The organism is Paenarthrobacter sp. PH39-S1 (assembly GCF_030063245.1).
Classification (GTDB): Bacteria; Actinomycetota; Actinomycetes; order Actinomycetales; family Micrococcaceae; genus Arthrobacter_M.
On record NZ_JASISR010000004.1, the window covers coordinates 1 to 180,937 of the forward strand.

At 65.3% G+C, this 180,937-nt stretch carries 173 protein-coding genes, 6 pseudogenes and 1 riboswitch; of the genes and pseudogenes, 88 read left to right on the plus strand and 91 right to left on the minus strand.

The features are described from left to right. Positions 1–1,567 (minus strand): IS21 family transposase (gene istA, locus QMG52_RS03645; RefSeq protein ID WP_283559236.1); only part of this gene is annotated, 1,567 nt, incomplete at its 3' end. A gap of 141 nt (positions 1,568–1,708) precedes the next feature. Here istA and QMG52_RS03650 point away from each other — a divergent pair. The 3 genes from QMG52_RS03650 to QMG52_RS03660 all read left to right on the plus strand — a co-directional run bounded on the left by QMG52_RS03650 (position 1,709) and on the right by QMG52_RS03660 (position 3,313). Then, entirely contained in the window at positions 1,709–2,107 is a 399-nt protein-coding gene (locus QMG52_RS03650; RefSeq protein WP_283559078.1) for a hypothetical protein, read from the plus strand. Between the two features lie 53 nt (positions 2,108–2,160). Beyond that, on the plus strand, positions 2,161–2,982 hold the full coding sequence (locus QMG52_RS03655) for a DUF2382 domain-containing protein (protein WP_283559079.1): 822 nt from the start codon (positions 2,161–2,163) through the stop codon (positions 2,980–2,982). A 145-nt stretch (positions 2,983–3,127) separates the two neighbouring features. Next, on the plus strand, positions 3,128–3,313 hold the full coding sequence (locus QMG52_RS03660) for a hypothetical protein (protein ID WP_283559080.1): 186 nt from the start codon (positions 3,128–3,130) through the stop codon (positions 3,311–3,313). A 310-nt stretch (positions 3,314–3,623) separates the two neighbouring features. Here QMG52_RS03660 and QMG52_RS03665 read toward each other — a convergent pair whose 3' ends face one another. The 3 genes from QMG52_RS03665 to QMG52_RS03675 all read right to left on the minus strand — a co-directional run bounded on the left by QMG52_RS03665 (position 3,624) and on the right by QMG52_RS03675 (position 6,448). Then, a complete protein-coding gene (locus tag QMG52_RS03665; RefSeq protein WP_283559081.1) occupies positions 3,624–4,148 on the minus strand; it encodes a DoxX family membrane protein in 525 nt (174 codons plus the stop codon). A gap of 470 nt (positions 4,149–4,618) precedes the next feature. Continuing rightward, entirely contained in the window at positions 4,619–5,521 is a 903-nt protein-coding gene (locus tag QMG52_RS03670; RefSeq protein ID WP_283559082.1) for an oxygenase MpaB family protein, read from the minus strand. Positions 5,522–5,716: 195 nt separating this feature from the next. Further along, positions 5,717–6,448, minus strand: coding sequence for a DUF72 domain-containing protein (locus tag QMG52_RS03675; protein ID WP_283559083.1), 732 nt, complete (start codon positions 6,446–6,448; stop codon positions 5,717–5,719). Between the two features lie 325 nt (positions 6,449–6,773). Here QMG52_RS03675 and QMG52_RS03680 point away from each other — a divergent pair, with 325 nt between their 5' ends. Continuing rightward, positions 6,774–8,690: a fibronectin type III domain-containing protein gene (locus QMG52_RS03680; RefSeq protein ID WP_283559084.1), complete on the plus strand. Its 1,917-nt coding sequence runs from the start codon at positions 6,774–6,776 to the stop codon at positions 8,688–8,690. Positions 8,691–8,894: 204 nt separating this feature from the next. Here the strand turns inward: QMG52_RS03680 and QMG52_RS03685 are convergent, their stop codons facing one another. After that, positions 8,895–9,098: a hypothetical protein gene (locus tag QMG52_RS03685; RefSeq protein ID WP_283559249.1), complete on the minus strand. Its 204-nt coding sequence runs from the start codon at positions 9,096–9,098 to the stop codon at positions 8,895–8,897. Here QMG52_RS03685 and QMG52_RS03690 point away from each other — a divergent pair. Next, entirely contained in the window at positions 9,067–9,477 is a 411-nt protein-coding gene (locus QMG52_RS03690) for a COG4315 family predicted lipoprotein (protein WP_283559237.1), read from the plus strand. The two genes, QMG52_RS03685 and QMG52_RS03690, sit on opposite strands and share 32 nt — an antisense overlap. Before the next feature lie 64 nt (positions 9,478–9,541). Here QMG52_RS03690 and QMG52_RS03695 read toward each other — a convergent pair whose 3' ends face one another. Then, entirely contained in the window at positions 9,542–10,315 is a 774-nt protein-coding gene (locus QMG52_RS03695) for an anti-sigma factor family protein (protein ID WP_283559085.1), read from the minus strand. Further along, the gene (locus QMG52_RS03700; protein ID WP_283559086.1) at positions 10,312–10,818 is read right to left on the minus strand and encodes a sigma-70 family RNA polymerase sigma factor; all 507 of its coding nucleotides are present in this window, start codon (positions 10,816–10,818) and stop codon (positions 10,312–10,314) included. Before QMG52_RS03700 ends, QMG52_RS03695 begins: the two co-directional genes overlap by 4 nt. 220 nt (positions 10,819–11,038) lie before the next feature. Here QMG52_RS03700 and QMG52_RS03705 point away from each other — a divergent pair, with 220 nt between their 5' ends. Then, complete coding sequence (locus QMG52_RS03705) at positions 11,039–11,278, plus strand: hypothetical protein (protein ID WP_283559087.1); 240 nt, start codon at positions 11,039–11,041, stop codon at positions 11,276–11,278. A gap of 364 nt (positions 11,279–11,642) precedes the next feature. Here QMG52_RS03705 and QMG52_RS03710 read toward each other — a convergent pair whose 3' ends face one another. The 9 genes from QMG52_RS03710 to QMG52_RS03750 all read right to left on the minus strand — a co-directional run bounded on the left by QMG52_RS03710 (position 11,643) and on the right by QMG52_RS03750 (position 19,758). Next, on the minus strand, positions 11,643–12,143 hold the full coding sequence (locus tag QMG52_RS03710; RefSeq protein ID WP_283559088.1) for a flavin reductase family protein: 501 nt from the start codon (positions 12,141–12,143) through the stop codon (positions 11,643–11,645). A 96-nt stretch (positions 12,144–12,239) separates the two neighbouring features. Continuing rightward, positions 12,240–13,046 carry an urease accessory protein UreD gene (locus QMG52_RS03715; RefSeq protein ID WP_502920445.1) on the minus strand — a complete coding sequence of 269 codons (807 nt, stop codon included), beginning with the start codon at positions 13,044–13,046 and terminating at the stop codon, positions 12,240–12,242. A gap of 50 nt (positions 13,047–13,096) precedes the next feature. After that, positions 13,097–13,942 (minus strand): urease accessory protein UreG, encoded by an 846-nt coding sequence (ureG, locus tag QMG52_RS03720; RefSeq protein WP_349361649.1) that lies wholly within the window; start codon positions 13,940–13,942, stop codon positions 13,097–13,099. Further along, entirely contained in the window at positions 13,932–14,696 is a 765-nt protein-coding gene (locus tag QMG52_RS03725) for an urease accessory protein UreF (protein WP_283559090.1), read from the minus strand. The genes ureG and QMG52_RS03725 overlap by 11 nt, the downstream gene beginning before the upstream one ends. Further along, entirely contained in the window at positions 14,693–16,402 is a 1,710-nt protein-coding gene (locus QMG52_RS03730; RefSeq protein WP_283559091.1) for an urease subunit alpha, read from the minus strand. Before QMG52_RS03730 ends, QMG52_RS03725 begins: the two co-directional genes overlap by 4 nt. Continuing rightward, positions 16,395–16,943, minus strand: coding sequence for an urease subunit beta (locus QMG52_RS03735; protein WP_283559092.1), 549 nt, complete (start codon positions 16,941–16,943; stop codon positions 16,395–16,397). The genes QMG52_RS03730 and QMG52_RS03735 overlap by 8 nt, the downstream gene beginning before the upstream one ends. Then, positions 16,940–17,242: an urease subunit gamma gene (locus QMG52_RS03740; RefSeq protein WP_283559093.1), complete on the minus strand. Its 303-nt coding sequence runs from the start codon at positions 17,240–17,242 to the stop codon at positions 16,940–16,942. Before QMG52_RS03740 ends, QMG52_RS03735 begins: the two co-directional genes overlap by 4 nt. A 214-nt stretch (positions 17,243–17,456) precedes the next feature. After that, positions 17,457–18,170, minus strand: coding sequence for a phosphatase PAP2 family protein (locus tag QMG52_RS03745; RefSeq protein ID WP_283559094.1), 714 nt, complete (start codon positions 18,168–18,170; stop codon positions 17,457–17,459). A gap of 235 nt (positions 18,171–18,405) precedes the next feature. Then, positions 18,406–19,758, minus strand: a complete 1,353-nt coding sequence (locus QMG52_RS03750; protein ID WP_283559095.1) for a sensor histidine kinase — start codon at positions 19,756–19,758, stop codon at positions 18,406–18,408. 204 nt (positions 19,759–19,962) lie between these two features. Between QMG52_RS03750 and QMG52_RS03755 the strand changes: the two genes are divergently transcribed. Next, positions 19,963–20,772 (plus strand): COG4705 family protein, encoded by an 810-nt coding sequence (locus QMG52_RS03755; RefSeq protein ID WP_283559096.1) that lies wholly within the window; start codon positions 19,963–19,965, stop codon positions 20,770–20,772. Between the two features lie 175 nt (positions 20,773–20,947). Then, entirely contained in the window at positions 20,948–21,454 is a 507-nt protein-coding gene (locus QMG52_RS03760) for a dihydrofolate reductase family protein (RefSeq protein ID WP_283559097.1), read from the plus strand. Positions 21,455–21,486: 32 nt separating this feature from the next. Here QMG52_RS03760 and QMG52_RS03765 read toward each other — a convergent pair whose 3' ends face one another. The 3 genes from QMG52_RS03765 to QMG52_RS03775 form a co-directional block, all read right to left on the minus strand. Continuing rightward, the gene (locus QMG52_RS03765) at positions 21,487–22,272 is read right to left on the minus strand and encodes an ABC transporter permease (protein WP_283559098.1); all 786 of its coding nucleotides are present in this window, start codon (positions 22,270–22,272) and stop codon (positions 21,487–21,489) included. 368 nt (positions 22,273–22,640) lie between these two features. Continuing rightward, positions 22,641–23,441, minus strand: a complete 801-nt coding sequence (locus QMG52_RS03770; protein ID WP_283559099.1) for a class I SAM-dependent methyltransferase — start codon at positions 23,439–23,441, stop codon at positions 22,641–22,643. Then, positions 23,438–24,202 (minus strand): TIGR04282 family arsenosugar biosynthesis glycosyltransferase, encoded by a 765-nt coding sequence (locus QMG52_RS03775; protein WP_283559100.1) that lies wholly within the window; start codon positions 24,200–24,202, stop codon positions 23,438–23,440. Before QMG52_RS03775 ends, QMG52_RS03770 begins: the two co-directional genes overlap by 4 nt. 122 nt (positions 24,203–24,324) lie before the next feature. Between QMG52_RS03775 and QMG52_RS03780 the strand changes: the two genes are divergently transcribed. Both QMG52_RS03780 and QMG52_RS03785 read left to right on the plus strand, forming a co-directional pair. Beyond that, on the plus strand, positions 24,325–25,089 hold the full coding sequence (locus QMG52_RS03780; RefSeq protein ID WP_283559101.1) for a response regulator transcription factor: 765 nt from the start codon (positions 24,325–24,327) through the stop codon (positions 25,087–25,089). Further along, positions 25,079–26,227: a sensor histidine kinase gene (locus tag QMG52_RS03785; RefSeq protein ID WP_283559102.1), complete on the plus strand. Its 1,149-nt coding sequence runs from the start codon at positions 25,079–25,081 to the stop codon at positions 26,225–26,227. The genes QMG52_RS03780 and QMG52_RS03785 overlap by 11 nt, the downstream gene beginning before the upstream one ends. Positions 26,228–26,472: 245 nt before the next feature. Here the strand turns inward: QMG52_RS03785 and QMG52_RS03790 are convergent, their stop codons facing one another. Both QMG52_RS03790 and QMG52_RS03795 read right to left on the minus strand, forming a co-directional pair. After that, positions 26,473–26,778, minus strand: coding sequence for a hypothetical protein (locus QMG52_RS03790; protein ID WP_283559103.1), 306 nt, complete (start codon positions 26,776–26,778; stop codon positions 26,473–26,475). Then, a complete protein-coding gene (locus QMG52_RS03795; RefSeq protein ID WP_283559104.1) occupies positions 26,775–27,515 on the minus strand; it encodes a hypothetical protein in 741 nt (246 codons plus the stop codon). Before QMG52_RS03795 ends, QMG52_RS03790 begins: the two co-directional genes overlap by 4 nt. 389 nt (positions 27,516–27,904) lie before the next feature. On the opposite strand from QMG52_RS03795, the gene QMG52_RS03800 reads away from it, so the two are divergent. Beyond that, positions 27,905–29,404 carry an esterase/lipase family protein gene (locus QMG52_RS03800; RefSeq protein ID WP_283559105.1) on the plus strand — a complete coding sequence of 500 codons (1,500 nt, stop codon included), beginning with the start codon at positions 27,905–27,907 and terminating at the stop codon, positions 29,402–29,404. Positions 29,405–29,586: 182 nt separating this feature from the next. Beyond that, positions 29,587–30,487 (plus strand): annotated as a pseudogene (locus QMG52_RS03805) (IS5 family transposase). On the opposite strand, the gene QMG52_RS03810 reads toward QMG52_RS03805, so the two are convergent. Then, positions 30,484–30,900 (minus strand): VOC family protein, encoded by a 417-nt coding sequence (locus QMG52_RS03810; RefSeq protein WP_283559107.1) that lies wholly within the window; start codon positions 30,898–30,900, stop codon positions 30,484–30,486. The pseudogene QMG52_RS03805 and the gene QMG52_RS03810 overlap by 4 nt on opposite strands. Positions 30,901–31,110: 210 nt before the next feature. On the opposite strand from QMG52_RS03810, the gene QMG52_RS03815 reads away from it, so the two are divergent. After that, on the plus strand, positions 31,111–31,629 hold the full coding sequence (locus QMG52_RS03815) for an AMIN-like domain-containing (lipo)protein (RefSeq protein WP_283559108.1): 519 nt from the start codon (positions 31,111–31,113) through the stop codon (positions 31,627–31,629). 39 nt (positions 31,630–31,668) lie between these two features. Here the strand turns inward: QMG52_RS03815 and QMG52_RS03820 are convergent, their stop codons facing one another. After that, positions 31,669–32,511 carry a DUF427 domain-containing protein gene (locus QMG52_RS03820; RefSeq protein ID WP_283559109.1) on the minus strand — a complete coding sequence of 281 codons (843 nt, stop codon included), beginning with the start codon at positions 32,509–32,511 and terminating at the stop codon, positions 31,669–31,671. 358 nt (positions 32,512–32,869) lie between these two features. Between QMG52_RS03820 and QMG52_RS03825 the strand changes: the two genes are divergently transcribed. From QMG52_RS03825 to QMG52_RS03880, 12 genes are all read left to right on the plus strand, one after another. Beyond that, complete coding sequence (locus QMG52_RS03825; RefSeq protein ID WP_283559110.1) at positions 32,870–33,232, plus strand: DUF488 domain-containing protein; 363 nt, start codon at positions 32,870–32,872, stop codon at positions 33,230–33,232. A 46-nt stretch (positions 33,233–33,278) separates the two neighbouring features. Beyond that, complete coding sequence (locus QMG52_RS03830; protein WP_283559111.1) at positions 33,279–34,202, plus strand: beta-phosphoglucomutase family hydrolase; 924 nt, start codon at positions 33,279–33,281, stop codon at positions 34,200–34,202. Next, a complete protein-coding gene (locus tag QMG52_RS03835; protein ID WP_283559112.1) occupies positions 34,199–36,574 on the plus strand; it encodes a glycoside hydrolase family 65 protein in 2,376 nt (791 codons plus the stop codon). Before QMG52_RS03830 ends, QMG52_RS03835 begins: the two co-directional genes overlap by 4 nt. 131 nt (positions 36,575–36,705) lie before the next feature. After that, positions 36,706–37,695, plus strand: a complete 990-nt coding sequence (locus QMG52_RS03840) for an aldose 1-epimerase family protein (RefSeq protein WP_283559113.1) — start codon at positions 36,706–36,708, stop codon at positions 37,693–37,695. A 195-nt stretch (positions 37,696–37,890) separates the two neighbouring features. After that, the gene (locus QMG52_RS03845; RefSeq protein ID WP_283559114.1) at positions 37,891–38,409 is read left to right on the plus strand and encodes a Chromate resistance protein ChrB; all 519 of its coding nucleotides are present in this window, start codon (positions 37,891–37,893) and stop codon (positions 38,407–38,409) included. A gap of 48 nt (positions 38,410–38,457) precedes the next feature. Next, entirely contained in the window at positions 38,458–38,685 is a 228-nt protein-coding gene (locus QMG52_RS03850; protein ID WP_283559115.1) for a hypothetical protein, read from the plus strand. Between the two features lie 174 nt (positions 38,686–38,859). After that, positions 38,860–39,084 carry a DedA family protein gene (locus tag QMG52_RS03855; RefSeq protein WP_283559116.1) on the plus strand — a complete coding sequence of 75 codons (225 nt, stop codon included), beginning with the start codon at positions 38,860–38,862 and terminating at the stop codon, positions 39,082–39,084. A gap of 117 nt (positions 39,085–39,201) precedes the next feature. After that, positions 39,202–39,384, plus strand: coding sequence for a hypothetical protein (locus tag QMG52_RS03860; RefSeq protein WP_283559117.1), 183 nt, complete (start codon positions 39,202–39,204; stop codon positions 39,382–39,384). Further along, positions 39,381–39,695, plus strand: coding sequence for an HAD hydrolase-like protein (locus tag QMG52_RS03865; RefSeq protein WP_283559118.1), 315 nt, complete (start codon positions 39,381–39,383; stop codon positions 39,693–39,695). Before QMG52_RS03860 ends, QMG52_RS03865 begins: the two co-directional genes overlap by 4 nt. Before the next feature lie 223 nt (positions 39,696–39,918). Next, positions 39,919–40,119, plus strand: coding sequence for a hypothetical protein (locus QMG52_RS21870; protein WP_349361650.1), 201 nt, complete (start codon positions 39,919–39,921; stop codon positions 40,117–40,119). 244 nt (positions 40,120–40,363) lie between these two features. Then, the gene (locus QMG52_RS03875; RefSeq protein ID WP_283559119.1) at positions 40,364–40,822 is read left to right on the plus strand and encodes a cupredoxin domain-containing protein; all 459 of its coding nucleotides are present in this window, start codon (positions 40,364–40,366) and stop codon (positions 40,820–40,822) included. Next, positions 40,819–41,274, plus strand: coding sequence for a hypothetical protein (locus QMG52_RS03880; protein ID WP_283559120.1), 456 nt, complete (start codon positions 40,819–40,821; stop codon positions 41,272–41,274). The genes QMG52_RS03875 and QMG52_RS03880 overlap by 4 nt, the downstream gene beginning before the upstream one ends. Before the next feature lie 66 nt (positions 41,275–41,340). Here QMG52_RS03880 and QMG52_RS03885 read toward each other — a convergent pair whose 3' ends face one another. The 3 genes from QMG52_RS03885 to QMG52_RS03895 form a co-directional block, all read right to left on the minus strand. Then, entirely contained in the window at positions 41,341–42,960 is a 1,620-nt protein-coding gene (locus tag QMG52_RS03885; RefSeq protein WP_283559121.1) for an ABC transporter permease, read from the minus strand. Then, entirely contained in the window at positions 42,960–43,886 is a 927-nt protein-coding gene (locus QMG52_RS03890; RefSeq protein ID WP_283559122.1) for an ABC transporter ATP-binding protein, read from the minus strand. Before QMG52_RS03890 ends, QMG52_RS03885 begins: the two co-directional genes overlap by 1 nt. Before the next feature lie 587 nt (positions 43,887–44,473). Continuing rightward, positions 44,474–44,650 carry a CsbD family protein gene (locus tag QMG52_RS03895; protein ID WP_283559123.1) on the minus strand — a complete coding sequence of 59 codons (177 nt, stop codon included), beginning with the start codon at positions 44,648–44,650 and terminating at the stop codon, positions 44,474–44,476. A 132-nt stretch (positions 44,651–44,782) separates the two neighbouring features. Between QMG52_RS03895 and QMG52_RS03900 the strand changes: the two genes are divergently transcribed. From QMG52_RS03900 to QMG52_RS03935, 8 genes are all read left to right on the plus strand, one after another. After that, entirely contained in the window at positions 44,783–45,178 is a 396-nt protein-coding gene (locus tag QMG52_RS03900; RefSeq protein ID WP_283559124.1) for a hypothetical protein, read from the plus strand. Between the two features lie 777 nt (positions 45,179–45,955). Further along, entirely contained in the window at positions 45,956–48,364 is a 2,409-nt protein-coding gene (locus QMG52_RS03905; protein ID WP_283559125.1) for an HNH endonuclease signature motif containing protein, read from the plus strand. A gap of 270 nt (positions 48,365–48,634) precedes the next feature. Beyond that, entirely contained in the window at positions 48,635–50,095 is a 1,461-nt protein-coding gene (locus tag QMG52_RS03910; protein ID WP_283559126.1) for a SulP family inorganic anion transporter, read from the plus strand. An 800-nt stretch (positions 50,096–50,895) separates the two neighbouring features. After that, a complete protein-coding gene (locus tag QMG52_RS03915; RefSeq protein WP_283559127.1) occupies positions 50,896–51,675 on the plus strand; it encodes a hypothetical protein in 780 nt (259 codons plus the stop codon). An 8-nt stretch (positions 51,676–51,683) separates the two neighbouring features. After that, positions 51,684–52,046 (plus strand): DsrE family protein, encoded by a 363-nt coding sequence (locus tag QMG52_RS03920; protein ID WP_283559128.1) that lies wholly within the window; start codon positions 51,684–51,686, stop codon positions 52,044–52,046. A 71-nt stretch (positions 52,047–52,117) separates the two neighbouring features. Further along, positions 52,118–52,711: a peroxidase-related enzyme gene (locus tag QMG52_RS03925; RefSeq protein ID WP_283559129.1), complete on the plus strand. Its 594-nt coding sequence runs from the start codon at positions 52,118–52,120 to the stop codon at positions 52,709–52,711. Between the two features lie 55 nt (positions 52,712–52,766). Further along, positions 52,767–54,395, plus strand: coding sequence for an HD domain-containing phosphohydrolase (locus tag QMG52_RS03930; RefSeq protein ID WP_283559130.1), 1,629 nt, complete (start codon positions 52,767–52,769; stop codon positions 54,393–54,395). A 67-nt stretch (positions 54,396–54,462) separates the two neighbouring features. Continuing rightward, complete coding sequence (locus QMG52_RS03935; protein WP_283559131.1) at positions 54,463–54,969, plus strand: OsmC family protein; 507 nt, start codon at positions 54,463–54,465, stop codon at positions 54,967–54,969. Here QMG52_RS03935 and QMG52_RS03940 read toward each other — a convergent pair. After that, positions 54,964–57,870 (minus strand): helix-turn-helix transcriptional regulator, encoded by a 2,907-nt coding sequence (locus tag QMG52_RS03940; protein WP_283559132.1) that lies wholly within the window; start codon positions 57,868–57,870, stop codon positions 54,964–54,966. The two genes, QMG52_RS03935 and QMG52_RS03940, sit on opposite strands and share 6 nt — an antisense overlap. 145 nt (positions 57,871–58,015) lie before the next feature. On the opposite strand from QMG52_RS03940, the gene QMG52_RS03945 reads away from it, so the two are divergent. Beyond that, positions 58,016–58,252 (plus strand): hypothetical protein, encoded by a 237-nt coding sequence (locus tag QMG52_RS03945; RefSeq protein ID WP_283559239.1) that lies wholly within the window; start codon positions 58,016–58,018, stop codon positions 58,250–58,252. A gap of 190 nt (positions 58,253–58,442) precedes the next feature. On the opposite strand, the pseudogene QMG52_RS03950 reads toward QMG52_RS03945, so the two are convergent. Next, positions 58,443–58,836 (minus strand): annotated as a pseudogene (locus tag QMG52_RS03950) (DoxX family protein); the annotation flags it as partial. Positions 58,837–58,900: 64 nt separating this feature from the next. Here QMG52_RS03950 and QMG52_RS03955 point away from each other — a divergent pair. After that, positions 58,901–59,290 carry a VOC family protein gene (locus QMG52_RS03955; protein WP_283559133.1) on the plus strand — a complete coding sequence of 130 codons (390 nt, stop codon included), beginning with the start codon at positions 58,901–58,903 and terminating at the stop codon, positions 59,288–59,290. Between the two features lie 78 nt (positions 59,291–59,368). Here QMG52_RS03955 and QMG52_RS03960 read toward each other — a convergent pair whose 3' ends face one another. Genes QMG52_RS03960 through QMG52_RS03970 form a run of 3 tightly spaced genes read right to left on the minus strand, consistent with a single transcriptional unit; the run spans position 59,369 to position 61,305 of the window. After that, the gene (locus tag QMG52_RS03960; protein ID WP_283559134.1) at positions 59,369–59,680 is read right to left on the minus strand and encodes a protealysin inhibitor emfourin; all 312 of its coding nucleotides are present in this window, start codon (positions 59,678–59,680) and stop codon (positions 59,369–59,371) included. Next, positions 59,677–60,756 (minus strand): M4 family metallopeptidase, encoded by a 1,080-nt coding sequence (locus QMG52_RS03965; RefSeq protein WP_283559135.1) that lies wholly within the window; start codon positions 60,754–60,756, stop codon positions 59,677–59,679. Before QMG52_RS03965 ends, QMG52_RS03960 begins: the two co-directional genes overlap by 4 nt. A gap of 51 nt (positions 60,757–60,807) precedes the next feature. Next, entirely contained in the window at positions 60,808–61,305 is a 498-nt protein-coding gene (locus QMG52_RS03970; RefSeq protein WP_283559136.1) for a LysM peptidoglycan-binding domain-containing protein, read from the minus strand. A gap of 1,345 nt (positions 61,306–62,650) precedes the next feature. Between QMG52_RS03970 and QMG52_RS03975 the strand changes: the two genes are divergently transcribed. Next, positions 62,651–62,866, plus strand: coding sequence for a hypothetical protein (locus QMG52_RS03975; RefSeq protein ID WP_283559137.1), 216 nt, complete (start codon positions 62,651–62,653; stop codon positions 62,864–62,866). Positions 62,867–63,021: 155 nt separating this feature from the next. Here QMG52_RS03975 and QMG52_RS03980 read toward each other — a convergent pair whose 3' ends face one another. The 9 genes from QMG52_RS03980 to QMG52_RS04020 all read right to left on the minus strand — a co-directional run bounded on the left by QMG52_RS03980 (position 63,022) and on the right by QMG52_RS04020 (position 75,976). Then, a complete protein-coding gene (locus tag QMG52_RS03980; protein WP_283559138.1) occupies positions 63,022–63,474 on the minus strand; it encodes an SRPBCC family protein in 453 nt (150 codons plus the stop codon). Between the two features lie 152 nt (positions 63,475–63,626). Further along, positions 63,627–63,830 carry a hypothetical protein gene (locus QMG52_RS03985; protein ID WP_283559139.1) on the minus strand — a complete coding sequence of 68 codons (204 nt, stop codon included), beginning with the start codon at positions 63,828–63,830 and terminating at the stop codon, positions 63,627–63,629. Between the two features lie 53 nt (positions 63,831–63,883). Beyond that, positions 63,884–65,590 carry a hypothetical protein gene (locus QMG52_RS03990; RefSeq protein ID WP_283559140.1) on the minus strand — a complete coding sequence of 569 codons (1,707 nt, stop codon included), beginning with the start codon at positions 65,588–65,590 and terminating at the stop codon, positions 63,884–63,886. Further along, on the minus strand, positions 65,587–66,939 hold the full coding sequence (locus QMG52_RS03995; protein ID WP_283559141.1) for a hypothetical protein: 1,353 nt from the start codon (positions 66,937–66,939) through the stop codon (positions 65,587–65,589). Before QMG52_RS03995 ends, QMG52_RS03990 begins: the two co-directional genes overlap by 4 nt. After that, on the minus strand, positions 66,932–68,989 hold the full coding sequence (locus QMG52_RS04000; RefSeq protein ID WP_283559142.1) for an ATP-binding protein: 2,058 nt from the start codon (positions 68,987–68,989) through the stop codon (positions 66,932–66,934). Before QMG52_RS04000 ends, QMG52_RS03995 begins: the two co-directional genes overlap by 8 nt. A 7-nt stretch (positions 68,990–68,996) precedes the next feature. Continuing rightward, positions 68,997–71,084 carry a hypothetical protein gene (locus QMG52_RS04005; protein ID WP_283559143.1) on the minus strand — a complete coding sequence of 696 codons (2,088 nt, stop codon included), beginning with the start codon at positions 71,082–71,084 and terminating at the stop codon, positions 68,997–68,999. Next, positions 71,081–73,408, minus strand: a complete 2,328-nt coding sequence (locus QMG52_RS04010) for a phage tail protein (RefSeq protein WP_283559240.1) — start codon at positions 73,406–73,408, stop codon at positions 71,081–71,083. The genes QMG52_RS04005 and QMG52_RS04010 overlap by 4 nt, the downstream gene beginning before the upstream one ends. Beyond that, positions 73,408–75,573 (minus strand): putative baseplate assembly protein, encoded by a 2,166-nt coding sequence (locus QMG52_RS04015; protein ID WP_283559144.1) that lies wholly within the window; start codon positions 75,571–75,573, stop codon positions 73,408–73,410. Before QMG52_RS04015 ends, QMG52_RS04010 begins: the two co-directional genes overlap by 1 nt. A gap of 7 nt (positions 75,574–75,580) precedes the next feature. After that, the gene (locus tag QMG52_RS04020; protein WP_283559145.1) at positions 75,581–75,976 is read right to left on the minus strand and encodes a GPW/gp25 family protein; all 396 of its coding nucleotides are present in this window, start codon (positions 75,974–75,976) and stop codon (positions 75,581–75,583) included. Between the two features lie 215 nt (positions 75,977–76,191). Here QMG52_RS04020 and QMG52_RS04025 point away from each other — a divergent pair, with 215 nt between their 5' ends. The 5 genes from QMG52_RS04025 to QMG52_RS04045 all read left to right on the plus strand — a co-directional run bounded on the left by QMG52_RS04025 (position 76,192) and on the right by QMG52_RS04045 (position 82,980). Continuing rightward, the gene (locus QMG52_RS04025; RefSeq protein ID WP_283559241.1) at positions 76,192–76,965 is read left to right on the plus strand and encodes an eCIS core domain-containing protein; all 774 of its coding nucleotides are present in this window, start codon (positions 76,192–76,194) and stop codon (positions 76,963–76,965) included. Further along, positions 76,965–77,876 carry a hypothetical protein gene (locus tag QMG52_RS04030; protein ID WP_283559146.1) on the plus strand — a complete coding sequence of 304 codons (912 nt, stop codon included), beginning with the start codon at positions 76,965–76,967 and terminating at the stop codon, positions 77,874–77,876. The genes QMG52_RS04025 and QMG52_RS04030 overlap by 1 nt, the downstream gene beginning before the upstream one ends. Before the next feature lie 238 nt (positions 77,877–78,114). Further along, positions 78,115–81,939: an eCIS core domain-containing protein gene (locus QMG52_RS04035; RefSeq protein ID WP_283559147.1), complete on the plus strand. Its 3,825-nt coding sequence runs from the start codon at positions 78,115–78,117 to the stop codon at positions 81,937–81,939. Positions 81,940–81,970: 31 nt separating this feature from the next. Continuing rightward, positions 81,971–82,735: a hypothetical protein gene (locus tag QMG52_RS04040; RefSeq protein ID WP_283559148.1), complete on the plus strand. Its 765-nt coding sequence runs from the start codon at positions 81,971–81,973 to the stop codon at positions 82,733–82,735. A gap of 11 nt (positions 82,736–82,746) precedes the next feature. Then, positions 82,747–82,980 (plus strand): hypothetical protein, encoded by a 234-nt coding sequence (locus tag QMG52_RS04045; RefSeq protein ID WP_283559149.1) that lies wholly within the window; start codon positions 82,747–82,749, stop codon positions 82,978–82,980. Between the two features lie 111 nt (positions 82,981–83,091). Here the strand turns inward: QMG52_RS04045 and QMG52_RS04050 are convergent, their stop codons facing one another. From QMG52_RS04050 to QMG52_RS04105, 12 genes are read right to left on the minus strand one after another with little or no spacing between them, the layout of a single operon-like run. After that, a complete protein-coding gene (locus tag QMG52_RS04050; RefSeq protein WP_283559150.1) occupies positions 83,092–86,532 on the minus strand; it encodes an eCIS core domain-containing protein in 3,441 nt (1,146 codons plus the stop codon). A 10-nt stretch (positions 86,533–86,542) separates the two neighbouring features. Next, positions 86,543–88,150: a hypothetical protein gene (locus tag QMG52_RS04055; protein WP_283559151.1), complete on the minus strand. Its 1,608-nt coding sequence runs from the start codon at positions 88,148–88,150 to the stop codon at positions 86,543–86,545. Further along, positions 88,147–88,815 (minus strand): phage baseplate assembly protein V, encoded by a 669-nt coding sequence (locus QMG52_RS04060; RefSeq protein ID WP_283559152.1) that lies wholly within the window; start codon positions 88,813–88,815, stop codon positions 88,147–88,149. Before QMG52_RS04060 ends, QMG52_RS04055 begins: the two co-directional genes overlap by 4 nt. Further along, a complete protein-coding gene (locus tag QMG52_RS04065; RefSeq protein ID WP_283559153.1) occupies positions 88,812–89,900 on the minus strand; it encodes a phage late control D family protein in 1,089 nt (362 codons plus the stop codon). The genes QMG52_RS04060 and QMG52_RS04065 overlap by 4 nt, the downstream gene beginning before the upstream one ends. Then, positions 89,893–90,069, minus strand: coding sequence for a hypothetical protein (locus tag QMG52_RS04070; RefSeq protein WP_283559154.1), 177 nt, complete (start codon positions 90,067–90,069; stop codon positions 89,893–89,895). Before QMG52_RS04070 ends, QMG52_RS04065 begins: the two co-directional genes overlap by 8 nt. A 6-nt stretch (positions 90,070–90,075) precedes the next feature. After that, positions 90,076–91,461 (minus strand): CIS tube protein, encoded by a 1,386-nt coding sequence (locus QMG52_RS04075; RefSeq protein WP_283559155.1) that lies wholly within the window; start codon positions 91,459–91,461, stop codon positions 90,076–90,078. Then, positions 91,458–91,943 (minus strand): phage tail protein, encoded by a 486-nt coding sequence (locus QMG52_RS04080; RefSeq protein ID WP_283559156.1) that lies wholly within the window; start codon positions 91,941–91,943, stop codon positions 91,458–91,460. The genes QMG52_RS04075 and QMG52_RS04080 overlap by 4 nt, the downstream gene beginning before the upstream one ends. Beyond that, positions 91,936–94,005 (minus strand): phage tail sheath C-terminal domain-containing protein, encoded by a 2,070-nt coding sequence (locus QMG52_RS04085; protein WP_283559157.1) that lies wholly within the window; start codon positions 94,003–94,005, stop codon positions 91,936–91,938. Before QMG52_RS04085 ends, QMG52_RS04080 begins: the two co-directional genes overlap by 8 nt. Continuing rightward, positions 94,002–94,457, minus strand: a complete 456-nt coding sequence (locus QMG52_RS04090) for a phage tail protein (protein ID WP_283559158.1) — start codon at positions 94,455–94,457, stop codon at positions 94,002–94,004. Before QMG52_RS04090 ends, QMG52_RS04085 begins: the two co-directional genes overlap by 4 nt. Positions 94,458–94,470: 13 nt before the next feature. Then, positions 94,471–96,453, minus strand: coding sequence for a phage tail sheath family protein (locus QMG52_RS04095; RefSeq protein ID WP_283559159.1), 1,983 nt, complete (start codon positions 96,451–96,453; stop codon positions 94,471–94,473). Between the two features lie 20 nt (positions 96,454–96,473). Further along, positions 96,474–97,313 carry a hypothetical protein gene (locus tag QMG52_RS04100; protein WP_283559160.1) on the minus strand — a complete coding sequence of 280 codons (840 nt, stop codon included), beginning with the start codon at positions 97,311–97,313 and terminating at the stop codon, positions 96,474–96,476. Then, positions 97,310–97,903: a Pvc16 family protein gene (locus QMG52_RS04105; RefSeq protein ID WP_283559161.1), complete on the minus strand. Its 594-nt coding sequence runs from the start codon at positions 97,901–97,903 to the stop codon at positions 97,310–97,312. Before QMG52_RS04105 ends, QMG52_RS04100 begins: the two co-directional genes overlap by 4 nt. Before the next feature lie 154 nt (positions 97,904–98,057). Here QMG52_RS04105 and QMG52_RS04110 point away from each other — a divergent pair, with 154 nt between their 5' ends. Both QMG52_RS04110 and QMG52_RS04115 read left to right on the plus strand, forming a co-directional pair. Further along, positions 98,058–99,194: a hypothetical protein gene (locus QMG52_RS04110; protein ID WP_283559162.1), complete on the plus strand. Its 1,137-nt coding sequence runs from the start codon at positions 98,058–98,060 to the stop codon at positions 99,192–99,194. Between the two features lie 116 nt (positions 99,195–99,310). Beyond that, on the plus strand, positions 99,311–100,078 hold the full coding sequence (locus tag QMG52_RS04115) for an AfsR/SARP family transcriptional regulator (RefSeq protein WP_283559163.1): 768 nt from the start codon (positions 99,311–99,313) through the stop codon (positions 100,076–100,078). Here QMG52_RS04115 and QMG52_RS04120 read toward each other — a convergent pair. Beyond that, positions 100,066–100,803, minus strand: coding sequence for an AfsR/SARP family transcriptional regulator (locus QMG52_RS04120; RefSeq protein ID WP_283559164.1), 738 nt, complete (start codon positions 100,801–100,803; stop codon positions 100,066–100,068). The two genes, QMG52_RS04115 and QMG52_RS04120, sit on opposite strands and share 13 nt — an antisense overlap. 177 nt (positions 100,804–100,980) lie before the next feature. On the opposite strand from QMG52_RS04120, the gene QMG52_RS04125 reads away from it, so the two are divergent. Together QMG52_RS04125 and QMG52_RS04130 are read left to right on the plus strand one after the other, a co-directional pair. Further along, positions 100,981–101,502 carry a hypothetical protein gene (locus QMG52_RS04125; protein WP_283559165.1) on the plus strand — a complete coding sequence of 174 codons (522 nt, stop codon included), beginning with the start codon at positions 100,981–100,983 and terminating at the stop codon, positions 101,500–101,502. Continuing rightward, positions 101,499–101,825: a hypothetical protein gene (locus QMG52_RS04130; protein ID WP_283559166.1), complete on the plus strand. Its 327-nt coding sequence runs from the start codon at positions 101,499–101,501 to the stop codon at positions 101,823–101,825. The genes QMG52_RS04125 and QMG52_RS04130 overlap by 4 nt, the downstream gene beginning before the upstream one ends. On the opposite strand, the gene QMG52_RS04135 is transcribed toward QMG52_RS04130, so the two are convergent. Continuing rightward, positions 101,810–102,253 (minus strand): tyrosine-type recombinase/integrase, encoded by a 444-nt coding sequence (locus tag QMG52_RS04135; RefSeq protein ID WP_349361651.1) that lies wholly within the window; start codon positions 102,251–102,253, stop codon positions 101,810–101,812. The two genes, QMG52_RS04130 and QMG52_RS04135, sit on opposite strands and share 16 nt — an antisense overlap. Positions 102,254–102,538: 285 nt before the next feature. Here QMG52_RS04135 and QMG52_RS04140 point away from each other — a divergent pair, with 285 nt between their 5' ends. Then, the gene (locus QMG52_RS04140; RefSeq protein ID WP_283559167.1) at positions 102,539–102,841 is read left to right on the plus strand and encodes an acylphosphatase; all 303 of its coding nucleotides are present in this window, start codon (positions 102,539–102,541) and stop codon (positions 102,839–102,841) included. Between the two features lie 12 nt (positions 102,842–102,853). On the opposite strand, the gene QMG52_RS04145 is transcribed toward QMG52_RS04140, so the two are convergent. From QMG52_RS04145 to QMG52_RS04155, 3 genes and pseudogenes are all read right to left on the minus strand, one after another. Further along, a complete protein-coding gene (locus tag QMG52_RS04145; protein WP_283559168.1) occupies positions 102,854–103,303 on the minus strand; it encodes a UPF0158 family protein in 450 nt (149 codons plus the stop codon). Positions 103,304–103,493: 190 nt separating this feature from the next. Next, a pseudogene (locus QMG52_RS04150) lies at positions 103,494–103,703 on the minus strand (helicase-related protein); the annotation flags it as partial. A 147-nt stretch (positions 103,704–103,850) separates the two neighbouring features. Further along, positions 103,851–105,296 (minus strand): MFS transporter, encoded by a 1,446-nt coding sequence (locus tag QMG52_RS04155; RefSeq protein ID WP_283559169.1) that lies wholly within the window; start codon positions 105,294–105,296, stop codon positions 103,851–103,853. Between the two features lie 206 nt (positions 105,297–105,502). Between QMG52_RS04155 and QMG52_RS04160 the strand changes: the two genes are divergently transcribed. From QMG52_RS04160 to QMG52_RS04175, 4 genes are all read left to right on the plus strand, one after another. Then, a complete protein-coding gene (locus tag QMG52_RS04160) occupies positions 105,503–105,856 on the plus strand; it encodes an ArsR/SmtB family transcription factor (protein WP_283559170.1) in 354 nt (117 codons plus the stop codon). Further along, complete coding sequence (locus QMG52_RS04165; RefSeq protein ID WP_283559171.1) at positions 105,843–106,892, plus strand: TIGR03086 family metal-binding protein; 1,050 nt, start codon at positions 105,843–105,845, stop codon at positions 106,890–106,892. The genes QMG52_RS04160 and QMG52_RS04165 overlap by 14 nt, the downstream gene beginning before the upstream one ends. Then, positions 106,885–107,259: an SRPBCC family protein gene (locus QMG52_RS04170; RefSeq protein ID WP_283559172.1), complete on the plus strand. Its 375-nt coding sequence runs from the start codon at positions 106,885–106,887 to the stop codon at positions 107,257–107,259. The genes QMG52_RS04165 and QMG52_RS04170 overlap by 8 nt, the downstream gene beginning before the upstream one ends. A gap of 91 nt (positions 107,260–107,350) precedes the next feature. Beyond that, complete coding sequence (locus QMG52_RS04175) at positions 107,351–107,683, plus strand: YciI family protein (protein ID WP_283559173.1); 333 nt, start codon at positions 107,351–107,353, stop codon at positions 107,681–107,683. Positions 107,684–107,798: 115 nt separating this feature from the next. On the opposite strand, the gene QMG52_RS04180 is transcribed toward QMG52_RS04175, so the two are convergent. The 4 genes from QMG52_RS04180 to QMG52_RS04195 all read right to left on the minus strand — a co-directional run bounded on the left by QMG52_RS04180 (position 107,799) and on the right by QMG52_RS04195 (position 110,272). Beyond that, complete coding sequence (locus tag QMG52_RS04180; RefSeq protein WP_283559174.1) at positions 107,799–108,014, minus strand: DUF6480 family protein; 216 nt, start codon at positions 108,012–108,014, stop codon at positions 107,799–107,801. A 78-nt stretch (positions 108,015–108,092) separates the two neighbouring features. Then, a complete protein-coding gene (locus QMG52_RS04185) occupies positions 108,093–108,860 on the minus strand; it encodes a hypothetical protein (RefSeq protein WP_283559175.1) in 768 nt (255 codons plus the stop codon). Then, positions 108,857–109,636 (minus strand): DUF2382 domain-containing protein, encoded by a 780-nt coding sequence (locus QMG52_RS04190; protein ID WP_283559176.1) that lies wholly within the window; start codon positions 109,634–109,636, stop codon positions 108,857–108,859. Before QMG52_RS04190 ends, QMG52_RS04185 begins: the two co-directional genes overlap by 4 nt. 483 nt (positions 109,637–110,119) lie before the next feature. Further along, the gene (locus QMG52_RS04195) at positions 110,120–110,272 is read right to left on the minus strand and encodes a hypothetical protein (protein ID WP_283559177.1); all 153 of its coding nucleotides are present in this window, start codon (positions 110,270–110,272) and stop codon (positions 110,120–110,122) included. A 181-nt stretch (positions 110,273–110,453) separates the two neighbouring features. Beyond that, a riboswitch (Fluoride riboswitch) is annotated at positions 110,454–110,532 on the plus strand. Positions 110,533–110,557: 25 nt separating this feature from the next. On the opposite strand from QMG52_RS04195, the gene QMG52_RS04200 reads away from it, so the two are divergent. Genes QMG52_RS04200 through QMG52_RS04215 form a run of 4 tightly spaced genes read left to right on the plus strand, consistent with a single transcriptional unit; the run spans position 110,558 to position 113,097 of the window. Then, positions 110,558–111,115, plus strand: a complete 558-nt coding sequence (locus tag QMG52_RS04200) for a universal stress protein (RefSeq protein ID WP_283559178.1) — start codon at positions 110,558–110,560, stop codon at positions 111,113–111,115. Next, the gene (locus QMG52_RS04205) at positions 111,112–111,612 is read left to right on the plus strand and encodes a fluoride efflux transporter FluC (RefSeq protein ID WP_283559179.1); all 501 of its coding nucleotides are present in this window, start codon (positions 111,112–111,114) and stop codon (positions 111,610–111,612) included. Before QMG52_RS04200 ends, QMG52_RS04205 begins: the two co-directional genes overlap by 4 nt. Further along, the gene (gene crcB, locus QMG52_RS04210) at positions 111,609–111,977 is read left to right on the plus strand and encodes a fluoride efflux transporter CrcB (RefSeq protein ID WP_283559180.1); all 369 of its coding nucleotides are present in this window, start codon (positions 111,609–111,611) and stop codon (positions 111,975–111,977) included. Before QMG52_RS04205 ends, crcB begins: the two co-directional genes overlap by 4 nt. 40 nt (positions 111,978–112,017) lie before the next feature. Continuing rightward, positions 112,018–113,097 carry a nitronate monooxygenase gene (locus QMG52_RS04215; protein WP_283559181.1) on the plus strand — a complete coding sequence of 360 codons (1,080 nt, stop codon included), beginning with the start codon at positions 112,018–112,020 and terminating at the stop codon, positions 113,095–113,097. A gap of 112 nt (positions 113,098–113,209) precedes the next feature. Here QMG52_RS04215 and QMG52_RS04220 read toward each other — a convergent pair whose 3' ends face one another. Beyond that, positions 113,210–114,847, minus strand: coding sequence for an MDR family MFS transporter (locus QMG52_RS04220; protein WP_283559182.1), 1,638 nt, complete (start codon positions 114,845–114,847; stop codon positions 113,210–113,212). 202 nt (positions 114,848–115,049) lie between these two features. Between QMG52_RS04220 and QMG52_RS04225 the strand changes: the two genes are divergently transcribed. Further along, the gene (locus tag QMG52_RS04225; RefSeq protein WP_283559243.1) at positions 115,050–115,622 is read left to right on the plus strand and encodes a TetR/AcrR family transcriptional regulator; all 573 of its coding nucleotides are present in this window, start codon (positions 115,050–115,052) and stop codon (positions 115,620–115,622) included. A 26-nt stretch (positions 115,623–115,648) separates the two neighbouring features. Here QMG52_RS04225 and QMG52_RS04230 read toward each other — a convergent pair whose 3' ends face one another. The 7 genes and pseudogenes from QMG52_RS04230 to QMG52_RS04255 all read right to left on the minus strand — a co-directional run bounded on the left by QMG52_RS04230 (position 115,649) and on the right by QMG52_RS04255 (position 119,177). Further along, complete coding sequence (locus QMG52_RS04230; RefSeq protein WP_283559244.1) at positions 115,649–115,777, minus strand: LuxR C-terminal-related transcriptional regulator; 129 nt, start codon at positions 115,775–115,777, stop codon at positions 115,649–115,651. Positions 115,778–115,819: 42 nt separating this feature from the next. Continuing rightward, positions 115,820–116,011: pseudogene (locus QMG52_RS22110) on the minus strand (hypothetical protein); the annotation flags it as partial. A gap of 255 nt (positions 116,012–116,266) precedes the next feature. Next, positions 116,267–117,220 (minus strand): hypothetical protein, encoded by a 954-nt coding sequence (locus QMG52_RS04235; RefSeq protein WP_283559183.1) that lies wholly within the window; start codon positions 117,218–117,220, stop codon positions 116,267–116,269. Then, complete coding sequence (locus tag QMG52_RS04240; RefSeq protein WP_283559184.1) at positions 117,217–117,921, minus strand: cytochrome b N-terminal domain-containing protein; 705 nt, start codon at positions 117,919–117,921, stop codon at positions 117,217–117,219. The genes QMG52_RS04235 and QMG52_RS04240 overlap by 4 nt, the downstream gene beginning before the upstream one ends. Beyond that, entirely contained in the window at positions 117,918–118,085 is a 168-nt protein-coding gene (locus QMG52_RS04245) for a hypothetical protein (protein ID WP_283559185.1), read from the minus strand. Before QMG52_RS04245 ends, QMG52_RS04240 begins: the two co-directional genes overlap by 4 nt. A gap of 105 nt (positions 118,086–118,190) precedes the next feature. After that, entirely contained in the window at positions 118,191–118,880 is a 690-nt protein-coding gene (locus tag QMG52_RS22115; RefSeq protein WP_502920444.1) for a hypothetical protein, read from the minus strand. After that, positions 118,881–119,177 (minus strand): TniQ family protein, encoded by a 297-nt coding sequence (locus QMG52_RS04255; protein ID WP_283559186.1) that lies wholly within the window; start codon positions 119,175–119,177, stop codon positions 118,881–118,883. A 244-nt stretch (positions 119,178–119,421) separates the two neighbouring features. Between QMG52_RS04255 and QMG52_RS04260 the strand changes: the two genes are divergently transcribed. From QMG52_RS04260 to QMG52_RS04275, 4 genes are all read left to right on the plus strand, one after another. Continuing rightward, positions 119,422–120,078, plus strand: coding sequence for an HhH-GDP family DNA glycosylase (locus QMG52_RS04260; RefSeq protein WP_283559187.1), 657 nt, complete (start codon positions 119,422–119,424; stop codon positions 120,076–120,078). Between the two features lie 164 nt (positions 120,079–120,242). Continuing rightward, entirely contained in the window at positions 120,243–121,178 is a 936-nt protein-coding gene (locus QMG52_RS04265) for an ABC transporter ATP-binding protein (protein WP_283559245.1), read from the plus strand. Further along, complete coding sequence (locus QMG52_RS04270) at positions 121,175–122,797, plus strand: ABC transporter permease (RefSeq protein ID WP_283559188.1); 1,623 nt, start codon at positions 121,175–121,177, stop codon at positions 122,795–122,797. Before QMG52_RS04265 ends, QMG52_RS04270 begins: the two co-directional genes overlap by 4 nt. Positions 122,798–122,929: 132 nt before the next feature. Then, positions 122,930–123,400: a GbsR/MarR family transcriptional regulator gene (locus QMG52_RS04275; RefSeq protein WP_283559189.1), complete on the plus strand. Its 471-nt coding sequence runs from the start codon at positions 122,930–122,932 to the stop codon at positions 123,398–123,400. 163 nt (positions 123,401–123,563) lie between these two features. On the opposite strand, the gene QMG52_RS04280 is transcribed toward QMG52_RS04275, so the two are convergent. Next, entirely contained in the window at positions 123,564–123,935 is a 372-nt protein-coding gene (locus QMG52_RS04280; RefSeq protein ID WP_283559190.1) for a DUF1003 domain-containing protein, read from the minus strand. A 195-nt stretch (positions 123,936–124,130) separates the two neighbouring features. Between QMG52_RS04280 and QMG52_RS04285 the strand changes: the two genes are divergently transcribed. The 3 genes from QMG52_RS04285 to QMG52_RS04295 all read left to right on the plus strand — a co-directional run bounded on the left by QMG52_RS04285 (position 124,131) and on the right by QMG52_RS04295 (position 127,523). After that, positions 124,131–124,685 (plus strand): NUDIX domain-containing protein, encoded by a 555-nt coding sequence (locus QMG52_RS04285; protein ID WP_283559191.1) that lies wholly within the window; start codon positions 124,131–124,133, stop codon positions 124,683–124,685. A gap of 96 nt (positions 124,686–124,781) precedes the next feature. Beyond that, positions 124,782–124,913 (plus strand): hypothetical protein, encoded by a 132-nt coding sequence (locus tag QMG52_RS04290; RefSeq protein ID WP_283559192.1) that lies wholly within the window; start codon positions 124,782–124,784, stop codon positions 124,911–124,913. Positions 124,914–125,078: 165 nt separating this feature from the next. Further along, positions 125,079–127,523, plus strand: coding sequence for a Tex family protein (locus QMG52_RS04295; protein WP_283559193.1), 2,445 nt, complete (start codon positions 125,079–125,081; stop codon positions 127,521–127,523). 25 nt (positions 127,524–127,548) lie between these two features. On the opposite strand, the gene QMG52_RS04300 is transcribed toward QMG52_RS04295, so the two are convergent. Together QMG52_RS04300 and QMG52_RS04305 are read right to left on the minus strand one after the other, a co-directional pair. Beyond that, positions 127,549–128,886 carry an NAD(P)/FAD-dependent oxidoreductase gene (locus QMG52_RS04300; protein ID WP_283559194.1) on the minus strand — a complete coding sequence of 446 codons (1,338 nt, stop codon included), beginning with the start codon at positions 128,884–128,886 and terminating at the stop codon, positions 127,549–127,551. A gap of 138 nt (positions 128,887–129,024) precedes the next feature. Continuing rightward, on the minus strand, positions 129,025–129,309 hold the full coding sequence (locus tag QMG52_RS04305; protein ID WP_283559246.1) for a DUF1508 domain-containing protein: 285 nt from the start codon (positions 129,307–129,309) through the stop codon (positions 129,025–129,027). Positions 129,310–129,509: 200 nt separating this feature from the next. Here QMG52_RS04305 and QMG52_RS04310 point away from each other — a divergent pair, with 200 nt between their 5' ends. From QMG52_RS04310 to QMG52_RS04320, 3 genes are all read left to right on the plus strand, one after another. After that, a complete protein-coding gene (locus tag QMG52_RS04310) occupies positions 129,510–130,991 on the plus strand; it encodes an MFS transporter (protein ID WP_283559195.1) in 1,482 nt (493 codons plus the stop codon). 184 nt (positions 130,992–131,175) lie between these two features. After that, positions 131,176–131,310, plus strand: coding sequence for a hypothetical protein (locus QMG52_RS04315; RefSeq protein WP_283559196.1), 135 nt, complete (start codon positions 131,176–131,178; stop codon positions 131,308–131,310). A 110-nt stretch (positions 131,311–131,420) separates the two neighbouring features. After that, the gene (locus tag QMG52_RS04320) at positions 131,421–132,020 is read left to right on the plus strand and encodes a class I SAM-dependent methyltransferase (protein ID WP_283559197.1); all 600 of its coding nucleotides are present in this window, start codon (positions 131,421–131,423) and stop codon (positions 132,018–132,020) included. On the opposite strand, the gene rfaE2 is transcribed toward QMG52_RS04320, so the two are convergent. Continuing rightward, positions 132,021–133,544 carry a D-glycero-beta-D-manno-heptose 1-phosphate adenylyltransferase gene (gene rfaE2 / locus QMG52_RS04325; RefSeq protein WP_283559198.1) on the minus strand — a complete coding sequence of 508 codons (1,524 nt, stop codon included), beginning with the start codon at positions 133,542–133,544 and terminating at the stop codon, positions 132,021–132,023. Further along, on the minus strand, positions 133,541–134,998 hold the full coding sequence (locus QMG52_RS04330; protein ID WP_283559199.1) for an aldehyde dehydrogenase family protein: 1,458 nt from the start codon (positions 134,996–134,998) through the stop codon (positions 133,541–133,543). The genes rfaE2 and QMG52_RS04330 overlap by 4 nt, the downstream gene beginning before the upstream one ends. 153 nt (positions 134,999–135,151) lie before the next feature. Between QMG52_RS04330 and QMG52_RS04335 the strand changes: the two genes are divergently transcribed. Further along, on the plus strand, positions 135,152–136,414 hold the full coding sequence (locus QMG52_RS04335) for a glycosyltransferase family 9 protein (protein ID WP_283559200.1): 1,263 nt from the start codon (positions 135,152–135,154) through the stop codon (positions 136,412–136,414). On the opposite strand, the gene QMG52_RS04340 is transcribed toward QMG52_RS04335, so the two are convergent. Genes QMG52_RS04340 through QMG52_RS04370 form a run of 7 tightly spaced genes read right to left on the minus strand, consistent with a single transcriptional unit; the run spans position 136,302 to position 143,240 of the window. Beyond that, positions 136,302–137,003, minus strand: coding sequence for an SDR family oxidoreductase (locus QMG52_RS04340; RefSeq protein ID WP_283559201.1), 702 nt, complete (start codon positions 137,001–137,003; stop codon positions 136,302–136,304). The genes QMG52_RS04335 and QMG52_RS04340 overlap by 113 nt on opposite strands. 32 nt (positions 137,004–137,035) lie before the next feature. Next, positions 137,036–138,406, minus strand: a complete 1,371-nt coding sequence (locus QMG52_RS04345) for a PfkB family carbohydrate kinase (RefSeq protein WP_283559202.1) — start codon at positions 138,404–138,406, stop codon at positions 137,036–137,038. Next, entirely contained in the window at positions 138,403–139,146 is a 744-nt protein-coding gene (locus tag QMG52_RS04350; protein ID WP_283559203.1) for a D-sedoheptulose-7-phosphate isomerase, read from the minus strand. Before QMG52_RS04350 ends, QMG52_RS04345 begins: the two co-directional genes overlap by 4 nt. Beyond that, entirely contained in the window at positions 139,143–140,465 is a 1,323-nt protein-coding gene (locus tag QMG52_RS04355) for a glycosyltransferase (protein WP_283559204.1), read from the minus strand. Before QMG52_RS04355 ends, QMG52_RS04350 begins: the two co-directional genes overlap by 4 nt. Next, a complete protein-coding gene (locus QMG52_RS04360; RefSeq protein WP_283559205.1) occupies positions 140,462–141,472 on the minus strand; it encodes a glycosyltransferase in 1,011 nt (336 codons plus the stop codon). Before QMG52_RS04360 ends, QMG52_RS04355 begins: the two co-directional genes overlap by 4 nt. Beyond that, on the minus strand, positions 141,469–142,551 hold the full coding sequence (locus QMG52_RS04365; protein WP_283559206.1) for a glycosyltransferase family 9 protein: 1,083 nt from the start codon (positions 142,549–142,551) through the stop codon (positions 141,469–141,471). Before QMG52_RS04365 ends, QMG52_RS04360 begins: the two co-directional genes overlap by 4 nt. Continuing rightward, the gene (locus QMG52_RS04370) at positions 142,548–143,240 is read right to left on the minus strand and encodes a D-glycero-alpha-D-manno-heptose-1,7-bisphosphate 7-phosphatase (protein ID WP_283559207.1); all 693 of its coding nucleotides are present in this window, start codon (positions 143,238–143,240) and stop codon (positions 142,548–142,550) included. The genes QMG52_RS04365 and QMG52_RS04370 overlap by 4 nt, the downstream gene beginning before the upstream one ends. Positions 143,241–143,452: 212 nt before the next feature. Here QMG52_RS04370 and QMG52_RS04375 point away from each other — a divergent pair, with 212 nt between their 5' ends. The 3 genes and pseudogenes from QMG52_RS04375 to QMG52_RS04385 all read left to right on the plus strand — a co-directional run bounded on the left by QMG52_RS04375 (position 143,453) and on the right by QMG52_RS04385 (position 147,347). Further along, on the plus strand, positions 143,453–144,439 hold the full coding sequence (locus tag QMG52_RS04375) for a glycosyltransferase family 9 protein (RefSeq protein ID WP_283559208.1): 987 nt from the start codon (positions 143,453–143,455) through the stop codon (positions 144,437–144,439). Between the two features lie 389 nt (positions 144,440–144,828). Further along, positions 144,829–146,566 (plus strand): annotated as a pseudogene (locus QMG52_RS04380) (pyruvate dehydrogenase). A 427-nt stretch (positions 146,567–146,993) separates the two neighbouring features. Beyond that, positions 146,994–147,347, plus strand: a complete 354-nt coding sequence (locus tag QMG52_RS04385) for a hypothetical protein (RefSeq protein WP_283559209.1) — start codon at positions 146,994–146,996, stop codon at positions 147,345–147,347. An 81-nt stretch (positions 147,348–147,428) separates the two neighbouring features. Here the strand turns inward: QMG52_RS04385 and QMG52_RS04390 are convergent, their stop codons facing one another. Next, complete coding sequence (locus tag QMG52_RS04390; RefSeq protein WP_283559210.1) at positions 147,429–148,682, minus strand: phospholipase D-like domain-containing protein; 1,254 nt, start codon at positions 148,680–148,682, stop codon at positions 147,429–147,431. A 246-nt stretch (positions 148,683–148,928) separates the two neighbouring features. On the opposite strand from QMG52_RS04390, the gene QMG52_RS04395 reads away from it, so the two are divergent. Continuing rightward, positions 148,929–149,147: a hypothetical protein gene (locus QMG52_RS04395; protein WP_283559211.1), complete on the plus strand. Its 219-nt coding sequence runs from the start codon at positions 148,929–148,931 to the stop codon at positions 149,145–149,147. Positions 149,148–149,214: 67 nt separating this feature from the next. Here QMG52_RS04395 and QMG52_RS04400 read toward each other — a convergent pair whose 3' ends face one another. Both QMG52_RS04400 and QMG52_RS04405 read right to left on the minus strand, forming a co-directional pair. Next, positions 149,215–149,991 carry an SDR family oxidoreductase gene (locus QMG52_RS04400; RefSeq protein ID WP_283559212.1) on the minus strand — a complete coding sequence of 259 codons (777 nt, stop codon included), beginning with the start codon at positions 149,989–149,991 and terminating at the stop codon, positions 149,215–149,217. A gap of 211 nt (positions 149,992–150,202) precedes the next feature. Further along, positions 150,203–150,769, minus strand: coding sequence for a hypothetical protein (locus QMG52_RS04405; RefSeq protein WP_283559213.1), 567 nt, complete (start codon positions 150,767–150,769; stop codon positions 150,203–150,205). A gap of 261 nt (positions 150,770–151,030) precedes the next feature. On the opposite strand from QMG52_RS04405, the gene QMG52_RS04410 reads away from it, so the two are divergent. The 4 genes from QMG52_RS04410 (at position 151,031) to QMG52_RS04425 (ending at position 155,232) form a co-directional block, all read left to right on the plus strand. After that, entirely contained in the window at positions 151,031–152,359 is a 1,329-nt protein-coding gene (locus QMG52_RS04410; protein ID WP_283559214.1) for an MFS transporter, read from the plus strand. Continuing rightward, positions 152,349–153,239 (plus strand): hypothetical protein, encoded by an 891-nt coding sequence (locus tag QMG52_RS04415; protein WP_283559215.1) that lies wholly within the window; start codon positions 152,349–152,351, stop codon positions 153,237–153,239. Before QMG52_RS04410 ends, QMG52_RS04415 begins: the two co-directional genes overlap by 11 nt. 143 nt (positions 153,240–153,382) lie before the next feature. Next, entirely contained in the window at positions 153,383–154,636 is a 1,254-nt protein-coding gene (locus QMG52_RS04420; protein WP_283559216.1) for a pyridoxal phosphate-dependent aminotransferase, read from the plus strand. 11 nt (positions 154,637–154,647) lie between these two features. After that, on the plus strand, positions 154,648–155,232 hold the full coding sequence (locus QMG52_RS04425; RefSeq protein ID WP_283559217.1) for an LLM class oxidoreductase: 585 nt from the start codon (positions 154,648–154,650) through the stop codon (positions 155,230–155,232). A gap of 1 nt (position 155,233) precedes the next feature. Here QMG52_RS04425 and QMG52_RS04430 read toward each other — a convergent pair whose 3' ends face one another. Continuing rightward, on the minus strand, positions 155,234–155,815 hold the full coding sequence (locus QMG52_RS04430) for a TMEM175 family protein (protein ID WP_283559218.1): 582 nt from the start codon (positions 155,813–155,815) through the stop codon (positions 155,234–155,236). Positions 155,816–155,947: 132 nt separating this feature from the next. Between QMG52_RS04430 and QMG52_RS04435 the strand changes: the two are divergent. The 4 genes and pseudogenes from QMG52_RS04435 to QMG52_RS04450 all read left to right on the plus strand — a co-directional run. Further along, positions 155,948–156,490, plus strand: a pseudogene (locus QMG52_RS04435) (cation diffusion facilitator family transporter); the annotation flags it as partial. Positions 156,491–156,581: 91 nt separating this feature from the next. Next, positions 156,582–157,082 (plus strand): hypothetical protein, encoded by a 501-nt coding sequence (locus QMG52_RS04440; protein WP_283559219.1) that lies wholly within the window; start codon positions 156,582–156,584, stop codon positions 157,080–157,082. A gap of 212 nt (positions 157,083–157,294) precedes the next feature. Beyond that, positions 157,295–158,704 carry an inorganic phosphate transporter gene (locus QMG52_RS04445; protein ID WP_283559247.1) on the plus strand — a complete coding sequence of 470 codons (1,410 nt, stop codon included), beginning with the start codon at positions 157,295–157,297 and terminating at the stop codon, positions 158,702–158,704. Continuing rightward, positions 158,701–158,922 carry a hypothetical protein gene (locus QMG52_RS04450; RefSeq protein ID WP_283559220.1) on the plus strand — a complete coding sequence of 74 codons (222 nt, stop codon included), beginning with the start codon at positions 158,701–158,703 and terminating at the stop codon, positions 158,920–158,922. Before QMG52_RS04445 ends, QMG52_RS04450 begins: the two co-directional genes overlap by 4 nt. 5 nt (positions 158,923–158,927) lie before the next feature. On the opposite strand, the gene QMG52_RS04455 is transcribed toward QMG52_RS04450, so the two are convergent. Beyond that, the gene (locus QMG52_RS04455; protein ID WP_283559221.1) at positions 158,928–159,449 is read right to left on the minus strand and encodes a hotdog fold thioesterase; all 522 of its coding nucleotides are present in this window, start codon (positions 159,447–159,449) and stop codon (positions 158,928–158,930) included. Positions 159,450–159,591: 142 nt separating this feature from the next. Between QMG52_RS04455 and polA the strand changes: the two genes are divergently transcribed. The 3 genes from polA to rpsA all read left to right on the plus strand — a co-directional run bounded on the left by polA (position 159,592) and on the right by rpsA (position 165,830). After that, positions 159,592–162,222 carry a DNA polymerase I gene (polA, locus tag QMG52_RS04460; protein WP_502920446.1) on the plus strand — a complete coding sequence of 877 codons (2,631 nt, stop codon included), beginning with the start codon at positions 159,592–159,594 and terminating at the stop codon, positions 162,220–162,222. A 472-nt stretch (positions 162,223–162,694) separates the two neighbouring features. Beyond that, a complete protein-coding gene (locus QMG52_RS04465) occupies positions 162,695–164,062 on the plus strand; it encodes a GNAT family N-acetyltransferase (RefSeq protein ID WP_283559223.1) in 1,368 nt (455 codons plus the stop codon). Positions 164,063–164,354: 292 nt separating this feature from the next. Beyond that, entirely contained in the window at positions 164,355–165,830 is a 1,476-nt protein-coding gene (rpsA, locus tag QMG52_RS04470; RefSeq protein ID WP_283559224.1) for a 30S ribosomal protein S1, read from the plus strand. 302 nt (positions 165,831–166,132) lie between these two features. On the opposite strand, the gene QMG52_RS04475 is transcribed toward rpsA, so the two are convergent. Then, positions 166,133–166,855, minus strand: a complete 723-nt coding sequence (locus QMG52_RS04475; RefSeq protein ID WP_434620765.1) for an IMPACT family protein — start codon at positions 166,853–166,855, stop codon at positions 166,133–166,135. Positions 166,856–166,877: 22 nt separating this feature from the next. On the opposite strand from QMG52_RS04475, the gene coaE reads away from it, so the two are divergent. Next, on the plus strand, positions 166,878–168,110 hold the full coding sequence (gene coaE, locus QMG52_RS04480; protein WP_283559225.1) for a dephospho-CoA kinase: 1,233 nt from the start codon (positions 166,878–166,880) through the stop codon (positions 168,108–168,110). Between the two features lie 83 nt (positions 168,111–168,193). Here coaE and QMG52_RS04485 read toward each other — a convergent pair whose 3' ends face one another. Next, positions 168,194–168,709 carry a DUF4190 domain-containing protein gene (locus QMG52_RS04485; RefSeq protein ID WP_283559226.1) on the minus strand — a complete coding sequence of 172 codons (516 nt, stop codon included), beginning with the start codon at positions 168,707–168,709 and terminating at the stop codon, positions 168,194–168,196. Positions 168,710–168,863: 154 nt separating this feature from the next. Between QMG52_RS04485 and uvrB the strand changes: the two genes are divergently transcribed. Then, complete coding sequence (uvrB, locus tag QMG52_RS04490) at positions 168,864–170,951, plus strand: excinuclease ABC subunit UvrB (RefSeq protein WP_283559227.1); 2,088 nt, start codon at positions 168,864–168,866, stop codon at positions 170,949–170,951. On the opposite strand, the gene QMG52_RS04495 is transcribed toward uvrB, so the two are convergent. Next, positions 170,948–172,300, minus strand: a complete 1,353-nt coding sequence (locus QMG52_RS04495) for an alpha/beta fold hydrolase (protein ID WP_283559228.1) — start codon at positions 172,298–172,300, stop codon at positions 170,948–170,950. The two genes, uvrB and QMG52_RS04495, sit on opposite strands and share 4 nt — an antisense overlap. Beyond that, on the minus strand, positions 172,297–172,890 hold the full coding sequence (locus QMG52_RS04500; protein ID WP_283559229.1) for a GNAT family N-acetyltransferase: 594 nt from the start codon (positions 172,888–172,890) through the stop codon (positions 172,297–172,299). The genes QMG52_RS04495 and QMG52_RS04500 overlap by 4 nt, the downstream gene beginning before the upstream one ends. A gap of 234 nt (positions 172,891–173,124) precedes the next feature. On the opposite strand from QMG52_RS04500, the gene mdlC reads away from it, so the two are divergent. Beyond that, positions 173,125–174,717, plus strand: coding sequence for a benzoylformate decarboxylase (mdlC, locus tag QMG52_RS04505; RefSeq protein WP_283559230.1), 1,593 nt, complete (start codon positions 173,125–173,127; stop codon positions 174,715–174,717). A 79-nt stretch (positions 174,718–174,796) separates the two neighbouring features. Beyond that, the gene (locus QMG52_RS04510; RefSeq protein ID WP_283559231.1) at positions 174,797–176,254 is read left to right on the plus strand and encodes a benzaldehyde dehydrogenase; all 1,458 of its coding nucleotides are present in this window, start codon (positions 174,797–174,799) and stop codon (positions 176,252–176,254) included. A 35-nt stretch (positions 176,255–176,289) separates the two neighbouring features. Here the strand turns inward: QMG52_RS04510 and QMG52_RS04515 are convergent, their stop codons facing one another. Beyond that, positions 176,290–178,821 carry a DEAD/DEAH box helicase gene (locus QMG52_RS04515; protein ID WP_283559232.1) on the minus strand — a complete coding sequence of 844 codons (2,532 nt, stop codon included), beginning with the start codon at positions 178,819–178,821 and terminating at the stop codon, positions 176,290–176,292. Positions 178,822–178,836: 15 nt separating this feature from the next. Between QMG52_RS04515 and QMG52_RS04520 the strand changes: the two genes are divergently transcribed. The 3 genes from QMG52_RS04520 to QMG52_RS04530 form a co-directional block, all read left to right on the plus strand. Next, positions 178,837–179,691, plus strand: coding sequence for a trans-aconitate 2-methyltransferase (locus QMG52_RS04520; RefSeq protein ID WP_283559233.1), 855 nt, complete (start codon positions 178,837–178,839; stop codon positions 179,689–179,691). A gap of 30 nt (positions 179,692–179,721) precedes the next feature. Next, on the plus strand, positions 179,722–180,420 hold the full coding sequence (locus QMG52_RS04525; RefSeq protein ID WP_283559234.1) for a PIG-L deacetylase family protein: 699 nt from the start codon (positions 179,722–179,724) through the stop codon (positions 180,418–180,420). Between the two features lie 318 nt (positions 180,421–180,738). Beyond that, positions 180,739–180,937: hypothetical protein (locus tag QMG52_RS04530; RefSeq protein WP_283559235.1), on the plus strand; the 199-nt coding region annotated here is incomplete at its 3' end.

Genomic DNA, 180,937 nt, shown 5'->3' on the forward strand with positions numbered 1-180,937 from the left:
CGGCGCCGCGAACATACACATCGCTGTGTTCACCAATCTCGGTTTCGGCCGGGGCTTTCTTCATGTTTGGTGCCGCCGGCAATGGCGGCCGGGTTTGTTGGCTGTCGCTGTTCATCGAGGCCATCAGGCGTTTGAGAGTGGTGTAAGTGGGATAGCCGTGTTGGTTCAGGATTTGTTGGCACGTCGCCTCCAAACGTTGCCTGTTGTTCTTACCCAGGCCCTCCAAGATGTTTTGGCAGTCCAGAAAGGCTTGGGCCTGGATTTTCGGGCGGTCCAGGACCATCTCGATGACCTTGATCGTCGCGGGGCCGAAGCTGCGGGCGCGGTCAAGGAACCACTTCCGGGACCAGAGGCCAGCCACGTCCTGATGCTGTTTGGGTACGTGTTCGGCCATGGTCGAATATTGGCCCTTGCGCCCGTGTTTGCGCGGATGTTCACAGGCCACGGCGTCGCCATCGAAGACCGTGACTTTCACTGCGGTCAGCCGGACCTTCAAGATTCTCCCGGTCAGCTTGTAGGGCACCGAGTAATGCTGGTAATCGGCGGTGACATGGTAGTTTCGTCCAACTTTCAGCTGCTTCCATTCCACGGATTCAAACCGTTCCGCGGGCAAGGGTTGCAGCAGCAGCGCTTCCTCCAAAGTGAACTGCTCGCTCCTGGTCGTGCCATCCACGCGCCTGATCTGCTCATTGATCTCATCGACCCGCCCATCGATGGCCGTGTTCAACTCCGCCAAGGTCATCCAGATTTCCTCGCTCAGATACCCGATGACACGCTTGTTAGCGACGTTGACCGCAGATTCTGCAGCCGCCTTGTCTCTTGGGCGATTCGATCTGGCTGGCACGATCGCCGTGCCGTAGTGATCAGCCAATTGCTGATACCGGGCATTGATGACCCGGGTACTGTCATTCTTGCTGTGTCGGTTCGTCGCGGTCGCAGCATTGTCGGGAACCACGATCGGAGTGACACCGCCATAAGACTCGAAAGCCTGAACGTGGGCGCTGTTCCACGCCTCCTGCTTCATATCGGTAAACGCCTTGCAAAAGACCATGCCCGAATACGGCAACACCGCCACGAACAGGTACGCCTTGGTCACTTCACCAGTCACGGCGTCAATGAGCGCCAGCGTGTCCCCGGCCCAATCCACCAACATCGCCCGCCCCGGTTCGTGATGCAAAGTGGCCACGACCTCATGAACCGACGCGTAGTCATTGAACAACTGGCAAAACTGCGTATAACCGTACTTCTTTCCCTGCACCGCCGGCGCCTGCACATACCGATACCAGGCCTGCTGCAACGTGTAATGCCGATTAGATTTCATCGACTTCACGATTCCGGCAAAGTCTGGCTGTACGAAGTCCGCCGAGACGTTCTTCCTGCCATCGGGGAACAACTGCGCCAGCTCATCCCGGCTCAACGACGCCGCCTGCGCCGCTGTGATTCCCCGGGCCTTGACGGTCTTGCTCACCAAGGAAATCTCCCGGCGTGAACAACCCACCATCTGCACAATCTCGCTATAGCTCCGGTGCTCCAACACCAAAGCCATGATCGCACTGTAATCCGCCATAAAACGGCCCTCCCAGTCAACGCGGCCGCACCGAATATGCCGCCCATTTCCCAAGAGGACCACAGCCCCACCTCCAGCGGTACCCCCTAGCCGAAACGAGCAGTACCACCTACCCGGACTAGCCGTACCATCACGCCGTATTTGCCAATTGCCGCGGCCGTCCGCGAATTGATCGTCAACATGCTCGGCGGCCTCTCCTACGGCAAGATGCTGGGCAACGTCGCCAGCGCCTTCATCATCTTCCTGGGCGTCATCGCGGCCCTGAACCAGATGAACATTGCGGTCACCGTGACCACGCCCATCCTGATCACCGTCCTGGCCATCGTCGCCGGAGTGGTTATCGTCGGTGCCGGCGGAGGGCTGATCAAGCCCATGCAGGCCCGCTGGGAAAGCTACCTGTCCAAAGCCGAAGAAGAGGCACCCCAGATCAAGGAGCAGGCCAAGAACGCTCCCAGCGTGAAGGACCAGGCGCAGCAGGCCAAGGACAAGGCCCGGCGGAGCCTGGATTCCGGTAACAAAGAGGGTGCCCACCGCATCTGATCACCCAACCCAGGGACCATCCCGGTCCCGTTTGATAACAAGGAGAACACCTCATGATTAGTACAGATCAGATCCAGGACCTGCTCAGCAGCGGTGGAACCGTTGTCGGCGGGGAAGGCGAGAAGATCGGCAAGATCGGCCAGGTGTACCTGGACGACGAAACGGGCAAGCCCGAATGGGTCACGGCGAAGACCGGGATGTTCGGCGGTGCGGAGACCTTTATTCCGCTGGCCCAGGGCACCGTTGATGGGGACGCCATCAGGGTTCCTTACGACAAGGACAAGGTCAGGAACGCTCCGCGGATGGACGATGCCGAGGGGCACCTGAGCAAGGACCAGGAGGCCGGCCTGTACGAGTACTACGGGCTGGCCTATTCGGAGCGGAAGTCGGATTCTGGGCTTCCCGCCGGCGGTGCTCCGCAGCAGAGCGCTGGAGGGCGGAAGGACCGCTCCGGAGAACCTGCTGTGCAGGGCCGCGACACGTCCGGACCGACCACCGATGATGCCATGACGCGGTCGGAGGAGCGGCTGAATATCGGGACGGAAAAAGTCGAGTCCGGCAAGGCCCGGTTGCATAAATACGTGGTGACGGAGAACGTTTCCCAAACTGTACCGGTCAGCCACGAGGAGGTCCGGATCGAGCGTGAGCCGATCACCGAAGCCAACCGCGGTGCCGCCATGGCTGGAGGAGACCTCACCTCCGAGGAGCACGAGGTCACCCTGCATGCGGAGCGGCCCGTGGTGGAGAAGGAAACCGTCCCGGTGGAACGTGTCCGGCTCGGGACCGAAACGGTCACCGGTGAGCAGCAGGTGAACGAGGAAGTCCGCAAGGAAAAGATCGACACCTCCGAGGTTGGAGACGCGAAGAAGCCCTAAACGTCCGCGGCAGGGAGGGCCCGGACAACCGATCCACCGACGCGCGAATACGACTCGATGAGTACCCATGCAGGTCTACCCATGCAGGTCCGCGCCCCGAATCTGTTCCCGGCATCCGTGACAACGAAAATTAAGGAGAAAGCAGATGCAGTTCGACAAACAGCAAATCATTGATCACCTCAAAGGCAAAGGCGATCAGGACAAGGCCGACCAGGCCCAGTCCGATCTCCCCGACAAAGTCGATACCGATAAGGACTCCGGGCTGCTGAGCAAACTCGGCGTCAACGTCAAGGACCTGATGGGCAAGCTCCCCGGCGGACTCGGCGGCTGACACAGGTCCGGCCTATGCAACGTCTGCCCGAAATGCTCACCCTCCGGATGGCGCATCCGTCCCGCTTCCTTCGGGAGCGGGACGGATGCGTTGAGCGCCATCCTCGGTGGCGGACCCCACGTTTCCCAAGGCCTCTCACTTTGGGAGGAGCAGCCCCACTTTATACGTGAGGTTGGAGATTCGTGACTTGGGTGAATATACCGGCACCTCCGGAACTTCAATCGCCACCCCATTTTCCACTCCGGACTGCTTTGGCCGTTACACGCATGCGGCCTGCCCGACAGAGGCCTGGCGTCCCATACTTCCCGATTTAGACCGACACCAGTGGCAGATTACGGTGGCCGCGCCGCGAAGCTAACAGGTGCGCGCAGACCTCGACCGCGGATTCTTCCAGCTGATCGCCCCTTACGGCGTCGTGATCATGACTTCGGCGTGCCGGGTCGGTTGAGCCTTCCTCCACGGGAGTGACGGATGCCGCGGACGTCGCGTCGGCGGCGAGGGCTTTGCAGCGGCGGTAAATCTGCACGCCAATGGCAGCGGGGACGCTGGCTGCAACTCCCATCGTGGTCGCGGCGGCGCCGGCCGCGGGAGTGGCCAATCCCAAAGCGAGGGCTAAACCTGCGCCGGCTTCACCAAGGCCGGCGAGCACAGCACTCAGCTTGGCAGGTCGGAAGCCCATAGCATGCATGCCCTTGCTCGTGCCCTCGATGCCGCCGCCGCCGAACCAGCCGAAGAGTCTTTGGGATCCATGGGCGACGAGCACCCCGCCGAGGGCGACCCGCAACACGGTTTGCGCGGTGGTGGTGGCGACGGAACTACTGGACGCATGGCTCATGGGACTTCTCCTGGAGGTGGTGGGGTCAGTTTTCACTCAGCAGCGGCTGCGCTCATCCTGCCGCAGTGCTTGCGGAATGTCTCTGGTGAATCCATTTGGCCACTCCTCACCCGAGTTCCGCATCGTCGGCCATAAGGGCGGCCAGCGCCAGGGCCGCGCCGGCCTGTAACGCCGCGCATCTAGTAGCCGCATTGCGCGCAGGATCCTATACCGAAGCCTGAGGATTTCAGTTCGCCGCGAGAGCCCTACGAGCCTGTGACGACGGCACCGGTGGCGGGGCTTACAAGCAGAAATCGGGCGTCTCGGGAAAACTGCGCCGATAACTGTGAGGTGCAGAAGTCTGTTGACCTCCTGTTCCACCCCGCCCTCGCCCGAACCCGTGAGGAGGGCATCCCAGCGGGCCTCCATCTGCTTGCGACGTCCATCTGTTTGCCGACGTTGTTGCGTGCTGGATCGACGAATTAGCCGGATCAGTGCAGTTCGGCGTCTGGAGGCCGGGTCCGGGACCCCGCCTCCATGACTCCTTCCGGTCCGATGTCGGCCAGGACATATCCGTTGGGGTGGATCTCGCCCATGGGCTGGCCGGGGGTGAAGCGCGGCCTCGGTCCAGCAGGACGACGGCGGTGGATAGCATTGCGGGCTGCCAGACCTGTATTGAGCGCGGCCCGGGACCACCATCGGCTGCAGGGCAAGCCGAGGGCCTTGCTGATCCTGTCGTCGTCGAGCATGGTGGCGATCATCCGCCGCGTCAGCGGGTGAAGGAAGCGGGGTTGGGTGCCTTGCAGAACCTGCACGGTTGCGTTGATGAGGGTCCTGCCGGCTGCGCTCGGGCCGACCCTTCGCTGTTCGTAGTCATCGAAGAATGCCGCGGCCGTCTCGAAGGTGGGAGGGAAGTCAGGGATGTGCATGCGCGCACCTAGGTCGCCAAAAAAGCGCGTGGCTGCGGCTATTTCCAGCTGTGTCGGTGGCCGCCAGCCGTGGTTTTGAGTCCAGCGGATCGGAACAATGAGGAGGGAAAGGAGCACGTAGAGGAAGTCCTCGCCGCTGGCGGGAACATGCTCGTGGACGCGGTTGAGCAGTGCCGTCATCTGCCGGCCGCGGTCACTGTCCAGGCCGCCGGCGATGAGTTCGTAGATGACGACGCCGGTGTCGATGGAGCGTTTCATCGGGTGGGCCGGAATTTCCCCGTTGGCCACGAGCGTCCGCGCGCCGGAAGAAATGGCGAAATTCCGGTAATAGGCCAGGAAAAAGCCGAACTCCATGTCGCTGGCCAAGTCGAAAAGGACCATCTGGCGGAAGGTGGCTTCGAAGTCCTCCGGGCGACCCTCTTCTTGCTGCTTCAGGCTCTGCGAGAGGGACGGATGTAGTCGCATGTTGGTAGACCTCCAGGGGAGGATCGTTGGTGCCCGAACGCTGGACCGCCGAGGCGGAGTAACGATGAAGTTGTTCAATCGTAGGCCGGCGTTGACCGGGAATCCAGCGGCCGGCTTGCCGGAGATATGGACGTGAGGCAACAGGGCTGCGCCGGGCGCGGGACCTCCGGCATGGGCTCACCGTCGGTGGCTTTTTTAGCCCTCACCGAGAATGGCTCGGAGCGTGTCAGCGTTGCGGACCGCGTTCCCGCCGCCGTCGTTATTGAAGTAGACGTACACGTCCTTTCCAGCGCCCTGCCACTGTCGGATTCTCTCGGCCCACCACCGCAGGTCCTGCTCTGAGTAAGAACCACCGTAGAGGTAATCGGTGTCGGGACCGTGCATCCGGACATAGACGAAAGGTGCCGTGGCCTGCAGAACGCAGGGGAGATTCGCCCCGCTCATGACGCAATAAGCTGCCTGATGGTGTTCGAGAAGGGCGTAGACCGCGTCGTCGTTCCAGCTGTGGTGGCGGAATTCGACGGCGACCTGGACCCAGGTCGGGAGCAGGGTCAGAAAGTAGCCCAGCCGCGCATCATCGCGCTCCAAGTCCGGCGGCAGTTGGACCAGCAGGACGGCTCGCTTATCGCCCAGCTCGTGCCACGACCGGGCGATCCGGTCAATCCAGACCTCCGGGGCATAGAGCTTTTTGCCGTGCGTCAGGCCGCGGGGAGCTTTGACCGAAAGTAGAAACCCTTCCGGCAAGCGGCGGCGCCAGCCAGCGAAGGTTGATTCCCGGGGCCAGCGGTAGAAGCTGGCGTTCAGTTCGACCGTTCCGAACCTCCCGAAGTAGTATCCGAGCCGGTCACGCGCGGCGGTCCCGGGCGGGTAGAGAACGTGGTTCCAATGGTCGTAGCTCCAGCCCGAAGTACCAATGTGAACGCTCAATCTCTGACTCCGCCTTTCGCGAGGGGCACTGCTCCGATCCTATTCGACGCTGTGTCCGGAAAAGGGACCCTCCCATTGCTAACGGATGGACGAATGGTGCCGATGGTAACTATGCAGGGGTTGATGGGGTCGGGGCTCCATCCGCGATTGGTGATGTCTGGAGCTGTCGGGAGCGGAAACGTCAGCGCTTTCGGTACAGGGCACGTAAAAATCAGCTCCCTGCCATTGCTGAGCAAGTGATGCGGTATGGCTGACGGTCGATGGCAAGCGAGGGTCTCATATGTCAAAGTGTCTAAAGTCTCGCCGAGCAGGCAACAGGACCGTAGTGGTCGTGCTCGCCGTGCTCTCATTGGTCCTGGGGATCACCGGTCCCAGTGCCGGGGCGGCGACAGCAACCGCGCCGGCGGCGAATGTGCCGGTGACCACCGTCAGCACACCCCCGCCCACGGGCCTGAAGGCGACGGGGCAGGTGTATAACGGGATCGATGTTTCCTGGGATGCCGTGGCGGGGGCTGGGGGTTACCGTCTGTATTACTCCACGAACGCGGATATGAGTAACGCCGTGTTCAAGCGGTCCACGGGGCCAAGTGTCTCCATCGGTGGGCTGGCCGCTCAGGCGGTGTACTACGTCAAGGTCCGTGCGCTGACCGCGGACGGCGCCAACCTTACGGGCTACGCGGACGCTGTCAGCGCTAAAACGGGTCCGATCCAACCACTGCCGCCCACGGGCCTGGCCTCTTCAGCGCAGTATCCCACTTCGCTGACGATGGCCTGGAACGCGGTGACAGGCGCCGCCGGGTACCGGTTGATGTACTCGTCGCATGCCGATATGAGTACTCCTTCATACCGGAATATCACCGGCAGTCTCACGGGAAGCTTTGGCGGGCTAACACCCGAAACGACGTATTACGTCCAGATCCGCGCGACAAACGCCAACGGCGACGGAATCACTGATTACTCCCCTGCGGTGTCGGCTAAAACAGCCGTGGCACCGCCTGCACCTCCGGTTGGTCTAAAGGTCACCAAGCAAAGCCCCACGACCCTTTCGTTTACGTGGGGCGCTGTCCCGAACGCTCCCGAGTACCGCCTGTCTTTCAGCAAGAGCGCTGATATGAGTTCCGCCGCCTACACCCGCTACACCGTGACGTCTGCGGAAGTCCGGGGACTGAGCGCGGCCTCCACCTATTACGTCCAGGTGCGGGCCATTAACTTGGACGGAAGCACGATTACCTCGTACTCACCGGTCCTCAAGGTGACAACCGGTCTTGCCCCTGTCCTGGCGGCAGTGAACAACCCGCTGACCGTGGCCTCATACAACATCATGTGCGCGAACTGCATCGGCGATAACGAACTAAACCCCGACGTCAACCCATGGGTGGTCCGCAGGGACGCTGTGGTTGCGACCATCACATCGAAGATGCCCGACATCATGGGCATTCAGGAGGCATCCCAGGGATGGCTCGCAGACTCCCCTCCTGGCGGTCTTTCCCAGTTCGAGGACCTGAAGCAGAGGCTGAACGCGGCGGGGGCGCCGTATGAGCTGACCAATGACAAGCGCAATAACTGCGTGGATCCCCAAACACCTACCGATTGCGTGTACATGGACCAGGGCGCCTCCCAAGGGGATCGCATCTTCTACAACCCGAATAAAGTGAAAATCGTCCGATCCGGGTCCCAGCAGCTGCCCTTCCTGGATCCGGCAAAAAATGAGAGATATGTGGCATGGGCTGAGGTCATTCAGCTTTCTTCCGGCAAGCATTTCTTCTATGGCACTACCCACCTGGAAGTGACCAAGGCCGACGGCTACAACGAACTGCGGGCGCAACAGGCCCAGGCCATCATGGACGTCATCCACGAGCAGAACGCGGCGAACCTGCCGGTCATCATGGTCGGCGACATGAATTCCAGCAAATGGCTTGAACCCACCAATTCCGCCTATGACGTCTTTGTCGGCGCCGGTCTGATAGACCCGCTCGGCAACACGTACAAGAGCTTCTACCCCAGCGGCGACGCGACGGCGGAAACGGTGATCAACGCCAACATCAACAGCTGGAACGGTTACCAGCGCTTGGCAGGGGCCTTCCCCACAGGTCAGCTTGGAACGTACATCGACTACATCTTCACTTCAAAAATGCGGGTCCAAAGATACGAAAACGTGGCCAATATCGACACGAACGGCAACTATATCGGCGTCTTCCCCTCCGACCACAACATGCAATACGCCACGGTCGGTCTGCCGTAGGCCTGCAGGGCTGCCAGGACGGGGCAGTGAACGCGTCATGATACAGGCGCACTTCGTAGCGGGGACAAATCCATCCGGCGAGGAGCCGACTGGATGGGGGCCGCGGGTCGGTGATAGGAGTGACACGGCCGGGGGAATGAACCTCTCAGCACCCTGCAACGTGGAAGGCGTGACCGGTAAATCCCGGTCACGGGCCACGAGGAGTCAGGAATCGGTCATGTACAGGAAAACAGGATTGGTGTGTGTTGCCGCAGCCGTAGGGCTGGCCGCGCTGACCGGGTGCGGGGCGACGTCGTCCCCGCCTGCCGGGTCGCCGTCCACCAGCCAGTCCATCGCTGCGCCATCCGCAGAAACCAGTGCCGGAGCAAGCGCCAGCATGCCGCCGTCGTCGTCGGCGGGAGTGTCCACAGCCTCTGACCTTAAGACCGCGAGCACGTCCCTTGGCACCGTTGTCGTGGATGGGAAAGGCATGACCGTCTATTTCTTTGACAAGGACACGCCTAACACCGGCAAGAGTGCCTGCAGTGCCGGCTGCCTCGCCGCGTGGCCGGCGGTATCGGCAGCTTCGGCGGCCCCGGTGGTCACCGGTGTGCAGGGGAAGGTCGGCACCATCACCCGCAGCGACGGGACTTTGCAGGTGACCATCAACGGGTTGCCGGTCTACACCTACGCCGAAGACAGCGCTGCCGGCGATGGGAAGGGTCAGGGCGTCGGCGGAATCTGGTGGGCGGTGACACCGGAGGGGTCGAAGGTGGCGCCGGCGCAGACCGGGTCATCCGGGTACTGAGCCGCACGGGGCGTCCCGGGCCCGGATGAGCCCGGGACTACCTCGCGCTGGCGGGGGCGCTAGGCTACGGCTCTGCTGCGAGCAGGATTTCCCCGCCGGCCGAACGGATCTCCACCCGGGCAATGTCCGCGGCCACGATGCTGGTGGTCGCCGTGGGCGTGACCCGGGTGCCCGGGCCCGCAGTCCAGCTGGCCACCTGAACTTCGGCTCCACGGCGGTCGATCACCACCAGGGTATATCCATAAACCGGGGCGACGGCGTCCGGGAGCCCGGACGGTTCGGGGAGCCCGGACGCTTTCGATAGCCCGGACGGTGACGCATAGTGCCTGGACGTGGGCCCGGATGCAAGCGAGTAGGTGCAGGTCCAGTCGAGGCGGGTTCCCCACGGTTGGGAGGTGAGTGTACCCACGGCGTTGATCGGGCCGGCGACGACGGACGCAAAGTCAAGCGTGACGGCGGCAGCCTGGGTCTGCACCACCACGGCCGACGGCGGCGGGGTGACGGCCAGTGTCACGCCCACCGAGGCGGTGCTGATGCCGACCGCCAGCGCTGCCATGCCCACCCTTGTCCGGAAGCGCCGCCGTCGTATTTTTCCGGCCAGTCCGGTCAATAAGTTCTGCGGAACCTCCGCACCCTCCCGTGGCACGCTGGCCAGCGCGTCCGCCGGCGCCACTTCGGCCAGCAACCCGGGCAGCCCGGCGAGTTCGGCGACGGCCGTGCGGCACTGGGTGCACCCCGCCAGATGGCGTTCGTATGCCGCCCGCTCGGCGGGAACCAAGGAGCCCAGGACGTAGGCGGCGTCCCATTCGCGGTATTTGTCGGGCTCGACGGGGATCACCGGGTCACCCCGCTCTCCTGCAGGGAAAGCCGCATGGCGCGTAGGGCGTAGTGCAGCCTGGACTTAACCGTCCCTTCGGGAATCTGCAGTTTCAGGGCCATCTCGGCCGTCGATTCGCGCTGATAATACGAGTGCAGCAGGACCTCCCGATGTTCCTTAGACAGCCCGGCCAGCGCATCGGCGATCAGCCAGGCGTCCAGCACCTTATCCGTCTGATCGGCCATTCCTGTTTCCGGCGGCCGGTCCATTCCGAATTCATGCCGTTGCCGGGCGCTGCGCCGGTCATCAATGACCAGATGCCGGGCCACCGTGAAAAGCCAGGCCCGCAGCGCGGGCTCCGGCCGCGCCATCACCTCGGGCCGCTGCCAGGCGCGCAGCAGGGTTTCCTGCACGACGTCGTCGGCCAGGGCCCGGTCATTGGTCAGGTGCACGACGAAGCGCCAGAGCGCAGGCGCGTGCGCATCATGTAATGAGCGCAACAGTTCCGACGGTTCCGCGGGCATCACAACCTCCTGCCCTGATGACGATGCCGGCGCCCCCGCGGTTCATTTGGGGTGTGAACCAATTACACCGCTATTGCGTTTCGAGGGCTAGCAGCTTCCTGTTGACGGTCCCGCGTCACCGCGGTGCCGGGCGGTGAAGCCCGCAGCCGCGGACGGGAGGCGGTGCCGGGGGGCCGCCCGGCGGTCCGCCGTGCTGCGCCCACACGAAGGAGCGGCGGAAATGGATTATGAAATCAACGCCCTGCCGGTGCATATTCTGCTCGATCACGCCGTGGTGGTTCTTGTACCGCTGTCCGCCCTGTGTACGGTGCTGATCCGGGCAGACGCGGACCTCGCCGGCACGCTTCTGCCCTGGGTGGTGGAGCTTTTCGTCGTGGCGGATCCGGCGCTGATCGGGGAGGCGGGTTCCCGGGCCATCTGGGAAGACTACTTCAGCCCGACGCCGGTCGGCGGCCGCTGAGCTGCTGGACCCGTAGTGGTGTTGAACCAACGCTGCCGCTGGACCAACGCTGCTGCTGGACCAACGCTGCCGCTGAACCAACGCTGCTGCTGGACCAACGCTGCTGCTGGACCAACGCTGCCGCTGAACCAACGCTGCTGCTGGACCAACGCTGCCGCTGAACCAACGCTGCCGCTGAACCAACGCTGCTGCTGGACCAGCGCTGCTGCTAACCAACAGTGCCGGCGTCACCGGCCAGGATTGGCAGTGGCGTCGCCGGCAAAATCCCCCGGCCAGTCCTGCCACCGGATCCGCTTCCGGTTCAATACCTGGCCGGTGGTGCCCCACTCATTCAGGCCCAGACGGGACAATGGCTTGAGCCGCGTCAAGACCGGATGGCTCCCGTCCAACATGCCTGGCGCAATGGCGGCTGCATGACCTCGCCCAGAATGAGATGGCAGTCGCCCACCGGGATGATCCGGTGCAGCCTGCATTCCAGGGCGGCCGCCGCTTCGCGGATTCTCGGCGGCCGCACGGTCAGGCTCGGCTCTCTGGTCAGGCCGACGGCGTCGAATTCGCTGATCTCGGGAGGAAAGTTGGTGCCGGTGGCGTTCACTTGCTCGAACAGGTCCTCCGAGGCCAGATGAACGACGAACTCACCGATCTCTTCGACGTTCCGCAGCGTATCTTTGGCGCCGACCGAGGTGAACTGGATTACCGGCGGCTCGACGGAGGCAACCGTGTAGAACGAATGGGGGGCGATGTTGTCGATGCCCTCCGCCGAGGTGGAGGAAACCCAGGCAATGGGTCGCGGCACGACCAATGCGGTGAGGAGCCGGTAGTAGTCGCGGGCCGAGGCATCCGTTCGCCTGATTTCAGTACGCATGCTTCTATTTCAGCATGGTCTCACGAAGCCGTGGGACCATGTGGTGTCGGACGACGGCGCCATGCGGCTACCGGCGCCGGGCAGGTGGGAAAGCCGCTACCCGACGGGCGCCGCAACTGCGGTCTCTTTCCGTTCGTCCTGGGCAGTGCGGGCGCAGTTGTCTGTCTGCCAAAGGGCCGCATCCAGCCGCTGGCGCAGTGCAAGGGCGTCCGGGGCCACGCTGGTGATGACGGCACAACGTTCGCTGACCCGGAGCACGGCAGTGTCGGGGAATGCGGGAGACACCGCGGTGCCGAAGGATGTCATCCGGTCTTCGTCGTGGTCCACCGTGATCACGGCCCCTAGGGCCCGGCGTCCCCCCGTTACGGCAGATCCCTCCCAGCCGGGGGTACCTGCGCCGACGGCAAGTTCTTGGTCATAAAGTGGGACGTCACCTTGAGTGATCCGCAGGCGCTGCCGGAATTCGCCGGGCCGTTCCCCGTGCCGGCCCAGAATCAGCCCTTCCCTCATATGCAGTCGGGCGTCCGGTGCGAGCTCCACCCGGGTGACGGTGCTATGGCGGCAGCCCTCGGCAGCAATCTGCATACCGGGAAACCACAGCAGCGCAGCTCCGGCGGCGACGCGGATGTTGACGATGCTGCGCGACTCCTCAGCGTGTGGACCGGGGAGCAAAACCGTCGCCGCAACGGCACTGAGCATCAGGGTTGCACCCTCCGCCACGTCGATATCAAGTCGCAGCCGGTCCCCGCCCAGCGGTCCGGCGGCACCGGCCGCAAGGCTCACGCTCATACCGGAGCGCGGATCCCGGAGCCAATGCCGCAGCCGGAGGGGCAGCGCCTGGAGATTTGGGTGCAGGGATAGGGGAGCCTGGGAACGCAACCTGACCAGCCGCGTGCGCGCCATGCCCTCAGCAGTATAGACGCGCTCTGCCGCCACAGCGGCGTGGGCACGCACTAATCCCGGTGTTCCGCGAGCCGGCCCCGGACCCAGTCAGCCACCGTCCGGGCGGTCGGATCCTCCGTCAGAGACGTGAAAAGGACGGGCAGATCTCCCCGTTTGGCCCGCGCATCCCGGTTCATGACGCTAAGGTCGGCTCCCACCCTTGAGGCTAGATCGGTCTTGTTGATCACCAACAGATCCGACGTGCTGACTCCAGGACCGCCCTTGCGCGGAACCTTGTCTCCGCCGGCGACGTCAATGACAAAGATCTGGTAGTGGACCAGGCCCCGGCTGAACGTGGCGGTGAGGTTGTCGCCACCGCTTTCGACCAGGATCAGATCCAGCGGGGGCAGTTTATCCTCCAGTTCTTCGATCGCCTCGAGGTTGGTCGAAATATCGTCCCGGATGGCGGTGTGCGGGCAGGCGCCCGTTTCGACGGCGGTGACTCTTTCGGCCGGCAGCACGCCGTTGCGCAGCAGGAAATCCGCGTCTTCGGTGGTGTAGATGTCGTTGGTGACGACCGCCAGCTCCAACTCGGAGCTCAGGGTCCGGCAGAGGGCCGCCACGAGCGCCGTCTTGCCCGACCCGACTGGTCCGCCGATGCCGATCCGCAGCCCGCGCCGGGGATGCGCGTGGCGCGAAAGAGGTTCCTCTTCATCGACGTGGATGTGCTCCGGAGTGGCTCGCAGCGTCGTGGCCCCTTCCCGGCTGTCTTCCAATCCGATACCAGGCCCGTGGCCGCGATGAGGACCGCCGGCCTGATCGGGTCCGTGGCCGTTCGCGTGATCAGGTGCGTGATCATGATCGGGTCCGTGTCCGTTGTGTCCGTGATGGTGGCCGGTGGATTCATCAGCTGGCAAAGAGACGCACCTCCCAGGTGGCGTGCAGTTCGGCGAAAATATCAAGAAGGTAGCCGGCATTGGCCGGTAGATCGGCGGGAGGAGCATGGGCGCAGGCGGCGGCCTGGCCGGCCACATCCGCGACGGCGGGGGCCAGCCGTGCCAGCGCCGCGTTGACCTCAAAGGGATCCAAGCCCAGCAGGCGGATGGCGGCGGTAGCGGGGCCGGCCACCGCCTCGTGGGCAGCGGCCAAGGCTGCGTGTCGCGGCGGCTGGCCCGCCGCAGCGGCGACGGCGCCAAAGGCGATCGGCTGGTGCGGGCCCTTGCCGGGCAGCGAAACCATCCGGTCCAGGCCAGGATGCGGCCACACGCACCGGCCGGCGCGCAGCAGCGATCGGCCGAGCCGCCGTGAGGCCGTCCGCAGCACAGGGGAGGGGGTGCGGGCTTCATATTCGGCATCAAGAAGGGCCAGCTGGGCGGCAGTGCTGCCGTCGGAGTCCGGATCCCCCACGGGGACGACTTCGGCTCCAAAAATGCGGCAGGAGGCGGCCGAGAACGCTGCGGACACCAGCCCGACCGTACCCAACCGCCCGCGCAGAAAGGCCTCCAAGGAGGCGACGTCGTTCAGGCCGTCCACTCCTGCAGCCGGTTCGAAGCCCCCCGAGTGCGCGTGTCCTCCGGTGGGGAATCGGCCGTCGGCCAGCAGCAGCAGGGCGGAAAGAGAGCCCTCGGCCGTGCCGTAGGCGGAGACAGAAACCGTCTTCTGGCCGGTCAAAAGAGGAAATATTTCTGGGTCATGGGTAGCTCCATTGCCGGTTCGTGCTCAATGAGCTCGCCGTCCACCTTCACGGCGTAGGTGTTCGGGTTCACTTCAATGCGCGGCATGGCCGTGTTTTCGGGCAGGTCTGTTTTCTTCCGCCCGCGCACGTTCTCCACCGCCACCAGCCGGCGGTGGATGGAAAGGCGGTCAGCCAGGGCGTCCTCGATCGCGGCCGGAGCGACGAAGGCGACCGAGGTCGACGCGGCTGCCGGTGAGAAGGCGTTGAAGCCCAGCCGCTCCATCACCGGTTGCGGGGTGGGGATGGAGGCGTTCGGATCGCCCAGCGCGGCAACGGCAGCCATTCCACCCTTGAAAACAATAGTGGGACGAATGCCGAACAGGGCCGGCTGCCACAGCACCAAATCGGCCATTTTGCCAGGTTCGATGGAACCGATTTCCTTCTCCAGCCCATGGGCGATGGCAGGACAAATGGTGTATTTGGCGACGTACCGCCGCGCCCGGTGGTTGTCCGAGCGGCCGTCCCCCGGCAAGGATCCGCGCAGCTGTTTCATCCGGTGCGCTGTCTGCCAGGTGCGGATCACAACTTCGCCGATCCTGCCCATGGCCTGCGCATCGGAGGACATGATGGACAGCGCGCCCATGTCCTGAAGCACGTCCTCGGCCGCGATGGTCCCCGCTCGGACGCGGCTTTCGGCGAACGCCAGATCGTTGGGAACCTGCGGGTTGAGGTGGTGGGCCACCATGACCATATCCAGGTGTTCGTCGATGGTATTGCGGGTGAACGGCCGCGTCGGGTTGGTCGACGCCGGCAGGACGTAAGGCTCGCTGGCAATGCGGATAATGTCTGGGGCGTGGCCGCCGCCGGCTCCTTCGGTATGGAACGAATGGAAGGTGCGGCCGTTGACAGCCTTGAGCAGATCCTCCACGAAACCAGCCTCGTTGAGCGTGTCGCTGTGCACCGCAACCTGAACGCCCGCCGCGTCAGCCACCTGCAGGGCCGCATCGATGACGGCCGGCGTGGCGCCCCAGTCCTCGTGCACCTTGAACCCGCCGGCACCCCCGCGCAGCTGCTCCCACATCGCCTCGTGGGACATGGTGTTCCCGCGGGCGAGAAAAAGCACATTTACCGGCCACGGATCCATGCTCTCCAGCATGCGCTGCAGCCACCAGGCTCCGGGTGTGGCGAGTGTGGCCTTGGAACCCTCCGTGGGTCCGGTGCCGCCGCCGACGACGGTGGTGGTGCCCGACTGCAGCGCTACGGCGAACATGTCGGGACCAACAAAGTGCACATGCGTGTCGATGGTGCCGGCGGTCAGGATCATGCCATTGCCCGATGTGACCTCGGTGGACGGCCCGATCACCAGATCGGGGTGCACGCCGTCCATGGTGTCCGGATTGCCGGCCTTGCCCAGGGCCACAATGCGCCCGTCCCGCACGCCGACGTCGGCCTTAATTACACCCCAGTGATCCAGCACGATGACGCCCGTGATGACCAGGTCCGGTGTGCCTTCGGCACGGGTGGCGGCGGACTGCCCCATGGACTCGCGTACCGACTTGCCGCCACCAAAAACCACCTCATCCCCGCCGACGCAGCGGTCTTCTTCCACTTCGATGAAAATGTTGGTGTCGGCCAGCCGGATGCGGTCTCCGGTGGTGGGCCCGAAGGAAGCGACATATTCGGAGCGGGGGATCTTAGTCATCGAGTTTCCCTCCACACAGCCCGCGCAGCCCGAGCACGATGCGCTTGCCGCCGATGGGAATCAGCTCAACTTCTTCCGCTGCCCCGGGTTCAAAGCGCATTGAACCGCCGGCCAGAACGTTCAGCCGCTTTCCCCAGGCGGCCTTCCTGTCAAAGGTCAGGCCGGCGTTGACTTCCGCGAAGTGGTAGTGCGAACCGACCTGCACCGGACGGTCTGCGGTGTTCTCCACCCGCAGCACGGTGACCTCCGCTCCGGCGTTGATTTCCACCGGCTCCTCCTGGTAGAGCACCTCACCGGGCACCACCGGTTCGTAGGCGCTGATTCTCTCTTCCGCGCTGCGCCGCTGGGCCTGCCGCTCTCCGGTGCCGGGCCTGCGCGGCTGGCTGGGACCGCCTGCCCCCGAATGGGGATGCTTGTTTTTTTCGTCCTGGCCCGCAGTGCTGATTTCATAGCCGGGGTCGTCGCTGGGATGGGCCGGGTTCTGTTCTTCAGGCTCGGGGCGGTTGCTTGGCCGACCGAAGGGGTTCTGAGGGTTTTTCACGGGATCGGGCCCGTCACTGTCACCAGTTTGGTGCCATCGGGAAAGGTCGCCTCCACCTGGACCTGCCCCAGCATTTCCGGAATCCCCTCCATCACCTCGTTCCGACGCAGCACATTGCGGCCGGACTCCATCAGGTCGGCGACGGTGTCCCCGTTTCGGGCGCCCTCGAGCAAATAGGAGGTGATGATCGCGGTGGCCTCGGGGAGATTGAGCCTCAGACCCCGGTCCTTGCGCTCCATGGCCAGTTTCGCGGCGGTATAGATCATCAGCCGCTCGCGCTCTTGCATGCTCAGCAACATCGGGATCCCTCAATCATTCGCTAAAGAACTGATCGTCCGCCGGACGCGGATCGGGTACAGCCTGCAGCGCGGCGTCGGGACGCCGATCCCGGGTGGAACCCATCTGCAGTTGGTTCCTTAGCTCCGAAATTACCACCGTCGGGACGGAACTTCCAGAGGGCGGGATGGGAACAAAATGTTGGCCGCGGGGCGCGGGACGGCCGTTCCGTAGGCTTCAGTCCGGTGCGGCAGTCAGCGCACCGGGTTCGGCGGCAGCGGTCTTCCGGGGCATCAAAAGGTTGGTCCACAGGGTCAACAGGGCGAGAATCGCAGCGCTGCTGATGAACACCGATCCAATCACGTCACTGAGGTAGTGAACGCCGAGGTAGAGGCGGGAAAAGGCCACCAGCGCAACGAATATGACTCCCGCCGCCAGCATCGCGGCCTTTTGCGTCTGCGTCCGCCCGACGACGACGACGAAGGCCCAGACGAGTGCAACGGCAAAGGCTGTGTGACCGGAAGGGAAGCTGTCGGATCCTGTTTCGGGGGCCAGTGAATGCACCAGATCAACCGGTGGCCGGAGCCGGCCCACCATGATTTTGCCAATCTCCGTGCTCAGCCATCCAACGCTGACGATCAAACCGAAGGCCACGGCCGGCCACAGTCGGCGCCGCAGAATCAGCAGCAGCAGACAGATGGCGACCAGCAGGATGACAGCCCCGACCGGTCCGATCCCGACATTGATGTCCTGGCTGAGTCCAGTCAGGGCACCGTTGCGGCCGTGGCTGAGCGCGACGTCGACGCCGATTTCCGGAGTCGTCCTTCCATAGGATTTGGCGATCAGTCCAGCGATCAGCGTCAGAACGGCGACGGCGGCGGCAAGGACCAGCCACCACCAGGACCGGAAGCGGGGTGTCAGCGGGTAGGCGCGGTGCGGGGAGCCATGCATGTGTAGTTTCCTGACTGTGTCGTGCGTTGAAATGCCGGTCGTGCGTTGACATGCCGGTCGTGCGTTGACATGCCGGTCGCGTGGAGACATGCCCGCACGAGGAGAAACGCACCTCACGGGTGGAAGTGACGGCGCGGCGTTCCACTTACTGACAGTGTGAGGGATCCGGGCTGAGTAAAGGCTGAGAAGACCGGCGGCTTGGATTCTGGACCGCGCGCGCCTGCGGGAAGCGCGGCTACGGCGGAGCTGGCGGCGGAAGAACCAGTTCAAACCGGCAGTGCCCGGTGTTTGTTTCCTTGGCGGTAATCGTGCCGTGATGGGCGGCCATGATCCCGGCCGCAATGGCCAGCCCCAGCCCGCTGCCTCCGCTTTCGCGGGACCGGCTTTCATCCAGACGAACGAACCGTTCAAAGATCCGCAGCCGGTCTGCCGCCGGGACCGGATCGCCGTCGTTGTCGATCTGCACCACCGTCGCGTCCGGCGTGGTGATCAGCTTGATGCTGATGCCGGCGCGGGCATGCCGGTCCGCATTGTCCAAGACATTGCGCAGCACTTGCCCGAGCCGCTGCGCGTCGCCGGTGATTCGGGCCGGCACTGCGTCGACGACGATGCGATGGCCGCTGGTGGAGCGCAGGCGGCGGACCTCGGTGTCGAGAATGTCATCGAGATCCACGTCTTCGGCGGCGGTCCGGAGTCCGCCGTCGTCGGCCTTGGCGAGCGTCAGTAAATCGTCCACCAGGTAGCGCATCCGCGCCGTCTCTCCGGATAACACATCCTGCATCTGCAGCCAGGCAGAGCCGGAGGGATCCGCCGAGGCTATTTCGACGCTGGCGCTGAGCGTGGCCAGCGGACTGCGCAGTTCATGGCTGGCGTCGGAAACGAACCGGCGCTGTTTCCGGTCCGAGGTCTGCAGCCGATCAAGCATCGTGTTCATCGTCGTAGCCAGTGCCTGGATCTCGTCGTTGGTCGGCGGAACGTCCAGCCGCTCATCGAGCCGGCGCCCGTCGATGAGTGCCACCTGGCCGCGGATCCGTTCGACCTGGCGCAGGGAACGGCCCACCAAAACCCAGACGGAAACGCCGACGATGATCAGCAACAGCGGTGTTGCGCCGAGCATAAACCAGCCGACCGTGGTCACCGTGTCCACCTGCACCTGGACCGTGGCCGCCACTACTATGGTGTACACGCCGCCGCTCAGCCGGACGCCGGTCGCGACCAGCAGGAAATCATCCGGGTCCCCCAGGCTTTGCAGACTGGAGACGTCCTGGGTCAGCGTCTGGCCGGCTGCCGGACGCAGGGAGGTCAGCGGTATGGTGTTGGAGGCGGTCTCCGAAGAGCCGACGACGGTATCGGAGGGACCGATGATCTGCACATATTCGCCGCTGTGCGCCAGCTCGGGGAGCGACTGCACAGCGTCGCGCAGGCCGTTGTCCCTGATCCGCGCTGTCAGGTCTGCGGCCGTGCTCCGGGAGGCGGCTTCGGTGGAGGCGATCAGCGATGTCTGCAGCAGCACCAGCAGCGTGATCCCGCCGACAAGCAAGGCCAGGGCGACGGCGACGACGGCCGCCGCCGTCGCGCGTTTCCGCACGCCCCACCTCGTGCCGCCCGCGCGGAAACCGGAAAAGCGCGCGGAGCGGGACGGATTCATGACTCAAGAATGTGCATAGGGGCGGCAAATGCACAAACGGTCTCTCAGGATGGCCTCAGGACAATACTGCAATGCTGGAAGATCCGAAGGGAACTCCCTGCGGCCGAACTGACGCCGCCTATGCCAGACCGGAAGGACCCGCACATGGGTGAATCGCTGCTACGGGGACAGACGGAGGCCACCGCGGTCTCATGGAAACCCAAATATCGACGGGCCGCCAGCAAAGTACCGGACGTGACAGTCTACTTCTGGCTGATCAAAGTCCTGACGACGGGCATGGGTGAGACGACATCGGATTATCTGGTGCACCAGCTTCCACCCCTGGCGGCGGTGGCCATCGGAGGCGCCGCGTTTGCCGCCGCACTGGTCCTGCAGTTCGCGGTGCGGTGCTATGTCGCGTGGATCTACTGGCCCGCAGTCGTCATGGTCAGCGTTTTCGGCACCATGGCTGCCGATGTCCTGCACATCGGGTTGGGCATTCCCTACGTTGCCTCCACCGTTTTCTTTTCGATCGCGCTGCTGGCTGTCTTCCTGCTCTGGCACCGCAGCGAGAAGACGCTCTCGATCCACAGCATCCACACCCGACGCCGCGAAGGCTACTACTGGGCGTCCATTCTGATCACCTTCGCGCTGGGCACCGCCGTGGGGGACATGACCGCGATGTCGCTGAACCTCGGGTACCTCGGCTCGGGGATGATGTTCACCTTCGTGATCGCGGTCCCAGCCGTGGCGCACCGTCGATTCCGGCCCAATCCCATCCTGGCCTTTTGGTCCGCCTACATCGTGACCCGACCGCTCGGCGCTTCCTTTGCGGATTGGATGGCCGTATCGCAGCAGCGGGGTGGGCTCAACTGGGGTGCCGGACCTGTGAGTCTTGGCTTGTCGGCGGTGATCCTCGTCCTGGTCGGATACCTCGCGTTTACCCGCAAGGATGTGGACCGTTCGGCGGGTTAAGCCGCTTGTTTTTGGTCCAGGCCCTGTAGATGGCCCGCGCCGGGCGCACGGTCCTCCGGTAGGAACAGATCAATCCTCCGCGCCGGGGTCAGCCGGCGGCGGTCGCCATGGATAGGGGAGGCACTATGGATAGGGGAGGCACTGTGGATAGGGGGGAACTGTACCGAAACTGCGCGTGCATAACTTTGCCATCTCGCTGGACGGGTATGCTGCCGGGGCGCCTCAAGACCTGGAGAATCCCATGGGTGCGGGTGGTGCCGGGCTCCATGAGTGGGTGTTCGCAACCCGCTACGGCCGTCAAATGCAGGGCCTCGACGGCGGTACCACGGGCCTCGACGACGGGTTCCTGGCAGAAGGTGATAAGGGAATCGGTGCAACAATCATGGAACGGATCATGTTCGGTCCCCACCGCGGGCCCTGGAACAGCAATGAGTGGACCGGCTGGTGGGGGGACGAGCCGCCGTACCACCACCCGGTATTTGTCCGCACGCATCATCCGCGCCCATCAATCGACATGCGGGGCGGGACGGTGTTTCACTTCGTTGACGACGGAATCGAAGCGGTGCTTGAGAGGGCGTGTAACTCCGCCAATGGTGGGGACGTAAGACTCGGCGGCGGCGCTGTCGAATTCGTCGGGTCCGAATCCGTCGCGCACATTCGTTTCGCCCGGGCAAAACCGTAGCCAACCGGACGCAGGTCCTTTAGCGTCGGCACTCAGGATTCAGCACCCACGCCCGCCCCGATAGGCTCGGACGGTTCCGGATGCCAGGCCCCTCGGCTGCTCAGGGCGAGCGTGAGCCATGCCGCCGACGTGTTCACGGCGAGCAGCGAAATAAGCACCAGAAGTTGGATCAGTCCGGCGTCGAGGGGGTTGGCACCACCGAGGATGAGGCCAACAAAGGCGCCGGGAAGGGTGACAGCCCCCGCCGTCCGAGTCTGATCCAGGCTGGGCACGACGGCCTCACCGGCGATCGGCTGGGCCACCATCAGCCTGGCCGCAGGCCACGTGAAGCCAAGGGCCACAGCGGCTTCGACCTCACCGCGGCGGCCCGTCAACTCGGCTTCGATCCTGCGGCCTGCCAGCGTCGTGGTGGACATGGCCCCACCGATCTGCTGTCCGAACACGGCTATCAGCGCCAACGCATTCCACGGCAGCACTCCGGAAAGGACCATGAGGGCTCCCGTTGGCAGCACGCCGGCGGCAATGGGTATGCAGGCAAGCCACCAACGCCCTGCGGGCGCGATTCGATGCCCGGACGTCCACGCAGCCACCAGTAACATCAGCGCAACGAACAGGAGCGCGAGGGCCGGTTGTCTGGACAACTGGGAGATCAGCAGCGCCACCACAGCAAGCTGCAGCAAGGCTCTGAGCCCGGCCAGCAGCACGTCATGGAACTGCCGTTGCAGGGCAAAGCGCCAGATAGCTGCGGCCCAAACCAGCAGTACTGCCAGCAGGATCCAGCTCACCGGGCCGAGATTCAACAGAGTTGTTTGCTCCACCGCCCTATCATTTCACCGACGACGGTGCCGCTACGGCGCCGCGACGGTCGAACAGGTCGGCTACATCAGCAGGCAGACGGCGGACCCTCCGGTGACGTGGCGGCGTCAATGTGCCAGATTACCCCGTCCCACGGCATCGAACAGCTGATTTTCCAGTTGGGACAGGTTCGGCCTGCGGTCCCGTCTGCCGAAATTGTTTAGTGCGCAGATTCACATCCGCTGTGAGCCCGTCACCGGTTCCGCTCATCTGATCAAGGATTAAGGACTTCCAATAAGATGTGCTACAATGCCGATGTGGCAGCGCTGCCACTGAGCCGTTGCCGGCGCTCAAGGTGCTGACGGCTGCAGCCGTCCGCCGCCGTCGACCGTTATATCCGGCGCACCAACCGGCACACCAGCCGGTCCTCAACCACGGTGGTGGGGGCACCGGCGCTACCGGTTGAGGCTTTCCTGCCGGCTGGACAGGTGACGTTTGTGGCAGGGCGGCTGGTCGAATCAATGATGCTGGTTTTCACGATTCGCCAGCCGGCCGCGGCCGCGTGGCAAGCCAAGGCCGTTGAACCGACGCGCGACCACGGGAAGGCCTCGCTGGGGCGGCTGCCCGCTCCGTGCAGTACGGCCCGATAGCTGATATCCAGGGCCTCCAGTGGATCGACCTCGACCAGGACGCTGCCGTCGGCGCGCACCAGTTGCGCCACCCGCCGCAGCAGGGAAGGAACGTCGCCGCCAATGCCGATGTTTCCGTCCAGCAGCAACGCCGTGCCCCAGAAGCCCTCGTACGGCAACGGATCGAAGATAGAGAGGTTGAGTGCCATGGCGCCCCGGGACCGGGCCCGAGTGACGGCCTCGATACTGGTATCCACCCCAACGGCTATCAGGCCGAGGGCAGAGGCAGCCGCCAGCATCCGCCCCGGGCCACAGCCCGCGTCAAGGACGGGCCCGCGGGAGGAACGGAGCAGCGCCACTTCGCCGCTGCTGGCCGGCCCGCACCAGTCCTGCACCTTGAAATGGACGGGCCCGATGCCTGAGCCTTCCGTCTGCGGCCGCAACGTCAGCGTTCCCAGCCCGTGGTGCAGCGCGCAGGCATACGGTTCGTGGGCACCCTGGCCGAAAAGTTGCCGCCCACGGTATTGGGCGGAAGTTCCGGCCGGGCTGGTGACTGCGTTCATGCCACGTCCTCCCGGAAAGCATCATCATCACGCGGTGAAATTCGGTGATCCGGCAGGACCGTGCCTGCCGCGGCCAGCACGGCGGCGGCGAACGGAGTCCCGGGACAATCCGCCGCGGCTTCGAGGGCGGCGGGAAAGGTGTCGACATCGCTCAGGGCGCACAATTGGCCCACATCGAGGCCGGCGTGGCGCAGCCGGGCCAGCTGGTCCCGGCCGGTGTGGCGGGTGGACATTTGCACGCCCCGGATCAGATTACCGACGGGAACGTACAGTGCCAGGGCCCAAAAGCCGCCATCGTTCGCCGGTCCCAGCCAGGCGTGATGGTGGGGCCGGGGCCGGCTCCAGTCTTCGAGCAGCGGCGCCAGCAGAGCCAGCGTCAATTGCGGCGTGTCCATGCCCAGAATCAGCAGCGGGCCGTCGGCCATGTCGCAGATGGCCGCGAGCCGTTCATCCAGTCCGCCGGAGCCCTGCGCAACGACGTCGAAGCCGGCAGCGTCATGGCTCAGCGGCGTCCCGTCCATGACCAACAGACGGCGTCCGGCGGGCACGCCCCGCACGGTATGCAGCGTCTGGCTGAGACTGATCTGCGCCAGCACGGCGGCCTGCCCGGCCGCCAACGGCGGCGTCAGCCTGGTCTTGACTTTGCCGGGGAAGCACGCTTTGGCGATCACGGCAACGGTGAGCTTCATGCCCGGACCGCCGGAACGGTCGGGGTCTTCCGGGGAGCCGGCAGCGACCGACGGAATCAACAAGTTGCTCACCCCTTGACCCTACAAGAATGCTCGGTCCCGGTGCCCATCGAATTCCTTACGAAACCGGGACGAATCCGGGCACGGGCTCCTGGACCCAGCTCAGGAAGGGTCCGCGAACATATGCTGGACGAGTGAACACGACACAGTATTCCGCCACCCCGGGTGATCTTGGCGGGCGCCGTATTCTCCTGGTGGAGGATGAGGAGATGATCGCCAGTGTGGTCCGCGGTTATTTGGCTCAGGCCGGCTTTCTGGTGGACATGGCGGCGGACGGCTTCACAGCGCTGCATCTGGCCAAGACGCACTCCCCCGACCTGATCATTCTCGACCGGATGCTACCCGGCTTGGACGGGGCGGAAGTCTGCAGACGAATCCGCGAAACCATGGACATGCCCATCATTCTGCTCACCGCGCTGGCGACGGAGGATGACCGCATTCTGGGCCTCGAAATGGGGGCCGACGATTACGTCACCAAGCCCTTCTCGCCCCGCGAGCTTGTCCTGAGGGTCAAGTCCGTAATGCGGCGAAGCATCAAGGAATTCAGCCCGGAGCCTCCGGTGGAACTGGCCGGTTTCGCGCTGAATCCGGCGGCCCGAATCATCACATCTGACGGCCGGCCGCTGGTTCTAACGGTGCGGGAGTTCGATCTGCTGGCATTTTTCCTGCGCCGCCCCCATCAGGTTTTCAGTAGGGAACAGCTGATCCGCGGAGTCTGGGGCTGGGATTTTGGGGACCTCTCCACGGTGACAGTGCACGTGCGCAGGGTCCGCGAGAAAATCGAAAGAGACCCAACAAAACCGGAGTTGCTCAAAACGGTATGGGGAGTCGGGTACCGGTTCGACGCCGGCGTGGCTGACCCCTCCACGGCGGCAGCAGGTGCCCCTGATGTCAGCTGACGATCTGGTGACCATTGTGCGTCTGGTGGTGCTGTGGGCAGTCATAATCGGCGCCGTCACGGTGTTCCTTCAATGGTTGTTGCGCCGCTCCTCCATCGTTGTCCAGATCTGTCTGGTGGTGGTGTCCGCCGTAGGCATCATGGTGGCGGGAATGATCGGTGCATTTAATGCGATGTTTATTTCCGCCCACGACCTTGAGGTGATGTGGTACATCGTGGGCATCGCGTCTGTCGCGGCCGTCGCGGTCGCCGTCGTTCTGGGACTGGGGGTGGCCCGCAACACCCGATCACTGGTCAGCGCCGCCCGGAGTATCGGACGCGGCGAAACCGTGGCGCCAACGCGTAACGTCAGCTCCGAACTGACGGCTCTGGCCTCGGAGATGAAATCCACCAGCGAAAAGCTGGAGGAATCCCGGAGCCGGGTACGGGCCGCCGAAGCCGCGCGCCGGGAACTGGTCGCATGGGTCTCGCACGACCTGCGCACACCCCTGGCCAGCATGCGCGCCATGGCGGAGGCTCTGGAGGACGGCATGGCGACCGACGTTTCCGCTTATCACCGCAAAATCATTGCCCAGGTGGACGAAATGGCGGTGCTGGTCAACGATCTGCTGGAGCTCTCCAAGTTCCAGGCGGGAACAATGGTGGTCACGAGGGAGACCATGGATCTGTACGACCTGGTCAGTGACGCCATCGCGGATCTGGCGCCGCTGGCTGAACGGCGGCATGTCGAAGTCAACGGGGACGGCGTGCAGTCCACTCTCGCTGCGGTCGATGGTGCCTCGCTGGGTCGGGCCGTGCGGAACGTGATGATGAATGCCTTGATGTACACCAGGCATGGCAGCACGGTGTACATCGCGGTGAAATCGGAGCCCGGCTGGGCCACGGTGGTGGTGGAGGACGCATGCGGCGGGATCCCCGTTGAGGACCTGCCGAAACTGTTCACCACAGGATGGCGAAGGTGCAGCGGCCCCGGCAGGAACGCCTTCAGCGGGGCGGGCGTGGGGCTCAGCCTGGTGGCCGGGATAGTTCAGGCTCATCACGGCGGCGTTGAGGTGGAAAACGCGGGGGACGGGTGCCGCTTCAGCTTGCGCATACCTACGGCGACTGCCGGCGGTGACGGACCTTTGCCCGGCCAGTAGGCGGCGACGACCGATGGCGGACCGGCGGAAAATACGTGTTCGTCGACCGCCCTGTAGAACATCTGATTCAGCTGCACGCACTTCAGCTGCACGCACTTCAGCTGCACGCAAGGGAACGTCATTCACAGTTCCACCGGACGCCGTGTTATTCAGTCGGGCGATTCTGCGCCCGCACCTCAGGTACCTCACGCACCTGCAGGGTCGACGGCGGGACATTGAGTATGCGCGCCAGCTCGGCGCCGAGCTTATCGGCCATTTCCGCGTCGTCGTCCTGCAGTCCAGCTGACGCTGCCGAACTGGGGGACATCGGGGGCGTATTGTTCGCTGATGCGCGTCTCGACCGTCAGCTGCTCGGTGCCGGGATGATTGGTCGGATACAGTGCGAGCCGCAGCGCCGCACCCGTAGAGTCGGAAACGTCGGAGACCGAAGTAGAGAAGGTCATGGTCCCGACGGACCTGACCGGCTGGCCCGGCAGGTCCGCCCGGTCGAGGTCCACCGGTCCGGAAACGGTCAACGGTCCGCCGCCGGCAACGTCCGTACCATCGATCACCCACGAAACGACGGGATTGCCGAAGCCCGTCGGCCGCACGGTGCACTCCAGATACGAGTTCGGATCAACCCAGTTCCAGGAGTAGTCAGCCTTGGGCACAGCAAACCAGGAGTGATGACAACGACACCGCCAGGGGACGAGGATTCAAACCCGGCAATCTCCTCGGTGCCGATGGGGGACGTGCGGCGGTAATTGTCGAACAAGGGAAACAGGTTGCACCGTTTCGGCGCATAGGTGATCTGTCTTCGGATTGGACCGGTCGCCGGGAAGAAGGGTGGGAAGAACCGGTTGACCAGATTGCTGAATTCGTTCCAGCCGCCCGATGATCCCGTGAGGTTCCGGTAGGTGTCTTCGAGGGTGGGGCCGCCCTTGGTGATGATGTCCTTGACGGCGAATCCCTTTTGCGTGTGCAGGAAGTGCAGGAAAAGGAAGGCGCAGCCGTATCGTCCGGCCTGCTGGTCGTCGGGATCGGTCCTGGTGACCCAATCCGGCCTAGTCGGATCGTTAAGCCAAGCGGTGACCCGGCCCGGTCCGTGCCGCAGCTGGCTGTCATAGTAGCCGGCCCGGTAAAACAACTCGGCCAGGTACTGCGAGAGTCCCTCCCCGTTCGAACCGCCCGGGTTCCAGCTGGCGCCCTTGCGGGAATTGCGCAGGGACATCATAACCTCGCACATCTCGGCCACGAATTCCAACCGGACGCCGGTGTCGCCGTCGCTGCAGGATTCACTCCGGACCACGCCGTAATCGTAATGAGGGTGCTGCCGTCATTGTGGTAGCCAAAATTAGATGCAAGACCGCCGCCCGGACCCACCCCGCCTCGTGCCGTTCCGGACATCCTGCCCGTGTGCGCCCATGCTGGCCCGCCGCCGGGCGGTTGTCAACGACCCGCAGTGGGAAACGTTTGGAAGTCTAGAGACTGTTGCATGCCTACCCGGTTAGGCAAACGTTTAGGAGACACACCGAGTTTTCGGCAGGGATTCTGGCTGACAGTGGTCAAACTTCAACGGTGCCCATAATCGTTGGCACCGGCTGAGCTAGCCGGATAGGCATGAACTGCTATACGTTTTCGCCGCCCGGTGCCACACTGATGACGTAACGTTAGGGCGATGCGGGACGGTGAGTACAGTTGAACGAGCGGCTTCCCATCATTTTTGTGCGTGGCTTCGCGGGGGGCCAGGGCGCCATCGACGTCGCGGTGGACGACCCGTTTTACGGATTCAATGAGGGCTCGACGCATATCCGCGTCGGAGCGGAGGGCAAGCCCCGGTTTTATCAGTTCGAAGGGCCGCTGCTGCGGTTGCTCAATGAGCAGGGCTATCACGTCTGGGTTGCCGGCAGCCAGCAGCAGGTTCTGCTCTCCGCGGGCCCGGGCGAACTGCCCCCGGATTCGGTGTGGATCTACCGGTTCTACGACGAGGAATCCGGATCGTTCGGCAATGACCCCAAACCGTACGACATCGGAACCTCGGCACAGGGACTGGTGGCCTTCATCTCTTTGGTTCGGTCCAAGACGCAGGCGTACCCCCGGGTCAACCTCGTGGCGCATTCGATGGGTGGCCTGATCTGCCGGACGGCGCTTCAGCGGCTGATGGCGGACCCGCAACAGATCGTATCCAAACTGTGCACCGCCGGCACCCCGCATGGCGGGATCGATCCACAACTCGGCGGCGGAGTTGGCGGCTGGTTGATGGATAAATTCGGGCCCGACGGATCGAACATTTTCAGCCCCGATCATATGCGCGAATACATGCTGCCGGCGGGTGCCGGAGAAGATGATGGCGTCGATCCGCGCACCGGGCAGTGGGACCCCCGACGGATGGTGGGTCCATTCCCGGCGGCGCGGGTGCTGAGCATCGTCGGAACGGATGCGGGGGATTATGCCGTCGCCAACGGACTCTCCTCGGCGGTCATGGGAGTGCAAAGCGACGGTCTGGTGGCCATCCGTAACGCCTATGTCGTCGGTTCGGCCCGTGCCTACGTTCACCGTTCGCACAGCGGCCGGTACGGCCTGGTCAATTCCGAGGAAACCTATCAGAATTTGAAGTGCTTCTTCTTCGGCGGCCTGCGGCTGGAAGTCGGGCTGCGCGGCCTTGTACCGGCGGACCTGGAGGACCGCGTCTGGCAGGCCGATGTGCGGCTGGCGGTGCGCGGCATCCCGGTGCTGTTGCACGAACAGACCGCTGCGCATTACTGTCCCGTCGACATCAATGCCGAGGCCAAGCAGCTTTCCACGCCGGATTCTCCGGTGCCGCTGGTCACGCTCTTTGTGGAGCCAGAGGCGGCCAAAGGGTGCCGTTACGCGTTGGATATCAGCGTTACTTCGCTGGACGAGAACGGCGGCATCCTCGGGTTCTGGGACCATCTGGAACAGGTTGGGGATTGGGAGGACACACTGATCCTGGACGTTGGGCCACGCGATAGCGACGGGCTGCCCGGCATCCGGTGGCAGTGGAACAGCGAACTCTACGGCCGGATCGCCGGCCAGGAGCAACTGGCCAACACCGTGGATTGGCGCACCGGCACCCGGGACAACGACAGTCCACCCACCGTCCCACTGACCGACACAGGCAAGAAACTACTGGGTGCCGCCGCCTGCCTCACCTTGACAGCAACCCCTTGGACTTGATGGAGATCCAGGACCACACTGAGCGGGGCTTTCGAGCCACGGATCTGCAGGAATTTGTTTGTATTTCGACAATAAAACGCAGCTGAGAGTCATTCGGCCAAGGCGGTCGCCGGCTTTCGGGTGGCGGATGTCTTAGGGCGTGTCTCCCAATGATTTGGCTGATGCATCGGCAGGATGGAGGAATGAACCCTCGCTATGCTGTGTTGTCCGATGCCCAGTGGAAGCAAATTGCCCCACTGATGCCTGAGTCCGAGGGGAAGTTGGGCCGTCCGTTCAAGGATCACCGCCTCATGGTGGAAGGGATCATCTACCGGTACCGGGCCGGCATCCCGTGGCGGGACCTGCCGCCGCATTTCGGGCCGTGGCAGACGGTCTGGAAGCGCCACCGCCGCTACAGTGGCGACGGGACCTGGGACAAGGCCCTTGCCTCTCTGCTGACCCGGGCGGATGCCGCCGGGGTGATCAATTGGGAGGTGTCGGTGGATTCCACGGTCAACCGTGCCCACCAGCATGGCACGAACTTCCCTCGCCACACAGGGGGAGCTATCGAATGACAAGAATTTGCTCGTTGAGCCTGCTGATCACGCCATCGGCCGTTCCCGCGGCGGGCTGACGACCAAGATCCACGCCCTGGTGGATGGTAATCAACGCCCGCTGGTCCAGTTCCTTGGGCCGGGCCAAGGCGGGGACTCGCCCATGTTCGAGAACCTGATGAAGGCCCTGAGGGTCGAAAGGGAATGCCGCGGACGGGCACGCACCCGCCCGGACCGGGCCATGGCCGACAAAGCGTACTCATCCAAGGCGATCCGAGCCTATCTGCGCGATCGGGGCATCGAGTGCGTCATCCCGGAAAAGGAGGACCAGAAGGCCAACCGACAGCGCAAAGGCTCCGCTGGCGGCAGGCCGGTCAGCTACGACAGGGAAGCCTACAAACGCCGCAACGTCGTCGAGCGCAGCTTCAACACGCTAAAGCAATGGCGGTCTCTGGCCACACGGTACGACAAGCTCGCCCTCACCTACCGCTCGGCCGTCGTCCTGCAGGCCGTCGTCATCTGGAGCGCAGCATTAGGAGACACGCCCTAGGGCGTGCTGCCCGCGATGTTGACCAGCCAGCTGACGCCGAATTTGTCGGTGCACATGCCGAAGATATCTCCCCAGGGCGCGGCCTCGAGTTTCATCGTGACCGTCCCCCCGGCCGAAAGGCCTTCCCAGAAGCGACGCAGTTCGGCTTCGTCGTCGCCGCTGAGGGAAACGGAATAGTTGTCTCCTGGCGTGTAGCTCATACTGCCGGGGGTGTCGGCGCCCATGAGTGTCAGGCCGCTTTCCGTGACCAGCATCCCGTGCATAATCTTGTCCTGCTCGGCCGGATCTTCGCTGGCATGGGAATCGCCGAACGTGCTCAGAGTCAGTTCGCCGCCGAATACCGATTGGTAAAATTCCATCGCCTGCCTGGCCGTGTCACGAAAGCCAAGGTACGGATTGAGTTTGGTATTCATGATAATGCTCCTTGGGTTGATTGGTGGGTGGTCCATTCCACGCGGCGGCAACGCCGGAGGCCAGTTCGGATTGATGTGAGCCGCGTCTGCTGCGCTGTTGTCTCCTATATTATGCGGCAGGTTCGACAGTCACGCACGGGAGCATGGACCAACAGGCAAACCGGGTATATCATACTTTTAATCATTATGCAATCGAGAAGGCGATGCAACATGCAAAAAATTTATGCCTGGCTGGCGGCGATCGTGCTGGCGGCCGGGCTGGGGCTCTTGGTACCGGGCCCCGCGACGGCCGCCCCTTACTGCGGGATTACCTGGGGCTCGCTTGACAAGTCCAGCTCCCTCATGACGAGCGCGCCAATCGCTGCTGTCCGGGCCGGTCAGCACGACTGCTACGATCGTCTGGTCATCGACATCGGGGGTAAGGGCGCCGGCTACAACGTGCGCTATGTTGACGCGGTTTACGCGCAGGGCTCCGGCCGGGTTGTTCCGCTGATGGGGGGCGCGTTTCTCAGTGTGACGGCAGCTGCGCCTGGTTCCGGCATGGTCGGGAACGACGTGGTGACTGTCGCCGGCTACCAGACGTTCCGCGAGGTGGCCTATGCGGGCAGCCTGGAGAACCGCACCACCTTCGGACTGGGCGTCCGTGCACGGCTGCCGTTCGAGGTCTTCACCCTTGATGGCCCCGGTGGTGCCTCAAGGCTGGTGATCGACGTCGCGCATTATTGGTGAGATCGTCGAGCAGCAGTTCATCAGTTTCTGCGGCCTCGGTCAGGACCACGGCGTGATCGGGCGGGGTCGGGGTGTGCCGTCAATCACCAGGTCGGTCTTTTCGTCGAAAAACGCGAGATGTCCCCGCACGGGTTGGGCATCCAGCAGCGGGTTCTCGTAATGCCAGATCAGATCCGCCACGATATCCCCGCCGACGCGCACCGACCAATACGCTGCTTCTCCCTTATATGCGCAGTAGGTCGTCGTCCGGCTAGGTTCCAGAGCCGCAGTGACGTCGTCCCGCGGAATGTAATACCGCACCGGCAGCATGGTCTCGAAGAGCAATAGGGGGCGCACGGTATCGGCGAGGACCTCGCCGCCGAGCATGACCTGCACATGCCGCGACGAAGTGCGGATGTCGATCCGGTGAAAGGGATCGTGTGGATGGCTGATGATTTCGTCGTCCTCCTCGAGCCACCGATCGAATCCGGCGAAATCGAGGATCACGTAACCGGACAGGTCCTCATCACTGGGTCGGAAGCCTAGCGCCGAGCGCCCACTCCCCGGTACCCGGATTTCTACTGACTGCCCCGCGATGCTGCGCACGCCGAAGGGAATTCTCGGATCGAGCACCGGCAGATCCGTTACGTCCGGGACCGCGAAGCCCACCGCTGCTCCCGTTTCCTTGACCGGGTCCGCGGCCGAGGCGACCAGCTGTGCCGCGATGTCCTCCACCGGCACTGCATAGGTGGGAACGACGCGGCGGGGCTCCCACACCAGCACCGCGCGGTTGCTGTCGACGACGGTCCCGCCCGCCAATCGGGCGCGCACTCGTTTGGCTACGGGCTCGTGCCGCAGTTCTCCGAGCTGCCCTCCCCAGGCGTCGCGCAACCGTATGCTCATGTCAGTCTCCTCGCGTTCCGGACGACGTTACTTCGAAAAAACATCGGCGGCAGCGACGGGACGAGCTGCCCGCTACGTCAGCGGCGGCACGACGAAAGCGGACCCTCACGGGTTTTCGCGGGACCCGATCCCGCCGACCGTAATCCCAGTATTCGACCGCCCCTTATCGGTGTCAATGGCCGCGACGGCTCAGCCGTACGTACCCGCCGCGAGGGCACCTGGTTCCGAAGTTCGTGGACTGCCGGATGCCGCCGATATGGAGATCGCTGCCCGTCCCGCATATCGCTGCCGTGGACGTTCGTTGTCTGGGGAGCATAATGAGACCAAGCTGAAGGCTACGCGCGAAGGAGGCACGGACATGGCGGCCAAGCGGGACGTGCAGGTCCGCAGGATTTACGAGGAAGCCAAGGACGACGACGGTGCCCGGGTCTTGGTGGACCGTATCTGGCCGCGCGGGGTGTCCAAGGGCAGGGCCGAACTGGACGAGTGGTGCAAGGACATCTCGCCCTCTACTGAACTGCGCACGTGGTACGCCCATGACCCGGACAAGTTCGACGAATTCGCCAGACGTTACCGGAAGGAGCTCGAGGAGCCGCCGCGGGATGACGCGCTGGAACATCTGAAAGGGATGGCGACCGAGCAGCGACTGACCTTGCTCACCGCCACCAAGAACGCCGACATCAGCGAGGCCGCCGTGCTGGCCAAGGTAATGCGCGGCTAAGGCCAGCCAACTCGCCGACCGCACGACTCCCGAGAGGACCATGGATATGAACAAGGACTCAGTCCGCACCGGCGCCGCTTCGGTGGGCTTACCGGACGGCGTCCGGGCGTGCCTGTTCGACCTGGACGGCGTGCTCACCAAGACGGCCCTGGTCCACGCCGCGGCCTGGAAGGAGATGTTCGACGGCTACCTGCGCGCCTCGGCCGCGCGCGGGGGTACGGCGTTTGTGCCTTTCGATCCGGTGGCGGACTACGACCAATATGTGGACGGGAAGTCTCGGGCCGACGGCACCCGCGCCTTCCTGGCCGCCCGCGGCATCGTCCTGCCGGAAGGCAGCCCGAAGGATGAGACCGAAGGGCAATGGGAGGAGGAAAAAGGGGAGAGCAGCGCCGGCGGCTCCGTGGACAGCGCCGCGGCCGCGCGGGAGAGCAGCGCCGGCGGCTCCGTGGACAGCGCCGCGGCCGCGCGGGAGAGCAGCGTCGGCGGTCCTGAAACCGTCGAGAGCCTCGGCGACCGCAAGAACCGCATTGTGCTGGGCCTGATGAAGGAAAACGGCGTAGAGGTCTATGACGGCTCGCTGCGGTACGTGCACGCCGTCCGATCCGCGGGGCTGCGCTGCGCCGTGGTGTCCTCCAGCGCGAACTGCCAAACGGTGCTGGCCGCGGCAGGAATACAGAGTCTTTTCGATGAACGCGTGGACGGCATCACGGCCCAGGCGCAGAAGCTGAAGGGAAAACCGGCGCCGGACATGTTCCTGGCCGCCGCCCGCGCGCTGGGAATGGAGCCGGAGCAGTGCGCCGTTTTCGAGGATGCGCTCGCCGGCGTCGCGGCCGGCCGGGCCGGCGGCTTCGCGCGGGTCGTGGGCGTGGACCGCGCCGGGCAGGCGCAGGCACTGGGGGACTCGGGTGCCGACGTCGTCGTTTCCGATCCTGCTGACCTGCTGGACCGCGTCGTGAGGGAGCAGCCATGATCGAACACCCCAACTTTCCCACCGAGCCGTGGTGTCTGCGCGAAACGGCCTTGGACCTGAACCGGCTGGCGCAGACGGAGTCCGTCTTTGCGCTGTCCAACGGGCACATCGGCTGGCGGGCCAATCTGGACGAGGGGGAGCCGCACGCTCTGCCTGGTTCCTATCTGAACGGGGTCTTTGAGCTGCGTCCGCTGCCCTATGCGGAGGCGGGCTACGGCTATCCGGAATCGGGGCAGACGGTCATCAACGTCACCAACGGCAAACCGATCCGGCTGCTGGTCGATGATGAGCCGTTCGATGTCCGCTACGGGGAGCTGACCTCGCATGAGCGTCGCCTGGACTTCCGCACCGGACTGCTGCACCGCACGGCGGAATGGGTCTCACCGGCCGGCCGGGACGTGCGGGTCACCTCCACACGGATGGTCTCACTGGTCCAGCGCTCCATCGCCGCGATCTGTTATGAGGTGGAGCCTCTGAGCGGACCGGTTCGGATAGTTGTTCAGTCCGAGATCATCGCCAATGAGCAGCTTCCTCGGCCGAGCGGGGATCCGCGGGTCGCCGCAGTGCTGGAATCCCCGCTGGTCCACGCCGAGAATGCTGCCCATGGGGCCGGCGCGGGTCTGGTGCACACCGTGGCGGGGTCCGCGCAGATCGTTGCCGCGGTGATGGATCATGTGGTGGACGGGCCGCCCGGGACCAGCGTGGAGGCGGTAAGCTTTCCGGACCTGGGGCGCACCACCATCACCGTTACGCTTGAGCCCGGTCAACGACTGCGGCTGATCAAGATGGTGGGCTACGGCTGGTCCGGCTCACGCTCCCTGCCGGCGGTCTGGGACCAGGCGGACGCGGCGCTCGCGGGGGCAATGCATACCGGCTGGGACGAGCTGTGCGCGGAACAGCGGGCGTTTTTGGATAAGTTTTGGGCGTGCGCGGATGTGGAGCTCGACGGCGATACCCGGATTCAGCAGGCGGCCCGCTTTGCCCTGTTCCAGGTTCTGCAGGCCGGGGCCCGGGTTGAGGGACGGGCGATTCCGGCTAAGGGCCTGACCGGGCCCGGCTATGACGGACACACCTTCTGGGACACGGAGACCTTTGTGCTGCCGGTGCTGACCTACACCTCTCCGGACGCCGCCGCGCATGCACTGCGCTGGCGGCACACCACGTTGCCGCTCGCGCTGGACCGGGCCGGACAGCTGGGACTGCAGGGGGCCGCGTTTCCGTGGCGCACCATCCGCGGTGAGGAATGTTCGGCGTATTGGCCGGCCGGGGCAGCGGCCTTTCACATCAATGCCGACATTGCCGCCGCCGTCGTCCGTTATGTCCGTGCCACCGGCGACCTTGCGTTTGAGCGGACCGTGGGGCTGGACCTGCTCGTGCACACCGCACGGTTGTGGCGTTCGCTGGGCCACCACGACGGGCGCGGCCGGTTCCGGATTGACGGAGTGACCGGCCCGGACGAATACAGCGCCGTGGCGGACAACAACGTCTACACCAACCTGATGGCGCAGCAAAACCTCGGCGCCGCCGCGGACTGCGCGACCCGGCATCACGAAGGAGCAGGGAAACTCGGCGTCGACGCGGAGGAGATCGCCAGCTGGCGCGATGCGGCCGCGGCCATGTTCATCCCGTACGACGATGCCTTGGGCGTGCATCCGCAGGCGGAAGGATTCACCGGGCACAAAGTGTGGGACTTTGCCGCCACCACCGATGCCGAGTATCCGCTGCTGCTGCACTTTCCCTACTTCGACCTGTACCGCAAACAGGTGGTCAAGCAGGCGGATCTGGTGCTGGCCATGCAGCTGCGCCCGGATGCCTTCAGCCAGGAGCAGAAGGCGCGCAACTTCGCCTATTACGAGGCGCTGACCGTCCGCGATTCTTCCCTGTCCGCGTGCGTGCAGATGGTGCTCGCGGCCGAGGTCGGGCAGCTCGGCCTGGCCGATGACTACCTGGCCGAGACCGCGCTGATGGACCTGGATGATCTGGAACACAACACGGAGAACGGCCTGCACATTGCGTCCCTGGCCGGAGTGTGGACCGCGCTGACCGCCGGGTACGGCGGCATGCGGGACACCGGGATGCCCGACGGCGGCGCAGTACTCAGTTTTGCACCGCGGCTTCCACCTGGGCTGAGCCGGCTGGCGTTCGGCGTGCTGGTGGGCGGCCGGACACTGCGGCTGGAGATCACGCCTCTCGCGGCCTCCTACGTTCTGCGGAACGGTAAACCGATGGAAATCCTGCATCATGGCCAGCCGGTGACGGTCACCAATGGTGAACCGCTGGTCTGCCCCATTCCGGACGCGCCCGCTGCCGGACCCCGGCCCACGCAGCCGGCGGGACGGGTGCCGCGGCGGCACAGCCGTGACGGGCACTGACGGGCCATTCGGGCCCTCGGCGACGGGGCGCCCGACCCGCGATTGATTGACTCGCGCGGATGCTTTCCATCCTGGGGTGGCCGTGCCAGAGTGTGAATCACCTTTGCCGAACGCGTAAGGAAGGCCCCGCGATGAAAACCCATGAAACACCGGACAACATCACCCCCGATCGGACACTCGTGCCGCCTTCGGGCAGCCAATACGAGATCCGCTCCGGGGATCAGACGGTAGTCCTCACCGAAGTGGGGGCGGCCCTGCGGACCTACACGGTAAAAGGGCGTTCCGTGCTGGACGACTACGCGGAGGATGAGCACTGCACGGGCGCCCGCGGGCAATCCCTGATTCCCTGGCCCAACAGGATTTCCCGTGGTCATTACGGCTGGCGCGGCAGTAGCCGGCAGCTGGATCTTACCGAGCCCGACAAGCATGGCGCGATCCATGGTCTGACCCGTTGGGCCAACTGGACCGTGACTGATCACGGGCCGGCTAGGGTCAGCTTCACCTACGTTCTGCATGCGTGTCCTGGCTGGCCCTCCGTCCTGCGGTGCCGGCTGGACTATTCCCTGGACGAGTACGGTTTAACGGTGCGCACCAGCGGGACCAACGTCGGGACTACGGCATGCCCGTATGGCACCGGCGCCCACCCCTATCTCAGCGTTGGCACGCCCATCATCGACGGGGCGTCCGCGCAGGCGCCCGGTTCGGTCTACCTCCCCGTGGACGAGCTGGGAATTCCGACGGGTTGGAAGCCGGTGGACGGCACTCATTATGACCTGCGCACCGAAGAAGAACTCGGCGCCCGGGAGATTGATGTTGCCTACACAGATCTGCACCGCGGGGCCGACGGGCGGGCCCGGGTCCGGCTTGTGGCGCCGGACCGCGCCGCGGGGGTGGAGTTATGGGTGGATGAGTCCTATCCGTACCTGGAAATTTTCACCGGCGACACTCTGCCGGAGCCGGGTCGCCGCCGGACCGGACTGGGAGTTGAACCTATGACATGCGCGCCGAACGCCTTTAATTCGGGGGAGGGACTCATCACGCTGGAGCCCGGGGAAAGCCACACCGCGTCCTGGGGGATCAACCCGTACCCCGAACTCTGGAAATCAGCAACCCGCCACTGACAGGTATCCCACTCCAGTGCCGACAGGGCACGATGATTCCACAGCCGTCGACTCGGAAAAAAACGACACCCTCCACGGAATTTGTCCTCTTATGGATGCAATCAACACATCTTCGAATGTAACGCCTGTTACGATCAGGCCATGAGCATTGAGACGACAGCGGATAGCAGGAGTAGGCCCGGCAGCGCATGGATTGTGCTCATCGTGAAGGTGCCGGCTGCTCCTTCACGCCATCGCGTCGCCGTGTGGCGCGCGCTGCGCAGGATCGGAGCCGTCCCCGTCGGCCAGGGCGTGTGGATGGTGCCAAATGTCCCTGCCTTTGTGGACGGGGTGAGCCGGGTCATGGATCTGGTGGCGCAGGGTGAGGGCGAAATTATTGTGCTGGACACCCGGGGGCAGTCGGATGCGGATGCCGAGAAGATGCTGGCTCTGTTCACGACCGCCCGGGAGGAAGAATGGTCGGAATTCCTGGCCGATTGCAACAAATTTGAGACCGAAATCAGCAAAGAGATTAACCAGGACAAACTCACTATGGCCGAACTTGAGGAGGAAGAACAGAGCCTGGAAAGGTTACGCCGCTGGCACCACGATCTGAAGAAACGCGACGTTTTCGTTGTGCCTGCCGGCGTCGATGCGTTGGCGCGTTTGCGCGAATGCAGCGCCCGGTTGGAAGAATATGCTGACCTTGTTTATGCCCGAGTGCAGCAAATATAAGCATTCACTCAAGCTGGACCGTCCGTCCGGACAGAGAGGCAGGTTCCTATGGCTGGAATCGTAGACAGCATCGTGAACGTCAATGCCGTACTGGTCTGCGCCATCGTGTCCTCGCTGGTCTTCGCCGAAGATGCACTGTTCGTGGGCTTCGTCCTGCCGGGTGAGACCGCGGCTGTTCTGGGCGGGGTGGTCGCCAGCCGGGGGGCATGTCCAACTCTGGCTGATTTTGGTTCTCGTGGTCCTGGCCGCGATCATCGGCGACTCCGTCGGGTATGAGGTCTGAAGGCGCCTCGGCCCCCGACTGCTGGAACTGCGGATCCTCAACAAACGCCGCGCCCGCCTCGACGATGCACAAGACTTCCTGCGCCGACGCGGGGGCGCGGCCGTGTTCCTGGGTCGGTTTGGCGCCTTTTCCGCGCGGTCATGCCCGCCCTCGCGGGCATCTCGCAAATGCCCTACCCTCGGTTTTTGGCCTTCAACGCCGCCGGAGGCCTCGTCTGGGGGACCGGGTTCGTCCTCCTTGGGTTCCTGGCCGGGAACTCTTATGAGGCAGTAGCCAAAACCGTGGGCCGGGATATTGCCCTGGTCATCGCACTCTTGGCAGTCGCCACCCTCATTATGTTGCGTGTGCGCAAAGCCCGGCGGGACCTCCACAGCACCGCAGAGGACGAATGACCCACTCTGCATCCCGGGTCCCTGTCGGCGCCAACCCGGGGGCACCATGGATAAGGGGCCGGCTCTCTCGGCTTCACCGGCTGGGTCGGCGCAACCCCGTCATCAATACCGGGTTCGGTGTCCGGCAAATTCGCCGAGATCGCCGCCGAAGCACTACGCGGGCTCCTTCACGTTGTCACACTGAACCGGGACCTGGCGGACGCGGTGGAGCACATCATGCTGGGGTTGGCGGGCCTGCGCCCCCACCCGATGTCGTTGCCGGTGTCCGGGCACTGTCCGCGGCAGGTTTCCGTCTGGTGACCCTGACCAACGGCTCCACCTTGATCGCCGAGAAATTGCTTACCCAAGCCGGGATCCGCGAAGAGTTCGAACAGCTTCTCTCCGTTGAGGACGCACCCGCTTGGAAGCCTGTCAGGGGTGCGTTCGACTATGCCGTGGGTACATGCGGGGTCGACGCAGCGCAAATGATCCTTGTCGCCGTCCATCCCTGGGATATTCACGGAGCAACGCGTGCCGGACTCCAGACCGCGTGGCTGAACCGCATCGGCACCCCTTTCCCCGGCCCTAATGTCCGCCGGCGCGAGGGGTGGTGCATGAGTGTGGAGTCGTGAACAATGGGGCCATGAATGAGATGAATCTGAGCGCCGTTGCCCTCGTCTGTGCACTTGCGCCTTCACCGGAGCCCACCAGCAGCGAACTGCTGGCGCGGCAGATCCTTGAGCACCTTAATAATCACGGCGTATCCGGTTCGGTCTTGCGGGTCGTGGACTGGGATGTACATCTCCGGTGGCGGCCGTCGTCGGAAATGGGGGCGCCCATAAGGTCAGCGCTGACATGTTTCAGGGCCTGAATGACATCGGGTTCACCATCCCCGCCCAAGGCATAACGTACTGGGTGGGTGGAGCAATGCAGACCACTGACTTCAAAGGTCTTGAAGAAGTCCCGGAGAAAGTGGCATCGGCCACCGCCGTGGCTGCCCGGCATGCGGGGCACCTTGCAACCGTTCTGCGGAAGAATGCCTTCCCTGCTGGATAAAAGTCCACTGCCGTCTCGCTTGTCGTTGAAATGAATCTGCCGCTGCCCATGGCGCCCGGTATCGAGTACGGGACCTGGCCTAGGCAGGAAGTGAAGGATTCATGAATCTGTGACCATCCGTGCTGCCGATCACAGCGAACTACATAGTGTCAGCCTTGGGTTTGCGCGATCCTGAGTCGGCTGCCCGTCCGGGAGCCGAACCGGAACCAGAACCGATCCATTGTTATTCAATCGAGGGAATGTCATGGCTATTAATAATAGGAGTTTCTTCATCGTCCCGGCTGCGGCTCTGCTGCTGGCTGTGAGCGGCTGCTCATCAGCGGGCACAAGCGCGGGCACGGGCGCCGGGAGCAGTAGCGCTGCGGGCGGCACGTCGTCCATGGCTATGACCGCTTCGCCCGGCACGGCAACCGCCCCAGCCGGTGGTTCCTCTGCCTCGGCTACGCCAGCCACTGCCTCCGATACGATTCACATCAAAGGTTTCGCTTACCAAGGACCGGACAGCGTCGCCTCCGGCGCCATGGTGACCGTGATGAATATGGACAGCGCAGCCCATACTGTGACAGCCGACGAGGGCTCCGCATTCGATGTGACCGTGAAACCCGGGGAAAGCGTCACCTTCACAGCCCCCACTGCCCCGGGAACATACAAGTATCACTGCACGTACCACGGCAATATGCATGGGACGCTGGTCGTCAAATGAGCCGCAACCGCCGGGCCGACAGTAGGGCCGTCGGTCTGACCCTTCGGGTGCTGACGGCCGCAGGCCTGGCCGTGGACGCGGTGATCCACGTACGGTTGGCACCGGGATACCAGCTTGCCGCCCCGGACGGCATTGGACAGGGCAACCTGTTTTATCTGGAATCAGCGGCTGCCTTCCTGGCGGCGCTCTATGTCTTGATCCGGGGAAGCCGGCCCGCATTTTTGCTGGCCCTCGTCGTAGCAGCGGGCGGATTGGCTGCCGTGCTCCTGTACCGCTACGTCGACCTTCCGCCGATCGGCCCGATACCCTCCATGTATGAACCGGCTTGGTACCTGGAAAAAACCATCAGCGCCATCGCTGAGGGACTCGGCGCGCTCTTCGCTCTCGCTGGGCTCGTGTACCTGCGGCGCGTTGCTGCCAGGAACGGGATGCGGGTCGGCGCCCACGGATGACCGGCGCCCACGGGGGAGTCGTCGCAACAACTGAGTCGGTAGCGGACCGCTCAGTACCGGCCGCCGTCATGCGGTGAGGTCCCGCCGCCGGATCAGGAAAGCCGCAAGTGCGGCTCCGGCGAGGGCGCTGACGGTCAGGGTCAGGGCTCCGTCAGGGTCGAAGGGTTCAGCTGGCATGGCGGAGGAGTGACGGAACGGGCTCATATCCTGCAACCACAACGGAAGGCCGAGCAGCTCCCCGAACTGGCCCAGGATCAGCCCGACGGCCAGGAATCCCCAAGCCAGCGCGCTGCTCAACCGGGGAACCACAGCGAAGGCCAGTGAAGTTACAGCCGCGAAGACAGCTGCGGCAGGGACGTGCGCCAGCGCGGCGGCCACGATCAATCCTCCCTGGCTGTTGCCTGCCCCCGACAGACCCAGCCCGACGGCCGCCGCAGTACCAGCGGTTGTAGCCACCGCTGTCACGGACAAAGCGGCTATAGCCAGGGTCCCCGCCAACCATCGGGCACGGGACGCAGGGACCGCGAGGAGCAGTTCGGCCCGGCCCTCGGCCTCTTCGGCCCGAAGTCGAAGCACCGCCTGGATTCCGGCGGCAGCAGCGAGGACACCTGCGATGCCCAGCAGGGCAGTGGTAAGGAGATCGACGACGTCGGCCTGGCCGCCCGGCACGAGGCGGCCAATCAGTTCCTTAAGGGACCGGTTGCCTGCCAGCGCGTCCCTGACCAGGGGAGCGAGGCCGCCTGCCACGGCGCCGATTGTTGCGGCGGCGAGGCACCAGCCGGCCAGTGTGGAGCGTTGAAGACGCCACGCCAGGCCCACGAACGAGGCCCCTCCGGCGCCGGCCCGCTCCTTCCCATAGCGATCGTGCAGGACGCTGGCGCCAAGATCCCTGCGGTTCCTGACCAGTACCGCTGCCGCGGCCAAAACCAGCGCGGCCGCGGCCAGAACCAGAAGCGGCACGGGATCGGCCGACGAGAACGGTCGGGACCGCTGGCCCCAGCCAATGGGTGAGAACAGCGATGGCCACGCCGCTTTGACGTGCATCATGTCAGCATCCGGGGTGCCGAGGGCGGCCCCGATACCCCGGACAAGATAAGCGGCACCGACCAGGCCTGCGGCGACCCCGTTCGCGCTGCGTCCGGACGGCATAACCTGCGCAACCACCGCGGCAGCGGCCACGAAGAACAAACCCACCGCGCCCACCGCGCCCCCTGCCACGAGCGACCCGGAAACCGGCAGACCAGCGGCTGCGAAACCGGCCGTGACCGACCCGGCCAGGACCAGGTTCGCGCAGGCACCGACCAGGAGCGTCGCCGCCAAGGGGGCGACGCGCGGGACCGGGGCGGAGCCTATGAGTTCGGAGCGTCCGAGCTCTTCATCGGCACGCGTGTGCCGCACGACAAGGAAGGTGCTCATCAGACCGGCCAGGACCGCGGTAGACGAGTAGACCTGGAAGAACACCACCGCCCCGATACCGGTGCCATCGGGCAGCCCGCGGAGGAAAAGAAACGCAGGGCTTGCCGCGGCAACGGAAATGATCGCAGCCCGTTCGTCCTCGTTTCCGAACTGGCCGGCCACCGCGATGGAAGTGACAAAGCCCAGCCCGGCGATGCCCAGGATCCACACGGCAAGGATCCAGCGGTCCCGGCGTGCCAGGACCATGGCCAGCCGGACCACGGCGCCCATCAGCGTACCTCCCCGTTCGGCACAGCGTGGTCCGATTCCGTGTAATGGCGCATGAACAACTCCTCCAGCGAGGGCGGGGCCGCGGTAATGTCGGTGACGCCGGCCGCCGCGAGACCTTCCAGGACGGGGCCCAGGTCAGCGGCGTCGGCATCGAACTCGGTTCCGGTTCCGTCGCTGTGCAGGTCGTGCACGCCAGGCAGCGCCGCCAATACTGCCGGATCCGTCGCGGCCGTGAATCGGAAACGGGTCCGTGTCAGGTGCCGGAGCTCGGCCAGGGTTCCCGATTCAACGGCTGTCCCGGAGCGGATGATGGTGACCCTGTCACAGAGCTGCTCGACCTCGCTGAGGATATGGCTGGAGAGCAGCACCGTCGCCCCGTCGCCGCTGACACGCTGGACCTGGCGCCGGAAAACGGAGTCCATGACCGGATCCAGGCCCGCGCTTGGTTCATCCAGAAGGTACAGGCGGGCCGGGCGGGCGAACGCGGCGATGAGTGCCGCCTTCTGCCGGTTGCCCTTGGAATAGGTCCGGGCCTTCCGCCGCGGGTCGAAATCGAACTCGTCGACGAGCTCGCGGCGCAGCCGTTCATCCGCCCCACCGCGCAGACCCGTGAGCAGATCGATGACTTCCCCGCCGGAAAGATTAGGCCACAGACTCACGTCGCCGGGAACATAGGCGACATCGCGGTGCGCCCGGGCAGGGTCCATCCAAGGGTCCAGGTTGAAGACGCGGGCGGTGCCTGAGGTGGGACGAATGAGGCCCAGGAGTATCCGGAGAGTGGTTGACTTGCCGGCGCCGTTGGGTCCCAAGAAGCCGTGGACCTCGCCGGTCCTGACGCTGAGATCGAGACCGGCCAGTGCGGTGGTCCGGCCGAAATTCTTCGCCAGCCGGGTGGTTTCAATGACGGGAGGTGATCCTGTGTGCATGGTCGTTCCGTTCCTTGGTCGCAGCGCGCACGCCCAAGGCGACCGTCAAGGGCGTTCCGCGGGCTTTTCGCGCGCGGGCCGACCAGGCTTCGCGGCTCTCCGATCTACAGCTTACAAGTACCAAACCAGCCGGGGAAGACCAGCGCGGGCGCCCCCGGCCCGGATGTGTCGGCTAGCCCAACCACACGCGAACGGCCGCCCAGACCTGGATGAAGTCGCGAACATCGTGGAACAGTCCACTCGGGACGGGATGCTGACGGACGCCAGCGGCACTCTCACCGCGGCGTTCGAGTTCACGGTCAAACCGTGACAGACGTTGAGGTTCCCGTCGGCGGGATGGTGCTCCTGCCGCAGTCATCCACCCCGGCAGAGATCCATCCGGGAGTCGCCAAGCACGGCTATCCCAGGTACATCCTCACCAACGACGGTAACACCACCGGCGTGCCCTTCTGGAGGACATCAGCAAAGAACTGGTCGGTGAAGTGCAGGACGCCACGAGCGCCTTAACCTGGGCGGTGGGTTCCTCCGAAAACGCCACAAAAAAGGTGCGGCTCCGCGGGAGCCGCACCCTTTCTTAGATTCGGGAGTCAGTCATTCTTGAAAGCGTCCTTGACCTTCTCGCCCGCCTGCTTCAAATCCGACTTGGCCTGATCGCCTTGGCCTTCTGCCTTGAGGCTCTCATCACCTGTTGCTTTGCCGGCGGCCTCTTTGCCCTTGCCGCCAAGCTTCTCAGCTGCGTTACCGATCTTGTCATCCAAACCCATGGTGTTTCTCCCTACGGTCGGCTCCCGCCGGCAGACCGCCAGCGGCTAACTCTTCCATCCTACCCACGCTTCGGCTGCGGGCCCAGCTTGCAGTCTCTGCCAACAGCGCGGACCGGCGGATATGATCAAACCATGCCCGGACCCGCAGATGTTCTTGGCCCAATCCTGGAACTGATGACGTGGGTGGGCTTCGTCCCCGGCATTCCGCTGCTGGTCGCCGGTTGGGTGGTGGCCAAACGCCGCTGCCCCTGGACCAGCACTACCGCTGAGGTCTTCGAAGCTGGCGGGTACAAGGGTTTCCGCTGGTCCGACCGGGAGAACGCCCCTCACCTTTCCCTACACACCGCCGAGGAAACCCCAGGGCTGGAGCCCGGCAGCGAAGTCGTGCTCCATTTCGACGCGTGCCACCCGGGCCGGTGGGGCCTCGTCCCCCACAGGCACGATAACACCGTTATGACCGTTGGATGGATCCTGACCGCGGTCGGGATCGTGTGCACCCTGGCGGGGTTCATTCTGATGATGCTCTAAACGGCGAGACCTGCGCTGCTCTGCTGGAGGAAACCTGTCTTAGCAAGCGAGTCTCAGCGACCATGACATTCGCCTCCTCGCCTGCGTCGTCGCCTGGAAACCGTCCATGAAGGACCGTTCATGAGACGCTTCGCGTGTTTGCCGATCCGGGCAGGCTGCCGGGTTTTTGCCGGTCTTTTCCAGGTGCTGGTCCACGCAGATCGGTGCGCGGGTGCTGATGTGCACGGGCTCGGCATGGATTTGTTTGGGCGAGATGAGTTCGTGGAGACGGCCTTGAGGGAACGGAGCGTCATCGTCGAGACCGGGACTGACTGGGTTTCCTTCGTCGCCCGCGACGGTAACCTCATCACCGATCAAGACCCCAGTCCTCCGAAGACGTGGCGAAGGAAGCTATCCAGGTCCTGGCGAAGTAGCGCCGCATTTCAGGCCAAGCACGACGGCGCACGGTTGCCGAAAGGCGGCCGACAGCGGCGGCCGTCCGCCGCCGTCGTGCCGCCCAGCGGGCTTCCCCGGTATCGAGAGGCTGCCCCGTCCTGGGCAGATCGCTCTTCGTCTGCAAGGGGCACGGCCCGAACACGTCAACATGCCCCGGGTTTCTGCGGCGGTTCGGTCCTGTTGGGCTGTCGGAATAAGCTTTTGAAGATTTTTTGCCCGGGGGGCCGTATTTGTCCTGCTTCGCTCTTATTTTGTCGGTGGGGTCTCTTAGTCTGAAGTCAGTACCAAATCGAAGTCTTCGCCGGTGAGGATGACCGGCCCGGATAGAGGCGGTGGGAGCCGATGGAGATTAGTCTAGATAACGTCGCTCAGGTGCTGGCCGCCGTCGCCGCGAAATACCCGGGCCGTGCCCGCTCGGCCGGATCTCCCGCGAGCGGTGAAAATTCCAAGCAACCAGATACTGCCGGATCAGCCGAACCAGACGCTGCCGGATCGGCACACGATATCGCGGGGTCAGCCGTTCCCGGCGGCGTCGTCATTCCTGCTGGTCCTGCCGGCGGTATCGAAGTGCGGCTGGGTATAATCGATGCGCAGCTCGCGGGGATTTTAGCGACAGACCCGCGAGCCGTATCGCCCGCGTCCTGGCTGCCGATCCTCGATACGCTTGAGGTCCTGCACCGGCGCTTGGACGCCGTGTACCTGCGCAGCGTCGCCGCCGCAGACCAGACCGGTGCGGCGGCTTTCTCCGGGCTCGGCACCCGCAACGTGCAGGACTACCTCAATCACGGGGCCGGAATCGAACCGGGCCGGGCGAAAGCCGATGTTGAGGCCGCTCGGGCCCTGCATACCAGTTCCGTCGGTCGGAGCCTTCTGACGCGCGAAGCAACACTGAATGCCGGACCGCTGGCCGCGATGGGCCCAGGTCTGGAGAGCGGGGAGATCACCGCCGCGCACATCCACACCGGCGTGAAAGTGCTGGAGAATCTTCCCACCCGGCTGCTGACTGGGACGACCACCGCCGCGATCGGGGCGTTCCTGGCCCGGCAGGCGCCCACTCATCAACGTGAGCAGTTCCGTAAGCTCGCCGCCTTCCTGATAACGACCTGCGAAACGAACATCAACGACCACTACGATCCCCAGGCGTTCCTACGTCGGAGGCTCACCATGGCTGTGGATATCACCGGCATGGTGTACGGCTCGTACCAGCTCGATCCGGCCGCCGGAGCCGAATTCAGGGCCCTGCTGGATCCTTTGTCTGCGCCGACCCCGGACCAGCAGGCGCCTGACGGGGCGTTCAACGTCACCGATGAAAGGACGCCGGATCAGCGCCGGGCCGACGCGTTGACGGACATCACCCGCGCCGCGACCGCCTACTTGGGCTTCCCCGGCCGACCCGCCACCGCCGCCGAAACTGGCGGCAGCGCTGACGCCGGCGGCCCCAACGGCACAGCGGGCACCGGCGAGGCGGGTAAGTCGGGCGAGGCGGATGCTTGGGTGGTCCCGGCGTCGGATGAGCAGGACCGGGAAGCTGCCGCGGCAGCGCAGGCGCGGGACCTCTTCGGCCTCACCCCCATTGCCGGCACCACCCACTGTAATCCAGGCCGGGCCGCACGGCTCCGGCCAGGCCGGCGTCCGGCCAGGATTACCATTACCACCACCTTTGACCAACTCCGCAGCTACCCGGAAGATATGGTGGCAGCCCTCAGGGATGACGCATCCAGACGCGACCCAGCCGGACCCGACGCAACCAGAGATAACCCAGCCAGAGTCGACGTGCCCCCACCCGCCGGCGCGGGCGTCAAACCACCGGAACCACCGGTCGCTGATGATGAATCACCGGAACCGCCGGAACCGCCGGAACCACCGGAACCACCGGAACCACTGGAACGACCGGAACCGCCGGAACCGCCGGAACCACTGGAACGACCGGAACCGCCGGGTCGGACCCCCGCCACCGGGACCGGTACTCCTGCCCGCGAATGGCTCCACGTCACGGACCGGGATTGGAAACGGCCCGATCCCACCGCTACAGGCAACGGCTGGCCGCAGGAATCCGTAGAATCCGATCCCGGCAACGGCTGGCCCGGCGGCATCGGCCCGGCCAGCACCACCACCAACAACGGATGGCCCGACAGTAACCCGACTGCCCCCGGCACCGGCTGGGAACAGGCCGGCTCCGGAATCTACCTCCCCGGTTCCAGTCCAGTCTGTACCTGCGGCAGAGGGCCTAACACACCCCTGGATCCCACACACTCCTGGTGCGACCAACTCGGCAGCATCACCCCCGGCACGTTGGCCCGGCTGGTCTGCGGCGCGACCTTCGAACGCGCCGTCCTGGACGCCAAGGGCGCCTTCCTGGACCTCGGCACGGCGGTCCGCCTCGCCTCACCGGCCCAGCGCCGAGCGGTATCGATCCGCGACGGCGGCTGCATCAGACCCGGCTGCAATCGTCCGCCCAGCTGGTGTGATATCCACCACATCATCTGGTTCACCAACGGTGGCCCCACGGACGTCATCAATCTGGCACCAGCGTGCCCGGCGGACCATTCCCTCTTCCACGCCGGCATCCTCGAAGCAACCATGATCGACGGCATCCCCTACGTCCGCTACGGACCCAACGCCGTTATCCGCGCCGGCCTGCGGCCATACCGCGCCGGCACAGCCAACAACTGGACCCGCAACACGTACTTCGACGACCTCAAAGACGCCCGAAACCTCGCCCGAACCATCATCACCGCCCGCGAACTATAGATACGGTTTCCCGTCCGGCCGCGATGAACAAGCCGATGACGCAGAGATGACACAGAAATCATCCGAGGGTTGAATATCTGCCAGGCCCCGCCCCGCTATCGTGCAGCAGCCCACTGGACGCAGGGTCCACTCGGACGGCCCTGGGATAATGTTGGAGTCCTGATCGCGCAACCGGCGCCCACCTATCTCGCCCACCGGTTCTCCCACGAGAGCCCCGTCTTCGGAGTCATCCCGGTCATGGCCGAACAAGTATCACGCACACAAGCCTCTATGAGTGTCCTCACAGTGCTGCGGAGGCCGGAGCTCCTGAGCAGGGAAGTGCTGGCCGGGATCGTCACCACGCTTGCGCTGGTGCCGGAAGTCATCTCGTTCTCAGTCATCGCTGGCGTGGACCCAATCGTCAGCCTCATGGCGTCGATAGTTCTGGCGATCACCATGTCGATCCTGGGCGGCAGGCCGGCGATGATCACTGCTGCTGCCGGCTCCGTCGCTCTCGTCGTCGCGCCGCTGGTGAAGGCGCACGGTGTCGAATACATATTGCCGGCGGTGATCCTCGCCGGCGTCGTCCAGATCCTGTTCGGTACGTTGGGATTGGCGCGGCTGATGCGCTTCATTCCGCGCTCGGTGATGATCGGCTTCGTCAATGCCTTGGGTGTTCTCATTTTCATGGCGCAGGTGCGTCATCTGATCGACGTCCCGTGGCTGGTCTATCCGTTGTTCGCCCTGACCGTCGTGATTATCCTGGTGCTGCCGCGGTTCACAAAAGCGGTGCCGGCACCGCTTGTCGCGATCGTCGCCGTCACAGCGATCGTCATCTTCGCCGGCCTCACCGTTCCGAACGTTGCCGATGAAGGTCCACTCACCGGCGGACTTCCCGGTCTCACCTCATTCGTCGTTCCGCTGAACCTCCACACACTGCAGATCATCTGGCCAACCGCACTGAGCGTGGCGTTTGTCGGCCTGATGGAAACGCTGCTGACCGCCAAGCTGGTCGACGATTTGACGGACACTCGGTCGCACAAGGGCCGCGAATCTTGGGCCCTGGGAGTGGCCAACATTGCTGCAGGCTTCTACGGCGGCATGGCCGGCTGCGCGATGATTGGTCAGACGATCGTCAACGTGAAGATCGGCCGAGCCCGTACGCGCATTTCATCCCTTGTCGCCGGACTGTTCCTGCTGGCCCTCGTGACGGGGCTGAGTTCGATCATGGGACAAATTCCCATGATGGCCCTGGCCGCAGTCATGATGATTGTCGCCGTCACCACCGTCGACTGGCACAGTGTCAAACCATCGACTGTAAAACGCATGCCGGTCCCGGAAACTATCGTCATGAGCGTGACGGTGATCGTCGTCGTGGTGACCGGCAACCTCGCTGTCGGCGTCCTCGTGGGCGTCGTCCTGGCCACGGTGTTGTTTGCGCGCAGGATCGCGCACGTGATTCGTGTCGACCGAATTCTGGCCGACGACGGGACGTCAGTGACGTACGAGGTCCGCGGACCGCTGTTCTTCGGTAGCAGCAATGACCTGGTTGATCAGTTCTCCTACGCGCTCGATCCGGCACATGTGACCGTCGATCTCACGAACGGGCAGATTTGGGACGCGTCCACCGTTGCGGCCCTCGATTCGATTGAAGCGAAGTACCGTGCCCATGGAGCAATGGTCGCCTTCCGTGGACTCGACGAGCACAGCTCGGCCTTTCACCAGCGCCTTACCGGGCAGTTCGGGGCCTAGCAGGGCAGTGCAGTCCGCAGGAATGGCGGCACTAGAGTGCGCAGGAACGACTAACAGCGGGACGTTCGGCACGGCCTGACCGTTATCGCGTCCCCAGGGACATCGATGCGGATGCCTGGTCCCCAATTTCATCAAGGACACGGAGGAGGCATTGGCAGCGGTCCTCGACGACGAGCCGACCCGATTATCCACGGGAAAGCACAGCCCGTCCAGGGTGGACTGATGTCCTTCTCCTCGGATGTCGAAGCGGATTGCCATGGGTGACGAGCGTGGGATTGTCATGATGGACCAGCGGTGTGTCCGCTCTCGGCCATGAGCTCGGATTTCTTGAGGGCTCCTACGCTGTTAAGCACAATCTCCCGGGTCCGGTCAACATCCAGCGGCAGGCTAAGGCTGGCGCAGGCTATTCGACGCCTGCCTCCTACCGTCGTGTGTCTACCCCGTCGCGACACGGGGACCTCGGAGCGAATAGCGACCACGGCGGCGATCAGGAGTGGACACCCGATCAACAACGCTCCGGTCGACCGGTCTTGGTACTGCAGCCGCTATCGGTTCGTGCCCAACTGTAACCGCCCATTTCCGCGAGCCGGAAACGAGTGTCACCTTTCATCTGGCATGCCGCACCGTCCCACCCGAGGGACCCTTACTGCCGATGCCATACGGTGCAGAGGCAGTCATTCCCCGCCGCGGGGCCTGGCCCGACTCGGCAGCGGAAATCCGCAACGGAAAATGGGGCATTCGCCCCATGCCGCTCGTGTGACTGCGGACATACGATCTCTGCACAGCGTAAGGAGAACGAAATGACTACACAGCAGCCGCAGACATACGCCGAGGAGGCAGAATCCTGTGCAGAATTGCCCGCCGACACCGCAGAACGGTTCGCCGACACCGCAGAACGGTTCGCCGGGTATGCCGTTCTGGGAATGCCCTTTAGCTCCGGCTTCTATCTTGCCTTCCGGCATTTTCCCGCCAGCTCAATCGGCCCGGGCTACCGCGCGGTCTGGCTGCGCAGACCCGACGGCCAATGGGTGGTCTACGCCGACGTACCCCCGCATCTGAGCTGCGCCCGGTATTTCGGATCCGCCCTCAACGCGGCGATATCCGCCGAGATCACGGTCAGCTGGAACAGTCCGGGTATCGCCACAATCCGGATTCCCGACATCCTGGATTGGCGGATCGAGATGGCAGGTTCGCGGACCTCCAGTGTCGTTAGCGCCTTGGCCCAGCGGATACCCGCACGGCTCTGGCGGAACGAGCGTGTGCTCCGAAGTATGGGATTGGTGGCGGGTCCGTTACTGCATGCAGGGAAAATGAAATTTTCCGGTGTCGTCCCCAATGGTCAATCCTTCCAGGCGCAGCCGTTGCGCGTGTGGATCGTCCGGTCCACAACCGCAACCATTGATGGCGCTGACGCGGGCAGGCCGGGCCCCTTGCCTCAGCAGGAACACCTGGGCGACTTCTGGCTCCCGCAACGCGGCCTGTTCGTCGCCGGCCTTGGCGTCAGATTCCCATCCACGGCGACGGCCGGCACCGGCGCGGTTCAGCTGTCGGTATGTGAGACGGAAGAGAGAGCATCATGAATAGCAATATGAACAAGGCAGTGATCAGCCTGACAACCGGGTTGGAAGATCCAGAGCGTGTCACAGTCGCGTTTTTGGTGGCTGTGGGGGCTGCCGAACAGGGCAGGGAGACTCAGATGTTCCTCACCAAGGAAGCCGTGCGGCTGGTGCTTCAGGGGTTTGCACACGTTGTGGCGTGCGATGGATGCCCGCCCCTGACGGCCCTTATGGAGCGGTACGAAAAGGCAGGCGGCAGGTATCTGGTCTGTCCCATCTGTTTGGATTCGCGCAAGATCGACAGGTCGGGCTTTATGGCCCATGCCGAGGCCGGCGGTACCGTCCAGCTGTGGGACTGGATTGGTGAGGACGCGGCGGTCACCTTCAGTTACTGACCCGAACAATCCACCGCGCTTTCTTGTCATGTGAAAAGTGCACCGTTTTCGTAGAGCAAAGGCAGACCGTCATGAGCATCATCCAAACCGCCCCCGAGGCTGAAGCCACGGGTAGGACAGCGGAGATTTACGCAGAGGACAGGCAAGTCCTGGGCTACGTTCCGAGCCACACCCGGGTTTTGAGCGTGCATCCCGAAGCCCTGGCCGCGTGGAAGGCCCTGCAGAGCACCATCGCCGGATCAATGGGCATGCGCCGCTTCGAGCTGGTGACTCTCGCCGCGGCCCTTGGCATCGGATCCAGGCACTGCCGGCTGGCACACGGCAATAAGTCGCTGAAATTCATCGGCGAAGAGGAATTGGTGCGGATCGCATGCGACTACCGCGACGCCGGTCTTTCCGAAGCCGAAGTCGCGATGATGGACTTCGCCCAGAAACTCAGCACCGACTCCGTAGCCATGACCGACGCCGACAGTCTGCGCCTGCGCGACATTGGCTTCGGCGACAGGGAGATCGTTGACATCGCCCTTGCCGCCGCGGCCCGTAACTACCTCAGCCGGGTGCTGCAGGCACTGGCAGTTGATGTGGACCTCCCGCCCGGTCTCAGTCAGGTCCTCCACGACGCCTTGCTCGAACCTCTCGGACATAACGACGCCGTCGCCTGCTGATCTCGTGGCCCTGCATGCGGGACCGCGTGGCCGGCCCAGCCATATACTGGGAGCTGTGACGGAACCACCGTTAGGGTCAGGCCGCGAGGACCGGAGCCCCAAGGCCGCTTGGTCTGCGGGATCGGTCCCATGGGACCATGCGGCAGCCCCGCGTCGCTCCGAAATACTGGCGGCGTTGTCCCTGGCCATCGATCTGGGGCTCGGCCAGCCAATGGAGCACATGCTGCGGGCGTCGTTGTTGGGGCTGCGGATCGGTGACCGGGCCGGCGTTGGCGCGGCGGCCCGGGGGAGAATCTACTATGCAAACCTGTTGGCCTGGATCGGCTGCCACGCTGACTCCTTTGAGTTGGCCGCCCTCTTCAGCGACGACATCGGCTTCCGGGCCGACTATTACATGATCGATGCCCACGGGCTGCCGATGTTGTCCCTGATGCTGCGCCGCACGGGTTCGGGCTTGCCGCCCTTGCAGCGCGCCGGACGCAGATCCCGCTTCGCGGTAACGGCGAACACGGCGGTCCGGACGTTGATCCGTTCCCATTGCACCTCGGCCGGCCAGCTGGCCAACAAGGTCGGCTTGGATGAGAGTATGTCCGGGATCCTCAGTAATACCTTCGAACGCTGGGACGGCAGGGGGCTTCCGGCGGGCAGGGCCGGCGTCGAAATCCCGCTGGAGATGCGTATTACGCAGTTGGCGGATACGGCCGAGGTCTTCCTGCGGACCGGCGGCGTGGACGCGGCGGTGGCTACTGTCAGGAAACGCCGCGGTACGCAGTTTGACCCGGAACTGGCAGACCTCTTCTGCGCGCAGGCGCGGGAGCTGACGGCGGACCTGCTGAACATTGATCCGTGGCCGGCGGCACTGGCCGCTGCCCCCGATGACGCGGTGTTGTCCGGACAGGAGCTGGACTCGGTCCTGCGTGCCATCGGTGATTTCGCCGACCTCAAATCCCCCTTTACGGTCGGCCATTCCCGGGCCGTGGCCGCCCTGGCAGCTGACACGGCGCGGGAGTACGGCCTGCAGGCCGGCGAGATCGAAGTTCTCCGCCGTGCGGGCTGGGTTCACGATCTGGGCCGGATGGGTGTTTCCAACGGTGTCTGGGACAAGAAGTCCCCCCTGTCCTATGTGGACCGGGAGCGGCTTCAGATGTACCCGTATTTGAGTGAACGGATTCTCGGACGTGTGCCCGGCATGAGGCGCGTCGCCTATGTGGCCGGGGCGCACCGCGAACGAGTCGATGGCTCCGGCTATCCTCGCGGCCGCGGGGGCACCGACCTCGATTCGAGCCAGCGGATCCTCGCCGCCGCGGATGCCTATCAGACCTATCTGGAACCCCGGCCGCACCGCCCGGCGCTGACGCCGCTGGAGGCAGGAACACGGCTTCGCGCAGAGGCGGCCGCGGGCAGGCTGGAGGGGCAGGCGGCGGACGCCGTCCTTGTTGCCGCAGGGCAGACGGCACGACGACGGCGGCTCTTGCCTTGCGGCCTGACCGACCGCGAGGCGGAGGTACTCAGGCTCCTCTGCCATGGACTGAACAACCGTGAAATCGCTGACACGCTGTACATTGCGCCCAAAACGGCCCGTAACCATGTCGAACATATCTACCTGAAGATCGGCGCGGGAAACCGCGTCGGAGCCGCGCTTTTCGCATTGGATCACGGGCTGTGGGACCGTGCCGCGGGGTAGCATCCAATGGGCTTTCATTGCTGTGCCCGCAGCACGGCAACCGACAGCGTGAGGAGAGATTGAGGTCATGACCATAAATGATTTGCGTACGGTCCAGGAACCCCTCAAGCACCGCTACAGGGCCGACCCGGCTTCGGCGCTGGTGACTCTCCGGGCCGACGGTGATCTCGGCATGGGTGTGAGTTGTTCGGTGCAGACGGGACAGGCTTTGGTGAAAGCAGGCCTGCACCCGGCGACCGGCGGCGACGGCCTGTCGATATGTTCCGGGGACATGCTGCTGCAGGCTCTCGTTGCCTGCGCAGGGGTGACTCTCGGCGCAGTTGCGTCGTCATTGGGCATCGACGTCTCGGGGACGGTGCACGCCGAGGGTGACCTGGATTTCCGCGGCACGCTGGCAGTCGACAAAACGGCGCCGGTCGGTTTCCGTGAGATCAGGCTGCGCTTTGATCTGCTGTCCGATGCCGACGAGGAGAAGATGGCTGCCCTGACGCGTCTGACCGAGCGGTACTGTGTCGTCTTCCAGACACTCGCGGCGCCGCCGGCTCTGTCGGTCTCGCTGAAACGACAGCTATGAACCGTCTGGCCGTTGGGCAGCGAGCCGGGACAGATCCAGGCGGTTGGAGGCGCCGGTTTTTCGCAGCAGATTCGAGATGTGCGAGCTGACGGTCTTCTCGCTGATGACCAGGGCCCGGGCAATCTCGCCGTAGGTGCGGCCGGCGATGACGTATTCAAGGATCTCCCGCTCCCGCGGCGTCAGCCCCGGCAGGTTGTTGGTGGCCTGCGGGGCTCCGGCGGACAACCGCGCGGGAGGAATCCGGGCCCGGGCAGCCAGTTCACTCAGCTGTGCCTGGATCGGTCCGGCCTGCAGTTCGCCGGCGAGTGACATCCCGCGGCGGAGCACGGCTATGGCCGGCCCTCGCTGCCCGTGTCCATGCAGAAGCAATGATTCCGCTGCGCGCCAGCACGCGTAGGCTTCTTCCCAGCGGAGCGACGCCGTCCGGCAGGCGTCGGCCGTATGGACCCAGACGGATCCGTTGTCAGCACTCTGGCGGGCGCGGCCCACCTCTGCGGCGTACAGAAGGTTGAAGGCGGCCATCTGGAGATCGTACAGTTCGGTGCAACCGCCGGAGTCCCGGAGCGCAGCCGGGAACTGTTCCACCAAATCGTCGACGCTAGCCATGAGCACAGAGGTGGGATTGCCGGCATCTTTGGCCAGCTGGACCTGGTCCGCGACGGAACGCGCCGCGAGCGGCAGCAGCCATTCGCACATGGTGACGGACAGGCCGGCGGAGGTAGCCCCCGCCATCGCCGATTCATAAGCCGCCACCGGGTCGCCGGCAGCAAGGTAGACCTCGGCGCGGATGGCGTCGAAATCGAGGTTAAGGAACCGGGAATTTTGTGCATACAACTCCTCAGCGCGCGCGAGGTGCGCTTCCGCCTCGGGCTGCCGGCCTTGCCACGCGGCGAGACGGGCCGCAGTCAGCCGCGCGCCGACGTCGCCCATTGTCCCTGGATCGGAGCCCAGCGCTACCCGAAGCGCCTGCAGACACTCCCGCCAACGGCCGATGACAAGGTAACAGCCCGCCTCATCGGCTGCCAGTTTCGCGATATACCCGTGCGGCGCTCCGAGGGCCGCGAGTTGCTGCCTGCCCGCGCGCAACTCACTGGCATACAGCTCGCTCGCCCATGTTTCGCGGGCATTTGCGCGCCACATAGTGGCGTGGACGAAGGCCCAGTAATCGCGGGCCTGAACCGCCGCCGCCAGCGCCTCCGTGGCGAGGACCCGGCCCTCCTCCGCGCGCTGGCCGATGACCGCGGCCATGGCGTTCGCGGACAATGCATAGGACAGCGCCCGCGCGTTACCGGCCGCCCGGGCCAGGCTGAGCGCATGCACGGCATGGCTTTCCGCCTCGGAATCGTTCTGCCATAGGCCGGCGTGGGCGAGTTCAGCGAGCGCGAGCGCGTGCTGCCAGCTTTCGGGTTCGACGGCGGAGAGCCGGACTGCCTCACGCAGATCACCGGCCGCCATGAATGAACGTCCGGTGGAAAAGCGCAGGAGCACGCGCCGCACGAGCAGTTCCGCTGCCGCCAGGGGCTGTTCAGCATCGTCGAGTCCGGAGAGCAAGGCCTCGACTGCTTCCAATTCTTCCTCATGCGACCCGGTCTCTTCGGCCGCAGTCCGCAGCCTGGACCGCAAGTCCTCCGGGTTCTCAGCCGCAGCCGGCAGACTGCCGCGCAACTCCACGGCCCGCCGAAGCAAACGCAGCATCTCGGTTGCCCCGCCCACCGCACCTGCGGACGCGGACGCTTCCAGTGCCCACCGGTAGGCCTGGCCCGTCTGACCGGCGTAGTGGTGGTGGTCCGCTACCGCCACCATCGACTCGAAATCCGCTGCCGGCCCGTCCGCCAGCTGCTGCTCGTAGTGGTCGGCAAAGGCCGCATGCCAGCGCTGCCGCTCGTCCCGGAGTAATCCTTGTTCGAGGGCCTCAGCGATCAGCGGATGGTGAAACCAGTAGATTCCTTCCGGAGAGATGTCCACGATGCCGGCATCGACTGCCTCGCGCAGCAAGGTCGGGACGCCGGAGGGCGTCCTGAAGTGCGGAGCGACGGCGTCAAGGTCCTGCGCGCGGATTGGCCTTCCCCCGACCGCCATGATCTGCGTGAGCTCACGTGTTTCCGGGGACAGCCCGCGCCACGGCCGCAGCGCGGCGGCCTTCAAATCCGGCGGAAGCTTCGGAGGCAAGTGGCGTGCATTCGACGGAAGACCCGCAACGACAAGGCGATTGAGGTATGCATTGCCTGCCGTGTGGGTGAAGACGTCGTGCACGAGGGACCGGTGCGGGGGAGCGCCGAGCAGACCTGCGATCTGGGCCTCGGTGTCCAGCCGGTCCAGCGGGCCGAGCGTTAGCCAGGCGATCCGGGGCAGGCGCCGGATGTCGGCGAGCCAGCGCTGCAGCGGGTGGCCTTCGCCGACCTCGCCGCTGCGCAGGGTGGCGATGACTGCCAGGCGTCGGTCGGCCGGCCCGGCAATGAGGTACATCAGCACATCCAGGGTGCTTTGGTCCGCCCACTGCAGGTCGTCGATCACCAGCACCACCGGACGAAGCATGCAGAGCTCGTCGAGCCAGCCGTCAATCATGACCGGAACATCGTAGGGACCGTCGGCTGATGCCCGCAGTGCGGGATGCGCGATGCCCTCGATCCGGGGTGCGCCGCGGAAAACCGACCGCAGCCCCAGAAACGGGACCGTCATCGAAACCAAGGGCAGGCACGCACCGGCGAAGGTCCGGACCGCAGTTCCGGCGGCCGCGCAGGCGTGCTGCACGAGGGCGGTTTTCCCGACGCCGGCATCGCCGGAGACGACGAGGGTGCCGGCGGCGCCGGCAGCGGCGCGGTCCAGGAACGCGCCTATTGCACCCAGCTCCGCCGCCCTCCCAACGAGATCCGGGCCCTTCGCGTCTACGTGTTCGGTCACGTCACAAGTTTCGCACCGCTACAGCCGCGCCGCTCGGAACCTGAGGGTTTTCGGCGAATTTCTGAGGAGGAATTCCCGATGCCCCGGTGCCGGCACCGGGAGGAACGTAGAGATATCAGGACCACATCGAATGGAAGGCACGATCATGTATGTTTCACATCAAGCGCCACGCTGGACCGGACTTGCCCTGTCCCTCCTGGTGTTTGCCGCCGTCGTACCGGCCCCGGCATCCGCTCAGCTGGACCCCGGCACACCGGCCGGACCGGCGCCGGCGCTGGTTGGCCCGAATTGCCCGCTGACGAGGATCGGTACCCAACTGGTGCGTTGCGGTGATCTTACCGGGGCCGGGGTCGCTGCGGCTATCTGGATACCGGAGAGCTGAACCACCCGGCGCAGCGAGGGCGGACCCTCCCTCAAAGAGAAGAGCCGCCCTCAGCTGCACCGAACATCTGCGCCGCAGGACCGGCACGATTATGCGAGCGCTGAGTTTCCGGCTCCTGCTGGCGAACAGGGCATGGTCAGCGGAGAAACGCACGGCGCCCAGCGATGCAGTTGTCCCAGCGATGCAATTGTCCCAGCAATGCAATTGTCAGTGCTGTGACGCCGAACAGCAGGACGAGCTCAAAGCCGCCGGTGGCCGCAAAGACGCCGGATCCGGCGTGCACCAACACCAGTGCACCGATCATGTCCAGGGGGAGCAGGACCGCGATCAGACGGGCCAGCAGGCCGATGACCAGTGCGAAGCCGCCAACCAACTTCAGGGTGGCAATCACGGGGGCGGTGAGGTCCGCCGCGGGAACGCCCATCTGGCCGAAGACGTCTGGTGCCGGCAGTGGTCCATTCGCTGAATTTCTGCCAGCCGTGGGCAGCGAAACGAAAGCCGACGACGACGCGGGGGATGGTTCGGGCGGCAGTGGTTACTGCGGGGGTAGCCCCTTTGCCCGCTGTTGCATTTGGCTGTCCCACGATTCCTTTTTGTTGCGGGCAAACGTATAATTATGGTTCCTTTCCTCCTACGGCGGTGGCTGCAATGTCCCTTTCATCAAGCCCGGCAACAACCATCCTTCCGATCGCGGACGGGGACCGCGCCCGGAAATATTACGAGGAATCCCTCGGTCTGGAGTTTCGCGGGAAAGCCGCCGATGGGAACCTGATTTTCGGACTGGAAGGATCCGCAACGTTGGCACTTCTGGAAGATCCTGCCGCGAAGCCTTCCGGGCACACGGCTATCAGCTTCGAGGTCCAAGACATTACCGCCGCAATCCGTGACCTGGGCACGCGCGGAGTGGCGTTCGAGGACTACGATCTGCCGGGTCTGAAAACCACCGATCACGTTTGTGTTCTCGGATCGGAAAAGGCGGCCTGGTTCAGTGATCCGGACGGCAACATTCTCTGCCTGCATGAAAATCTGTCGGCCTAAGAAGCTGGCGGCAGCATGGTCTGCAGATATTCCTGCTGGCGCGGCCGTCAGGGTTACACGTCGAACCCGTTGACGTATCTACCGTTCGATTGATTCAACGCGTTCCGGGCGTCCGTCGACCCAAGCCAAGAGCCGGCGTACATCCTCGGGCAAGGACTCGTCGGTGTAATGGACGCTGAAGGGTTGGCCGGCCTCCTCCAAGGAAATTTCGTAGAGTTGGGAATCCGGACGTTGACGGGTGGTGGGGGGATCGTTCAGCTCCCGCATTCCCGCATGGCTGATCTCGCCCGCGAAGGCCTCCGCAGCGGCGGGCGGCAACGCGTCCGCATCAAGCTCGGTCCGTGCTGTAATACCGGCGATGCCGCCTCCCCGTCGGACTGTCAGTTTCATGAAAGGACCCCGACCTCCTGCCAGGCATTCCTGACAGCGGCTTGCTCCGTAGCACTGAACAGACTGCCCGCGACGTCGACGGTGGCTTGTGCAGCCTCGTTGAATTGTGTATTGGGCCGCAGTCGGGTGGTGAGCGCCGTGTACCAGATTTTTCCCGCTTTCTCCCAGGCGGAACCGCCAAGCGCCGTGGCCGCCAGGTAGAAGGCGTGGTTGGGGATCCCCGAGTTGATATGTACCCCACCATTGTCGTTCCGCGGGTCATTGTCATCCGGCAGGTCCACGTAGTCGTCCATGTGCCCGGGCTGCCGGTCGCCTGAATAGGCCGTGCCCGGATGGCTCATCGATCGGAGTGCCTTGCCGAGCTGGGGGACCAGGATCCCCTCCCCGATCAGCCAGTCGGCATTGGCTGCGGCCTGCTTCAAACTGTACTGCTTGACGAGCGAGCCGAAGACGTCCGAAAAAGACTCGTTAAGCGCCCCGGACTGCTTACTGTAGACGAGCCCGGCGGTGAGTTCCGTGACTCCATGGGTCAGTTCGTGGGCGATGACATCCAAAGCACGGGTCAGGCCGCCGACCTGGAAGATCCGGCCGCTCCCGTCACCATAGACCATCTGGCCGCCATCCCAGAACGCGTTGTCGAAAGCAACCCCGTAGTGGACGGAGGACACGAGCTCCATCCCGGCTCCGTCCAGGGAATTGCGTTGCAGGACATCGCGGTAGAACTCATAGGTTGCCGAACTGCCATCGTAGGCCTGATTCACCGCCTGGTCCTTGACAGGCGGCTGCCCCCAATCCCGTACCCGGACACCCGGGAGAAACGACCTGCCGTTCTTCTGGTTGTCGTAAACGGTCAGCCGGCGGTCCGGCGTGATGCTGAAGCCGATCATCTGCCCGATGTTCAGGTTGAGCTGGCGGTTGAGCCGGCCCATCACCGCCCGCTGCGAGCGGATGGCCGCAGAAGTGGCCAAGGCGCGGACAGCGGCCTCCCGCTGGGTCGCGTCCCCCTCGATCGCCAGCCGAGCCAGCAGATCCGGTGGAGCAATACTGCAGCATGGGCGGCACAGATTTCTTAACATGAGGTTCCCCTTCCACGGGTGTTAGGAATTATGATGCGCTGAAGTCCGCTTTCAGGCGAGCAGCGGGATCCGGAAAACCTGCCCGGGAAAGATCAGGTCTGGGTTGGTGATGCGGTCCCGATTTGCCTCGAAGATGTCGTCGGCCGTGGTGTTCTGGCCCTCCTGCTGGGCGATCTTAGTCAGGTTGTCGCCGCTCTTGACTTCATACAGCTTGAAGCCCTGCAGAGAGGTGAACAGCGTGACCGGGATGATATTCAGGTCAGGTCCGGGCGGGTGGATGCCGGATGGGTCGTCGCCGAAAACCAGCAGTGTCACATGTGTGCCCCGGGCGGGGGTATTTCCCAGCGCGACCGTGTTGCCGAAGTCGTGGATGACGCCCATGGAACCGGCGCCCTGGATGTTGCCGTTGCCGAGCGGCTGTCCGTTGTCGTCGAGGACGCGCCAGAGGACCACCGCCTCAAAACCAGTGCCGAAGCCGGCGATTACGAATTCCTGCCCGATCAGGTCATTCTGACGCGGCTGACGGACTTCAATTAATCTTGGTGCCATCGTGGGCCCCCTCCGGTTGGTCAACTCAGGATGCTCCTGTTCCGTGCGCGAGGCAAGGGGCGGGGCCACAGTCGTGCATTCTTAAACTGTCATGGGCATTCTTGGGCTGCCGCGTGGGATGGCATCACCTTGGTTGGAGGTCGCGTCGGTGGCCGACATTGACCTCGAGACCGTCGGGGTCCGGTTATCCATAGGGTTGTCCCTGGGGAACGGTATGGTGGGGAGCACCTTTTCCACGGTCGTAGTTTCAACCCGAGGTGTCAATGCGAGAGCCCATGGAGGTGCTCCACGTCCGCTGCAGCCGGACGCCGCTATTCGCGCACGGCGACGGTACTGCACGGCAGCGGTGGCAGGCGGCGCCGCCTATGTTGGCGTCGACATCGTGCTTCAACGGCTGCCGCCGCGCTACAGTAAGATCCGTGAGGCGGAAAGCAATCTGGCGGCAGGTCCGTTCGGCTGGACCATGAATCTGAATTGCCTTGGCCGCGCCGCCACGACTCTTTGCGTGGTGCGTGCCGAACTAGGGACCGGCCCCACTTCCGGACTGAGGCGCGGTCCTACTGGGGATAGGCGGACTATGCTCAGGGGTCCCGGCCTTCTTCCCTTCCGACATCCAGACCCCTGATATCCCGCCCCGCCGGGACTCACCCAGCCGATTCCGGAGCCGGCCCGGGAACCGGTGGCTTGGGCATATCGGTGGTGACCCGCGGCGGCAGCGTGCATCTGGTGGTGGCGGGGGTTGGCTTTCTGGCTGCCCTGGCGGGCATGACCGTGCTGACGGCATGGCTCCGGCGCCGCCCGAGGTTGCGGCGGATTTCTCGAGCGGGCAGCCTATTTCCCGAGCGGGCAGCCGATTCGCCGGGCTCACAGCTCCTGGCGTGGTCTCACTGGTTTCACCGGCCGCTTCCTCCCGGCATTTCTCGGACGTCTGGAGCGGACTGCGCTTGCCGGAATTCTGGGTTGGGCGTTCGCGGTGTCCGCAGGCATCCGGTCGCTGAAGACCGACGGCTGACGACCCCTCCCGAACCGCGCAGCAGCCGCTCCGCTGGTTGGTCATCGCGGGACTGGCATCAGTCCCTTGGGCTCGTGACGTCGTCATAACGCACCAGTTTCAGACCCATGAATCCGGTCGCCCCGCCTGTGCGCCGATGGATCCGGACGGCGAAGATGACTTCTACTGCCAACCCTCCCGGGACGAGTTGAAGGTGACCGCTGACAACCGACGGCCGCGCCCCGTTCAATTATTCGTTGCGGTGAGGCCAACGAGGAAGCCATGAACCCCTTCTGACGCCAAAAACCCCCAGAAAACCCTTTCCTCATCTTCCGGACTATGGGATCATGCTGCATGAGCAAAGAACAGCATCCACGCCGGACGGCTTCTGGGGAGCGGGCGGGCACGGAGCAGCGCTCGTTATCCACGCAGGAATTGCGGGCCGTGGCGCAGCGGCGCCATGACGCCGAGGAAAAGCTCGAGCGCCACCTGCAGGAGGCTGAAGAGAAGGCGGACGAGTCAAACGACGGCGGCGGCACGGCTCAAGCCGATCGGGCCGCCGACAGCTGACCGCCGGATCCGTGCCGCTTGGCAGCTGTGGCGTTTGTCTGAACTTGCGCCGCTGCGCCCCGATGGGCCAGGGGCCACTGCGTACCGTCGCCCTGGCAAAGCGGCGGTGCGGATTCAGACGGTGACCGCCCGAACCCACTATGACTGGCTGGGCATTATGCCCCGGGATGTTCCGTCAGCAGTTCCGCCAGCGATTCCAGATTTGCCCGGACGGTCCGTGCCTGGGCCCGCTGCACAAAGGGGTCTGCCAGCCGACCGAAGACGCCACCCAGGCCCGACGCCGCGTCGATGCGGTAGGTGAACCGGGTACCGCCCTCCACCGCCTCAAAGGAGTTGGTGACCGTGAAGGAGAGTTTACCTTCAACGGACCGGTTGACGACCCGACGGGGCGCTTCGAATTCGGTCACTTCGGTAGTCCACTCAAAGGAGCGGCCCATGATCTTGCTGGTGCCGCTGGAACGAACCCCCATGCCCATCGGGTCGCTCCCGATCTGCGTCGCTTGAGCGACGGAGGAGTCCCACACGGGGATGTTTTTGGTTGCAGCAATATAGTCGAAGACCTCCTGCTGCGGCCGGGCGATGAATACGCTCTCTTCGATCACAGGCATGGGAACTCCTTGGGAACGCCTGCCGCTGGCTCGGCTCGGCCGGTGGCCAGGTACGGCGCCATTATGTTCCCGAGCCTGCGGATTGTCAATTCCCGGGTGCCCGGGCGCCCCCGTTACCCGCCGAAATGTCCGGCCGGTACGTGCCGGTCAACTCACTGTCCGACGTGCCTGTCAGCGGGCTTTCCCTCCGTCGGGTCGGTTCCCCGAAAGGAATACAGGAACTGCGTAATGGCCGCCAGAGCGTCGTCCGGTTCCGTGAAGTACCGTGGCCGCTCCTCGAACGCGGAGTGAAGGCTGCGGTCGATGTCCCGCCGGGCAGAGACGGCAATGAGCAGGTTCTCTGATTGCGTTTCCACCCGGACGATGCACACCCCCGTTTTCAAGGGTGGTCCCTGACCGTACACTGCGGTCAACGCCTAGGTTCGACGGCGATGATGATCGCCTCCCGCTGGCCTGCGGCTGGTGAAAAGCTGAATACCGGGGCCATCAGGCCGGAATCGAGGGAGGCCGCCAGCATGGACGCCCGCACGGCGATGAGCGGGAGCCGGCTTTCGGGGGCAAGGCCGACCAGATAGACGTCGCAGCCCCGCATTTCCAGTCCCTCGTTCTTCAGGAAGTCTGTAAAGGCCACTGCCACCTTGTAACTGTTGCCGGGATAGGACCAGTCCGACGGCGGGTACAACAGTTCCGCCGCTTGGTTGCCTTCGATCTTCGGCTGGTCACCGTAAATCTTCTGCAGTTCATCTGCACCACCCTCGAACGTCCGAAAGTAGACGTCCACGGGTTCGGCGGCCGGCGGTGTTTCCTTGATCTCGCAGCAACTCCGGTGCACGAACGCGACCCAGCCGTAGGCCGGCCCATCTGCCGGCCCGGGGATGAGGATATCGACCTCCGGCTGGTGTTTGGCTTCCGTCAGCGGGATCCGGTCGCGGTGCTGGGATTCTTCGACGGACAGGGTCACGTAGTCGGCGCTGCAGGAAAGGAACCGATAGTCCAGCCGGTTACCCAACAACAGCCGGACGGCGGACTCGACGTTGGCAGCCGCCTTGGGGATGGGCAGGTAGCCGGCCGGCGGAAGCTCTTCGAAGCCCATGGCGCGCAGGGATTTGCCGGTCTTGACCGGGGTCAGCGGGAGGGCCTTGGCGGCCTTGGCCACCTTTTCCAGGAAGTCCTTTCCGAGGGCCGCCTCCTGGGCACGGGTCAGCTTGAGGCGCAGGGAAAGTTCCCTCAGTGGTTCAAACGATGTGAAGGCTTCGGCATCGAAGTCCAACTGGGCCAGCTCGGACGCGTGGGCGGTCAGCTGCGCCTGGAACTGCAGGACCTGGGCCATAAAGGTGCTCCACGGCCGCATCGACAGTCGGTTTTGCCAGACGTTTTTGGCCGGCGGACCATCGACGTCCCGCCGGGCGGTCCAGACATCCAGGACCCATTTGCCGTCCACCGCCAGCAAGGCCGCGATCGGCACATGAGCTGCCTTCGCCGCAGGCGCCCCGGCGTTCCAGTTCCAGCCGGTGACCGGGATTACCGGCTGTTCACCGTCCGGCTGGAGCCAGGGGTGGCCGTTTCTGCGCTCCTGGTCGAAATACAGGGATGCCAGCCGGTTGCGCCGCAGGGCCGAGCCGGCCGTACTGAGGCCTTCGATGCTGCGCGCCACCAGTTCAACGGTGATGCCCTCGCCGATCCATGGCTGAATCGTGGAACCGGAACCGGAGCAGCCGTCCCCGCAGACCTCACCGTAGACCTTCTCGTGCCCGGAAGGCCACTCGGCGGGCCCCACCTCCACCACCAGGAAACCGTTCCCGCTGCTGTCCAGGGCCGGGGGGTCCTTCAGTTGCAGCACCGCCTCGGTGTTCGAGCGCAGCGGCCGGCCCTGCGGGTCGCTCGCCAGGCCCGGTCCCACCCGCAGATTGTCTCCGTCCAAGGTGGCGGTGTACCCGTAGACCACGCCGCTGCCCGCACCGGTTCCAATCGCGCGGACCAGCTCGCGGGCGTAGTCCTGAATGGCGTCGAGGTGCTCACCGCGCAGGAACAGCCCGTCCACCGGGTTCAGCCGGGTGATGTCCCCGGGGACGGTGGGCCCGGGCGTGCTGCCGGGTTCGTCAACCATGCCAGTCATGAGCCGGCCCTCCTGTTAGCCAGTGGATTGCGAAGGGTCAGCACGGCGTCGTGCCCGTTCTCCGCCGTGCCGGGCGGATCGCCCGCCCTGCCGGCCAGGGGCACCCGCGGATCGTCTCCATAGACGGGGGTGGGGCCGGTACCGCGGACAATTAACCGGACCAGATCGTTGATCGGCCGGTCTGCCAGCTCAACGATGACGCGGCGTTCCTTCGGCTCATATCGGACGCTGTCAATGTCCTCCTCAACCCAGCCGCGTTCGGACAGCGAGGTGATGACGATGGCCCGGCGCAACGATGCGGGGAGGACGTCGGCGGTGACAGCGAAGCTCAGGCGGCGTCCCTGCCCCTGCTCATTGTCCCTCAGCTCGGCGTCGCCGGTGACGCGTGGGCCGCCGCCGTCGACGGCCGCGGTGCCGCCGATCAGCGCCGGGGCCAGTCCGCACACGAGTTCCTGGATGGCGTTGGAGGGCAGCAGCACGTTGCGCACGGACGTGTCCGGAACGTCCACGGTGATATCAGCTGTGCCGCCGGTGTCGCGGATGTTAACGACGACGGCGGCCAGCACCACGCCTGCTTCGTCCACCTCCGCGGGGAAAAGGGTGGGATAGCTGTCACCGGCCTTCCGTGCCGGCTCCAGTTCGATTTCATCCTGGGCCGCCAGCCGGCGAAACTCGCGCAGTAACGCCCCGGCGCGTTCCTCCGGCGGCACGGCCGCGGCCCGCTTCCGGGCGGCGAGCGCCTCACGTCCGGCGTCGTCGTCATGCTTCACCGGATCCAGGCCAAGCAGCACCCGGACCCGATGGTAACCGTCCGCCGCCGCGGGACCTGGCTTGGTGCGCAGGCTGTAGGTCACTTGTTCGTTGATCCGGGAAAACTCGTCGTGTTTGCGGGTGACATCGCACGGGTCCGCCAATACCGGGACGGCGGATGAAGGACAGGCATCGAAGGACGCGACCAAATAGGCATCGATGATCTCCGTCGAGCAGTCTTCGGGATCCTTCAACCCGGCCCTGTCGAGCAGCAGGCGGACGTCCAAGGTGGCGGTGCACCCTTGGTACAGCTCGCGGCCGGCGCCGTCCACGGCCAGCCCGGGAAGGATCTTCAGGTTCCGGGTGCCGTCCCGCCGGACGTCGAGGCCCTGGACCACGCCGGTCCCGTGCAGCCAGGCCTGGTGCAGCATCAGCTTGCCGCGGGGGTTGGCCATCAGGGCATGGAAGTCGTCTTCGCCCAGCAGCATTCCGTATGCAACGCGCAGGGCAACGAAGGGATTGGCCGCAAGCTCCGCTCCCGCGCAGGAATCGCAGCCACAGGTGGAGCCGTCGGTCCGGGTGGACTCTGTCTTAATCATTTCGTCTCCTCGGAGGTTCGCCGGGAAAGCGAAGCGCCGCCTTCGCGTATTCCCGCTTCATGGCAGCCACCAGATGCTCCTGGCTGATCGGATGGGCCCGGGCGGCCGCCACGTATGCGGCGGCGATGGCCGCGTTGCGGATCCAGCCCCCGGGCACCGGGTAAAGCCGGGCGAGGGCCAGTAGGTCGATGTCCCCATTCATCGCAGCCGTGGGCAGATGCCGGGCCCACAGGTCCGCGCGGCCGTCCGCGTCCGGGACCGGGAATTCCACCACAAAGTCCATCCGGCGGATGAAGGCCGCATCAATATTGGAGCGCAGGTTAGTGGTGAGGATGACCAGCCCGTCAAAACTGTCCAGGCGCTGCAGCAGATACGCGGTCTCCAGATTGGCGTACCGGTCATTGGCGTCCGAGATCTCGGTGCGCGTGCCGAAGAGCGCGTCCGCCTCATCGAGCAGCAGTACCGCCTGTGTCCGCTCCGCGGCGTCAAAGGCGGCGGCGAGATTCTTTTCGGTTTCGCCGAGCCATTTGGACACCAGCCGGGAAACGTCCACGAGCAGCAGATCCGTGACGGCGGCAGTGGCCACGGCGTGGGCCGCGAGGGACTTTCCGGTGCCCGGCGGTCCCGTGAACAGCATCCGCGTTCCGCGTGTGGCATGTGCCCGGTCCCGCAGCTCCCAGTCATCGAGCACCACGGATTGATAATCCAGCCGTGAGACGGCATCACGGAGCTGCCACGCCCCTTCCGCGGGCAGCACCAGATGATTCCACGGCACCGTGGGGCTGAGCAGCTGCACCCCCGGCGGCAGAGTGAGGCCAGCCCGCGCACGGATAAGGGCGGTGACGTCCGCCAACCCGGGTTCCCCGCCTTGGGCAAGGATGTCGACGGCGAGTTCGGCGATCAGCGCCGGGTCCAGCGGATGCCGGGCGGCGACGCCGGCGGCCTGGCTGGACAGATGCGGCATGGCGGCAGCCCAGGCCGCCCGCTGGTCGGGGACGCCCACCGGAGCGGCGTCCAGCGCCACCACCGGACGGGTGCCGGCGGCACGAACCGTGGTGCTGACGGAACAGATCAGCACAGGCCCGGGAATGTCCCCGACGGCCAGCAGGTCCTGGTCAGGTTGTTCGACGGCCGCGAGAACCAACAGAGGTACCGCACCGCGCAGGGCAGCATGCACGGCCAGCAGGGCGATGCCCGTGGTGTCTCCCGGTCGGACCCTCGCAGCGACAATCGGTCGGCCCGCGGCGCCGGCGACGGCGAGACAGCGGCTGATCGCTATGCTTTCATTGCCTCCGGCCACCAGGATGCTGCACACGGTGTCCCTCTCCAGCGCAGTCACGGCGCGGCGGGCACCACTGCCGACCAGCCAGCCCTCCAGCCCGGGCGGTACAGTGCCCGTGCTGACGCGCGGCAGACGTTCAGGCCAGGCATCGTGGCCGTGCAGGGCCTCCCAAAGACCATCGGCGGCCATGAGTGAGCGTTCAAAGAGGGTACCGCTGCCGGTCAGCCGGAGCAGCCCATGGCGGACAGCCTTCCCGCTGGCGAGCAGTCTGCGCAGCGCTGGCCGGGCATCCACAGCATCGGCGGCAACCAAGGTGTTGTTCAGGATGAGGGCCGCCAGTCCAGCGGTGGGATGGGGTTCACTTTGCGGGTGCAGGCCGCGGAAGGTTGCAGCAATGCCTTCGTGTTCCTCCGGCAAGCCCGCCAGGAGCAGCAGGTCCACCTCCGGCGGCGTGAGCGCGAACCGTGCAGCGAGAGCATCGAGTGGGGCATCCACCGGGTCCTGCCGCGCCGAGGTGCCGTCCGCCCAGCTGCGGAAGAAATCCGCCGCCTCGGCAGCGCCGGAGCCCGCGCTGCCATGCAGCTCCAGCACGGCAGCGACCTCCCGCGCGATCCGTGCGGTGCGTGCGGTCAGATCCGCACTGACAGCCGTCCATGGTGCCACGGCGGCTGGTGCCACGGCGGCTGGTGCCACGGCGGCTGGTGCCACGGCGGCTGGTGCCACGGCGGCTGGTGCCACGGCGGCTGGTGCCACGGCGGCTGGTGCCACGGTCAGCTCATTCATAGACAAAGCGCACCACCACTGCCAGCCACGGGACCCAGCCCGGGTCAATGTCCAGCCCGGCCCGGCGCACATCCACGTCGACATCCCGCAGACTAAGGTGCACTTCGATCCAGCCGGTCTGCGCGAGGACCGCGCCACGGCGGAACGCAATCTCCCCAACGACGCCGAAGGGTTCAAGGTGCGGGCGCCCCAGCCTGCCGGCGGTGGCTGTTGCCCAGCGGGCGGCATGCTGCTCCAGCGCGGTCCGTTCTTCCGGGGTGCTGTCTCCTGAGGTGTCGTATCTTGGGGTGCCGTTCCCTGCGGTGCCGTCTGCTGTGGTGCCGTTTCCTGGCGCGGGTCTGCCGCCGTCCGGCGGTTCAGCGGCAGATGACAGCCCGGCCAGTGCCATGACCGCCGGGTCATCCGGTGCCACCGGGACCAAGAGCTGTCCGAGCCGGTGAATGATCCATCGCAACGGCCGGGCGGCCAGGGCGGGATCCGTCAGGAGCAGATCAGGGATCCCGGCATCCCCGGCGATTGCGAGCAGGAACGGTAACCCGGCCCAGAGGGTGGGCACGGCGGTTTCCTCCGGGATACCCTTCGAGTCCTCGCGTGCTGCATCCTGACCGGCGTCGGCAGGGTCTGCACCGCGTGCCGGGCCCTCCGCAGGTTCTGTACCTGGTTCCGGGGCCCCGGCAGGCTCCATGCCGCACGCCGGGGCGTCGGAGCAGGCCGGACCGGCGTTGGCCGGGAGGCCATCATTGTCGGCTTCCGCATCGGGAACGTCACGGCCGTGCCTGTCATCCGGCCTTTTATCGCCGGAATCGAAGGCCCGCGTTCCTTCGACGGCTGCCCTGCCGTCGGTGCCGTCGAGGGCGGTCGGCCCGGCTCCGGGATATCCGGCGGCGGGCTGGGCCGCGGAACCCATCCGGGCGGCGTCACGGAGGCTGGCCCCCGAGGTATTGAGTGCGAGGAACCGGGAGGCCAGTGACCGGAGGATACCGGGTGCGTCCGGTCGACGCAGGAGACCGGCATCCGCCTCGGCCGCGGCAAGCAGTGCCCAAGCAGTGGCGGTGGAGACGTCGGGGCGGAGCCCGCTGCGGAGAAGCGCCCCGGCCAGCCGCGAACGGCGGGTTAGGTCCAGAGTCAGTACGCCCGCCATCTGTTCGTCCACCACCTGTGCGTCCACCACCTGAAGGGGTCCTGGCGTCGCGGGCGGAGCCAGATGGCCGGCAGCGGAGGGTGCTCCTGCCCCTCCGTGGTCAGAATGACGATTTGCGCCAGCGGCGTCGTCAGGGCCGGGACCGCCGACGCTGATGCGGCTGGCATTTCCGTTGGTGTCATGCCAGTCAGTACCATTCCCGTTGGCGGCACTTCCCGGGATTCCATTGCCTAGAGTTGCGTTTCCGTCAGGTGCCTTTCCGTGGCTGGCGTTTTGGCCGGAGGTGCGGGTCGCGGCGAGGGAAAATGATCCAATCGTGACGGCGGCCCGGGAAGCTCCGGCCGCAGCTGCGACGATGGCCGCCAGCTCGATCCAGTCGGGTCCTGCGAGCAGCCGAAGCAGCGGTGCGGCACCGTGCGCCTGCACCGCAGAGACTATGGCGGCCAAGGCCTGTTCCGGCCAACGCCGGAGCACAGCCAGGAGCACCGGCGCCGGCGCACCGGCCGGATCCGGGTCCTCGGGCGTCAGCAGCCCGAGCTGCCGCCAGGCCCAGGCGTGGTCTGTCCGGCCAGCGGCCAGTGACGCCGCTAGATCATTGAGCGCGTCGGAGATCCGCGGGAAGTGCAGCACCTCATCCGAGGGGGAATCGATCCGTTGCCGCAGTTCCTGCACCACGGCGTGGGCCCACTGGGTTTCCAGCGCCGGGCCGGGCCGCTCGGGGTTCAGCGCGAGGCGGAGGTCCAGACGGCGCAGACACCACTCGCCAGCGGGAATCTCCGCCGCCGCCAGCACCTCCTCCAGCCGGTGGTCCGCGAGGTGGGCCAGCATGTTCTGCACCCGCGTTGGCAGGTTTCCGGTGCCCGCAAGGGAGACGCCGTCGCCGTCGTGGTTCTCTGCCGCTGCGGTAGCGCTCAGCGTGCCGATAAACAACTCAGTCATCCGACTCTCACCTGCCCTGCTACCGAGGTCTCGCCCAGCCGTGAGCCCGGGGCGGGCGTGCCGACGACGCCGTCGCCGCCCACACGGAACCGCCCCAGCACCGCGGGCCCCCACCCCGCGTCCGGACCGACGAAGGAGGTCAGGCTCACGTGCAGCCGCTGCCCCACCCGCATGCCGGCCCCGAGTACGCAGAGCTCATACATTGTGTGGGCGGGGCGGTGGACATCGACGATGCCGCGCACCACCTGGCGCTGCTCAGGGGTAAGGTCGCCGGGGATGAGCAGCGTGAAGCGGTGCGCGGCGAGCTGGAAGGAATCCTGAGGGGCAGCGGGTGCGGATGACGAGGACACAGTGCCGGCGGAGGTGATGGAGGGTGCGGCGGAAGTGGCCGAGGCAGCGGAGCCGGCGGAGGCTGCGGGACCAGTGGATGCCGCCGGAGCGGACCCGCCGATCGAGAAGCGGCCCAGCGTACCGGTAGCCCGGGCGTTGCCGCCGACCGCGGGTGGGGCCGGCCCTGCCGGGGGATTGCCCAGCACCATGCCGCCGAGACCGCGCAATTGCCACGCCTCGATGATCACCGGGGCGCGGCCCAGATAGAGCTCAAGGATCCGAATCAGAGCGGCACGGGTGCCGCGCCGGGCGAACAGGCGGTAGGCCTCGGCAATCAGGGTGCGGCGGGCCGGCTCCGGCCAACGGCGGTCCAGGACCAGCCCGGCGAAGCCGGCCAGCCAGGGCAGGGCCTCCTGCGGGGTGGTGCGCGGATCCAGCAGGATGGCACGCTCGGCGGCCCGCCAGTCGAGCTCGTACAGGGTCCCCTCCAGTGGGGCCAGGAAACGGTGGAGGAAGTCCGCGTCTCCGTCGTCCCGGGACCAGGCACGGGGCAGGCTGCTCAGGAGCTGGTGGCCCGGCCGTTCGATCTGGACGGCACGGATCCTCGGGCTGGTCTGTGCGGTGCCTGTCAGGTGCATTCGCAGCCACAAATACCGGCCCGGTGCGGCGTTGACTTGGGATTCGTAGGTTTCGAAGCCATCCTCAGGGGAGATCTGCTGCCACGGCTGTTCGCGGCCCATCGGCCGCCTGAAAAGCGTGGCGTCCTGTTCCACCGCAGTCAGCAGACTCTGCGACGGCAGAGGCGGCGTCAGGCCCGGGTGGGGTACGGTGCGGGCGCCGCGGCCCGGTGGCGTTGCGTCCAGGGGATCAAGCACGTCCTCGGCGTCGCTGGTCACAAAGCGCAGGGTCACGTCGGTGCCGACTGGCAGGCAGGCATCCAGGAACACACGACCCCAGCGGGTGCGGTACCGGCCGCTGTCCAGCCGGTAGGTCACCACGGTGCCCTCGGGTTCGTGCCGCGCCGCAGAACCTGCGGTGCTGGCGAAACCCGCCGCGGTGGTAAAGACGATGCGCCCCGCCGGCGAGACGGCCACCGCGCCGCCGTCGAAATCCGGAGCCGAGGCCGGTTCAAGCTCCAGCCAGCCGTCGTCGTCGTGCTGGAAGCGCAGGAAAGGCTGGCCGGGCATCCGGGCGACCACCAACAGCCCGTCTGACGTCGTGGCGATGTCAACGGCGCCGTCCACCTCCAGCTGCACCGTGCCGTCCGGGGAGGTTATGACGCCGTAGCCGCCGCCGCGCCACAGCACCAGCGGGCCGGCGGCAAGCCTGTCCGGAAGCAGGCCAGGGCGACAGTGCGGATTGATCAGGGCCGGTCCCGGGCGAGGGGAGCGCCTGCCGTCCAGGAAGACCAGGGCATCCGGCCGGTGCTGCAGCACCGCGACCCGACCGCAGTCCGGTGCAACATCGACCGGCCGGCCGCGTCCGAGCGGTACCCGCCGCAGCAGCCGCTGTGCCCAGAGATCCACCACCAGCACCGAGCGGGTGGCAGGTTCCGCCACGTACAGCCGCTGCGCTCGGTCCACGGCCAGACCCGCAGGGTGTCCCAGCACGCCCGCCCCTACGGAAGGCTCCGGTGCCCTGTCCGGATCGTAGATGTCAACTTTTCCCTTGGCTGGCCAAGAGCGGTAGGCACGGCACCAGCGGTCAAAAGCGAGTCCGGCGGGTTCGGCTGCTGCTGGTTCGGATGCTTCTGGTCCGGCTGCTGCTGGTTCGCAGGCTGCTGGTCCGGCTGGTACTCGCTCGGATTGCCGGCAATCGGATGGCCCGCCCCGTGTCGCCGGGACTGCGGGCGGGCAGTAATCCTTGGACTGCCGCGGTGCCTCCTTCCAGTCCAAGAGGACGCCGCCACCGGGCAGCAGCGCCGTGTTGGTGTGGGCGCAGCGGGACCACTGGTCCGGTTGGACCAGCAGACTGAGCGAACGGTCCCCGTACATCAGCACACATCCGGCGGGAGGGGCACCGGGACTTTTGGTCCCGGCGCGGGTGCGTACTCGGTGCCCACGGGCAGTGGCGCGCCGGACACGACGGTGATGGCCGCCAGTTCCGGCACCTGCCAGGGTTTCAGGTCAATGCGCGGTTGTCCCGCGCCCGGGGCGGTTGGGGAGGCCAGCAGCAGGTCCTCCAGGTATTCGACACCTTCCACCTGCACCGCGACGGCCTCAAGCTCCGCCCGGCGGATGGTCCGGCCCAGCGGCCAACCGCCGCCATCAGGACCGAACGGCGGCAGCGGCGCGAGGTATTGGCGCAGGATCAGCTCCACCCAGCGGCGTACCGCATCCACCTGGTAGCCGGCGCGGACCTGGACACCGACGGAAACGCTGATCTGCACGTACTCCGGCGGAATCACGTACAGTTCCGTGGTGACCAGCCGCCGGGCGTCCAGATAGCCGGCCACCCGGCGCAGCAGGCCCAGATCAGGCATCGGCGCCGCCGTGTTCCGCAGGTCAAATTCCGGGAAGACCATCACGCTCACGACCCCGGCCGCGGGCACGGTCGGATTGTCCGGGTGCAGCAGGGGCAGTGTCTCCGCCCGCTGCACGCCGGACACCTGCAGAGCCAGGTCCCGGAAATCCTTCCCAATCACCGCGCGGTCGTGGCGGTGCACCTCGGCGGGAATCGCGTCCATCGCCTCGGCGATGCCGACGCCCTCGGCGCCGCCCACGGCCGGCAGCGGATTGGCGACCTTCACGCCCGCCGTGCCGGGCAGCGAGGACACCGCACCGGCGGCGACATTGCCGGCGGACCCGCCGCCGTACTGGTAGGACAGCACCCGTATGCGCTCCCCGATCTGCGGTACCCGGGCACGCCCGAAGGACACCGAGCCGTGGTCGCTGTCCACGATGTAATGCCTGTCCCCGGCGCCGCTGCCGGAGAAGTTCTCCACTTCCTGCCAGCCTGTCCAGCCAGCGGGTTCCTCAACCTCCAGCACCATGCTGCCTGGCACCACCGGGTGATGATTCAACGGCAGCCGCTGGTCGCCGTCGCCCGTCCCGTTGCCCAACAGTTCCGCCGCGGCGGTTCGCGACGCAATGGCCTGGACGGCGTTGATGCCGACCCAGCGGACCCGATGGATGGAATCATTAGCGTTGGCGTTTTGCGGACGGCAGACCTGGATCCACGCGATCACTTTTTGAGCGAGTTTGCCATCGTCCAGCGGCGGCGGGCTATCCTCGCCGCCCGACGATGCGCCGGTGATGGTCGGCAGCTCCGGCGGCATTTCCAGCTTTACGACGCCGGTGGTCACCAGCCCCTTTGTGGTGTCCGCCAGGACCGCAAGCTCCTGGAAAGCGGGCTTTGCCTCGCCGCCCGTGGCCGCCGCGGGTGCCTTCGTCGGCCCGTTCCAGAGGCGCCAGAGCATCGGGGGAGGGCTGGAAGTGAGCCCGTCCGAGCGGAAGGCCCTGGCGCCGTCGTCGTTCAGGGCCTCCAGCTGTAGCGGTGCCGTAAGGGCTTCATCGAACGCGACTCCGACGAAAAGGGTCCGGCCGGCGAGTTTCTCCACGTCCGTTGTGTCCTTGCGCAGCAACGCGATCCACAGGGACCGGTCCACCTGAGCGCTGACATCCACCGAAACGGCATCCGCCGCGAGGGGATCCGCGGACACCAGGGTCGTGCGGTAGAACTGGGCTGTCTCCTCCTGTGCCCTGGCCCGTGACAGCGCGTCCGCGCTGCTGTCATGACCGGCTTTTGTGTCCGCAGGATCCTGCGGCGTCTTGCCCGCCGCCACGACATCCAACGGCCAGACATAGACCTCGTCCTGCGTCTGGAAGGACACCGCGCCGGCGGCGGCCTCCGCACCCCGGACGATCTGCACCCCGTCCGCACGCTCCGTGGACACCGCCAGCAACGTCAGCGCCGTTTGCGCCGGGCGCGGCCGCACACCCAGCATGCGCAGGAACTCGATCCGGGTGGCGTCGGGAATCTGGTTGAACCGGTACAGCAGCGACTCGCCCAGATACGCGAAAAGCTCCACCAGCGCGATGCCCGGATCGCTCTCGTTGTGGTTGGTCCACTCCGGCGCGTAGACCGGGATGCGCCGGATCAGCTCATCGCGCAACTGCTCGTATGAGCGGTTGTCCAGGATCGGGCTGATCAGTGCCATCGGGTCGCTACTTCAAATAGAACGGGTAAACCAGGTTGTCCGGCCGCAGATCGGCCAGACGGACGTAGGCGATTTCTATCCACACCAAGGAAGGATCCTCCCCGGGCGTCACCGCAACGTTCACCAGCCGTATCCGCGGCTCCCACTGCGAGAGCGACGCGATGATGTCCTGTTCCATGGACGTGCGGGTGCTCAGCGTGTTCGGTTCCATCAGGTACCGCAGCAGCCCACATCCGAACGAGGGGAGCATGATGCGCTCGCCGGGTTGCGTGTCCAGGATGGTGGCAATGGACTGGCGGATGAGTTCCATGCTGCCGAGGTACTCGAGGCCTCCGGTCTCCTGTGAGGGGCGCAGCGGGAAGCGAAGTCCCACTCCGGTCCACTGGTCCGCGATATCCGTCATGGGTCTATGGTGCGGTGGGGGCGTCACGGCCGCGTTGCGACGGCTTCGTGACGCCGAAACGCGGAGTATTGAGGCATCAACCGAACAGTCCAGGAAACCTGGAACAACATGCCCGCGGATGCCGCTGGCGAGAGGGCGACGCGGCGCCGGATCGTCGAAGGAGGATTGAATTCGCCGGGTGACGCGGTGGATGCCGATCTCCGCGGCCCTCTGGAATCCCGCTTGGGTGTCGACATAGGGACGTCAGGGTCCACTCGGATCCACAAGCGCACGCGTCCGCGGATGCCTTGGACACAACGGCCTACACATTCGGTACGGACATTGTCATGGGCTCCGGCAACCAGGCGTCTGACAGGCACCAGCGTCAAAAACTCTTGGCTCATGAACTGGCCCACGTAGTGCAGCAGCGCGGAGCAATTGGTTCATCGCCTGAAACCATCTCCACCGATCAGGCCGCGGAAACCCAGGCGCATCAAGCCTCCGGTTCACGGGCCGGTCGCGCCGCCGTGCCCCTAAGTGGATTGGGGGAGCGGGCGGTCCAGCGTTACGAGGCAGGCGAGCACGCCAAACTCGGCGAAACAGGCGAGGCCATGTCGGAGCTCTTAGCCAAAAGAGCCCTCAAATATATTGTCCGCAAGGGCGAGACTCCGGCGTTCCTGGCAGCCAAATTCGGACTCGGTGAGGACGAGTTGCTTACTGCGAACCCAGACAAATGTAAGACTTGGCCGGGTAGCTCAGGTAACGCCGTTTCAGGTTTTAATGCAGGCGAAGTGCTCCTCATCCCTCCGATGCTGAATCAGGCAACCAAGGACGCTCTCACCCAGAAGCAGCTGAGTATGGTAATCAACGGCGCCACGATTGAGTACGGTGAAGGCATCGCCATGGGTGACTTCTTTGCGGACCCCACCCAATTAAGCGGTGCCTCGGCAAAGCAACTGAACTCACTCACGGCGTTGATCAAAAAAGACAAAGCCGTGCCTGCTGGGTAGTGACGACTGCCGAGTGGGACGCGGCCACGGCCAACCGCTACCACAGCTTGGCGGCGCAGAACGAGGCACATTTCGCTCCCTCATCGTCCGATTTGGCCCCGGTCTCGGGAAAGTCCGCCTTCGATCACAAATCTGCCTACGAGGACTACCATTGGCGGGCCATTAGGGCATCACAAGGTGGAAACAGGGATAGCGCCCTCATTTTGAACTCCTTCGCCGATCATTTCCTCACCGACGCGTTCGCCGCTGGTCACCTCTTTAACAAGCGCGACGTCATGCAGTTGTTCAACAGCCGCCTGCCGATGAATGCCAGCAACGAGTTCACAGCGGCCTCGGTAGCGTTCTTTGATGCGGTTGCCACGAGGGCCTGGACGGGGGACGTTGCCCGGGAATTTTCCCGATACGAAACCGTGGAGTTCAAGGGAGCCGTCTTTCGGCCGAATATTGACTCCGAGGGTCGATTTTCGAAGTTGTTGCAAGGAATCCACCAAAAAGAACCCGATTTGATGGCCAATGTAGTTGCCAAGTCGGTGCATGACACTCTCAACCGTGCTCCGGGCGGCGTTCCCGTTACAAATAATTTGGGCGATGCTTGGTCATTGTCCGGGGACAAGACCATGAACCCTCAGACTCAGCTGATTGCCCGACGTGCGGTGGCCCAGTCGCTGCTTGATGTTTTGGAGGTGTTCAAGACGACCACTTCCGTTGGCATCGCCTCGCTAACCAAACGGGCCTGGGACTATGTTCCTCAATTAACTGCAGTCGGAAAAGCCGAAACGGCACGTGCCGTGACGAGCGGCATCGATCCTGCCTCGAAGGGACTAATCGAGCAGGCGGCAGCTCTCTTATCGGAAAACTATCGGCTGATCATTGCAGAGCTAGTGAAGCGCAAGATCCTCAAGCCGGCGTGACGGCGTAGAAATTCGGAATTGAATGGTGTTTACGAGTGACATCTGCTCGTCGGACAGCTCGGTCCTGTCGCCGTCGCCGGCAATGCATTGCCGCATGAAGGTGCCGCATGGAGGTGGCGCATTGGAGCTTGTTGGCGGAAGTCTTCAGGTCGGTTATCAGACTCTTCCCAGTTAGCGGGGACGACGCCGTGACGGCCCCGGCGTAGCGTGCGGGGTCTGTTGAAGCGTCAGGACTGCGATGCCATCACAACGGGGTCAGGAACCCGCTCCCTCAGCCGGTGAACGGCTGGGCGCCGCCGAGCGTGCCGCCTTCGAACTGTGGTTCGGCCAGGACTTGGGTGCCGTCCGGGTGCAGGCCGACGCTGGAAGCGCGCAGGCCGCTGCCCGGTTGAACGCTGCGGCATTCTCATCCGGTCAGCACATCTCTTTCGGGGCCGGATCGTCGCCGTCGGCGGCGGGCGGCGGCGGCAAACTGTTGGCGCACGAACTCACCCATGTGCTCCAGACCAGGGGCAGTTCCGGTGCGCCGTCGAGGGAGCTCAGTGATTGCGGTGACGCCTCCGAGCGTGAAGCGGAGTCGGTGGCGGCGGCCTTCGCCGCGGGCCGCACTGCTCCGGCGCTCCGGGCCGCCCCGCATGCCAGGATTGCCCGGCAGGAGGACGATCCTGACCATCCTACTGTTCCGTCGCCGCCGGCGGCGGCCAAAGACGTCACGCTGGAACCACTGGATGACTGGACGCCGCTGATCGACACCTTTGATCCGGCGACCTTTTGGACGCCGCCCGGAACGAGCCGGGAGCAGGTGGCGCAGCGGCTGTACGGGGACCCGGACCATGTTGGCGGGTTTGATGTCATTGGCGAAAAGCACGTTCGCTTGCGGACCCTCGACGGCGTAGCAGCCGACGTCGTCACCTCGGTCCGCGCCGCCTTGGATCCGCGGCTGCGCACCGACGTGGACGCCGTCGTCGGACTGCTCAAGCAACGGCTGATCAATGACGCCGCGGAGTGGCAGCTGCTTAAGATCACCGTGGACTGGGCCGGCCGCGGGGACCTGACGGACGCGACCAAGCGCTCCTATTTCGACGCTTATCTCGATTTGCTCGACAGCCACCAACTGGAGGAATGGGGTCTGCCCTCCAACACGAAGAAGCCGGCCTCGCAATGGCTGGTGACCGAGGCGGAGGAGAAGAAATGGGCGATCCTTCCGCTGCTGGGACGCCGGTCCGCCCGGCCCGGGCCAGCCTATCCAGCGGGGAGCCAACCCTCCGACTTCGGCAAGGTGACCGGGCCGATCACCGCGGCACCTACGCCCTATCAGGAGGTTCCGAAGGCGGTGGGCGGCTACAGCTACTTCAGCGGCGAAAACCGCACCGGAATCTCTTCCGAGAAGCACAATATCGGCAGCATCCAGGTCGGCGAGCTGATCCTGGACGAATCGACGGCGACGCGCGCGGAAACAGCGCTGCGCAATTCGCCGCGCACGGGTCCGCGGGTGATGATCCCTGGCGGGAACGGACGCTTCTACGGCTACACCATTGCCTCTCCGGGGTTCTGGAACGAGGGCTACGTCTCCTCAGGGCGCCCGGAGGATGCCCGGCTTGAACGCTTCTGGTGGCATTACCCGGGCACTGTCTTCATCCCCGGCGGCAGCTTCCAACCGGAGTTCGGCAAGGGCACCGCTGCGGAGGCCAGCCAGCGCGCCGAGATCCTCACTAAAGGGCTGGCCGCTGGAATCACCTCCCTGCGCGGACTGGACTTCGACGTCCTCTCGCTCCTCACCCTCGATCAGCGGGTAACGGTCCTCGGCCTCGCCATCGGCACGGGGAACAGCGGCGACGCGAGCTTGGTCGCCCGGGTGTTGTATTCGACGCCGGCGGAGCAGTTTGCGGTCCTGGAGCATCGGCTTTCCGGCAACGGGACGATGACCCGTCTGATCAACATGCAGGCGGAGAGCGGTGCACTGGCCATGATCGGGCGGATCTTCACGGTCAAGGCCATTGCCTCCATGCAGGTACCGGGCGAAAATCTGCAGAGTCTGCCGGAGTTCAAGTTCGGCTTTGACGCCGACGGCTTCTACCACTGGGCAGTGCGGAAGACGGCCACAGCGGGTTCGCGGCTGCTCCCGCCAGCCGATTTCCCCGTTGGCGGCGCTGTCCGGCTGGGCCAGGAGCGGGCAGCGCCGGGCGAGGCCGCCGGTCCGATCACGCGCACCGTGGCTAACATTCAGCCCATGATCTTCCGCTTGGGCAGTTCCGGGCTGACCGGCATGGCCGCCAACATGTACCGGGCCATGATGAAGGAGTTGATCGTCAACGACGGTGCCGAGCAGGGGCCGTATCTGCCCACGCAACTGGTGCGGGTCACGTCCATCGGCGCCAACCCGCAGAGCCGGATTGTGTCCCTGGTTGAGGCGGTGGGGCTTCTGGACTTGCCGGACCAAGAAATTCTCAACCGGATGATCAAGACCCAAATGCAGGGCGGCACGTGGCTGATGGCAGCCACCGGTTTGTCCACCGCCTTCGGGCCGGCTCTCGCCCGCGGCCTGGCCAGCGGGGGTGGTGCCACGGCGATCGGTGAGGGAGTCGCGGCGGCCGCCGGTACCGCCGTCGGCCGCGCCGCCATCGTGAACTCGGTGCTCATCGGTGCCATGGCCCTGGTGGACGAACACCGGTCCGCGTTGGAGAAGACGGCCGAGGGACGGGCATTCCTGGCGCTTTTCGACGTCACCATGACGATCTGGATCGCCCACGATCTGGCCCGTCTGATCACCTCCGGACTGATTCCGAAGCTCGTGTCCGCGGCCGACCGAGTGATGGCGCTGCCCGGGGTGCTCCGCGACGCGGTGATGCCGCTGCGCGCCGAGGCCGAGGCGCTGCGCCGTGCGATTGCCAGGTACGGCACGGAGGCCGAAGCCCTGGCGGCGGTCACCCGCGAGGGCGCCATGATGGCCGCCGGCCGTGAGACGGGCCCCGGCTTCTTTGCGATGCTACGAGTCAGCCGTGGAGAAGTCGCCGCCGAGCAGCTGCTCGGCAAGCTCGCCGGCACGACATCGGAGGCCATGGGTAAACGGGTACTGGACCGGCTGAGAAGCCTGGTGAGCCGAAGCGAGGGTGAGGCGGCGGCCGCCGCCGGCAAGACGGCCGACACGGCGGAGGCCAAGGCGGCGACCCGCCGGGCGGAGAGTGCGGCGGACGCCCGGTTCGCCATCGCCCAGCGGGCCTCACAGCTGCGCCCGGAGGCGCGGGCAGCCTTCCTGCAGGCCGTCGAGAAGGTCGTCGCCGCCCGCCCCAATTCGCTCGCGTCCCTCACCGACCTGTTGATCGCCGCTGCCCAGTCGCGGCTGCCCAATTCGCTCATCCTCGAGGTCCAGACTCTGGTCAACCGTCCGGGTGTGTCAGATGAGGCGCTGCTGGTCCTCGGACGGAAGGCGCGCGAAGGCTTGGAAACCCTGGACCTGCGCTGGCTGAACCGAACCTCCATTACCGACTCGTCGCTGGATTTCCTCGGCCGCGATCGGCGCACTCCGTGGGACCTGTACCGGCGAGCGGCCACTGACCCGGCCGCCAAAGGAGTGATGAAGGCCTTCCGAACCGCGGCGCGCGGAGCCGGCGCGGAGATGGTGGCCGAGCCTGTGGCCCAATCAATTGGAACCAACGTCCGCCGGCAGGTGAAGATGGGAAAGAGTGAGATCGATTTCGACATGGTCGTGGCCGGGAAGCGGCACGGCTTCGAGGTCAAGGGGTGGGGCGCCGACACCTGGGCCGACGCCCTTGAAGCCGTGATCCAGCGGCTGAACAAAAAGGGATTGACCGAGGCGCAGAAGGAAGCGGTGGAGAAGATTGACACCATGCTCACCCAACTGCAGAACGCGAAGGCCGCCACGGGGCAAGTCCCGTACCTCGGATTCACCGACGCGCTCCCGGCCGAGGCGCAGGCTCGGCTCCGCCGCATCCTCGACGCCAACGGTCTTCCCGGCACAAGGTTTGTGCCATTGTCCGAGGCCGCGATCAAGGAAGCTGCCGCAGGGACCATCGGAGCCCCGCTGGGGGTGCCGAGACCATGACCGGACCCAAGACGATGCTGGAGCGAGAATCATGAGTATGCTCGATCAGTCCCTTTGCTGGGCCGTGCTGGCACAGGTTTCAGCCGCGGAGCTGCAGCACGCCATCGTTTCTGAATGGAACCAGCGTTTTCCCCATGTCCGAGTTGACCCGCCGCCTTGGCACGTGGTCCGCGGCGGGGGCGACTACAACGCGCTGGTCTGTGACTCCCCGGGCAATGAAGGCACTGACCGCCCATTCGCCGAAACGCTCTCCCTACTTGCTGCGGGAAAGAAGGTGTACACGCTCTGGTTCGATCTGGACCGGCAGTCGATTTTCGAATGGATGAACGGGGATGAGGTCTCGTACCAGGAACGGGACCCGTTTGACCTGGCAGCGTCGCTTGGTTTCGAGGTGCGGAGACCGGCGGGCCCAAGGCAGGCACGCACCGCCGTGGTGGTCGAAGGAGCTTCGGTGGCCGACGTGCTGGCCGCGTTGGGGGAGACGGCGGACGAGCCCTGGCTCCACATCGCGCAAGGATTCATCGGCGTAGTCGTAACAGCCGACGACGGCTTGCTGGGATCAGTGCCGTGGGTCATCGCCGAAGCCCTGCCCCGCGCGACGGTCTATTACCTGCAGCGGCGGGCGGAGCCGGGCGAGTTCACCGTCCTGATGCTCCGCGGCTCCGAGCAACTTGGCTGGCTCCAGCTGCCCACCCTGGCAGACTCGTCAACCCTCAGCGATATCAAAGGCGCAACGACCCCGGACGAAATCTGCGCCGTCCTCGGCCTCCCGCCCAACAGCCTCGCCGCTGGTTGAGGGAGGCACGCGTGCTTCGTTCACTTCCTGCCGACATCCTGATCTACGGATCGCGGTTTTCCTCCGCAGCATCGGCAAACGCATTGGCCCTCTTCGGGGCGTCCGGGGAAACGGACTGGCCGGTGAAGATGACGGTGACTGGTGAGGAGGCGATGAAAGCCGCGGGCATGACGGCGATGATCGGCAGGCGAGCACCGCCACGCGCGGCGGCATACCGCAAACATTCGGTCCCGCCTCCCGGCTGATCCGGATTACGTCAACAGTCGGGCCGACTGCCTAGCAAAGAGCTGAATTGGGCGTTCGGTGGGAGCCCATCACTTTCCTGTACTGGATTCGACAAGCTCACCCACCAGAGGTCAGGTGACCTTGACAACCACGGAGTTGAGCCGGCTCTTGATCGTGTCGCACAAGGCCGGCGAGTAGAAGCCCGGAACCCGGGACGATTTGCCAGCTAGGAGGTCCGCCTTCACCTCGTCCAACGCGGCGCCCATGTTGGCCAGAATTTCGACCCGGCTCAGGGGAGACGGGCCGAAGACCCATTTGAGCGGCATGGTCTCGCCGACACCGTTGTTAAGGTAGTCCTGCAGGATCTGCTTGAGAAACGTCTGTGAGGAGATCGGTTTCCAGACGTACCAGGCCTTGAACTCGTAGAGTGTGCCGGACATCAGCGTGTCCCAGCGGCGGTTGTCCGGCTGCCCTGCATCCTCGTCTTTGGCTTCAAAGGTCAGGTCCGACCAGTCGCCGTAGGTGGCAATGTAGCGCAGCACGAAGGTGGCCCCCTTGAGCTTGTTGCCGCCGGTCTTCAGGTCTGTCAGCACCGCCTCCCAGTTAACGGTCCGGGCAAGGATCATGGTCTCGATGTATTCGAGCAGGTCGACGACCTGGCCTTCGGCGCTGGGCGGATGGTTGTCCACGATTCTGCGCAACACTGTGGCGGAGACGCCCATGTCCAGGATCCGCCCGACGCGCGCGGTGATGAGGGCGTCGTCGGCAAGTTTCGGGAACTTGTTCAGCACCGTCTTGGGATTCGTCGGATCCACACTGACCGACGCGAGCCCGGCGGCGAGATCCGTCGTCCGGTAGCGGGTGCCGTAGTCCGCAATGAGCTGCGCAAGATTGGCGAAGCCCGGCACGGAGGGGGTCAGATACCTGGATCCCTTCTCGACCTTCTCGGCTGCGTCCAACACCTGCCGGGCTTGGGCGGCGATCTTGTCCAGATCCGACAGCCGCGTGTCCCGCTCCAGCACGGAAAGGGCGGCGTCCTGGCGGACATTCTTTCGTGCCCGTGAAATCCTGTTCAACAGCCGCTCGGGCCCGGCGCTCTCCATCTGAAGATCCGGGGGTTCCAGCAGCGATAGCCGCAGCGTATGCGGCGCCCAGTACATGCTGAAGGGTTCTTCCAACTGAGCGGGGGTGTGCGCACCGGAGGCCACCGGGCCCGGTGGCGGAGCGTCCGGGTTGACCACGTCGCTCGTGGTGTCGGCGGCAACCGGCGTCTTGCCTTCGTACCCCTTCTGGGTCACCGTTTCGCCGCGCACTACGGCGGCGGCGAAAGAGCCGGCGTCGAAGCTGATCTTGTCGAAGCTGACCTCGATTGTGCTGTCCCGGTTCTTCCCGAAAACGTACTCAAAGTTCAACTTGGCGCCGGCCTGGCCCAGTGTGTAGGTCTGGTCGATGAGGTGGATGTTGGGTCGCCAGAATCCGAGGACGTCGCCGCGAAGTTTGAGCTGGAGATCGAGAATGAGTGCCGCGGCGGCGGCCAGCCTTCCCTGCAGGTAGTGCTCCGCCTCGTTCGGATGAGCCTTTGAGGCCCGGCGTCCCGCAGCCGCTGTCGCCTCGGCGTACATTTGCAGCTCCAGCGTGCCCTGCCCGGTGAGTTTCGCCTCGGCGACCTTCTTCAGGTGGACGGCATATGCGGACAGGCCGATGTTTGCTTCGAGTCGAAGTCCGGCGGCCGCCGGTGAACTGATGGTTCCGGCCAGTTCGAAACGGTTCACAATGGCGGGATGGTTGGAGATCAGCCCGGTAACGCGGATGTCATGCAATGTTCCGGGGCCGAACCAACCGTACGCGTAGAGCTGGGCATCGGCTTCGACCCGAACGTCTCCGATCAGCGGTACGCCCGCGAGGACGTCGGTGAAGGACCCGCCGACGCCGGGGATCTCGCGTTCCTTCGCCTGCTTCCGGAAGAGCGGGATGATCTTCGTGGGCAGGATTTCCCCCCGGGCGGTGACCCAGCCCTCCGGGTGCACGATCACCTCGGCGTTGCCGGTCATCCAGTCGGAGAGTTCGAAGTCCAGTTGGCCGAAACCCGCGATGGCGATGCCCTCTCCCGGCGCGGCTGGTTCAATGCTGGCTGGTGCATCAGGTCCGAGCCGGTCGGTGACCGCCTGCCGGGCCGTCTCAAGGCTGCCGACGACGATGGTCACCGTCCCGCGGATCCGCGGGTTCGAGCGGCTGTAGCCGGCGGTACCGCGAACGTCGAACGATCCGTTGCCCAGCGTGGCGGTCAGTTCTCCGGAGATTTTCGAGCCGCTCTTCCCGCCCAGCGTGCGCTCGTAGCGCCACGTCTTGCTGCCGAAGATGACGTTCTCCAGGCTTCCCGACGGACGCTTAACCGGAACTTTCGCTCCCTTCGGCAGCCCTGTCAGCTGTACCTCGATGGTGGCGTCGAAGTCGTAGGTCCCGTCGTCGACCCTGATCCGGCCGCTGCCGGAGAAAGGTCCGGAGTCGAAGGTGAGATGAGGTGCTTCGTAGACGAAGCGGCCGTTCCAAAGAGTGTCCGTGACGGGTGCATCCAGGACCAGGTTTGTGAAAGCGGACAGGCCGCCGAACAGCATTTCCAACGGCACATGGGACTTGAACTGGGACGGATCGTTAGCCCATGCGGCAGCGGTGATCCAGCCCATTGCCCCGCCGATCACCGAGTCGCGGACCTCGATCCACAATGTTGGTTTCGCCAGTCCGGCGACGGGAAACGCCGGATGGGTCATGGGAATGCCCCAGGCCGGGAAATTCTTAGCCGGGGGCGGGGTCAGGAAGCCGGTATCGCTCCACACGATGGGGAGGAACCCTTCGGCAAGCTCACCAAAGCGGACACGGACCAGGAGCGCGCCGCCCGCTTTGTCCTTGAGTGCCTGCGCCAGCTCGGGCGACGGGGCCAACAGCGGTTTGCCCTTCAGCTCGATGACCTCCGGTACCGTGCCTCCGGAAGGTCCGGTGCCTGCGGACGAGCCGGCCGGTGAGCCCGTCGTGCCCGTGGCCGGTGCATCGAATGATCCGCTCGCGCCGCCGCCTCCGGAATGTCCGCCGCCACCCCCGGCGAAAGGCGCACCCGGGTCGACCGGGTCCCGGTAGACGGTCGACGGGGACACATTCCCGGCATTCTGCACGACGTGGGCCAGCTCGTGGGCCAGCAGGCGCCGGCCGGTGGGGGAGTCCGGGGCGTAGCGGCCGGCCGCGAAGCCGATGTCCGACCCTGCAGTGAAGGCATTTGCTCCCAACGCATTGGCTGCACCGATCGCGTTCCGGTCGGTGTGGACCCGAACCCCACGGAAATCCGCGCCGAACTTGGGCTCCATAAGCTCGCGCGTGGAGGGGCCCAACGATTGGCTGGCGGACAGCTGAAGGTTCCCAAGCGCCGTCGGGTTTCGAGCCGCGGCAGCGTGATCTTCAGTCTCCTGCGGTGCGACCGCCCCCCATCCCACTCCGAGGGATGGATGCAGCAACCGATCGGCTGCCTTCCCAGCTTCCCCTTCCTTAGCGTCCTGCGGTCGGCTCACGGCGAAGCTTGTCATGGCGGTGCCTTCAGGGCGAGGGGCAGAGCGGGTCGTCCGGCTTGGTCTCCACCGGTGGCGGTGCCGGCTTCACGGCGTCGGCCGGATCGTTCGCGGCGACCATGGCACCCGTCAGTGCCGCATCGTTGCTGAAGATTTTGGCCCCGCTGACGGGGGCCTTGACGTCATCGAGCTGCTTCGCCCAGCCCGGCGATTGGTCCGCGGACTCCAGGACGGCGCTGTCCGTGCCGAAGGCGGCGTCAAACTTCAGCGAGAGTTGGGCATCGGCTTCGACGGCGGCGAGCAGCTTGCCCTGAGCGAAGAAGGTTGCCATCAAGGAGAAGGAGATCGACGGCGGGATGCAGAACCGCAAGGCGAGCATCCACCACAGCTGGAACGCAAAGATCACGATCGGCAGGAACATCAGGAAGAGGAAGAAAGCAACCATAAAGAACAGTTCAAAGGCGAAGGTGCAGATCCCGCCGCCGGCGCCGATCTTTCCCGTTCCGGACTTCGGGATGCCGTTGAACGGGTTGAAGACGAACTGCGACTGCGGCGGGGTGATCATGCGGGCGCCGCCGGGTCCCTGTGGCTGGCCGGCGCGGGCGGCGAGCTGGCGCAGGTCCGGGAGGGTGATGGAGACCGCGTGATTCTTGGTCCCGTCGGGGTCGAAGGGGGCGGCCAGCCGGAATGGTTCGCTGGGTTCACCCCAGCAGATTTTCGGCGGGCACTGTTCCTTGCCCCGCGGCGCGGGCTGCCGGACGAAGCACTGCAGTTCGTAGATTCCGTGGTCGTCCAGCTTGGGCTGAACCTTCTTGTCCTCGTCCGCCCAATGGGCTCCCGAGAACGTGGGGATGATGCCGAACCAGAGGGAGCGGGTTCGGGCTTCCGCACAGTCTTCCCCTCGCGGCGGCAGCCGCCACATCGGGAACTCTTCCTCCGTGTCGGGGGACCGGCCCTTGGCGGGCGGTGTGCCGAGCGTCCGCCACTGACCGCTGCCGGCGCCGTCGACCATCCAGGCCTGCGCATCCGTATGGCCGCCGACCTCAGCCAGCAGTTCAGCGTTGTCTTCCTCAAAGCGCCGGTGCCACGCGGCGTCGGCCCACCATACGTCGCGGATGTCGGCGTCGGGCTCCTGATCGGCATCGAAGCTGACATCTTCGGCCTTCGCCATCTCCACCAGCAGGTTGCGGGCCAGCCGGCGCACCGGCTTGCGCTGGCCGGTCACGGAGGTGTGCTGGCGGCGCATCACCATCCGGACCTCGATGTCGGTGTGCGAGCCGGCGCGCGGCAGGCCGGGGGCATCACAGAACACCTCGACGACGACGGCGTAGAACCGCTCGTGCGTGGGCTGATAGAGCTTGCGCAGCTTGGTGTGCAGCAGCCGGCTGGTCGCCAGCCGTTCGCGCCCCTTCGCCGACAGGGACGGGGTATTCGGAACCGGGTAGCTCCAGAAGTCGTCCTGGGTCGCCTTAAGTGAGTCGCGTGGGTCTGGCAGCAGCCTGTTCTTCACGAATTGCGCATTGTCGTACATCTGGATCTGCGGCCGGAGCGCCCTGCGGTCACGCAGCCCGAAAGCCGGCTGGCGTTCGCGGACATACCAGGGGGCGCGCAGCACAAAATCATCGTGGCCACTCATAACAGATTGCCCACTCCCACCGTGTACATCGGCGAAACCACGCAGACCTGGGCGAGCAGGCTTTGGCAGATGATGTTTTGGCTGAATGTCGCCGTGGGTGTGGTGACATCGACGGAGGGGGCGGTGATGTCCACCGAGTTGTTGGCATGGATCTCGATCGAACCGTCCGCCGTCATGCGCAGCAGACAACCGTTGGTGTGCTGGATCGTGACCTCCTGGGCGCCGTCGTCGAGCACCACCCGGTGACCGGCGCTCATGGTGATGCTCAGCTTCAGGGCCCCGGCGGTGTCATCGAATTCCAGCCTGCTGTCCCCGCGGGAGCGGAGCATCCGGATGTTGTTGGCGGCTTCCGGGGCATGCGGCAGCGCGGCCTGGCCGTTCCAGGCGGAGCCGACAATGTAGGGCCGGCGCCAGTTGCCCGCCTCGAAGGCGGCCACCACCTCGCTGCCGACTTCCGGCAGGATGGCGAGCCCCTGATTCTTGTCCGCGTAGGGCGTGCAGAGCGTGGCCCAAGCCCTGACGTCGCGGTCGCCCTGGGTGCCGAGGGTGGGAAACCGGATCTCAATGCGTCCGAGCTTTTCCTTATCCACGATGTCCGTGACCAGCGCGGGGTAGACACCGTAGTAGCCGGGCGCGGAGCCGTCCACGGGGTTGGGCAGCGTCATGCGGAGACCTCGTTTACCGTTGAGCGTTCGGCCTCGAACCCGGTCCGCAGCCCGTGCTCGTGCTCGAATATATGGTGTACCCAAGTCACGTAGTAGCCTGTCCCGTCGAACGGCGGCCCTACGGACTGCAGGGACAGATTGCTGCCCACCACCATGTCCGGCGAGCCCCGGGTGGTGCCGACGGCGGTGACAAAACCGCGGCCGCGCCGCAGCATCTCCGCCTTGGCCCACGCCGTGGCCTCACCGGCGTTGAGCGCAGTTTCGCGGACCCGCATGGAAACGCTGGCCCCAAGGGCTTTCTCCAGAACCCGTGGTCCGGTCAGACCGCTGGCCGCTTCGCCCTCGACGACGTCGACGCCGGCGCGTTCGTCGATGACGGCGCGGGTGGAGGCGTCGTACCCGGTGACCACCACCTCGCTGCGCTGGTGGGCGAGATCCGCGCGCAGCCGCACCGAGAGGAGCTCGTTGCCTTGGACCAGCGTCAGCGCCGTGCCCTGGCGCCGCGGCCGGGAGGTGAAGTGCAGTTTCCGCCCCGTACACCAGACTTCAGCCTGCAGCAGGCGGGCACGTTCGCGCAGGAACGCCAGATCGCTCTGGTTGACCTGCTGGACCACGTCGTAGCGCGGCCCTTCCGCGGCGATCTCGCTCTGGAGCCCGTGCTCGGTCGCGATCTGCCCGGCGATGTCCGCATCCGTGACGTCCTTATAGGTGCGCATCCGCCGGGTCATGCGAAGCCGCATCAGCGCGTCTTCCGCGTACACCACCACCCGTGGCGGCTCGCTGTCCGGATAGGCGGCTTCGATGCAGGAGATGGTGCCCTCGAAGACGGTCCGCTGCGCACTCGACGGTCCCAGACTGACCTCAATGGACTTCCCGAAGTCCACCGTCTGACCGTCCAGGTACAGCATGTTCGACGGCGGTCCGGTAGCCCCAGGCCCGACGGCGACAAAGTGCGCCTGCAGCGTGCGCAACCCCTCGCAGCCCTCTGCTACCTCCAGCCTGACGCAGTCGCGGGCGAGACTTCCCGCCAGTTCACCGTTGACGGTAAACACAGGGGAGACTACGGCCAGCAGCGGATCAGTCATCGAAGCCCTCGGAAGCCGTGCGCGATCCCAGCACCTCAGCGGTGCGCCTGAGTTCGCCCCAGCGCTCCTGCGCCGCAGCGGGGGAAACCTGCGGGGTCGCCGTGGCCTGCGCCCGGGAGCCTGATGCGGCGGCGATGTCCGTATGCACTTCGCCAATGTGTACTCCCACGTCCCCTCACCTCCCGGGTCTCCACCTCATCGTGCCCCCGCCAGCGTCACGGCGGCGTTGCTGACCGTCGGCGAAGGACCGTTCCGGTGCGGCACCGGGCAATTGTGCCCAGGGGGCGGTGCCGGCCGTGGTGCCCACGGCCAGTTCGCTCAAACTTGTGTGGGCTTCGACGACGCCGGACAATCCGCCGGCCAGTCCGGTTGCAGCCGCGGTGGTGATGGCGCTTGCACGGGCGCGCAGCGGGATGGACGTGCCATAGGTCTGTGTCCTGGGATCGACCGGACGCGGGCCGGACGAGGCGGAAACGCGGGCGGACGCCGAAACGCGGGCGGACGCCGAAACGCCCGTTGCGGCGGAAAAAGAGGTGCTGACCGACCCCAGCCCCGTGACGCCGGGGACGTCGAATGCCGCCTTGGCTGATGCGACTTGGAGAGCAGTTAGGGCGGATAGGACGGTATTCAAGGATGCGGACACGCCGCCGCCAGCAGTCAAGGCAAAACCGGCAGCTGTCTCCTCCGACGCGCCGATTCCGATGCCCGCACTGGCACTCAGGCCCAGCGCCGCGCCCAAGGAGGCGGTGCCCCCCAACTGGACACCGGCGGCAAAACCGGCGGACATGCCAATGCCGGCGCCAACTGAGAGCCCGGCGCTGAGCTGGATCTGAGCACCGGCCGCCAGCGACAGTGGGCTGTCCAGCCCTTCCATGGCCGCGCGCCAGGTGGCCGGGTCCGCACCCTGCCGGGCGAGCAGCTGCTGCAGGCTTTCGCCGCCCTGGGCGACGGCGGCGCTGGTGGGATTCGGCGCCGGCGGTGCGCCCGGGCCAGTGGCGGCGTTGCCGCCCCCGGGGGGTGTGGCCGTCTTGGCGTCACGGACCCCGGGGCCGGTGAAGTTGGCCTCCCACCGGGGGTCCTGTTCGGTGATGGTGACGGAGACCTTGGCCCGCAGGGGCCGGCCCTCGGGGGAGAAATAGTCCAGATCCTCGGTGACCGCGGTGACAACGCCGCTGAAATGGAAGGTGCCCCAGATGAACCGGATGGGCGGGGGAGGCTGCTTGGGGTCATCCGGATTCGGTTCCACGAACTGGCGGATCTGCAGCGTCTTGGTGCGGACGTCCACGGCATGGCCAGCTGCATCGCCCTCGGCCGTGTCATATTCCAGATCGAACGTCAGGGTCGCTGACTGCGTTGAGGGGTTCTGCCGCGCCTGAGTGCGGGTGGTGGAGCCGCCCTTGTCCACATTGTTCTGCCGCGAGATTTTCAGCGAGGTGGGATTGAACTGCACTTCAAAGGAAGACGCTCCATCCTCCGGTGCGACTGTGGAGTGCGCGTTCGGCCCCTTGCCCTCCGTTTTCTTCAGCCGGATCAGGCTTGCCTTGGACAGCTGGGCGCTCACGGCGTCAGTCCCAGCCGCAGGCCCTGATGGGCAATCTGAAGTTCCTCCACGGCTATCTCGCCGGTCTTGGCGTTCAGCGTGGGCCCCGCGACCTTCAGCGGCAGGCCCCGTTCGAAGATCCAACGGGCCAACGATTGGTTGCCGCTCGGATCATCCACCCTGATTTCGCCGTCATAGCGGGCCACCGGCAGGGCACCACTGACCATGGACGTCAGCCAGTGCCACAACTCGTTGTTGACCTCTCCGCTGCCGCCGGCGAGCATGCCGCGCTTGAGGACCAGCGGCGAAAGCTTGACGCGCCCCACCCGACGGATCACGCCGTCGTTCCGGCCGCCTTCCAGATATTCGCGCACGTCCGCCTCCAGCACCAGCCCGCTGCATTCGGCGAAGCCACCGTCCACGCAGATGGCCGGAACTTTCGTACCCGGCGCGCTGGGCGTTAGCGTTACGTGGAACCTGAAGGTCTGAAGCAGCTCAGGCATTGCCGCCCTCCTGCCCCGGGCCGGCCACGAGCACCGAGCCGTCCACGTCCTGCGAAATCCGCAGTACTAGATACTCCAACGGGAACGCGGGGGCCACGCCGACTTCGGCGACCAGCCGCCCCAGGCCCTGAGACTGCGGCGGGTTGAGGCCGTCGTCGCACTGCACAAAGAAGGACTCGGCCTCGGTGCCGCCGGCAAACGCCCCGCGCCGGTGCTGGTCCCGGAGGAACGCCGTCAGCATCCGGGTCAGCGTGGTCCGGAGCTGAGGCGTGTTGGGTTCGAAGACCAGCCACTGCGCCTGGCGTTCCAAGGTAAGGGCCAGCATGGTCATCAGCCGGCGGACGCTGAGCTGGACGTATTCCGGATCGGTGGACAGGGTGCGGGCGGCGCTGAGCCGGATGCCGTCCCGGTCCTGGCGGTAGACGTTGATGCCCTGCAGATGCAGCGCGTCGTGCGTGGCATCGCTGACGACGTCGGCGCTGAGCACGGCGCCGACCGCCAGGGCATTGGCCGGCCCCCAGGAGAGGCCGAGCCGGCGCTCGCGCGCGGCGATGATGCCCGCTGCAAAGGACGACGGCGGCAGTTGGACGATGGCGGGCCGTCCCGGCCCGATGCGGGGCACGCCGAGCCAGGGAAAGTAGGCGGCTGCGTAGCTGCCGCCGAACCCGGTGCGCCAGTCATGGATCTGGCGCTGCGACAACCCCGCCGGTACGTCCAGCAACGCCACGAAGCGGTGCCGCAGCTCCGCCACCTCCACCAGGCGCAGCTGCCGCCGGACGATCTCGGCCAGGTCCCCGGGGTCGCGGGCGTCAAGGGCCGGCGGCACGTCGGCGGCGGGGGCGTAGTCGGGGTCCTGCCGCACTGTATCCCGGCAGCCGCCGCGGGCCCGGCAACCACAGGAAGCCTGGCAGCCGCAGGTGCCCGGGGTCCCGCGCGGGTCCAGGCAGCCGCAGCAGCAGGAGGCGGCGTGCCGGACCGGAGCGGGCGCCGGCACCTCGGCAGCCGGAGCCGCGCGCCAGTACAGGTCAGGCACGCACAGCAGGCCGATGCGGGATTCGCGGCCCAAAGCGTCCACACCCCGATGGCACGCTTCATCGAGCGGATCCTGGTCCGCCGGCCCGTCGTCGTAGAAGCTGTGAAAATCTATCCCCGGGCTGCGGTCCTTACCCGGATGAACCGGCAGCACCGGGACGTCGTCAAGCCGCGGATCCGGCAGCGGCTCGGCCCGGCCCCAGTCACCCGTGGCCCGCAGGAGCACTGACTCGCTGACAAGGACGTCCGGAAGAAACCGGGGGTGCCCCGGTCGCAGGCCCATCCCGCTGAGCCGTTCGCGCTGGGCGGCACCCGATTCAGCGGCCTCCAGCACGGCCGTGACCACGTCCACTCGAAGAAACCCAACGGCGGGAACAGGCATCGGGGTCTCCAGCACGGCGGACCGCCCGCCGGCGCGCGGGTCGGTCCGGCGTTCGCCGGCCACCCAGCCCAGACGGGGGAGACCCGGCGGGTCCAGCGGCAGCAACCGCAGCAGGGACCACGGCGCCAGGACTGCTCCCGCTGGAAGCTTGATTCCGCCGTCGTCGTCAAGGCTTCCGTCAAAGGACTGCAGCACCTCGAAGCCGAGGCGGACCCGCAATCCGGTGCCCCATGTTCCTTCACTGGCGGCGGTCAGCCAGGGGGCGGCCGAGTTCAACCCGCTTGCGTCGGATGTTCCCGCGCCGATCCGGAACCGTGCCGTCGCCGCTTCGGCGTCATCGCCCGTCCAATCCGGCGGGGGAGCGACGCGCAGCACCCATGCACGCTCCCCGCCCTGGGCGAAGAAGGCCTGCACGGCATAGGGCAGCAGCCGGTCCGGCGCCTGTGGCTCCCGTTCGAAGGCGCCGAAGTTTCGGACATAGTCAGACCAGCTCGCCACCATGATGGGCCTGTCCACGGGACCTCGGAGGGCGACGCCCACGAAGCCGGTCTCGTCCAGGCGCACCGGTTCGAAGCCCGACTCCGGGCGGCTGTTGCTGTCACCGAACGGGTATATGCCCGGGCGGCCCAGCTGCAGTCCGGCGGTCATGTGGACTGGTAGTCAATGCTTTCGGCGACCAGATGCAGCTCCTCCATGGCTACCTCACCGCCTCCCTTGCCGGTCAGGCTGGGGCCCACCCATTTCTTGGGCTGCGCATCGCGCAGGATCCAGCTGCAGACGGCGGTGCGGCGCTCGTCCAGCAGCGTGATGGTGACAGTCCGGTGCTGGATTTCACCCCTGCTGGTGGCCTGAAGCCAGCTGAACAGGCGCAGATCGCCGATCACTCCGCGCTTGAGGGTCACATCATCGACACTGTTGACATTGGGAACCTTGCGGACGTGGTTGTCCGCATCATTGCCGTTGCGGTATTCGGAGTACTTGATTTCGTTGCCGAGGCCGCTCACATCGGAGAACCCGCCGGCAATCAGTTCCTCACCGCCGGCATCACCGAGCTTGACCATGAAGTTGAACGCTCCATACGGATTATTTCGAATTGCCATGATTCATTTCACCTCAAGCCTGCTGGGCGTCAGCGGTCCACTGACCGATACGGAAGATCACGAATTCTGCGGGATAGGTTGGGGCCACCCCGATGAGGCAGATCAGCCGGCCGTTGTCCAGGTCGTTCTGCGCCATGGTCGTCCGGTCGCAGCGCACAAAGAACGCTTCCTCCGGTTTGGTGCCCATTAGCGCGCCGGTACGCCAGACCACCAGGAGGAAATCCTCGATGGACTGCCGGATCGATGCCCAGAGCCGTTCGTTGTTCGGCTCGAAGACCGCCCACTGGGTGGACTTATCGATGGAATGCTCCAGGTAGACGAACAGCCGGCGCACGTTGACGTACTTCCACTCCGGGTCGGAGCTGATGGTCCGCGCCCCCCAGACCCGGTTGGCGCGGCCCTCGAAGAACCGCAGCGCGTTGATGCCCTCGGGATTCAGCACGGCCTGCCGGTCATAGGTGACGTTCTGGACGAACTTGGTGATCCCCAGGATCACCTCATTGGCGGGCGCCTTGTGGACGCCGCGCTGCACGTCGTTGCGGGCGTAGATGCCCGCGGTGAAGCCCGACGGCGGCAGGTCCAGTCGTGCCGGTGCCGCACTGGGATCGACCCTGACCGTCGGATCCACGATCTCCACCCAGGGGTAGTACAGGGCCGCGTAGGTGGAATCGAATTGGGAACGGAAGGTGCGCACCTCCGACAGCGACGCGTTTGCCGGCGGATCGATGATGCCGATCCGGTAGGCGTGCGGCGCTTCGCAGTGCGCGATGAGGTCATCCACCGCCGTCTTGCGCTCGGCCTCGGTCGAAAAGCCGATGGCGTTGGGCGAGGCGACGATGGCAATATCTTCCACTTCCAGCAGGGCTTCAAGGCCGGTGGCGGCCTTGTTCACGTTATCCGGGTCGGCTTTTTCGCCCTTGATGGCGTCCGGGCTCAGGGCAGCTCCTTCCGTGCCGCCGGTGAGATATTTCGGCTGGCTCAGCGTCAGCAGGGCCGTCAGCAGGGGAGTCAGTTGATCGGACACCGGCGCTGGTCCTGGTCCCGCCGCCGGACTGCCGGGGATGTCCAGCCAGACCAGGCAGGCTTCGTCGTTGGGGTCGGCCGCCTGCAGAATATTTGCGATGGACCGCGGATGCGCCGGGTTCAGTTCCAGTCCCGGGTACACATCGGTCCGGCGTCCCCAGCTGACGGTCACGGTGAGTGTCAGGTGGCTGGCCAGCGCGCCGGCAGCGGGGACGGGTGTGGACGCACCGGTTGCGGGGTCGATCAGGGTCTGGTTCCCCTTGCCGTCGTTGCCGACGATCCGCAGGCTGTCGGCGGCGGGAGGATTCGGATTGCCGCTCTTGGGGTCGGTCCCGGGGGGAATCTTAGCGTCACCGGCGTACATTTCCACGACGGCGTCAGAGCCCAGACCCTGCAGCACGCCGGGTTTTGGGGTAGCCCCTGGCGGGGCGGCCCCTGCGGTTGAGCCGATGAGGACATTTTTGCTGCGCTGCAGGCTGACCCTGATGTTGAACTCGTTGCCCGCGGCGCCGGGCCAGCGCGTACGCCAGGTTGCTGCCGGTGCCCCCGCGGGAGGCACGGGAGGTGGCCCGTCGGGCGGGACGGGGATGGGCAGTGTGGCGAAGTTTTTCGTCAGGTCAATGGCTTCGTTCGCGTCCAGCGCGAAAGGAAACACGCGGGACACGTATAGACGCCGGCCGCCGTTGCCGAAGAACGCCCTGGCGGCAAAGGCCAAGTAATTTCGCTGGTCGGTCGCCAGGCCGACGCCGTCGAGGCCGCCGAAGGCGCGCTCAAACTCCGTGTAGCTGGTGACCAGCGTGGGCTGCGGCGTCATCGCCATTGGGTCCGAGCCCGGCGCGGTGATGTCATACGGGGTGGGGCCGTAGCGGGTGAGTCCGGCCATGCCGAAGGTGGATGTGGCCACCCCTTCGATGGATTTGGACCGGAAGCTGGTCTCCTCGAGGTATACACCGGGCGTTAGGTATTCAGGCATGTTGACCTCCTAGGTCACGCTTAAGGGTTGAATGAGACATCGTCGTGCAGGACGAGCCCGGTACCGATGGGTACCTCGTGCTGCGCCGGCTGAAGCGAGGGGACATAACCGGGCGGCGGACTGACGCCCCGGAGCACTGAGTTATCCAGATCCTGCGGGAGTGGCGGTGCCCAGGAGCGAGGAACGTCCTCGATGACGAGGTCCGAGCAACGGTCGGTTCCGTCGGCCGGACTTGGCGATTTCGGCGCCGAGGCCACCAGGTCAAGGGCCACGGAGTCCTGCAGTGGATTTTGGTCCGGGTTGGATACGACCAGCAGGAATTCGCCGCGTTCGTCGGCGTGCGCGCGTCCTGCGATCGCACCGTTTGGCCCGGTCGCCGTGACACGCGCCCAACGGACGGGGAGTCCGTTGTCGCCCACCCGGCCGCGGACGAGCGTGCTGCCGCGGGGGAATGCATAGGCGGAACCCGGCCAGAGCCACACGCGAAGCAGCCGCGAGGCGACAGGAATATACGGCCCCGCGGCCCCAGCTGCGACGGCGGCGAGCGGCCAAAGGTGGACCGAAAACCGGCGGGGTGCGTAGCGCCGGTCCGGATCGTCGATCCTGACCACAAATGCAGCTGGGACGAGCGGGCCATACCGGAGCTTGAACCGACCCACCCCGGACCCGTCAAGGTCCGAGCACGGCCATGCCGCCTGGGAATGGATTCGACGCTTAGGAGCGGTCACCTCGCGGCCAACCCGGACCCCTGTGGCGATTGAGGTCCCGGTGATGGCGTCGAAGCACTCGACGCCCAGCGCCAGCTGGTGCAGCACGGTTGCCTTGCCGATTACGGTATCGATCACGCCGTCGATCATCACGGCATCCCCGCCTTGGTGCGCGCCGCGACTGTGGCGACCCGTTCGCCGTCGGGCTCCTGCCGTCCCTCGATACAGATCACGCGCGCGAGGTATGGAAGCGACAACCGGTAATCGGTACTCAGCGCCTGAAAGGCCTCGCTCATGGAGTCCAGGGTCAGATCATCGGAGACTATCTGCACCGCGTCGCCGGCCGCCCACTCCCCGCTCGAATCGAGTAGCGGACCAGTGAGGATGCTCTCGCTCTCCAACGTTTGGGCCGCCAAGCCAAGAAACCGCAATTCATCCTCGACGTTGGGCGCCCACGCCGCAATGAGAAAGTGCATGCGCAGCGGGAGCCGGGGGATCCCGTCGATACTTCCCACGGCCGACCAGCCGGCCCGGGTCTCGCGGTCCACGCTGACCCGGTAGCAGTACACGGAAATGGCCGGCTGATGGACAAGCTGCCCCGAATTGGTCTTCATCGTCTTGAGCTCATTGGTGCTGGCCAGGAAAGCGTCCAAGGCAGCCGCCCCGGGCACCGCGTGGAAGCGCCTGTTGAGCAATGCCACGATGCTCAAACCGGCGGCAGCGAGGGCCTGATATCCAGCCATGGGCCCAGCATTGCCGGTCCGCGTCACTGGACCGTCGCACCGATGGCCCCCGGAATAAGCCGAACGCCGCCGTGACCGCTCGGTGACACCGCGGCCGGAAACTTAGGAACGCGGCTGGCGACGTACCAGTGGACCGGGATGAAGGAAACCGACGATGAACACCGAGAAGGACATGGAGGAGCCGGCAGAGAACGGTTCCGAAATCGCATCGGCCGAGGATGCCGGCTGCGACCCGAAACACATTGACGATCTGCAGTGCAGGATGATGGGGATCGCCAAACAAGCGGAGTACAACGGCCCGTTCACGGTTCTGCTGGACAAGGCCAAGATGGACTACGATCTGACGCGCAAGGACTACCGCCAAAAAAGACACGATGCCCAGCTCAAGGTCCAGGATCTGCAGCATGCCGTGAAACAGCTCACCGAGCGGATCCGCTGCAAGATTGAACAGGAACGGGTTGTCCGGAACCTGGACAAGGCATTTGTACAGGTGGTGGATCAACTCACCAAGTGTCAGCCGGAGATCGGGTGCTGCTGTTCAGAGGCCGACTGCCACTTTGATCTGGACTGCCAAGGCCTCCCGTACGACGAGCTGGTAAAGCGGATCGATAAGTATCAGGCGCGGACCGATGCGGCCCAACAGTGCTTCACGACTCTCGTGGGTGAACCGGCGGCCCTGGAGCTGCGGGTGGCGGCCCGCAAGGACGACGTCGACAAGATCAACGCGGTCTTGCTTGAGGATCCGGCTACAACAGATCTGAAAATGGTCTATGCCCAGGCGTTGGTGGCGGAGCGCGACGTGAACCGGGTCTGGAACGGCTTTGGCGATGTCAATGAATTTGTTGAGTGCCTGTGCTGCGCCCTGAAGTGTTGGACCAACGGCGGCGGGGCGGTTTCGAAACTGCTCGGAACGAAGGCCGTACGGGACTGCCGGCGGAAAGCGGAACAGGATCATTGCGCCAGGCTGCAATCCAACACCGTCGACGAAATCATCGTCATCTATGACAAACTCTGTGCTGACGAACGGCCCTGTGATGCTGACGGGGAAAGGCACGGGCATCAGGAAGGGCATGAGGGCCGTGATTCCCGGGAGGAACGCGAGGAGCATGAGGAGCGCGAGGAACGGGAAGAGCGGCGGGAGGAGCGCGAGGAACGCGAGGAACGGCGGGAGGAACGGGAAGAACGGGAAGAGCGGCGGGAGGAGCGCGAGGAACGCGAAGAGCGGCGGGAGGGGCGCGAACGCAATGGGGGTCAGAGTTGGTATGACCGGCATGGGGGGCGCGAGGGTTAGGGCCTCCCAGGGCCTGCAGCGCCGAAGTCGGCAATGATTCCGATGTGACGCTGTGGTGACGCTTGTCACACTACAGTCCTCCTACCCGTTCATCTCATAAGGAGGGTCTAGATGCGATGGTCAGCACCCAGCTCAGTCAGCCTGCCCGGCTCGATCAACTCGCGATTTGCCTCCTTGGCGGCCCCTACGTGATCCAGGCAGGGAAGCGTATTGCAGTGCCGGAAGGCAGCAAAAAGCTTCTTGTCTTTGTCGCGCTCCATGAAGGGCGCGTCGATAGACGTCACGCGGCCGGAACGCTGTGGCCCTACGTCTCCGATGACCGCGCGTCGGGAAACCTCAGATCCGCACTTTGGCGGTTAAAGGGAGCTGGCATAGTCGTTCTGGAGGCGGACAAGGTGTTCATCGAATTGCGGGACGAAACCAGCATAGACATCTATGCCCTGCGTGATTGGGCAGGCCGCGTGATCGGCGGCACAGCGCAGATCACGGACCTGGCGCTACCCGCATGGAACCTTGAGGCGCTCGATCTCCTCCCCGGCTGGTACGACGATTGGGTGATCTTTGAGCGCGAACGCCTCCGCCAGCGCCTGCTCCATGGCCTCGAAGCACTCTGCCGTCAGTTGATCCACTTGGAGCGGTACGCGGAGGCCGTGGAAGTCGCCATGGACGCCGTCGACATTGACCCATTGCGGGAAAGCGCCCAACGGGCGCTGGTGGAAGCCCATCTGGCCGAGGGCAATATCGTTGAAGCGCGCCGGATCTACAAGGCTTATGTATCTATGGTGGCCCAAGAGCTCGGTGTTTTGCCGGGTGCCAGAATCCGCAGCCTCATCGAAAGGACCGAACCGGTGCGGGTCAGGTCTGCTGAGGCCTACCAGCGGTGAGGCCTGAGACCAGCGAAGTCTGAGACCAACGAAAACAGGGCGCGGCTGGGGACCGCGTTCAGCTGCTCCGCATAGAGCCTCCGGCAGATATCGAACTGGCGCAGCGCCTCGGCAGCGTTCCCTTCGGCCAGATGCGCGCAAATAACGGCCCGGTGAGCGCTCTCGCGCAGGGGGTCAACGCTGACAGCGGCTAAGGCAGCCTCAACGGCCGCACCGAAACGGCGTTCCTGCAGCAACAGCGTGGACAATGACTCCAGGGAATGCAACCGCAGTTGCCTGATCTGCTCGCGGTCAACGACAAGCCAATCGTCGTCCCAGTCCGGCAGCAGATCCGCGCTGAACAGGGCCATCTCGGGGCGAGCCGCGGCGGAGTTGTCACCGCGGGCCAACGCGGCGGCGGCACTGTACAAATCCCATACATCCACGCGTACACCGTGCGGCAGATTCAGCTGTCCATGATCCTCGTTGAGCAAAAGCAATCGGCCACCGGCGAGTCTCCACATCGCGGTCCGGAGCCGGCCGGAGGCGTGGACGGTGGTGGCATCAGGCCACAATGTTCCCCAGATTTGTGATCTGGACAGGGTACCCCGCAGGGCCAAGAGCGCCATCAGCTTTTGGGTGGTCTCTGCCGGTACCGCCGGGTCGCCATCGACGACCGACAGGTTCCAGCGCCCGAGAAGCTGCAGGCGCGCCTCCCAGGGTACCGAATCCGCACTGGCGGTCATGGGCCCCCCACTGTCGTGAGGTCCTATTCTGGGACTCAGCTTCGGGCGCTGTCCAGTATACGACGAGACTCATCTAAAGTGCTCGCGAAATGGGGTGCGTGCCTCGTGTGGAAAATGCTCGCGAAATTTCTGGCCACGGCCGGGCACTCTTGGTGTGTTGGAGGGATGGGTTTTGGGTTGACGTTGTCTGCGCGCAGGGAAATCACGAGGAAGGAAGCTGCGGAGTATTTCCGGGCTTCAAAGAAGGGTCGGGGCGAGATCTTGGACCGGTTGGTGGCCGCGGTTGGCTGGCCCCGGGCCAGTGCCCGCCGCCAACTGTCCAACGCGCTCACCCGGCGGGGCCCGGCTGGGACAGTGCAGCGAAAGCCCCGTCCGCGCAGCGCCGGCTATGACACGGTACTGGTGCTGCAGCGGGTCTGGGTGATCGCCGGGCAGCCCTGCGGGAAGTACCTGGCCCCGGCCATGGCGGCTACTTTGGCGAACATGGATGCCTATGCGGGCACCGGGTCCTTCGGTCAGGTGCGGTCCTGCTACGGCCCGGCAGTGAAGGAGCAGCTGCTGGCCATGAGCCCGGCCACCATCGACCGTTTGCTGGCCCCGTACAAGCTCAAGCTGTACCCGGACGGGAAGTCCACCACCCGGTCCCGGAAGAACCGGCACACCGAGCAGATTTCCGATCATGACCTAAGATCCCGGTGATCGACCGGCAACCAGGGCTGGTGGACATCGACACCGTCGCCCACTGCGGGAACACGGCCAAGGGCCGGTACGCGTTCACACTCACCGTCACCGATCCATTCACCGGCTGGACCGTGAACCAGGCCATCAAGAACAAGTCCGCCAAATGGGTCGCCCAAGCCCTGGCCGAGATCCATAACCAGGTCCCGTACCCGATCGATCACCTGCACTCGGATTATGCCGAGAAAAACGCTAAGCTGAGGAATCTTGCTGCGGGGCCATGCCATGCAGGGAATAGGGATTCTTTCCTCGGCTTAGCATTTCCGGGTTACCGGAGGGTGTAGAGGATTTGAAGTTTCTCTTCGCTGAGCCACTCGGTGTTAGCGTGGCTGATTCCGGGCGTTGCGGCGTTCATGGCTTCTTTCATCATCTCCAAGGTGGCGAAGGCGTAGAAGGCTGAGGTGGTGCTCATACTTTCATGGCCGAGCAATTGCATGATGATCGGTAGTGGGATCCCCTGCTTGTAGAGGTCCATGGCCTTGGTCTTGCGGATCATGCGGCAATGCAGCTTGATCCGGATCGAAGGACAGGATTCCCGGGCGAGGTCGCCCTCCTTCTTGAGGATTGCCGAGGGGCTGTCTTCCGAGAGCTTGGTGGGTTCTCCGAAATGGAGGCTCAGGTGCGCCGGCCGTGCCAGTTTGAGGTCCCCGAGGGTGAGCGCAATGAGCTCACTGACGCGGGCGCCGGTGTTATAGAGGAGTATCAGAAGCATGCGGTTGCGCCGCGACTTCACGCTTGCGCCGTCGAACGCCGCAAGGATGGCTGTGTTTCATGCTCCTGCAGGTATTCGATGGGCTTTTTCGGCAGGGCAGGGGCTCTGAGTGTCTTGGGCGCATCGTGCAACGCAACCAGCCGGAGGTCTTCCCACATTAGATGAGGTACGCACTACTCGTTTCGCGAGCACCTTGACATGAGGCACCACAGGGTGAGTCGGTACTCCGTTTCGGCGGCCGCAATCGGGTGAGTAGTGCTGCAGCCGGGAGACTAAGTTAAGAGCATGGGAAAACGAGATGCCACATCCCGGCCAGACGAAGTCCGTCTGACAGTCCGGGTCAGCGGCGTGGTGCAGGGAGTCGGTTTCCGGTACCTGACGGCCAGGCGGGCCGAGGAGCTGGAATTGACAGGTACGGCCACGAACCGGAACGACGGATCCGTGGAGATTATTGCCGAAGGACCGCAATCCGCGGCAGCGGAACTACTGGCATGGTTGAGGTCAGAGGGGCCACCGGGGAAGGTGGAGGACGTGGCGTCGTCAATCTCTCCCGCCTCCGGGTCGTTCAGGAGCTTCCATGCTGGTTAGTCTGCGGCAAACTCACTCCTTGAGAGCCTTCTCCGCCTCGGATTTGTCCACGGCGCCCACGTCGACGAGCCACTCGATGGCGTAACGCCGCACCGCCTCGTCATGGAAGGCGTACCACTGCTCGCTCAGCGCCGGGAAATCCATCAGCGTGTCCTTGAAGTGCCGGAAGGGCCGGCTGCCGTTGATCGCTTGCCACAGGCGGTCCTTGGCGCGTCCGTCGTCAAGGCCCGAAATGAACGTTTCCATGTACTGGTACCCTTCCCGTGAGCTGACGGCCTCAATCTTGATGGTCCCGCGCTCGTCAAGGTCGGCCGCGGATTCGTCGGCCTCTGCCGCACCGTCCTCGGGGTACAAGAGAATTTCGCCGGTCTCGGGGTCAAGCCACCAGGAGGTCCCGAAGTCGGAATTGAATTCGAGCGCAAGCGTGAGAGTGTCCATCTCGATTTGGTCCAAAAGCAGCACGATCGTGCCTCCTCTGCCGATAAACGCATCCGGCCCGCGGGACGGATGCTCCGTCCGTTCAGGACGGATAAACGGCAGTATATGCACAAAGAAGTCTGCGACAAAGGCTGGAACTCGGGCTTCAGCTGTCGAACAGGCCACACGGACATTCTGGGCCATCAGCTGTCGAGCAGGCCGCGGACATCCTGAGGTCCGCCTCGGTCAGGTTTAGCCCGAAGCCGCCGGCCTTGACGCTGCTCAGGAACACCTGCGTGCTGGATTTGAAGTCCTCGATCACCTGGCCGCGGCGCCGCATCCTGCCGTCCAGATACTTGCCGTCCAGATAGGAGTATTCGATGCCGGCGGCGTCCAAACGCTCGGCGGCTTTGCCCAGGAAGCTGGCGAACTGGCTGAAGATCAGCGTTCAAAACGCCGAGCCTCGACGGCCCAGTTGGGCATCACGAAGGTCGGGGCCTAGCGAATGGATGTGGTGCCCAAAGAGGTCGGTGCCGAATCACTGGGTGGTTAAATTCAGTCCCTGCCGGGTGCGTCGGTGTCAGCACTGGGGCTATGGCGAAATTTGGTCCAGCGGACGGTTCCGGGTATGAGGAGTGAACTGAACAAGGATGGCGGCGATAACCAGGAACACGGAAATCAACAGCAACGCCGCAAGAATGGACATATGCGGCAGAAATGGGGCTATGACCAGGACGCCGATTCCGCCGCCGATGTGGCCCGCTCCGTCCACCAGAGCGAAGCCCGTGGTCCGTGCCCGGGTCGGGAAGCTTTCAGCGGTCAACGCGTAAGTGGGTGACACCCACAGGTTGAAGCCGGCGAAAATCAGTATCGCCCCAACGAACGAGACCACAATGCTTGCCCCGGCCAGCGCGATGAGGAATGCCCCGATCAGGGTCACCACCGCAGCAATGGGCAGCCAGTACCGGCGTTCGAGCCGTTCCACGTAAAATGACATGATGACTGCCTCCGCCACGAACCCGAAGGTGCCCACGGCGGCGATCACGCCCGCCTCGGGCGGCGGGTACTTCAGAGAGGTCAGGACGCTCGTGAATCCGGAGGCGTAGGCGTAGACGGTGATGTAGCCGATGAACCACATAAGGAAGAGCAGCAACAGTCGGCGCCGGTACAGCGGGCTGGAGAACAGATCCCGGTACGGCACCTTTGAGGGCGGCGTGATCCTCAGGGCCGCATCCTCGACGACGGGCTCGGACAGCGGCCCGTGCCGCTGGGCCCTCAGCTCCATCTGCCGGACAACTTTGTCCGCTTCCTCCATTCTGTTTTGGCCGACCAGCCAGCGCGGGGATTCGGGCAGCTCGAACCGCAGCAGGACGGCGATCACGGCCAGGAGGGCGCCAAGGCCGTACATCCAGCGCCATCCGTTATCGAAGCCGGGCCCGGCCACCGCGAATGGGAGTCCGAGCGGCCAGGCGGTAGACTCCGTGGTCAGGATCAGTCCGAGCCAGATCCCGAGCAGCGCACCCAACGAGGACATGACGAAGATGATGGTCGTAAATTTCGCCCTGGCCCGTCGCGGGGCAACCTCATTGATGTACGTGTTGACAATGGCCAGATCCGCACCGATGCCCATTCCGGTGATGATGCGGGCGACGTTAAAATTGACATACCCGGGTGCCAGGGCGTTGTAGAGCGAGCCCAGGCCGGTAATCAGCATGGTGATGAGCAGCATGTTGCGCCGCCCGATTTTATCCGCAATGGGGCTAAGGATCAGTGTTCCCACCACGTAACCGGCCAGGTTAAGCACCACGGGCAGCGGCAACGCATCCAATGCGTTCTCCGGGGTGCAGCCGGGTCTGAGGGCGATACAGGTCTGAATGAACGAGACGTTGATATCGAAAATGTCGTAGAACGTGAACAGGAAGCCCAGCCCGATAATTCCAATGAACAGGTAGGACAGTGACCAGACGTCGAGGCGCTCCAACCTCGCGACGATCATCTGTCCTGGGCGGGACACAATCTGTTCCTGGGAGCCAGCCATATCTTCCCTTTTTCCTCTTGGTAGAGTCCGGCGGCATCGGCTTGGCGCCGCCGAGGCGTGATGCTGAGTCGGTGTATTAAGAGTGCACTCGATCGGCCCAATGATCAATACATCGCACATTCGCAGACATCGCATCGCACATTCGCAGACATCGCACATTCGCAGCGCCAATGACGATAAGTCGCGGGCCCTTGCCGAATGCGTTAGTGGCTGCTAACCTATTCCATATGCTTGACCTGCTGGAGGTGGCAGCCGAACCGAACAGACGACGATTGCTCCAACTGCTGGCCCGCGGCGAACAGACCGTGACCCAGCTGAGCGCTGCGTTTCCCGTGAGCCGCTCGGCCATCTCGCAGCACCTGCTGCTGCTGGCGGAGGCAGGCCTGGTGACGGCCAGAAAGGACGGCCGCAACAGGCTCTACCGGCTGGAGGAGGGCGGGATGAGTCGGCTCCGGCGTGTCATCGACCAGTTCTGGACCACCGAGCTCGACCAGCTCGTCGACGATGCGGCCCACTTCCATCAACAAACGCTGCAAGGAGATTCCGATGGCCTTCGATAAGACCGTATTCCTGCCCCTGGACCCCGACGCCGTCTTCGAGCTCATCACCCAGCCGGAACGCCTCCGCCGCTGGAAGACAGTCAGTGCGCGTCTGGACCTGCGGGTCGCCGGGGAGTACCGCTGGACCATCGTGCCCGGCCACTCGGCCGCGGGAACGTTCTCGGAGATCGAACCGGGCCGGCACATCGTCTTCAGCTGGGGCTGGGAGGGTTCGGCGGACCTGCCGCCGGGAGCGTCCACCGTCTCGATCACGCTGGACGCGGCCGACGGCGGCACTAACCTTAGGCTGGTCCATGACGGTCTCACGGGTGAGCAGGCCGCCGACCATGCCGAGGGCTGGAACCATTTCCTGGGCCGGCTGGTCGCATTCGGAACCACCGGCGACGCCGGCGCGGACGAGTGGTCTGCGGTACCCGACCCGCTCAACGAACTCAATAGCGCCGAGGCAGCGCTGGCCATCGTGCAGCGGGTGCTGCACTCGTTGACGGAGGCGGATTTGTCCAAGCCGACCCCGTGCAGCGACTTTACGGTTGCGGGACTGGTGGACCATCTGTTCGGTTCTGTCGCCGGCATTGGACGCGCCCTCGGCGCCGCTGTCGCTGAAGGAGCAGCGCCGTCGTCGGCCGCGGCAAACGGGACATCGGCAGGAGCAGCCAACAGGCCGTCGTCGGCGGAGGTGCGGATCGCCGACGCCGCGCAGGTCACGCTGGAAGCCTTCACCCGCCGTGGTCTGCAGGGCACCATCGAGATGGGCTTCGCCGAGCTGCCCGCGACTATCGTGGCCAGCATCCTGAACATTGAATTCCTGGTTCACGCCTGGGACCTGGCCGTCGCCACCGGTCAGACCATCGACGTGGCGCCCGTGCTCTCCGACTATGTGCTGGGCCTGGCCCGGATCACCATCAGCCTCCAGCAGCGTGCCAGCGGTAGCTTCTCCGAGGCCACCGTCGTTGACGAGTCCGCCGCCAGCCTGGACCGCCTGATCGCCTTCACCGGCCGGCAGGTTTCGGCCTCGTGCGGAGCGCGCAGTGGTTGATGTCCAGACCGAAACCGTGATTGACCGGCCGTGCCCCGAGGTGGCGGGCTACGCCGCGGACCGGGACAACGCTCCGCGGTGGTACCAGAACATTGCCTCGGCGCAATGGCGGATGGCGAAACAGCTGCAGGTGGGTTCCGAAGTTGCCTTCACAGCCAGATTCCTGGGCCGGGACCTGGATTACGTTTACCGCATCACCGAGCTGGTCCCTAGGGAAAAGCTGGTGATGCGTACGGCGGAGGGTCCTTTTCCGATGCGGACCACCTACACGTGGACGGCCTTGGATGACCGCACAACACGGATGACCCTGCGCAATAAGGGGAGCCGAGGGGGTTTTCACGCATCCTTGCCCCCTTCCTGGCCTTGATGATGCGTTTAGCTATGCAGAAGGACCTGAAGCAACTCAAGACCATCTTGGAATCAACCACCTTGGAATCAAACAATCGGAAGGGAATGTCATGAGCAAGTTCATTTACCTGTACAAGGGTCCGGCCACACCCATGGATCAGTTCACCCCGGAGCAGTCTGCCGCGCAGACGGAGGCCTGGGGAGCATGGATGAGCCGCGTCGGTCCGGCCTTGGTGGACGCCGGAAATCCGTTCGCCGACGGCGCCGCCGTCGTCGACGACGGCTCCACGGCGGCCCCGTCGTCTGATGTGACGGGATACAGCATTGTCGAGGCGGAGAGCCTCGAAGCTGCCAAGAACTTCACCCAGGACCATCCGTTCCTCGCCGAGGGCAACGGCAGGTTCCGCCTGGAGATATTCGAGCTGATTGACATGCAGATGTAGTCCACGGCTGTGAACCACGGCGTCCCGTTCCTGTCGGCAGCTCCCACCCACACGGCGTGCAGGGTGGGAGCTGCTGGCAGGGCGGCACTAGTGTGCCTGGGGAAGCAGAATCGCTCTATTCGTCGTGGCCCTGATCCATGCTCATTTGGTCTGCCGCCGGCGGTGTCTCGCCCGGCGGGACCCCGCCGCCGGGCTCCAGGCCGGTGATATGGCCGTTGACCGGATCGGGGTTTGCCGAGGCACCGGGGTCTCCATTCTTCTGCGCGGCCGGATGTTCCGTTCCCGGTTTGTCCGGGTTCGCCGGGTCCTTTTCCGGGTGGTAAGTGCTCATGCGCCAGCCGTCCTTTCCAAAAGCCGGTAGGTTCTTGCGGTAGTGTGCGTTTTTGCGGTTATGTTGGGGTTATGTTGGTTAGTGTTCCAGCGGGGCGAAGCCGGCCTTGTCTACTTTGCGGTGAAAATGCATTCCCGCAAGCCCTCCCAGCATGGCGGCACCAAGGCTGACGACGGCGACGACCACCAGCGCGATAATGCCGGCGCCCGTGAGCTGCCCTTCGTCAACCGGGATCCGCGGGAAGCTGTTGAGGCTGGCCAGGATATTGAACTGGTTTCCTGCAACGAGTCCCAGGATGGCCACCAAGACGGCGACAATCACCGCCCAGATCCAGACCATCAGTCCCTGCTTTGGGCCGTTGAACCGGGCCATTCGGCCGGCAACGTAGCCGCCGCAGTAGTACGCGACGAATAGGATGACCAGCAATATGATGATGCCGACGATCCCGACGGTTTGCGGATTCTTCGACGCCTTGTCGAGTGCCTGGGCTGCGTCGGAATTCGTCGCCACGCCGACGGCGGTGCCCGCTGCGGCGGCCAACGCCGTCAATAACACCGCCGTTCCGGTTGCCGTCAGCCAGCCGAAAAACGCCGATCCGACCTTGATCCCGCCATAACGCTCCTTTTCGCGGGCCACGGCACCTTCCCGGCTTACGGCGTCGCTCCGGCCGACGACGCCGTCCCGTCCGAGCCGATCGCCCCGGCCCGTGCGGTCATCCCGGCCGGTGCGGTCATCCCGGCCGGTGCCACGGGCCTGGGACCGGTCCGCCTCTGACGGACGGTTCCGCGGCCCCGGACCGCGGGAGCGGTCCGGGGCCTCGTCCCCGTCATTGATGCTGCTGCTCACGGCCGGTTCCGGCCGCCCGAGTCCGCATCATCGACACCTTCAGTCTCGATCTTTTCCTTGCGGACTTCCTCATTGACGGTCTCTTCGCCGGAGACGGTTTCGGTGCCCAGACGGACGCGTTCGACGGGGACCGTTTCCTTCTCCACCACCGGACGCTCCTCGTGCAACGTGACCTGATGCTCGTCTTCGGTAAGGTCGGGTCCGCCTAGAGCATCGCCGCGGTTGGCCTCGGTTATGGGCTCCCTCTCGATCCTGACCTCTTCACGGCTGACGGGCACGGTTTTGGTGACGTTTTCGGTGACGATGTACTTGCGGAGCCTGGCGCGGCCGGTCTCCCGTTGTTCCGTGCCGACCCGAAGCTGCTCCTCGGATCGGGTCATGGCGTCGTCCGTACTAGGACCGGATGTGTCACGTCCAGCGGCGCCGGTCCCGGTCCCCTCGACGTAACCCGATCCGCCGGCTGCCAGCTCGTAATATCTGTACAGCTCGTCCTGCTCTTCCTCGGACAGGTGTCCGTCGGGATCGACCCGGGGAGCATCCTTGACCTTGTCCTTGCTGTACGGCACCACAATGTCGTTTCCCCGGGCAGAGGCGTCGTCCAGCGGCACAAAGGATTCGGAAGTGCCGAAGAGCCCGGTCTTGGCGGTGACCCAGTTCGGCTGTCCTGTTTCGTCGTCGACATAGATTTGCCCGATGGATCCAATTTTGTCCCCGTTCGAGGTGAGGACGTCTCCGCCGCTTTCGGCCAGGCCGGTGAGATTTTCTGTGCTGATCATGATGTTCTCGCTTTCCATTGATGGTGCTGATGAATTGTGCGCAACAGATCCGGCCCCCGTCCGCGGCCGGGGACGCCCATGGGCGTCCCGGTGGGAACGTTCGGGTATTTCCGGCCGCCTTGCCGGTGCTGCTGGCAATCCAGTGGATGAAGGACGACGACGACGCCTGCCGCGCTCGACGCGGGAAGGGCAGCGGAGCTGACGAGCGCGTACCTCAAGAACACGGGCATCCGAAACACTGGCCCCGAGAAGGCGCGCCATGCCGTCACCGGCCTGGATGTGAGGAAGTCCAGCATGAATTCTCCCGATGGCTTGCTGCAGCGAAAGGTTCCGTAGAGAACCTGCCAGTTCCTAGCTTAAACCGGCAGCACCCCTAATTGGCAAGGGTACTTGCTATATTTTTTTCGCCCAGCTATCCAGTTGCGGATGGATGCCCGCGGGGTGTCGACCCCCGGACTTCTATCGGCTGTCGGGGTCCCGCTCTTAGCTGTCGGGCGCTGCATACTCGTCAGGTTCCACGATGTCCGGATCAATCGATCGGGAGAAGTCGACGGCGGGCGAATCCCGGGCCCGGGCGTTCTCGCTGGGTTCCTGTTCGCTGCCGTCCGGGGCGCGGGGGTCTGGAATTTCCGTCATGGCGCCAGCGTAGTCCTGTCTTGTGCTGCCGGGAACATGCCTACGGGCAGGGCTCCGTCCACCGGTGCTGCCGGGAACATGCCTACGGGCAGGGCTCCGTCCACCGCCAGCAGCGCAAATCCGGCGCTGGCGCTGACAGCGCAAATCCGGCGCTGGCGCAGGCTGGGGCTTGGCGGTAAAGTCGTGATCCGGTGATGGATCCCGCCGGAGCCGGCGTGCCCGGTTCGAACCGCCGGTTGGCTGATGGTTCCTGCCTTGATCAACAGAGGTGGGTGAGTCGTGGGTGTGAGCGACCAACAGCCCCGCCATCATTGGGCCCATCGGTCCGCAGAGCTGTCCGACACGTCGGGTGTCACCGGAGGGGCCGGGCCGGTATTGGTGGGCATGATGCCCGGCCAGCCGGCCGCCGTCATCCTTAACGCTGCGGCACTTGCCGTCCGGCTCGGTGTTGAATTGGTCTGCGCTTACGTGGATGTGGCCTCCTACCCCGTGACCGGCCGCGGGGGAGCACCGGCCGGTGTCAGGCCCATCGATCCAGACACTATTGACGACGGCGGCGTGGAAATTCCGGCGGAGTTGACCGATCGCCTGGGCCAGGTGCTGGCGTCCAGCCCGGTCGTGTGGTCACTGCAGCTGCTTTCCGGGGACCCGGCACGGGCACTGGGCGTGCTGGCAGCCAGTCTGCAGGCAACCATGATCGTCGTCGGCACCCGGGAGCACGGCATCGGCGCGCGACTGGAGGACCTCCTGACCGGGTCCGTGGCCGTACATTTGACGCACCGCCAGCATTGCCCGGTGCTGGTGGTTCCGCTGGCGCCCGGCGGGGCGAGGCGAGAGCGGTGACGGAACCGGCGCATACGCCTCCGGCGCTGCAGCCTTGGATTGAGGATCCGGAGGCCGTTGCGGCGCGTCCTGCGCGCCCGGTTCATCTGCACCTTGGCCATATTCTGCTGGTAATTGCCGGCGGGATCGGTGGGACACTGGCACGGTACGGTCTGGGGACCGTGCTTCCGGCGCCGGCGGGGTGGCCGCTGCCGACGCTGCTGATCAACCTTTGCGGTGCCTTATTGCTGGGACTGCTGCTGGAAAACCTGGTGCGGCGCGGACCGGACCAGGGCGCGCTGCGGATCATCCGGCTGCTGGTGGGCACCGGATGCATGGGCGCCTTCACCACCTACAGTTCTCTGGTCCTGGATGCCAATGTGCTGCTCTCCAACGGCAGGATCTCCGGTGCGGCTCTCTATCTGGGCCTGAGCCTGGTCGGCGGGCTGGCGGCCACGACCGCCGGAATCTGGGCCGGCGCGCTGTTGCACCGGAGCGCGGGCGGCGGTCCGGCGTGACGGTCGTGCTGCTTGCCCTCGCCGGGGGCCTCGGCGCCGGCACCCGGTTCCTGCTGGACGGACTGATCCGCTCCCGCTTCCGTACCGCCATTCCGCTGGGCACCATCGCCATCAATCTGACCGGTTCGCTGGCCCTGGGCCTTGTGGCCGGACTGGTCCTGGGCCATCAGGCGCCAACGGATTTTCAGCTCATCGCCGGCACCGGATTCCTGGGCGGATACACGACATTCAGCACCGCCAGCTTCGAGACCGTGCGGCTGATCCAGGGCGGCCGCATCTGGTTCGCCGTCGTCAACGGACTGGGCACAATGGCGCTGGCCGTGGCAGCAGGGGCTGGAGGGCTGGGGTTGGCGGCCCTGCTCTAAGGGTGCTCGTCCGTCCGAAACCACGACGTAAGGAAGTCATATGTTTATGTACTCCGATCTGCGGATGCCTCTGATCGCCGCCCCCATGGCCGGCGGGCCATCGACTCCCGGGCTCGTTGCAGCGGCCGCCGCGGCGGGGGGCCTCGGCATCCTCGCCGCGGGCTACAAAACGGTCCCCGCGATGGCAGAGGAGCTCGAAATTACCCGTGGGCTATCGGACAACCGGCTAGGAATCAACCTCTTCGTCCCGGCGCCGCCAGGGCCGGTTGGCAACGGTTCCTCATTGGATCGGGCCGCGCTCGTGGCCGGCTACCGCCGCATCCTGCAGGAGGAAGCGGACCGGTACGGCGTCTCCCTGCCGGAGCCTGATCCGTCGGACACCGATGCCTATGCCGCGAAAGTCGATTACGTCGTCGCGCACCCGCTACCCCTGGTCAGTTTCACCTTTGGCACCCCGGAACCGGATGTCGTCGAACGCCTGCACCGAGTGGGGATGCACGTGACGGTGACGGTGACGGACGCTGCCGAGGCCCGCGCCGCGGTGCGTTGCGGGGCGGACAGCCTCTGCGTCCAGGGCCCCGATGGCGGCGGGCACCGGGGCACCCACACAGCGGAGAAATCGCCGGGCAGCGACAGTCTTGGCGCCCTGCTGACGGACCTCCGCCGGCTCACCACCTTGCCGCTGATTGCCGCCGGCGGTGTGCGGTCCGCGGCGAACATCACCGGACTGCTGGGACAGGGGGCGGCGGCCGTCCAGCTAGGCACCCTGCTGCTGCGCAGCCCCGAGTCCGGGGCCCAGCAAACCCACAAGGACGCTCTCGTCTCCGGACGGTACACCGGTACCACGCTGACCCGGGCTTTCTCCGGCCGCTTTGCCCGCGGACTCACCAACCGCTTCATCCGAGCGCACGATGGCCAGGCGCCCGCGGCGTATCCCGAGGTCAACCAGTTGACACGTCCCCTTCGTGCGGCCGCGGCGGCGGTAGGGGACGCGGACGGCCTGGCGCTCTGGGCGGGCGTGGGATTCGCCGCCTGCCGAGCCGAGCCGGCCGAACAGATCATGGCCGAATTGTGGCGAGAGGCATGCGCCGCTGCGCCGACCGACGACGGGAGCGCGTGAACACCGGCTCCGCGCCCGGGCGATGAGCCGGGCTGACGTCGGGTCGGCATGGGGATCAGGCGCCCCCGGCACGGTCGCGTAATATCCCGTCCGTTCCTTCCGGCCAGGCCGTTCAGCGGCCGTGGCTGCCGGAGAGTGCCTCCGGTCCCGCACCCCGTTCGGCCGGGTCGTCCAGGCGGTTGTTGGTCATCCCGTCAATTTCCAGCGATTCCGGCAGGATGTCACGTTCGATCGTGGTGGCCAACGGGATTTCCTTGACGAAACACAGCAGGACGACGGCGATGAGAACGAGCGGGACCATATAGAGGAACACCGGGGTCAACGCATCGTTGTACGCGCCGACAATTACGTCCCGGACCGCCGCGGGCAGGTCCCTGACAATAGCCGGCGTCAAGGAGTTGCTGGCGCTTGCCGCACCGGACGCCGCACCGGGCATGCGGTCGCTGAGCAGCTGCGTCAGCTTGGCAACGAAGAGGCTTCCGACAACGGCGGATCCCAGCGAGGCGCCGATCTGCCGGAAGTAGTTGTTGGACGCGGTTGCCGTACCGACCTGGGAGATCGGGAACGAGTTCTGCACGATGAGGATAAGGATCTGCATGCTCATGCCGAGGCCGACGCCCATCACGGCCAGGTAGCTGCAGAGCACCCACAAGGCCAGCGTCGAGGTCATCGTGGAGAGCAGAACAAGGGCAACCGCGACAATGAACGTACCCACCAGCGGCAGCCACTTATAGCGACCCGTCTTACTCACCAGTTGCCCGGAGATGATGGAGGTGACCAGCAGCGCCGCCATCAGGGGGATCATCAGGAAACCGGCCTCGGTGGCATTGGCTCCTGTCACCATCTGCAGGTAGGTCGGCAGGTAGGCCAGGGCACCGAACATTGCGATTCCGATGATCAGGCCGGCCCCGGTGGTGAGGTTGAAGTTGCGGTCCTTGAAAAGGTGCAGCGGCATGATCGGCTCGGCGGCGCGCCGCTCCAACAGCACAAAGGCCACGGCTGTGACAACGGTGCCGACGATCAACGCGATGATGACCGGAGAATTCCAGTCATAGGTTGTTCCGCCCCAGGTGGTGACCAGCACGAGGCAGGTCGACGCGATCGCCAGAAGCATCATGCCGCCAACGTCCAGGCGCGGCTTCCCCTTCGCAACCTCGGGCAAGCGGAGGAAGAACATCGCGGAAGCGATGGCAAGAAGGCCCAGCGGAATGTTCATCCAGAAGGCCCAGCGCCAGCCGATTCCTTCGGTGAACCAACCACCGAGCAGCGGTCCGGCGACGGAGGAGAGGGCAAAGACGCCGCCCATGATGCCCATGTACTTGCCGCGTTCGCGGGCCGGCACGACGTCGGCGATGATGGCTTGGGAGAGGATCATCAGACCGCCGCCACCGAGGCCCTGGACGCTGCGCCCGATGATGAGCCAGGTCATATCCTGGGACAGACCGCCGACGATTGAACCGATGATGAAGAGGGCGATGGCCCCGAGGAATAAGCCCTTGCGTCCGATGAGATCCCCGAGCTTGCCGTAAATCGGCAGCATGATCGTCGACGCCAGGATGTAGGCCGTCGTGACCCACAGCATGTGGTCAACGCCGTTCAGCTCGCCGACGATGGTGGGCAGGGCAGTGCTGAAGATTGTCTGGTCCAATGATGCCAGCAGCATCGTCACCATCAGCCCGGCAAAGACGAGCAGGATGTTGCGTTTATTCGCTGCTGCCACGGATGGCGCAACAGTCGGTAACTCGGTCATCGGGTTCTTTCTCCTGAATTTAAGTTGTCGCCGTTGCGGTGGGCGTCCTCCGCAACGTGCGGCGGAGAGGGACATTCCGGTTCGGTTTCCGTAGTCCTCGGGACTAGAATCATATTTGCCTTACCGCTCGGTTAGTATAGTACTTACCGGCCGGTCAGTTAGCAAGCGGACGGGCCAGACCAAGGAAAGTGCGAGGGACATGATGGGCGGGGCGGCAACACGCAAAGCGGGGGGCACCCGAGCACAAATACAAACGGTGGCGCTCCGGCTATTTGCCGAACACGGCTATGAGGCAACGTCAATGCGAGAGATCGCCGAGCAGCTCAATATCACCAAGGCTGCCTTGTACTACCACTTCGCCAGCAAGGAAGACATTGTCCGCGCCCTGATTGAGACGATGCTCGCCCAGACCTCAGAACTGATTCAGTGGGCCGAGGAGCAGGAACCAGGTCCCGTACTGCGGCGGGAAGTGCTGTCCAGATGGGCCGACATCATGCAGGACCAGGGATTGCGGATGTTTCGTTTCATCAGTGCCAATCACGTGGCCATGCGGGAGATTTCCCCTGACAAATCGGGGATGTCGGCTCAGCTGAAACGACTGTTCGAGATTCTTACCCCGCCGAATGCCAGCGTGGCGGACCAACTGCGGGCCCGGTTGTCGCTGGTCGTGATCAACATGGTGGGGATGGCTGCCGGAGACCTGAATGCGAGCGAAGACGAAATCCTCGCCGCCGCCCGGCAGATCTCCGCCGAACTTCTCCCCCGGGGCGACTAGCGATCCGCCGGCACGCGCTGTATGAGCTAACCGGCCTCACCATCGGTTAGATACCAGAGGGCAATCGCCGACCGCGATCCGAAGCCCAGCTTGTGCAAAGTGTTGGCCGCATGATTCTCGACAGTGCGCTCGGAAAGGAACAGGCGCTCGGCGATCGCCCGATTGTGTCATTTTTCGAAGTCGTCTGCACAAAAATGTCAGAAGTCGTCTGCACCTCGATTCCGTGTCCGTATGTATGTCACCGACGGTGCTGCTACTGCCTTGGCATCGTACACACGCCGGGCAGTTGTGTTCTCGGCGGCGGCGGAGACCCACCGGACTACCGTGGCGCCGCGACCAGCGGCGCTAGCGGCTGCGTGTCGCAGTAGCTCATCCGCAGCGCCGCTTCCTCTTGCTTCCGGGGGCTGTGAATACGTCGTCTGGGACTCTTAGCGGGTTCTGGCGGAGATAACGTATTGGGTCATGTCACCGGCGTTGCCGAGGTAACCGGCGGGGTCGCATAGTTGTGCGACCCGGTCTTTGCCGTGGTGCTGGATGAGTTCGAGATGTTTGAGTAGCTCGGATTCGAGGGTGGTGTGGCTGGCTTTGGGTGCCTTTCCTCCGGTGGCCAGAGCCGTCCGCGGGTGCTTCCCTTCATCGGCGGGTTATCGCCGCCGGTAGTAGTCCTTCCAGATCAGCCGGTGTATTGGTATGCGGCGGGGCAGTGACCTCAGTCCTGGGATGAAGGGGACAAAGGTCAGCAGGAGGGTGAGCAGCACCATGATGGAGACGACGAGTATGTCTGCGTTGGGTGAGGATTTGACGGGTTCCACCTGATACAGAAAGGAGAATAGCCAGAGCCAGGACTGGCCTGGATAGTTACCGGTTTCGTTCATCATGCCCCACTGGTCACCGGTGAGGTGAGCGGTGTCGGCTAGACCGGGGAAATAAGTTCCGTCACCGAGGAACAGGATACTGGGAGTGTAGTCGGTGCTGTAGAAGGAACCGTTTGCCTGAAGTACACCGTCGAGGGCTCCTTGCTGAGCCATGGTGAGCAGGGCTCCCGTGAGCGCCGGGACGGGCCCGTAGTCGCCGCGGCCAACTTGGGCGGGGTCGTTATCCGGAGCTTTCGAAAGGGCGTCACTGTATGCCGCGGTCCAGTCCGTGTGCTGTTTGTCGGTTCCGACGGCCCACTCGGAAACCGCAGTCGACGGTGCGGGTAGTGACTTCAGCGGGTTGATGACGAAATCGTTGGCGGTATCGACAGGAATGCGGACGCCCGAGAAGGTCTGAAGATCTATCGGGCCAAGCTTTTGGGATGCGTCCGCTGTGGTGTTGTAAGGGGGCCCGTAGCCGGCAGTATCGCTGGTTCCGCCCAGTTCCGCGGTCGCAGTGGCAACGAAATCCGACGGCGCTGCGCTCGCCCACGATTTGAGGGTGACGCTGGGATCGTCCGGGGAGCTGAGGACGGCCGAGAGCCCAAGCACGAGCAGCCCGACGACGACGACGCCGACTGTAAGTTCCTTGAACAGGTCGTATTCTCGCGCCCTGCCACGCCACGGCCTGCTGGCAATATCGTCCCGCTTGCGCCAGGACATCGGATCGGGTTTCCTGCTCATAGGTGTTTCCCCTCCCCGGCTGCGGAGTCCGGAAGATCCTGCTGGAGTTGCGCGTCGGTTGCGGCTGCCTCCAGCGGGGGCACCACGCCGTGCATCCGAACCAGCAGGACGTGCAGGGCGACGACGCCTGCCACCGCCAGGGGAAGAAGGGTGATGTGCCACATCAGGATCTGACCCAGGTTGGCGACGTTGAACCAAGCCCCGACCCCGACGGCATTCAGGGCGTCCTTGGCCTGGAAGGCAATCCACTGCGAGTCAAAATTGGTTTGCAGCAGGTAGCCGGTGAACGCCGTAACGATGGAAACGACGAACGCTATCATTCCGGTGATCCAGGTCAGTACGCGGCCGCCCCGCCAGGCCGCCATCCAGTACTTGCCCCAGAGGTGGATCACCATGAACATGAAGAACAACTCAACACTCCACAGGTGAGTGCTGTTGATGAAATGACCAAGACCCGAAACGTGATACCAAGCTGGGCCGTTCAGGGCCAGAACGCAACCGGAGACAATGATGTAGACCAGGGCTGCGATCGCGCCCATGCCAAACACATAGATCCAGGACGCGACGTAGCTGGGCTGATCCTCCGGCAGGAGTTTGTCGGGTGGAAGACGGTGCAGCATCCAGCCCCGGGCTTTACCCGTCCAGGTCGAGAACCGTGGCTCCGCTTCAATCCCGGTACCGGGATCGCCGTCGGCCGTCATTTCCGGTCTTTTCCGCGGGGGAACGGGAGGAACAAGGCACCCACAAACAGAATAATCATCAGCACGATGACGATCAGGTTCCCAAACTGGATCAGGAAACTTCCCAACCCGAGGTAAATTCCGGGAGCCGATATTCCGGACTCCGCCAAAACCAATCCGCTCATACTGGCCTCCTGCCCCAAAAGGGCATATCGGGATTCCTGAGGCACCGCCTTAGCAGTTAACAGTACAGCCGTGCACCAGCCGTGGGCTCATCCGCTGTCCACGTTTTAGGAGACCGCACCCCATGCGCCCGGACGGGAGATCGTGGTCTTGTCATGGGACGCGGGCAGTAACCCGGATCGGTCGGCGCGGTCCTGATCAGCCATCGGGCCCGGCCGGTCCTCGTTGTTCCGGACCTCGGATACCGGCAGGGCCTCTCCAATACATGACGGCAGCTGCCGGTCACCGGCGTTTACGATGAGGGGGACACCCGGCATCCATCGCGACAGCAGCTTTTCGCCGTGGGCGCGGAGCCCGCCCACCGGTGACACGTGCCTGTACAGCGTCTGGCAGGTGATGCCGAGTTCGGTGCAGAGGTCGCTGACCTTGGTTCCTGGCTTGCCCATGGACACGACGGACGTCGTCCAGTTGCCGGCAATATCCACCTTGGGCGGTGGTGAATTCGTCCAGGAGGGTCCGCAGCAGCCGGAACCAGATGCCGGCGTGAACCGGATACCGGGCAGGTCAACGGAACCGGTCATTATCGTCTGCCAGGTGCGCCGGTCCATGAGGGACAACGACTCCGGAACGGCACGCTGGTCATGGGCGGGGCTTATCCACAGAATGTAATCAGCCGGATGCCTTTCATAGGGTTCGAGCCAGCGCCCGTGTACCGGGCAGCTGGCCGTTACCGGCAATTGCACATACGTTTCATGGGCGCCGAGGGCAGGGACGAGGCTGTCGAAGAGCCATGGCACTCATCCGGCCGTGGTCATGGCGCTCACGCGGTGGTGGTCCAGGCAGGTGCACCTGGCGAGCTCTTCCAGCAGATGCGTCGGCGGGTCCAGATCCAGCTCGCGGTCTCGGAGTTCCCGGTGACCGAGGCCGTGTTCGAGCAGCTCGAAGGAGTACATACCGTAGCTGGCGGCAATCCGCCGCAGCCAGGAGGACAGCGATTCCGTTTCTGCAGGGGCCGGGTACAGGGGCCAACGTTCCGGCGGTCTTACCTGAGTTCGCGTTCGAACTTCCGGCGCCGGACCCTGGGCCCGTCCCATCGGTAGCTGGTGCTTGCCCTTCGCGGTGCTGGGCTGGCTGCTGTGGTTCGAAGCACGGCGGCGACCAGAGACCGGGCGATGAACCCGCTACTCATTCTGATCCGTCGGCGGATTGGCCTGGTCGGCTGACAGCACAACCATCAAACCGCCAGGCGCCGATCTTGGCCAGCTTTAGCCACGCCCTCTCCAACCATCCGCCATCGGGGCGTAGAGTCACGAGAATCCGCAACCGAGAGGATTTTCCATGACGAAGGCCCAGGACAGGACGGTCGCCGTGCTGCTGAAACGCTATGGGCGCACCTATGCGCAGGAAGCGGGGATTACCGTCAAGGATGCGCCGGCGCCGTTGTACCAGTTGCTGGTGTTGTCCACTCTGTTGTCGGCCAGAATTAGTGCTTCCGTTGCGGTCGCCGCGGCGCATGAGCTGTTCGCCGCCGGGTTCCGGACGCCACAGGCGATGAGCGCGGCCAGTTGGCAGCAGCGTGTCGACGCTCTGGGGCGGGGTCATTACCGCCGCTATGACGAGCGAACGGCGACCATGTTGGGGGACGGAGCTGAGCTTTTGACGGCGAAATACCGTGGAGATCTGCGGCGGCTCCATAGTGCCGCAGAGGGCACGCCTGGGCTGATCAAGGGTCTGCAGGAGTTTCCCGGCATTGGGCCCGTGGGAGCGGCGATTTTTTGCCGTGAAATCCAAGCCGTCTGGACGGACCTCGCCCCTTTTCTGGATCAAAAGGTGGCCGACGGCGCAACCCGGCTTGGGCTGCCGGCCGCTGCCGCGGGTCTGGCCGGCCTTGTCGGTGTCGATGAGCTGCCGCGGCTGGCGGCGGCCTGTGTCCGGGCCGCACTGGACGACGGCGTCGTGGCAGACGTGCAGGCAGCGGCTGCGCAGCGTCGCTGATGAATAACCGCCGGATGGCCGCGCGGCCACGGGCCCCGCCGTTGCCGGCCAGTCAAGGCAGGACCGGCGGTCCCGAACGTTCCGGCTGCCGCCCGACCAGTCCGGGCAGGAGCAGCGTCTTAGGAAGATTCACAAGTTTGTGAAATGAGCGTAGCTTGAGACGTATGGACACGGTCATCAAGACACGCAATCTGGTCAAGCGTTTTGGCCGCGTGCAGGCGCTGGACGGGCTCGATCTGAAAGTTTCCGCGGGCGAAGTCCACGGTTTTCTCGGGCCGAACGGCTCCGGCAAATCGACCACCATCCGGGTCTTGCTCGGCTTGGCGCGGTCCAGCTCCGGGTCCGCCGCGGTCTTCGGGCAGGACCCGTGGAACGACGCCGTGGAGCTTCACCGGCGCATCGGCTATGTGCCCGGGGACGTCAATCTGTGGCCGAACCTGTCCGGCGGCGAGGCCATCGACCTGATCAGCCGGTTGCGCGGCGGAACCGCTGACAAGGCATACTACGCGGCCAGGAAGTCGCGGCTGACTGAAGTGTTTCAGTTCGACCCGACGAAGAAGGGCCGCACCTATTCGAAGGGGAACCGGCAGAAGGTCGCGTTGATCGCCGCTTTCGCCACGCCTGCTGAGCTGTACATCTTGGACGAACCGACCAGTGGGCTGGACCCCATTATGGAAGCGGTCTTCAACCAGGAGATTGCGCACGCCGCGGCCGCAGGTTCCACCGTCCTCCTTTCCAGTCATATTCTCTCCGAAGTGGAGCAGCTGTGCAGCAGGGTAACCATCATCCGCGCCGGCAGGACGGTCGAGTCCGGCAGTCTGGCGGAACTGCGCCATCTGACACGCACCGAAATTTCGTTCGCTGCCGAGGGGATCAGTCAGGAACAGCTGGCGCACATCCCGGCCAGCCACGACCTCACGGTGGCGGCGGGCCGGGTCAGGTTTTCCGTCGGCAGCGACAAGATCAATGCCGTGCTGCCGGTGCTCGCCACTCTCGACGTACAGGGGCTGACGGTGAATCCGCCCTCGCTCGAGGAGCTTTTCCTGCGCCACTATGGTGAAGAGCTGGCCGCAGACGGCGTGAAGGCGACCGCACGATGAGCACGCTGTCAGTGCTGCTGCGCCAACGCGCACGGCGGGACCGCTGGCAGTTGACCATCTGGATTGCCGGCATCGGGCTCCTCGCCGTCGTCTCCGCCTCCGCCGTCGCGCAGACGTACGGAGATTATGCCGGCCGGGAGAACATACTCCGGCTCGCCATCGCCAATCCCTCGATTCTGATGCTGCGGGGGACCCCGCAGGGAGGAAGGCTGGATGCCTTCGTATTCTTCGAGATCTTTACCTTCCTTGCGCTGCTGGCCGGGTTCATGAGCACCTTTCTCGCGGTCCGGCATTCCCGCGCCGAGGAAGAATCCGGCCGGGCGGAAATGATTGCCGCGACCCCTGCTGCCAGGACTACGCCAACCGTCGCCACGCTCATCCACGGTTTCCTGGCGAATGTGGTGCTCGGCGGCGTCGTTGCCCTCGCCTTCACCGCCGGCAGGCTCGATGCGTACGGCTCGGTCGTGACTGGTGCTGCGGTTGCGGCGACGGGTGTTTGCTTCCTTGGGGTCGGGCTGCCGGCCGCCCAGTTCATGCGCACCTCCCGCGGCGCCAACGCGGTCGCAGCCGGCGCCGTCGGCCTGGCGTACGTCGTCCGCGGCTTAGGCGACGCACTCGGCCGACCGGGCGCGGACGGGATCCATCTGACGCCGGCTTGGACAAGCTGGCTCTCGCCCATCGGCTGGGGTCAGCAGACGGGGGCATACGCGTCCAACAATCTCACTCCACTGCTGCTCAGCGCTGCGCTCGCGGCCGTCTGCCTGGTGGCCCTATTCCTGCTGCAGGCGCACCGTGACAGCGGGGCGAGCCTCCTGGCCGGCAGGGCGGGCAGGGTGAACGCGAGGGGCGACCTCTCCGGCCCGCTCACACTCGCATGGCGGCTGCAGCTGCCCACCATCATCGGCTGGTGCATCGGCGGGGCCGCCACCGGACTGCTCGCCGGCACGCTGTCCAAGCTTGCGGAACAGGCGGCCAGCGCCGATCCGACGGTGACCAAGGTGCTGCGGGATATGGACCAAGGCGGCGGCGGATCAGTGGACCAGTTGCTCATATCGGTCATGTTTTCCCTGGTGGGTGTCCTCGCCGCGGCCTGCTCGACGCAGACGGTTATCCGGATGCGCCAGGAGGAGACCGCCGGGACGGCCGAACTCATTCTGACCGCGCCGGTCGACCGCACGCGCTGGTTCGGAGATTATCTGCTGCTGGGCACCGCGGCGATCGTGCTGGTGCTTTTCTCCGGGGCCGTCGTTTCCAGCCTGAGCGCGCTCGCCGTCGGCGGCGACCCGGCGCGGGTCGGCGATTCATTCGCCGCCGCCGTCGCCCAGTTGCCGGCTGCGCTGGTGTATCTGGGCGTGCTCGCACTGCTCTTCGTCCTACTGCCCGGCCTGACGATCAGCCTGGGCTGGACATTAGTCGGGATCGGCGTTTTCCTCGGTTTCTTCGGGGCCCTGCTCGGCGTGCCGGAGTGGGCGCGGAACCTCTCGCCGTTCACCCATACGCCGGTGCCAGTTGGCGGGAGCACGGACTGGAGCGACGGAGCGTGGATGCTCGTCATCGCCCTTGCCGCCGCGGCCGTTGCCGTGGCGGTTATGCGCCAGCGCGAACTCAAACCCAACTAGGTAGCAGTTATGGCACTCAAAACGCGTTTTGAGTGCCATAACTGCTACCTAGTTGGGGGCGTCAACCCTGGGAGGTGAAGCCCGGGAAGTGGATCCTGGATCCTCGAAAACCCGGAGAAATGGACACAACAGATGGCAAGAGATGAACAGGCGCTGCGGGCCGCCGTCGAGCAATCAGCGGCCGTTCTGGCGTCGGCGGGGTTCCCGAAGATGCCCGCCCGCGTGCTGATGTCCCTCATGGTGTCCGACGACGGCGCCCTCACGGCCTCGGAACTCGCGCAGCGGCTGGAGGTAAGCGCGGCCGGCATCTCCGGTGCCGTCCGGTATCTGCAGACCATTGGCATCATCAGGCGGGTGGCGCAGTCGGGCAGCCGCCGTGACCGCTACGAACTTCCCGAGGACCCCTGGTACGCCGCGGCCGCCAGCGAGAGCCGGGTGTACGGTGCGCTTGCCGGGCTCGCCGACAGGGCGATCGACGCCCTGGACGATCCGTCCTCGACGACGACGTCGCGGGTGCGGGACATGGCGCGGTTTTACCGGTTCCTGGACATACGGTTGCCCCATCTGATGGCCGAATGGGAAGTGCTCCGCCGGCAGGTGTAAGTCCGGATACGCACATTGACGCGGCCCCGGGCACATCAAGGCGTCCCATCCCGCAAGCTACGGAGTTCCGGCGCAGAGCGCTAATCCGTTGGGTTGACGTGACCGCCCGATCCGGTGTGCTGCGGACCGGTCATCTGCAGCAGCATGGTGCGCAGCTCGGTCATCATTTCCCTATGCTGTTCGCCGAGCTGGATAGGCGGTCAATTTCGACCTTTGCGGCTACGTTCGTGTCATAGTCATGTTTGGCCATGGCCATGGCCGAGCTGATGGCGCCCTGTCGTTTGGCGGAAATGAGAAGTATTGCCCCTTGCAGACCTGCCAGCATCGACAAAAAGAGGTTTAGCAGTATGTAGGGGTAGGGGTCCCAGGAATTGTTGACCAGCACGATGGAATTAACAGCCGCCCAGAGAACCATTGCGATGATGAAGGCCGCGATGAAAGGCCAGCTGCCCATGCCATTGCGAAGTGCATCGGCGCCCCGCTGACCCGCGGTCAAAGACTGCTGGTGTTGGGTATGCCAGTTCGTGATGGCCATGGATCCCCTTTTTCGCCTTCGGCGGAACACCCGGACGGGTTCGTTGTGTGGCCCCTGTTTAGGGGGACACGGCTTGTTTAATGCCACTGCGGTTGGGTAAGGATACCGCGCGTCTCTGCTCTCCGGTCACTACCCGGAAGGTCGGGACGAGGTGAAGCAGGGAAACCACGCGTGAGCGTGTGAGAGTCTGGAACCATGATTGATCCGACATCGCCAGCAGCCGGTGGACATCCCCGTCTGGCTGGTCCCCGCGATCCCGGTGACGCGTGGGTGGACGGCGAGCACGGCAGATTCTGGGGGAGATTTGGTGCGGCCGGATTGCTCGCCCACGATGTGGACCGCGGCGTCCTGCTGCAGCTCCGCGCCATGTGGAGCGACCGCGGCGGGACGTGGGGGCTGCCGGGGGGAGCCCTGCACGAGGGAGAGGATCCGGTGGCTGGAGCCTTGCGCGAGGCGCACGAAGAAGCCGCGGTTCCGGCGGCGCGCCTGAACGTGCTTTTCACCTCGGTCTTTGATGTCGGCTACTGGGCCTACACCACCGTCGTCGCCCGCGTCCTGGAGACCTTTGAGCCCGAAATTTCGGATCCGGAGAGCCTCGAGCTGCTGTGGGTCCCCGTGGCCGCCGTCGCCGGACTTGCGCTGCACCCGGGGCTGGCGGCCGCGTGGCCGGCGCTGCGGTCGTCCCTGCAGATGCCTGAAACCCAACCCAGCGCCGCTTCGCCCCTATCCGGGCACCGGCCGGAGAACTAAATTGAGAGTTACCTCCGGACCACGATTTTGACGCCGACTAGCCGCCGGAGGGCTTGGCGCTCAAGGACGCCGTCGCCGGCGTTGACGCGCTGACGTTTGTCACGCCGGAGTACACCCCCCTCCTCCATTCCGGAGGCCTACATCCAGTTCAAGGACGGACTGATGGCCGACGACGTCGAGGTCACCGTCGAATCGACGGCGCAGTTTCTGGGCCACCTGGCTCAGTGAGTTCGAGATTTTCATCGGCAAGGTGGTCGGCGGAAAACGCGCACCGTAAGTGACGCCGGGCGCCGTGGGGTCCGGATGGTCCGGATTGGCGGGGCCGCGGTGCGGCGGCGTCCCCGGCATTGCGCGGGATGCGGATGCGCGCCGCTGTAGGGCAAAATGGATCGGGTGACACAGACGACGGAAAGCCTGAACAGCAGTATCCATGCCCGGATCGCTGCGGAGCTCGGGGTGAACCCGTGGCAGGTCAAGGCTGCGGTTAACCTGCTCGACGGCGGTGCAACGGTGCCGTTCGTGGCCCGCTACCGTAAGGAGGCTACGGGCACCCTTGACGACGCACAGCTGCGCGACCTGGAAGAACGGCTGCGCTACCTCCGGGAGCTCGAAGACCGCCGCCGGGCGGTACTGGAGTCCATCGACGCCCAGGGCAAGCTGACCGCGGAGCTTCGGGGCGCCGTCGCCGCGGCCGGAACGAAGTCCGCACTGGAGGATCTGTACCTTCCGTTCAAGTCCAAGCGCCGGACTAAGGCGCAGATCGCCCGTGCGGCTGGACTGGAACCGCTGGCCGACGCGCTCTTGCTGAACCCGCAGCTGGGTCCGGAACGGGAAGGGGCCAGATACCTAAATCCCGAGCACGGCATCAACGATTCGGCGGAGGCCCTGGCCGGCGCCAGGGCCATCCTGACCGAGCGGGCCGGCCAGGATGCCACGCTCCTGAACGAGCTGCGCGAGCGGCTCTGGAAGCAGGGCAGGCTGCGGGCGCAGGTCAAGCCCGGTCAGGAGTTTGAGGGCGCAAAGTTCAAGGACTATTTCGATTTTACGCAGCCTTTGCACGCGTTGCCCTCGCACCGGGTGCTGGCCCTGCTGCGGGGTGAAAAGGCAGGCGTCCTCCAGCTGGACGTGGCGGAGGCGGATCCGCGCGATCCCGAAGCCCTTGCCGCCGTCCGGGCCCGTTACGAGAGCGCCGTCGCACGCTCGTTGCGGATCAGCGACCGCGGGCGCCCGGCCGATGCGTGGCTGGCCCAGACCGTACAGCTTGCGTGGCGGTCACGGCTGCTCATCCGGCTTGCCGGCGATCTGCGGACCCGGCTGTTCCTGGCAGCGGAGGAGGAAGCTGTCCGGGTGTTCGCGGCAAACCTTCGCGACGTGCTGCTGGCGGCGCCGGCGGGCAACCGGAACACCCTGGGACTCGATCCGGGGTTGCGCACGGGGGTGAAGGTCGCCGTGGTGAACGGCACCGGTAAGGTCGTCGCCACGGACACCATTTATCCGCATGCCCCGGCCCGGAAATGGGACGACGCGCTGGTGGTCCTGGCGCGCCTGGCCCGGTCCCACGCCGTCGAACTTATTGCCATCGGCAATGGGACCGCGTCCCGGGAAACGGACAAACTGACCGCCGAGTTGATCACCGAACTTATGCGGCAGAACCCCGCCCGGATGGTCGCCAAGCTGGTTGTTTCCGAAGCGGGAGCCTCGGTATATTCCGCCTCCGCGCTTGCCTCCGCGGAGCTGCCGGACATGGATGTGTCGCTGCGCGGTGCCGTTTCCATAGCCCGCCGGCTGCAGGATCCGCTGGCCGAGCTGGTCAAGATTGAACCGAAGTCCATCGGCGTGGGTCAATACCAGCACGATCTGGCGCCTGTGAAGCTGGACCGGGCACTGGATGCGGTGGTGGAGGACTGCGTGAACGCGGTGGGCGTGGACGTGAACACCGCCTCGCCCGCCCTGTTGGCCCGGGTGGCCGGCGTGGGGACGCTGCTGAGCGCGAACATCGTGGCACACCGCAATGAACACGGGCCGTTCGCCAAGCGATCCGACCTCAAAAAAGTGCCCCGGCTGGGTGCGAAGGCGTTTGAACAGTGCGCCGGATTTCTGCGCGTCAGTGGGGGAGCGGAGCCGTTGGACGGCACCAGCGTGCATCCCGAAGCCTACGGGGTGGCGCGGAAGATCCTCGCCGCTGCCGGCGCTACGGCGCACGACGTCGTTGCCGGAGCAGGCGCGGTCGCCACCTTGGTGCCGGAGGACTTCACGGATGAAGTTTTCGGGCTGCCGACGGTGCGGGACATCATCACCGAGCTGGTGAAGCCGGGCCGGGACCCGCGCCCCAAGTTCGCCACGGCCTCGTTCTCCGAGGGGATCGAAAAGATCACCGACCTGCGGGCCGGCATGGTCCTGGAGGGGACCGTCAGCAACGTGGCCGCGTTTGGTGCTTTTGTCGATATTGGCGTACATCAGGACGGCCTGGTGCATGTCTCGGCGATGTCCGCAACCTTTGTCCGCGACCCGCACGAGGTGGTGAAGTCCGGTCAGGTGGTCCGGGTCAAGGTGCTGGAGGTTGATCCGGACCGGAAGCGGATCGCGCTGACGCTGCGGCTGACGGACGAGCCCGCAGCGGCGGAATCCGGACGAGGGAGGCAACCCGCGGCAGTTACCTCTGCCGCAGGTACCGCCGCTGCACGACGGACCGCCGCTGCACGACGGACCCCCGGCCCGGGCGAGCGGGGCAGCATGCCTACCGCGGCTCCAGCCCCGGCAGCGTCGGAACGCACCCGGCCGGCATCGGCAAACACGGCGATGGCCGAGGCGCTCCGCAGGGCCGGTCTGACGAAATAGCCCGGCCGCCGGAGGGGATCGGACGCTAGCGCCTCGTCGGCTCAATGCTGCGGCGGAATGCTTCCCTCGGGTGCTCCCGTGCGCTCATCGGTGTCACGTTGCGCTTGGTGAAGGCATGCATCAGCCAGGTGGCAAAAATATGCCACTTCCGGTTGTAGGTTGGCGTGGCCAGTCCGTGGTACAGCCGGTCCACGAACCACGCTGGGCGGTTCTTCAGCTCAATTCCCATGATGATCGCCGCGCCCCGCCCGACGCCGTAGCTGGCAACGGCCCCCATCGACTTGTGGCGGTATTCCGCGATCGGGCGGCCGTGGAGTTCCGCGGCGATGTTTTTGGCCAGCAGCTTGGCCTGCCGGACCGCATTCTGGGCGTTCGGAGGATAGTACGCCGGTTGCTTTTCGGCGGTGAGGTCCGGAACCTGGGCGTTATCCCCGGCCGCCCACGCGCCGGCAACCGGTGCGCCGTCGTCGTCAATGACCTGAAGACGGGCATTGGCATTTACGTGCCCCTTTGGGCCGCGCGGCACATTTGTTGCATCGAGCGTTGGATTGGGTTTGACCCCGGCGGTCCACACGATCGTATTGGCGAAGAATGAGTCGCCGTCGCTCAGCACGACCTCGGACTCCACGCACGACTTCATCGTCGTCTTCAGCCGCACGTCGATGCCCCGCCGGCGCAGCTCGGATAGGGTCCACCCGGAAAGCCGGACGCCGACCTCCGGCGCCACCCGTTCCAGTGCCTCAATGAGCACCCACCTGAGCTCTGATCTGCTGAGCGCAGGATATTCATCAACGGCGAGTTTAGAAAGATCGTTGAGCTCGGAAAGGGCTTCCACTCCGGTGTAGCCGGCGCCGACGAAGACGAATGTCAGGGCCCTGGAGCGATCCGCCGGGTCGGTGGCGGCGGCCGCAAGCGCGACGTTTTCCAGCACCTGATCGCGCACGTAGATGGCCTCTTCAAGGGTTTTAAAGCCGACGGCGTTTTCCCCAAGTCCCGGTGTCGGAAAGGTCCTCGTGACCGCACCCAGCGCCAGCACGACGTGGTCATAATCCATGCTGACCGTCGCACCGGTGATGGATTCGAGTACCGCGGACTTCTTGTTCACGTCCAGGGAGGTCAGCCGTCCTCTGAACAGGTCGACGTTTTTGAGCGCCCGAGCCAGATCCACTGCGACGCTGCCGGCATCGAGTTCACCGCCGGCGACTTCCGGAAGCAACGGCTGATAGGTCATGTACGAGTTTGGCTCAACCACGGTGATTTTGACCGCCGAAGGGGACAGTTCCTTGCGGAGGCCCCAGGCGGTGTAGAGGCCGACGTACCCGCCTCCGAGAATGAGGACATGTGCTGTGCTGGCCGAGGACATATGCGCTCCCTGATGCTGGGTTACCTGTATCTGAAGTCAGCATTCTCCCCCTCGGGCCGCACGTCAACCGCCGGTAACGGCCGGCGCCGGAAGCCCGGCCGCGGATCCCCACGGCTTGGCGGCCAACAGCTGGGCTGTTCAAGGGCCCTCAACCCGGCTTAAGGGAGGTCCTCCGATGGATGACTTCATGGGCTGGATCCCCGCGCCGGTTCTGCGTCCTCCCAAGGCGGGTTCCGGTTCGACGCCGGTGCGATCGACTATCAGTCCCGTTCCCGCGATCTCGCGGGCGGCGGCGATTCCCGCCACGGCGGCGGCCTTGGTCTCGAAGGTCACGGATACGGCCATCAATTCACCCCTGCCGTCCGTCAACCGCACACGGTAACGGCCCTCGGGTGCCATAACCAGCTCAAAATATCCGGACATCTTCCGCCTCCAATTGACAGCCATCGATCATCCTTGCCTCATTGTAAGGTTCCTTCTGGATTTTGGGCGAGCGAATCTTCGGCGGACCGCAACATACTGGTTTTTGGGACGGGTATTCGCGGTCGGTACGTACAGCCGCAGGCGCCGCTGCACAATGCTGCTGCATAATGAGGGACTGTAATACCGAAAGGGGACACGGGATGAGCGGGCAGGCCGGTGGGGCCAACGACAGCGCGGGGCGGCACGCGCAGCGGACGACGGCGCAGCGGACCGTGCTGCTGGTGGCGATCCTCGCCTCCTTCGTGGCGTTCCTCGATGGCGCCATCGTCAACGTCGCGCTGCCGGCGATCACGGCCGATTTGGGCGGTGGCATTGCCCTGCAGCAGTGGGTGATCGACGCTTACCTGCTGACCTTGGGCGCATTGATCCTGGTTGCCGGTGCCATCTCGGATGCGTTCGGGCGCGTGCGGATCCTCCGGGTGGGTCTGCTGGTGTTCGGCGCTGCCTCTCTTGGCTGCGCGCTGGCCCCCGCGGGTGCACTGCTCATCGCGGCCCGTGCCGTCCAGGGCGCCGGCGCGGCCATGCTCGTGCCGAGCTCCCTCGCCCTGATCACCGCAACATTCACCGGGCCTGCGCGGGCCAAGGCGATCGGCACGTGGACAGGGTGGACGGGAACGGCGTTCGTGGCCGGCCCGCTGCTGGGCGGCCTGCTGGTGGACTCCGTGAGCTGGCGGCTGATCTTTGGCATCAATATCGTTCCCATTGCCGCCACGCTGCTGCTCCTGCTGCGGCTGAAAATTTCCGCACCCGCGGCGCGGCGGGTGCGGGTGGACCTTGCGGGCGCCGTGCTTGCCGCGGCGGGCCTGGGTGGTCCGGTGTTTGCACTCATCGAACAGCAACGGCTGGGGTGGCACAGCCCGGCGGTGTCGGTCCCGTTCGGTGCCGGACTCCTGTGCTTCGGAACGTTCCTGTGGTGGGAACATCGGACTCCAAATCCGATGATGCCGCTGCGGCTGTTCCGAATCCGGAACTTCGGCATCGGGAACCTGGCTACGGCTTTCATCTATGCCGGCCTCTCCCTGGGCCAGCTGGTGGTGGTGCTCTTTCTGCAGGAGGTTGCGGGACTTTCCGCCTCCGAGGCCGGCCTGGCGACGATTCCCGTAGCCGTGCTGTCGCTGCTGCTGGCGGGCGGGTTCGGTGGACTGGCCGGGAAACACGGTCCGCGGTTCTTTATGGCCGCCGGGCCGCTGGTGACTGGAACCGGATACCTGCTGATGCTGTCCGCGCACCTGCCGTTCAATTTCTGGACACAGGTGCTGCCAGGCCTGATGCTCTTCGGGCTCGGGCTCTCCATCACGGTCGCCCCGCTGACGGCTGCCATCCTGGGATCCGTGCGGCCGGAACAGAGCGGAATCGGCTCCGCCATCAATAACGCGGTCTCGCGTGTGGCGGGGCTGATCGCGGTCGCCTTCGCCGGCGTCATCGTGAACGGAGCGCTCGACGTCGGCGGCTTCCACCGGGTACTGGTCGTCACCGTGCTGCTTTTCGCCGTCGGCGCCGTCATCTCCGCGGTGGGAATCAGCAACCGAAGCATTTCGCCCGACCGGATTCCGGACGAAGCTGCGGCGAACTGCCGGGACCGCGCATCCGCGGGCGGTACCGACCGCGGACCCGATAGATAAGCTGCCGCCGCGGCAGGTCGTCCCGTGGCAGACGAGAGTCGGCAGACGGTGTCTGTCGGACAGGCTGATGGTATGGCGGCGACGACCACGCCGAGCACGACGCCGGTCAGCGTGTCCCGCACGCGGCTGGCGGCGAACCAGGCGGCCAGCGCTGAGGCGGCCTCGTGACCGGGGCCGTGCTCTCGTGGACTCGCCATTCCCCCGCTGCCTGGAGCGCGACCGGCAGCTGTTGGAGGGCATTGACAGGGCGGACCGCGAGGTGCTGGGCGCCCTGCTGCGCTGGATCTCTGCCAACGCCGAAGTCGGATCACGGTGGTAGATCAGCGCAGCCTGAGCGGAGTCGGGACTCGCCCCGAGTCCGGCCTTGACGGCCCGGCGGGAGCACAAGAGTGGTGTCGGCGCTCGGTCGGCAGGGCATAGGCTGTCGGGATGCGGGAAGAATCATTGTGGCAGGTGCAAAAGCGCGCGAATCCGGGACACTCGGCCTGGTATATCCAGCGGTTCGAGAAGATGCGGGCCGACGGCGCCGACCTGGATGGTGAGGCCAGGCTGATCGACGTGATGGTTGCGCGCGGAAGCCGGATCCTGGACGCAGGATGTGGTACCGGCAGGGTGGGGGGCGAGCTGGGCCGACGTGGACATACCGTGGTGGGTGTCGATGCGGATGCCGAACTGATCGAGGCAGCGCAAGCGGACCACCCGGACCCGACTTGGCTGACCGGAGATTTGGCGGAACTGGACTTGCCGGCCCTGGGCATCACGGAGCCGTTCGATCTTATCGTCAGCGCCGGAAACGTGATGACGTTCCTCGCACCGGGCAGCGCCGGGTTGGTGCTGGAAAACCTCAAGCGGCATCTGGCTCCGCAGGGCCGCCTGGTGACAGGCTTCGGCGCGGGCCGCGGCTACGGCTTTGACCGGTTTTTCGCCGACGCAACGGATGCGGGACTTCAGTGCCAGTCCCGGTTCGCGACCTGGGATCTTAGGCCGTGGAGAACGGCATCGGACTTTCTGGTGGCGGTCTTCGCTTAGCTAGCCCCGGATCCGCCGGACCACCGCCGTCGTCGAATGCTCCGGGACGTAGTCCAGGATGCGCACCTGGCCGCCGTATACCTCTACCGCTCCGGTCTCCTCCAGCATGTCCGGTGTATAGTCACCGCCCTTGGCGTAGACGTCCGGCCGCAGCGCCGTGATCAGCGGGATTGGCGTCGCGGAATCAAAGACGGTGACATAGTCCACGCAGCTCAGCGCGGCGATGACGGCTGCCCGGTCCCCGACGGTGTTGATCGGCCGGTCGGGCCCCTTGAGCCGGCGCACGCTGTCGTCGCTGTTGAGGGCGACCACCAGAATGTCACCCAGTTGCTTGGCCTGATTGAGATAGCGGGTATGGCCGCGGTGCAGCACGTCGAAACAGCCGTTTGTCAGCACGATCCGCCGCCCGTCGGCACGTTCGGAGGCGATCTTAGCCAGGAGTTCGTCGGCGTCCAGCGCAGTGTCGGCGAAGCCGGCTAGGTGCCGGCTCAAATCCACGGTGCTGCAGACGGAGGTTCCTTGCCGTAGCACGACGACGTCGGCCGCCGCCTGCGCGAGGTCCGCGCAGGTGCTCAGCGGCAGTTCCGCCGCCCGGGCGATGGTCAACGCCGCGACGAACGTATCGCCGGCCCCGGAGGCCTGTTTTTCCGTGGCCGGTCTTGCCCAGGTCCGGTGAACGGTGCCGTCCCGGCTGAGCAGCACCGTGCCGTCACGGTCCAGGGTCACGATGGCGGCGCCGCTCCGCGTTGCGGTCAGCAGCTGCCGCTGGTGATCGACGAAGAGGTCCGCGCGCGCGGCACCGGCGGGAAGCGGCCGATCGATGACCCGGGCCGCCTCCGCAGCGTTGGGAGTCACGAGGTCCGGTTCCAGAGCGGCCCATGGGCGTGGATCGTGGGCATCCACCAGCACCAGCGGGCGCGCACGGCCGACAGGATCAGCCCGATCGGCGGGATCAGCGGGATCGTCGCCCCTTGCCAGCTCGGTGAGCAAAGCCGTGGCCACCGCCCCGGTCAAAGCGCCGAGGCCGTAGTCGCAGATCACGGCGGCGTCAGCCGTTGCCAAGCATCCCGGCAGCCGCTGCGCCAGCAGGCGCAGTGCGTCCGGATCGGGATTCCCCGCCGGTTCATCCATCCGCAGCATGACCTGTCCGGCGCTGAGAACGCGGCACTTCGTCGTCGTCGATTGACCCGTATGGGCCACCAGCCCCGATACGTCCACCCCGGCATGCTGGAGAAGCTGCCTGAGTGTGGCGCCGGCATTATCGTCGCCCACCAGCCCTACCAGCCGTACTTGGGCACCGAGTGCCGCAAGGTTCATGGCCGTATTCGCGGCTCCGCCCGGGGCATACTCCCGATGCTGTATTTCCACCACGGGTGCCGGGGCCTCCCGACACAGTCGTTCGATGACGCCGCTCCACCAGCCATCCAGAATGACGTCGCCGATCACCGTGACTCTCGGAGACAGTTCCGCGAGCCTGCGGGGCAGCCATTCGGTGAGCCCGCGCTGATCCATCATCGGACTCATTGCGGCTCCTGGACCGTGTCGGTCTGGACCGGGTCGGTCTGTGGGGACTCTGGTGGTGTGTCCGCGGCCGGCGGGATGCTGACATGGACCACCTTCACTCGGGTGAATTCGTCGAGCAGTTCGGGTCCATATCCGAATCCGTCACCGCTCGCTCCGCGGGGCTGGGCGGATCCCCCGGGTGCGCCGCCGAAGACGGCGTTGATCTTCACCGTCCCCACCGGCAGCGCGGCCACCGCGCGGTGGGCGTGCTCGATGCTGCCGGTCAGTATCGTGGCGGCCAGCCCGTAGCGTCCGGCGGAAGCAAGCCGGAGGCCTTCAGCGAAGTCCGCCACGACCTGCACCGGGGCCACGGGACCAAACGTTTCCTCGGTCATGATCTCCATCCGTTCCGTGCACCCCAGCAGCACGGTGGCCGGATAGTACGCCCCCGGCCCCGCGGGAACGGCGCCGCCGGCAGTGGCCCGGGCACCGAGCGCGATGGCGTGGGCGACCTGGGCGTGGACGACGTCGCGCAACCGGGTGACCACCAGCGGGGCCAGCGGATGTTCCGCGTTGCGCCGTCGCGCCTGCTCGGCCAGCGCGGAGCAGAAGGGATCGGCAATGTCCTGATGAACATAGATCCGTTCCACAGACGTGCAGATCTGACCGCTGTTGCTGAAGGCCCCGATGGCGGCCTGCTCCGCAGCCCACGCGGGATCAACGCCGGCATCCACCACCAGCGGGTCGTTGCCGCCGTTCTCGCGGACAACGTGGGCCCCCGTCAGCACCGCCGCCCGCGCTATCCGCAGCCCGGAGGCGCTCGATCCCACGTGGGCAAAGACATCGGCATCGGTGGTGGTCAGCATGGCACCCACCTCGGGGCCTCCCGTCAGGGTAAGGAGGACGCCGGGCGGAAAGACGCGGGAGAGCAGCTCGCCCAACAGCAGACCCAGGTGTGGGCACCGCTCGCTGGGCTTGTGGATCACGGTATTGCCGGTCACCAAAGCCGCACCGATGAGACCCGCGGCGACGGCCACCGGATCATTCCACGGTGTCAGCAGCACCGCCACGCCGCGCGCCTCGGCGACGGTGTAGTCGGCGGCCAGGACGCTGCCGCGCAAGCTGTGTCCGCGGTGTACCGGCCCCAGTTCCGCGTGCTGCTCCAGTGTTGCTACTCCGGCCCGGATACCGGCCAGTGCTTCGTCAACGGGGCGGCCCGTTTCGCGGCCGTTCATTTCCGCCAGCGCGTCGGCGCCTTCCGCGAGGGCATTGGCGGCCGAGCGCAACAGTGCGCCGCGCCGCTGAGGGTCCATCCGGGTCCAGTCCGGCTGGGCCGCCCTTGACACGGAGAGGGCCAGCGCCACCTCTTCGCGGGTAGCTGCACCGAGCGTGCCCACTGGCGAGCCGGAGCGCGGATCGTACACCCTGAGGACGGCCGCGGCCGGGGAGGTGGCGGGCTCGGTCAACGATGTCATGGCATCCTCACGGTTCGCTCGGTTCGGCCCGGGTTTTGCCGTTAATGGCCTCTTCGGGATTCCTTACCCGGGCCGGAGGTAATTCAGACAGCAGGTGCCCAAGAGATTTCCCGGTGGCGCGTCTGCGCGCCTTCGGCCTATGGTGAAGCGGGAATGCTGACGAAGGGAGAGCGCGTGGACCACGAGCCGATTGCGGATTTTGGCGGAGGAGCGGTGCGGGGAACCGGGGTGGGGCCGCTGCTGCAGCGCTTTCCCGACGTCCGCCGGATCGCCGTGTTGCGGGGTGGGGGCCTGGGAGATCTGATGTTTGCGCTGCCGGCGCTGCAGGCGCTGGCGGCGTGTTATCCCGAGGCCCAGCTCGTGCTGCTCGGCACGCCGGTGCATGCGACACTGCTCGGGGAGACGCACAGCCCGGTGCACCGGGTGGAGGTGCTGCCATACGCCGAGGGAGTGCGGCCGGGGCCGGAAGATCCGCTGGCGCAGGCAGGGTTCTTCGCGCGGATGCGTGCGGAGAACTTCGATCTTGCCGTCCAGCTGCACGGTGGCGGACGGTATTCGAACCCCTTTCTCCTCGGGCTGGGGGCCCGGCACACCGTCGGCATGCGAACCCCGGATGCCGTCCGGCTGGAACGCACGATTCCGTACATTTACTATCAGCATGAACAGTCGAGGTCCCTCGAGGTCGCCGGTCTTGCCGGAGCCGCGTCGGTGGACCTGGAGACCAGGCTGCACCCCCGGGAAGAGGCCCGGCGCACCATCTGGGATCTGCTCCAAGGAAGCGCGCAGTCCCGGTCCCCGCTGCTGACGATTCATCCGGGCGCGACAGATGCGCGCCGCCGCTGGCCGGTGGAATCGTTCGCCCGAGTAGCCGCGGCCGCCGCGGCAGCCGGCAGCCGGGTGTTCGTCGTCGGGGACGAGGCGGATAAGGCGCTCGCGGACGACGTCGTCGGGTTGGCGGCGGGGGACGGCGGCGCTGTGCGTTCCCTGGCCGGACGGCTGAGCCTTGGGGAGCTGACGGCGCTGCTGGTGGCCAGCGACGTCATGCTGGGTAACGACAGCGGCCCGCGTCACCTTGCGCAGGCGGTGGGTACGCCAACGGTGGGGATTTACTGGGTCGGCAATGCAATTAACGCGGGCGCGCTTGGCCGCACGCTGCACCGCCTCCACCTTTCCTGGGTGACCAACTGCCGGGTATGCGGTGTGGACGTCACCCAGGTTGGGTGGACGGCGGAGCGCTGTGCACATGACGAGTCCCTTGTCTCACCGATCCGACCCGAAGCGGTCTACGGGGACGTGCGGGACCTCACGGCCACGAGCCTTCTTCTTCGTGACAGATCAGCATCTCGCGCACTTCGCAGCCGATCGGTTGGGACAGCGCAAACAGAATGGCCTGTGCCACCCGTGCCGGGTCATTGAGCCGCGAATCGTCCTGCGGCTTGTACTGCTCATCCCGGTCGTCAAAGAAGTGCGTCTTCATGCCGCCCGGAATGATTGTAGTGACGCCGATCCGGCCCCCTGTTTCCGCCGCGAGTGCCTGGCTGAATCCGAGTACGCCGAACTTTGAAGCGCAGTAGGCGGTCGCGTCCGAGACGCCGCGCCTGGCCAGCGTTGAGGCGATGGTGATCACGCGGCCGTGCGAGGACGTCAGGTACGGCAGCGCGGCGCGGACCACGGAGACGGTGCCCAGCAGGTTGACGCTGATCACCTTTTCCCACTCGTCCGCCGGAACGTCGTCGAGCCTGCCGCAGCGGTCCGTCCCGGCTGCGGTGACGACGGCGTCGAGCCCGCCAAGCGTCTCGGCCGCCTGTTCAACGGCGGCCGTCACCGCTTCCCGGTCCGAGACGTCCACCTCAAAGGCCTTGGCGGCGGCCACGTTCCTGATATCGCGGTCCAGCACCACCGGCGTGCCGCCGGCTTCCAGAACGGCGCTCACGACGGCGGCGCCGAGGCCCGACGCTCCGCCGGTCACCAATACGCGCCCCGGGTTGAAGGTATTTGAGTTCATGATGGTCCTCACTTCTCGTTGACGTGCAGTTGTCAGCCAGCTTCCGAGAGGGCGGCTGCCAGTTTGCTGGTGGAATGTGCCGGGTAGTACGGGACGGTGACGGTTCGGCCGCCCCAGGAACGGATCAGCCCGGCTTCTGGAAGTTCGTCGGCGTCGTAGTCGGCGCCCTTGACCCACAGGTCCGGGCGCAGACGTTCCAGGGCCGGTTCCGGGGTGTCCTCCTCAAAGACGAGCACGGCATCGACGCATTCCAGGGACAACAGCAGTTCCGCCCTGTCATGCTGGCCGATGATGGGCCGTTGGTCTCCCTTGAGCCTGCGGGTCGAGGCATCGGAGTTCAGGCAGACAATCAGGCAATCGCCCAGGGCCCGGGCAGCGGCCAGCGTCCGCGAATGACCGGCATGCAGCAGATCAAAACAGCCTCCGGTGGCCACAACGGTGCCGCCTTTTTCCCTCGTCAGCTGCGCCACACGGAGGGCATCGATGCTGTCGGAGCGCATCTGCACCGGTTGGCCGCCCTGACGGAGTGTCAGCACGCCGCCCGCGGCCAGGAAGGCCGCTGCCTCGTGGACAGCGGTATGTGCTGCACCCGCCAGATCCCGCCCGCTTCCCAGCTGCACTGCCAGGCTGGCGGCGAGGCGGTCACCGGCGCCGCAGGGATCGGCGACCTGCACCTTGGGTGCGGGGACGAGGTGCGGGACTCCGCCGTCACCGGTCAGCAGCATCGCCCCGCCGGCACCGAGGGTGACCAGTACGGCCCCGGTTTCCCAGCGCTGCAGTAAAACCGAACCGGCCAAGGCTGCGCCCGGAAGGGCATCCGCCGGAGCCCCGGCCACAGCGGCCCGGGTGGCCTCCGAAAGGTTTGGTGTGACGACCGTCGAGCCGGGGACGGGGTCCGCCCCGGACGGGTGTGGATCCCACACCAGCGGAATCTCACCGGCGCGTTGCTGAAGTGCCTCGCGCAGACGGCCGTTGAACGTCAGGCCGCGGCCGTAGTCGGACACCAGCAAGATGTCCGCCTCGTTGACGGCAGCCAGCATCGCAGCCGTGACGTCGGGGACCGAAGCCGGACCGCAGCCCTCGTCGAAACGGACAATCGGCTGGCCCTGGGCGCGGATCCGGGACTTCACCGGTGTGGCGGCTCCCGAGGCGCCGGAGACTACGTCGAGACAGGCGAGCGCCCCACGCAGATCCGCCGCGGCACGGTCATCGGAGAGCACCGTGACAAGACGGACCCGGTGGCCGTCCCGGGCGAGCATGGCGGCAACCAATCCCGCGCCGCCGGCCCGTCGGGTCACCCGGGAAACGTCCACCACCGGAACGGGAGCATCCGGGCACAGCCGGTCCGCGGTGCCATCCATGTCCACATCCAGCAGGACATCTCCCACGACGACGATATTCATTTGTTCCTCCCGGGCAAGCCGGCGGCCGCGCGTACCGGTCGTTGGGCCCGGGCGCGTGTTACTTCGGAGTCGAAGGCCCGGCAGAGAGCGTGCAAGGCAATCAGGTGCCCCTCCTGGGCATTCGCCGGGAGGGCATTGACGGCAATGAAGTCATCGCAGCTGCGGGTCAGGGGATTGGGTCCGCGCCCGGTCAGTGCCCAGGTGGATACGCCGGCCGCACGGGCCGCTTCCACCGCCTTGAGTAAATTTGGGCTACGGCCGCTGGTGGAAATCAGCAGCAGCACGTCGCCTACCCTGCCATGGGCACGGACCTGGCGGGCGAAGATCTCCTCATAGCCGTAGTCGTTGCCGATCGCCGTCAGAGCGGACGTTTCCGCGTGCAGCGCGATCGCTGAAAAGGGTTCCCGTTCGCCGTCGAACCGGCCGACCAGTTCCGCGGTGAGGTGTTGGGCCTCGGCCGCGGAACCGCCGTTGCCGGCCGTGAGAAGACGCTGGCCGCTCATGAGCCGGCGGGCCAGATCCGTCCCCCAGCGGCTCAAATGGTTTGCCTCACGCCGCAGCGACTCAAGCGCTGGTGCCACGTTGTCCAGGTGCTGGAGCACGGACAGCAACGCGGGACCGGCCGCCCCGGGGGCCGCCGCCGTATCGGAATCGTGAAGCAGCCGGGGCGCCGGGTCGGAAGGGGGAGCCGGTTGGGCGGAGTTGGGTTCGGTAGGCGCCGTGATGGGTTCAGTGGTCATAATGCTGTACCTTCCATCCTGTGCAGGCCTTCCCCGTACAGGCCTCCCCGGTACAGGCCTTCCCTGTGCCGGTACCCCCTGGGCAGGTCAGCGCGGGACAGCAACGAACTGAGCGTGTTTTGATAGAATTTTTCGGTTTCGGCGGCAACCCGCTCCCACGAGTACCGGGAGCGGACCCTCGCTTGCCCGGCCCGTCCCAGCCGCGCCCGCAGGGTAGCGTCCCTCAACAGCTCACCAACGGCGTCGGCGATCGCCGACGGATTCATGGGCGGAACCTGGAGCCCGGTGGAACGGTCGACGACGGTGTCGATCAGACCGCCAACCGCTGCGGCGACCACCGGAATGCCGCAGGCCATGGCCTCCAGCGGGACGATGCCAAAGGGCTCGTACCAGGGCGCACAGATGATCGCGTCGGCGCTGCGCAGCACCGCCGGCATGCTGTCCCGCGGCACCTGACCGCGCAGCGTCACGCGGTCCTCAACTCCCAGCTCCCGGGACAAGGCCAACAGACGGCGGGCCTCGGGATCGGCATCGAGCGCATGCGAATCGCCGGCCCCGCCCACCACGATGAGTTCGATGTCGTCGATCCCCGCCGCGCGCAGCAGCGGCAGGGCACGGATCACCAGATCCACGCCCTTACGGGGCACCAGCCGTCCCACACTGATGATCCGGTGCCGGCGTCCGCGGGCCTCCGCGGGACCGGTGGCGCAGAAAAGGTCCAGATCCACCCCGCAGGGTGCAATGGAGACCTTGGAACCGGAAACGCCCATCGTCTTGAGCTCGAAAAGCTCGTCTGAACATGTCGCGATGACCCGGTCGACGGCCCGTCCGACGGATGGCTCCAGCCACGCTCGTTCCGCGGGGCTGGTGTCCTGCGGGCCCTGATGGCGCCGCTTCACGGTGCCCAGGGCGTGGAACGTCTGGACCACCGGCACCGGGTAGCCGCCGCCGTCGAAGCGCCGCGCCGCATCAAGTGCGGCGACACCGGACATCCAGAAGTGGGCGTGCACGACATCCGGCGGATGGTCACCCCAGTCGGCGGCCAATCCGTCTGCCAGCACGCTCATATAGGGCAGCAGCTCATCCTTGGGAATGTGTTCCGCGGGTCCGGCGCTGACATGCACCACCTCGAGCCCGGGCTGCACCCGGACCCGCTCCGGAAGGTCGCTGCTGTCCCGGCGCGTGTAGACGGTGACATCGTGGCCCCGGCCGGCCAAGGCCACCGAGAGGGCTGCAACGTGGACATTCTGACCACCGGCGTCGACGCCGCCCAAGGCAGCCAGCGGGCTGGCATGTTCGGAAACCATCGAAATCTTCACAGCTGGCTCCTTGCCGTCATAGGTGTGCTCCGGCCCGTATCGCGGCGGCGGTGCGCATTTCCCAGCACTTCATCCCAGGCGCGGAGGAAGGCTGCCAGACCGAACCTGGCGAGCACCGCCTCGCGGGCGGCCCTACCGCGTCTGCGGGCTTCCTCCGGGTCGTTGATCAGCTCGGACGCCGCCGCGCACAGATCCTCGATGCTGGTGGAAATGGCGCCGGCCTCGGGCGGGACGGCCCGGCTCGCCTCGGTGCTGGCGAGCGCAATCACCGGCATGCCCAAATGCATGGCCTCCAGAAGGGCAAGGCCCAGCGAGGTCCAGCGCATCGGGTGAAGATAGACCCGGCAGCGGCTCAGCTGCTGGTGCAGCACCGCCGAAGGAAGATCCCCGCGGACGGTCAGTGAGTCGGGCGCAAGTCCCAAGGCCTGCGGCAGATTCTGCCCTCCCATGCCGAAGACCTCCAGCGGAGCCCGCTGTGAAAAGCGCGGCAGCAGATCCGTTCCGGTGACCCGCCACCGACGCACCGGTTCGTTGATCACCACGCCAAGATGGGGGATCTCTCCGGTGTACAAATACCCGGGATCGACAATCCCGTGCTCAATGACAACTGTCCGGGCGGCGCCGGTGTCCCAGAACAGTTGGTTAAAGTGAGTCACATGCACCACCGGGATGTCGGATTGGCCGGCCAGCGGGTGCAGCGACGTCGGCACATCCCCTTTCGGCGTGTTGTGCTCCAGGTAGACCGCAGGGATATCGCGGCCAGGGCGTCTGCCCAGGAGCTGTTCACAGGCGTCGAATTCTTCCGGACGCTGCAGGACGACGACGTCGACCTCAGCCTCCCGCAGGTCGGCCGCGTCCACCTCACGGGCATTGGCCGGCCAGTCCCGGCCGCCCCGGCCCAGGCCCCAGGATCCCCCTTCCGCGGTGACCGGCAGCAGGTATTCGTGCCCACCCTGGACGAATGCGTCCGTCCAGCCCCCGTGGACGTGCCACAACAGAACTTTCACCGTTTCTTCACTTCCCTTCGGGTCTGCAGCGAGGAAACGCCGCTGAGCAGCCGGTCAACGGCTTCCGCCACCTCTTCGGGTGAGACGGACGTAAGGCACGGATGGCCCGGCACCGGGCACTCCCGCGCCCTGCTGAGCCGGCAGAGCGCGTTTTGATCCCCCAACAGTTCCAAGGGAACACCGTAGGGAGCCCAGCGCACGGCCTGAACCACCGGCGAGAACAGCGAGACCACGGGAGTGCCGGTGGCCGCGGCCAGATGCGCCGGGCCTGTGTTGCCGGTAATGAGCACCGATGCCCCCGCCACGACTCCGGCGAGGGTGGCCAGATCGGTTTCCCCGCCCAGATCCAGCCCCGCCACACCGGCCACGGTGGCCGTGAGAGGGGTTTCGCCAGCGGAGCCGGTCACAACGACGCGGTACCCGGCGCCGCTGAGCAACTCGACCGCTGCCGCGTGGTGCAGCGCGGGCCACCGGCGCGAGGGTACAGCGGCGCCGGGATGGACGGCAATATAGGGCTCGGTCCCGACCAATGCGGTGACATCGGGGACATCCTTCACCCGCAGCCTCCCGTCGTCCCCGGGCCGGAGCAGGTAGCCGGCGGCACGGGCAATGGCAAGGGCCCGTTCCGCCTCGGGCTGGTCCTCCGGAAAGTCCTCGCCGGGACGGAGCCGGACATCCAACAAGGAGCCCGCATAGTCCGTGGAAGCTCCGGTGATCAGCGGGACCCCGGCCAGACGAAGCGCCAGAGCCAGTGGCAGGGGTGACTGATGGAAGGAGGTCAGAATGACCGCCTCGTCCACGGCTGCGGCGCGGACAAAGTCGATCAGCTGCTGCATCAGCGCGGCACTCGCGGCCGGGGCGGGATGGACGATCCAGGGGCACTCCCAGGTGAACTGGGCGGTAACTCCGGGCAACAATGCCCCTGCGGCTTCGCCCTGCGGGCCGGTGAGCAAAATCACGCCGGCCGGACGGGCGCCGACGCCGGTGCCACCTCCGCCGGCGATGGCCCGCACCGCCGGTCCCGCCAACAATACGTCCCCGGCGCTGTCGAGCCTGGCGACCAGAACGCGCCGGGTCATCGGGGACTCCGCGCGGGCCGGAGGGCGTCCTTTGGGTCGTGTTGCCATTGGCTCTGCGCAATGGCAAGTCCCTGTTGCCGAAGCGGCACCTCAGCCTGTCCTAGGGTGGGGGTCGCGCAGATATCGAGCAGAAGTTGGAGTGCGGCGTCAAGGGTTTCCGCGACCAAACGACTCTGTGCCACCTCGTGGGCCAGAGTCACCGCCGTCGGCACCAGGACACCGACGGCCCCGGCAGCCCGGGCGGCGTCGACATCGGAGCCAATATCGCCAACAAAGGCCGTCCGGGACGGTGATATCCCCAGTTCGCGGCACGCCGCGAAGATCATGCCGGGCTTGGGCTTGCGGCACCGACAGTCGCTGTGCGGGGCGTGCGGACAGATTTCCCACACGTCAAAGGCGCCGAACAGAGCGTCTACCCGGCGGTTGACGGCTTCCACCTGGCTGCCGGTCAGGAGCCCGCGGGCGATTCCCGACTGATTGCTGAGGACACCGGTCCGAACGCCGGCCCGGCGCACGGTGGCTACGGCGTTTACGGCTCCCGGTATTGGTACGACCAGCTCCGGATCCGAGTTATAAGGCTCGTCCACCACCAGCGTTCCGTCACGATCAAAGAGGACGGCATCAAAAAGGACGGCCAAAGATGGCGTGATCGCCGTCCGGGCCTTTTCGTCCTCGCCGGTACTCGTCATAAAGGCACTGTTCCCCAATGAATGCGGAGCTAAACAGGGCCCGTAGAAGTTCTTCTGCGCGTCTTAGGAACCACACACGGCAGGGCAGCGCTTTGGGCAGTCGTTCCAGGGATGAAGCAGGCCGGCAAAGCGGGCCGGCGAAGCGGGCCAAAGGCGCCGGAAGATGTGGACCGGTATGCGCTGTCGGGGGGAGGGCAGTAAGGTGTGGCGATATGGCCGTAGGCCGCCCAAATGATTTCCTCAGAAGGAGCCGCGTGGACAGCCTCCCCAGCGATGGCAGACCCGAAGTACTGGCCCTGCGGGCTCTCAAGCTGGGCGACCTGCTGGTGGCCGTCCCCGCACTGCATGCCCTCCGGCGCGCCTATCCCGGACACCGGCTGATTTATGCGGCGCGGGCTTGGCTTGCCCCTGCACTGGCGCTGGTCGGGGGCGTGGATACGCTGTTGGAAACGCAGGGGCTCGATGAGCCGCTGACGCTGTCCCCGGGACGCGTCGACGTCGCCGTCAATCTGCACGGCAGCGGTCCGGAAAGCCTGCGCCGTCTCGACGAGCTGGCTCCGGCCCGCCGTATCGGGCACCTCGGGCCCGGTTGGGAAGGACCCCCGTGGCGCTCTGGGCTGCACGAGCGTGAGCGCTGGGCGGCGCTGCTTCGCTGGCACGGAATTCCCGCCGACCCGCTGGATTACCGCCTGCAGCCGCCAACTGCGCGGAACCCGCTGCCCGGCGCCGCGGTGATCCATGTGGGCGCAGCATACGGGAGCAGGCTGTGGCCGGAGGACCGGTTTGCCGCGGTGGCCCGCCGGCTGGAATCGGCGGGTCAGCACGTGGCGTTCACCGGCAGCGAAGGGGAGCGCCCGCGGGCCCTGCGGGTTGCAGCTCTCGCGGGTCTGCCGGACGAGCGGGTCGGAGCCGGCATGCTCGGGCTCGGTGAATTTGCCGCCGTTATCGCGGGAGCGGCGATTGTGGTGTCGGCGGACACCGGCGCAGCGCACCTGGCATCGGCCTATGGGCGGCGTTCGATTGTCATTTTCGGCCCCGCACCGGTCTCCGAATGGGGGCCGCCGCCGGGCCCGCACATTGCGCTCACGAAGGAAGAGCTCCGCCGCGGAGATGTCTTTTCAGCCAGCCCGGATCCGGCCCTATTGGCAGTTTCCGTCCAAGATGTCCTCGCCGCGGCCCGGGAGCTGGGCAGCCTGTAGCGGGCGGGTGGCCGTCGGAAAATGCTGCCGCCCTCCGCGGCACGGGTTACGCTGCCGCCTCCGCAGCACGGACTATTCGGACACCTGACAGTGCCCCCGGTTGGGGGCGCGACGGCGGCCAGCACCTCGGCGTCACGTCCACCCGGAAGCCGTCCCCCCGGTCCAGTCATCAGTTCATCAACTCGTAGATGGCGCTACGGACCTGCGGGTTCTCCCAGTTCAGATCGGCTGCTTGGTCCATCGCCCTTGGGGCTGTCGGTGCCGGACCGGGATTCGAGGAACCTGTCGATGGCCCGGTGCGGACGGCGTCCATGCCGGTGAACTATATTGACGGTGGCAGCTAACCGGCCCGCCGGCGTCCGCGGGCATTACGTTCAGGAGCACCAGACATGTCCAAGGACCTTGCAACCCAGCTCATTGAACAGCTCCGGGCTGCGGGTGTTCAAAGAATTTACGGCATCGTCGGCGACAGCCTGAATCCGATCGTTGATGCCGTGCGCAAAACGGGGGGAACGGTGCAGGGCGGCATCGACTGGATTCATGTCCGGCACGAGGAGGCCGCAGCCTTTGCCGCCTCGGCCGAGGCCCAGCTGACCGGAAAACTCGCGGTCTGCGCCGGCTCCTGCGGACCCGGCAACCTGCACCTGATCAACGGGCTGTACGACGCCAACCGCACCGGCGCCCCCGTCCTGGCGATCGCCTCCCATATTCCGAGCCAGCAGATCGGCAGCGGCTTTTTCCAAGAGACCCACCCGGATCGCCTCTTTTCCGAATGCTCGGTGTATTCGGAACTCATCAGCACCGCAGCCCAGGCCCCCCGGGTCATGCACTGCGCCATCCAGCACGCCGTCGGGTTTCGCGGTGTCGCCGTCGTCACTCCTCCCGGCGATATCGCAGGCCTTGAGGCCGTCGCGGAAAGCCCGCAGCAAACGGCCTACACACCGGGGCGCTTGTCGCCCGACCCGCACAGCGTTCAGCTGCTGGCGGACGCCATCAACGCAGTGGACAAGGTAGCCATCTTTGCCGGCGCAGGGGTGCAGGGGGGCCACGACGAGGTGATTCAACTGGCCGAAGCGATCGGCGCGCCCATCGGCCACTCGCTGCGCGGCAAGGACTTCATCCAGTACGACAACCCCTATGACATTGGCATGACCGGGCTGCTCGGCTACGGGGCGGCGGCCGAAGGCATCAACGATGCGGACCTGCTGATCCTGCTCGGAACCGATTTTCCCTACGATCAGTTCCTGCCGCGGACACGCACGGCGCAGGTGGACCGGGCGGCGGAAAAACTGGGCCGGCGCACCGACGTTTACGGGGACGTGCTGCTCACCGTCGCGGCGCTCATTCCGCTGGTGAAACGCAAGAAGAACACGCGCTTTCTGGACCAGATGCTCAAGAAGCACGACCGGCTGATGAACAAGGCCGTGGGCGCTTACACCCGCAGGGCAGATAAGCTGGTGCCGATCCACCCCGAGTATGCCGCGTCGCTGTTGGACCAGGTGGCCAGCAGGGACGCCATTTTTACGGCCGACACGTGGATGTGCAACGTCTGGACCGCGCGTTACATCAACCCGCTGGGCACCCGCCGGCTGATCGGGTCTTACCTGCATGGCTCGATGGCCAATGCCCTGCCGCAGGCCATTGGTGCACAGCTGGCGTATCCGGGTCGCCAGGTCGTCTCCGTGTCCGGCGACGGTGGACTTGTCGATGCTGCTCGGCGAAATGGTCACCGCCGCAGCCCACCGGCTGCCGCTGAACATCGTTCTGTTCAACAACTCCACGCTGGGCATGGTCAAGCTGGAGATGCTCGTCGATGGGCTGCCCGACTACGGTGTCGACGTACCCGACACCAACTATGCCGCGGTCGCCACGGCCATGGGTTTTCACGCCGTCAGGGTCACCGACCCTGCCGACATTGAGGGCGCCTATCAGGCGGCCTTTGCACACCCGGGACCAGCATTAGTGGAGCTGATCACCGATCCCAGTGCGCTGTCGATTCCGCCCAAAATCACCGGTAACCAGGTCTTCGGTTTCGCCACAGCGATGTCCAAGGTGGTGCTTAATCGAGGCGCCGGCGAGGCCGTGAGCATGGCCCGAAGCAATCTGCGCAACGTCCCGCGACGCTAGCAGAACCGGAACCGGACCCGGATGGCAAAGGTTCCGCTCCAGATTGACTGCGCCGACGGCTTGCATCCACGCTGGTATGACTCGGGGCTCAAGGACATTGTTGCCGTGTTGATCGAAGAGTGCCGCCGCGGCGGAGGAAAACCGCTGAGCGTCGTGGGGCACAGTTTTGGCGGCTTGGGTGAGGGGTTGGCCCGCAACGGGCGGCGGGTGGACCGCCTGCTGACCGTAGGAGCCCAGCATGCCTACTGGCGGGATTACTGGCGGGGTTACCGGCGGGGCAACCGGACCGGCTCATTCGGGCGGCCCGGCTCATTCGGGCGGACCGGGGCCTGCGGTGTGGGGCCTGGGCGCGGGGGGACTCGAATTCCCGGCTGCCTCAGGCTACGCTGGCGGCAGGATCAATGGTCGATTCGAGGAGGATGGCGCGATGAGCTTATTGGACCTTGTGGCCAAGGGAATGCCGGTGGTCGACGCGAGCGGTAAGGTGATCGGCAAGGTGGAGCATGCGAAGCCTCCGAACCCGAAGGCGGCCGCCTTCGAGGAGGTGTATTCGGCAGCCGATCAGAATATCCTCTTCATGGGACTCAATTCGGTGCTCGGTACCGAGCCGAGGGTGCCGGAGGACACGGCGCGCCGGCTTTTCAGCAGCGGCTACGTCAAAATCGACGGTCGAGGTTTCCTGGCCCGAAACTCCTATGCCCCTGCCGATGAGATCGACCGGGTTGAGGAGGGAAAGGTGTACCTGAGCCTCAGCCGCCACGAATTACCGACGCAGGAATGATGGCCCTCCCCAATGTAGGGCAGCAGCGGCACCACCAGCCCCGATGGGGCGTGGTGGGGCCGCGCGTCCTGAGCGGTTGACCTACAGCAGCGGGCGTAACGGTGCGAGGATGGATTCGCTGAACCTAGCCGCAACCCTGCGGCCCGCCCATTCCTCCAGCGTCAGAACCCGGCTGTTGACGCTGTCGATTTCAAAAATGGTCTCCAGGTCGCGGGCCAGATCGTCGTTGTAGATCTCCATATTGATTTCGTAGTTTCCGGTCAGGCTCAAGCGGTCGATGTTGGCGGTGCCGACCGTGGACCACTGGCCGTCGATGGTGGCAGTCTTCGCATGCACCATGGCGTTCTGGTACAGCAGGATCGTCACGCCGTCGCGCAGCAGCGCGGTATAGAAGCCGCGCGAGAGCCAGTCAGAGAGCACGTGGTTGGAATCCTCCGGAAGGATGACCCGCACATCCACCCCGCGTCTGCTCGCTCCCAGCAAGGCATCGAGAATCTGCCGGTCCGGGATGAAGTAGGCCATCGTGATGTAGATATGGTGGCTTGCCCGGTCGATGGCATCCAAATAAACGCCCCGGATGGGGAACACCAGGCTGGAGGGGATGTTATTGACGGCGCGGACCCGAGGTTCCCAGAAGTCGGGGTTGCTTTCCTTCAGCTCCGGAAGCCTCTTGCGGTAGTGGTTCCAGACGGTGGCAAACGCCTGGCGCAGTTCCCACACCGACGGTCCTGCAATCTTCAGATGCGTGTCCCGCCATTGCGTGGCGTAGAGCGAGCCGATGTTGTAGCCGCCCACAAAGCCCACCTCGTCGTCGACGATCAGCATTTTGCGGTGGTCCAAACCGGTGCCGCGCACATTGGTGAAGATGATGGAAGGCCGCAGCACCGGAAACCGGATGACATGGATATCCGGGTGGAAGCGGAAGAAGGACCGCGGCACCACCAGGTTGGCGAAGGCATCGTAAATGACGTAAACCTTGACACCACGCTCGGCGGCCTCCGCGAGGGCAGCCTTGAATTCCTTACCGACCTTGTCGGCCTTCCAGATGTACGTTTCCATCATGATCCGGTGTTTGGCATTGCGGATCTGATCCAGCATGTCCTTGTACAGGTCTTCACCAAACGTGTAGACGGTGGTCGTGGAACCGGCTACCTCGCTTTCGAAAATGCCGGGACGGGGAAACCCTACGCGTTTGCTCCTGCCGCGCTTCCTAATCGTATCCATAATCACGAGGGCGGCAATGACCGCGCCTTGGAGGGCGAAAAAGCCCAAAATACTGCGCTGGACGGTGTGTTTAGCGACGTCAGCCGCGTGCCGGAGCCGATGCAATCTCATGATGGAACCTTAGCAAGCAGACCAACGGCAAGCAGACAAGCAGACAAGCAGTAAGCGGACAAAGGCAATCCGGGCGCGGAACGGCTGGCTTGCAGCACTGTTCCCGCCGCGTAAAAGGGCGGCTGAACCGGCACCAGTTGTCCTACCCTTCGCCGCGGCCCGATGCTAGCGTTAACAGGCACACAGGATGCCGGCTGGCGCAGGAGGATTTCCGTCGCGGCCGGCGGACGGCAGAGGAGCATTGCAATGAGCCAGTACGCATTCGGCATTGTTGAGTGGATATTCTGGATCGTCGCCATCGGCAGCGCCTGTCTGGCTCTGTTCCGGGCCGACGTGGTCTCGGCGGGTAGTTCCCCCGGCGTGCGGCAGCGGAGCGGAATTCTGCTGGGCCTGTGGATTGTGGCAGTGGTATGCGGCTTTCTTGGGCTGGTGACGGCCGCGCTGGCAACGCGGGCTTCCGTCTAGCGGCCCGACGGCGGCGCACGGCGGGGTGCCGTTGCCGGCGGAAGCACACGAACGCATCCGACGCCGTTCAGGCCGTGCCGCCGGCGGCGAGCAGTCCGCCGTCGAGGTTCAGGATCTGGCCGGTGATCCAGGCCGCATCGGAGCTGGCCAGAAAGGCGACGGCGGCGGCCACGTCCGCGGGAGTGCCCAGCCGGGCGAGCGGGTAGCGGGCGGCAACCTCGGCTTCTTTACCCTCATACAGTGCGCGGGCAAATTGCGTCTTGACCACGGCAGGCGCCACCGCATTCACGCGGATCTTTGGTCCCATTTCGGCCGCCAGGGAACGGGTCAGGTGTTCTACTGCGGCCTTGCTGATGCCGTAGAACCCCAATCCGGCTGCGGGCGTTTGACCGGAGACGGAGGACATGTTGATGACGGAGCCGCCCCGGTCCGCGAAGCGCAGCCCAGCATGATGGTAGGCGTCCTGAACCCAGGCAAGGGTTCCGAAAACATTCACCTCGGCGATCTTCCTGGCCGCTTCCAGGTCCAGCTCCATCAACGGACCGTAGACCGGATTTATACCGGCGTTATTGACCAGGATGTCCAGTTGCCCGAAGCCGGCCGCTACGGCGTCGAGCACCTCGCGCCGGTGCTCCGGATCATCGGCCCTACCAGTAATGACCAGCACGGATCGAGGCGGGAATTCCGCGGCGGCTGCACGCAGTGGCTCCGCTGCGCGGGCCGTGATGCACACCCGCGCCCCTTCGTCTACGAGACGGTGGGCCACGGCGAGACCGATTCCGCGGCTGGCGCCGGTGACGATCGCCGTCGATCCCTGCAAGCGGTGGGCTTCAACGCGGCTCATGGTTTCCCTGTCGGCAGGTGTTGGGCGGTCCGGCACTGTACAGGTACCGGACCGTCCGGAGGATGAGCAGCACCCGTTCCTGACATCTGCCACCCATGGCCATGTCACGGGACTATGACAAACCCGTCACGCAACGTGGTACCGGACATACTAGCAGGGTGCGCTCGTGCGCGCCCCTCGAAGACGGGATTCCAGCGCTGGGAACCGGTGGTCAGAACAGTGCGAACAGAAAGACGGCCAGACCCGCCGCCGTGAACGCTTCCTGAAGACCCTGGAGCCGGCGCACCGGTTCGGCGGCGGTATCTTGGCGGGGCGTGGCGAAGGTGGCCAGCAGCCAGAAAACAGCGGTGATGATCAGGAGCACGGCGCCAAAGGCCGAGAGCAGGATGGAGCCCAGCAGATGGACGGGCGCGCCCGCCTGCCCAAGCGCGCTGACTGACGCGGCGGACGCCAGAATCGAGGCCGTCAACGTCAGCAGGACTGCCCGATAGAAGCAGACCGGACGACCTAGGTCAGAGATCCGGACCGGCCGCCAGGGAAGGCATTGGAACAGGAACCACAGTGCCGCGACCAGCTGCAGCACCACCAAAGGCGGCACAGCTCGGCCCGGGATGGGCGTAACCGCGGCCACCGCCAGCGCTGAATTCATGACGGCCGTCAACAGCACGTTGACCCGCGCCGGCCAGGAACGGATACGGGCGATTCCGCCCAGACAAAGCACGGCCGCCAGGGTGAAGACGACGGCAACGGTGGGACCTAAGATCGGGTTCAGCGGCACTAATCGGTCCTTTTATGTTCTACCCGAAATTTGACTCCGGACCCGGGACAGTCCGCGGGGGAGTATCAACTGCTGTATACCGTTGTACCGGAATAAGATATGAACCTGCCGGGAACGGCGTCCGGCGGTGGGAATCCGGAGACCAGGATTCGGGCTCCGACGAAACACCGGCCCAGGGACTCAACGCCCCAGGGCCCCAACACCCCAGGGACCCAATGCCGGAGAAACAATGCTCCAATGACTCGACGACAGGATGAACTGATGGCCAAGCGGCAGCCTACCGGCTTCGGGGGGAGCGCCCGGCCCCCTGTCGTGTCGCCGACGGTAGGAAACCCACCCCGCGGACCGGACGTGCTGCGGCGCAAGGTGGTTGGCGTGCTGGTAACCGGGCAGATTCTTGGTGGCGTGGGGATGGGCGCGACCCTTTCCCTGGGCGCCCTGCTGGCTGCGGAGCTCTCTGGCTCCAGTGCGTGGTCCGGCATGGCGGCCACGATGAGCACCCTGGGGGCAGCGCTGCTGGCTGTGCCGCTCGTCCGGCTGGCGCAGGCGAGGGGGCGCCGCGTTTCGTTGGCTGCCGGTTCCCTGCTGGCGGCGGGCGGGGCGGTCTTGGCCGTCGCTGCGGCTGCCGGGCGGTCCTTCCCGTTGCTGCTGGTTGCCTTGCTGCTGCTGGGAGCCGGTTCGGCCACTAACCTGCAGGCACGATTTGCCGCCACCGATCTTGCCACGGACAGATCCCGGGCCAAGGATCTGTCCCTGGTGGTCTGGTCCACTGCCGTGGGGGCAGTGCTTGGCCCCAATCTCTTTGAACCCGGTGAGGCAGTAGGTGCCGCATTGGGGCTCCCTTTGCTGACCGGAGCGTTCATCTTCTCGCTGTTGGCCCAGCTGGCGGCCGCCGTCGTCTACCGGCTCGGGCTCAGACCGGACCCACTGCTCAGCGCGCTGGCGGCCCAGGCCGTGGATCAGCAGAAGGGGGAGAGCCGTGCAGGGGCAGCACGCCTGCGCTCCGGCGGTTGGGAGATTCTGCGCAGCAACCCGCTGGCGCGCTACGCGGTCACGTCCGTTGCCCTCAGCCATGCCACCATGGTCGCCCTGATGTCCATGACGCCGGTGCATTTGCGGGACCACGGGGCGACGCTGACGGTCGTCGGATTGACCATTAGTCTGCATGTGGCGGGAATGTATGCGTTGTCGCCCTTTTTCGGCTGGCTGGCGGACCGCGCCGGGCGGCTCCGTACGATCCTGGTCGGCCAGGCGCTGCTGCTGGCGTCACTGTTGCTGGCTTGGCATGGCGCTTCCTCGCAGGCGGCCGTCACGACGAGCCTGGTCCTGCTCGGCCTGGGCTGGTCGGCCTCTGTGGTCGCGGGATCGGCTCTGGTCGCGGAGGCGGTCGGGGTCGCAGAGCGGCCGGCCCTGCAAGGCGTGTCCGATCTGGCGATGAACCTGGCCGGGGCGCTTGGCGGCGCGGTGGCCGGCCCTGTCCTGACCGCTTGGGGGTACTCCGGACTGGGCCTGAGTTCCATGGCCCTGGTCGTCGTCGTGATCGGGTGGACCGGCCGACGGATCGGTGGGGTCCGACGCCATGACGGGTAGTGGTCATACCAAAACGGACGACGGCGGCGCATTGGCCGTCGGCGCCGGCCGGCTGTACGGCCTGCCGCCGTCCGAGTTCACCGTCGAGCGCAATGCGTGGGCCGGGGACGCGCGCGCCAACGGGAATGCTGAGCTGGCGGGGAAGATCCGTGCGCTGCCGAAACCGTCGACGGCGGCGTGGCTGCTGAACATGCTGGTGATCCACCGCCGCGCGGAGATCGATGGGTTGCTGGAAGTGGGCGTGGAGCTTCGCCAGGCACAGGCCGATCTTGACCAGGGAACCATGCGCAGGCTCAGCAAGGAACGGCGCGTGCTGCTGGCCGCACTGCTGACAACTGGTCGGGGTTTGGCTTCGGAGCTGGGCCAACGAGCCAGCGCAGCCGTGCTTGAGGACGTCGAAGAGACACTGCGGGCCGCCACGTCCGATGCGTGGGCCACCGCTGCCGTACGGACCGGCATGCTGACGCGCGCCCTTTCCGCCGACGGCTGGGGAGCGGCGGACCTCTCCGGCGCGGTCGCGGTTCCGGTTTCCCACGCCGGGCAGCCGGACGCGGCCGCAGGACCGACGGTGCCTCTGCCGGCGGACAAGACCAGGGCGGCGGCACAACGGAAGGCGGCGCTGGCCGTCAAGTCAGCCGACGAAGCTGAGGCCGCGCTCGCCGGGATCAGGGACAGAGCCGCTGGATTGACCCTTGAACGCAGCGCGCTGGCGGCACGCCTTACGGAACTGCGGAACCTTGTCGCCGAAGCTGCTAGGGACCTTGCCGCGGCTGACCGCGAGGCAGTCGGGCTGTCCCGGGAGGAGGAAGCGGCGGCCCGCACGGCAGCCTCGGCCCGCAGCGCCGCGGACCGGGCCGGTGCGCGGCTCATGGGCCGCTGACGAACCGGGCCGTAGACGAACCGGGCCGGCATGCGGCCAACAGACCGTTGACGAACCGGCCGGCCGCGGTCGGTGCATGCGCGGGTGGCCGTTTGCGTTAGGCCCGTCTCCGCCCGGACGGTGCGGATGTGAAAAGATTGACCATGCGCCAAATGCAGCACTCCAGCAAACTTCAGGACGTCCGCTACGAACTCCGCGGGCCCATCCTGCACGCCGCCAAGAAGATGGAGGCCGAGGGGCACCGGATTCTGCGGATGAACCTGGGGGACACCGCGCCCTTCGGCTTGGAAGCGCCGGAATCGATCGTGGTGGACATGATCCATCATCTGCGGGGGTCGCAGGGCTACAGCGACTCGAAGGGCATCTTCTCGGCCCGGACCGCCATTTCACAGTATTACCAGACCCAGGGTCTAATGACGATCGGCGTGGAGGACATCTTTATCGGCAACGGCGTCAGTGAACTGATTTCCATGACCCTGCAGGCGTTTCTGGAAAACGGGGACGAAATCCTCATCCCGGCGCCGGACTACCCGCTCTGGACGGCAGCGGTGACGCTCACCGGCGGCCGTGCCGTGCACTATCTGTGCAGCGAGGCCGACCAATGGTGGCCGGACATGGCCGACGTAGAGGCCAAAATCACCGCGCGGACGAGGGGAATTGTGATCATCAACCCCAATAATCCGACTGGGGCCGTCTACCCTCGCCACATCCTGGAGCAGTTTGCGGCGCTGGCACGCAGACACGATCTGGTCCTCTTTTCGGACGAAATCTACGAAAAAATCCGCTACGAGGATGCTGTGCACGTCCACACCGCTTCGGTGGCCGATGACGTGTGCACACTGACGTTCAGCGGCCTGTCCAAGGCCTACCGGATGCCCGGCTACCGCTCCGGCTGGGTTGCCTTGACGGGGCCGCGGACGGCTATGGCGGAGTACCGGGAATCCCTGGAACTGCTCGCCTCGCTGCGACTGTGCGCCAACGTCCCGGCACAGCATGCGATCCAGACCTCCTTGGGCGGTTACCAAACTATTGACGATCTGGTGGCTCCCGGCGGCCGGCTCCGGCAGCAGAGAGACCGGGCCACCGAACTCCTCAACGCCATTCCCGGCGTGAGCTGCGTCCCCGCCGCCGGTGCCATGTACCTGTTCCCGCGGCTGGACCCGGACGTTTATCCGATCGAGAGCGACGAGCAGTTTGTGCTGGATCTGCTCCAGGACCAGAAAATTCTGGTCTCGCACGGCACCGCCTTTAATTGGCCGGCAACGGATCACTTCCGTTTCGTGATTCTGCCTGCCGTCGGTGACATCGAAGAAGCCGTCCGCCGGATCTCCGCCTTCCTGTCCACCTACCGGCGCAAGGCCATTGCCGACGTCGAATCCTTGTCCGTGCCGCTGTAGCACCGTCCTCGGTGCAGCACCGTCCCCGCTGCACCATCGGCCAGGAAGCGAACCAGAAGGTGTACCCGCCGACCGACTCCGGATCCCTGCCCACCTGGATCGCCGCTGGTGGAAGCCCGCGGTCCGTGGTCCGCGCCGCCGGCGACGGACTGCCGCTGATGCTGGCCATCATCGGCGGGGAACCGCTGCAGTTCGCCCCCTTCACCGACCTGTACCACCGCGCCCTGAAGGAATTCGGCAATCCGGTGCAGCCCATCGACGCCCATCCCCCCGGGCATGTCGCCGCCACCGCTCAGCAGGCCAGGGAAGAGCTCTGGCCGCACTGTGCCGCCATGCAGGCCAGAATTGGGCGGGACCGCGGTTGGCCGCCCATCGCGCGTGCGGATTTTGAAGCCACCGCCGGCCCGGACGGAGCGCTCTTTGTTGGCTCACCGAAAACCGTGGCCACCAAGATCGTCAAGGTTGGCACTGGGCTCGGGCTGTCGCGCTTTGACCTGAAATTCAGCCACGGAACCCTCCCGCATGCGGCCCTCATGAGCAGCATAGGGCTTTATGGCAGGGAAGTGGCGCCCGCCGTCCGCGGGCAGCTGGACTGATTTAGCCCTGGCCGCCGGCGGCGCGTTCCAGCCGACGGTCGGGCACGAGCCAGAGCAGCGCGACCACCGTATAGGCGGCCAGACCCAGCAGCGGCTGAAGCAGCGACAGTCCCAGCCCGGCGAGGTAGATCAGGGGAGAGGCTTTGCCCTTCCAATCACGGCCCAGCGCCCGGGCCAGCGGTCCGTCGGTTCCCTGCTGCGCGATGAGCGCCTTCTGGAGAATGAAATAGCCGACGGCGGCCAACAGCAGGTTCACGCCGTAGACCAGGACGGGCACCTCCGGAAAACCCGATTCGTCCATCCAGCGCGTGGTGAAGGGGAACAGCGAGAGCCAGAAGAGCAGATGGAGGTTGGCCCACAGGACCGTGCCGTTTACCTTCTCCGCGAGCGAGAACATGTGATGGTGGTTGTTCCAGTAAATTCCGACATACACGAAGCTCAGCAGGTAGCTGAGAAAGCCCGGGAGCACCCGCAGCAGCCCCGGCCAGCTCGGTTCCACCGGAACGCGCAGTTCAAGGACCATGATGGTGATCACGATGGCCAGCACGCCATCGCTGAAGGTTTCAAGTCTGATCTTGTTCATGGTTTCCGCTCTGCCAGGATCATCGTAGCGGGCGGTGAGTAGTCTAGGGCCACGGGAAACTCGCGTGTGGCAGAAACCGCGGCACCGGACACCAAGGGTAAGCCCAAGGGCTCCGGGGCCGGGACCATTCTGATGGCCTTCGGCGCGAATCTGCTGGTCGCCGCCGCGAAGTCGGTGGCCGCCGGGCTCACCTGTTCGGAGTCCATGACGGCCGAGGCCGCGCATTCGTGGGCGGACACGGGTAATCAGATTTTCCTCATGATCGCGGACAAAAGGTCCAAGAGAAAGCGTGATGCTGCCCATCCGCTCGGCTACGGGCGTGAGGCGTACGTCTGGTCCATGTTCGCCGCCTTCGGGCTCTTCACCGCCGGAGGCGGTGTTTGCTGAAGATTCGGCCGCGCTGGTGGGGCTGGTCATTGCTTTTGCCGGAATTCTCCTCCATCAGGTGACCGGATCACCGGTTCCCGACGCGCTGGGTTCCATTATGGTGGGCCTGCTGTTTGGCGTTGTCGCCGTCGTACTGATTGACCGGAACCGTCGTTTCCTGGTGGGACAGGCGGTGACACCGGAAGTGGAGCAGTCGGCGTTGCGGATGCTGCTGGAGCATCAGGAGATCGAGCGCATAACCTATATCCATATCGAATTTGTCGGCCCAACCGGCTGTATCTGGTGGCCAGGCCGGAGGAGGCCTCGCTGTAGCCAGCCCGGCCCCGGCTCGGTAGGGTTGCTGGGAAGCACCCCCATCGGCTAACGGAAAGGTTTCATCATGAGCGAAGAAAGCATTCCCACCGACCACACTACGGATGGACGCACTCCGGAGGTCGGACTCAACATTTTCAGCGATACCCTGGATGCGGATGATCCCGGAGCACTTGACCCGGCGGCGGCCCAGGACCCTGCCTCGCCCGGCGCCGACGGCCTTGATCAGCTCAGCGGCAGCGGCCCGGACGAATATCCGGGCGCGGCGGAGAACAACCCGGACAACTGGTCCGACGATCCGCTCATTGCGGAGGATGCCGCGGCGGCAGAAGGGTACCGTTCCGAACAGTATCTGGAGGATCAGACGGACGAGGCCCGCTACGAAACGGGCGAGGAGCAGATTCCGCCGGACGAACCCACCATAGGCGAGGCCTCGGCTGACGTGGACTTCGGCGAGACACCCACCGGGGATGAGGCCGACGGCAGCGACGACGAGGCCAACTTCGGCGGATCGCCGTTGGGCCGCTTCGGTGCCGAAGAACCGGACCCGGAAGACCTGGATGGGTAGGAGCTTCCGTCCCGCACGCGGGACGGAATGCGCGCCCTGGTGCGGGCCCTTGTAGAGCGCCCCTTTGGTGTCGACCGGCTGTGGACATAGGATCAGTACTGTTTGGTAGCAGAATCCGCTTGAACACCGCAGCGTCGTCCCGTCATGCCGCGGGCAAAAAATAGCCAAACCTTTTTGGCAGTCCGCAGTTGACCTCTCAGATTGGATCACGGGTGGATCTCACCTTTATGGTCGTGCTTGTCATAGCGCTGGCTCTGTTCTTTGACTTTACGAACGGTTTTCACGACACCGCCAACGCCATGGCCACGCCCATCGCCACCGGAGCCATCAAACCCAAGACCGCCGTCGCCCTTGCCGCGGTGCTCAATCTGGTGGGCGCATTCCTCTCCACGGAGGTGGCCAAGACGATTTCCGGGGGCTTGATCCGGGAAGGCGCCGAAGGCATTCAGATCACTCCGGTGCTGATTTTTGCCGGCCTCATGGGCGCGGTGCTGTGGAATCTGGTGACCTGGCTACTCGGGCTGCCGTCGAGCTCCTCGCACGCCCTATTCGGTGGTCTGATCGGTGCGGCCGTAGTGGGCATCGGCTTCCAGGCCGTGGATCTGGGAGTGCTCCTCTCCAAAATCATCCTTCCCGCCGTGATGGCTCCGCTGATCGCCGGCGGTGCCGCCTACCTGTGTACGAAGCTGGCCTACCGGATCACGCGACGGACCGATCCGGACTCGGGCGACAAGCTGGTGCAAAAGCGCGGCGGATTCAGGTACGCCCAGGTCTTCTCCTCGTCGCTCGTCGCTCTCGCGCACGGCACCAACGATGCGCAGAAGACCATGGGTGTCATCACGCTGGTACTGATTTCCGCGAATATGCAGAAGGTCGGCTCCGGTCCCGAACTGTGGGTGGTCGGCGCCTGCGCCCTCGCCATCGCGTTCGGCACCTACACCGGCGGCTGGCGCATCATCCGCACCCTCGGCAGCGGCCTGACGGACGTCAAACCGGCCCAGGGCTTTGCTGCGGAGACCAGTACGGCCGCGGCGATTCTCGCCTCCTCGCACCTCGGCTTCGCGCTCTCGACCACCCACGTGGCGTCCGGCTCGGTCATTGGCTCCGGGCTGGGCCGGGTGGGTTCAACAGTGCGTTGGGGCGCGATCGGCAAGATCGGCCTGGGCTGGCTGTTCACCCTTCCCGCGGCGGCCATCGTCGGCGGTCTTGCCGCGTTTATTGCCAGTCTGGGCACGACTGGCGTGGTGATTGACGCCGTCGTCGGGCTGGGCTCCATCATCTTCATCTTCGTCCGCTCGCAGCGCGGACAGGTGGATCACAGCAACGCCATCAGCGACGTCGACGCCATCGGTGAAACCGTCAGCATCCCGAGCAAAAAAGAACGCGACCGGCTCACGGCCAAGGCGCGGGCCGCCGAGCGTGCCGCTGAAAAGGCCGCAGCCAAGGCTGTGGAGAAGGCAGCGGCCAAGGTTGTTGCACAAGAAGCGGCCGAGCGTGCCGCAAGAGCCGCGGACGGTGCGCACGCGACGGGGAACATTGCGCCGCAACGCTTGCCGCCGAAAGCTCCGAACGCGCCGCAGTCAGATTCATCCTCGGCCGCCAAGCAGAAAGGTACACAGTGATTAATTGGGGAGCTTTTCTGACCGTGGCGGTGACCACGCTGGTTTCCGCCGTCTTTGTGGTGGGGGTCTATGCCTCCGGTGTGCGCCTTTACGCCGTCAGTGTTGACGACCATGTGCCGAGCACCAAGGTGGCTCGGGCCGCCGCCTACCTCTGCTTCGCCGTCAGTCTGGCGGCCGTCCTGTTCGGGATATACCTGATCGTGCCGGCGCTGCACTAGACGGTTCATGCCTGCGCATCAGCGGACCACCAGAGCCCGCGGCTATCCCGCAGATACCGGAACGTCGGACCCCTTTGCCGGATCATATTGGTGATACGGGCCGTGGAGAGCCGCCGGCCGGACTCGTCGGTCATGACGATTTCGTGAGTGGCCAGGGTGCGCCCCAGATGGATGGCCGTGCAGGTGCCGGTGACCAGTCCGGACGTGGCGCTGCGATGGTGGGTGGCACCGATCTCAATGCCCAGGGCCTGGCCGTTGACGCCGGCATGTATTCCGGCGGAGAAGGAGCCCAGGGTTTCCGCCAGCACCACATGGGCACCGCCGTGCAGGATGCCTGCAACCTGGGTATTCCCTTCAACGGGCATGGTGGCAACCGAGCGCCGGGCTCCCAGTTCCAGGAATTTGATCCCCATTTTTTCCACCAGGGCGCCCACGCCGTTGCTGCTGAGCCAGTCATGCATCACTTCGGGCACACCCGCCTCCAGCAGCCGGGCGGTGTACTGGTTCGGTGTGAATTTGTCGTTCATGTTGACTAGGCTGGCACCTGTGAGCGAAACTACCAAAACGGTCCCCAGAACAGCAGCAGAGCCGGCATTGTCCACAGCGGCGCGGGTGGTCATACCTGCCGGTTCGGAGCCGGGCCGTCTGCTGGTGATCGACGGCCATTCGATGGCCTTCCGGGCGTTTTACGCCCTCCCCGCGGAGAACTTCTCCACCGACACCGGACAGCACACAAACGCGGTCTACGGGTTTACGTCGATGCTGCTGACCATGATCCGTCAGCACAAACCCACCCATGTCGTGGTGGCCTTCGATCTGGATACGCCGACGTTCCGCTCGGTGGAGTACACCGAATACAAGGCCGGCCGCTCTAAAACACCGCAGGAATTCCACGGCCAGGTGGACCTGATCGTCAAGGTGATGGACGCCATGCGGATTCCCACCATTTCCCTGGACGGCTACGAGGCGGATGACATCATCGCGACGCTGGCCGCCCAGGGCGAGGCGGCGCAGTGGGATGTGCTGGTGGTTTCCGGAGACCGGGATGCCTTCCAGCTCATCACGGACAGGGTGTCCGTGCTTTATCCGAAGAAGGGTATTTCGGACATTCCGCCGATGGATGCCGCCGCCGTAGAAGCGAAGTATTTTGTCGGCCCGGAAAAGTATTCTGACCTGGCGGCCTTGGTGGGGGAGACGGCGGATAATCTGCCAGGTGTTCCCGGAGTCGGCCCGAAGACGGCCGCCAAGTGGATCAACCTCTATGGCGGCCTCGACGGCATCTTGGCGAACATTGGCTCGATTGGCGGAAAAGCCGGCGATGCCCTGCGCGAACATGAAGAGAGCGTCAAACGCAATCGACGGCTGAATCATTTGCTGCGCGATCTTGCGCTTCCGGTGCGTCTGGATGCCATGGTGCTCCAGCATCCGGACCGCGGGGAGATTGAAGAACTGTTTGATGCGCTGCAGTTCAACACACTGCGGAAACGCCTTTTCGACCTGTTCGGAGACGACGATGAGGCCGCCGACACGGACGGCCATACGGCACCTCGGCACGCCGTGCTCAGCAGCGCCGCCGAACTGGCGGATTGGTTTGTCCGCACGAATCAGGCCATGGTAGGGCTGGCGCTGGTTTCCGAGGCGACGCCGGCCGGGCAGGACGCCGTCGGCTTGGCGTTGTCCACGAACGGTTCGGCGGCCTACGTGGAGTTGGCAGCGCTCGATGTGGCAGCGGAAAGCGTGCTCGGAGATTGGCTGCGCAGTCAGGATGCGCGCAAGACCATCCACGACTTCAAGTCCGCCTATAAGGCCCTGCGCCAGCGGGGGCTGGAACTGGCCGGCATCGTCGATGATACCGCCATCTCCGCCTACCTCATCCAGCCGGACCGGCGCACCTATGACCTCGCGGATTTGAGCCAGGTGCATTTAAAGGTGACGGTGGCCGCTCCGGGGACGGCTGCCAACGGCCAGTTGGAGCTGGGCCTGGAAGATACGACGGCGCCGGATGCTGTGATGAAGGCTTACGTCACGCTGCAGCTGAGTGAGCATTTTGTCGGCCTGTTGCTGGAGCGCGGGGCCAACAAGCTGCTGGGCGAGCTGGAACTGCCGCTGGCAAGGGTGCTGGCCGGGATGGAAATGACCGGCATAGCCGTGTCGTCCCCCCAGCTGGACGGACTGTTGGCGGATTTCAGCGCCACGATCAGCGCTGCCCAGACGGCTGCCTTTGATGCGATCGGCCACGAGGTCAACCTGGGCTCCCCGAAACAGCTGCAGACAGTGCTCTTTGATGAGCTCGGCATGCCGAAGACCAAGAAGATAAAGACCGGTTTTTCCACGGACGCGGATGCACTGGCGGATCTGGCGCAAAAGACCGGGCACCCGTTCCTGCTGCAGCTGCAGGCTTACCGGGATGCCACCAAGCTCCGCCAGACAGTGGAGGGGCTGAGCAAAGCCACGGCGGAGGACGGACGGATCCACACTACGTACGCGCAGAACGTGGCCGCCACCGGGCGCCTCTCATCGACCAACCCCAACCTGCAGAACATTCCAATCAGGAGCGAAGAAGGGCGCCGCATCCGCGAGGTGTTTGTGGTGGGACACGGCTACGAGACGCTGCTCACCGCGGACTATTCACAGATCGAAATGCGGATCATGGCCCACCTCTCCGGGGACCCCGGTCTGATCCAGGCCTTCCGGGATGGCGAGGATCTGCACCGGTTTGTCGGCTCGCATGTCTTCCACGTCGCCGTGGAAGACGTCACCAGTGCCATGCGCTCCAAGGTTAAGGCGATGTCCTATGGCCTGGTCTACGGGCTGAGCTCCTTCGGCCTGTCCAAACAGCTGGGCATCCCCGTGGATGAGGCCCGGACCCTGATGAAGGACTACTTTGACCGGTTCGGCGCCGTGCGGGACTACCTGCGCGGCGTGGTGGAGCAGGCCCGTGTCGACGGATTCACGGCAACCATCGAAGGGCGCCGACGGTACCTGCCGGATCTCTCCAGCGACCACCGTCAGCTCCGCGAAATGGCTGAACGGGCCGCGCTCAACGCCCCGATTCAAGGGTCGGCGGCGGACATCATCAAAAAGGCCATGCTGGGTGTGGAGGATGCGCTCCAGGCGCGGCAGCTTTCCTCCCGGATGCTGCTGCAGGTCCATGACGAGCTGGTGCTCGAGATCGCCCCAGGCGAACGAGATGCCGTTGAGGAGTTGGTGGTGGCGCAGATGGGGCAGGCGGCGGAGCTGTCAGTGCCGCTTGATGTCCAGATCGGAGTAGGCGCCAGCTGGCACGAGGCCGGGCACTAGATGTTGCGGCGATTAGGCTTCCTTGTCCAGCCCGACGCGGCGTTCGCCTTTCTGTGCGGGTTGCGAAAGGGCCCAGGTGCCCTGCGGGAACGGCATCGGCAGCTAGAGCCAGTGGAGAGCGTGGCGAGGCCGTCGTCGGTCAGTGCACGAAACAAGCCGAGCGGACGGGCTGAACAGTCAATGGTGTCAAACGGCGCAAAATAGCTTTGCACAGAGATCCCGACCGGCTTCGTCAACGCCAGCCGCTCAAAAACCGCAAGGTGCTCTGCGACCTGTGCCGCCGGACCCGGCCACCGTCGTTGACCGTCAGATCAGGGGCCTGCGCGGGCGGACGGACAGATTCATCGCCCGAGTCCGCGGCTAGGGGGTGTCTGCTCCATCCTCGCGGCCGGGTCCGCCTTGGCCGGCAGGCGCGCAAGGATCCTCTCCCGCTCTGGCGGGGCGAGGCGCTGCTGCTTTAGGCTTGTTGACTGTGACTGTCATTGTCGAACCAACCGAACGATTTTCCTATGAAATCCGGAGCTTTCCGGCCCGATACGCCGGGACCGGCATCGACCCTTCCGCCCGCAAATGGAAGGAGGCCGTTGACCGCGGCTTCCATGGCGATTCCCCCACCGATGCGGATATTCAAAAGACGTTGGCCTCCGAGGAGAAGGACGGGCGGATCCTCACGGGTGCCTATGCCGCGTCGGCTCCGGACCGGGCGTGGGACGCGGGCTACCCGGTGGCCACCTACGCCAGTTACCGCAAGACCCTCAATGTGGGGGCCGGGAAGTTGCTGCCGGCCCACCTGATCAGTGCGGTGACCGTCCGGCCCACGCACCGCCGGCGTGGCCTGTTGCGGACCATCATCACCGATGATCTGCGCCGCGCCAAGGCCGACGGGCTGGCGATCGCTGCCTTGACGGCCTCCGAGGCCACCATATATGGACGCTTCGGCTTTGGCGCCGCCACGCACGCCGCTGCGATTGAGGTGGACAGCGGTGCCGGCTTCGCACTCAAAGGCAACCAGCCGACGTCGACCCTCCCTGCGGGTAAGCCTGACGGAACCGGCGGGAGCACAGAGGCGGCCGGGATCGTTGAGCTTGCGGAACCGCTGGTGCTGAAGGAGCTGGAACCGGCGATTTTTGCGCAGGTCCACGCAGGCACCTTCGGCTCACTTGGTCGACAGGACGCCTACCGCTATCGGGTGTCCGGCTATTGGAACTATGGCATGCCGGAACGCGACAAGAGCGTACGGGCGGCCTTGTACTATGCCCCGGACGGAAGCTGCGGCGGGTACGTCTCTTACAAGGTTATGGATAGGGAGACGCCATCCACGCTGCAGGTGGTGGACCTGCTGGCAACGAGCAGCCCGGCTCATTTGGCGTTGTGGCGGTTTCTGGGCTCGATTGACCTGGTGCAGCGGATCAGTCGCAAGGGTGCACCGGTGGCGGACCCGCTGCAGTGGGCGCTGGGGGACAAGCGCCGTTACCTGGTCAAGGCGGTGGAGGATCACCTCTGGCTGCGGATCCTAGATCCGGTTGCGGCCCTTGTCGGCCGCCATTACTGGGGCGACGGCACCGTGACGTTGGCCATCGAGGATCCGCTCCATCTGGCGGACGGCGTGTACCGGCTGGAGGCCGGCGGCGGATCAGCGGTCGTGACACAGCTGCCCGATTCGGACCCGGCTGACCTGCGTCTTGGGGCGGCGGAACTGGGACAGCTCTATCTAGCCGGTGTGAGCGTCGGGACCCTGGTGGCTGCCGGGACGGTTCGCGAGCTTCGGGCCGGGGCGGCGGCCGCCGGCGACGCAGTGCTCGGTGCTCCGCTGGCCCCGCACTGTCTGACGGATTTTTAGGCCCAGGAGCCTGTGCTCGGGTGCTTCGAAGTGCTTCGAAGTGCTTCGTCGCGCTTTTGCGATCGTTAGCCGAAGTGACTAGACTAAACGGGTGTGCAGTGCGCGCGTCAGCTGTTCGAGCGGGCCCCGGCCCTCAAAGGCAACTGAGCGTTGCGGCACGCTTTTAGTTTTATCGCTGCACGGTAAATTCGTTGCGGCACATCCATAGCATGATTCATAATTCAGGTTCATCCGTGCCTATCGGCCCGGTCCTCCTGGCTCAACTCACTATCCACATCGGAGCCCCTACTACATGACCATCACGACCCCCGAGAAGACCAGTACCCCCGTTGTCGCCATTAACGACATCGGCTCGGCTGAGGACTTCCTCGCAGCTGTTGACGCCACCATCAAGTACTTCAACGACGGAGATCTTGTTGAAGGTACCGTCGTCAAGGTTGACCGCGACGAAGTTCTGCTCGACATCGGTTACAAGACCGAAGGTGTCATCCCTTCCCGCGAATTGTCCATCAAGCACGACGTTGATCCCGGAGACGTTGTCTCCGTTGGCGATCTCGTCGAAGCGCTGGTGCTGACCAAGGAAGACAAAGAAGGCCGTCTGATCCTCTCCAAGAAGCGCGCGCAGTACGAGCGTGCCTGGGGCGACATCGAGAAGGTCAAGGAAGAGGACGGCGTCGTCACCGGTACCGTCATCGAAGTTGTCAAGGGCGGACTTATCCTCGACATCGGCCTGCGCGGCTTCCTGCCCGCCTCGCTGGTCGAGATGCGCCGCGTCCGCGACCTGGCTCCGTACATCGGGCAGAAGATCGAAGCCAAAATCATCGAGCTGGACAAGAACCGCAACAACGTGGTCTTGTCCCGCCGTGCGTGGCTCGAGCAGACCCAGTCCGAGGTCCGTTCCACGTTCCTCAACAAGCTGGAAAAGGGCCAGGTCCGTCCCGGCGTCGTTTCCTCCATCGTCAACTTCGGTGCCTTCGTGGACCTGGGCGGCGTCGACGGTCTGGTGCACGTTTCCGAGCTGTCCTGGAAGCACATCGATCACCCGTCCGAGGTTGTCGAAGTCGGCCAGGAAGTCACCGTCGAGGTGCTCGAGGTGGATCTGGACCGCGAGCGGGTTTCGCTCTCGCTCAAGGCCACGCAGGAAGACCCGTGGCAGACCTTCGCCCGGACGCACGCGTTGGGTCAGGTTGTCCCCGGTAAGGTCACCAAACTGGTTCCGTTCGGCGCGTTTGTCCGCGTTGAAGACGGCATCGAGGGCCTGGTACACATCTCCGAGCTGGCCGTGCGCCACGTGGAGCTGGCGGAGCAGGTTGTCTCCGTGGGCGACGAGCTGTTCGTCAAGGTCATCGACATCGACCTCGAGCGCCGCCGTATCTCGCTCTCGCTCAAGCAGGCCAACGACGGCGTCGACGCCGACAGCACCGAGTTTGACCCGGCACTGTACGGCATGGCTGCCGAGTACGACGAAGAAGGCAACTACAAGTACCCGGAGGGCTTCGACCCGGAGTCCAACGAGTGGCTTGAGGGTTACGAGACGCAGCGCGCCGTGTGGGAGCAGCAGTACGCTGATGCTCAGGCCCGCTGGGAAGCGCACAAGAAGCAGGTCGTCGAGCACGCCGCAGAGGATGCGGCCGCCTCGGTGTCCGGTGACAGCGATTCCGGTACCACCAGCTACTCCTCCGAGCCGGCAGTTGCCGAGACGGGAGCCGGCACGCTGGCTTCCGATGAGGCACTCGCCGCTCTGCGCGAAAAGCTCACCGGAAACTAGCGCACGCCGCCGAACCCTCCCTGCCGACCCGGTTGGCAGGGAGGGACCGGCGTCGCTGCACTTGCACCGCCGGCCCTCCCGTGTCGACTCCGTCGCCACGTAGGGACCCGGCAGCGCTGCACTTGCATTGAGAGGACCTCCGCCCGCGGGCGGGGGTCCTCTTTGCATGCCCGGTTGAGGCCTACGCTGCCCCGGAATTCGCGGGAAAGCTCAGCGGCAGCGCCGGGATCACTACGACGGTGCCGACACGGCATTGAAACCTGGGGACTTCCGCCAGCGGGGGACCGATACCGGCCGGAGATTCAGCTGACGTCTAACCAAGCTGTTGTGCCGAATGTCGGCACCGCCGTCCCGGCGGACAAGGCCGCGAGGAGTTGCCGGGCGGCGGCGATGGCCTCGGGTGTGTCTTTCAGAGCCGCTTCCAGCTGGACACCCGTGGGACCGTAATTACTCCCGCGAAGCGTCATTCCAGCGGCGCGGAGCCCATGCTCCAGCCGGCCCGCTTCGGCGTGGATGACGGTCACGGTGAACAGACGAAGCCGTTGCCGGCGCACCAGGACGGCGGCGTCCAGCGCCAAGGAAACGGACGACGAGTACGCTCGGACCAGGCCGCCGGCGCCGAGCAAAACCCCGCCAAAATACCTGACGACGACGGCACACACGTCACTGAGGTCAGCGGCGGCGCCGCTTGCGCCCGTCCTGCCCGCTTCATGCCTGCGCAGCACCTCAAGCATCGGCGCGCCGGCAGTCCCGGACGGCTCGCCGTCGTCGTGAGCGCGCTGGATGTTCCGGTCCGGACCCAAAATCAGCGCCGAACAATGGTGGCGGGCGTCGCGGAATTCCTTGCGCACGGAGCCCAGCATGTCTGCGGCCGCCTCTTCGGTCTCGACGCGGCGTAGCACAGTGATGAAGCGGGAGCGCTTGATTTCCAGTTCATGCCGGAACTCCCTGCCGGCGGCGGGAACAGTGTATTCCGCCATTGCGCCCGTAGCGTCGAAGGGCTGCGCACTGGCGGGAAGGCTCACCGGATCAGCTTAGTGTGTAGGTATGCTCAAAATAGGCCTGACCGGCGGGATTGCCAGCGGAAAGTCACTGTCGGCACGGTATCTGCAAAGTCTTGGTGCCGTTTTGATCGATTCGGATGAGCTGGCCCGAGCGGTGGTGGCGCCGGGCAGTAAGGGTCTGGCGGCGGTGGTGCAGCGGTTTGGTCCGGGGGTTCTCGGGCCCGATGGTGCGCTCGACCGGGCAGCGCTGGGAGCGCTGATTTTTGCCGATTCCTCAGAGCGCGATGCCTTAAACGCGATCATCCATCCGCTGGTCCGCTCCCGTGCCGCGGAATTGATGCAGGCCGCCGCTGCGGACGACGACGATGCGGTCGTGGTGCAGGACATTCCCTTGCTGGTGGAGACGGGCCAGGGCAGCTCATTCCACCTGGTGCTGGTGGTGGATGCGCCGGTGAAACTGCAGATTGCGCGCATCGTGGCGCACCGCGGGCTCAGCGAAGCGGATGCTGCGGCGCGGATTGCTGCGCAGGCCCTGCGCGAGGACCGGCTGGCCGCGGCCGACGCCGTCATCGATAACAGCGGGACCGTGGAAGGGGCGCTTCGCCAGATGGATCGGTTATGGGAGCAACGGCTGCTGCCCTTCGTGGACAACCTGAGGCACGGCAGGATGGCGGGACGGGACGGACCGGCAGTATTGGTACCGCCGAATCCGCAATGGCAGGCCCAAGCGGCCAGACTCTCGGCACGGATCGCGGCGGCCGCCCAGGGGGGGGTGCTGGCCGTGGACCACATTGGTTCCACCGCGGTGCCCGGCCTTCCCGCGAAGGATGTCCTGGATCTGCAGGTCCGGGTCCGTTCGCTGGCAGAGGCTGACCGATTGGCGCCGGCTTTGGCTGCCGCCGGCTTTCCGCGGCTGCCCGGGGACTGGCACGATACGCCGCATGCCCCGTACCTTGATCTGGCGCAGTGGCAAAAGCGGTTGCATGCTTCTGCAGACCCGGGGCGCACGGCGAATGTCCATGTCAGAGTAGAGGGATCCGCCGGCGCACGTTTCGCGCTGGCCTTTCGTGATTGGCTGCGGGCAGAGCCCGCGGCCTGTGCCGAGTATCTGAGCATCAAACGAGGTGCAGCAGCACAGCACAGTGCTGACATGGGAACCGGCGGCTATGCCGTAGCGAAGGAACCGTGGTTCAGGGACGTTGCCTTCCCGGCAGTATCACGCTGGACAGCCGCTACGGAATGGACTCCGCCCTTGGATCACTTCCCGCTGCCGTAGCAAGGGTACGTGTCCGAAATTGAAAAGAGCCGTCGCTGCGGATGCAGCGGCGGCTCCTTTTGGTCCTGGATCAGTTCCAGGGCCTATTGCTTCACAGCGGGGCAGGCCTGCTGCACACCGTTGAACACGAAGGTGGGCTGCCCGTTGCCGCAGGCATCCTGAAGTTCGTTGGTCAGATTCACTAGCGCAATCGCGACGATGATGATTCCGGCGATCCACAGCACCGAGACAATGATACTGACAAAGATTCCTACCTTGGCCGGGGTATTCTTGAAACCCGCGGCCTTGGACTTCTTAAGCGCAATGATGCTGACGACGAGGCCGGCGATGCTGATCAGGAAGGCCAGGACCAGGCCGATGATGCCGAGCGTTTTGCCCGGATCCTGCACGGTGGCACCCTGGTAGCTCTGTTGCGGCTGCTGGCCGTAGGGAGCTGGCGGCTGGGCGCCGTAGGCAGGCGGGGCCGCTTGCTGATAGGGGGGCGGGGCCGCTTGCTGATAGGGGGGCGGAGCAAACTGGCCGTAGGCCGGAGTTGGCTGATCGGACTTCGCGGGCTCCCGGCCGTAGGGGGCAGGCTGCTGCGGATTGCTGTCAGTCATAATGTCCTCTGTCTTAGGTGCCGAGCAGATACGGGTGGTTCCCCAGCCATTCTTCCACGCAACCAGCGCGGCGCCGGGCTTGGGGCAACGAAGTTCCACCGATGCGGCAACCGCACGCCTTACCCGTGTCGGTGGCACGCGGTAGCGTTAGGGTATGAGTCTTGCGCAGGAAATCAACCGTATTGTGGCACCCTTTGAGGTCATTAGCGATTATCAGCCGGCGGGCGACCAACCGGCGGCTATTCAGGAGCTGACCGAAAGGATCACGAACGGCGAGAAGGACATCGTACTGCTGGGCGCGACGGGAACAGGCAAATCGGCGACGACGGCGTGGCTGATCGAGCAGGTCCAGCGTCCGACGCTGGTGATGGTCCAGAACAAGACGCTGGCGGCTCAGTTGGCCAACGAGTTCCGTGAGCTGCTGCCGAACAACGCCGTCGAATACTTCGTTTCGTATTACGACTACTACCAGCCCGAAGCCTACGTACCGCAGACGGATACGTTTATTGAGAAGGATTCCTCGGTCAATGAGGAAGTGGAGCGGCTGCGGCATTCGGCAACCAACACCCTGCTGACGCGCCGGGACGTGATTGTGGTGGCCACGGTGTCCTGCATCTATGGACTGGGCACGCCGGAGGAGTACGTGGCCGGGATGGTGACGCTTCGCCGGGGCGGGGAAATGAACCGTGACGATCTGCTGCGGAAGTTTGTCAGTATGCAATATGCCCGCAATGACATGGACTTCCACCGCGGCACCTTCCGGGTGCGTGGGGATACGGTGGAGATCATCCCGATGTACGAGGAACAGGCCATCCGGATCGAGTTCTTCGGAGACGAGATTGAAAAGATCTATACGCTGCACCCGCTCACGGGGGACGTCATCCGGGAAGAAACCGAAATGTACGTCTTCCCGGCCTCGCACTACGTCGCCGGCCCGGAGCGGATGAATCGTGCCGTCAAGCAGATCGAGGACGAGCTCGCCGTCCGGCTCAAGGACCTGGAGGGGCAGAACAAGCTGCTCGAGGCCCAGCGGCTGCGGATGCGCACTACCTACGACCTGGAAATGATGCAGCAGATGGGCTTCTGCAACGGCATCGAAAACTATTCCCGGCATATTGACGGGCGAGGCCCGGGCACGGCACCGCATTGCCTGCTCGACTACTTCCCGGACGATTTCCTGCTGGTCATTGATGAATCCCATGTCACCGTCCCACAGATCGGCGCCATGTACGAAGGTGACATGTCGCGTAAGCGCACCCTGGTGGACCATGGGTTCCGCCTGCCGTCGGCGATGGATAACAGGCCGCTGAAGTGGGACGAGTTCCTGGAACGGGTTGGTCAGACGGTGTATCTCTCCGCCACGCCGGGGAAATATGAGCTTGGCAAGGCGGACGGTACGGTGCAGCAGATCATCCGCCCCACCGGTCTGATTGACCCGGAAATCATCGTCAAGCCCAGCAAGGGGCAGATTGATGACCTGCTGGCCGAGATCCGGACCCGGGTGGAGCGCAATGAACGGGTTCTTGTCACGACGCTGACCAAGAGGATGTCCGAGGATCTCACGGACTATCTGCTCGGCCACGGCGTCAAGGTGCAGTACCTGCACTCGGACGTGGACACGCTGCGCCGGGTGGAGCTGCTGAGGGAACTCCGGATGGGGATTTTTGACGTCCTCGTGGGGATTAACCTGCTCCGCGAGGGCCTGGACCTGCCCGAGGTGTCGCTGGTGAGCATTCTGGATGCGGATAAGGAAGGCTTTCTGCGCTCGGCCACGTCGCTGATCCAGACCATTGGCCGGGCGGCCAGAAACGTCTCCGGGCAGGTGCACATGTACGCGGATCGGATCACGGACTCGATGGCCAAGGCCATCGATGAGACGAACAGACGGCGCATTATCCAGGTGGAGTACAACGCCGCGCATGGCATTGATCCGACTCCGCTGCGGAAACGGATCGCCGACATCACCGACACCCTCAATCGTGAGGACGCAGATACCAGAGAGCTGCTGGAGGCCGCCGGCAAGGGCCGAGGTAAAGCCCGGGGCAAGGCTCCTGTCCCGGTCCGTCATGACGGGCTGGCGGCTGTGCCGGCCGAGGATCTGCTTGATCTGATTGCCCAGCTGACAGAGCAGATGCATTCAGCGGCGGGGGATCTGCACTTCGAGCTGGCGGCCAGGCTCCGCGATGAAGTAGGGGACCTGAAGAAGGAACTGCGCCAGATGCAGTCCGCCGGCCATGCCTAGGACAGGAGAGGCCCGGACTCACGGGGGACCGTAATCTCCTGTCCCCGGCACATACGCAGCAGACGCGCGAAGATTTCCTCGCCATCCTCGGCGATGCCGTCATGGTGGTAGTCGCTGGTTTCCCAGACCTCCAGTCCGCGCACGGCCGCGGCGGTCTCCATCGACAGATCGCGGTCCACGTAAATATCGTCACTGTATACCGCCGCGGCAACCGGCACCGTGTTGCGGGCCAGCTGCTCGGCATCGTAGAGCGCGGGCCACTGCGTCCTCGCGGCCAGCAGTTCCGCCACGGGTGCCAGCGGGACCAATGCGGGGTCCTGGCTGAAGTACCACGGATACACCATTTCCCCGGTCAGCAGCGGTTCGGGGGCGGCGGGCTGGAACTCCGGGTGGTCCGCCAGCACCCGCCAGGCGGACCAGTCAGTGGCATGGCCCTGAGCGTAAATCGATTCGTGCAGTACCGCGTAGAGCGGGTTTGTGGCTCGTCCGACCTGGGCAGCCACCTCTGCTAGGAAAAGATCCGACAGCCGGTGGCCGCCGGCCGTGGGGATGAAAGCATCCTCCAGTAAATAGTGCAGGGCCTCGACCCGGGCGTTTCCGCCCAGAAAATTTCCAACCATCTGGAAGCGTTCCGGCGTGAGCCGTTCGCCGGTGGGCAGGACCTCTTCCACGGTTTCCAGATGGCGCATGATCCGGGTGGTCATCACCCGGTCCTGCGGGTAGCGGGCATAGTATTCGTCGTTCCGCGCGGCCACGCGGGAATAGGTCGCGTTGTAGACCCGGTCTGCTGAGCCGGTCAGTGGCGCGAGGCCCCCAGTGATCAGCACTTCACGCAGACCCGCGGGAGCAAACGAGAGATACGTCAGGGCGCAGAATCCACCGAAGCTCTGGCCATAGATGCTCCAGGGACCGCCCACCAGCTGATGCCGGATCAGTTCCGCATCGGCGACAATCGAATCGGCCCGGAAATGGGTAAGATATTCCGCCTGCGCCGCGGCATCGCCAACATCGGGCAGCGTCTGACGGGTTGCGGGCGCAGAAAGACCGGTGCCGCGCTGGTCCAGCATCAGGACGCGGAAGGATGCGGTGGCTTCCTTGAGCCAGCCGCCCAGCGAAGTCGGCCGGTTGCCGCGCCCGCCTGGTCCGCCCTGCAGGTAAAGCAGCCATGGCAGGTGAGCGACGTCTTCGGGGCTGTGCTGGGATGCCGTAATCTCCCGGGCATAGATCTCAAGCTCCGGTCCGTCGGGTTCGGAGTGCGACAGCGGAACCGTGAAACGGTGGTCGGTCAGCCGCATGCCGCGCGCTTTATGCGTGCTGCCGCGGCGGTGTCCCTGATCCGCCGCAATCATAGGGAATCCGCGCGGCTGTCCACGGACAGGCCGCCCACGGACAGGCAGTCCACGGATGCGGGCACGGCCGACGCGCTTCCGAAGCCCGCCAAGGCATTGCCGCTGAGCCGGAACACGGACCAGCCGTCCATCGGTGTGGCTCCCAGGCTCTTATAGAAGCGGATTGAGGGTTCGTTCCAGTCCAACACGCTCCATTCCACCCGCGCGTAGCCGCGGTCGACGGCGATCCCGGCCAGCGTGCGCAGCAGGGCTTTACCGTGGCCGGACCCGCGCGAATCCGGCCGCACGTACAGGTCCTCAAGGTAGATCCCGTGCACGCCCTCCCAGGTGGAGTAGTTCAGGAACCACAGCGCAAAGCCCTGCACCTCACCCACGCCCCGGGCGCCGTCGCCGATTGCGCTGTCGGCGTTAGCGCCGTCGTCCTCCGCCACGTGCGCAAAGATCCGCGGGTTGTCCCCAAAGAGCGTCCGCATGAGCATCTCCTCGGTGTTCCTGACCGCGTGGGGCTCCTTTTCGTAGAGTGCCAGCTCATGGATCAGGGACAGAATGGCGGGAACGTCGGCGGGCACGGCGGCACGGATCAAAGACATGATCCGAGCCTAGCGAAAGTTTCCTGGTTAACAGAGTCGAGACTGGGCGTGGCCGGCCCAAGGCGTGGTTGACGGTGGGCTGGGCCGAGGACAGGACCAGATTCTGATAGATGCCCATGGACGAAAGCCTAATGGATGCCGTCTATCAGCGGCCGCCAATTTACTGATTGGCCCACGGTCCGAAGTGGATCTACCGTGGGGATGAAGGACCGTTTCGAGAACAGGACCATCGGCATGACAGACGTTAAGAACGCCACGTACCAGCTTTTGCGGCGCCACGGGCTGACCACCATCTTCGGCAACCCCGGCTCCAATGAGCTGCCGTTCCTGGCCGGGATGCCGGAGGACTTCCGCTATATTCTGGGGCTGCATGAGGGTGTGGTGGCCGCAATGGCGGACGGCTACGCCCAGGCCACCCGTCGGCCGGCCTTCGTAAACCTGCATGCAGCCGCCGGCTCCGGCAACGCGATGGGGGCACTCACCAATGCCTGGTATGCGCATACGCCGCTGGTCATCACCGCCGGCCAGCAGGTCCGTGCCACGATCGGCCAGGAGGTCATGCTGTCCAATGTCGACGCGGTGTCCCTGCCTCGGCCGCTGGTGAAGTGGAGCGCGGAACCCGCCTCGCCGCGGGACGTGGTGCGTACCCTCGGCCAAGCTATCCACACCGCAGTCTTGGAACCCTCCGGACCGGTGTACGTCTCGGTTCCCTATGACGACTGGGCGCAGGAAACCGGTCCGGAGGAAGCACACGTGACGTCCCGCGCTGTCGAGCATGCCGGGGAGCTCTCCGCCGGGCAGTTGGCGGACGTGCTGGCCCGGCTGGACGGTTCCGTGAGCCCCGTGCTGGTGCTCGGGCCCGACGTCGACTCCGCCCGCGGCAACACCGACGCCGTCACGTTGGCCGAGCGGCTCGGCGCACCCGTGTGGGTGGCACCCTCAGCCCCCCGCTGCCCGTTCCCGACCACGCACGACGCGTTCCGCGGTGTTTTGCCGGCCTCGGTGGAAGGCACCACCACGCTGCTGGCCGGGCACGACCTGATCCTGGTCATCGGCGCGCCGGTGTTCCGGTACCACCAGTATGAGCCGGGCAACTACCTGCCCGACGGCGCTGAGCTGCTGCAGATCACCTGTGATCCAGGGGAAGCGGCCCGCGCCCCGATGGGGCGGGCGCTGGTCGCCTCGATCGGTCCCGTCCTGCGCCGCCTCGCGGTGGCCGTTCCGGACCGCGGCGCCGCCATTATGCCATGCCCTGGACCCGCCCGGCATGGGACGGACCGTGCGGCGGGTCCGCTGTCTCCGGAGGCCGTCTTCGACGTTCTCAACGCGGAGTCGCCCGAGGACGCCGTTTACGTCAATGAGGCCACGTCCACCGTCGGCGCGTTCTGGGACCGGATCCAAATGCGCCATCCCGGCAGCTACTACTTTCCGGCCTCGGGCGGCCTCGGATTCGGCATGCCGGCCGCCGTCGGAATTCAACTGGCGGAGCCGGAGCGCCGGGTCGTGGCCGTGATCGGTGACGGCAGCGCCAACTACGGTATTACCGCGCTGTGGACGGCGGCGCAGTACCAGGTGCCGGTGGTGTTCGTGATCCTGAACAACGGCACCTACGGCGCACTGCGCGGCTTCGCAGCCAAACTCGATGCCTTGGACGCCCCGGGTCTGGACGTCCCCGGCATAGATTTCGTCTCCCTCGCCAAGGGCTACGGAGTGGAAGCCCACCGCGCCGATTCCCTGGAAGACCTCCGTCGGCATTTCGCCAAGGCTCTGGCCTCTACCGGACCGACCCTGCTGGAAGTTAGCATCAGCACAGTCTCTCCGTTCTGATCATCCGGACGCCGTAAAGCGGGCCGCCCGGGCAGCACCCACATCCGCACGCACATCCGCACGCATAGGAGGAACCACCATGACTTTTCTTGATAGCTCCCGCTGGGACTCGAAGATCTACGTCGACGGCTGGAGGGAAGCAACCGGCGGAACGCAGGATGTGCTGGAACCGGCCACCGGCGCCGTACTCGGCCACGTCGGCGTCGCCAGCGCAGCTGACGTCCGGCGCGCCGCGACCCGGGCCGCCCAGGCCCAGCCGGACTGGGCAGCCAGGCGCCCGGAGGAGCGCGCCGCAGTGCTGCGCCGCGCCGGCCAACTCTGGGAGGACCACGCAGGGGAGATTCAGGGCTGGATCATCCGGGAAAGCGGCGGCATCGAAGCCAAGGCCGGCCTGGAAACCCACACCGCCGCCAATGAATGCTACGAGGCCGCGGCGCTGCCCTCGCACCCGGCGGGGGAAGTGCTGACCTCCAACGAGGACCGCTGGTCCTTCGCCCGGCGGCGGCCTTCCGGCGTCGTTTCCGTCATCGCCCCATTCAACTTCCCGTTGATCCTTTCCATCCGCTCCGTGGCCCCCGCCCTCGCACTGGGAAACAGTGTGCTGCTGAAGCCGGACCCGCGCACCGCCGTCAGCGGCGGCGTCACGCTGATGCGCGTGTTCGAGGAGGCCGGGCTGCCTGCCGGCGTGCTGTCCCTGCTGCCCGGTGGCGCGGAGACGGGTGCCGCGGTCGTCGAGGCTCCCGAGGTCCGGGTCGTCTCCTTTACCGGCTCGACGGCGGCCGGGCGAAAGGTCGGCGAATCGGCTGCGCGGCTGCTCAAGCGGGCACACCTGGAACTGGGCGGCAACAACGCACTCGTGGTGTTGCCCGGGACAGACGTGGCCAAGGCCGCGTCCGCCGGAGCCTTCGGTTCCTTCATGCATCAGGGCCAGATCTGCATGAGCACGGGCCGGCACTTCGTCCACGACTCGCTGTACGAGGACTACGTGGCTGCCCTTGCCCAGAAGGCGGAGCACCTGCTGGTGGGGGATCCGGCCGGCGGCCCGGTGGCGCTGGGACCTATCATCGACGAAAAACAACTCAACCACATCCACGCACTCGTCGAAGGAGCCGTGCAGGCCGGCGGCCGGCTGGCTGCCGGGGGAACGCATGAGGGGCTGTTCTACCGGCCCACCGTGCTGGCCGACCTGGCCCTGGATAATCCCGCCTTCGCCCAGGAGATCTTCGGCCCGGTTGCCCCCGTCACACGGTTCTCCACGCTGGACGAGGTGGTGGAGATGGTCAACGCCAACGACTACGGGCTCGCCGTCGGCATCCTCGGTGACGTCGGTGCGGCAATGAAGCTCGCGGACCGGATCAGCTCGGGCAAGATCCATATCAACGAGCAGACCGTCGCGGACGAGGCAAACGCGCCCTTCGGCGGGGTTGGCGCCTCCGGCACCGGGTCCCGCTTCGGTGGGGCGACGGCCAACATCGAGGCCTTCACCGAGGTCCAGTGGCTGACCATGAGGCCCGGGATCGCGCCGTACCCGTTCTAGCAGACGGAGCAGATCCAGTGTAGAACCGCCGAAGTTCAGAGGCGCCTGAAATTCACTACCTTAACGACGGCCGTTCCGGCCTCGTCCGAAGCGGCCAGGTCCACCTCCGCCTCGATGCTCCAGTCGTGGTTGCCGGCGGGGTCATCGATGATTTGCCGGACCTTCCAGACATCGTCGCCGACTGTGATGACCAGCAGCGCGGGTCCACGCGCGGCGGGTCCGTCGTTGAGGTATTCATGTTCGTCCCAATACTCATCCAGCGCGTCGGCCCAGCGGTCGGCGTTCCAGCCGGCGTCGTCGTCGAGCACCCCCAGGGCTTCAAAATTGTCGGCTGCGGCCAGTTCCACGCGGCGGAACATCTCATTGCGCACCATCACCCGGAAGGCACGTTCGTTGCGGGTCAGGCTCGGCGGCGGAGGCGGCGGAGCGTCATGGGGCTTCGGCGCGGCACCGGAAGTGAGCTCTTCCCATTCGTCCAGCAGGCTGGAGTCGACCTGCCGGACCAGCTCGCCCAGCCAGGCGATGATGTCCTCAAGATCATCGCGCAGGGCGTCCCGCGGGACGGTCTGGCGCAACGCCTTGTAGGCATCCGCCAGGTAGCGCAGCACGATTCCCTCGGAACGCGCCAACGAGTAGAACTGCACAAACTCACCGAAGTTCATCGCGCGCTCATACATGTCCCGGACGATTGACTTGGGCGCCAGCTCGAAGTCGCCGACCCAGGGGGCGCCCTTGCGGTAGACCTCGAAGGACTGCTGCAACAGCTCGCCCAGCGGCATCGGGTAAGTGACCTCATCGAGCAGGGCCATCCGCTGGTCGTATTCCATCCCCTCCGCCTTCATCGCTGTGATCGCTTCGGTCCGGGCGTGCCGCAGCTGGGCGGAGAGAATCTGGCGGGGCTTTTCCAGCGTGGATTCGATGACGGAAACCGCATCCAGCGCGTAGCCGGGGGATTCCGGATCCAGCAGCTCCAACGCGGCAAGCGCGAAGGGGGACAGCGGCTGGTTCAGTGCAAAGTTGAGCTGCAGATGCACGGTCAAACGGACCGTGCGGCCGTCCCCGGTTTGTTCCTCGGGCGGGATCCGCTCCAGAATGCCGGCACCCAGCAGCTCGCGGTAGATGCCCAGGGCCTTGCGCATCAGCTTAAGCTGAGCGGCGCGGGGTTCGCGGTTGCTGGTGAGCAGTCGGCGTGCCGCCTGGAATGGATCGCCGGGACGCTCGAGCAGGTTCAGCAGCATGGCGTGCGTGATGGTGAAGCTGGAGGTCAGCGGCTCCGGGACGGATTCAACCAGCCGGTTGAAGGTTGGCTCGCCCCAGCTGACAAATCCGTCCTGCGGCTTCTTCCTCACCACCTGGCGGAGCTTCTTCGCGTCATCACCGAACTTGGCGTGCGCCTTGGCCATCGCTTTGACGTTTTCCACCACATGTTCGGGCGCCTGGACGACGACGGTCCCCGCCGTGTCGTAGCCTGCGCGCCCCGCGCGGCCGGCGATCTGGTGGAATTCCCGGACCTGCAGAATCCTGGTGCGGACGCCGTCGTACTTGCTCAAAGCGGTCAGCAGTACGGTCCGGATCGGCACATTAATGCCGACGCCCAAGGTGTCCGTGCCGCAGATAACCTTCAGCAGCCCGGCCTGCGCCAGTTGCTCCACCAGACGCCGGTACTTGGGCAGCATGCCTGCGTGGTGCACGCCGATGCCGTGCCGGACCAGGCGGTTGAGCGTTTTACCGAAGCCTGCCGCGAAACGGAAGCCGGCAATGAGCTCGCCGATCCGGTCCTTTTCTTCGCGGGTGCAGATGTTGATGCTCATCAGGTTCTGTGCGCGGTCGATCGCTTCGGCCTGGCTGAAGTGCACCACATAGACCGGGACTTGTTTGGTGCTCAGCAGTTCCTCGAGGGTTTCGTGGATGCTGGTCTGCACGTAGTAGTAGTGCAGCGGGATCGGACGCTCCGCGGACGACACCGTCGTCGTCGTTCTGCCGGTCAATTCCGTGAGCTCGCGCTCAAAGTTTGCCACCTCCCCAAGGGTGGCGGACATCAGCAGGAACTGGGCTTGCGGGAGCTCCAGCAGCGGCACCTGCCAGGCCCAGCCGCGTTGCGGGTCCGCGTAAAAATGGAACTCGTCCATGATGACCACGCCCAACTCGGCGTGCTCGCCTTCACGTAGTGCAATGTTGGCCAGGATTTCCGCGGTGCAGCAGATGATCGGAGCGTCCTGGTTGACCGAGGAATCACCGGTGATCATGCCGACGTTCTGGGCCCCGAATATGTCGCAGAGGGCAAAGAACTTTTCCGACACGAGCGCCTTGATCGGTGCCGTGTAGTAGCTGCGCTGCCCAGCGGAGAGTGCTTGGAAATGAGCGCCCACTGCCACCAGCGACTTCCCCGAGCCGGTAGGAGTGGAAAGGATGACGTTGTTGCCGGACACCAGCTCCATCACCGCTTCCTCCTGCGCCGGGTACAGGCTGAGGCCGCGTCCCTCCACCCAGTCGAGGAAGGCCATAAAGACGGCGTCCGGATCGGGTGTACCGGAGGTGCGGGGAGGAAGCTGCTGCGCAAGATTCATGGTGTCTCCAGCTTAATGGCTAAAAACTGTGGCACGATCATCCCCATGGCCTGGGACAACGCGCATTGGGATCCACGGCAGTACGTCCGGTTCGGCGACTATCGGGACCGGGCGTTTTATGACCTGACCGCCCGGATCGGGGCGCAGCAGCCGCGCCGCGTGGTGGATCTGGGCTGCGGGCCCGGGAATCTGACGGCCGCGCTGGCCCGGCGCTGGCCCGGTGCACAGGTGCTGGGTCTGGACTCCTCGCCGCAGATGATCAAAGCGGCGCAAACCGCTTTGGACGCGCCGACCCCGGGCAACCTTTCCTTTGCGCTGGCGGATATTGCCGGCTGGATGCCGGAGCCGGACACCGACGTCGTGGTCTCCAACGCCGCCCTGCAATGGGTGCCCGGTCACGAAACGCTGATCGCTTTCTGGCTACGGGCCTTAAGGCCGGGCGCGTGGCTTGCCGTACAAGTGCCGGGGAATTTCCGCTCGCCGTCGCACGCTTTGATGCGCGAGGTCGCGGACTCGGAGCGCTGGCGCGCGCTGTTGGCGGGTGTGCTGCGGCACGACGACGCCGTGGGCGAGCCGGGCGACTATCTGCAGCTGTTGCTGGACGGCGGGTCCGCCGCGGACATCTGGGAAACGACGTACCACCAGCTGTTGACCGGGAAACGTCCGGTGCTCGAGTGGGTCCGGGGCACCGCGCTGCGGCCGGTGCTCGGCTCGCTGAGCGCGGTGGATGCAGCGGAGTTTGAGGAAACATATGCCGCGCTGCTTGCTGAGGCTTATCCGGCTACGGCGCACGGCACGGTTTTCCCGTTTCGCCGAATCTTCGCAGTGGGTCAGAAAATGCCGGAAGGCCAGAAAATGCCGGTCGGGTAGAACAAAGCCGGACCAACAGAGAGGACAGTCATGAGCGAGCTTGAGCCGTTTCCCCAGGATTGGCAACGCGCCCTGGTGGTGATGGCGCACCCGGACGACCCGGAATATGGCGTGGCGGCCGCAGTCGCGCAATGGACTGCGGCCGGCAAGGATGTGGGTTACCTGTTGGCAACTCGCGGTGAGGCGGGAATCGCGGGGATGAACCCGGCGGAGGCCGGGCCGCTGCGTGCCGAGGAGCAGCGGCAGGCCTGCTCCCATGTGGGCGTTCATGACTTGCGGTTCCTGGATCTCCCCGATGGCAGACTCGAAGAAGGGCCGCAGCTGCGCCGGCTCATCGCCCGGGAAATTCGCAGGCAAAAACCCGCGCTGGTCATTACGTTGAACCATCGCGATACGTGGCGTCCAGGGGCTTGGAACAGCTCGGATCACCGGGTTCTGGGCCGGTCCGTACTGGATGCTGCCGCGGATGCGGGCAACGAGTGGATCTTCCCGGAGCTGCTGGCCGAAGGTCTGCCGGCACATCGAGTGCAGTGGGTGGCCGTGGCTTCCACAGAACCATCACATAGCCAGCGGGTGGATTCGGCGAGTGTCGGCGCCGCCGTCGCCTCGTTGACCGAGCACAGGCGGTATTTGGAGGCTCTCAGCGACGTACCCGTCCTGGAACAAGCCACCGCCCAAGTAGACATGGTCACCAGCTCCGGGCAGGTCCGCTTCGAGCTCTTCGGCTAAAAGTGCGACCACGGAGGCAGACGGCCTGACTGCTGTTTTGAACCTGACAGCTGTTTTGAAAGTGTGACGACGGACGGCTGGCTGGTGTTCGTTATAATGTCAGACCCTGCTGATTGACTTAGTTCATGGACGAGCAGCAGAACCCGAGCAGGCGGAACCTGGGGATTCAAACAACCGGAACACCGGGCCTTAACGCTGTCTCGGATGCGGCTGCCGCCGCGGGATCTGATACGGCTGCCGCTGCCGCTGCGGCTGCCGTCTCTGAAGCGGCTGCTGTTGCTGCGTTGACGGTGGATACGTTGTTCCCGCGTCTGGTCAATGCGCACCCGATGGCGTACCTCGCCCCCGGACCTCACGACCGTCATCCCCGATGACCTGGACACCGCCGGTGCGGTGACCGCCCTCGCCGACGCCGGCCGGCTCGAAGCGTACGCCGGCGCGCTCAAGGCCCGGCTGGCTGCCCGGATCCAGCAGACCGTCCTGGATGAAATGCCAGAACCGGTCCGCAGCACCATCG

What these genes read in the sequence shown, in the direction of transcription:
- QMG52_RS03945 (WP_283559239.1), top strand. Translation starts at nt 58,016, where the DNA reads ATGTATGTTTCACATCAAGCGCCACGCTGGACCGGACTTGCCCTGTCC.
- QMG52_RS04440 (WP_283559219.1), top strand. Translation starts at nt 156,582, where the DNA reads ATGAGCGAAGAAAGCATTCCCACCGACCACACTACGGATGGACGCACT.
- QMG52_RS04005 (WP_283559143.1), bottom strand. Translation starts at nt 71,084, where the DNA reads ATGACTGAGTTGTTTATCGGCACGCTGAGCGCTACCGCAGCGGCAGAG.
- QMG52_RS03975 (WP_283559137.1), top strand. Translation starts at nt 62,651, where the DNA reads ATGAGCAAAGAACAGCATCCACGCCGGACGGCTTCTGGGGAGCGGGCG.
- QMG52_RS03655 (WP_283559079.1), top strand. Translation starts at nt 2,161, where the DNA reads ATGATTAGTACAGATCAGATCCAGGACCTGCTCAGCAGCGGTGGAACC.
- QMG52_RS04420 (WP_283559216.1), top strand. Translation starts at nt 153,383, where the DNA reads ATGCGCCAAATGCAGCACTCCAGCAAACTTCAGGACGTCCGCTACGAA.
- QMG52_RS03755 (WP_283559096.1), top strand. Translation starts at nt 19,963, where the DNA reads ATGGGTGAATCGCTGCTACGGGGACAGACGGAGGCCACCGCGGTCTCA.
- QMG52_RS03840 (WP_283559113.1), top strand. Translation starts at nt 36,706, where the DNA reads ATGAAAACCCATGAAACACCGGACAACATCACCCCCGATCGGACACTC.
- QMG52_RS04015 (WP_283559144.1), bottom strand. Translation starts at nt 75,573, where the DNA reads ATGGCACTGATCAGCCCGATCCTGGACAACCGCTCATACGAGCAGTTG.
- QMG52_RS04430 (WP_283559218.1), bottom strand. Translation starts at nt 155,815, where the DNA reads ATGAACAAGATCAGACTTGAAACCTTCAGCGATGGCGTGCTGGCCATC.
- QMG52_RS03835 (WP_283559112.1), top strand. Translation starts at nt 34,199, where the DNA reads ATGATCGAACACCCCAACTTTCCCACCGAGCCGTGGTGTCTGCGCGAA.
- QMG52_RS04510 (WP_283559231.1), top strand. Translation starts at nt 174,797, where the DNA reads ATGACTTTTCTTGATAGCTCCCGCTGGGACTCGAAGATCTACGTCGAC.
- QMG52_RS03935 (WP_283559131.1), top strand. Translation starts at nt 54,463, where the DNA reads ATGACCATAAATGATTTGCGTACGGTCCAGGAACCCCTCAAGCACCGC.
- QMG52_RS03965 (WP_283559135.1), bottom strand. Translation starts at nt 60,756, where the DNA reads ATGTTAAGAAATCTGTGCCGCCCATGCTGCAGTATTGCTCCACCGGAT.
- QMG52_RS03710 (WP_283559088.1), bottom strand. Translation starts at nt 12,143, where the DNA reads ATGCGTACTGAAATCAGGCGAACGGATGCCTCGGCCCGCGACTACTAC.
- QMG52_RS03715 (WP_502920445.1), bottom strand. Translation starts at nt 13,046, where the DNA reads ATGGCGCGCACGCGGCTGGTCAGGTTGCGTTCCCAGGCTCCCCTATCC.
- QMG52_RS04415 (WP_283559215.1), top strand. Translation starts at nt 152,349, where the DNA reads ATGACGGGTAGTGGTCATACCAAAACGGACGACGGCGGCGCATTGGCC.
- QMG52_RS04365 (WP_283559206.1), bottom strand. Translation starts at nt 142,551, where the DNA reads ATGACCCGGCGCGTTCTGGTCGCCAGGCTCGACAGCGCCGGGGACGTA.
- QMG52_RS04515 (WP_283559232.1), bottom strand. Translation starts at nt 178,821, where the DNA reads ATGAATCTTGCGCAGCAGCTTCCTCCCCGCACCTCCGGTACACCCGAT.
- QMG52_RS04495 (WP_283559228.1), bottom strand. Translation starts at nt 172,300, where the DNA reads ATGATTGCGGCGGATCAGGGACACCGCCGCGGCAGCACGCATAAAGCG.
- QMG52_RS03920 (WP_283559128.1), top strand. Translation starts at nt 51,684, where the DNA reads ATGAACAAGGCAGTGATCAGCCTGACAACCGGGTTGGAAGATCCAGAG.
- QMG52_RS03690 (WP_283559237.1), top strand. Translation starts at nt 9,067, where the DNA reads ATGCCGCCGTCGTCGTCGGCGGGAGTGTCCACAGCCTCTGACCTTAAG.
- QMG52_RS03880 (WP_283559120.1), top strand. Translation starts at nt 40,819, where the DNA reads ATGAGCCGCAACCGCCGGGCCGACAGTAGGGCCGTCGGTCTGACCCTT.
- QMG52_RS03670 (WP_283559082.1), bottom strand. Translation starts at nt 5,521, where the DNA reads ATGCGACTACATCCGTCCCTCTCGCAGAGCCTGAAGCAGCAAGAAGAG.
- QMG52_RS04270 (WP_283559188.1), top strand. Translation starts at nt 121,175, where the DNA reads ATGAGCACGCTGTCAGTGCTGCTGCGCCAACGCGCACGGCGGGACCGC.
- QMG52_RS04090 (WP_283559158.1), bottom strand. Translation starts at nt 94,457, where the DNA reads ATGGCAATTCGAAATAATCCGTATGGAGCGTTCAACTTCATGGTCAAG.
- QMG52_RS03970 (WP_283559136.1), bottom strand. Translation starts at nt 61,305, where the DNA reads ATGGCACCAAGATTAATTGAAGTCCGTCAGCCGCGTCAGAATGACCTG.
- QMG52_RS04260 (WP_283559187.1), top strand. Translation starts at nt 119,422, where the DNA reads ATGACGAAGGCCCAGGACAGGACGGTCGCCGTGCTGCTGAAACGCTAT.
- QMG52_RS04395 (WP_283559211.1), top strand. Translation starts at nt 148,929, where the DNA reads ATGAGCCAGTACGCATTCGGCATTGTTGAGTGGATATTCTGGATCGTC.
- QMG52_RS03770 (WP_283559099.1), bottom strand. Translation starts at nt 23,441, where the DNA reads ATGAACGCAGTCACCAGCCCGGCCGGAACTTCCGCCCAATACCGTGGG.
- QMG52_RS03810 (WP_283559107.1), bottom strand. Translation starts at nt 30,900, where the DNA reads ATGAATACCAAACTCAATCCGTACCTTGGCTTTCGTGACACGGCCAGG.
- QMG52_RS03885 (WP_283559121.1), bottom strand. Translation starts at nt 42,960, where the DNA reads ATGGGCGCCGTGGTCCGGCTGGCCATGGTCCTGGCACGCCGGGACCGC.
- QMG52_RS04285 (WP_283559191.1), top strand. Translation starts at nt 124,131, where the DNA reads ATGATTGATCCGACATCGCCAGCAGCCGGTGGACATCCCCGTCTGGCT.
- QMG52_RS04410 (WP_283559214.1), top strand. Translation starts at nt 151,031, where the DNA reads ATGGCCAAGCGGCAGCCTACCGGCTTCGGGGGGAGCGCCCGGCCCCCT.
- QMG52_RS04275 (WP_283559189.1), top strand. Translation starts at nt 122,930, where the DNA reads ATGGCAAGAGATGAACAGGCGCTGCGGGCCGCCGTCGAGCAATCAGCG.
- QMG52_RS03990 (WP_283559140.1), bottom strand. Translation starts at nt 65,590, where the DNA reads ATGACTGGCATGGTTGACGAACCCGGCAGCACGCCCGGGCCCACCGTC.
- QMG52_RS04375 (WP_283559208.1), top strand. Translation starts at nt 143,453, where the DNA reads ATGGCCGTAGGCCGCCCAAATGATTTCCTCAGAAGGAGCCGCGTGGAC.
- QMG52_RS04370 (WP_283559207.1), bottom strand. Translation starts at nt 143,240, where the DNA reads ATGACGAGTACCGGCGAGGACGAAAAGGCCCGGACGGCGATCACGCCA.
- QMG52_RS04010 (WP_283559240.1), bottom strand. Translation starts at nt 73,408, where the DNA reads ATGTACGGGGACCGTTCGCTCAGTCTGCTGGTCCAACCGGACCAGTGG.
- QMG52_RS04155 (WP_283559169.1), bottom strand. Translation starts at nt 105,296, where the DNA reads ATGGCTGGCTCCCAGGAACAGATTGTGTCCCGCCCAGGACAGATGATC.
- QMG52_RS04340 (WP_283559201.1), bottom strand. Translation starts at nt 137,003, where the DNA reads ATGAACTCAAATACCTTCAACCCGGGGCGCGTATTGGTGACCGGCGGA.
- QMG52_RS04050 (WP_283559150.1), bottom strand. Translation starts at nt 86,532, where the DNA reads ATGACAAGCTTCGCCGTGAGCCGACCGCAGGACGCTAAGGAAGGGGAA.
- QMG52_RS04525 (WP_283559234.1), top strand. Translation starts at nt 179,722, where the DNA reads ATGAGCGAGCTTGAGCCGTTTCCCCAGGATTGGCAACGCGCCCTGGTG.
- QMG52_RS04235 (WP_283559183.1), bottom strand. Translation starts at nt 117,220, where the DNA reads ATGAGCAGGAAACCCGATCCGATGTCCTGGCGCAAGCGGGACGATATT.
- QMG52_RS03915 (WP_283559127.1), top strand. Translation starts at nt 50,896, where the DNA reads ATGACTACACAGCAGCCGCAGACATACGCCGAGGAGGCAGAATCCTGT.
- QMG52_RS04065 (WP_283559153.1), bottom strand. Translation starts at nt 89,900, where the DNA reads ATGACTGATCCGCTGCTGGCCGTAGTCTCCCCTGTGTTTACCGTCAAC.
- QMG52_RS03925 (WP_283559129.1), top strand. Translation starts at nt 52,118, where the DNA reads ATGAGCATCATCCAAACCGCCCCCGAGGCTGAAGCCACGGGTAGGACA.
- QMG52_RS04385 (WP_283559209.1), top strand. Translation starts at nt 146,994, where the DNA reads ATGAGCTTATTGGACCTTGTGGCCAAGGGAATGCCGGTGGTCGACGCG.
- QMG52_RS03820 (WP_283559109.1), bottom strand. Translation starts at nt 32,511, where the DNA reads ATGAGCATACGGTTGCGCGACGCCTGGGGAGGGCAGCTCGGAGAACTG.
- QMG52_RS04055 (WP_283559151.1), bottom strand. Translation starts at nt 88,150, where the DNA reads ATGAGTGGCCACGATGATTTTGTGCTGCGCGCCCCCTGGTATGTCCGC.
- QMG52_RS21870 (WP_349361650.1), top strand. Translation starts at nt 39,919, where the DNA reads ATGTTTCAGGGCCTGAATGACATCGGGTTCACCATCCCCGCCCAAGGC.
- QMG52_RS04190 (WP_283559176.1), bottom strand. Translation starts at nt 109,636, where the DNA reads ATGATCAGCACAGAAAATCTCACCGGCCTGGCCGAAAGCGGCGGAGAC.
- QMG52_RS04500 (WP_283559229.1), bottom strand. Translation starts at nt 172,890, where the DNA reads ATGTCTTTGATCCGTGCCGCCGTGCCCGCCGACGTTCCCGCCATTCTG.
- QMG52_RS03980 (WP_283559138.1), bottom strand. Translation starts at nt 63,474, where the DNA reads ATGCCTGTGATCGAAGAGAGCGTATTCATCGCCCGGCCGCAGCAGGAG.
- rfaE2 (WP_283559198.1), bottom strand. Translation starts at nt 133,544, where the DNA reads ATGAGTCCGATGATGGATCAGCGCGGGCTCACCGAATGGCTGCCCCGC.
- QMG52_RS03890 (WP_283559122.1), bottom strand. Translation starts at nt 43,886, where the DNA reads ATGCACACAGGATCACCTCCCGTCATTGAAACCACCCGGCTGGCGAAG.
- QMG52_RS03905 (WP_283559125.1), top strand. Translation starts at nt 45,956, where the DNA reads ATGGAGATTAGTCTAGATAACGTCGCTCAGGTGCTGGCCGCCGTCGCC.
- QMG52_RS04330 (WP_283559199.1), bottom strand. Translation starts at nt 134,998, where the DNA reads ATGACATCGTTGACCGAGCCCGCCACCTCCCCGGCCGCGGCCGTCCTC.
- QMG52_RS04300 (WP_283559194.1), bottom strand. Translation starts at nt 128,886, where the DNA reads ATGTCCTCGGCCAGCACAGCACATGTCCTCATTCTCGGAGGCGGGTAC.
- QMG52_RS04225 (WP_283559243.1), top strand. Translation starts at nt 115,050, where the DNA reads ATGGGCGGGGCGGCAACACGCAAAGCGGGGGGCACCCGAGCACAAATA.
- QMG52_RS04135 (WP_349361651.1), bottom strand. Translation starts at nt 102,253, where the DNA reads ATGCTTCTGATACTCCTCTATAACACCGGCGCCCGCGTCAGTGAGCTC.
- QMG52_RS04265 (WP_283559245.1), top strand. Translation starts at nt 120,243, where the DNA reads ATGGACACGGTCATCAAGACACGCAATCTGGTCAAGCGTTTTGGCCGC.
- QMG52_RS04165 (WP_283559171.1), top strand. Translation starts at nt 105,843, where the DNA reads ATGGCCTTCGATAAGACCGTATTCCTGCCCCTGGACCCCGACGCCGTC.
- QMG52_RS04390 (WP_283559210.1), bottom strand. Translation starts at nt 148,682, where the DNA reads ATGAGATTGCATCGGCTCCGGCACGCGGCTGACGTCGCTAAACACACC.
- QMG52_RS03855 (WP_283559116.1), top strand. Translation starts at nt 38,860, where the DNA reads ATGCCCTACCCTCGGTTTTTGGCCTTCAACGCCGCCGGAGGCCTCGTC.
- QMG52_RS04060 (WP_283559152.1), bottom strand. Translation starts at nt 88,815, where the DNA reads ATGACGCTGCCCAACCCCGTGGACGGCTCCGCGCCCGGCTACTACGGT.
- polA (WP_502920446.1), top strand. Translation starts at nt 159,592, where the DNA reads ATGGCCTTCCGGGCGTTTTACGCCCTCCCCGCGGAGAACTTCTCCACC.
- QMG52_RS04110 (WP_283559162.1), top strand. Translation starts at nt 98,058, where the DNA reads ATGAACACCGAGAAGGACATGGAGGAGCCGGCAGAGAACGGTTCCGAA.
- QMG52_RS04120 (WP_283559164.1), bottom strand. Translation starts at nt 100,803, where the DNA reads ATGACCGCCAGTGCGGATTCGGTACCCTGGGAGGCGCGCCTGCAGCTT.
- QMG52_RS03830 (WP_283559111.1), top strand. Translation starts at nt 33,279, where the DNA reads ATGAACAAGGACTCAGTCCGCACCGGCGCCGCTTCGGTGGGCTTACCG.
- QMG52_RS04240 (WP_283559184.1), bottom strand. Translation starts at nt 117,921, where the DNA reads ATGACGGCCGACGGCGATCCCGGTACCGGGATTGAAGCGGAGCCACGG.
- QMG52_RS04105 (WP_283559161.1), bottom strand. Translation starts at nt 97,903, where the DNA reads ATGGCTGGATATCAGGCCCTCGCTGCCGCCGGTTTGAGCATCGTGGCA.
- coaE (WP_283559225.1), top strand. Translation starts at nt 166,878, where the DNA reads ATGCTCAAAATAGGCCTGACCGGCGGGATTGCCAGCGGAAAGTCACTG.
- QMG52_RS04245 (WP_283559185.1), bottom strand. Translation starts at nt 118,085, where the DNA reads ATGAGCGGATTGGTTTTGGCGGAGTCCGGAATATCGGCTCCCGGAATT.
- QMG52_RS03910 (WP_283559126.1), top strand. Translation starts at nt 48,635, where the DNA reads ATGAGTGTCCTCACAGTGCTGCGGAGGCCGGAGCTCCTGAGCAGGGAA.
- QMG52_RS04215 (WP_283559181.1), top strand. Translation starts at nt 112,018, where the DNA reads ATGTTTATGTACTCCGATCTGCGGATGCCTCTGATCGCCGCCCCCATG.
- QMG52_RS03730 (WP_283559091.1), bottom strand. Translation starts at nt 16,402, where the DNA reads ATGACTAAGATCCCCCGCTCCGAATATGTCGCTTCCTTCGGGCCCACC.
- QMG52_RS03700 (WP_283559086.1), bottom strand. Translation starts at nt 10,818, where the DNA reads ATGCCCGCGGAACCGTCGGAACTGTTGCGCTCATTACATGATGCGCAC.
- QMG52_RS03705 (WP_283559087.1), top strand. Translation starts at nt 11,039, where the DNA reads ATGGATTATGAAATCAACGCCCTGCCGGTGCATATTCTGCTCGATCAC.
- QMG52_RS04485 (WP_283559226.1), bottom strand. Translation starts at nt 168,709, where the DNA reads ATGACTGACAGCAATCCGCAGCAGCCTGCCCCCTACGGCCGGGAGCCC.
- QMG52_RS03875 (WP_283559119.1), top strand. Translation starts at nt 40,364, where the DNA reads ATGGCTATTAATAATAGGAGTTTCTTCATCGTCCCGGCTGCGGCTCTG.
- QMG52_RS03825 (WP_283559110.1), top strand. Translation starts at nt 32,870, where the DNA reads ATGGCGGCCAAGCGGGACGTGCAGGTCCGCAGGATTTACGAGGAAGCC.
- QMG52_RS03960 (WP_283559134.1), bottom strand. Translation starts at nt 59,680, where the DNA reads ATGAAACTGACAGTCCGACGGGGAGGCGGCATCGCCGGTATTACAGCA.
- QMG52_RS03745 (WP_283559094.1), bottom strand. Translation starts at nt 18,170, where the DNA reads ATGCATGGCTCCCCGCACCGCGCCTACCCGCTGACACCCCGCTTCCGG.
- QMG52_RS04085 (WP_283559157.1), bottom strand. Translation starts at nt 94,005, where the DNA reads ATGACCGCCGGACTGCAGCTGGGCCGCCCGGGCATATACCCGTTCGGT.
- QMG52_RS04305 (WP_283559246.1), bottom strand. Translation starts at nt 129,309, where the DNA reads ATGTCCGGATATTTTGAGCTGGTTATGGCACCCGAGGGCCGTTACCGT.
- QMG52_RS04040 (WP_283559148.1), top strand. Translation starts at nt 81,971, where the DNA reads ATGAGTATGCTCGATCAGTCCCTTTGCTGGGCCGTGCTGGCACAGGTT.
- QMG52_RS03955 (WP_283559133.1), top strand. Translation starts at nt 58,901, where the DNA reads ATGTCCCTTTCATCAAGCCCGGCAACAACCATCCTTCCGATCGCGGAC.
- QMG52_RS04335 (WP_283559200.1), top strand. Translation starts at nt 135,152, where the DNA reads ATGCTGACGAAGGGAGAGCGCGTGGACCACGAGCCGATTGCGGATTTT.
- QMG52_RS04455 (WP_283559221.1), bottom strand. Translation starts at nt 159,449, where the DNA reads ATGAACGACAAATTCACACCGAACCAGTACACCGCCCGGCTGCTGGAG.
- QMG52_RS04350 (WP_283559203.1), bottom strand. Translation starts at nt 139,146, where the DNA reads ATGACCACTGAACCCATCACGGCGCCTACCGAACCCAACTCCGCCCAA.
- QMG52_RS03740 (WP_283559093.1), bottom strand. Translation starts at nt 17,242, where the DNA reads ATGTTGCTGAGCATGCAAGAGCGCGAGCGGCTGATGATCTATACCGCC.
- QMG52_RS04400 (WP_283559212.1), bottom strand. Translation starts at nt 149,991, where the DNA reads ATGAGCCGCGTTGAAGCCCACCGCTTGCAGGGATCGACGGCGATCGTC.
- QMG52_RS04345 (WP_283559202.1), bottom strand. Translation starts at nt 138,406, where the DNA reads ATGAATATCGTCGTCGTGGGAGATGTCCTGCTGGATGTGGACATGGAT.
- mdlC (WP_283559230.1), top strand. Translation starts at nt 173,125, where the DNA reads ATGACAGACGTTAAGAACGCCACGTACCAGCTTTTGCGGCGCCACGGG.
- QMG52_RS04320 (WP_283559197.1), top strand. Translation starts at nt 131,421, where the DNA reads ATGCGGGAAGAATCATTGTGGCAGGTGCAAAAGCGCGCGAATCCGGGA.
- QMG52_RS04180 (WP_283559174.1), bottom strand. Translation starts at nt 108,014, where the DNA reads ATGAGCACTTACCACCCGGAAAAGGACCCGGCGAACCCGGACAAACCG.
- QMG52_RS04020 (WP_283559145.1), bottom strand. Translation starts at nt 75,976, where the DNA reads ATGACGGATATCGCGGACCAGTGGACCGGAGTGGGACTTCGCTTCCCG.
- uvrB (WP_283559227.1), top strand. Translation starts at nt 168,864, where the DNA reads ATGAGTCTTGCGCAGGAAATCAACCGTATTGTGGCACCCTTTGAGGTC.
- QMG52_RS04255 (WP_283559186.1), bottom strand. Translation starts at nt 119,177, where the DNA reads ATGGGACGGGCCCAGGGTCCGGCGCCGGAAGTTCGAACGCGAACTCAG.
- QMG52_RS04520 (WP_283559233.1), top strand. Translation starts at nt 178,837, where the DNA reads ATGGCTAAAAACTGTGGCACGATCATCCCCATGGCCTGGGACAACGCG.
- QMG52_RS04095 (WP_283559159.1), bottom strand. Translation starts at nt 96,453, where the DNA reads ATGCCTGAATACCTAACGCCCGGTGTATACCTCGAGGAGACCAGCTTC.
- QMG52_RS04080 (WP_283559156.1), bottom strand. Translation starts at nt 91,943, where the DNA reads ATGCCTGAGCTGCTTCAGACCTTCAGGTTCCACGTAACGCTAACGCCC.
- QMG52_RS03660 (WP_283559080.1), top strand. Translation starts at nt 3,128, where the DNA reads ATGCAGTTCGACAAACAGCAAATCATTGATCACCTCAAAGGCAAAGGC.
- QMG52_RS03665 (WP_283559081.1), bottom strand. Translation starts at nt 4,148, where the DNA reads ATGAGCCATGCGTCCAGTAGTTCCGTCGCCACCACCACCGCGCAAACC.
- QMG52_RS03995 (WP_283559141.1), bottom strand. Translation starts at nt 66,939, where the DNA reads ATGATTAAGACAGAGTCCACCCGGACCGACGGCTCCACCTGTGGCTGC.
- QMG52_RS04140 (WP_283559167.1), top strand. Translation starts at nt 102,539, where the DNA reads ATGGGAAAACGAGATGCCACATCCCGGCCAGACGAAGTCCGTCTGACA.
- QMG52_RS03895 (WP_283559123.1), bottom strand. Translation starts at nt 44,650, where the DNA reads ATGGGTTTGGATGACAAGATCGGTAACGCAGCTGAGAAGCTTGGCGGC.
- QMG52_RS04310 (WP_283559195.1), top strand. Translation starts at nt 129,510, where the DNA reads ATGAGCGGGCAGGCCGGTGGGGCCAACGACAGCGCGGGGCGGCACGCG.
- QMG52_RS04220 (WP_283559182.1), bottom strand. Translation starts at nt 114,847, where the DNA reads ATGACCGAGTTACCGACTGTTGCGCCATCCGTGGCAGCAGCGAATAAA.
- QMG52_RS03850 (WP_283559115.1), top strand. Translation starts at nt 38,458, where the DNA reads ATGGCTGGAATCGTAGACAGCATCGTGAACGTCAATGCCGTACTGGTC.
- QMG52_RS04195 (WP_283559177.1), bottom strand. Translation starts at nt 110,272, where the DNA reads ATGACGGAAATTCCAGACCCCCGCGCCCCGGACGGCAGCGAACAGGAA.
- QMG52_RS04115 (WP_283559163.1), top strand. Translation starts at nt 99,311, where the DNA reads ATGGTCAGCACCCAGCTCAGTCAGCCTGCCCGGCTCGATCAACTCGCG.
- QMG52_RS04035 (WP_283559147.1), top strand. Translation starts at nt 78,115, where the DNA reads ATGCCATCACAACGGGGTCAGGAACCCGCTCCCTCAGCCGGTGAACGG.
- rpsA (WP_283559224.1), top strand. Translation starts at nt 164,355, where the DNA reads ATGACCATCACGACCCCCGAGAAGACCAGTACCCCCGTTGTCGCCATT.
- QMG52_RS04175 (WP_283559173.1), top strand. Translation starts at nt 107,351, where the DNA reads ATGAGCAAGTTCATTTACCTGTACAAGGGTCCGGCCACACCCATGGAT.
- QMG52_RS03815 (WP_283559108.1), top strand. Translation starts at nt 31,111, where the DNA reads ATGCAAAAAATTTATGCCTGGCTGGCGGCGATCGTGCTGGCGGCCGGG.
- QMG52_RS03785 (WP_283559102.1), top strand. Translation starts at nt 25,079, where the DNA reads ATGTCAGCTGACGATCTGGTGACCATTGTGCGTCTGGTGGTGCTGTGG.
- QMG52_RS03900 (WP_283559124.1), top strand. Translation starts at nt 44,783, where the DNA reads ATGCCCGGACCCGCAGATGTTCTTGGCCCAATCCTGGAACTGATGACG.
- QMG52_RS04280 (WP_283559190.1), bottom strand. Translation starts at nt 123,935, where the DNA reads ATGGCCATCACGAACTGGCATACCCAACACCAGCAGTCTTTGACCGCG.